The sequence below is a fragment of the Nocardia sp. GTS18 genome (genome assembly GCF_013839555.1).
Taxonomy (GTDB): domain Bacteria; phylum Actinomycetota; class Actinomycetes; order Mycobacteriales; family Mycobacteriaceae; genus Nocardia; species Nocardia rosealba.
In genome coordinates this window covers 1-208,102 of sequence record NZ_JACBIU010000005.1, presented here as the reverse complement: position 1 = coordinate 208,102, position 208,102 = coordinate 1, and the positions used below count along the sequence as shown (strand labels likewise).

208 protein-coding genes and 1 tRNA gene are annotated in these 208,102 nt (G+C 68.2%); 121 read left to right on the top strand and 88 right to left on the bottom strand.

The window, feature by feature from the left end; all coding sequences use genetic code 11:
* From HYG95_RS25120 to HYG95_RS08500, 6 genes are all read right to left on the bottom strand, one after another.
* On the bottom strand, positions 1 to 949 hold a 949-nt coding region (locus HYG95_RS25120), incomplete at its 3' end, for a glycosyltransferase (protein WP_181697451.1).
* Positions 936 to 1,958, bottom strand: coding sequence for a beta-xylosidase (locus HYG95_RS08520; protein ID WP_181697450.1), 1,023 nt, complete (start codon positions 1,956 to 1,958; stop codon positions 936 to 938). The genes HYG95_RS25120 and HYG95_RS08520, both read right to left, overlap by 14 nt.
* The gene (locus HYG95_RS08515; RefSeq protein WP_181697449.1) at positions 1,912 to 3,504 is read right to left on the bottom strand and encodes an oligosaccharide flippase family protein; all 1,593 of its coding nucleotides are present in this window, start codon (positions 3,502 to 3,504) and stop codon (positions 1,912 to 1,914) included. Before HYG95_RS08515 ends, HYG95_RS08520 begins: the two co-directional genes overlap by 47 nt.
* Positions 3,501 to 4,559: a glycosyltransferase family 1 protein gene (locus tag HYG95_RS08510; RefSeq protein WP_181697448.1), complete on the bottom strand. Its 1,059-nt coding sequence runs from the start codon at positions 4,557 to 4,559 to the stop codon at positions 3,501 to 3,503. The genes HYG95_RS08515 and HYG95_RS08510 overlap by 4 nt, the downstream gene beginning before the upstream one ends.
* Complete coding sequence (locus HYG95_RS08505; RefSeq protein ID WP_181697447.1) at positions 4,556 to 5,926, bottom strand: O-antigen ligase family protein; 1,371 nt, start codon at positions 5,924 to 5,926, stop codon at positions 4,556 to 4,558. Before HYG95_RS08505 ends, HYG95_RS08510 begins: the two co-directional genes overlap by 4 nt.
* 6 nt (positions 5,927 to 5,932) lie before the next feature.
* Positions 5,933 to 6,760, bottom strand: a complete 828-nt coding sequence (locus HYG95_RS08500) for a glycosyltransferase family 2 protein (protein WP_370465725.1) — start codon at positions 6,758 to 6,760, stop codon at positions 5,933 to 5,935.
* A gap of 227 nt (positions 6,761 to 6,987) precedes the next feature.
* Between HYG95_RS08500 and HYG95_RS08495 the strand changes: the two genes are divergently transcribed.
* From HYG95_RS08495 to HYG95_RS08475, 5 genes are all read left to right on the top strand, one after another.
* Entirely contained in the window at positions 6,988 to 7,998 is a 1,011-nt protein-coding gene (locus HYG95_RS08495; RefSeq protein ID WP_181697445.1) for a hypothetical protein, read from the top strand.
* A 6-nt stretch (positions 7,999 to 8,004) separates the two neighbouring features.
* Positions 8,005 to 9,396, top strand: a complete 1,392-nt coding sequence (locus HYG95_RS08490) for a GNAT family N-acetyltransferase (RefSeq protein ID WP_181697444.1) — start codon at positions 8,005 to 8,007, stop codon at positions 9,394 to 9,396.
* Positions 9,396 to 10,727 (top strand): glutamate-1-semialdehyde 2,1-aminomutase, encoded by a 1,332-nt coding sequence (locus HYG95_RS08485; protein ID WP_181697443.1) that lies wholly within the window; start codon positions 9,396 to 9,398, stop codon positions 10,725 to 10,727. Before HYG95_RS08490 ends, HYG95_RS08485 begins: the two co-directional genes overlap by 1 nt.
* Complete coding sequence (locus tag HYG95_RS08480; protein ID WP_181697442.1) at positions 10,724 to 11,830, top strand: glycosyltransferase; 1,107 nt, start codon at positions 10,724 to 10,726, stop codon at positions 11,828 to 11,830. The genes HYG95_RS08485 and HYG95_RS08480 overlap by 4 nt, the downstream gene beginning before the upstream one ends.
* A gap of 246 nt (positions 11,831 to 12,076) precedes the next feature.
* Entirely contained in the window at positions 12,077 to 14,095 is a 2,019-nt protein-coding gene (locus HYG95_RS08475) for an SDR family oxidoreductase (protein ID WP_181697441.1), read from the top strand.
* 114 nt (positions 14,096 to 14,209) lie between these two features.
* Here HYG95_RS08475 and HYG95_RS08470 read toward each other — a convergent pair whose 3' ends face one another.
* From HYG95_RS08470 to HYG95_RS08455, 4 genes are all read right to left on the bottom strand, one after another.
* The gene (locus HYG95_RS08470) at positions 14,210 to 15,088 is read right to left on the bottom strand and encodes an NAD(P)H-binding protein (RefSeq protein WP_181697440.1); all 879 of its coding nucleotides are present in this window, start codon (positions 15,086 to 15,088) and stop codon (positions 14,210 to 14,212) included.
* 25 nt (positions 15,089 to 15,113) lie between these two features.
* Entirely contained in the window at positions 15,114 to 15,269 is a 156-nt protein-coding gene (locus HYG95_RS24480) for a hypothetical protein (RefSeq protein WP_220139190.1), read from the bottom strand.
* On the bottom strand, positions 15,266 to 15,796 hold the full coding sequence (locus HYG95_RS08460; RefSeq protein WP_370465723.1) for a cutinase family protein: 531 nt from the start codon (positions 15,794 to 15,796) through the stop codon (positions 15,266 to 15,268). Before HYG95_RS08460 ends, HYG95_RS24480 begins: the two co-directional genes overlap by 4 nt.
* A 316-nt stretch (positions 15,797 to 16,112) precedes the next feature.
* Complete coding sequence (locus HYG95_RS08455; protein WP_067488734.1) at positions 16,113 to 16,325, bottom strand: hypothetical protein; 213 nt, start codon at positions 16,323 to 16,325, stop codon at positions 16,113 to 16,115.
* Positions 16,326 to 16,418: 93 nt separating this feature from the next.
* On the opposite strand from HYG95_RS08455, the gene HYG95_RS08450 reads away from it, so the two are divergent.
* Complete coding sequence (locus HYG95_RS08450) at positions 16,419 to 18,110, top strand: FAD-binding dehydrogenase (RefSeq protein ID WP_181697439.1); 1,692 nt, start codon at positions 16,419 to 16,421, stop codon at positions 18,108 to 18,110.
* Here HYG95_RS08450 and HYG95_RS08445 read toward each other — a convergent pair whose 3' ends face one another.
* From HYG95_RS08445 to HYG95_RS08430, 4 genes are all read right to left on the bottom strand, one after another.
* A complete protein-coding gene (locus tag HYG95_RS08445; protein WP_181697438.1) occupies positions 18,111 to 18,941 on the bottom strand; it encodes an IclR family transcriptional regulator in 831 nt (276 codons plus the stop codon).
* A gap of 100 nt (positions 18,942 to 19,041) precedes the next feature.
* On the bottom strand, positions 19,042 to 19,962 hold the full coding sequence (locus HYG95_RS08440; RefSeq protein ID WP_181697437.1) for a LysR substrate-binding domain-containing protein: 921 nt from the start codon (positions 19,960 to 19,962) through the stop codon (positions 19,042 to 19,044).
* Positions 19,959 to 20,543 (bottom strand): YdcF family protein, encoded by a 585-nt coding sequence (locus HYG95_RS08435; protein ID WP_370465722.1) that lies wholly within the window; start codon positions 20,541 to 20,543, stop codon positions 19,959 to 19,961. The genes HYG95_RS08440 and HYG95_RS08435 overlap by 4 nt, the downstream gene beginning before the upstream one ends.
* A 59-nt stretch (positions 20,544 to 20,602) precedes the next feature.
* On the bottom strand, positions 20,603 to 21,604 hold the full coding sequence (locus tag HYG95_RS08430; protein ID WP_181697436.1) for a putative sulfate exporter family transporter: 1,002 nt from the start codon (positions 21,602 to 21,604) through the stop codon (positions 20,603 to 20,605).
* Between the two features lie 174 nt (positions 21,605 to 21,778).
* Here HYG95_RS08430 and HYG95_RS08425 point away from each other — a divergent pair, with 174 nt between their 5' ends.
* Positions 21,779 to 22,039, top strand: coding sequence for a hypothetical protein (locus tag HYG95_RS08425; protein ID WP_356983237.1), 261 nt, complete (start codon positions 21,779 to 21,781; stop codon positions 22,037 to 22,039).
* Between the two features lie 45 nt (positions 22,040 to 22,084).
* Here the strand turns inward: HYG95_RS08425 and HYG95_RS08420 are convergent, their stop codons facing one another.
* Complete coding sequence (locus HYG95_RS08420) at positions 22,085 to 22,561, bottom strand: hypothetical protein (protein ID WP_181697434.1); 477 nt, start codon at positions 22,559 to 22,561, stop codon at positions 22,085 to 22,087.
* Positions 22,562 to 22,657: 96 nt separating this feature from the next.
* On the opposite strand from HYG95_RS08420, the gene HYG95_RS08415 reads away from it, so the two are divergent.
* Entirely contained in the window at positions 22,658 to 23,182 is a 525-nt protein-coding gene (locus HYG95_RS08415; protein ID WP_181697433.1) for a DinB family protein, read from the top strand.
* Here the strand turns inward: HYG95_RS08415 and HYG95_RS08410 are convergent, their stop codons facing one another.
* Complete coding sequence (locus HYG95_RS08410; protein ID WP_370465721.1) at positions 23,183 to 23,866, bottom strand: HAD family hydrolase; 684 nt, start codon at positions 23,864 to 23,866, stop codon at positions 23,183 to 23,185.
* Positions 23,867 to 23,933: 67 nt separating this feature from the next.
* On the opposite strand from HYG95_RS08410, the gene HYG95_RS08405 reads away from it, so the two are divergent.
* The 7 genes from HYG95_RS08405 to HYG95_RS08375 all read left to right on the top strand — a co-directional run bounded on the left by HYG95_RS08405 (position 23,934) and on the right by HYG95_RS08375 (position 31,573).
* Entirely contained in the window at positions 23,934 to 24,605 is a 672-nt protein-coding gene (locus HYG95_RS08405) for a PaaI family thioesterase (protein ID WP_181697432.1), read from the top strand.
* 177 nt (positions 24,606 to 24,782) lie between these two features.
* Positions 24,783 to 25,553 (top strand): GntR family transcriptional regulator, encoded by a 771-nt coding sequence (locus tag HYG95_RS08400; protein ID WP_181697431.1) that lies wholly within the window; start codon positions 24,783 to 24,785, stop codon positions 25,551 to 25,553.
* Complete coding sequence (locus HYG95_RS08395; protein ID WP_019046727.1) at positions 25,554 to 25,781, top strand: ferredoxin family protein; 228 nt, start codon at positions 25,554 to 25,556, stop codon at positions 25,779 to 25,781.
* Positions 25,782 to 25,798: 17 nt separating this feature from the next.
* Entirely contained in the window at positions 25,799 to 27,226 is a 1,428-nt protein-coding gene (locus tag HYG95_RS08390; RefSeq protein ID WP_181697430.1) for an ABC transporter substrate-binding protein, read from the top strand.
* The gene (locus tag HYG95_RS08385) at positions 27,223 to 28,125 is read left to right on the top strand and encodes an ABC transporter permease (RefSeq protein WP_255495069.1); all 903 of its coding nucleotides are present in this window, start codon (positions 27,223 to 27,225) and stop codon (positions 28,123 to 28,125) included. The genes HYG95_RS08390 and HYG95_RS08385 overlap by 4 nt, the downstream gene beginning before the upstream one ends.
* Positions 28,122 to 28,856 carry an ABC transporter ATP-binding protein gene (locus HYG95_RS08380; RefSeq protein WP_181697429.1) on the top strand — a complete coding sequence of 245 codons (735 nt, stop codon included), beginning with the start codon at positions 28,122 to 28,124 and terminating at the stop codon, positions 28,854 to 28,856. Before HYG95_RS08385 ends, HYG95_RS08380 begins: the two co-directional genes overlap by 4 nt.
* Positions 28,853 to 31,573, top strand: a complete 2,721-nt coding sequence (locus HYG95_RS08375; protein WP_181697428.1) for a fumarate reductase/succinate dehydrogenase flavoprotein subunit — start codon at positions 28,853 to 28,855, stop codon at positions 31,571 to 31,573. The genes HYG95_RS08380 and HYG95_RS08375 overlap by 4 nt, the downstream gene beginning before the upstream one ends.
* A 102-nt stretch (positions 31,574 to 31,675) precedes the next feature.
* Here the strand turns inward: HYG95_RS08375 and HYG95_RS24720 are convergent, their stop codons facing one another.
* Entirely contained in the window at positions 31,676 to 31,804 is a 129-nt protein-coding gene (locus HYG95_RS24720; RefSeq protein ID WP_255495068.1) for a hypothetical protein, read from the bottom strand.
* 120 nt (positions 31,805 to 31,924) lie between these two features.
* Between HYG95_RS24720 and HYG95_RS08370 the strand changes: the two genes are divergently transcribed.
* Entirely contained in the window at positions 31,925 to 33,175 is a 1,251-nt protein-coding gene (locus HYG95_RS08370; protein ID WP_181697427.1) for a serine hydrolase, read from the top strand.
* 9 nt (positions 33,176 to 33,184) lie between these two features.
* Here the strand turns inward: HYG95_RS08370 and HYG95_RS08365 are convergent, their stop codons facing one another.
* The 4 genes from HYG95_RS08365 to HYG95_RS08350 all read right to left on the bottom strand — a co-directional run bounded on the left by HYG95_RS08365 (position 33,185) and on the right by HYG95_RS08350 (position 35,767).
* Entirely contained in the window at positions 33,185 to 33,433 is a 249-nt protein-coding gene (locus tag HYG95_RS08365) for a hypothetical protein (RefSeq protein ID WP_181697426.1), read from the bottom strand.
* Between the two features lie 61 nt (positions 33,434 to 33,494).
* Positions 33,495 to 33,785 carry a hypothetical protein gene (locus HYG95_RS08360; protein WP_174550258.1) on the bottom strand — a complete coding sequence of 97 codons (291 nt, stop codon included), beginning with the start codon at positions 33,783 to 33,785 and terminating at the stop codon, positions 33,495 to 33,497.
* Between the two features lie 195 nt (positions 33,786 to 33,980).
* Entirely contained in the window at positions 33,981 to 34,622 is a 642-nt protein-coding gene (locus HYG95_RS08355) for a response regulator transcription factor (RefSeq protein ID WP_181697425.1), read from the bottom strand.
* Entirely contained in the window at positions 34,619 to 35,767 is a 1,149-nt protein-coding gene (locus HYG95_RS08350) for a sensor histidine kinase (RefSeq protein WP_255495067.1), read from the bottom strand. Before HYG95_RS08350 ends, HYG95_RS08355 begins: the two co-directional genes overlap by 4 nt.
* Positions 35,768 to 35,876: 109 nt before the next feature.
* Here HYG95_RS08350 and HYG95_RS08345 point away from each other — a divergent pair, with 109 nt between their 5' ends.
* Positions 35,877 to 36,425: a hypothetical protein gene (locus HYG95_RS08345; RefSeq protein WP_181697424.1), complete on the top strand. Its 549-nt coding sequence runs from the start codon at positions 35,877 to 35,879 to the stop codon at positions 36,423 to 36,425.
* A gap of 8 nt (positions 36,426 to 36,433) precedes the next feature.
* On the opposite strand, the gene HYG95_RS08340 is transcribed toward HYG95_RS08345, so the two are convergent.
* Genes HYG95_RS08340 through HYG95_RS08305 form a run of 8 tightly spaced genes read right to left on the bottom strand, consistent with a single transcriptional unit; the run spans position 36,434 to position 43,994 of the window.
* Positions 36,434 to 37,378 carry an ABC transporter substrate-binding protein gene (locus HYG95_RS08340; protein WP_181697423.1) on the bottom strand — a complete coding sequence of 315 codons (945 nt, stop codon included), beginning with the start codon at positions 37,376 to 37,378 and terminating at the stop codon, positions 36,434 to 36,436.
* Positions 37,375 to 38,094 (bottom strand): class II aldolase/adducin family protein, encoded by a 720-nt coding sequence (locus HYG95_RS08335; protein WP_181697422.1) that lies wholly within the window; start codon positions 38,092 to 38,094, stop codon positions 37,375 to 37,377. Before HYG95_RS08335 ends, HYG95_RS08340 begins: the two co-directional genes overlap by 4 nt.
* Before the next feature lie 14 nt (positions 38,095 to 38,108).
* Complete coding sequence (locus HYG95_RS08330) at positions 38,109 to 39,278, bottom strand: LLM class flavin-dependent oxidoreductase (protein WP_181697421.1); 1,170 nt, start codon at positions 39,276 to 39,278, stop codon at positions 38,109 to 38,111.
* Positions 39,275 to 40,369: an LLM class flavin-dependent oxidoreductase gene (locus HYG95_RS08325; protein ID WP_181697420.1), complete on the bottom strand. Its 1,095-nt coding sequence runs from the start codon at positions 40,367 to 40,369 to the stop codon at positions 39,275 to 39,277. Before HYG95_RS08325 ends, HYG95_RS08330 begins: the two co-directional genes overlap by 4 nt.
* Complete coding sequence (locus HYG95_RS08320; protein WP_181697419.1) at positions 40,366 to 41,391, bottom strand: ABC transporter substrate-binding protein; 1,026 nt, start codon at positions 41,389 to 41,391, stop codon at positions 40,366 to 40,368. The genes HYG95_RS08325 and HYG95_RS08320 overlap by 4 nt, the downstream gene beginning before the upstream one ends.
* Entirely contained in the window at positions 41,388 to 42,143 is a 756-nt protein-coding gene (locus tag HYG95_RS08315) for an ABC transporter ATP-binding protein (RefSeq protein WP_181697418.1), read from the bottom strand. The genes HYG95_RS08320 and HYG95_RS08315 overlap by 4 nt, the downstream gene beginning before the upstream one ends.
* The gene (locus HYG95_RS08310; RefSeq protein WP_181697417.1) at positions 42,140 to 42,955 is read right to left on the bottom strand and encodes an ABC transporter permease; all 816 of its coding nucleotides are present in this window, start codon (positions 42,953 to 42,955) and stop codon (positions 42,140 to 42,142) included. The genes HYG95_RS08315 and HYG95_RS08310 overlap by 4 nt, the downstream gene beginning before the upstream one ends.
* Position 42,956: 1 nt before the next feature.
* Positions 42,957 to 43,994, bottom strand: a complete 1,038-nt coding sequence (locus HYG95_RS08305; RefSeq protein ID WP_181697416.1) for an NrtA/SsuA/CpmA family ABC transporter substrate-binding protein — start codon at positions 43,992 to 43,994, stop codon at positions 42,957 to 42,959.
* Positions 43,995 to 44,204: 210 nt separating this feature from the next.
* On the opposite strand from HYG95_RS08305, the gene HYG95_RS08300 reads away from it, so the two are divergent.
* Both HYG95_RS08300 and HYG95_RS08295 read left to right on the top strand, forming a co-directional pair.
* Positions 44,205 to 44,951, top strand: coding sequence for an IclR family transcriptional regulator (locus HYG95_RS08300; protein WP_181697415.1), 747 nt, complete (start codon positions 44,205 to 44,207; stop codon positions 44,949 to 44,951).
* Positions 44,952 to 45,040: 89 nt separating this feature from the next.
* Entirely contained in the window at positions 45,041 to 46,450 is a 1,410-nt protein-coding gene (locus tag HYG95_RS08295) for an MFS transporter (protein ID WP_181697414.1), read from the top strand.
* 158 nt (positions 46,451 to 46,608) lie between these two features.
* On the opposite strand, the gene HYG95_RS08290 is transcribed toward HYG95_RS08295, so the two are convergent.
* Together HYG95_RS08290 and HYG95_RS08285 are read right to left on the bottom strand one after the other, a co-directional pair.
* Complete coding sequence (locus HYG95_RS08290; protein WP_181697413.1) at positions 46,609 to 47,874, bottom strand: hypothetical protein; 1,266 nt, start codon at positions 47,872 to 47,874, stop codon at positions 46,609 to 46,611.
* Between the two features lie 132 nt (positions 47,875 to 48,006).
* Entirely contained in the window at positions 48,007 to 49,422 is a 1,416-nt protein-coding gene (locus HYG95_RS08285) for an amino acid permease (protein ID WP_181697412.1), read from the bottom strand.
* A gap of 143 nt (positions 49,423 to 49,565) precedes the next feature.
* On the opposite strand from HYG95_RS08285, the gene HYG95_RS08280 reads away from it, so the two are divergent.
* On the top strand, positions 49,566 to 50,558 hold the full coding sequence (locus HYG95_RS08280) for an LLM class flavin-dependent oxidoreductase (RefSeq protein ID WP_181697411.1): 993 nt from the start codon (positions 49,566 to 49,568) through the stop codon (positions 50,556 to 50,558).
* 6 nt (positions 50,559 to 50,564) lie between these two features.
* Here HYG95_RS08280 and HYG95_RS08275 read toward each other — a convergent pair whose 3' ends face one another.
* A complete protein-coding gene (locus tag HYG95_RS08275; protein WP_181697410.1) occupies positions 50,565 to 51,383 on the bottom strand; it encodes an NADPH-dependent oxidoreductase in 819 nt (272 codons plus the stop codon).
* Positions 51,384 to 51,505: 122 nt separating this feature from the next.
* On the opposite strand from HYG95_RS08275, the gene HYG95_RS08270 reads away from it, so the two are divergent.
* Positions 51,506 to 52,102, top strand: coding sequence for a pyridoxamine 5'-phosphate oxidase family protein (locus tag HYG95_RS08270; protein WP_181697409.1), 597 nt, complete (start codon positions 51,506 to 51,508; stop codon positions 52,100 to 52,102).
* On the opposite strand, the gene HYG95_RS08265 is transcribed toward HYG95_RS08270, so the two are convergent.
* A complete protein-coding gene (locus HYG95_RS08265) occupies positions 52,080 to 52,811 on the bottom strand; it encodes a glutamine amidotransferase (protein WP_181697408.1) in 732 nt (243 codons plus the stop codon). The two genes, HYG95_RS08270 and HYG95_RS08265, sit on opposite strands and share 23 nt — an antisense overlap.
* 56 nt (positions 52,812 to 52,867) lie before the next feature.
* Positions 52,868 to 53,785, bottom strand: a complete 918-nt coding sequence (locus tag HYG95_RS08260) for an SMP-30/gluconolactonase/LRE family protein (RefSeq protein WP_255495088.1) — start codon at positions 53,783 to 53,785, stop codon at positions 52,868 to 52,870.
* Between the two features lie 194 nt (positions 53,786 to 53,979).
* Here HYG95_RS08260 and HYG95_RS08255 point away from each other — a divergent pair, with 194 nt between their 5' ends.
* The gene (locus HYG95_RS08255) at positions 53,980 to 54,726 is read left to right on the top strand and encodes a M50 family metallopeptidase (RefSeq protein ID WP_181697406.1); all 747 of its coding nucleotides are present in this window, start codon (positions 53,980 to 53,982) and stop codon (positions 54,724 to 54,726) included.
* On the opposite strand, the gene HYG95_RS08250 is transcribed toward HYG95_RS08255, so the two are convergent.
* On the bottom strand, positions 54,717 to 55,199 hold the full coding sequence (locus HYG95_RS08250; RefSeq protein WP_181697468.1) for a gluconokinase: 483 nt from the start codon (positions 55,197 to 55,199) through the stop codon (positions 54,717 to 54,719). The two genes, HYG95_RS08255 and HYG95_RS08250, sit on opposite strands and share 10 nt — an antisense overlap.
* Positions 55,200 to 55,297: 98 nt before the next feature.
* Between HYG95_RS08250 and HYG95_RS08245 the strand changes: the two genes are divergently transcribed.
* A complete protein-coding gene (locus tag HYG95_RS08245) occupies positions 55,298 to 56,215 on the top strand; it encodes an LLM class F420-dependent oxidoreductase (RefSeq protein ID WP_181697405.1) in 918 nt (305 codons plus the stop codon).
* Positions 56,216 to 56,222: 7 nt separating this feature from the next.
* On the opposite strand, the gene HYG95_RS08240 is transcribed toward HYG95_RS08245, so the two are convergent.
* Positions 56,223 to 58,265, bottom strand: a complete 2,043-nt coding sequence (locus tag HYG95_RS08240) for a CocE/NonD family hydrolase (protein WP_181697404.1) — start codon at positions 58,263 to 58,265, stop codon at positions 56,223 to 56,225.
* 243 nt (positions 58,266 to 58,508) lie between these two features.
* Between HYG95_RS08240 and HYG95_RS08235 the strand changes: the two genes are divergently transcribed.
* On the top strand, positions 58,509 to 59,306 hold the full coding sequence (locus tag HYG95_RS08235) for a VOC family protein (protein WP_181697403.1): 798 nt from the start codon (positions 58,509 to 58,511) through the stop codon (positions 59,304 to 59,306).
* A 33-nt stretch (positions 59,307 to 59,339) separates the two neighbouring features.
* On the opposite strand, the gene HYG95_RS08230 is transcribed toward HYG95_RS08235, so the two are convergent.
* The gene (locus HYG95_RS08230) at positions 59,340 to 60,959 is read right to left on the bottom strand and encodes a helix-turn-helix domain-containing protein (RefSeq protein WP_181697402.1); all 1,620 of its coding nucleotides are present in this window, start codon (positions 60,957 to 60,959) and stop codon (positions 59,340 to 59,342) included.
* Positions 60,960 to 61,088: 129 nt separating this feature from the next.
* Here HYG95_RS08230 and pruA point away from each other — a divergent pair, with 129 nt between their 5' ends.
* The 3 genes from pruA (at position 61,089) to HYG95_RS08215 (ending at position 65,236) form a co-directional block, all read left to right on the top strand.
* Positions 61,089 to 62,732, top strand: coding sequence for an L-glutamate gamma-semialdehyde dehydrogenase (pruA, locus tag HYG95_RS08225; protein WP_181697401.1), 1,644 nt, complete (start codon positions 61,089 to 61,091; stop codon positions 62,730 to 62,732).
* Positions 62,732 to 63,694 (top strand): proline dehydrogenase family protein, encoded by a 963-nt coding sequence (locus HYG95_RS08220; RefSeq protein WP_181697400.1) that lies wholly within the window; start codon positions 62,732 to 62,734, stop codon positions 63,692 to 63,694. Before pruA ends, HYG95_RS08220 begins: the two co-directional genes overlap by 1 nt.
* A 114-nt stretch (positions 63,695 to 63,808) precedes the next feature.
* Positions 63,809 to 65,236 (top strand): amino acid permease, encoded by a 1,428-nt coding sequence (locus HYG95_RS08215; RefSeq protein WP_181697399.1) that lies wholly within the window; start codon positions 63,809 to 63,811, stop codon positions 65,234 to 65,236.
* A 25-nt stretch (positions 65,237 to 65,261) separates the two neighbouring features.
* On the opposite strand, the gene HYG95_RS08210 is transcribed toward HYG95_RS08215, so the two are convergent.
* Complete coding sequence (locus HYG95_RS08210) at positions 65,262 to 67,328, bottom strand: AMP-binding protein (RefSeq protein WP_181697398.1); 2,067 nt, start codon at positions 67,326 to 67,328, stop codon at positions 65,262 to 65,264.
* A 282-nt stretch (positions 67,329 to 67,610) separates the two neighbouring features.
* Here HYG95_RS08210 and HYG95_RS08205 point away from each other — a divergent pair, with 282 nt between their 5' ends.
* A complete protein-coding gene (locus HYG95_RS08205) occupies positions 67,611 to 70,169 on the top strand; it encodes an ATP-dependent Clp protease ATP-binding subunit (protein WP_181697397.1) in 2,559 nt (852 codons plus the stop codon).
* Between the two features lie 56 nt (positions 70,170 to 70,225).
* Here HYG95_RS08205 and HYG95_RS08200 read toward each other — a convergent pair whose 3' ends face one another.
* From HYG95_RS08200 to HYG95_RS08170, 7 genes are all read right to left on the bottom strand, one after another.
* Positions 70,226 to 70,618, bottom strand: coding sequence for a hypothetical protein (locus tag HYG95_RS08200; RefSeq protein WP_181697396.1), 393 nt, complete (start codon positions 70,616 to 70,618; stop codon positions 70,226 to 70,228).
* A gap of 119 nt (positions 70,619 to 70,737) precedes the next feature.
* A complete protein-coding gene (locus HYG95_RS08195) occupies positions 70,738 to 71,568 on the bottom strand; it encodes a lytic polysaccharide monooxygenase (RefSeq protein WP_181697395.1) in 831 nt (276 codons plus the stop codon).
* A gap of 410 nt (positions 71,569 to 71,978) precedes the next feature.
* Positions 71,979 to 73,151: a cytochrome P450 gene (locus tag HYG95_RS08190; RefSeq protein WP_181697467.1), complete on the bottom strand. Its 1,173-nt coding sequence runs from the start codon at positions 73,149 to 73,151 to the stop codon at positions 71,979 to 71,981.
* 35 nt (positions 73,152 to 73,186) lie between these two features.
* On the bottom strand, positions 73,187 to 73,789 hold the full coding sequence (locus HYG95_RS08185) for an ATP/GTP-binding protein (RefSeq protein ID WP_181697394.1): 603 nt from the start codon (positions 73,787 to 73,789) through the stop codon (positions 73,187 to 73,189).
* The gene (locus HYG95_RS08180; protein ID WP_067488806.1) at positions 73,764 to 74,114 is read right to left on the bottom strand and encodes a DUF742 domain-containing protein; all 351 of its coding nucleotides are present in this window, start codon (positions 74,112 to 74,114) and stop codon (positions 73,764 to 73,766) included. The genes HYG95_RS08185 and HYG95_RS08180 overlap by 26 nt, the downstream gene beginning before the upstream one ends.
* On the bottom strand, positions 74,114 to 74,524 hold the full coding sequence (locus HYG95_RS08175; protein ID WP_181697393.1) for a roadblock/LC7 domain-containing protein: 411 nt from the start codon (positions 74,522 to 74,524) through the stop codon (positions 74,114 to 74,116). The genes HYG95_RS08180 and HYG95_RS08175 overlap by 1 nt, the downstream gene beginning before the upstream one ends.
* Positions 74,502 to 75,890, bottom strand: a complete 1,389-nt coding sequence (locus HYG95_RS08170) for a sensor histidine kinase (protein ID WP_181697392.1) — start codon at positions 75,888 to 75,890, stop codon at positions 74,502 to 74,504. Before HYG95_RS08170 ends, HYG95_RS08175 begins: the two co-directional genes overlap by 23 nt.
* 251 nt (positions 75,891 to 76,141) lie before the next feature.
* Here HYG95_RS08170 and HYG95_RS08165 point away from each other — a divergent pair, with 251 nt between their 5' ends.
* On the top strand, positions 76,142 to 76,573 hold the full coding sequence (locus HYG95_RS08165; protein ID WP_067488812.1) for an SRPBCC family protein: 432 nt from the start codon (positions 76,142 to 76,144) through the stop codon (positions 76,571 to 76,573).
* Here the strand turns inward: HYG95_RS08165 and HYG95_RS08160 are convergent.
* Positions 76,564 to 77,445: a dihydrodipicolinate synthase family protein gene (locus HYG95_RS08160; RefSeq protein WP_181697391.1), complete on the bottom strand. Its 882-nt coding sequence runs from the start codon at positions 77,443 to 77,445 to the stop codon at positions 76,564 to 76,566. The two genes, HYG95_RS08165 and HYG95_RS08160, sit on opposite strands and share 10 nt — an antisense overlap.
* 70 nt (positions 77,446 to 77,515) lie before the next feature.
* Between HYG95_RS08160 and HYG95_RS08155 the strand changes: the two genes are divergently transcribed.
* Positions 77,516 to 78,418: a LysR substrate-binding domain-containing protein gene (locus HYG95_RS08155; RefSeq protein WP_181697390.1), complete on the top strand. Its 903-nt coding sequence runs from the start codon at positions 77,516 to 77,518 to the stop codon at positions 78,416 to 78,418.
* Here the strand turns inward: HYG95_RS08155 and HYG95_RS08150 are convergent, their stop codons facing one another.
* Entirely contained in the window at positions 78,419 to 79,138 is a 720-nt protein-coding gene (locus HYG95_RS08150) for a GntR family transcriptional regulator (protein WP_356983296.1), read from the bottom strand. It abuts the gene before it with no gap.
* 160 nt (positions 79,139 to 79,298) lie between these two features.
* Between HYG95_RS08150 and HYG95_RS08145 the strand changes: the two genes are divergently transcribed.
* The 6 genes from HYG95_RS08145 to HYG95_RS08120 all read left to right on the top strand — a co-directional run bounded on the left by HYG95_RS08145 (position 79,299) and on the right by HYG95_RS08120 (position 85,516).
* Entirely contained in the window at positions 79,299 to 80,291 is a 993-nt protein-coding gene (locus HYG95_RS08145) for a BMP family protein (protein WP_181697388.1), read from the top strand.
* A gap of 5 nt (positions 80,292 to 80,296) precedes the next feature.
* Positions 80,297 to 81,952, top strand: coding sequence for an ABC transporter ATP-binding protein (locus tag HYG95_RS08140; protein WP_181697387.1), 1,656 nt, complete (start codon positions 80,297 to 80,299; stop codon positions 81,950 to 81,952).
* 119 nt (positions 81,953 to 82,071) lie between these two features.
* Complete coding sequence (locus HYG95_RS08135; protein ID WP_255495083.1) at positions 82,072 to 83,127, top strand: ABC transporter permease; 1,056 nt, start codon at positions 82,072 to 82,074, stop codon at positions 83,125 to 83,127.
* Positions 83,124 to 84,050: an ABC transporter permease gene (locus HYG95_RS08130; protein ID WP_181697386.1), complete on the top strand. Its 927-nt coding sequence runs from the start codon at positions 83,124 to 83,126 to the stop codon at positions 84,048 to 84,050. Before HYG95_RS08135 ends, HYG95_RS08130 begins: the two co-directional genes overlap by 4 nt.
* A 24-nt stretch (positions 84,051 to 84,074) precedes the next feature.
* Positions 84,075 to 85,055, top strand: coding sequence for an ornithine cyclodeaminase family protein (locus tag HYG95_RS08125; RefSeq protein ID WP_181697385.1), 981 nt, complete (start codon positions 84,075 to 84,077; stop codon positions 85,053 to 85,055).
* A complete protein-coding gene (locus tag HYG95_RS08120; RefSeq protein ID WP_181697384.1) occupies positions 85,052 to 85,516 on the top strand; it encodes a nucleoside deaminase in 465 nt (154 codons plus the stop codon). The genes HYG95_RS08125 and HYG95_RS08120 overlap by 4 nt, the downstream gene beginning before the upstream one ends.
* A 4-nt stretch (positions 85,517 to 85,520) precedes the next feature.
* On the opposite strand, the gene HYG95_RS08115 is transcribed toward HYG95_RS08120, so the two are convergent.
* From HYG95_RS08115 to HYG95_RS08105, 3 genes are all read right to left on the bottom strand, one after another.
* Positions 85,521 to 86,903: an MFS transporter gene (locus HYG95_RS08115; protein WP_220139185.1), complete on the bottom strand. Its 1,383-nt coding sequence runs from the start codon at positions 86,901 to 86,903 to the stop codon at positions 85,521 to 85,523.
* A gap of 79 nt (positions 86,904 to 86,982) precedes the next feature.
* Positions 86,983 to 88,254: an RNA polymerase sigma factor gene (locus HYG95_RS08110; protein ID WP_181697383.1), complete on the bottom strand. Its 1,272-nt coding sequence runs from the start codon at positions 88,252 to 88,254 to the stop codon at positions 86,983 to 86,985.
* A 4-nt stretch (positions 88,255 to 88,258) separates the two neighbouring features.
* A complete protein-coding gene (locus HYG95_RS08105) occupies positions 88,259 to 88,678 on the bottom strand; it encodes a YciI family protein (RefSeq protein ID WP_181697382.1) in 420 nt (139 codons plus the stop codon).
* A 185-nt stretch (positions 88,679 to 88,863) separates the two neighbouring features.
* Between HYG95_RS08105 and HYG95_RS08100 the strand changes: the two genes are divergently transcribed.
* Entirely contained in the window at positions 88,864 to 89,646 is a 783-nt protein-coding gene (locus tag HYG95_RS08100) for a crotonase/enoyl-CoA hydratase family protein (protein ID WP_370465728.1), read from the top strand.
* Here HYG95_RS08100 and HYG95_RS08095 read toward each other — a convergent pair whose 3' ends face one another.
* Positions 89,647 to 90,465 carry a hypothetical protein gene (locus HYG95_RS08095; protein WP_181697381.1) on the bottom strand — a complete coding sequence of 273 codons (819 nt, stop codon included), beginning with the start codon at positions 90,463 to 90,465 and terminating at the stop codon, positions 89,647 to 89,649.
* 111 nt (positions 90,466 to 90,576) lie between these two features.
* Here HYG95_RS08095 and HYG95_RS08090 point away from each other — a divergent pair, with 111 nt between their 5' ends.
* Positions 90,577 to 91,278 carry a class I SAM-dependent methyltransferase gene (locus HYG95_RS08090; protein WP_181697380.1) on the top strand — a complete coding sequence of 234 codons (702 nt, stop codon included), beginning with the start codon at positions 90,577 to 90,579 and terminating at the stop codon, positions 91,276 to 91,278.
* Between the two features lie 11 nt (positions 91,279 to 91,289).
* Here HYG95_RS08090 and HYG95_RS24715 read toward each other — a convergent pair whose 3' ends face one another.
* On the bottom strand, positions 91,290 to 91,412 hold the full coding sequence (locus HYG95_RS24715) for a hypothetical protein (RefSeq protein WP_255284010.1): 123 nt from the start codon (positions 91,410 to 91,412) through the stop codon (positions 91,290 to 91,292).
* A 270-nt stretch (positions 91,413 to 91,682) separates the two neighbouring features.
* Complete coding sequence (locus HYG95_RS08085; protein WP_067488834.1) at positions 91,683 to 92,309, bottom strand: TetR/AcrR family transcriptional regulator; 627 nt, start codon at positions 92,307 to 92,309, stop codon at positions 91,683 to 91,685.
* A 139-nt stretch (positions 92,310 to 92,448) separates the two neighbouring features.
* Here HYG95_RS08085 and HYG95_RS08080 point away from each other — a divergent pair, with 139 nt between their 5' ends.
* Together HYG95_RS08080 and HYG95_RS08075 are read left to right on the top strand one after the other, a co-directional pair.
* Positions 92,449 to 93,375, top strand: a complete 927-nt coding sequence (locus tag HYG95_RS08080) for a metal-dependent hydrolase (RefSeq protein WP_181697379.1) — start codon at positions 92,449 to 92,451, stop codon at positions 93,373 to 93,375.
* Positions 93,376 to 93,387: 12 nt separating this feature from the next.
* A complete protein-coding gene (locus HYG95_RS08075; RefSeq protein WP_181697378.1) occupies positions 93,388 to 94,542 on the top strand; it encodes a hypothetical protein in 1,155 nt (384 codons plus the stop codon).
* Positions 94,543 to 94,567: 25 nt separating this feature from the next.
* Here the strand turns inward: HYG95_RS08075 and HYG95_RS08070 are convergent, their stop codons facing one another.
* On the bottom strand, positions 94,568 to 95,572 hold the full coding sequence (locus tag HYG95_RS08070; protein ID WP_181697377.1) for an oxygenase MpaB family protein: 1,005 nt from the start codon (positions 95,570 to 95,572) through the stop codon (positions 94,568 to 94,570).
* A gap of 270 nt (positions 95,573 to 95,842) precedes the next feature.
* On the opposite strand from HYG95_RS08070, the gene HYG95_RS08065 reads away from it, so the two are divergent.
* From HYG95_RS08065 to HYG95_RS08050, 4 genes are read left to right on the top strand one after another with little or no spacing between them, the layout of a single operon-like run.
* On the top strand, positions 95,843 to 97,489 hold the full coding sequence (locus HYG95_RS08065; protein WP_370465720.1) for an AMP-binding protein: 1,647 nt from the start codon (positions 95,843 to 95,845) through the stop codon (positions 97,487 to 97,489).
* Positions 97,486 to 98,781, top strand: a complete 1,296-nt coding sequence (locus HYG95_RS08060; RefSeq protein WP_255495066.1) for a CdaR family transcriptional regulator — start codon at positions 97,486 to 97,488, stop codon at positions 98,779 to 98,781. The genes HYG95_RS08065 and HYG95_RS08060 overlap by 4 nt, the downstream gene beginning before the upstream one ends.
* 35 nt (positions 98,782 to 98,816) lie before the next feature.
* Complete coding sequence (locus tag HYG95_RS08055; RefSeq protein ID WP_370465727.1) at positions 98,817 to 99,581, top strand: DJ-1/PfpI family protein; 765 nt, start codon at positions 98,817 to 98,819, stop codon at positions 99,579 to 99,581.
* Entirely contained in the window at positions 99,578 to 100,318 is a 741-nt protein-coding gene (locus HYG95_RS08050; protein WP_255495065.1) for an oxygenase MpaB family protein, read from the top strand. The genes HYG95_RS08055 and HYG95_RS08050 overlap by 4 nt, the downstream gene beginning before the upstream one ends.
* 26 nt (positions 100,319 to 100,344) lie before the next feature.
* On the opposite strand, the gene HYG95_RS08045 is transcribed toward HYG95_RS08050, so the two are convergent.
* The gene (locus HYG95_RS08045; protein ID WP_181697375.1) at positions 100,345 to 101,193 is read right to left on the bottom strand and encodes an oxygenase MpaB family protein; all 849 of its coding nucleotides are present in this window, start codon (positions 101,191 to 101,193) and stop codon (positions 100,345 to 100,347) included.
* Between the two features lie 46 nt (positions 101,194 to 101,239).
* Complete coding sequence (locus HYG95_RS08040) at positions 101,240 to 102,403, bottom strand: thiolase family protein (RefSeq protein ID WP_181697374.1); 1,164 nt, start codon at positions 102,401 to 102,403, stop codon at positions 101,240 to 101,242.
* 358 nt (positions 102,404 to 102,761) lie between these two features.
* Here HYG95_RS08040 and HYG95_RS08035 point away from each other — a divergent pair, with 358 nt between their 5' ends.
* Genes HYG95_RS08035 through HYG95_RS07980 form a run of 12 tightly spaced genes read left to right on the top strand, consistent with a single transcriptional unit; the run spans position 102,762 to position 113,641 of the window.
* Positions 102,762 to 102,986: a hypothetical protein gene (locus tag HYG95_RS08035; RefSeq protein ID WP_181697373.1), complete on the top strand. Its 225-nt coding sequence runs from the start codon at positions 102,762 to 102,764 to the stop codon at positions 102,984 to 102,986.
* The gene (locus tag HYG95_RS08030; protein ID WP_181697372.1) at positions 102,986 to 103,183 is read left to right on the top strand and encodes a hypothetical protein; all 198 of its coding nucleotides are present in this window, start codon (positions 102,986 to 102,988) and stop codon (positions 103,181 to 103,183) included. Before HYG95_RS08035 ends, HYG95_RS08030 begins: the two co-directional genes overlap by 1 nt.
* A complete protein-coding gene (locus HYG95_RS08025) occupies positions 103,180 to 104,031 on the top strand; it encodes an ABC transporter permease (RefSeq protein WP_181697371.1) in 852 nt (283 codons plus the stop codon). The genes HYG95_RS08030 and HYG95_RS08025 overlap by 4 nt, the downstream gene beginning before the upstream one ends.
* 28 nt (positions 104,032 to 104,059) lie before the next feature.
* A complete protein-coding gene (locus tag HYG95_RS08020; protein WP_220139209.1) occupies positions 104,060 to 104,896 on the top strand; it encodes an ABC transporter permease in 837 nt (278 codons plus the stop codon).
* Between the two features lie 9 nt (positions 104,897 to 104,905).
* The gene (locus HYG95_RS08015; RefSeq protein ID WP_181697369.1) at positions 104,906 to 106,330 is read left to right on the top strand and encodes an MlaD family protein; all 1,425 of its coding nucleotides are present in this window, start codon (positions 104,906 to 104,908) and stop codon (positions 106,328 to 106,330) included.
* On the top strand, positions 106,327 to 107,349 hold the full coding sequence (locus HYG95_RS08010) for an MlaD family protein (RefSeq protein WP_181697368.1): 1,023 nt from the start codon (positions 106,327 to 106,329) through the stop codon (positions 107,347 to 107,349). The genes HYG95_RS08015 and HYG95_RS08010 overlap by 4 nt, the downstream gene beginning before the upstream one ends.
* Complete coding sequence (locus HYG95_RS08005) at positions 107,346 to 108,359, top strand: MlaD family protein (protein ID WP_181697367.1); 1,014 nt, start codon at positions 107,346 to 107,348, stop codon at positions 108,357 to 108,359. The genes HYG95_RS08010 and HYG95_RS08005 overlap by 4 nt, the downstream gene beginning before the upstream one ends.
* Positions 108,359 to 109,459 (top strand): MCE family protein, encoded by a 1,101-nt coding sequence (locus tag HYG95_RS08000; RefSeq protein ID WP_181697366.1) that lies wholly within the window; start codon positions 108,359 to 108,361, stop codon positions 109,457 to 109,459. The genes HYG95_RS08005 and HYG95_RS08000 overlap by 1 nt, the downstream gene beginning before the upstream one ends.
* The gene (locus tag HYG95_RS07995; protein WP_181697365.1) at positions 109,456 to 110,571 is read left to right on the top strand and encodes an MCE family protein; all 1,116 of its coding nucleotides are present in this window, start codon (positions 109,456 to 109,458) and stop codon (positions 110,569 to 110,571) included. Before HYG95_RS08000 ends, HYG95_RS07995 begins: the two co-directional genes overlap by 4 nt.
* Positions 110,568 to 111,752 carry an MCE family protein gene (locus HYG95_RS07990; RefSeq protein WP_181697364.1) on the top strand — a complete coding sequence of 395 codons (1,185 nt, stop codon included), beginning with the start codon at positions 110,568 to 110,570 and terminating at the stop codon, positions 111,750 to 111,752. Before HYG95_RS07995 ends, HYG95_RS07990 begins: the two co-directional genes overlap by 4 nt.
* A 12-nt stretch (positions 111,753 to 111,764) precedes the next feature.
* The gene (locus HYG95_RS07985; RefSeq protein WP_181697363.1) at positions 111,765 to 112,367 is read left to right on the top strand and encodes a hypothetical protein; all 603 of its coding nucleotides are present in this window, start codon (positions 111,765 to 111,767) and stop codon (positions 112,365 to 112,367) included.
* 44 nt (positions 112,368 to 112,411) lie between these two features.
* The gene (locus tag HYG95_RS07980) at positions 112,412 to 113,641 is read left to right on the top strand and encodes a TetR/AcrR family transcriptional regulator (protein WP_225279510.1); all 1,230 of its coding nucleotides are present in this window, start codon (positions 112,412 to 112,414) and stop codon (positions 113,639 to 113,641) included.
* A 5-nt stretch (positions 113,642 to 113,646) separates the two neighbouring features.
* On the opposite strand, the gene HYG95_RS07975 is transcribed toward HYG95_RS07980, so the two are convergent.
* From HYG95_RS07975 to HYG95_RS07965, 3 genes are all read right to left on the bottom strand, one after another.
* Positions 113,647 to 115,020, bottom strand: a complete 1,374-nt coding sequence (locus tag HYG95_RS07975) for an FAD-dependent oxidoreductase (protein WP_181697361.1) — start codon at positions 115,018 to 115,020, stop codon at positions 113,647 to 113,649.
* Between the two features lie 79 nt (positions 115,021 to 115,099).
* Entirely contained in the window at positions 115,100 to 116,245 is a 1,146-nt protein-coding gene (locus HYG95_RS07970) for an acyl-CoA dehydrogenase family protein (RefSeq protein WP_181697360.1), read from the bottom strand.
* A gap of 29 nt (positions 116,246 to 116,274) precedes the next feature.
* The gene (locus tag HYG95_RS07965) at positions 116,275 to 117,783 is read right to left on the bottom strand and encodes an aldehyde dehydrogenase family protein (RefSeq protein ID WP_255495063.1); all 1,509 of its coding nucleotides are present in this window, start codon (positions 117,781 to 117,783) and stop codon (positions 116,275 to 116,277) included.
* 215 nt (positions 117,784 to 117,998) lie between these two features.
* On the opposite strand from HYG95_RS07965, the gene HYG95_RS07960 reads away from it, so the two are divergent.
* From HYG95_RS07960 to fadD5, 3 genes are read left to right on the top strand one after another with little or no spacing between them, the layout of a single operon-like run.
* The gene (locus HYG95_RS07960; protein WP_181697359.1) at positions 117,999 to 118,985 is read left to right on the top strand and encodes a nitronate monooxygenase family protein; all 987 of its coding nucleotides are present in this window, start codon (positions 117,999 to 118,001) and stop codon (positions 118,983 to 118,985) included.
* On the top strand, positions 118,982 to 119,788 hold the full coding sequence (locus tag HYG95_RS07955) for an enoyl-CoA hydratase (protein ID WP_181697358.1): 807 nt from the start codon (positions 118,982 to 118,984) through the stop codon (positions 119,786 to 119,788). The genes HYG95_RS07960 and HYG95_RS07955 overlap by 4 nt, the downstream gene beginning before the upstream one ends.
* A gap of 24 nt (positions 119,789 to 119,812) precedes the next feature.
* Positions 119,813 to 121,387: a fatty-acid--CoA ligase FadD5 gene (fadD5, locus tag HYG95_RS07950; RefSeq protein WP_181697357.1), complete on the top strand. Its 1,575-nt coding sequence runs from the start codon at positions 119,813 to 119,815 to the stop codon at positions 121,385 to 121,387.
* Here fadD5 and HYG95_RS07945 read toward each other — a convergent pair.
* The 3 genes from HYG95_RS07945 to HYG95_RS07935 form a co-directional block, all read right to left on the bottom strand.
* A complete protein-coding gene (locus HYG95_RS07945) occupies positions 121,377 to 122,411 on the bottom strand; it encodes an alpha/beta fold hydrolase (RefSeq protein WP_225279505.1) in 1,035 nt (344 codons plus the stop codon). The two genes, fadD5 and HYG95_RS07945, sit on opposite strands and share 11 nt — an antisense overlap.
* 80 nt (positions 122,412 to 122,491) lie before the next feature.
* Positions 122,492 to 123,820: a lipase family protein gene (locus tag HYG95_RS07940; RefSeq protein ID WP_181697356.1), complete on the bottom strand. Its 1,329-nt coding sequence runs from the start codon at positions 123,818 to 123,820 to the stop codon at positions 122,492 to 122,494.
* On the bottom strand, positions 123,817 to 124,779 hold the full coding sequence (locus tag HYG95_RS07935; RefSeq protein ID WP_181697355.1) for a diiron oxygenase: 963 nt from the start codon (positions 124,777 to 124,779) through the stop codon (positions 123,817 to 123,819). Before HYG95_RS07935 ends, HYG95_RS07940 begins: the two co-directional genes overlap by 4 nt.
* A 320-nt stretch (positions 124,780 to 125,099) precedes the next feature.
* On the opposite strand from HYG95_RS07935, the gene HYG95_RS07930 reads away from it, so the two are divergent.
* From HYG95_RS07930 to HYG95_RS07915, 4 genes are all read left to right on the top strand, one after another.
* Entirely contained in the window at positions 125,100 to 126,494 is a 1,395-nt protein-coding gene (locus tag HYG95_RS07930; RefSeq protein WP_181697354.1) for a sensor histidine kinase, read from the top strand.
* Entirely contained in the window at positions 126,494 to 126,925 is a 432-nt protein-coding gene (locus tag HYG95_RS07925; RefSeq protein WP_181697353.1) for a roadblock/LC7 domain-containing protein, read from the top strand. Before HYG95_RS07930 ends, HYG95_RS07925 begins: the two co-directional genes overlap by 1 nt.
* On the top strand, positions 126,922 to 128,169 hold the full coding sequence (locus HYG95_RS07920) for a cytochrome P450 (protein WP_370465719.1): 1,248 nt from the start codon (positions 126,922 to 126,924) through the stop codon (positions 128,167 to 128,169). The genes HYG95_RS07925 and HYG95_RS07920 overlap by 4 nt, the downstream gene beginning before the upstream one ends.
* 253 nt (positions 128,170 to 128,422) lie before the next feature.
* Positions 128,423 to 130,432, top strand: coding sequence for a DUF885 family protein (locus HYG95_RS07915; RefSeq protein WP_181697352.1), 2,010 nt, complete (start codon positions 128,423 to 128,425; stop codon positions 130,430 to 130,432).
* 6 nt (positions 130,433 to 130,438) lie between these two features.
* Here HYG95_RS07915 and HYG95_RS07910 read toward each other — a convergent pair whose 3' ends face one another.
* Complete coding sequence (locus HYG95_RS07910; RefSeq protein ID WP_181697351.1) at positions 130,439 to 131,320, bottom strand: sigma-70 family RNA polymerase sigma factor; 882 nt, start codon at positions 131,318 to 131,320, stop codon at positions 130,439 to 130,441.
* Positions 131,321 to 131,493: 173 nt separating this feature from the next.
* Here HYG95_RS07910 and HYG95_RS07905 point away from each other — a divergent pair, with 173 nt between their 5' ends.
* The 3 genes from HYG95_RS07905 to HYG95_RS07895 are packed head-to-tail and all read left to right on the top strand — an operon-like array spanning position 131,494 to position 133,628.
* The gene (locus HYG95_RS07905; protein WP_181697350.1) at positions 131,494 to 132,651 is read left to right on the top strand and encodes a serine hydrolase domain-containing protein; all 1,158 of its coding nucleotides are present in this window, start codon (positions 131,494 to 131,496) and stop codon (positions 132,649 to 132,651) included.
* A gap of 33 nt (positions 132,652 to 132,684) precedes the next feature.
* Positions 132,685 to 133,110, top strand: a complete 426-nt coding sequence (locus HYG95_RS07900; protein WP_181697349.1) for a DoxX family protein — start codon at positions 132,685 to 132,687, stop codon at positions 133,108 to 133,110.
* Between the two features lie 29 nt (positions 133,111 to 133,139).
* Positions 133,140 to 133,628 (top strand): carboxymuconolactone decarboxylase family protein, encoded by a 489-nt coding sequence (locus tag HYG95_RS07895; protein ID WP_181697348.1) that lies wholly within the window; start codon positions 133,140 to 133,142, stop codon positions 133,626 to 133,628.
* A gap of 9 nt (positions 133,629 to 133,637) precedes the next feature.
* Here HYG95_RS07895 and HYG95_RS07890 read toward each other — a convergent pair whose 3' ends face one another.
* The 7 genes from HYG95_RS07890 to HYG95_RS07860 all read right to left on the bottom strand — a co-directional run bounded on the left by HYG95_RS07890 (position 133,638) and on the right by HYG95_RS07860 (position 141,674).
* Complete coding sequence (locus tag HYG95_RS07890; protein WP_181697347.1) at positions 133,638 to 134,543, bottom strand: DUF2797 domain-containing protein; 906 nt, start codon at positions 134,541 to 134,543, stop codon at positions 133,638 to 133,640.
* A 22-nt stretch (positions 134,544 to 134,565) separates the two neighbouring features.
* A complete protein-coding gene (locus tag HYG95_RS07885; RefSeq protein ID WP_181697346.1) occupies positions 134,566 to 136,638 on the bottom strand; it encodes a xanthine dehydrogenase family protein molybdopterin-binding subunit in 2,073 nt (690 codons plus the stop codon).
* Positions 136,635 to 137,627, bottom strand: a complete 993-nt coding sequence (locus HYG95_RS07880; protein ID WP_181697345.1) for a xanthine dehydrogenase family protein subunit M — start codon at positions 137,625 to 137,627, stop codon at positions 136,635 to 136,637. The genes HYG95_RS07885 and HYG95_RS07880 overlap by 4 nt, the downstream gene beginning before the upstream one ends.
* A complete protein-coding gene (locus HYG95_RS07875; protein ID WP_181697344.1) occupies positions 137,624 to 138,127 on the bottom strand; it encodes a 2Fe-2S iron-sulfur cluster-binding protein in 504 nt (167 codons plus the stop codon). The genes HYG95_RS07880 and HYG95_RS07875 overlap by 4 nt, the downstream gene beginning before the upstream one ends.
* A gap of 239 nt (positions 138,128 to 138,366) precedes the next feature.
* The gene (gene argS, locus HYG95_RS07870) at positions 138,367 to 140,133 is read right to left on the bottom strand and encodes an arginine--tRNA ligase (protein ID WP_181697343.1); all 1,767 of its coding nucleotides are present in this window, start codon (positions 140,131 to 140,133) and stop codon (positions 138,367 to 138,369) included.
* Between the two features lie 121 nt (positions 140,134 to 140,254).
* Positions 140,255 to 141,202: a DUF4129 domain-containing protein gene (locus tag HYG95_RS07865; RefSeq protein ID WP_181697342.1), complete on the bottom strand. Its 948-nt coding sequence runs from the start codon at positions 141,200 to 141,202 to the stop codon at positions 140,255 to 140,257.
* A 157-nt stretch (positions 141,203 to 141,359) separates the two neighbouring features.
* Positions 141,360 to 141,674: a MerR family transcriptional regulator gene (locus HYG95_RS07860; RefSeq protein ID WP_181697341.1), complete on the bottom strand. Its 315-nt coding sequence runs from the start codon at positions 141,672 to 141,674 to the stop codon at positions 141,360 to 141,362.
* 111 nt (positions 141,675 to 141,785) lie between these two features.
* On the opposite strand from HYG95_RS07860, the gene HYG95_RS07855 reads away from it, so the two are divergent.
* The 3 genes from HYG95_RS07855 to HYG95_RS07845 all read left to right on the top strand — a co-directional run bounded on the left by HYG95_RS07855 (position 141,786) and on the right by HYG95_RS07845 (position 144,227).
* The gene (locus HYG95_RS07855; protein WP_181697340.1) at positions 141,786 to 142,211 is read left to right on the top strand and encodes an Hsp20/alpha crystallin family protein; all 426 of its coding nucleotides are present in this window, start codon (positions 141,786 to 141,788) and stop codon (positions 142,209 to 142,211) included.
* A 295-nt stretch (positions 142,212 to 142,506) separates the two neighbouring features.
* Positions 142,507 to 142,917, top strand: a complete 411-nt coding sequence (locus HYG95_RS07850) for a helix-turn-helix domain-containing protein (protein ID WP_181697339.1) — start codon at positions 142,507 to 142,509, stop codon at positions 142,915 to 142,917.
* 128 nt (positions 142,918 to 143,045) lie between these two features.
* Positions 143,046 to 144,227: a sensor domain-containing diguanylate cyclase gene (locus tag HYG95_RS07845; protein ID WP_181697338.1), complete on the top strand. Its 1,182-nt coding sequence runs from the start codon at positions 143,046 to 143,048 to the stop codon at positions 144,225 to 144,227.
* 10 nt (positions 144,228 to 144,237) lie between these two features.
* Here the strand turns inward: HYG95_RS07845 and HYG95_RS07840 are convergent, their stop codons facing one another.
* Entirely contained in the window at positions 144,238 to 144,654 is a 417-nt protein-coding gene (locus HYG95_RS07840; protein WP_181697337.1) for a hypothetical protein, read from the bottom strand.
* A gap of 305 nt (positions 144,655 to 144,959) precedes the next feature.
* Here HYG95_RS07840 and HYG95_RS07835 point away from each other — a divergent pair, with 305 nt between their 5' ends.
* The 5 genes from HYG95_RS07835 (at position 144,960) to katG (ending at position 149,471) form a co-directional block, all read left to right on the top strand.
* Complete coding sequence (locus HYG95_RS07835) at positions 144,960 to 145,262, top strand: hypothetical protein (RefSeq protein WP_181697336.1); 303 nt, start codon at positions 144,960 to 144,962, stop codon at positions 145,260 to 145,262.
* A gap of 36 nt (positions 145,263 to 145,298) precedes the next feature.
* Complete coding sequence (locus HYG95_RS07830) at positions 145,299 to 146,072, top strand: GTP pyrophosphokinase family protein (RefSeq protein ID WP_181697335.1); 774 nt, start codon at positions 145,299 to 145,301, stop codon at positions 146,070 to 146,072.
* A 41-nt stretch (positions 146,073 to 146,113) separates the two neighbouring features.
* The gene (locus HYG95_RS07825; protein ID WP_181697334.1) at positions 146,114 to 146,722 is read left to right on the top strand and encodes a bifunctional 2-polyprenyl-6-hydroxyphenol methylase/3-demethylubiquinol 3-O-methyltransferase UbiG; all 609 of its coding nucleotides are present in this window, start codon (positions 146,114 to 146,116) and stop codon (positions 146,720 to 146,722) included.
* Positions 146,723 to 146,799: 77 nt separating this feature from the next.
* Positions 146,800 to 147,213: a Fur family transcriptional regulator gene (locus HYG95_RS07820; protein ID WP_181697459.1), complete on the top strand. Its 414-nt coding sequence runs from the start codon at positions 146,800 to 146,802 to the stop codon at positions 147,211 to 147,213.
* A gap of 29 nt (positions 147,214 to 147,242) precedes the next feature.
* Positions 147,243 to 149,471 carry a catalase/peroxidase HPI gene (gene katG / locus HYG95_RS07815; protein ID WP_181697333.1) on the top strand — a complete coding sequence of 743 codons (2,229 nt, stop codon included), beginning with the start codon at positions 147,243 to 147,245 and terminating at the stop codon, positions 149,469 to 149,471.
* A 48-nt stretch (positions 149,472 to 149,519) separates the two neighbouring features.
* On the opposite strand, the gene HYG95_RS07810 is transcribed toward katG, so the two are convergent.
* Positions 149,520 to 150,023, bottom strand: coding sequence for a flavin reductase family protein (locus HYG95_RS07810; protein ID WP_181697332.1), 504 nt, complete (start codon positions 150,021 to 150,023; stop codon positions 149,520 to 149,522).
* Positions 150,024 to 150,078: 55 nt separating this feature from the next.
* On the bottom strand, positions 150,079 to 150,471 hold the full coding sequence (locus HYG95_RS07805) for a PPOX class F420-dependent oxidoreductase (protein ID WP_181697331.1): 393 nt from the start codon (positions 150,469 to 150,471) through the stop codon (positions 150,079 to 150,081).
* Positions 150,472 to 150,547: 76 nt separating this feature from the next.
* Between HYG95_RS07805 and HYG95_RS07800 the strand changes: the two genes are divergently transcribed.
* On the top strand, positions 150,548 to 151,069 hold the full coding sequence (locus tag HYG95_RS07800; protein WP_181697330.1) for a hypothetical protein: 522 nt from the start codon (positions 150,548 to 150,550) through the stop codon (positions 151,067 to 151,069).
* 34 nt (positions 151,070 to 151,103) lie between these two features.
* A complete protein-coding gene (locus HYG95_RS07795) occupies positions 151,104 to 151,655 on the top strand; it encodes a TetR family transcriptional regulator (RefSeq protein ID WP_181697329.1) in 552 nt (183 codons plus the stop codon).
* A 25-nt stretch (positions 151,656 to 151,680) separates the two neighbouring features.
* On the opposite strand, the gene HYG95_RS07790 is transcribed toward HYG95_RS07795, so the two are convergent.
* Entirely contained in the window at positions 151,681 to 152,721 is a 1,041-nt protein-coding gene (locus HYG95_RS07790; protein ID WP_181697328.1) for a hypothetical protein, read from the bottom strand.
* Positions 152,722 to 152,875: 154 nt separating this feature from the next.
* On the opposite strand from HYG95_RS07790, the gene HYG95_RS07785 reads away from it, so the two are divergent.
* The gene (locus HYG95_RS07785; protein WP_181697327.1) at positions 152,876 to 153,742 is read left to right on the top strand and encodes a class I SAM-dependent methyltransferase; all 867 of its coding nucleotides are present in this window, start codon (positions 152,876 to 152,878) and stop codon (positions 153,740 to 153,742) included.
* Positions 153,743 to 153,895: 153 nt separating this feature from the next.
* On the opposite strand, the gene HYG95_RS07780 is transcribed toward HYG95_RS07785, so the two are convergent.
* From HYG95_RS07780 to HYG95_RS07770, 3 genes are read right to left on the bottom strand one after another with little or no spacing between them, the layout of a single operon-like run.
* Positions 153,896 to 155,098: an aminotransferase class V-fold PLP-dependent enzyme gene (locus tag HYG95_RS07780; RefSeq protein ID WP_181697326.1), complete on the bottom strand. Its 1,203-nt coding sequence runs from the start codon at positions 155,096 to 155,098 to the stop codon at positions 153,896 to 153,898.
* A gap of 3 nt (positions 155,099 to 155,101) precedes the next feature.
* Positions 155,102 to 156,421 carry a pyridoxal-phosphate dependent enzyme gene (locus HYG95_RS07775; RefSeq protein ID WP_181697325.1) on the bottom strand — a complete coding sequence of 440 codons (1,320 nt, stop codon included), beginning with the start codon at positions 156,419 to 156,421 and terminating at the stop codon, positions 155,102 to 155,104.
* Positions 156,418 to 157,857, bottom strand: coding sequence for a Y4yA family PLP-dependent enzyme (locus tag HYG95_RS07770; RefSeq protein ID WP_181697324.1), 1,440 nt, complete (start codon positions 157,855 to 157,857; stop codon positions 156,418 to 156,420). Before HYG95_RS07770 ends, HYG95_RS07775 begins: the two co-directional genes overlap by 4 nt.
* Before the next feature lie 178 nt (positions 157,858 to 158,035).
* Here HYG95_RS07770 and HYG95_RS07765 point away from each other — a divergent pair, with 178 nt between their 5' ends.
* The 17 genes from HYG95_RS07765 (at position 158,036) to HYG95_RS07685 (ending at position 174,887) form a co-directional block, all read left to right on the top strand.
* Positions 158,036 to 159,055 carry a glutathione S-transferase family protein gene (locus tag HYG95_RS07765; RefSeq protein WP_181697323.1) on the top strand — a complete coding sequence of 340 codons (1,020 nt, stop codon included), beginning with the start codon at positions 158,036 to 158,038 and terminating at the stop codon, positions 159,053 to 159,055.
* A gap of 127 nt (positions 159,056 to 159,182) precedes the next feature.
* Positions 159,183 to 159,356, top strand: coding sequence for a CsbD family protein (locus tag HYG95_RS07760; protein WP_181697322.1), 174 nt, complete (start codon positions 159,183 to 159,185; stop codon positions 159,354 to 159,356).
* A gap of 186 nt (positions 159,357 to 159,542) precedes the next feature.
* The gene (locus tag HYG95_RS07755; RefSeq protein ID WP_181697321.1) at positions 159,543 to 160,904 is read left to right on the top strand and encodes an MFS transporter; all 1,362 of its coding nucleotides are present in this window, start codon (positions 159,543 to 159,545) and stop codon (positions 160,902 to 160,904) included.
* A 46-nt stretch (positions 160,905 to 160,950) separates the two neighbouring features.
* Complete coding sequence (locus tag HYG95_RS07750; RefSeq protein WP_181697458.1) at positions 160,951 to 161,610, top strand: response regulator transcription factor; 660 nt, start codon at positions 160,951 to 160,953, stop codon at positions 161,608 to 161,610.
* Between the two features lie 16 nt (positions 161,611 to 161,626).
* A complete protein-coding gene (locus tag HYG95_RS07745) occupies positions 161,627 to 163,252 on the top strand; it encodes a sensor histidine kinase (protein WP_181697320.1) in 1,626 nt (541 codons plus the stop codon).
* 64 nt (positions 163,253 to 163,316) lie between these two features.
* A complete protein-coding gene (locus tag HYG95_RS07740; protein WP_181697319.1) occupies positions 163,317 to 164,225 on the top strand; it encodes a TAXI family TRAP transporter solute-binding subunit in 909 nt (302 codons plus the stop codon).
* Positions 164,226 to 164,460: 235 nt separating this feature from the next.
* Positions 164,461 to 165,318: an ABC transporter permease gene (locus HYG95_RS07735; protein WP_181697318.1), complete on the top strand. Its 858-nt coding sequence runs from the start codon at positions 164,461 to 164,463 to the stop codon at positions 165,316 to 165,318.
* Between the two features lies 1 nt (position 165,319).
* Positions 165,320 to 166,180, top strand: coding sequence for an ABC transporter permease (locus HYG95_RS07730; protein WP_181697317.1), 861 nt, complete (start codon positions 165,320 to 165,322; stop codon positions 166,178 to 166,180).
* A gap of 11 nt (positions 166,181 to 166,191) precedes the next feature.
* Entirely contained in the window at positions 166,192 to 167,577 is a 1,386-nt protein-coding gene (locus HYG95_RS07725) for an MlaD family protein (protein WP_181697316.1), read from the top strand.
* Position 167,578: 1 nt separating this feature from the next.
* Positions 167,579 to 168,601, top strand: coding sequence for an MCE family protein (locus HYG95_RS07720; protein ID WP_181697315.1), 1,023 nt, complete (start codon positions 167,579 to 167,581; stop codon positions 168,599 to 168,601).
* Positions 168,598 to 169,629 (top strand): MlaD family protein, encoded by a 1,032-nt coding sequence (locus tag HYG95_RS07715; protein ID WP_181697314.1) that lies wholly within the window; start codon positions 168,598 to 168,600, stop codon positions 169,627 to 169,629. The genes HYG95_RS07720 and HYG95_RS07715 overlap by 4 nt, the downstream gene beginning before the upstream one ends.
* Complete coding sequence (locus tag HYG95_RS07710; RefSeq protein ID WP_181697313.1) at positions 169,630 to 170,703, top strand: MCE family protein; 1,074 nt, start codon at positions 169,630 to 169,632, stop codon at positions 170,701 to 170,703.
* Entirely contained in the window at positions 170,700 to 171,779 is a 1,080-nt protein-coding gene (locus HYG95_RS07705) for an MCE family protein (protein ID WP_181697312.1), read from the top strand. The genes HYG95_RS07710 and HYG95_RS07705 overlap by 4 nt, the downstream gene beginning before the upstream one ends.
* Positions 171,776 to 172,972, top strand: a complete 1,197-nt coding sequence (locus HYG95_RS07700; protein ID WP_181697311.1) for an MCE family protein — start codon at positions 171,776 to 171,778, stop codon at positions 172,970 to 172,972. Before HYG95_RS07705 ends, HYG95_RS07700 begins: the two co-directional genes overlap by 4 nt.
* A 25-nt stretch (positions 172,973 to 172,997) precedes the next feature.
* A complete protein-coding gene (locus HYG95_RS07695) occupies positions 172,998 to 173,570 on the top strand; it encodes a hypothetical protein (RefSeq protein WP_181697310.1) in 573 nt (190 codons plus the stop codon).
* A gap of 11 nt (positions 173,571 to 173,581) precedes the next feature.
* Positions 173,582 to 174,655, top strand: coding sequence for an oxygenase MpaB family protein (locus HYG95_RS07690; RefSeq protein ID WP_181697309.1), 1,074 nt, complete (start codon positions 173,582 to 173,584; stop codon positions 174,653 to 174,655).
* A 16-nt stretch (positions 174,656 to 174,671) separates the two neighbouring features.
* Positions 174,672 to 174,887, top strand: coding sequence for a hypothetical protein (locus HYG95_RS07685; protein WP_225279468.1), 216 nt, complete (start codon positions 174,672 to 174,674; stop codon positions 174,885 to 174,887).
* A 12-nt stretch (positions 174,888 to 174,899) separates the two neighbouring features.
* Here the strand turns inward: HYG95_RS07685 and HYG95_RS07680 are convergent, their stop codons facing one another.
* The 4 genes from HYG95_RS07680 to HYG95_RS07665 form a co-directional block, all read right to left on the bottom strand.
* The gene (locus tag HYG95_RS07680) at positions 174,900 to 175,559 is read right to left on the bottom strand and encodes a TetR/AcrR family transcriptional regulator (protein ID WP_181697308.1); all 660 of its coding nucleotides are present in this window, start codon (positions 175,557 to 175,559) and stop codon (positions 174,900 to 174,902) included.
* 37 nt (positions 175,560 to 175,596) lie between these two features.
* On the bottom strand, positions 175,597 to 176,961 hold the full coding sequence (locus HYG95_RS07675) for a serine hydrolase (RefSeq protein ID WP_181697307.1): 1,365 nt from the start codon (positions 176,959 to 176,961) through the stop codon (positions 175,597 to 175,599).
* Positions 176,962 to 177,015: 54 nt separating this feature from the next.
* Complete coding sequence (locus HYG95_RS07670) at positions 177,016 to 177,687, bottom strand: cutinase family protein (RefSeq protein WP_370465718.1); 672 nt, start codon at positions 177,685 to 177,687, stop codon at positions 177,016 to 177,018.
* A gap of 148 nt (positions 177,688 to 177,835) precedes the next feature.
* Positions 177,836 to 178,195 carry an Rv2640c family ArsR-like transcriptional regulator gene (locus tag HYG95_RS07665; RefSeq protein ID WP_181697306.1) on the bottom strand — a complete coding sequence of 120 codons (360 nt, stop codon included), beginning with the start codon at positions 178,193 to 178,195 and terminating at the stop codon, positions 177,836 to 177,838.
* A gap of 99 nt (positions 178,196 to 178,294) precedes the next feature.
* On the opposite strand from HYG95_RS07665, the gene HYG95_RS07660 reads away from it, so the two are divergent.
* The 5 genes from HYG95_RS07660 (at position 178,295) to rph (ending at position 183,913) form a co-directional block, all read left to right on the top strand.
* Entirely contained in the window at positions 178,295 to 178,807 is a 513-nt protein-coding gene (locus tag HYG95_RS07660) for an ArsI/CadI family heavy metal resistance metalloenzyme (protein ID WP_181697305.1), read from the top strand.
* Positions 178,808 to 178,901: 94 nt separating this feature from the next.
* Positions 178,902 to 179,471 carry a TetR/AcrR family transcriptional regulator gene (locus HYG95_RS07655; RefSeq protein ID WP_181697304.1) on the top strand — a complete coding sequence of 190 codons (570 nt, stop codon included), beginning with the start codon at positions 178,902 to 178,904 and terminating at the stop codon, positions 179,469 to 179,471.
* Between the two features lie 72 nt (positions 179,472 to 179,543).
* Positions 179,544 to 180,578 (top strand): medium chain dehydrogenase/reductase family protein, encoded by a 1,035-nt coding sequence (locus tag HYG95_RS07650; protein WP_181697303.1) that lies wholly within the window; start codon positions 179,544 to 179,546, stop codon positions 180,576 to 180,578.
* 29 nt (positions 180,579 to 180,607) lie between these two features.
* The gene (locus HYG95_RS07645; protein WP_181697302.1) at positions 180,608 to 181,171 is read left to right on the top strand and encodes an ABC transporter permease; all 564 of its coding nucleotides are present in this window, start codon (positions 180,608 to 180,610) and stop codon (positions 181,169 to 181,171) included.
* A gap of 156 nt (positions 181,172 to 181,327) precedes the next feature.
* Positions 181,328 to 183,913, top strand: a complete 2,586-nt coding sequence (gene rph, locus HYG95_RS07640; RefSeq protein ID WP_181697301.1) for a rifamycin-inactivating phosphotransferase — start codon at positions 181,328 to 181,330, stop codon at positions 183,911 to 183,913.
* Here rph and HYG95_RS07635 read toward each other — a convergent pair.
* Positions 183,910 to 184,593, bottom strand: coding sequence for a DUF2993 domain-containing protein (locus HYG95_RS07635; protein WP_220139195.1), 684 nt, complete (start codon positions 184,591 to 184,593; stop codon positions 183,910 to 183,912). The genes rph and HYG95_RS07635 overlap by 4 nt on opposite strands.
* Before the next feature lie 147 nt (positions 184,594 to 184,740).
* Between HYG95_RS07635 and HYG95_RS07630 the strand changes: the two genes are divergently transcribed.
* A complete protein-coding gene (locus HYG95_RS07630) occupies positions 184,741 to 185,064 on the top strand; it encodes a hypothetical protein (RefSeq protein WP_225279460.1) in 324 nt (107 codons plus the stop codon).
* 89 nt (positions 185,065 to 185,153) lie between these two features.
* The gene (locus tag HYG95_RS07625; RefSeq protein ID WP_181697299.1) at positions 185,154 to 187,202 is read left to right on the top strand and encodes a heavy metal translocating P-type ATPase; all 2,049 of its coding nucleotides are present in this window, start codon (positions 185,154 to 185,156) and stop codon (positions 187,200 to 187,202) included.
* Positions 187,203 to 187,206: 4 nt separating this feature from the next.
* On the opposite strand, the gene HYG95_RS07620 is transcribed toward HYG95_RS07625, so the two are convergent.
* Positions 187,207 to 187,893 carry a ZIP family metal transporter gene (locus tag HYG95_RS07620; protein WP_181697298.1) on the bottom strand — a complete coding sequence of 229 codons (687 nt, stop codon included), beginning with the start codon at positions 187,891 to 187,893 and terminating at the stop codon, positions 187,207 to 187,209.
* A 107-nt stretch (positions 187,894 to 188,000) separates the two neighbouring features.
* Here HYG95_RS07620 and HYG95_RS07615 point away from each other — a divergent pair, with 107 nt between their 5' ends.
* On the top strand, positions 188,001 to 188,357 hold the full coding sequence (locus HYG95_RS07615; protein WP_181697297.1) for a hypothetical protein: 357 nt from the start codon (positions 188,001 to 188,003) through the stop codon (positions 188,355 to 188,357).
* Positions 188,358 to 188,359: 2 nt separating this feature from the next.
* Here the strand turns inward: HYG95_RS07615 and HYG95_RS07610 are convergent, their stop codons facing one another.
* Entirely contained in the window at positions 188,360 to 188,599 is a 240-nt protein-coding gene (locus tag HYG95_RS07610) for a hypothetical protein (RefSeq protein WP_181697296.1), read from the bottom strand.
* Positions 188,600 to 188,644: 45 nt separating this feature from the next.
* Positions 188,645 to 189,406, bottom strand: a complete 762-nt coding sequence (locus HYG95_RS07605) for an ankyrin repeat domain-containing protein (protein ID WP_370465717.1) — start codon at positions 189,404 to 189,406, stop codon at positions 188,645 to 188,647.
* 163 nt (positions 189,407 to 189,569) lie between these two features.
* Here HYG95_RS07605 and HYG95_RS07600 point away from each other — a divergent pair, with 163 nt between their 5' ends.
* From HYG95_RS07600 to HYG95_RS07575, 6 genes are all read left to right on the top strand, one after another.
* Positions 189,570 to 190,106 carry a DUF4822 domain-containing protein gene (locus tag HYG95_RS07600; protein ID WP_370465716.1) on the top strand — a complete coding sequence of 179 codons (537 nt, stop codon included), beginning with the start codon at positions 189,570 to 189,572 and terminating at the stop codon, positions 190,104 to 190,106.
* A 99-nt stretch (positions 190,107 to 190,205) separates the two neighbouring features.
* On the top strand, positions 190,206 to 191,528 hold the full coding sequence (locus HYG95_RS07595; RefSeq protein ID WP_181697294.1) for a PE-PPE domain-containing protein: 1,323 nt from the start codon (positions 190,206 to 190,208) through the stop codon (positions 191,526 to 191,528).
* 34 nt (positions 191,529 to 191,562) lie between these two features.
* Complete coding sequence (locus HYG95_RS07590) at positions 191,563 to 192,483, top strand: LysR family transcriptional regulator (RefSeq protein WP_181697293.1); 921 nt, start codon at positions 191,563 to 191,565, stop codon at positions 192,481 to 192,483.
* Positions 192,484 to 192,716: 233 nt separating this feature from the next.
* A complete protein-coding gene (locus HYG95_RS07585) occupies positions 192,717 to 193,952 on the top strand; it encodes a PP2C family protein-serine/threonine phosphatase (protein WP_370465715.1) in 1,236 nt (411 codons plus the stop codon).
* Entirely contained in the window at positions 193,949 to 195,544 is a 1,596-nt protein-coding gene (locus HYG95_RS07580) for an ATP-binding protein (protein WP_370465714.1), read from the top strand. The genes HYG95_RS07585 and HYG95_RS07580 overlap by 4 nt, the downstream gene beginning before the upstream one ends.
* Positions 195,541 to 195,984: a response regulator gene (locus HYG95_RS07575; RefSeq protein WP_181697291.1), complete on the top strand. Its 444-nt coding sequence runs from the start codon at positions 195,541 to 195,543 to the stop codon at positions 195,982 to 195,984. The genes HYG95_RS07580 and HYG95_RS07575 overlap by 4 nt, the downstream gene beginning before the upstream one ends.
* A 6-nt stretch (positions 195,985 to 195,990) precedes the next feature.
* Here HYG95_RS07575 and HYG95_RS07570 read toward each other — a convergent pair whose 3' ends face one another.
* Complete coding sequence (locus HYG95_RS07570; protein WP_370465726.1) at positions 195,991 to 196,404, bottom strand: ATP-binding protein; 414 nt, start codon at positions 196,402 to 196,404, stop codon at positions 195,991 to 195,993.
* Positions 196,405 to 196,599: 195 nt separating this feature from the next.
* Between HYG95_RS07570 and HYG95_RS07565 the strand changes: the two genes are divergently transcribed.
* Positions 196,600 to 196,971: an STAS domain-containing protein gene (locus HYG95_RS07565; RefSeq protein WP_067488991.1), complete on the top strand. Its 372-nt coding sequence runs from the start codon at positions 196,600 to 196,602 to the stop codon at positions 196,969 to 196,971.
* Between the two features lie 54 nt (positions 196,972 to 197,025).
* On the opposite strand, the gene HYG95_RS07560 is transcribed toward HYG95_RS07565, so the two are convergent.
* A complete protein-coding gene (locus HYG95_RS07560) occupies positions 197,026 to 198,579 on the bottom strand; it encodes an acyl-CoA carboxylase subunit beta (RefSeq protein ID WP_181697288.1) in 1,554 nt (517 codons plus the stop codon).
* A gap of 352 nt (positions 198,580 to 198,931) precedes the next feature.
* On the opposite strand from HYG95_RS07560, the gene HYG95_RS07555 reads away from it, so the two are divergent.
* The 8 genes from HYG95_RS07555 (at position 198,932) to HYG95_RS07520 (ending at position 204,789) form a co-directional block, all read left to right on the top strand.
* Positions 198,932 to 199,093, top strand: a complete 162-nt coding sequence (locus HYG95_RS07555; protein WP_181697287.1) for a hypothetical protein — start codon at positions 198,932 to 198,934, stop codon at positions 199,091 to 199,093.
* A gap of 194 nt (positions 199,094 to 199,287) precedes the next feature.
* Complete coding sequence (locus HYG95_RS07550; protein WP_181697286.1) at positions 199,288 to 200,550, top strand: CdaR family transcriptional regulator; 1,263 nt, start codon at positions 199,288 to 199,290, stop codon at positions 200,548 to 200,550.
* Between the two features lie 189 nt (positions 200,551 to 200,739).
* Positions 200,740 to 201,678: an alpha/beta hydrolase family protein gene (locus tag HYG95_RS07545; RefSeq protein ID WP_255495062.1), complete on the top strand. Its 939-nt coding sequence runs from the start codon at positions 200,740 to 200,742 to the stop codon at positions 201,676 to 201,678.
* 34 nt (positions 201,679 to 201,712) lie between these two features.
* The gene (locus HYG95_RS07540) at positions 201,713 to 202,030 is read left to right on the top strand and encodes a hypothetical protein (protein WP_181697285.1); all 318 of its coding nucleotides are present in this window, start codon (positions 201,713 to 201,715) and stop codon (positions 202,028 to 202,030) included.
* Positions 202,031 to 202,076: 46 nt separating this feature from the next.
* Complete coding sequence (locus tag HYG95_RS07535; RefSeq protein WP_181697284.1) at positions 202,077 to 202,487, top strand: DUF3592 domain-containing protein; 411 nt, start codon at positions 202,077 to 202,079, stop codon at positions 202,485 to 202,487.
* An 80-nt stretch (positions 202,488 to 202,567) separates the two neighbouring features.
* Complete coding sequence (locus HYG95_RS07530; RefSeq protein WP_181697283.1) at positions 202,568 to 203,476, top strand: TIGR03564 family F420-dependent LLM class oxidoreductase; 909 nt, start codon at positions 202,568 to 202,570, stop codon at positions 203,474 to 203,476.
* A gap of 90 nt (positions 203,477 to 203,566) precedes the next feature.
* Positions 203,567 to 204,658 (top strand): mechanosensitive ion channel domain-containing protein, encoded by a 1,092-nt coding sequence (locus HYG95_RS07525; protein ID WP_181697282.1) that lies wholly within the window; start codon positions 203,567 to 203,569, stop codon positions 204,656 to 204,658.
* 57 nt (positions 204,659 to 204,715) lie between these two features.
* Positions 204,716 to 204,789: transfer RNA gene (locus tag HYG95_RS07520), tRNA-Pro, on the top strand.
* Between the two features lie 50 nt (positions 204,790 to 204,839).
* Here the strand turns inward: HYG95_RS07520 and HYG95_RS07515 are convergent.
* A complete protein-coding gene (locus tag HYG95_RS07515; RefSeq protein WP_255495061.1) occupies positions 204,840 to 205,355 on the bottom strand; it encodes a site-specific integrase in 516 nt (171 codons plus the stop codon).
* 45 nt (positions 205,356 to 205,400) lie between these two features.
* On the opposite strand from HYG95_RS07515, the gene HYG95_RS07510 reads away from it, so the two are divergent.
* The 4 genes from HYG95_RS07510 (at position 205,401) to HYG95_RS07495 (ending at position 207,673) form a co-directional block, all read left to right on the top strand.
* Positions 205,401 to 205,739, top strand: a complete 339-nt coding sequence (locus HYG95_RS07510; RefSeq protein ID WP_181697280.1) for a protein kinase — start codon at positions 205,401 to 205,403, stop codon at positions 205,737 to 205,739.
* Between the two features lie 244 nt (positions 205,740 to 205,983).
* Complete coding sequence (locus HYG95_RS07505) at positions 205,984 to 206,367, top strand: tetratricopeptide repeat protein (protein ID WP_181697279.1); 384 nt, start codon at positions 205,984 to 205,986, stop codon at positions 206,365 to 206,367.
* Between the two features lie 193 nt (positions 206,368 to 206,560).
* Complete coding sequence (locus HYG95_RS07500) at positions 206,561 to 207,163, top strand: AAA family ATPase (protein WP_181697278.1); 603 nt, start codon at positions 206,561 to 206,563, stop codon at positions 207,161 to 207,163.
* Positions 207,164 to 207,199: 36 nt separating this feature from the next.
* Positions 207,200 to 207,673: a DUF4440 domain-containing protein gene (locus tag HYG95_RS07495; RefSeq protein ID WP_181697277.1), complete on the top strand. Its 474-nt coding sequence runs from the start codon at positions 207,200 to 207,202 to the stop codon at positions 207,671 to 207,673.
* Positions 207,674 to 208,102 lie beyond the last annotated feature (429 nt).

Below are 208,102 nucleotides of genomic sequence, written 5' to 3'. Positions count from 1 at the left end.
CCCCGAAGCGGGACCACTGGTGGTGCTCGAGGCGATGAGCGTCGGTGCTCACATTGCCGCCGTGGTCGGTCGCGACCACGGGGACACCGACGCTCATCGCCTCGAGCACCACCAGTGGTCCCGCTTCGGGGAGGACGCTGGCCGAAACGAGAACGTCCCAGCCTCGGATGGTGGGCAGTGGGTCGACGTGGCCGAGGAAGTGCACACGGCCGACGAGGTCGGGCTGGGCCGCGCGGTCGCGCAGGCGCGCCAGATACGGTTCGTCGCCGGGCAGGGCCGTTCCCGCGATCTCGACACTCACTTCGGGCAGGGCCGCGACGGCTTCCAGCAGCACGTGGTGGCCCTTCCACTCGGTGATCACGCCGAGGATGCCGACCACGGGGTGCGAGCGAACCACCACGGGTGCGGGCTCGACCGGCCACGGCACCCCGAGCCAGGCCACCTCGGTCTCGATCCCGAGCGCACGCACCGGGGCCGCCGCCCGTTCGGACACCGCGACGGCCCGTGCCAGCGCCAGCCGACCGATCCGCGCCACCGCGAATTGTCTTGTGCTGGCGAGGATGTCGTGTACCAACCACACGGTGTCACGGCGCCGGGGCACCGACATCGCCACGGCGGGCAGGGCCATCGTCGAGTTCACCACCAGCCGCGCCCGGCCCCCGCGCGAGGCCTTTCGCAACGCGGCGGCGGCCAGCACCCAGTGCCACAGCATCACCAGTGCGGCCGCGAACCGCGCACCGCCCTGCTGACCCGACAAGCCGAGTTCCGGGATCGCCACATGCCCCACCGAGCCGGGCAGCCGCAGGCTGAGCGCACCGACCGGACACGCCACCCGCACTCGGTACCCGCGCGCGACGGCCACCTCGATCAGATCGAGCATCACCTTCTCGGCACCGGAGGCCTGCGCACTGTGGGCGACGAACAGCAGGTCCCGATCAGCGCCCGGCACGCAGCACCTCCGCGTGGTTGCGCACCACGGTCACCGCCGGTTTCTCGGAGTAGTCGCGGCGCAGCAGACCGAAGTTGTCCTCGAGGTCGTGCGGGTCGCCACCCGCGTCGACCAGCGAGTAGACGAACACGGGGCCGATATCGTGGATGGCGGCGACCATGCCGAGCCCCTGATCGATGATCTGGGCCTGCACGTCCTCGCTCACGGCGCGCGCGCCCGCACCGGTCGGCGCACCGAACTCGGTGGGCCACAACTGCATGGTGGTGTCGTGGTTGGCGTCCATGATCCGCCGGATGCGCATGAGGTTGCCGAAGGCGTTGTACCAGCTCTGCGATTCGGGTAGTTCGGGATAGGAGTACGGGTGCACGGCGACGGCGTCGAAGTCGGCGGCCGCGCCGATGGCGTAGAGCGCTTCGACGAAGGTGGCGGGGGCGATGTCGCGGCCGTCGTCGGCGGCCGGTGCCAGGCCGCCGACGATGATCTGCCCGTGCGGCTGGCGTGCGCGCACCGCGAGCGCGGCTTGCCGCAGCAGGTGCGCGTAGGTGGCGACATCGGGCTTCGGTGCGAAGAACGCGGTCACATTCGGTTCGTTCCAGACCTCCCAGTGCGAGATCTGGTCGCGATAATGCTCCACCGCGTCACCGACGAACCGCCCGAACAACACCGGTTGCGGTGCGGTCTTGCTGCCGCCGTCACCGCCGTGGGGGCCGGCCCAGGCGGGCGCGTAGGTGAGGATCGCGAGCACCGAAAGGTTGTGGGCGCGCGCGGCCCGCACGGCGCGGTCGGTGGCCGACCAGTCCTGTTCGCCGCGAACGGGTTCGATCACCGACCAGTCGATGTCGATGCGCACCCAGGTGGCGCCGGTCTGCGCCACGATGCCCATCTGCCGATCCAGTTCGGCGGCGTCGAGCTGCAGCCAGGTGTGTCCGCCCGAGATACCCAGACCGCCGCGCACCACCGGTTCAGTGCTCGCCGTCGGCTCCGGTGCGCACCCGAGGACTGTCGCCATGACGACCACGGCGGTCAGTCCCGCCCGAGCGATTCGCCACAGTGTCATCGGTTTCCGGTCCTCGCAAGCTTCGTATGGTCAATCCCTCGGTCCTTCGCATGATGCTTCCGGCGATGAGAACGTATATCAGGCAGGCCGGAGCGCAGGTGAGAATCCACGGGGGCGCCCAGTGCCGTTGAGCCAGGCTCGCGGCGACGACGACGGCTCCGGCGACACCGGTGAGTGCGGCCACCGTCGCGACCGGGAGCAGCCGCCGCAGCCGGACTGTCGCGAGCACCGCGATCCACACCGAGATCAGCAGCACCACCTGGGCGATCAGCCCGGCGATCGCGGCGCCCTCGTAGGACATCCGGTCGATCAACGGCCACGCGACGCCCAGGTTCACCGCGAGCGCCAGGGCGGCGATCCACGGGATCAGGGTGTTGCGTCCGGTCGCCATGAGCGCGACCAGGCCGAGATTCGCGACGGCGCCCAGCAGACCGGCTGCCACCTGGATGCGGCCCGCGTCCGCCGCCTCGACGAAGTTCTCGCCGAACAGCAACCCGATCACCTGGCCTGCGACCGGCCAGAAAGCCACGAGCGCGAGCAGACCGAGGGCGATCAACGCGACGTTCGCCTGCCGGAAATAGCGCCGGAAGCGGGCCGGGTCGTCGGGCCACAGCGCGATCAGCAGGGTCGTCAGCGGCGCGACGACCGAGACGGCGGCGGTATCGAGCAGATCGGCGAATTTCATACCGACGGCGAACAGACCAACGGCTTCGAAGCTGTCGGCGTGCCCGAGCAACAGCAGCCCGACCTTCTGCAACATGATGATCAGTGCCAGACCGATGCTCAACGGCAGCGCCTCGCGCAACATCGGCCCCCACCAGCGCAGCTCGATGCGCCGTGCCGGAACGGGCCCGCCGAGGCCGCGCGTCACCGCGACGATCTTCACCACGACCGCGACGGCCTCGTAGGCGATGGCAGGCACCACGACCCACAGCAGCGTCGGCGCCCACAGCACCGCGGCGACCGTGAGCGCCAATTGGACGCAGCGCGCGAGGGATTCGGCGGCGGCGACCAGGGTCAGGCGCATCGTCGACTGGAACAGGATGGTCAGCGCGTGGCTCGGGGTGGCGATCACCACCACCAGCCCGGCGAGCGCCGTGGCCGCGACAACCGGTGTGGGGCACCGCATCACGAGGACATAGCCGATGGCGAGCCCGTACCCGACCAGGCCGAGGACGGTGCGCAGCACGATGAACGAGGCGGCCACCTCGGAGGCCTCGGTGGGGTCGCCGTGCACGAGTTTGCCGATGACAGCGCGGCCGACACCCAGGTCGGTGACGATCGCCAGCATGCCGAGCAGACCGAAAACGAAGGAGAAATAGCCCCATTCGACCGTCGGCAGCGACCGCGCGATGAGGGTGGTGCCGAGCAGGCCGAGCGCGGCGGCGAAGATCCGGGCGGCCAGCATGGCGGCGGTGTTGTTGGCCGCGGCGCGACCCGATTGGGCGCGGCGCCTGCCCTCGGCTTGCTCGTCGAGGGCGGCGGTCTGCTCGCTCACGGCAGGAGTCCCGCCGTGCGATAGGCGGCGACGGTGGCCTCGGCGGTGGCCTGCCAGCTCAGTTTCGTCATCGCGACCAGGCCACGGTCGCGCAGTTCACGATTGGCGGCCTCGTCGTGCAGCAGCGGACGCATCGCCCGGACCCACGCCTCGGGGTTCGTGCCCTCGACCAGGATCGCACCGTCACCGCAGACCTGCGGTAGCGCGCCGACCGCGCTGGCGACGACCGCGCCACCGCAAGCCATGGCCTCCACCGGCGGCAGCCCGAACCCCTCGTATTCCGAGCAGTAGGCAACCACGGTCGCGGCCGCGTACAGGGCGGGCAGGTCGGCGAGGTCCACGTAGCCGAGCCCGATCGCCGAGGCCGGTGCCTGCGGGCCGTCGGATCCGGCGCCCGCCAGCACGAGCGGGATGTCGAGGTCGCCCGCGACCTGCGCCAGCATCGCGACCTGCTTGCGTGGTTCGACGGTGCCGACCTGCAGCACGAAGCGTGGCGGCAAGGCGTACCGGGCGCGCACCCGGTCCACGGCGGCCTCGTCGGGCACCGTCGCCCAGGCGGCCGGGGCGAGCGGGACGACGACGGCCTCGCGCCCGAAGCGGTCCGCGATGCGCTCGGCGGTGAATTCGGAGACGGCGATGAGCAGGTCGGCGCGGGTCAGCGACATCCGCAGCAAGAGTTGCTCGCCGCGGGCCCGGTAGCGGCTGAACGCCCACGGTACGTCGAACACCGACAGGTCGTGCACGGTGCTGACCGTGGCCCTCGGGCCGGTGAGCGGGATGTCGACATCGAGTCCGTGGAACACGTCGGCACCGCGCTGCGGGGCGATGCCGTGCCAGGCCCGGCCCGCCCCCGCCGCCACCGGTCGCGTCACCGGGGCGATGCCCTGGGGCAGCACGGGCGCGGCATCGGCCTGGACGAGCGCCGACAGCGCGGTTCCCGGCATCAGCCCGACCATCCTCGCCAGCAGTTCGCGCTGGTAGGTGGCGACGCCCGCCCCGTTCGGCCGGAACGCCAGCGCACCGAAACACACTGCGCTACTGGAGGATTCATTCATGACGGCACCTGTTCGGGGACAGAGTTCGGGTCGGCGGACACCGGCTCGGGTCGGCGTTGCGTGACGGCACACCCGACGACCGCGGCGAGCAGCCAGAAATAGAAGTCGGTCGGGAAGATCTCGAAGTAGCTCGAGGCCACCGCCGCGACCGCGCTGGCGAGCACGGACGCCGCGACACCGAGCGCCAGGGCCGAATCCGGACCGCGCAGCGCACGGGCACCACGAAACGCGAGCAGGAAGATCGCGACGAGGATGGCGCAGAACAGCCACACCCCGATCGGGCCGAGCTCGATGAGCAGCTTCACGTAGTAGTTGTCGGGTTGATAGGGACGCCCGTAGATCTGGACCTCGCCGGTGGCGTACGGCATCTCCCCCGCCATCGGCCCGAGTTCCTCGACGAGCAGCCGCGCCGCCGCCGCACCGGTGGAACCGAGTCCGTCACCGAAGGGATGGCTGCCGACCGTGCGCATCACGGTGTTCCAGCCGGTACTGCGGTCGGCCAGGCTCGACGAGGAGAACAGCGAACTACTGGCCTGCGACGACACCGCGATCCCACCGACGACGACCACCGCGACGGACCCGAGGATCACCGGCATCAGCTGACGGCGATACCGCACGACCGCCAGCAGCAACGCCCCGACGAGCAAGCCGGCCAGCGCCGCCCGCACCACGCTCGCGGCGGCACCGAGCACCAGGATCGGGGTGGTCATCAGGAACACCCGGTTGCGGGCGCGCCGAGGATCGGCCAGCGCCACCGAACCACCCACCAGCAACACCGTCACCAGGTAGAAGGCATAGGGAAACGGCTGATTGAACGTGCTGAAGGAGCGGAGCAGACCACCGGCGAAGCGGATCGTCTCGTTGTACTCGTAGCCCATCTTCGCCAGCCCGGCACCGCCGATCACCTGTTGGGCCAGGCCGAACAACGCGATACCCACCGATTCGACCATCATGATCGTCACCAGCAGATCGCGGTCGCGGGGGGAGAAGGGCCGCAGGTAGAGGATCAGCGGGATCACGACGAAGTAGAAGAACGTGATCTTGATGGCGAACAGGCCGAGCGTTCCGGCCGTGACGAACGCCGACACCACACCGAACACACACAGCGCGGCACCGAAGGGCACCCACGGCAGCGTCGGACGCGGCTCGGTCAGCCGGTGCGGCACGAACAGCGCCACGGCGAGCGTCAGACACAGCAGCGCCTCTTTCCACCCCGCCACCTGCATCCAGCCCGGAGCGATCTCGAGCAGACCGTTGAACGGGACGAGCGCGGCCACCAGCAGCACCCCGCGCTGCGGCCGGAAACGAATCCAGCGCAGGAAGACCCAGCCCACCGGGACGGCGGCCAGGTACAGCAGCGAGCTCATCGCGCCTCAGCCCCGCCCGGCCAGCTGTCTGGCCCGCGCGCCGAGGCGGACCAGCGCCTGCCGGACCACGGTGGCATCGCCGGCGAGCACGTCGACCGGGCGCACCAGATCCCGGTATTCGCGGCGCGCTTGATGATTGAACCGCACCACGTCGGAGAACTTGCTCAGGGTCGAGGTGGTGGAGGAATGGTTGAAGATCGACGCCCGATTCACCGCGAGCGGACGGTTGTGGCCGTAGAAGCCGCCATGCGCGCACAACCGGGCGATCAGGTCGATGTCCATGGCGTAGAAGAAGTCGGTGCGGAAGCCGCCGGTCGCCTCGAACTCGCGGCGCCGGAACAGGAACCCGGCGGTGGGACACAGGTCGTCGGGCAGCCTGCGCACGAAGGTGCGTACCGCCGCTCGCGAGGACTTGCGCCCGATCAACCCGGCCAGCCCACGAGCTCGGGCCAGGACGGTGCCGTCGTCGTCGATGATGTCGAATTTCGCGCCCGCGACGGCGATTCGTGGGTCGCGCAACGTCTCCACCTGTGCCGACAGGCAATCCGGGGTGATGAGGTCGTCGGCGCAGACCAATTTCACCAGCTCGCCACCGGCGAGACTCATCACCCGGTTCCAGTTCTCGGTCATCGGGAGCACGGTGTCGTTGGTGTGCAGCCGGATCCGTTCGTCGTCGATGGATCGGACCAGTTCACCGGTGCCGTCCGTGCTGGCGTTGTCGAGGACGACGATCTCGAAATCCCCGAACTCCTGGGCACGGATCGAATCGATGGTCTCGGTGATGGTGCGCGCCGCGTTGAATGCCGGGACACAGACCGATACGGGCAGCCCCACCACAGCACATCCTCCAAGCATTCAGCAGGCCCGCGTCGCGCGTCGGGTGCCCGTTTGCGTGCACAGTACCCGCCGAGCAATCGACATTCACATCGAGCGGACGGGCGATAATGTTTCACGATTCCCAGTACGGGTACTCATGACGCTCGCCACAGTGCTCAGAGTTCGCTAGACAGCGGAACCCCAGCTAACATCGCTGCACAAGATCGGCGAAATGTGGGGACAGCGTGAGCGAGACCGACCCGGCGGACACGGGCGCCGATTCCCCCGCCATGTCCGGGGTGAACATCGCCGACCATCTGCGCAAGCTGCTGCGCGCCCTGCCGATCGCTCTGGTCGTCGCCGCGATCGTCGGTGGTGTGGTGTGGGTGGTGCGCGACGGCAGTCCACGCACCTATGAGGCCAGCCTGACCGCGCAGATCTCGCAGCAGTCGATCGGCGCGGTCTTCAACGAACTCACCCAGCCCTACATCGTGCTTGTCACCGAGAGCCGGGTGCTCTCGGATGTGGTGAAGAACGGGCTCGCGCCGTCGGAACAGGATCTGCGGCCACGGGTTTCGGCCATGACCGGTCCCGCGCCCTCGCTGTTGATCATCAAGGCACAGGCGGGGTCGCCCGAGCAAGCCGAGAAGCTGGTCTTCGCGGTGCAGCAGTCCCTGGACAGTGTCGCCTCGCAGATGCGTACCGAGGCCATCGCCCGTTCGGCGGCCGACCTCGAGACGCATCGGCGTGCGGTGGAGGACACCTTCACCAAACGCCTCTCCGACGACCCGCTGCGCCCCGAACTGAGTTTCGATGCCAGGGATGTGGCCCGCGAGATGGAATTCCGTCAGGTGCTCGGTATGCCGCGCCTGACGGTGGTGGCGAACCCCCGCTCGGAACTCGTGGCCCCGCATCCGGTGCAGGAGGGCCTGTTCGCAGCGCTGGCCACGTTGATCATCGTCGCGGAGTCGGTGGTGCTTGCTCGTGGCGCGATCGTCCGGCGTGGTGGTCTTCGTCGCGGCGGGGCGAAGCCGGATCCGGCGCAGGCCTCGCCGACACCGGATCTGAAGAAGCCGGAACCCGTTGAGTCACAGCCCGCCACGCCGACGCCACCGGCGCGCACCGACACCGCGACTGTGCCGCACGTGACCGGCAGCTCGAGTGTCCACTACGACCCCGAGACGACGGTGCTGCCACGGCAATGGCCGGTGCGGGCAGCACCGGTGCCGAAGTCCTCCGGTCCGCGCGAGAACTGAGGCGCAGTGTCGCGCACGACCACCGAGGCGCCGACCGTGATGCCGAGCCTGACCTTCGGCCCGGTTCACCACGGCGACAGCCTCGTTCGCCTGCGCCCGCCGCGACTGTCGGACTTCGGCCGGTGGCGTGAGATCAGGTTGCGTGACCGGGCCTGGATCGAACCGCACTGGGGCACCTCACCGCTGAGCTGGGAGCAGCGGCACACGTCACGGATCTGGGCGCGCGAGTGCCTGGTGGCCTGGGCCGATATGCGGGCCGGTCGCCGGTTCGTCGGCGTGATCGAGGTCGACGGGCGGTTCGCCGGGCAGGTCGAGTACACGATCATCGACGCCGATTCCGCAACGGCGGAGGCCGGCGCCTGGATCGATGCCCACGCGGCCCGTCGCGGGCTGATCGGCTGTGCCCTGTTGCTGTTGTGCGACTACATGTTCCGTGTGCACGGTGTGGCGCGGGTGCTCGCCCCGGTGTCCACCGACAACGACCCAGCGCTGCGCTGCCTACGGGGACTGGGCTTCCGGCACGAGGCGACGATGGTCCTGGCCTACGACGCGGGTGGTGCGCGCAAGGACCACACGCTGTGGGCACTCACCCCCGCCGATTTGGCCGCCGCGCAGCTGCCGCCGCTCGTTCCGGCCGATCCAGCGGACGTTCCCATCGTGGAGCCGAGGATTTCCAGATCGGCCGCCCGGGCGACCTACCCCCCGAGCACCGCACCGGGCGCAGGCTCGGCGAATAGCGGCGTACCGCGCGCGGTGGTCGCGCTGGCCGCCCTGCGATGGTCGGTGTGGTCTGTACGGGAGAAGCTGCGGCGCTACCGTCCCGCCGCCCCGGTTGCGCTGATCGTCCGGGAGCGTCCGAACACGGTGGTGCGCACCCTGACTCGCATGGACAGGGCGCAGTGGACTCAGGTGGGACGCACAAGGGTGACGGCAACGAGCTCGTTCCCTCGGTCCAGGCAGGGGCTCGGCACCGAGGGAGGTTCCTCGGCTGGGCAAGACCGATCGAAGAGCCGCGCCCAGTGGTATCGCACACTGTGGCACAGCCGATTCGGCCTGCGATCACCGAGCGGACTGCGCCTGGTGCTCGACGTGAACGGTGTCTACGCAGGCGAATTCCACCTCTACGATTCACCACTGCCGTGCCAGGCCACCGGGCTCTACATCTGGGTCGATCCACTGCGGGTCGAACCCGAACTGTGGACGGCAGCCCTGCGCAAGGTCATCGAGCACGCCTTCACGGAGCTGGGCGTGCAGCGGATGGCCGCCGAGATCCCCGTCGGCGACACCGTCACCGCCGCGGTGGTCGCCGCCGCCGGTTTCGCCCACGAGGGGCTGCTGAGGACCCATCGCGGGCCGAGCGGACCGAGTGCCGATCACGACCTCTGGGGGCTCACCTGATGCGCGACTTCACCCGCAGCACCGAAATTCAGGCGCGTCTGCACGACCTCGTTCCCGGCGGCGCCCATACCTACGCCCGTGGCGCCGACCAGTACCCCGAGTCGATGGCGCCGGTATTGGTGCGCGGCAAGGGTGCTCGCGTCTGGGATGCCGACGGCAACGAGTTCGTGGAATACGGAATGGGATTGCGGTCGGTCACCCTCGGCCACGGATACGAACCGGTGCTACGCGCGGCCGTCGAGGCCGCCGCCGACGGCATGAGCTTCTCCCGCCCCACCGAACTGGAACTGCTTGCCGCACAGGACTTCCTGGACCTGGTGCCGGGCGCCGACATGGTGAAGTTCGCCAAGAACGGTTCCGACGCCACCACGGCGGCCGTTCGCCTCGCCCGTGCGGTCACCGGGCGCACCACCGTCGCGGTCTGCGCACAGCCCTTCTTCTCCGTCGACGACTGGTTCATCGGCACCACCGAGATGTCCGGCGGCATCCCCACCGTCGACACCGTGACATTCCCCTACAACGATCTCGACGCCCTCGCGGCGGTCCTGGCGGGCGAGACGGTGGCGGCGGTCTTCCTCGAGGCGGCGACCGCGCTGGCCGAGCCGCTACCCGGATTTCTGGAAGGTGTTCGCGCACTGTGTGATCGGCACGGGACGCTGCTGGTGTTCGACGAGATGATCACCGGCTTCCGGTGGTCGGCGGGCGGCGCCCAAGCGGTCTACGGGGTGACACCCGATCTGTCGTGCTGGGGCAAGGCGATGGGCAACGGATTCCCGCTGTCCGCACTCGCGGGCAAACGCGAGTACATGGAACTCGGCGGCCTGCGCACCGATCGCGACCGGGTGTTCCTGCTCTCCACCACCCACGGCCCCGAAACCGCCTCACTCGCCGCGTTCCGCGCCGTGGTGCACGCCTACCGCACCGAGGACCCGATCGCCCGCATGGAAGAGGCGGGCCGGACCCTGGCAGACAGAGTGAACGCCGTCGCCGCCGAGCACGGCATCACCGACCATCTCCAGGTGCGCGGGCGCCCGTCGTGCCTGATCTTCCGCACCCTCGATGCCGAAGGCCTGCCGTCGCAGGCGTTTCGGACCCTGTTTCTCCAGGAACTGCTCGAGCACGGCGTGCTCGGACAGTCCTTCGTCACCTCCGCCGCCCACGACGCCGAGGCCGTCGACGACACGGTCTCCGCGTGCGCAAGGGCCGCCGAGGTGTATCGCCGCGCGATCGAGCGCGGCTCCGTCGACGGGCTGCTGCGTGGCCGCCCGGTCGCGCCCGCGCTGCGCCGCACCGCCGCACCCCGCCAGATCGAAACGAGAACCTCCTCATGACCCGTGTCGCCATCGTCCACGAACGATTCACCGAATTCGGCGGCTCGGAGGCCGTGGTCGGCGAATTCGTCGAAACCTGGCCCGAAGCCGAGGTTTTCGCGCCCATCGTGGCGCCCGGCGGGTTGCGCGAGCCGGTGCGCACGGTGCACGACACCTGGCTCAGCCGCGCCCACACCGTCACCGGCGGCAGACACGCTCCCCTGCTACCGCTGGTGCCGCGGGCGTTGCGGCGCATGCCGCTCGGCGACTTCGACGTGGTCGTGGTGAGCCACCATGCCTTCGCCACCCAGGCCGCGCTCGCCACCGACGCACCCGTGGTCGCCTATGTGCACAGCCCGGCACGGTGGGCGTGGGATCGGGAATTCCGCGCCCAGGAGGCGGGCGGCCGGTTGGGTCAGCTCGCCCTCGGAGCCCTCGGAACACTCGCTCGCCGTGGCGAATTGCGCGCCGCGCCCCGGCTCACCCATGTGATCGCCAACTCGCACGCCGTCGCCGACCGGGTACGGGACTGGTGGGGTCTGCCCGCCTCTGTCGTGAATCCGCCGGTGCAGGTCGCCCGCTTCACGCCCGATCCGGGGGTCGCGCGGGAGGACTTCTTGCTGTGCGCAGGCAGGCTCGTGCCCTACAAGCGCGCGGACCTGGCGATCCGCGCCGCCCAGCGCGCGGGCGTGCGGCTGGTCGTCCTCGGCGAAGGCCGGTTCCGGGACCAGCTCGAAGAGCTCGCCGGGCCGGAGACCAAGTTCCTGGGAGCCACCTCCGCCGACGTCCTGCAGGACATGTACCGGCGCTGCCGTGCCCTGCTGATGCCGGGCATCGAGGACTTCGGCATCGTCCCCGTGGAGGCCATGGCCTGTGGAACGCCGGTGCTCGCGGTCGGTGCGGGCGGCTCGCTGGACACGGTGCGACCCGGCGTGACCGGCGAATACGTACCACCCGGCCACGACGACGCGGTCGTCGCCGCCCTCGCCGAACGGATGCGCGACTTCGATTCGGGCACCTACGATTCCGCGAAGATCCGCGCGCACGCCGACAGCTTCGCCCCCGACAAATTCCGGGCCAGGATGGCCGACACGGTCGCCGGAGTACTCGCCGCACACCGTTAGCGAGAAGTTGCCCGAAACTCGGAGTTACGGAAATCAACTGTCACACATACCCTTTGACCTGCGACGACGGGTGACAATTCCCACACGGTGACAGACACCCCGCCGCTTGCCCCCTTTGTTACCGACGAGTACGGTTAGCCGCACCCGGACGACGATGTTCCCGGGTTCTCGTGATCCCCACATCCACCGCCGCATGCCGGATCACTTTTGCGCACACCGTGTTTCGAGACATTTTCAGGAGGGGCGATGGTTTCCTACATCGTGACGGGCGGTACCGGTTTTCTCGGTCGGCGAGTGGTACGTGAGTTGCTCGCCGCCGACCCGGCCGCGATCGTGCACGTGCTGGTGCGCGCCGAGTCGCTGGCCAAGTTCACCGCGCTCAATGCGCAGCACCCCGACGGCGATCGCGTATTCGCGCTGGTCGGCGACCTGACCGCCGAGGGGCTCGGCTTGGGCGACGAGCCGCCGCGCGCCGACCATGTGCTGCACCTCGGCGCGGTCTACGACATGACCGCCGACGAGGAATCCGCCCACGCGGCCAATGTGAACGGCACCCGCGCGGTGATCGAGCTGGCCCGCAGGCTCGGTGCGGTCCTGCACCACGTGTCCTCGGTGGCGGTGGCGGGCGATCATCACGGCAAGTTCTTCGAGGAGGATTTCGACCTCGGCCAGAACCTCACCTCGCCGTACCACCGCACCAAGTTCGCGGCCGAGAAGCTGGTCCGCGAGGCCGGCGATGTGCGGTGGCGGGTGTATCGCCCCGCGATCGTGGTCGGCGATTCGCGTACCGGCGAGATGGACAAGATCGACGGCCCGTACTACTTCTTCCCGGCGATCGCGGCGCTGTCGGACCTGCCCGCCGAACTGCCGCTGCCGCTGCCCGATCTGGGTGCCACCAATGTGGTTCCGGTCGACTACGTGGCCGAGGCGATGGTTCGCCTGGTGCGCCGCCCGGGGCTGGACGGGCGCACATTCCACCTGGTCAACCCGGAGCCGCAGCCGTTCGGCGAGATCTACCGTGCGCTGGCGAGCGCGGCGGGTGGGCCGACCGGGATCGGGACCGTGCCGGGCAGTGCGTTCGCGCTGCGCGGGCTCGGGCAGGTGCCCGGCGCACACGCGGTGCGCGACTTCCTGTTCGAGCAGGCGGGCATCCCCGCCGAGGTGGCCCCGCATGTCGGTTTCACCGCCGAGTTCGTTTCGGACTCCACGCGGGCGCTGCTGCCCGGGCTCGCGGTGCCTGCCTTCGAGACCTACGCCGCCCGGCTGTGGGAATTCTGGCGGGCCAACCTCGATCCGCAGCGTGGCCGTGTCGAGTCCGGGGCGCATCCGCTCTCGGGCCGCACGGTGCTCATCACCGGCGCCTCGTCGGGCATCGGCCTGGCCACCGCGCATGCTGTCGCGCGTCGTGGCGCGGTGGTGCTGATGGTCGCGCGCGGTGTCGAAGACCTCACTGCCGCAGCGGAATCCATTCGTGCCGACGGTGGGTCGGCTTTCGCCTACCCGTGCGATATCACCGATGCCACGGCCGTCGGCGCGCTGGTGCAGACGGTGCTCGCCGAGCACGGCCACGTCGACTACCTGGTGAACAACGCGGGCCGTTCGATCCGGCGCTCGGTGGCCAATTCGGTGGACCGCATGCACGATTTCGAGCGGACCATGGCGGTGAACTACTTCGGGGCGGTGCGGCTCATCCTCGCGCTGCTGCCGTCGATGCGGGAACGCCACTTCGGCCACATCGTGAACATCTCCTCGATCGCCGTACAGACCAAGGTGCCGCGCTTCGCCGCGTACGCCGCGAGCAAGTCGGCGCTGGACAACTTCAGTGACATCGCCGCGGTCGAAAACCGTGACGCGGGAATCACTTTCACCTCCATCCGGATGCCGCTGGTCCGCACACCCATGATCGCGCCGACCGAGCTCTACCGCGCGCTGCCGCTGCCGGATCCGGAGCGGGCGGCGGGCATCGTGGTCCGCGCCCTGCTCGAACGCCCCGACCGCATCGACACACCTGTCGGCACGTTCTCGCAGGCGGTCGAGATGTTCCTGCCGTCGCTGAAACGGACCATCATGCACACCGGGTACCGCCTGTTCGGTGAATCGACCGCCGCGCAGGGCAAGCAGGAACCGGTCATCGCGGAGCCCGCCGAGACCACCGAACCGTCGCGTGGACCGCTCACGGTCCTCGGACCGGTCCTCGCCCCGCTGATGGTCGTTCCGAGTCCCGCCGCGCGGATGAGCCGGATGCTGCCCGGCGTTCACTGGTGACCTGAGTCCCGGTCACGACACTCGCTTTTGTCGGGGGGTGTCGTGACCGGGTCGGGTCGGGCGCACATCCCGCAGCCTCGCCCACGTCGTGTGGGGGCGGGACAACCCGGGTGATCAGCGCAGCTGACGGCAGACCCACTCGGCCAAAGTCGTCGGCGTGGTGGTGAGCAGGGTTCGGGGGTCCTCCGGGATGTAGTCCGTGCTGAGACCCGCTGCCATTCCGGCGATTCCGTCGATCTGGCCGTCACCGAGCCCCGCTGATCGCAGGGCGTTCCGGAACTCCCGGTCGGAGAGGTGGATCGGGGTGACGTCGCGCCCGAGTTGTGCGCCGAGGATCTCGGCCACGCGCGCGAAGGTGAGATCCTCGGGTCCGTGGACCGCCTGGACTACCCGGCCCGACCAGTCGTCGGACAGCAACCGCAGCGCGGCGACCTCACCGATATCGCGCGGATCGACCCACGGCATGGCATGGTCCAGCGGCCACAGCGTGGACAGCGTGCCTGCTTGGATCTCGTCGAGTTGGGGCAGCAGGTTCGTGAAGAAGTACCCGCACCGCAGATGCAGCACATCCGCACCGGTGGCGTCGAGAAGCTCCTCGGTGCGTGCGAGCCCGTCGATCTCTCCTGCGCCGGTACGTTTCTCGGCTCCCCCGCTGCTGAGGAACACCGTCTTCTCGATGCCGTTCTCGACTACGGCCCGCGCCGCCGAGGCGCCCATCAGCGCGTAACCGGCTACCGGATCACCGTCCACCAGCGCGGGTGGGTCGACCCAGAACAACCGATCGGCCCCCTCGGTGGCCCGCACCACGGCGTCCGCGTCCCCCTGGTCGACCTGCACCACGTCGACCAGCTCCCGAACCGCATCGTCGAGCCGCCCCGGGTGCCGCATCAGCACCCGCGGCCGAACTCCCGCCTGCACCAACAGCCGCACCACCCGCGACCCCACATGTCCTGTGGGAGTGGTGACCACGATCCTCTCCGTTCGATTTCCCATAACCGCACGATAGAAGCCCTCGCGGTCACTTTCCGTCCGCGAATGCCGGTGTCACCACGTCCGCAGGACCGATCGGGTGTCCCATGGTGATGAAGGTGGCCTTCGGGCCGATCATCACACCGGAGCCCAGCCGGATCCCCGCGTAGTCGGGAACGTACTTCCCTCCGGCGGGCGACTTCACAGCCGGGCGTTCACCTGTCCCGCCGCGTCGGCGAAGGCCCATTCGTAGGTGCCGTGGGCGGCGGGGAAGATTCCGCCCGCGCATACCGGATCGCCTGCGGCGCAATAATTCTGCGTGCGGTCCGCGTACCACGGGTGGACCGTTGCGCCGACCAGGCGGAGTGGGTCGCCGAATAGCAGTACCGCGAGGACGCGGTGTGACAGCTCGGGCGGGAGGGTCCACATGCCCGGGAGCACCAGTGCGGCAGGCGAACCCAGCACACCGTGGGTGACCACCGCACCCTGTGAATAGCCGACCAGAATGAAACGCTGGTCGGGGCAGGCGGCCGAGCGGGCGACGAGATGCCCGGTCATGGCGCGGGTTCCGTCGCTCACCGAGGACGGCACCAGCAGATCGGCGGGATATTCCACACGGTGGGCGGTGGTGTCGACAGCCAGGTGCTCGCGCAGGACCGCGTAGAGCGGGTCCCCGACGGCGGCCCCTAGATATCCGGGCTCTGTTGTGCCACGGGCGATTACGACGTCCACTGCGGCACAACCCTGTGCCCACGCCGTAGGTCCGGGCGATATCGCCGAACCGATTCCCGTGGCGAGAAGCAACACCGACAGCATTGTCGCTGTGCGCTTCCAACCGATACGCATTACCTTCCGATAGGCCATGGGGACCACCTGCTCACGCCGTTGTGAGGAATAGAGAACCGAGCAGTTACCGTCTGCCTCAACGGCATTCGGCGTGCTCAGAGGTGGAATACCCGGTCAACGGCATCGGCACGGCATGCGTTGCGCATCCCTTGCGCCACGGTTGCGTCTCGGATCGCCTGCGGCACAGGGCCGCCCAGGTAATTTACTTCTTCTTGGACTTCTTTTTGTACTTCGGCTTGTCGTTGTCGGGTTCCCACTCGTAGCCGGGGGTGTTCTTCTCGCAGTAGGAGTCGGCCACGTGCACATCGCCGAGGTCGCGTTCGCACCAGCGTGACTTGCCACAGGAGGTGGCGCCGAGGGACGCCAGCACGGCGAGCGCGAGCACGGCGGCGCCCGCGCGGATCCGGACCTTCATGGTTTCTGGAACCTTTCTTCGGTGAACATCGCTGGTCAGGTGAATTCCAGGACTCCCCCCCGGTCACCGTCGCAGCAATGCTAGCTTTCCTACATGTCGAGCGCAGCACCCCAGCCCACCGATGATTTCTCCCCCGACGCGATCGTGGTCGGCTCCGGGCTCGCGGGCCTGGTCGCCACCCACGAGCTGGTGCTGGCCGGACGCAAGGTGCTCGTGGTCGATCAGGAGAACCGCGCCAATCTGGGCGGACAGGCGTTCTGGTCGCTGGGTGGGCTGTTCCTGGTCGACACCCCCGAGCAGCGCCGCCTCGGCATCAAGGATTCCTACGACCTCGCCCTGCAGGACTGGATGGGGTCGGCCGGTTTCGATCGCCTCGACGGCGAGGACAGCATGGCCGTGGAGTGGGCGCGCGCCTACGTGCGCTTCGCGACCGACGAGAAGCGGGACTACCTGCACGCCTTGGGTTTACGCATCACACCGATCGTCGGCTGGGCCGAACGCGGCGGTTCCCTCGCCGACGGCCACGGCAATTCGGTTCCCCGCTTCCACCTCACCTGGGGCACCGGCCCGGAAGTTCTGCGGGTGTTCCTCGAGCCCGTGCTGGCGGGTGAGGCCAAGGGCCTGGTGCGGTTCGCGTTCCGCCACCGGGTCGACGAGCTGGTCGTCGCCGACGGCGCGGTCACCGGTGTGCGCGGCAGCGTGCTCGCGCCGAGCGACACCGAGCGTGGTGTCGCCTCGAACCGGGAAGTGGTGGGCGACTTCGACTTCCAGGCGCCCGCGGTGCTGGTGAGCACAGGTGGCATCGGGCACGCGCACGACATCATCCGACGCAACTGGCCGACCGAGCGCCTCGGCCCGTGCCCGGAGACGATGATCTCAGGCGTACCCGCCTACGTCGACGGGCGGATGCTCGGCATCTCCGAGAGCGCGGGCGCGGCCCTGGTGAACCGCGATCGCATGTGGCACTACACCGAGGGCATCAACAACTGGGATCCGGTGTGGCCCGATCACGCCATCCGCATCCTGCCCGGTCCCTCGCCGCTGTGGTTCGACGCGAACGGCCGCCGCATGCCCGGACCGTGCTTCCCCGGCTTCGACACCAATGCCACGATGCGCCAGATCCTGTCGACCGGCTACGACTACTCCTGGTTCGTGCTGAACCAGACCATCATCGAGAAGGAGTTCGCCCTCTCCGGCTCGGAGCAGAACCCCGACATCACCGGCAAGGACTGGAAGCTCACGCTGCGCAGCCGCTTGGCCAAGGGTGCACCGGGCCCGGTCGAGGCGTTCAAGCAGCACGGTGTGGACTTCGTGGTCGCCGACTCGCTCCCCGCCCTGGTGGACGGCATGAACGAGATCGCGCGCGGGCCCAAGCTCGATGCCGCCGAACTGGAACGGCAGATCGTCGCTCGCGATCGCGAGGTGACCAACCCCTTCACCAAGGACGCGCAGATCGCGGCGATCACCGCCGCCCGCAAGTACATCGGCGACAAGTTGCAGCGGGTGGTTTCCCCGCATCGCATCCTCGATCCGGCCCACGGCCCGCTGATCGCGGTGCGGCTCAATGTGCTGACCCGCAAGACGTTGGGCGGCTTGCAGACCGACCTCGACTCGCAGGTGCTGCGCCCGGACGGTTCGGTGTTCGACGGCCTGTACGCCGCCGGTGAGGTCGCCGGGTTCGGCGGTGGCGGTGTGCACGGATACAACGCGCTCGAGGGCACGTTCCTCGGCGGCTGCATCTTCTCCGGCCGCGCCGCGGGCCGGGCGATGGCGCGCCGGAGTTAGTCAGCCGCGCCCGTGCCGGGGTGTCAGCGCGCGCGATGCCTCGTTGGCCACCTCGGCGAGGGCGCGCGCCAGGCGAGCGGTGTCGAGGGCGGCGCGGTCGCCGTTCACGGTGCCCGACAACGAAATCGCGGCTACCGCTACCCCTCGGCCACGGATCGGCACCGCGACACAGCCCACGCCGGGCAGTGATTCCTCGGTGTCGACGGCAACGCCCTGACGGTGCCGGATGCGGGCCAGTTCGCGGTGCAGTTCCACCCGGTCGATGATGGTGCGGGCCGTGCGGGCGACGGTGTTGCCGCGCAGCGAAGCCTCGGCGATGCCGGGTTCGAGCGTGGCCAGCAGCGCTTTGCCGAGGGCCGTACAGTGCGCAGGCAACCGGCCGCCGATGCGGGTGGGGATCGCCACCTGCCCGCGCCTGCCCGCGCGGTCGAGGAACAGCACCTCGCGGCCGTCGAGCACGGCGAGGTGCCCGACCAGGCCGGTGCGCTGGCTGAGGTCGTAGAGCAGCGGGCCGACCACTTCACGCAGTTCGTTGTGCTCGGCGGCGAGTCCGCCGAGTTCGAGCACTCGCAGCCCGAGGCGGTAGCCGCCGGGAGTGTGTGCGAGCCAACGCAATCGGATCATCTGATCGAGGATGCGATGCACCGTTGACCTGGGCAGGCCGGTGCGCTCGGCCAGACCGAGCAGAGTGAGGGTCGGGGTGGTCGCGTCGAAGGCGTCGAGGATGAGTGTCATCCGCTCGATCATCGACGTGGGCGGTGCCCCGGCCGGCCGGGCCGATCCGGTCCACAGTTCCTCCGTCGCCGGTTCGGTCACGATGTCGACCGTCATAGATCCAACCTCCACAGTGTGTAGCGAATACAGCCTAGAGCTGTCCGCGCCGACGACGCACCATTTCGCTGGACCGAGCGGTACACACCGGCCGAATTCGCTAGCGGCGGGCCGCTTCGAGGCGGGCGGCGCGCTCGACGAGGAGCTCGGCGGGGCCGGTCGGTGGGCTGGTACGCCGCCAGATCGCCCGGAACTTGCGGGTGAGGCGAGTGGCATCGGTCGAGGAGACCTCGACCAGGGCACCGGAGGCCAGATCGGGTGCGGCGAACAGGCGGCTCAGCACCGCCGGGGCCATCCCGGTTCGCGCGGCGGCGACGATGGCCGCGGCCGAGCCGAGTTCGGCGGCCGGGCCCGCCGGTGCGCCCTCGCTGCTGAGCAGGTCCCAGACGGTGTCGCGGGTGCCGGAGCCGGGTTCACGCCAGAGCAGGGCGGTGCCGGCGAGCTCGGCGAGCGTCACGGGGGTCTTCCGGCGCGCCCACGGGTGATCACGCGCCACGACGACGACCAGTTCGTCGGCGCCGAGCACCCGGCTGCCCAGCCCGGCGGGCGGGTGCGGACCCTCGACGAAACCCACGTCGGCGGCGCCGTCGCGGACGAGGGCGGCGACCTGGGTGGAATTCTCGACGTCCAGGGCGACGACGACCTCGGGGTGGTCGGTGCGCAAGGCCGCCAGCCAATGCGGAACGCGATGATCGGCAATGGTTTTCGATGCGGCGATCCGCAGGCGCGTGGCCTGGGCGGCACGCAGCCGGTCGATGTCGTCGACGAGGTCGCGCACGGCCGCGAGCACCGGCCGCGCGTGCTCGACGACGGCGCGGCCCGCGTCGGTGAGTTCCGACCCGGTCGGCCCGCGGTCGAGCAGTTTGACCCGCATTCGTCGTTCCAGGGCGCTGATGCGCATGCTCGCGGCGGGCTGGGTGATGCCGTGTCGGCGCGCGGCGGCGCCGAGACTACCCAGCTCGGCGACCGACACCAGCAGATCGAGAACGTCGAGGTCGGGGGTTCCCGGTGGCAGCATCACGCACCGGTCACCGGTGTGCGGCGCAGGTTCTTCGCGACCCCGTAGAGCGCGATCACCGGTTTGAGCGGCATCCATTCCCCGAAGCGGTAGTCGCGTCCACGCACCAGACGGGTGGCGAGCTCGGGACTCTGCTCCGCGAGATAGCGGCGTGCGACGGCGGCGTGCGACGGCAGGGAGACGATCTTGATCCGATCGACGTCCTTCAGGAACGGGAGGGCGAAGGCGATGTTCTCCCAGGTGGATCGGCTGCTCTCCTCGAGAACGAGCTCTCCGGTGTACCCGCGTTCGCGTGCGTAGCGGGCCAGCAGCGATGCCTCGGTGTCGGGCCCCGCGCAGGCACCGCCGCACAGGACCAGCCGCGATTCGCTCGCCCCTGGGTCGAGGGAACGCAGACCCGCGCGCACTCGCCATCGGTTCATGGCGTTGGCGCTGCGACCGGCGTTGCGGTATCCGAGCACGACCACCGCCTCCGAACCGCCGGTGTCGGGGCGCGCCTCGGTTCGGGACGCACGCCAGTTCACCCACTCGCCCCACAGCATGGCGCCGAGGGCGGCGACGGCGATCCGGCTTCGTGTGCGCACCTCTCCAGCAAACCACGATGATCTCCGCGAGGCGCCGAATACGCACCTGACCTCGGATTTCAGCACCAGCCGGTGAGCGCCATCAGCGCCAGGCTCGAGGTGCCGAGCACCACGCCGATGGCGCCGCCGAGGAGCAGCGGACGTGGACCCGCGGACCGCAGGCGGTCCAGGCTCAGGGACGTGCCGATGGCGGCCAGGACGGCGGTGATCAACCAGCCGCTCGTCGCGGCGAGTGGCTCGGTGAGAGCCGAGGGCAGGATCCCGGTGGCGGCGACAATGGAGGCCGCCACGAACATCACGACGAACAACGGGAAGCTCTCGCGCAGGGAGCCGGGCGATGTGCCCGTTCGCTCGGCCAGCCGTCGGCGCCCCAGATGCAGGCCGAGGCAGAGCGGGACGATGGCCAGACTGCGGACCAGCTTCACCACGACGGCGAATTGTGCGGCGCCCGCCCCGAACACCACACCGGCGGCCAGCACCGAGGAGGTGTCGTTGATGGCGGTGCCCGCCCAGAGGCCGAACGCCTGCGGCGACATCCCGATCGCCCGACCCAGCGGCGGATAGACGAGTACCGCAACGACATTGAAGACGAAGATGGTGCCGAGCGCGTAGGCCACCCGTTGGCGGTCGGGGCGGAGGACCGCTGTCGCGGCGGCGATGGCGGAGGCACCGCAGATGGTCGACCCGGCGGCGATCAGAGTGGCCGACTCACGATCCACGGCGAGCATCCGCCCGACGACGAACGCGGCGACGGCACCGGCGACGAGGGTGCCGACCAGTACGACAGCGGTCTCACGCCCCACACCGAGCACCGAACCCATCGGCAGACCGAGACCGATCAGCACGATGGCCCACCCGAGCACCCGCTGCCTGGCCACGTCGAGGCCCGGCTCGAACCTCGCACCCCCCCGGCGCCGCAACCACATTCCGGTCACCGCACCGGCGATCAGGGCCACCACCGGCGCTCCGGCCATCGGCAGCGCCTTGCCCACCGGGGTGGCGACGGCGGCCAGCAGCAGTGCCAGGGCCAGGCCCGGCACGACAGTTCCTACGCGATTCACCTTCCCACCATCGCCGGGCCGCGCATTCCCGGGTAGATCCCGATCCACGACGAGCACATAAGCGTGTCTTATGTCGCGACACGACAGCGCCGGCGTGCTTGGACGAGCGGTCGGTGGGTAAGGCGGAGGCAGAATCGAGCCGGCATGGAGTGCCGTCGAAGACAGGAGGATGTTGTGAGAGCTGGTTACCGGGTCGTCACCGCCGTGGCCGTCGCGGGTGCCTTCGCGCTGAGCTCGGCCGCAGTGGCGAACGCCGAGGAACCCGAAGCGCCGAAGACCCCACTGGTCCAGTACATCGAGTCCTGGCCACCTGCACCGGAGAACTGCAACCGGGTGTGGGATCCCATCGAGGATGCGGTCGAAGACTCCGTCCCACCCCAGTACGAGGCCGAGTTCGAGGCGTTCGACGACTGGTGCGAGGGCGACGAGGACTGACGGGAGGGTCGCCGCGGGTTCGTCACCGCGGCGACCTTTCCGCCGTCACCCGTCGTCGAAATCCGGTTCGGCGGTGAGTAGTTCGTCGGCTCGGGCGAGTGCCGCGTCGAGGTCGTCGGTGACGCTGTCGAGCAGGGACATGCCGTCGAGCATGTCGGTGAGTTCGGCGCGGAGGGCGTCGATTTCGGCGAGGGCGGGGTCGACGGTCGTCCAGGCGACGGTGTCCGACCACCAGGTGTCGCGCTGGATCCAGGACCAGACGACATCGCGCACCAGCACCGCGTCGGTGGTGAACAGGTGGCGGTGGTCGGTGCCCGCGATGTGTTCGATCTCGTAGGTGCCGTCGGGCAGGTAGCGGGCCTGGATGTGGTCCGGTCCCCGGGTGAGCAGGAGGAAAGGGTGGTCGGGGGCCGGGTTCACGGCGTCGGCCCCGGGCCGGGCGGGGTCGACGGCGCGTGGCGCGCCCGAACCGTCACCGACGTGGACCACGACCTCGGGCAGGTCGACATGCTCGGCACCCATCCGGCCAGTGTGCCGGACCGCGCGCCGAGACCCGTGACCGGCATCGTCGCGGTAATCGGACTGCGCGATCGGACGACGGCGACTAGCCTCGCACCCATGACCTGGCAGGCGCCCGAACTCGTGCCGACCCGCACCCTGGTCGGCGCCGACGAACGCCCGATGTTGCAGTCCTGGTTGGACTTCCACCGTCAGACGTTGCTCAACAAATGCGGTGGGCTAGACGCCGCGCAGCTGGCGAAACGTTCGGTTCCGCCGTCGAATCTGTCGCTGCTCGGGCTGGTTCGTCATCTCACCGAGGTCGAACGCGGCTGGTTCCGGGTCTCGGCCGCCGGCGAGGACATCGGCCCGGTGTACGCCTCCGAACTCGAACCCGACGCCGACTTCGACGACCTGGACTCGCGCCCGGCACCGGAGGTCTTCGACCTGTTCCACGCCGAAGTCGCCGCCTGCGACGCCGTGGTCGCCGACCTCCCCCTCGACCATGTGTTCCAGGTGCCGTGGCGCTCCGACGGCTACACGCTGCGCTGGGTGTATCTGCACATGATCGAGGAGTACGCCCGCCACAACGGGCACGCCGACCTGCTGCGCGAACGCATCGACGGTGTCACCGGCAGTTTCTGATCAACCGGTGATCACGTCGGCGGTGAGCTGATCGAGACCGTCGATGACCACCTCGGCCTGGGCGAGTGCCTCGGCCGAGGCCGGAAATTCGGGGCGCGGCACCGCGATCACCCGCATCCCCGCGGCGTGCGCGGATCGCAGACCGTTGGTCGAATCCTCCACCGCCGTACAGTTGTTCGGGTCGACTCCCAACCGCTGTGCGACGGTGAGATACACATCGGGCGCAGGCTTGCCGCGACCCACCTCCTCGGTGGACAGCACGACCGCGAAACTCTGCATCAACCCCGCCTTCTCCAAGACGAGCGCGATCAGGGAGGCAGGAGAAGAACTGGCGAGCCCGAGCTTCCAGGAATCCGCGCAGCGCCGCACGGCGTCGACAGCGCCGGGCAGCAGCGGCAGGTGCTGGGCGTACTCGTCGGCCATCAGATCGATGACGTCGGCGGCGACCTTGTCGGCCGGTTGAGCGACACCGAGGTCGTCGGCCAGATACGACGACCACTCCACGGTCGACATGCCCATCATGCGCTGCTGCGAATCCGGTTGCCAGCGACCACCATTGACGGTGACGTAATCTTTGCGGACCTTTTCCCAGACGGGCTCGGAGTCGATCAGCACACCGTCCATGTCGAACACAACCGCCGCGATACTCATGTCAAGCCTCTCGCCGTCGATGATGATCGGCATCGAGCCTAACCGACCGGCGGCGGTCCCCCGCGCGAACGCCCAGCTCGGAAACGATAACGTGTTGCATATGGACGAGAAGAACGTCGGCGACTCGCGGCCCGACCAGACGCATCACGAGGGCGGCTTCCGGCCGATGGCCGAGCTCATCGAAGCGCGCGCGAGCGAAAGCGACACCCTGATCGGCGGACCGCACTACGGCGAGTTCATCGAGCAGGTGCGCGAGCTGATGGACCGCGCGCGACTGGCGAACCCGTCCGACGAGCTGGCCAAGGAGACGATCGTCGCGCTCGAGCAGCTCAATGCACGCCTCGACGAGGCCGTGGTAGACGAGTGGTCCTCGCCGAGCTGGACGCGCACCGATCTACCCGCGCGCGGCAACATCACTCTGCCGCCGTACACGGTGGTCAGCGGTGACCGCGACGGTGTGACCGCGAAGGTCATCTTCCGTACCTTCCACCTGGGCGGCAACCAGGCCGCGCACGGCGGGCACATCTCGCTCGCCTTCGACGACATCCTCGGCATGACCGCCGCCCTGGCCACCGGCGCGGTGACCCGCACGGCCTCGCTCACCGTCGACTACCGGTCTGTCACCCCGCTCGAGCGCGAACTCACCGTGCGCGCCCATGCCGAACGGCGCGACGGCCGCAAGGTGTACCTGAAGGCGACCATGCACGACGGTGACCGTCTCTGCGCCGAGGCCAACGGGCTGTTCATCGTGCTCAAGCCGGGCCAGCCCTGACATTACGATCGGCCTGATTTCAAGGCCGTCCTAGTGGCGCCGGGTGGCGCAATACCCGGAGCGGGCCGGGTTCGCGCAGGTCGCGCGAGTAGCCACCCGGCGCGAACACATCGGCACGATTTCGTGCCGATCCGCGCGCCGCGGGCACCGGCGTAATCGCCACTATCGTCGCTGTTCATGCAGGTCAGCGAGAGAACAGGCACCAAAGAGCCGGGGCACGACCGGCGCGCCGATCGGGCCCGTCGCGTCGCCGACGTGGTGCGCCACCAGATCCTGTCGGGCGCGCTCGACGGCACGGTGCCCGGCGAGCAGGAGTTGGCCGCCGAACACGGCGCCTCCCGCAACACCGTCCGCGCGGCGCTGGCGCTGCTGCGCGACGAGGGACTCATCGACCGTGCCCCGAAGGTGGGCACCCGGGTGGCGGCCCGCAAGTTCGACCACGGACTCGACGTGCTGCTCGGTTTGCAGGAAACCCTCGCCGAGCACGGCACGGTGCGCAACGAAGTGCGCGTGGCGGGCACCGTCACCGCGCCGCCCGCCGTGGCCCGCAAGCTCGGGCTCACACCGGGCGAGCAGGTGGTCTACATCGAGCGGCTGCGCTTCCTCGCCGACCTGCCGCTGAGCCTTGACCTCACCTACCTGGTCCCGGACATCGGCGCCGAGGTGCTGGCCCACGATCTCGCGAGCACCGATGTGTTCGTCCTGCTCGAGCAGATCACCGGCCGCTCGCTCGGTGACGCCGAGATCGCCCTCGAGGCGGTGGCCGCCGACCCGCATACCGCCGTCACCCTGGACGCCCCGGCCGGTGCGCCGCTGCTGATGCTCGAGCGACTCACCCGCCTCGACGACGGCAGACCCGTCGATCTCGAATACATCCGCATGCGCGGCGATCGAATCACCATGCGCGGCAGCCTCGTGCGCAGCGCACCCGAATGGAAGGTCCGTTAGATGGCCCTCGTACCCCAGCGCGCCGACGTCCCCGTGACGATCGACGAATCCCTGTGCATCACCGGCTGCACGTTGTGCGTCGACATGTGCCCGCTCGATTCCCTTGCCATTCACGAGGATTCGGGCAAGGCCTACATGCATGTCGACGAGTGCTGGTACTGCGGTCCCTGCGCCGCCCGCTGCCCCACCGGCGCCGTCACCGTCAACATGCCCTACCTGCTCCGCTGAACCCGGGAACCCCACGCATGAAGATCACTCGTTTGCTGCCCGTCGCCCTTGCCGTCGCCCTCGCCGCGGCCGGGTGCTCACTCGAAAGTTCCACCGCCGCACCGGCGGGCACCGTCAAGGTCGTCATCGGCTATCAGTCCAAGACCATCAACACCGTCACCGCGGGCACGCTGCTGCGCGCACAGGGCTATCTCGAACGGCGGCTGCAACAGATCACCGACGCGGGTGGCGCGAAGTACCAGGTGGAGTGGCAGGACTACGACACCGGTGCGCCGATCACCGCCCAGATGGTGGCGGAGAAGATCGATATCGGGTCGATGGGTGACTACCCGTTGCTGATCAACGGTTCACGCACCCAGGCCGCCGAGCGTTCCCGCACCGAGCTGGTGTCGATCACCGGCTACAACCCCAAGGGTGCGCTGAACATGGTTGTGGTGCCGCAGGATTCGCCTGCGCGCTCGCTGACCGACCTGGCCGGGCAGAAGATCTCGGCCAGTGTGGGTTCGGCGGGTCACGGCACTCTGGTGCAGGCGCTGAGCCGGGCGGGAATCGATCCGGCGAAGGGCGTGGAGGTGCTCAACCAGCAACCCCAGGTCGGAGCGACGGCACTGGAATCGCATCAGGTGAGCGCGCTGTCACAGTTCGTGGCCTGGCCGGGTCTGCTGGTGCAGCAGAACAAGGCCAAGCTGCTCTACGACGGTGCCGAGCTGAATGTGCCGACCTTCCACGGGGTGGTCGCCCGGCGGGCGTACGCGGCCGAGCATCCCGAAGTGCTGCAGGCGTTCCTGGCCGCACAGCTGGACGCGACCGCCTTCCTCAACGAAAAGCCGTTCGAGGCAGCGGATCTCGTCGCGAAGGGGTCCGGGCTGCCGCAGGAGGTCGTGTACCTCTACAACGGGCCCGGCGGCACGAGCTTCGACACGACCCTCAAGGCGAAGCTGATCGCGGCGTTCAAGGACGACGTGAACTATCTGAAGTCGATCGGTGACTTCGCCGACCTCGACATCGACGCGTTCGTCGAGGACGGGCCGCTGCGGCAGGCGTTCGCCGAGACCGGCCGCGATTACGACGCGACCCTGGCCGAGTCGACCAACCCCAGTAAGGTCACCGGCACCGACCCGGTGTGCGCTGTGCCCGTGACTGATCCGGCCCTGGCCGGTGAGGTGTGGGTCGAGGGCGCCGAAAAGCCACAGCCCGCCGCGAATCCCGACTGCCTGCTGCGGGCAGTCCAAGCCGCCGAGGCGCAGGGCAAGACCGTTCGCGCGGCGTATGTTCCCGATGCCGAGCTGGGCACCCGCTGGTTCGCGGACAAGGCGATCTGGTTGCGTGAGGGCACCCGGTACCTGCCCTTCACCACCCAGGCCGCAGCCGACCGGTACCGGGGTACCCACCCGGCGGCCACCGCTGTCACCTACGACCAGGCCGTCACGGAGGTCCGCGGATGACCCCCACCGCCCGCGCTGCCGCGGCACCTACCCCGACCATCGAGGCCACGGCGGCTCCCGCATCGCCGGAAACGCCGGTCGGCACACTGTCCACCACTGGCAGTGACGTAACCACCGCCGACTCCCCAGGGTGGACTTCGCGGTTGATCCGGGTCGGGTCGGTGGTGGCGGCGATCGGGTTGTGGCAGGTGCTCACCGCAGGCGATGTGCGGGCCGGACTGCGGTTCGACACCCTGCCGACGGTGACCGAGATCGTCGCCGAATTCGGGGAGCACCTAGGCAGCGGACAGTACTACCTGGATGTGGCGCAGTCGCTGATCCGGATCGTCACCGGGTTCGGGCTGGCCGCGGTCGTCGGGGTGCTGGCGGGTATCGGCCTTGGCCGGTCCCGGTTGCTGGCCGACGTGTTCGGTCCGCTGGCCGAACTGGTGCGACCGATTCCGGCGATCGCGCTGGTCCCGGTGGCGATCCTGCTGTTTCCCAGCGACGAGTCGGGCATCGTCTTCATCACCTTCACCGCCTCGTTGTTCCCGGTGCTGGTGAGCACCCGGCACGCGACGCGCGCGCTGCCGACCATCTGGGAGGACGCGGTCCGCACCCTCGGCGCGTCGCGGCGTGAGGTGCTCACCAGGGTGGTGGTGCCCGGGATCCTGCCCGGCGTGTTCAGCGGATTGTCGGTGGGTATGGGGGTGGCCTGGATCTGCCTGATCTCCGCGGAGATGATCTCCGGTCGCCTCGGGATCGGCTACCGCACCTGGCAGTCCTACACCATCGTGGACTACCCGGCCGTGTTCGTCGGCATGATCACCATCGGCGTGCTCGGCTTCCTCACCTCCGGAATCGTCGAACTGGCCGGCCGGCGGGCCACCCGCTGGCTGCCGAGAGAGGTCGCCTCATGACCATCGCCACCGCCGTCTCGACCGGCATGCGCCTCGATCTGGAATCGGTGCGCGTCGGCTACGGCACTAGAACCGTTGTCCGCGAACTGGATCTGTCGATCGGCGCCGGGGAGATCCTCGTCCTGGTCGGCAAGTCCGGCTGCGGCAAGTCCACCCTGCTGCGTGCGATCGCCGGACTGCGCGAGCCGAGCGGGGGGACGATCCGGGCCGACGGTGATGTCGTCACCCGGCCGTCGGCGGATCGGGCACTGGTCTTCCAGGACGACGCGCTGCTGCCGTGGCGCACGGCTCGCGCCAATGTCGAACTGGCGCTGCGTCTTCGCGGTGTCGCGCGAGCGGAGCGCCGGGAACAGGCGCTGCGCTGGCTCGGCGAGGTCGGGCTCACCGGGTACGCCGACTACCTGCCTCGCGATCTGTCGGGCGGGATGCGTCAGCGTGTGCAACTCGCCCGCAGCCTGGCCGGTTCGCCGCGCGCGGTGCTGATGGACGAGCCCTTCGGCGCACTCGACAGCCAGACCCGCGCCGAGATGCAGCGCCTGCTCGTCGACACCTGGCGCGCACATCCCACCACGATCGTTTTCGTCACCCACGACCTCGACGAAGCGCTGTGCCTCGGCGACCGGATCGCCGTGCTCGGCGCGGGCACGCTGCGGGCCGTCGTCGAGGTCCCCGACCCGCGCGAACCGGTCGACCGGAGCGCGCTGAGGTCCCGAATCCTGGAGTCGCTGTGAACATTCCCGATCTGGACGACCGCGTCCGCCTCGACTGCGACGTGCTCGTGATCGGCGGCGGAACGGCGGGCACCATGGCCGCGCTCACCGCCGCCGAATCCGGTGCGAACGTGCTGCTGCTCGAGAAAGCGCATGTGCGCCACTCCGGTGCGCTGGCCATGGGAATGGACGGCGTGAACAACGCCGTCATCCCCGGCAAGGCCGAACCGGAGGACTACGTCGCCGAGATCACCCGCGCCAACGACGGCATCGTCGACCAGCGCACCGTGTATCAAACGGCGACAAGAGGTTTCGCCATGGTGCAGCGACTCGAACGCTACGGGGTGAAGTTCGAGAAGGACGAGTACGGCGAATACGCGGTACGTCGGGTGCACCGCTCGGGCTCGTATGTGTTGCCGATGCCCGAGGGCAAGGACGTGAAGAAGGCGCTGTACCGGGTGCTGCGTCAGCGCAAAATGCGGGAGCGGATCCGGATCGAGAACCGGCTCATGCCGGTGCGGGTGCTGACCGCCGAGGGCCGCGCGGTCGGCGCGGCCGCGTTGAACACGCGCACCGGTGAATTCGTCGAGGTCGCGGCCAAGGCGGTGATCCTGGCGACGGGTCCGTGCGGCAGGCTCGGGCTGCCTGCCTCGGGTTACCTCTACGGCACCTACGAGAACCCGACCAATGCGGGCGACGGGTACTCGATGGCCTATCACGCCGGTGCCGAGCTCTCGGGCATCGAGTGCTTCCAGATCAACCCGCTGATCAAGGACTACAACGGCCCGGCCTGCGCGTATGTGGCCAACCCGTTCGGCGGCTATCAGGTCAATGCCGAGGGTGAACGGTTCGTGGATTCGGACTACTGGTCGGGCCAGATGATGGCCGAGGTGAAGCAGGAGATCGAATCCGCGCGCGGCCCCATCTATCTCAAGGTGTCGCACCTGCCCGACGAGACGCTGTCCACCCTCGAATCGATCCTGCACACCACCGAACGCCCCACCCGCGGGACGTTCCACGCCAACCGCGGTCACGACTACCGCACCCACGACATCGAGATGCACATCTCCGAAATCGGTTTGTGCAGTGGGCATTCGGCCTCAGGTGTGTGGGTGGACGAGAACGCGCGCACCACGGTGCCCGGGTTGTATGCGGCCGGCGACCTGGCGTGCGTGCCGCACAACTACATGATCGGCGCGTTCGTCTACGGCGACCTCGCGGGTGCGCACGCGGCGTCCACGCTGGCCGACGTCGAGGCGCCGAGTTCGCTGCCCGTCGATCAGCTCGCCGAGGCACACGAACTCGTCTACCGCCCGTTGCGGCAGCCCGAGGGTCCGCCGCAGACCCAGGTCGAGTACAAGCTGCGCCGGTTCGTGAACGACTACGTGGCGCCACCGAAGACGGCGGCGAAACTATCGATCGCGGTGGAGACCTTCGAGCGGATGCGCGCCGAGGTCGACGGGATCGGTGCGACCACACCGCACGAGCTGATGCGCGCAGTGGAGGTCCAGTTCATCCGCGACTGCGCCGAGATGGCCTCGCGCAGTTCGCTGACGCGCACGGAATCGCGGTGGGGGCTCTACCACGATCGCGCCGACCTACCCGACCGCGACGACGAGTCGTGGAATTTCCACCTGAATCTGCGCAAGACCGCCGACGGGGAGATGGAGTTCGTCAAACGGTCGGTGGCGCCCTATCTGGTGCCGGTACCCGGCCTCGACGACGTGCCGTCGGCCGAGCCGATCGTCGAGGTGATCGCCCAGCCGGAACTGGTCGGCACCCGGGCGCCCCAGCGTGCGGCGCCTGCACGCACCGAAGCCGCGCCGGTGTCGCCGTCCTCGCCCCGGCTGGTCACCCTGCTGGCGCTGGATTCGCCTGTACTCGAAGATGTTTCGAGCTTCCTGACCGATCCTGATCCGGTCGTCCGTGTCGCGGCGCTGTCGGTGCTCACCGAGAACACCCCCGACGGTTTCGCCGACGAGTTGGTGCGGGCCCTCGGTGACGAGGGCGCCTCGGTGCGCCGGGCCGCCACCGAGAGCCTGCGGGAACTGGTGGAGGTGCTGCCGGGGCCCGGTGCGCTGGCGGAATACCTCGGCTCCCCGGATCCGCTGGTGCGCGCCACGGTCGTCGACCTGTTGCGCGCGCTACGGGCCGGGTCCGTCACGGCATTCCGTGCGGCACTGCGCGATCCGGATCACCGGGTGCGGATCGAAGCGGTGCGGGCGCTTGTCTCGCTCGACGACGCCGACGCCGTCGCCTCGATCGCCGGTGACGCCAACCGGGAGGTGCGCATCGCGGTCGCCCAAGGGCTGGCCTCGATCGGCGCGGGTGGACACGAGGTGATCCGGACACTGGTCGCCGACCCGGACCCCCTGGTCCGTGCCGCCGCGCTCACCGCCTATGCCGCCCTCGGCACCGACGACATCACCGAACTCGTTGCGGCCCTGGGCCACTCGGCCTGGCAGGTGCGCGTCGGCGCCGCCAAGGGCCTAGCGGGTGCCAGCCCGGACCTTGCGGTGGAACCGCTGCGCGCGGCGTTGTCCGACCGCCACCTCGATGTCCGCAAGGCAGCGGTCCTGTCACTGTCCACCTGGCCGGACAGCGGCACTGCGCTCGACGCCCTCGAGTCCGCGGTAGAAGACCCCGACGCCGACGTCCGCGCGTACGCCCGTCGGGCGGTCACAGCCGCGGGCCGGACTCCCGGTGCCGACGCGCTCCCGGCCGACGCTGTCGCCTGACAACCCGTACGTCGGCCGACGCTGCCCGGCTGGTCGACGGTGGCGCAGGCGGCGACGGTGGTCACCACCAACTCGTCGACCTGCGCCGCGTCGACTGCCGGCTCACCGCGGGGTGGTGTCGGCCGACGCGAACGCCGGGAAACCGCGCACCCGGCGATGTCGGTCGAGGCCGCGCCAGCACTCCTCGTCCTTCGCGTCCTCGATCAGATGTACTCGCTCCGCACCGGTCATGTCCTCCACCGAGGCAGCAGGCAGGGCGATGACCGTGCCCTTCGCCCAGGCAGATCGCTGGCGGCACGACGCCCTGGCTGACGGGGGCGGGACTGTAGCCGGCGTCGGTAGGCTGGCCCGATGAACGCACTCGCTGGCACATCGGTTCAGGTTGCCGATGATCTGGACTCGGTGACGACGGTCGGGCACGAGGACGACCCCGCCGATGCGGGGTCCTCGCGGGCCGATGTCGAGGCACTGTGGTCCTCGGTGCGGGCGTGGTATTCGATGGGGACCACCCCGGCGATCCAGGTGTGTCTGCGCCGCAACGGCAAGATCGTGCTGAATCGAGCCATCGGGCACGGCTGGGGCAATACCCCGCGAGAGCAGCCGGACGCGGAGAAGATCCTCGTCACCCCCGACACCCCGTTCTGCGGATTCTCGACCGCCAAGGGCGTGGCCGCGACGGTCATGTCGATGCTCATCGAGCAGGGTGCGTTCGCGGCGGACGACGCGGTGTGCGACTACATCCCGGAGTTCGCGGCGCACCGCAAGGGTGTGATCACCATCGGCGACGTGCTCTCGCATTCGGCGGGCATCCCGTTCATCACCCCGCCGTACCAGGGGGCGGAGCTGGTGATCGACGAGGATCTCGCGCTCGAGGCGCTCACCGCGCTGGTCCCCAGCTGGCCGCCGGGCCGCTTCCGCGTCTACCACGCGCTGACCAGCGGACTCGTCCAGCGGTTGCTCGTGCAGCGGGCGACGGGCAAACGGATGCGCGAGCATCTCGCCGAGCAGGTGCTCGAACCCTTGGGTTTCCGGTGGAACAACTTCGGCGTCGACCCCGCCGATGTCGACAAAGTGGTGCCGAGCGTGAAAACCGGTCCCCCGCCGTCCCGGCTGATGCTGTTCCTGACGAACAAGGCGGTCGGCGGGCGGATGGACAAGGCCTCCAAGGCGACCAACGACGCCTTCCTCACCGCCGAACTGCCCTCGGGCAATCTCGTGACCACCGCGTACGAGCTGTCGCGGTTCTACGAGATCCTCGCCCGCGGCGGCGAATTGGACGGAGTGCGGATCATGGACCCCGACACCGTACGCACCGCGATCGGGCAGGCCGACCGGATGCCGGGACTCGCGGGCCGGGTCAGCCGGGCTGGTTTCGAATTGGGCGCTCGCCGTTCCAAATTCGGGCCGGACACCACCCACCATTTCGGCCGCAGCGGGCTGACCACCCAGTACGGGTGGGCAGACCCCGATCGCGGCCTGTCCGGCGCGATCCTCACCAGCGGCAAAGCCTCCACCGACACCGATCGGCCGTGGCGACTGGTCGCCCAGGTATCGAAAACCCTGCGCCCGCTCGCTCCGACCGAGCGACTCTTCCGGCCCTGAATCAGCAGGTCAGATCATGCCGCCCAGGGAGGTTCCCCCGCTGCCGCTGCTCGGCGGGGAGGGGTAGCTGCGGCCGCTCGACGAGCCGATATGCCCGGAACCGTGCCCGGTCTGTGGCCGGGTCTGTTGATACCGCCGGGCGCGGACCGCTTCCGCGCGCCACTCCCGCTTCGCTCGAAACCACATCATCACCGCGGCAACGGCGCCGGCGAGCAGGATGAGGAGGACCACACAGACGCCGATCAGGAACCACTCCATCCGTCCACGGTACGGTCGGCTTCTTCTCCGGAAACAGAGGCTTCCGGCCCTCGGTGCTGTGTCAGGCTCCGATGACGGCGTTCATGATGGTGCCCGCGCTGGTGGCGACCGCGCCGCCCGCCATCGCGCTGGCGATCATCTTGGGTGACTGCAGGCCGCCGCCGTTCCACTTCTCCCAGGCGAAGCGGCCGCCGCCGTAGGTGATGGCGGTGACGCCGGACAGCAGGATCATCCAGGTGAAGTACCGGCCGAGCTGCAGCACCTTGTCGGCCATGGGCGGCGCCTCCGGCGTCGGGTTGCCCACCTGCGCGAGAACGATGCCATAGGTGTCGTGCACAGCGGCCAGGATCATGCTCACGATCGTTGCTCCTTCGTCGGTTGTTCGTGGTGACGCCGATGTCGAGAACGCGTGACGCGGTAGAGCCAGATCTATTGAATATTCAACCTCAGGCGGGTCGGGTGGCGTGCACGACACTCCGCAGGCCACCTGGGCGCCCTGACATGGGTATTGAACCGGCGTGCCCGTTTCAAACGGCACGATATGGCGTCACGGAAATTCGAGACCGACCTGTGCCGCGATGACGGCGGCCTGCACGCGTGATTGCACGCCGAGCTTGCTCAGCACCCGCGAGACGTGGGTTTTCACCGTCGCCTCGCCGATCCGCAGGCGGGTGCCGATCTGCATGTTGGACAGGCCGGCGCCGAGACCGGCCAGCACCTGCCGTTCGCGGTCGGTGAGGGCCGAGAGGTCGGGTGGGGTGGTTTCCTCGGTGCGTGGGAGGGCGGCGATCACGGCACGGGTCACCTTGGGGTCGAGTACCGCGTCGCCGTCGGCCACCGCCTGGACGGCGCGGACCAGGTCGTCGCCGCCCACCGATTTCAGCAGGAACCCGCTGGCGCCTGCCGACAGCGCGCCGAGCACGTAGTCGTCGATGGCGAACGTGGTGAGGACCAGGACCTTCGCGCTGGTCTCGGCGACGACGGCCGCCGTGGCCGCCAGGCCGTCGACGCGGGGCATGCGCACGTCCATCAGGACGACGTCGGGGCTCAGTGCCTTGGCCTGGCGGACGGCCGCGGCACCGTCGGCCGCTTCACCGACCACCCGCACCTCGCCGGTGGCCTCGAGCAGCATCTTCAGGCCGGCGCGGATCGCGGCGTGATCGTCGGCCACCAGCACGGTCACCGTCATCTGGCCTCCAGGGGGATCCGGACCCGAACATGCCATCGGCCGTCGCGGGCGCCCGCGGTGGCGGTGCCGTCCATCGATTCGGCGCGGAACATCATGTTGCGCAACCCGTTTCCGTGGCCTGTCGCCACCTCGGAACCGAGGGGATTGCTCGCCTCGACCACCAGCCCGGTACCCTCCCGGCGCAGTTCGATGTCCAAGGGTGCGCCCGGTGCGTGTTTGGTCGCGTTGGTGATGGTCTCGCCGAGGATCCGGGTGACCACGGCCTCGATCGCCAGCGGCAGCGACAGGTCGTCGGGCCTGCGCAGCGAGACCGACCCGCCCGCCGCCTCGGCCGCCTCGATCAGGCCGTCCAGCGAGGCCAGCCGGGTCGTGACGGCGCTGTCGTCGGGTCCGGTGAGCAGTTCGATGGTGGTGCGCATCTCTTCCATGGCGGCCAGGCTGCTCGACCGGATCGTTTGCAGGACACCGATATTGCCCGGGTCGCGCTGCGCGACCTCGGCGAGGATGGCGACGGCCGAGACGTGACCGGCGACCGCGTCGTGTAGATCGCGGGCCAGGCGCCTGCGCTCCTCCCCGATGGCGGCGGAGCGTTCGGCGTCACGCGCGGCGAGTTCGGCGCGACCGGCATCGCGTTCGGCGTCGACCATCCGCCGGGAGGCCCGCACGGCCCGGCCGTAACCCAGGGGCGACCAGGTGAGCGCCACCCCGATCAGACCGGCGTAGAGCCCGGCACGCACCCCGAGCAGGGCCAGGGCGAGCAGCGCGCCACCGACGGTCACCAGGAACGCGAACCAGCCGACCACCACCGACAGGCGCGCCGACCCGGTGCTCACGGCCAGGAAGATCACATCGGTGAGCGCGATCCACAGCGGCAAGGAGGGCCCGAAGACGAAGTCGCCTGCCAGCAACGCGATCATCAGCCCGAATGCGAGGGCGGGCCTGCGTTGCGCGGTGAGCTGGATGGCGAGGGCGGCGAACAGCAGTGCCAGTTTCGCGGCGGGCGGATAGAGATCGCGGTCGGCGACGATGGACCAGCCACCGACACCCCACAGCAGCAACCCGACGAGGAAGACCCCGACGGCCGCGGAGGTGGCGCTGTCGAACGCCTCCACGAGCCGATCCATGGGCGCGCGGACGGTGGGCATCTGCTCATTCCAGCACATCGGGCGGTGGTAGACGTCCCCCGAAGGACGGACCCGCCCGCGACCGGAAGCCGGATGTGTCACCCGGACCCGGTTCGGCACCCTGAGGTACATGAACGAACTGACGAATCCGGTCCTGCTGACGATCGCGGGGTGTGAGATCGGCTTCTGGGTGCTGGTGGTGGGCGGGTTGGCTCTGCGCTACCTGCTGCGGTTGCGCCGCGCCAGCACCGTCACCCTGGCGCTGGTCCCGGCGCTGGACGTGGTGCTGGTGGTCGCGGTGGCGATCGATCTGCACCGGGGTGGCGAAGTGACGTTCGCGCACCGGATCGCCGGGATCTACCTCGGCTGCACGGTGATGTTCGGACCGCGCATGATCCGGTGGCTGGACGAGCGCTTCGCCCACCGCTTCGCCGGCGGCCCCGCACCGGTTCGGGTGCCGAAATACGGGCCCGAACGCACCCGCAAGGAGTGGGCCGATTTCGCCCGCTGGCTCGGCGCCGCGGCCATCGCGGGCGCGCTCACCCTGGCGCTGAGCTACACCGTGGCCGACGCCGAGCAGCGCGAACAGCTGATGGGGATCTTCGGTTCGCTCGGCGTGATCACGGTGATCTGGTTGCTCACGGGACCGGTGTGGGTCACGGGGTCGCGGCGGAGCTGATCCGGGACTCAGACCGTGGTGGTGGCCTGTTCGTCGATCAGCTCCCCGATCCACGGGAGCACCGCCGACCGGACCTCGATCGCGCGCGGGAGCAGCCCGTTCGCGGCGAGGAGGTCGGCGGCGCGCTGCTGTTCGTCGAGGAAGACCTCGGTCACGGGGTGCACGCCGAACGGTCGGCCGCGCAGGGCCGCTTCCCAGGCGTCGAGATCGGCGGGGATCCCGTGGCGGAGCGCGTCGTCGACGAAATACTGCGCCGCGGCCCGCGGGTTCTCGGCGATCCAGGCGTCGGATTCGCGCAGCGCCGCCAGCACCGCCTCTACCGTGTCGGGATCGCCTTCGGCGAGGTCGCGGTGGGTGAACCACAGGGAAGGGTGGCTGAAGACCGAGGCGGTGTCGACCAGTGTGACGAGTTCGGTGGCTGCCTCGATCTCCTGCAGACCGGGGTAGGTGCCGACCCAGGCATCGAGCTCACCGGCCAGCAGTGCCGCGCCGCCGCCGCGCACGTCCACGTCGATCGGTTCGACATCGGCCCAGGTCAGGCCGACCTTGTCGAGAGCGAACAGCAGCAGCGTGGTCTGCCAGGAGCCGTGCGCGATGCCGACCCGCTTGCCGCGCAGATCGGCGGCGGAGGTGATGCCGCTCGCGGCGGTCGCGACCAGCCTGCCGTTCTCCACCCGCGGGCCCGAGATGCCGAGGTAGACGATGTCGCGCTGGTTGGCCAGCGCCGTGAGTGGTGGGGTGAAGCCGGTGCCGATGATGTCGTAGCCGCCCTCGGTGAACAGCCAGTCCGAATGTTCGCCGGGCAGTGCGGTTTTCGGGTCTACCCGGGCGGGCCGGGGCAGTTCGCGCAGGTCGACCCATTCGACCTCGGGCAGCAGCCGTTCGAGAATGCCACGGTGGCGCAGGACGAACAGGGAATTGTTGTGCGGGAAGTAGCCGACCCGGATGCTCATCGCGCGTCTCCGATCAGGCCGAGGCGGCGGGCTTCGTCGGCCAGTCCGCTGCGCTGCCACTGCACCGCCAGGTTGGACGGATCGAATTCGACCGAGCCGCCGAGGCTTTCGGCGATCGCCTGATACTGCGCACCCTCCTCGAGCAGCACCACGAATTTCGCCAGTTCCAGCAGGCCGGCACGGCCGATCACGTTGGCCCCGCCGTTCGCCTCGAAGATGGCGGCCAGGTGCGGGTCGGTCTCGAGCTTGCTCAGGATGAAGTCGCCCGCCCCGATGGTGCGGTCGATGTGCGGCGGGATCTCGCGCGACAGGGTGAGCCGCTGGGAGGCGGCGTAGCGGATGGGCAGGGTGCGGTGGGTCTGGGCCCAGCCACCCAGCCACGGCGTGTGGATGTGCACGACCGAGGTGATCTCCGGGTGCGTACGGAAGACCTTCGCGTAGCCGGTGACGAATCCGGCGGATCCCTTGCCGGACAGCACTTCTCCATCGAAGGTCGCCACGACGGGCTCGACTGTGCGGTCGGTGGCCCAGGGGCCGGGTTCGTTGAGGGCGACGGCGATCTCGGTGCCTGGCACGCGCTCGACGAAGTTGACGGTGCCGTTGCCGGTGACGGTTCCGGTTTCCCGGAAGACCCGGAACGCGGTCTCGGCGTCGCGGGTGGCCGCCGCGACGAAGGCTGTCACGGTCTCCGTCAGCAGGGTTTCGGTGGTGGTCATTGGGACTCCTGTGGTTATCGGGCCGTCGCGAGGACGGTGTCGGTGGGTGGGGCGGTGAGCCGGGAGCGGCCGAGCAGCGGCAGTACTTCCTCGCCGACCCGATAGGCCTCTTCCAGATGCGGGTTGCCCGCGAGGATGAAGGCGTCGACGCCGAGGTCGATCAATTCGTCGAGCCGCTGGGCTACCTGTTCGTAGCTGCCGACCAGGCCGAACGCCGGGCCGCCCCGGATCAGGCTGAAACCGCACCAGACATTGGGCTGTACTTCCAGATCGCGGTAGCCGGTGATGTTCTCGGGCACCCAGCCTTTGATCCGGGCAGCGCCGACCGAGTCGCCCTGGGCCGCGCGGTTGGCGGCGTCGCGGTCGACGAAAGCCCAGCCCTTCTCGATCTCGGCCCACGCGGCTTCCTCGGTGTGGCGGGCGACGATGTCGATGCGGACGGCGAACTCCGGTGTGCGCCCGGTGGTTTCGGCGTTGCGGCGGACACCGTCGAACTTGGCGCGCAGGTCGGCGTAGGGCTCGAGCCAGGACAGGTAGTAGTCGGCGTGGCGGCCCGCGGCGGCCACGGCGGCACCCGACGAACCGGAGAAGTACACCTCGGGGAAGTGTTGCCCGGCCAGGCCCGGTGGCAGTGCGGCGCCTTCGGTGCGGAAGAAGCGGCCGTCGTGATCGAAGGGCTCACCATCCCAGACGCCGCGCAGCACGTCGAGGAACTCGCTCGTGCGCGCGTAGCGGTCGTCGTGGGAAACCTTGTCGCCCCACCACAATTGGGCCGGACCGCTACCACCGCTGATGATGTTGTAGACCAGCCGTCCGCCCGTGGCGCGTTGCAGGCTCGCCGACATGCGCGCCGCCTGCACCGGGTGCAGGAAGCCGGGCTGGAACGCGACCATGAAGCGGTAGGTGGTGGTCTCGGCGGCCAGCGCGGCGGCGAAGGCCCATGGGTCGTCGGTCACCGGGAACGACGGCAGCAACCCACCCAGGAAGCCCGCCGATTCCGTGGCCTTGGCGACCGCGGCTACGTGATCGAGGTAGGTGTACTCGTCGAGGGCGCCGTTCCGGACGGCCGGTGCGATATTGCCCGGGCCGTAGCCGCCCGCGTTGCCCCGGTTGTAGCGGCGTGGGGTCCGCAGCGAGGCGTGATCGCCTTCCATGCCGATGCGCCAGTAGACGTCGATGGTCATGCGGTGACCTCCTGAGCGAGTGTGCGGGCGTTCGGGTCGGCGAGGAACAGCAGGTGCTCGCCCGCGCGGTGGATTTCCTCGATCGCGGGGTGGCCCGACAACACGAAGGTCTGCACGCCCGCAGCGATGTACTCCGAAAGGCGTTGTGCCACCTGCGCATAGCTGCCGACCAAGCCGATGCGCTGGTCGTAGCCGAACGCGTGGAACCCGGACCAGCGACCGTCACCGAGGATGTGGTCGGCGACGTTCTCGGGACGGTCGAGTTCGGCCCACTGCCGATGCACCCTGGCCCAGGCTTCGTCCTCGGTCTCCCTCGCGATGATCGGCAACTCGAGGCCGACCCGCACGCTGCGGCCGGACGCGGCGGCCCGCTCCCTCAATTCGGTGACCGCACGGGTGATTCCGTCTTCGTGTTCGGCGAACAGATGGACATCGCCGTGCGCGGCCGAGAGGGCGAGCGCGGCGGGCGTGGTGCCGCTCAGATGCACCGCCGGGAACGGCAGACCGGACAGGATGCCACGAAAACCACCGTCGACGACGTCGTAGTGGCGACCCGCGTAATCGAAGCCGGTGCCCGCGAAACCCACTGCGCCGACCTCGTTCTCGTTCCAGACACCGCGGGCGACCGTGAGGAATTCCGCGGCGCGGTCGTAGCGTTCGTCGCCGGCGAGCCTGTCACCGCGCGCACGGGCCTCGGCCGCGTCGGTGTCGACGGCCAAGCGCCAGTTCAGCCGGCCTGCCGAGTGCCGCTGCAGCGTCGCCGACATCTTCGCCGCGTACACCGGGGTGCCGAACGCGGGCTGGAATTCGACCGTTACGCGTGTGTAACGGGTGGCGCGCAGGGCCGCGGCCGCCACGATCCAGGATTCCTCGCCGAGCGGGTCGTAGGGGGCGAGTACGCCGTCGAAGCCGGTGAGCTCGGCGGCGTCGACGATCTGGGCGAGGTCGTCGAACGGGCCGTAGCGACCGGGCCGCAGATCGGTGGTTTCGACGGCCGGATTCGGCGGTCCGAATCCGCTGCGGCCACGCAGCGCCGGATCGGCGCGTCGTCCGTCACCACGGCTGGGCAGCCGCCACAGGAAACCGGTCATGCCGGCACCCGCTCGGCAGCGACGATCTCACGCGCCCGCGCCAACGGCTCAGGGGCGACCCAGGATTCGAGATCGAAATCGGCGGCCAGGAAGCCGTGGGTGTAGAGGAACTGCTTCTGCACACCGAGCAGCTCGACCCGTTCGTCGGTGAGCGAGGGATGCAGGCCGCGGTGGAACTCGGCACCGTAGGCAGCGACGACACCGGCCGGGCCGGACAGCGTTTCGCGCTGGAGCACAGCGCGGACACCGTCGAGGTCACCGGCGGCCCAGTCGGCGGCGCGCAGGCTCTGCGCGAGGAAGCCGACGACGACCTCGGGCCGGGATTCGAGCAGGTCGGCGTGGACCGTGATCGGGCGCGGGGTGCCGTTGTTGACCCGCAGGTGCTTGGTGGCCGAGGCGTCGAGGTCGACCGCCACGCGCAGACCTTTCTCTGCCGCCACCTCCTTGGCGCGCGCGCCCTTGACGTAGATCGCGTCGACTCTGCCGTCGAGGAGTTCGTCCACACCCCAGGTCGTCGAGCGACGAGCGCTCTGGATCTCGTTGCGCACCTGCGGATCCCGCTCGACCGCGAGTTCCACGACACGCACGTCGGACAAGGTCAGCCCGGCCGGGCGCAGGGCGTTGGCGAAGCCGTGCAGCGCCATCGCTCGCGGGAAGCTACGGGCCTGGTCCTGCGCCCAGGCGGGGACGCCGATGCGCAGTCCGGCCAGCCCGGCGGCGTCGGTGACCGGCGAATCGGGGCCGACCAGGATCGCCTGGGACTCGTCGATCCAGGTGAGCCCGATCAGGCGGGTCGGTGAGCCCTGTGCGCGTGCGGCCAGGGCCGGCACATTTCCGCCCTCGCGGATCAGGCCGGACAGGTCGTGCAGGAAGTGGTGCCCGGCGAGTTCGGGGCCCGCGTCCTGCAGCACGCCGAACTCGAGGCCCGCGTTCGCGGCGGTCTCACCGAGCCAGCCGAGGCTGTGCGCGAGCCCGCTCGCGGTGGGCACGGGGCAGCGGGTGTACCACAGGGTTTCGGTCATGACAGGCTCCTTGCATGTGGTCCGACACCGAGTTGGGCGAGGAATCGCGTTCGGTAGCCGAGGGTTTCGGGTGCCGCGTGATCGCGCGGGTGAGGTAGGTCGACGGTCTCGTCGACGGCGAAACGGCCGCGGTCGAGGATGATCACCCGGTCGGCGAGCCGGATCGCCTCGTCGACATCGTGGGTGACCATGAGCACGGCGGGCCGGTGACGCGCGACCAGATCGCCGACCAGGTCCTGCATGCGCAGCCGGGTCAACGCGTCCAGCGCCGCGAACGGCTCGTCGAGCAGCAGCAGTTCCGGTTCGCGAACCAGGGCCCTGGCCAGGGCGGCGCGCTGCGCCTCGCCACCGGACAGGGTGGCGGGCCACTGCCCTGCCTTGCCGTCGAGGTGCACTTCGGTCAACGCGCGCAGGCCGGCTTCGCGCTGCGCTCTGCCGCGTCGCAGGCCGACGATCACGTTGGCCAGCACCCGCTTCGACGGGATCAGGCGCGGTTCCTGATACACGGTCGTGCGGCGCGGCGGTACGAGAACCTCACCGGCGTCCGGTGTTTCGAGCCCGGTGAGCAGGCGCAGCAGCGTGGTCTTGCCGGTGCCGCTCGGGCCGAGCAGCACCACGAACTCGCCGCGGCGGATGGTGAGGTCGACGCCGTCGAGCACGGTCTTGTCACCGAAGGCCTTGTGCAGTCCGGTGATCGACACCGCCACCGGGTCCGCCGCTACCTCGATCGGGGCGGCTGCTGTTGTCGTCATCGGATCGCCACCTGCTTGCGCCAGGGCATCGCGTACCGTTCCGCGAGCCGTACGAGTGCGTCGAACACCAGACCGAGCAGCGCGTAGAGGACCACGCACAGCACCATGTAGTCGGTGCGGTTGTATTCCTGGGCCAGCGTCACCAGGTAGCCGACGCCCTGCTGGGTGCCGACCTGTTCGGCGGCGATCAGCGCGGTGATGCTGATCGACAAGCACACCCGCAGCGCCATCAGGATGCCGGGCAGCGCGGCGGGCACGATCACCTCGACGACGAGCCGGGTTCCGGTGAGGCCGAAACTGCGTGCCGCCTCGACCATCTTGCGGTCGACATTGCGCACGCCCAGGTAGGTGTAGGCGTACATCGGGGCGGTGGTCGCCACCGCGATCAGCAGCACCTTGTAGAGCTCGTCGATGCCGAACCAGGCGATGAACAACGGAACCAGCGCCAGGAACGGCACCGCACGCACGATCTGCATGGTCGAGTCGACCAGTTCCTCGCCGAGCGCGGACAGCCCCGACAGCAGCCCGAGCACCAGTCCGACGCCGACCCCGATCGCCACCCCGGCGGCTGCCCGGCCGAACGAGGCGAGGGCGAAGTCGAGCAGTTGACCGCTGCCCGCCAGCTCGACCAGTGCCGACCAGACGGCACCGGGTCCGGCGATCACCCGCGGCGAGATCGCACCGCTTGCCGAACCCGCCCACCAGGCGAGCACGATGAGGACGGGTAGCAGCGCGCGCAAACCGAGCGACAACCAGCGTGGCCGCTCCCGGGTGCGCCGGACACGAGGCGGGGCAAGGACGAGAATGCTCACCTCACTTGTCCTTCAACGCGGCGAGCTGTTCGGGGGTCAGCTTGGACTTCAGGTCGTAGAAGATGTCGGCGGCGGTGATACGGCGATCGATGACACCGTTGTCGGCGAAGGTGTTCACCACATCGGCCAGGTCGGTGGCGTCGGAGTCGACGGGCAACCGGGGCACGGAGGCCTGCGCGCCCACCCGGACAGCGTCGGCCAGGCGCTCACCGGTGAGCGCGCGTGGACCGGACTTGTCGAAGACGTTCTCGAAGTCGGCCGGTGCGGCCTTCTGCTTCGCGGTAAGGCCTTGCAGGACTTCCAGATACTTCGCGGCCACGTCGGGGCGCTCGTCGAGGATCTCGGTGCGGAACACCACCACGGAGTTGTCCTTGGAGCCGATCTGCTTCTCGGTGGTGATCTCCACCGCGCCCGCGGCCTTGGCCTCCTGGTACGGCACGAGGAACGACGCCCACGCGTCGACCTTGCCGGTCGCGAACGCCGAGGCGGCATCCTTCTGCTGCAGCGGGACCCGGGTGACCTGATCGGCCGAAATACCGGCCTGGGCAAGGGCTTTGAGCGTGATGTACTCGCCCTTACCCGCCGGGTTCACCGCGATCCGCTTGCCCGCCAGGCCGGCCACCGAGGTCACCCCCGACTCCGGCCGGACGACGATGCCGCTCTGATCCTGGCCCGCCGGATCGGCCACCGCGACGATCTTCACGCCGACGTCCTTGGACAGCGCGCCGACCACGGGACTGAAAGCGGCGCCGGACACGTCGAGTTCACCGGTATTGAACAGCTTCAGCATCGAACTGAACCCCGGTGTGGTGCTGACCCATTGGATCTTGGCGCCCAGCGGTGCGAGGGCCGCGTCGAAGGTTCCGTCGCGTTTGCCGACGGCCAGCGGGCCGCTGTTGCCCGGGTCGGTGACCTTGAGGACGTAGGGGGTGCCTGCCCCCTGTTCCGGCGTCGAGCCGGAGCCACATGCCGCGACGAGGGCGACGACGGGGGCGATCGCGAGCGCGATCCGCGAGAAGGCCGACAGCCTGCGGGACATTCGGGGCTCCTGTTCGGGACGGGGTCGATGCCCTCGGAGCGTATGAGCGCGCATCGTGCGAAACGAGGTATGCCTTTCCGTGGATCGGAAAGCTTGACACGAAGGCATCCGCAGATTTATGGAAATTGCTCGGTCACCGCGCCGCATTGCTTTCCATATATCGGAATACACCGACAGGCTTGCGCACAATGCCTGTGTTACCTTCGGTTCGTGGAGACCTCCAGCGTGCAGACTGTCACCCGAGCCCTGTCTGTACTCGACTGCTTCCGCGGTGGCGAGGAACGCGGTGTCTCGGAAGTCGCACGCGCACAAGGACTTGCGGTCAGCACCACGCACCGGTTGCTCGGCGCGCTGGTACAGGCGGGCTTCTTGGAGAAGGACGCCGAGTCCAGCCGGTATCGCATGGGCGGGGCACTGGCCGAGTACGGCCAGATCGCCTACCGCCAGCACAAGATCTACCTCGCCGAGCCCTGCCTCGAACAGCTCGCCGCCACCACCGGGGCGACCGGCTCGGTCGCCACCCGCCACGGAATCCACGCCGTCCTGCTCGGCACCAGCCGGTGGCGCGAGAGCGACGGGCACAAGCTGCAGGGTGTCCGGCTGCCGCTGCACGCCAGCGCGCTCGGCAAAGCACTGCTCGCCTGGTCCGACGTCGATGACGACGAGTTGCGTTCGCTGCCCTACGAAGAAGGCACCGAACGGTCCGTGACCGGACCCGAAGAACTGCGCGCCGAACTCGTCACCACCCGCGAACGCGGCTACGCGTTCAACGACCGCGAACTCGACCCCGGATTCCGCACCATCGGCCTACCGATCCTCGACCCCGAGGGCCGCTGCCGATTCGCGCTCGGCCTGCGCGGACCCGTCACGCTGATGATCGACGAACGGGTGCCGTTCTTCGTGGAGTTGGCCAAGGTCACCGCGGCCGAGATCGCCGCCAAGTTCGCGGCGGCCTGACCCGGCCCGTCCGGCACGGAAATCCCCGCGCGCGAACGCGGGCGCGCCGGATACCGTGGACCGATTGGTTAGTCGAGGAAAGGACCGCAGTGGCGACCGATACGGCGGACACGGCTGTCGGGTTGCGATCCGAACGGGGTGCGGTACTCGCCTCGCTCATGCTCTCGACCTCGTTGATCGCGCTCGACTCCACCATCATCGCCACGGCGGTGCTCACCATCACCGACTCGCTCGGTGGATTCGCGATGTTCCCGTGGTTGTTCTCGATCTACCTGCTGGCACAGGCGGTGACGGTGCCGATCTACGGCAAGCTCGCCGACATGGTGGGGCGTAAGCCGGTGATCCTGTTCGGGATCGCCGTGTTCGCGGTCGGCTCGCTGCTGTGCGGGCTGGCCTCGAGCATGCTGGCGCTCATCGTCTTTCGTGCCATCCAGGGAATCGGCGCCGGCGCGATCCAGCCGATGACGATGGTCATCGCCAGCGACCTCTACAACCTGACCGAACGGGCCAAGGTTCAGGGGTACATGGCGGGCGTGTGGGCCGGGTCGGCGGTGCTCGGTCCGCTGCTGGGTGGGCTGCTCTCCGATCACGCGGACTGGCGGTGGATCTTCCTGATCAACCTGCCGCTGTGCGCGGTCGCGGCGTGGATGTTGGTGCGGCACTTCGCCGAATCGGCGCCGCGGACCCGTCAGCGGATCGACTACCTCGGCGCGGTGCTGCTCACGCTCGGTGCGGGAGCGCTGATCCTGGCGCTGCTCGAAGGCGGGCAGGCGTGGGCGTGGGGTTCGCCGGTGTCGATCGCTCTGTTCGCGGGCAGCGCGGTGGTGCTCGCGCTGTTCGCCGTCGTCGAATTGCGGGTGCCCAATCCGGTCCTGCCGCTGTGGGTTTTCACGCGGCGGATCGTGATCGCCAGCAGTACGGTGTCGCTGCTGGTCGGTGCGGTGGTGCTCGGATTGACTTCCTACGTCCCGACTTTCGCCCAGGGAGTGCTCGGCACCACCGCCCTCGTCGCCGGGCTCACCGTCGGCGGACTCACCCTCGGCTGGCCGCTGGCGGCGACACTGTCGGGCCGGTTGTACCTGCGCTGGGGATTCCGCATCGCCGGTCTGCTCGGCAGCACACTCGCCGTCATCGGTTGCGCGACAACACTGTTCATCGACGCCGGGACCAGCCCGTGGCAGATCGCGGGTTCGTGCTTCCTGATCGGCGGTGGCATGGGTCTGGTCGCCTCCCCCACCCTCATCGCGGCGCAGAACAGCGCGCCCTGGCAGGAGCGGGGCGTGGTGACCTCGGCCAACATGTTCGCCCGCTCCCTCGGCAGCGCCCTCGGAGTCGCGGTGTTCGGCGCCATCGTCAACACCGGCATCACCGACCCCGACCACCCGACTCCCACCGAACTCGCCTCCGGCATCCACCTGGTGTTCGCCGCCATCCTGACCATGGCGGTGATCATGTTCGCGGCGGCCGCCACCATGCCCGGACGTACCGCCGCCGACTGACGGACCACCCCGGCGGCACCCGACATCCGGTCACACCCGGACCGACGGCTGCCCGCACCGAGGCGTCATCGGTGTCGCGCACGCGGCGGGTGTGCGGGCACCGCCGATACCAGGGTGTCCGGTCGACGCCCGCCGCGAGCGTCGGTTCGTGGTCGCGGTCAGGCGGATCGTTGCTCGGTGTGCCGCACCACCTCGACCCGCTCCTGCGGCCCGAACTCGACGACACGACGGATCCGCGAGTTCGCGACGGGCGCGAGGTCGACGGTGACCGGCGCACCCGCGCCCGCGCGAGCGATCGCGATGATGCGGTCCTGGAGGAACCCGTCGGGAACCGGCACCCTGATGATGTCGCCCACCGCCAGCGCCTCCGCGGCGACCTCACCACCGCCGCCCACCGCGGCGAAATCACCGCACCGAGTCGGTCCGGTGCTCGCGCCGAGCCCGCGTTCGGCGATGGTCCACCACACCGACTCGCGGGCATCGCCCGGCCCGGACGACGCCGCGGCGTCGCCATCGGCACGCGCCTGCCGGTGCGGCCGGGTCGTCTCTGCGAGGTCGCCCACGCTGGGCAGAGCCGCGGTGCCTTGGTCCGAATGCGCCGACCGATGCGACTGGTCCGCCGATGCGGGTGCGGGTGCGGCTGCGGGTGCGGGTGCGGGTGCGCCATGGTCACGCAGGACTGTCGTGTCGCCGTATGTGTACGGGCTGTCGATGTCCTGTTCGGTTGGCGGCCCGCTACGCCGAGCCGAGGCGGTGAGGCGCTGGTGCCAGGCGAGGATGCGGTCGCGTTCGGCTTCGGCGGCGGCGCGGGTCTCGTGCAGGGAGATGTGGCGGCGGGTCGGTGCGTTGCGGGGGTGGGTCGTGCCCGCGGCGCCGTCGACCACCAGGATCCAGCGGGCGCCGACGGCGCGGTCGCGGCGGGCCGAAACCCGTTCGGCCAGCGCGTGTCCCGGGGTGGCGCCGAGTCGGTCGGCGGCTTCCTCGATGCTCTCGACGAGGCCGAGTGAGCGCAGCAACTCGGCGGCCGAGAGTTCCGAGGTGTCGAGTTCCTGGGCGAGCGCGGGCATAGGCGTCTTACGGCGCCAGCCGATCCGGGCACAGTGTTCGTGGCGGGTGAACCACAAGCGGCTGCCGGAGCGGCGGTGCTGGTCGATCACCACCGCCCACCAGTCCCATTCGGGTTCGGCGACCAGGCGCGTGCGTACCCACCGTTCTCGTTCGGCGGTGGAGACCCGTTCCTCGGGTGGGACGAAGTTGCGCAGCGCGGTGCGGATCGCCGATTCCGTTCGCCCGAGCGTGCGGGCGGTGTTGGCCAGGTCGGCCCCTGCCCGCAGGTCGTCGGCGAGGATCCGGTATTCCGATTCGCGCCAGGTGGTTCCGTGCCTGCGTGGTGGACGCAGATCGCCGCGGAAGTCGTCACTCATGTCGTGCCCCCGTTCTCGCACCGCCCGGCAACACTCGCCGGGCCAGTTGTGTGACACTTCGACGATACCGATGGGGTATGACAGAAATCGCTTGTCTGCCAGCGGCTTTCCAGCAAACGGGGGTCGACGGACTCAGCGGGTGTGCGCGGCTCCCTTGCGGCCGAAGGTGTAGTAGCCGACGCACACCAGCGCAGCCCACACTGCACCGACGACCAGGGCGGTGCGCCCACCGTCGGTCCACAGCAGCAGGATCACGACCAGGCCGAGGAAACCGAGAGCCGCCCAGGTGGTCACGGGCGCGCCGGGCAGGCGGTAGTCGCTGGCGGGCAGTTCCCCGGCGCAAACCTTGGCGCGATACTTCAAGTGGCACACCAGGATCACGCTCCACACCACGATGATGCCGACCGTGCTCACCGAGGTGATGTAGGCGAAAGCCTTGTCCGGCGAGATCACGTTCACCACCACACCGATCACCATCGCCGCCGCCGAGGCGCAGATACCGGTGAACGGCACCGACTGCTTGCTCAGCTTCGCGAACCCGCCCGGCGCCTCGTCGCGCAACGCGAGACTGCGCAGCATCCGGCCGGTCGAGTAGATGCCGGAGTTGCACGACGACAGCGCGGCGGTGAGCAGTACGAAGTTGATGATGCCCGCCGCGGCCGGGATGCCGATCTGCTCGAACACCTCGACGAACGGGCTGCGCCCGGCATGGAAGCTGCGCCAGCTCGCCACCGACATGATGACCACGAGCGCGCCCACATAGAACAGCCCGATGCGGAAGGGCAGGGTGTTGATCGCCTTGCGCAGGGTGGTCTTCGGATCGCGGGCCTCCCCCGCCGTCACGCCGACCAATTCGACACCGACATAGGCGAACACGACGATCTGCAACACCAGCAGGGTCTGTCCGAAGCCGTGGGGGAACACCCCGCCGTCGGCCCACAGGTTCGTCACCGTCGGATCGGCGGCGTGCCCGAACCCGAACACCAGCACACCGATGCCGATCAGGATCATCGCCAGGATGGCGGTCACCTTGATCGCCGAGAACCAGAACTCGCCTTCACCGAAGATCCGCACCGAGATCAGGTTGGCGGTGAACAGCACCGCAAGCACCACCAGCGCGGTCACCCACTGCGGAATGTCGAACCAGTACTGCACGTAGTGCCCGGCGACGGTGATCTCGGCCATACAGGTCGACACCCACACCGCCCAGTAGGACCACCCCGTGGCGAATCCGGCGAACCGGCCGAGGAACTCGTGCGCGTACTCGGCGAAGCTGCCCGACACCGGACGGTAGGTGAGCAGCTCTCCGAGCGCGCGCATGATGACGAAGATCGCCAGTCCGGCGGCGAGGTAGGCCAGGATCAGCGAAGGGCCCGCCTGCTCGATCGCCGCACCGGAGCCGTAGAACAGACCGGTGCCGATGGCGCCGCCGATGGCGATCATCTGGATGGTGCGCGGATTGAGCCCGCGCGCGTAACCCTCCTCCGACGGAGCAGTGGGGGCTTCGGTCGGCGCGGCGGTGGGTAGGCCGGGACCGTCAGCGGACATGGAGGGATCCTTCCTTCGTGTCGAACAGTCCTGCACGCTACCGCGCCGCAACCGTGCCGCCGATCACCCCTACCGCTCGCGCGGAAATACCGGAGCCGCCGCGCCGGTTGGCCTACTGAGGGGATTTCACGCGAAGGAGACTCATGAGCCCGGTCACGCTGTCGGTTCTCGATCTGGCACCGGTGCAGGCCGACGCGACGGCAGGCGAGGCCCTGCACGCGACGACCCGCTTCGCCCAGCGCGCCGAGGAGCTGGGAATGCGCCGTTTCTGGGTGGCCGAGCACCACAACATGCCCGGCATCGCCAGTTCGGCGCCTGCCGTTGTACTGGCGCATCTCGCCGCGTCGACCTCGCGCATCCGGGTCGGATCGGGCGGCGTGATGCTGCCCAACCACGCGCCGCTGGTCGTCGCCGAACAGTTCGGCACCCTCGAGGCGCTGCATCCGGGCCGTGTCGACCTCGGGATCGGTCGCGCGCCCGGCACCGACCCGGCTACCGCTCGCGCGCTGCGCAGGCACGCCGAAGGGCTCGGCGCCGAATCGTTCCCCCGTGAGCTGACCGCCCTGATGGGTTATTTCGGCGGCACCGACCCGGACGGCATCGTCGCCACCCCTGGTCGCGGCGCACAGCCCGAGATGTGGTTGCTCGGCTCGAGCGGGTACAGCGCGCAGGTCGCGGCCGTACTGGGGTTGCCGTTCGCGTTCGCGCACCACTTCGCCGGCGAGAACACCGCCGCCGCGCTCGCGCTCTACCGGGACAACTTCCGGCCGTCGGCGATCCTGGCCGAGCCGTACAGCATGGTCGCGGTCTCGGCGATCTGCGCCGACACCGATGCCGAGGCCGACCGACTCGCCGCACCCCGCGACCTGGCCTTCGTCAATCTGCGCGCCGGCCGCCCGCAGGCGCTGGCCACCCCCGAGCAGGCCGACGGGTTCCCCGGCAGCGATGCCGAACGCCACTTCGCCGCCCAGCGCAAGGCAGGCCAACTGCAGGGTTCGCCGGAGACGGTGCGCGCCCAGGCAGCCCAGCTCATCGAGGACACCCGTCCCGACGAGTTGATGCTCACCACCCTCGTCTACGACATCGACACCCGCATCCGCTCCCTGGAACTCACCGCCGAGGCGATCAACGGCTGAACCGCCTCAGCGGAGCCGGAATCCCATGGCCACCAAGGACTCCCGGAGCCGGTGCCGGCCGTTGAGCGAGGCTTCGGAGCCGAGCCGGGCCAGTACCCGCTCGGTCCAGGAGAACGGTAGACCCTGGTCGCCGTAGACCGCGCCGATCCGCTGCTCGTACTCGGCGACCGGTCCGCGCTGACGCGGCAGGTCGTAGGTCTCCTGGTGCAGCACGGCCGCTTGCGGCAGTCGCGGCTTGACCCGGGTGCCCTCCGCCGGATCCGGGTGGCCGACCACCAGCCCGAAGATGGGGAACACGTGGGCGGGCAGGTTCAGTTCCGCCGCGACCCGCTCGGGGTCGTTGCGCAACGCACCGATGTAGACGGTGCCCAGCCCGAGCGATTCGGCGGCGATCACGGCGTTCTGGGCGGCGAGCGCGGCATCGACCACGCCGACGTAACTGGATTCCAGGTAGTCGGCGCCGTCGAGGGGCGCGCGGTGATCGTCGGCGAGCTGGCGCAATCGCGCGAAGTCGACGGTCCAGACCAACAGCACCGGCGCCTGCTCGATGTGTGCCTGACCGCCTGCCACCGCCGCCAGCCGGGCCCGCCGCGCCGGATCACGGACCTCGATCACGCTCCATGCCTGCAGGTTCGACGAGGTCGGGGCCGACTGGGCCGCCGAAACCAGGAGCCGGATCGTTTCCGGTTCGACCGGATCGGGCAGGTAGCGCCGGACCGATTTGTGTTCGTGCAACACCTGCAGCACAGAGTTCCACTGCGCGGGAACGACGGCGGCCGGGTCCGCGTAGCGCTGCTGGACAGGGTGGGGAGCGGTCTGCGTCATGGCCCCATCGTCGGTCACCACCGTGGGCGCCGTCTGCGATAACTCTCACCGTGAATCCAACCTCGTGGTCGATACACTCGACCACGGGGAGCTCGCCGCCCGGCGGGACCGGAAAGTGCGTCATGGCCAAGGTGTTCGACCGGATCGACGACAAATTACGGGCATTCATCGCCGACCAGCCGATGTACTTCGTGGGGACCGCACCCTCCTCCGGCGGTCATATCAATGTGTCCCCCAAGGGATACCGCGACACCTTCGCCGTCATCGACGACCACACCGTCGCCTACCTCGATCTGTTCGGCAGCGGCTCGGAGACGATCGCGCACCTGCGCGACAACGGCCGCATCACCGTGATGTTCTGCTCGTTCTCCCGCGTCGCCCGCATTCTTCGCCTGCTCGGCACCGGGCGGGTCGTGCGGCCCGACTCCCCCGAATTCGACACGCTGCGTGCGCGATTCGGCACCGAGCATCCCGGTATCCGCGCGGTGATCGTGGTCTCGGTCGACCGCATCGCCGATTCGTGCGGCTGGTCGGTGCCGAGGATGGACCTGGTCGAGGAGCGTTCCGTTCTCGACGAGGCCCACACCCGCCGCACCGACGAGGATTTCGCGCGGCGGATCGCGGGCGACAACTCCGCCAGCATCGACGGCCTGCCCGCGCTTGAACCGGACCATCCCCTGCCCTCCGCCGTCCGGGCTACCCGCGAGAGCGCGAGATGAAGCGCCGCAACAGTTCCCGCGGCACCGGCACCGACTCACGGCGGCCGAGTTCGGCCAGCATGTCCGCCTCGCTCGGGTCGAAATAGCCCGCGTGCCGGTAGGCCTCGATCCGCACGGCCAGCCCGGTGCCGTCGAGTTCGGGATGGAATTGGGTGGCGTAGACATTGCGCCCCACCCGGATCATCTGCACGGGGCAACCATCGGAACCGGCGAGCAGCACCGCGCCCGGCGGCACGTCCTGGCAGGCCTCTTTGTGACCGACGAAGGCGCGGAACGTACGCGGGATGCCGGTGAGCAAGGGGTCCTCGGCGCCGTCGACCAACACGACCGTACTCGCGCCGACAGCTTCGCCGTAGCGGTCGGGGCCGACCTCACCGCCGAGCACGTCGGCCAGGATGCCCAGGCCGTAGCAGGCGCCGAAGTACGGGAAATCCCGGTCGACGATCTCGGTGAGCAGCGCGCGCAGCGGCGGTTCGAACCGCCGCTGGTAGTCGTACTTGTCCTGCTCCGGTGCGCTCACATTGCTCGGGCCGCCGCCGACGATCACGGCGCAGAAGTCGTCCAGGTCGAGCTCGGGAAGCCCCCTATCCATTTCTATGCGCACCACCTCGTCGTCGGTGAGTTCGGCCGCGCGTAGCAGCGCGGCGTACTCGTCGTCGGACGCGGCACGTTCGGGACGAAGCTGAAGCAACAGGCAGGGCTTGGACATCGTCGAGCCATCCCTCCGCAGTCTCATCGGGTCGGCTACCGACGATACTGCGCACGTCACGGCACCGCGCTCACCCCGACGGCCGATTCGGAAAGACTGCCAAGATACAGGGTGCCCTGGTGCTCGACCACCGAGGTGACCATCGCGAAATCGTCGCCCGCCCGTTGCAGGTCGTGCACCACCGTGCCGTCCAGGTCGAGCGCGATCACCCACGCGGAGCGGGCGGGCGCCGGGCGGAGCCACTCGGGCAGCGCCCAGGTCAGGCGCCGGAAGATGCCCGGCAGGGCCAGCATCCGGTCCAGCAGCGGGTTGCGTGGTGCCACCATCCCGACCCAGACCAGACCGTCGCTGCCGAGGAGCATGTTGTCCGGCGAACCGGGCAGGTTCTCGATGAGACGATCGACGGTACCGGCGCGTGGGCCCGACAGCCAGTACCGGGTGATCCGGTAGGCGCCGGTCTCGGCGACCAGCACACTGGACCGGTCCGGCGCCAGCACCACCCCGTTGCCGAACTGCAGTCCGTCGATCAGCACCTCCACCCGTCCCGCCGGGTCGCGGCGGACCAGCCTGCCGCTGCCGGAATGCTCGAGGATGTCACCCATCCATTGCTCGAACGGCCAGCGTCGCGACGAGATCGAGAAGTAGACGGTGCCGTCGTCGTCGCGCACCACATTGCTGGGGAAGATGATGCGTTCCCCGTCCACTTCGGTGATCACCGGTTCGAGGTCGGCACCGGCCTCGGTCAGTCGGAGTACGCCGTGGCCCGCGACGCAGATCAGCAGCGAACCGTCGGCGTCCGCGTGCATTCCCAGCGGCCTGCCCGCCGCTTGCGCGATCTTCTCGACGGTGCCGTCGGCCGGATCGACGCGCCAGATGGCACCGTCCTCGGTGCCAGTGACCACGTGTCCGTCGGTCGTCAGCACGACATCTTCCGGTCCCTGACCAGGGAGCGGTATCAGCCGAACCGCAGGCAGCGCGGGGGTGCTCTGTGTCTGTGCTGCCCGGGCGGTCGCGCGGGGCGGGGTCCATCGGTGCGGTCGCATCTGCATGCCCTTTGCTACCACGCGCGGACGCGGTTGTTGCCTGGAAAGCATTGCGCGAACACGGTATCCGCGCATCATGTGGTGACCGGGGCGTGGGCGTGGCGAATCGCGGCTACAGTGCGGCGGTGGACACCGGATCGGTCAGCTCTTCGTTCGAACGTTTACTCGCACCGCAACCCGCGCCGCCGTGGTGGCTGGTGCTCGTCACCGCGGCGCTGGCGCTGATCCTCGTCGGATATCGGCCGCTGTGGCGGATCACCCGGGCCGCCGTCACGGTGGCGCACGAGGGTGGGCACGCGCTGTTCGCGCTGCTCACCGGGCGCAGGTTGCATGCCATCACGCTGCACACCGACACCTCGGGTCTCACGGTGTCCAGTGGCAAACCCACCGGTCCCGGCATGATCCTCACCGCGATGGCCGGATATCCGGCGCCCGCGCTGCTCGGCGCGGGCTACGCGGCGCTGCTGGGTTCCGGCCGGGTGTCGGTGATGCTGTGGGCCACCCTCGCGATGCTGGTTGCGGTGCTGGTGAAGGTGCGCAATGTGTACGGTCTGGTGACCGTGCTCGTGCTCGGCGCGCTGGTGTTCGGGGTGTCCTGGTACGGCAGCGATCTGCTCCAGGCCGGGTTCGCGTACCTGGCCGCGTGGTTCCTGCTGGCCGCCGCCGTCCGTCCGGTGCTCGAGCTGCAGCGCGGCAGGCGCAGACAACCCGGGCGCACCGATTCCGATGCCGATCAGCTGGCCCGTCTCACGCACCTGCCCGCGCTGCTGTGGGTCGCGTTCTTCGCGCTGGTGTGCCTGGCGGCGGCCGTGATCGGCGGGTGGTTGATGCTCGCGCCCGTCGAGCAACTGCATCCGCTGTTTCAGCGGTGATCGGCTCTCCACTTCTCGACCGCCTCGGTGACGAGCACCCCGGGCGGCTGTAGCGCGTTGAGGGCGACACCGGCTTCGTCCTGGTCGAGCGGTTCGAGCGTGGCCAATTGCGAGTCGAGCAGGATGGTCGGCATGAAATGACCGAGGCGGCCGGTCATCCGGCGCATCAGCTCCACCCGGGTGGCGGCCAGATGCACGAAGTACGTGTCGGGCGCCTTGGCCCGCAGCCGGTCGCGGTACACCCGGCGCAGCGCCGAGCAGCTGGCCACCCCGCCCGTCTCGCTGTGCTCGTGCAGCCAGGTGGCGACCGTGTCGAGCCACGGCCACCGGTCCTCGTCGGTGAGCGGGATCCCGGCCGCCATCTTCTCGATATTGGCCAGCGGGTGGAAGTCGTCGCCCTCGGCGTAGGGCACGTCGAGGCGGTCGGCGAGCAGGGCCCCGACTGTCGTCTTTCCGCACCCGGAGACGCCCATGACGACAATGACAGGTTCTCCCACCGCATCCTCCTCCGCCGAGCCGTTGCCCCCTACAGCCTCACACACCCACGCGCGTCTCGGGCACGATGGTGATCATGGACCTCCGCATCTTCACCGAACCGCAGCAGGGCGCCGACTACGACACGCTGCTCGCCGTGGCGCGCGCCGCCGAGGATCTCGACTTCGACGCCTTCTTCCGCTCCGACCACTATCTGGCCATGGGCGATGCCGACGGCCTGCCCGGCCCCACCGACGCCTGGATCACCCTGGCGGGCCTGGCCCGCGACACCTCCCGCATCCGCCTGGGCACCCTGGTCACCGCAGCGACGTTCCGGCTGCCCGGGCCGCTCGCCATCCAGGTAGCCCAGGTCGACCAGATGTCGGGTGGCCGCGTGGAGCTCGGGCTCGGCAGCGGCTGGTTCGCCGCCGAACACGCCGCCTACGGAATTCCCTTCCCCGACAACAGGTTCGGCCTGCTCGAAGAACAGCTCGCGATCGTCACGGGTCTGTGGTCGACCAAGCTCGGCGATACCTTCTCCTTCGACGGCGAGCACTACCAGCTCACCGACTCCCCCGCACTGCCCAAACCGGTGCAGGATCCCGTGCCGGTGGTGATCGGCGGCAACGGCAAGGTCCGCACCCCACGCCTGGCCGCCCGCTACGCCACCGAATTCAATATGCCCTTCGCCTCGGTGGCCGACAGCGCCGCCCAGTTCGACCGGGTCCGCGACGCCGTGCGCGCGGCCGGGCGCACCGACGAGCTCGTCTACTCCAACGCGCTCGTGGCCTGCGTCGGGCGCACCGACGCCGAGGTGGCCCGACGGGCCGCGGCGATCGGACGTGAGGTCGACGAGCTGAAGACCAACGGGCTGGCCGGCTCGCCCGCCGAGGTGGTGGACAAGATCGCCCGCTACCGCGAGATCGGTGCGAGCCGGATCTACCTGCAGATCCTCGACCTGGCCGATCTCGACCACCTCGAACTCATCGCCGCCGAGGTGAAATCGCAGCTCTGAGTCCGCCTCACGGGATCGGCTTGTCGGTGGGCAGGTTGACGAAGCTCGGTGCGGCCGGGTCGAGGCGAACCTGCTGCGGTTCCAGCCCGGAGGCGTCGAGCATCGGGCGGAACGGCAGCGCCTTGGGCGCGTTACCCGCGTACACGTCGATCCGCACGCGGTGCCCCGGCGCGAGCACGGCCTGGGTCGGGATGACGGCGATGTCGATCTCGGTCGGCGCACCGGGGACCACGGGCAGCAACCGGTCGAGGGTGAGCGGGTTGAACGGTGCGGTGAGATCCCCGTTCACCGACCGCGCGCTGCGCCGTTCGTCGATGGCGCGCATGGAGGCGGTGAGCTGACCGGTGGTCAGCACGGTCGAGGTGCCGTCGGGAGCGACATCGTTGACGGTGACGTTCCAGAATCCGTCGCTGCCGGTGTGCACCGTGTTGAGCCGCACATTGATCGGACCCGAGATCACCGTCTCCTCGGCGACCGGAGCGCTGGTGAAGGTGAGCGCGTTGCGCTCGGCGATGCGCGAGTCCTTGGCGCAGGCGTCGAGCGCGGCGGTCATCCCGGCCGAACCCTGCGCCGCGTCCCGCGAGCAGACCGTGCTCAAACCCGGTGCCACCGTCAGGTTTTCGACCGCGCCGGGGCCCGTGGGACGCAGTGAACCGTCGTGCAGGCTGTCCTCGGTTGACCCGCTCGGATCGGCCGACAGGTACACCCGCCGATGCGTGACACCCGGCTGCGGCCACTCGCGCAGCGTGACCCAGCCGCCACCCTGCTGCTTCACCGTCACCGGGCCGAACGCCTCGACACCGCTGTCGATGTCCTTGAGCCACTTGTCGAACCAGGCGCGCTGCAGCACGTCCAGCCGCGGCGGCGCCCCCGGAACACCGGTTCCCGCACCGGGATTGGCGTGATAGGTGTCGCCCACGACCAGTTGCTTGCGGCCCGGTGGCAGCGGGAGCTGTTCGTAGAGTTTGGTCGCGCTGTTGGCGAAGATGTCGTGCCAGCCGCCGTAGACGAACGTCGGCACGTTCACCTTCTCCGGGTGACCCATGATCGCCTCGCGGAACGCGGAGGTCTCGTCGAGCGCACCGTCGAGAGCGGGCGGCATGTCCTCGAGCGAGGGGGTGAGCAGAGCCTGGGCGAGCAGGTCGAAATTGGTCGTCGGGTCGGCGATGCGATCGTTGAACCAGGTCCAGTCGAAGGTGCCCTGGATCATCGACGCCACATCGGGCACGAGTTTGAGCTGGTTGACCGAATTGAGCCACAGCGGAAGGAACGTCGTGCCGACGCCGCCGCCGGGGGCGACCACGTCGCGCATCAGATCGCTGCCGGGTTCCACCGGGAAGATGGCCTGCAGCGCGGCGGGCGCGTCTTCGGCGGCCCGCAGCTGGTTGATGCCCGAATACGAGCCGCCGCTCATGCCGATGCGGCCGTTGGACCACGGCTGGGCGGCCGCCCACTCGATCACCTCACGGGTGTCGAGCTGTTCGCGGGCGCCGAGGGTATCCCACTTGCCCTGCGACTGACCGGTTCCGCGCACATCGGCGACCACGACGGTGTAACCGCTGCCGATGAGTTTGCGGTCGACGCCGAGCATGGTCTGGATCATGCCGCCGTCCAGTGCCTGCATCAGATCGCCGAAACCGCTGATGGGTGTGCTCGACAGGTTCAGGCGGCGCACGATGTCGACGGCGGTCGACTGCAGACCGGGCGTGGCGGCGGCCGCCTCGATCAGGCCGGTCATGAGCTTGGAGTAGGGCGTGAGGCTCACGATCGTCGGCAGCGGCTTCTGCTCGATCACCCCTGCCGCGTCGGCGGGGCGGTACACGTCGGCCTTGAGGACGACGCCGTCGCTCATGGTGATGTGCACGCCGCGCTCCACGCGCACTTCCGGATAGGTGCCCGGCGCGTCGTGCTGGGCGGTCCAGCGCACGCCGGGCAGGTCGCCGCCCGGCTTGCCCGACACCTGGCCCGCACCGCAGGCGAGCACCGCTGTGATCGCGAGAATCGCCGTCAGCACACGGACGAGCCCACGTTCGGAACCTCTCAACGTCATCGAGTCGCTCCCGACCGGTTCGTTCATCGTTGACCTAGCCACCGCAGATCGGCGCCGAAACTGTAACAGTGGTAACGACTTGCGGCGGGCAGCGCCGGACCGCTCGGAGGGTCGCAGTGAACACGTATCGTTCCAGTTCAGGGCGTTATCCTCCGCGACGGACGTGTCGGTGGGCAGTGGTTGACTTGGCGCGTGCCGACCGACCCGGCCGGTGTCATTCATCGACGAGGAGGACGTTCGACAATGCCGACACGTGACGAACCATGGCCCCAGGGCACGCCGTGCTGGGTCGACTGTCAGGTCGACGACCCCGCCGCCGCCCGCACGTTCTACAGCGCGCTCTTCGGTTGGGACATCCAGGACGCGGGCGGGGGTGGGTATCTCATGGCGATGCTCGACGGTAGGCCCGCGGCGGGCATCGGACCCAAACCCGACGCCATGCGGCAGATGCCGTCGGTATGGACCACCTACTTCGCGGCCGAACGGGCCGACGAGATCGCCGAGCGCGTCACGAAGGCCGGCGGCCAGGTGTTCGTGCCGCCGTTCGACGTCCTCGACGTGGGCCGGATGTTCGTCGCCGCCGACCCGACCGGCGGTGCCTTCGGTATCTGGGAAGCCAAGCGCCACATCGGTGCCGGGGTGTTCAACCAGCACGGCACGTACTGCTGGAACGAGCTGCACACCCCCGGCTACGACCAGGCACACGAGTTCTACAACAGCGTGTTCGGCTGGAACTACACCGAGATCGGTGACGGCGTGAACTTCACGTACTCCACCTTCTCGCTGCCCGGCGACAAGCACGAGGTCGGCGGGATGATGGACGCCTCGTCGTTCGGCAATCCGCCGTACTGGCTCACCTGGATCCAGGTCGACGACGCCGACGGCGCACTGACCAAGGCGACCGAACTGGGCGCGAAGGTGATCATGGGGCCCGACGACAGCCCGTTCGGGCGCATGGGCATCCTGCAGGCACCTCAGGGCGAGGTGCTCGGTGTGATCGACCCGGCGAAAGCCGTCGGGGAGGTTCCGACGGGAGCGTGACGACGCGGTTCGGCGTGGCGCGGGGGCGGTTCGTCACGCGCGCGGTGGGCAGGCGGCGAGCTGGATTTCCAGAAGCAGGCGGTCGTCGGGGTCGTCGAGGTCGATGCCGAGGATGGATTCCACGCGGCGCAGGCGGTAGCGCAAGGTGTTCGGGTGGACGCGCAGGGCGGCGGCCGCGGTGCTCACCTCGCCGTGGGCGCGCAGGTAGGCGCGGGTGGAGGCGCGCAGGTCGGCGCCGTGGTCGCGGTCGTAGGCGTCGAGGGCGGCCAGTCGCGGGTCGTGCAGGTGGGGGTGGTCGCGGATCAGCTCGACGATCTCGGTGAGCAGCACCGCCGTTCTCGCCTCGGCCAGGGTGGTCACGCGGCTGCCCTCGGCGGTGGCGGCGGGGCTGTCCAGCACGCGGTCGACCTCACCGCGGGCTCCGGCGACGGCCGTCAGCCCGGCCACGGGCGCGGCCACCGCCGCCCGGACCACCAGCCCACGCGCCTGCTCGAGCTGTGCCACCAGCTCACGCACCCACGACCCGACGCCGTGCTCGGAGTGATAGGAGGGCAGCAGCACATACACCCGCTCACCGATCGCCTCGGTGACCGAATCGCCACGAAAAGCACTGGCGTGCAACCGGATCAGGCCGCTGGACGCGGCGAGTTCGGCGGCCGGACCGAGCACGGCGAAACCGATCACCGCGGCGGGACCCGCTTCGGGCAGACGCAGGGCGGCCGCCACCGACGGCACGTCGACTCCTTCGCCGTGCGCGCCGAACAGCCTGCGCACCAGCACAGCCTCGGTCGACGGTGCGTCCAGTGCCCGCGCGATGATGCGCGCCGCAACCGCCGACGCACCGCTCAGTACCTGGGCGGCGTCCGGGCGCAGTGGCCGGTCGCCCTGCTGCAACCAGATCGTGCCGAGCATCCGGTCCTCGGCGCCGACGGTGGCCCGCCGGATACCGACCACCAGCCGACGGCGGATCCCGAGCTCGGGGTGGTCGGGGACGTCGACCACCTCGTCGGTGCGGCGTACCCGGTCGAACACGCCCCACTCGCGCAGGATCCGCAGGTAGTCGGCCGGGCCCTCGCGGCCGAGGATCGAGCGGATGCGTAACTGGTCGGCGGCGGCGTCGGAGGCCGAGTAGGCGAGCACGTGTGAGTGCGGGTCCTCGATGCTCACCATGCCGCCCGTTTCGGCCGCCACCACCTGGGCCAGCCCGAACAGGTCGGTGTCGGGGGCGAGCAGGTCGGGTTCCCCGGCCTCGGTCCGGCCGCCTGGTGCTCGGGTGAGCATGCGGCGGACCAGCCCGAACACCTGGTCCCAGCGGGCATGCCGGTGCACCTGCACCAGCGCGATCCCGGCCGCATGGGCGGCCTCACGCACTGCCGGTGAGTCGTCGGCGCGCTTGGTCATCAACAGTCGCGGCCGCTGCGCGAGCGGGCGGGCGCCGACACCGCGCAGCCACCGTACGGTCTGTTCGGGATCGACGCCGACCAGCAGATACACCTGCGCCAGTACACCGTCGGCCTCGAGGTGTTCGGCCAGGTCGGCGGGCTCGGCGAGGGCGACCGTGCGCACGACCACCTGCTCCCCCGCCGGTGCGTCGACCAGCGTGGCCACGGTGTGGTCGAGCGCGCCGAGCAGCTCGGCCAGTGTCGTCTCCATACGCGCTCCATTGTCCGATCGGACTAATGATTGGACAGAACTTCGTCCGATCAGCCGATTATGGCCGATGCCGATGGGTGTTGACTACGTCACATCCCGCTACCGCCGTACGACGCAGGAGAGGCACTCATGGACGCCATCGCGACCACCCCGCCACCGGTGAACGAGCCCGTCGGCACCTTCGAGCCGGGCACACCCGAACGCACCCGGCTGCAGACCGCACTCACCGAACTGGCCGCCGCCCCGACCGAGATCTGCCACGTGATCGGCGGTCGGCACCTACCCGGCGACGGACCGGTGTTCGAAGTCGTTCAACCGCACCGCCACAGCGCCGTCCTCGGCACCCTGCACGACGCGACCGCCGCCGAGGCCGCCGCTGCCGTCGAAGCCGCCGCCGAGGCCGCACCCGCCTGGCGGGCGATGTCGTTCGACGACCGCGCCTCGGTATTCCTTCGCGCGGCCGATCTGCTCGCCGGTCCGTGGCGCGAAAAGATCTGTGCGGCAACGATGCTCGGTCAGTCCAAGTCGCCGTATCAGGCCGAGATCGACGCACCGTGCGAACTGGTCGACTTCTGGCGGTTCAATGTGTCGTTCGCGCGCAAGATCATCGCCGAACAGCCGCTGTCCTCGCGCGGGGTGTGGAACCGCATGCAATACCGCTCGCTGGAGGGCTTCGTCTACGCGGTGACCCCGTTCAACTTCACCGCCATCGCAGGCAATCTGCCGACCGCGCCCGCGCTGATGGGCAACACGGTGGTGTGGAAGCCCGCGCGTTCGCAGGCGGTGGCCGCGTATCTGACGATGTGCCTGCTCGAGGAGGCAGGTCTGCCGCCCGGTGTCATCAATCTCGTGCACGGTGCCGGACCCGAGGTCTCGGAGGTGGTGCTGCCCGATCGGCGCCTGGCCGGTGTGCACTTCACCGGGTCGACCGCCACCTTCCAGCATCTGTGGCGGGAAGTGGCGACGAACCTGGACCGCTATCGCACCTATCCCCGGCTGGTCGGCGAGACCGGTGGCAAGGATTTCGTGCTCGCGCATCCGTCGGCGGATCCGGCCGTGCTCACCACCGCGCTGCTGCGTGGCGCGTTCGACTACCAGGGCCAGAAGTGCTCGGCCGCCTCGCGCGCGTATGTGCCGCGTTCGGTGTGGTCGGCGATGTCGGAGGACCTGATCGAGAAGACGGCGTCGCTGCGCTACGGCGATGTCACCGACTTCACGAATTTCGGTGGAGCGCTGATCGATCGGCGCGCCTTCGACCGCAATACCGCCGCGCTCGAGCGGGCCAAGGCCACCCAGGGGATCACCGTGGTCGCGGGCGGGCACAGCGACGACAGCGTCGGCTGGTTCGTGGAACCGACGGTGGTGGTCGGCGACGACCCGGGCGACGAGATCTTCCACACCGAGTACTTCGGTCCGATTCTCGCCGTACACGTCTACGACGACTCCACACCGTTGGGTTTCGAGGAGGCCATGAGCCTGGTCGACGCGGGCGCCTACGGTCTCACCGGCTCGATCATCGCCCAGGACCGCGCCGCCATCGCCGCCGCCACCGAGCGGCTCACCTTCTCGGCGGGCAACTTCTACATCAACGACAAGCCCTCGGGCGCGGTCGTCGGCCAGCAGCCCTTCGGCGGCGGACGGGCTTCGGGCACCAACGACAAGGCGGGCTCGGCCCAGAACCTGCTGCGCTGGACCTCCGCACGCACGATCAAGGAGACCTTCACCCCGCCCACCGAGCACGGTTACCCCCACCAGGAATCGGAGGCGAACTGATGTCGGCACTGATGCGCTCGGCGCTGCTCGGTGCGGCGCGCTCGGCACGGCTGGAACGCGCCGTCACCCGGTTGCCGGTGAGCCGTGATGTGGTGTCGCGGTTCGTGGCGGGAACCACGACCGAACAGGTGGTCGCCGCCGCCGAAACCCTGCTCCGCTCAGGACGTTTCGTCAGCATCGACTACCTGGGTGAGGACACCACCGATCTGGCGCGCGCCGAGGCGACGGTCGAGCAGTACCGCACCCTCATCGCCGCCCTCGGACGTCTCCCCCAGGCCGAGACCACACCGGGAGCCGTTCGGCCACTGGAGGTCTCGGTCAAACTGTCGGCGCTCGGCCAGGCCCTGCCCCGCGACGGCCACGCCGTCGCCCGCGAGCACGCGCACCAGATCTGCGCCGCCGCCGAGGCGGCCGGACTGTGGGTCACCGTCGACGCCGAAGACCACACGACCACCGATTCGACTCTCGCGATCGTCACCGAGCTCCGCGCGGACTTCCCGTGGCTCGGCACCGTTCTGCAGGCCTACCTGCGCCGCACCGAGGAGGACTGCCGCGCTCTGGCGGGCCCGCAGTCACGGATCCGGCTGTGCAAGGGCGCCTACGACGAACCGGAATCGGTGGCGTTCCGCGACCGCGCCGAGGTCGACGCCTCCTATCTGCGTTGCCTCGGCGTACTCGCCGCCGGGCAGGGCTATCCGATGATCGCCTCCCACGACCCCACGATCATCGCCGCCGCCGGAGCGGCCGTCGCGGCGGCCCGGCGCAAGTGCGAGGAGTACGAGTACCAGATGCTGTACGGCATCCGCGACGACGAACAGCAGCGACTCTCCGCCGAGGGCAACCACGTTCGCGTATACATCCCCTACGGCGACCAGTGGTACGGCTACTTCATGCGCAGGCTGGCCGAACGACCCGCCAATCTCGCCTTCTTCCTGCGCGCACTGGCGGGCGGACGCGGGTAACGAGCCGCTCTCCATTCGGGCACTACCACTGAACAATATTCATTCTCGGGGTCGGGGACGGCCACGCGGCGGTGTACTGATCACGCGGCCAGGCCGCCGACGGAAGGAACAGCGATGTCTTTCGCAGAGTTGCGCGCTCAGATGCTGCGCCGTAAACCACTCGTCGAGGTAGAAGACGAGATTCCCGGCGACGAACGCCTCGCCAAATCACTCGGCCTGTGGCAGCTCACCGCCATCGGTGTCGGCGGCATCATCGGCGCGGGTATCTTCACCCTGGCCGGATCGGTCGCGCACTCGGTGACCGGGCCCGCGGTACTGATCTCGTTCCTGATCGCCGGTGTCGCCAGCGCGGCCGCCGCGCTGTGCTACGCCGAATTCGCCGGCATGGTGCCCAAAGCCGGTTCGGCCTACACCTACGGATATGTCTCCCTCGGGGAGCTGGCGGGCTGGTTCATCGGCTGGGACCTGCTGCTCGAGTACATCGCGGTCGCGGCGGTGGTGGCGATCGGGGTGTCGGGCTACTTCGGGTTCCTGCTCGAGCAGGTGGGCCTGACGCTGCCCGAATGGATGCTCGGGGCGCCCGATACCGGTGACGGCCGGGTCGTCGACCTGTTCGCGGTATTGTTCTGCCTGGGGACGGCGTGGATCCTCTCGCGCGGTATCGGCAGCGTCGGCCGGTTCGAGACCGTCGCTGTCGGCATCAAGGTCGCCCTGGTCGTGCTCATCGTCGCGCTCGGTGTGTTCCACATCGACAGTGCCAACTACGACCCGTACTTCCCCTACGGCACCGGCGCGGTGTGGACCGGCGCGGCGACGGTGTTCTTCGCCGTGTTCGGCTACGACGCCATGAGTACCGCGGCCGAGGAATCCGTCGACGGACGCAAGCACCTGCCCAAGGCGATCATCTACTCTCTCGCCATCGCGATGGTGCTCTACGTGCTGTGCACGCTGGTGCTCACCGGCATGCAGAAGTACACCGAGATCAGCCCGACCAGCGGGTTCTCCACGGCCTTCGAATCGGTCGGGATGCCGGGGGTCGCCAATATCATCGCCGTCGGCGCGATCGTCGGCATCATCACCGTGGTGCTCACCTTCATGCTCGGTGTCACCCGCGTGTGGTTCGCGATGAGCCGCGACGGGCTGCTGCCCATCTGGTTCGCCAAGACCCATCCCACCCGCAAGGTGCCGACCCGGGTCACCTGGATCGTCGGCATCGGCGCGGCGATCCTGGCCGGTGTGCTGCCGATCAACACCGTCGCCGAACTCACCAATATCGGCATCCTGATGGCGTTCATCGTGGTGTGTGTGGCCGTGATCGTGTTGCGCCGCACCAGGCCCGACGCGCCGCGCTCGTTCCGGCTGCCGTTGATGCCGGTGATCCCGCTGATCGGGATCGGCTTCTCGGCGTACCTGATCTGGTCGCTGCCGTGGGAGACCTGGGTGCGCTTCGCGGGCTGGTTGCTCGTCGGGCTCGTGGTGTATTTCGCCTACTCGCGCAAACATTCGCTGCTGAACCGGCCCGCACCGGAAAAGATCACCTAGACCCACCTGGGCAGGCGCCGCGCGATCACTCGCTCAGCGCCTGCTCCGGCCGGACGAGCATCCACTTGAGGATCTTGCCGGTCTCCCCACGCGGCAGCGCGTTGATGAAGGTGACATCGCGCGGCACCGAGAACCGGCTCAGACGGTGGCGGATATAGGTGCGGATCATGTCCGGATCCAGGCCCGCCCCTTCCCGTTTCACCACGAACGCGGCCAGGCGCTGCCCGAACTCGCGATCGGGGACGCCGACCACAGCCACCTCGGTGATCTGCGGCAGGTGGGCCAGCGCCTCCTCCACCGGTCGCGGGAAAACGTTCTCGCCGCCGGAGATGATCATCTCGTCGTCGCGGCCCGCCACGAACAGCCTGCCCGAGGCGTCGAGATACCCCAGGTCGCCGGTGTCGAGCATGCCGTCGGCCTCCTCCGGCGGTGCGGCGTTGACGTACCCGTCGAAGAGCATGTGGTTGGCGACGAAGATGTGCCCGACCGTGCCGACCGGCACCGGGCGCAGATCGGGGCCGAGCACCCCCACCCGGGTACCCAGCGGCGGGCGGCCCGCCGTGGTCGGCGAGACCCGCAGGTCGGCGGGGGTGGCGACACTGGCCCAGGACACCTCGGTGGAGCCGTACACGTTGTACAGCACGTCGCCGTAGGTGTCGAGGAACCGCAGCACCGTGGCACCGGCCAGCGGCGCGCCGCAGCTGATCACGTACCGCAGACTCGACAGGTCGAAGCTCGCGCGGACGTCGTCGGGGACGTCGAGGAGGCGTTCGACCATGGTCGGCACCACGATCAGGGTGGTGATGCGGTGTTCGCTGATCGAGCGGAGGCACTCGACGGCGTCGAAGCCGTCGCTGAGCACGACGGTGGCGCGCAGTGCGGTGCTGAGCTGCAGCCCGGCCAGCCCCCAGGTGTGGAACAGCGGTGCGGGTACCAGCACCACTTCCTCCACGCGCAGCGGGATCCGCGACAGCAGGGCGGCGATGGTGCCGAAGCCCTTGGCGTGCGGGCGGCGGGCGCCCTTGGGTGAGCCGCTGGTTCCCGAGGTGAGCACGATCAGCCTGCCGGGATGGGCGGGCACGGGAAAGTCCTCGACCCCCGCGGCGATCAGGCCCTCGATGGTCGCGCGTTGCGGATCGGGCGGATCGGCGTCGGTGGTGAAACGCGGTATCTCGCTGTGCAGGTAGCGGATCAGCGTTTCGAGTTCCCCGTCGACGAACACCGCGCTGAGGCGATGACGCTGCACGATCTCCTCGATGCGCCGCCCGGAAAGTCCCGCGTTGAGCAGCGCGACGTCGACGCCGAGTTTGCCCGCGGCGACCATGGTCTCGACCATGCCCGCGTGATTGCGGGCCAGCAACCCGATCGCGTCACCGGCGCGCATGCCGAGTTCGTACATGGCACCGGCCAGGGCGTCGGATCGCGTGTCGATCTCGCGGTAGGTCCGGGTGCCGAACCGATCGAGCACCGCGACCCGGTCCGGAGAGTGCGCGGCCCCTGCGGCGTAACCGCCCGCCAGGTTGAAGCCCCACTTCGACAGGGAGCGAAGCTGTTTGAGGATCGACACCGGTTCCGGACGCATCAGACCGGTCGCCGCGATGGAACGCGCCACCCCCGCATTGCGGCGCAGCGGCGAGCGTTCGGCGTTGACCACCACCGACGACCTGGTCCCCGCGATCACGTCGGCGGTGCGGCGCAGACCCGCCTTCACCCAGTCGGTGACCACCGAGTTGCTGCGCTGCTCGAGCATCGGATGCACCCGGGCGGCGGCGAACAGCGTGATGTCGAGCCGGGTGCGCTGCTGGTCGCCACGCAGCCGCACCGAGGCGAAGCTGCCGAGCGCGGGGCTGCGCAGTTCGAAGCTCTCGTACCAGCGGCCGATGCCGAGGACGAACTCGTGGGTGTGGATGCCGGTGTCCACCGAGCCGACCCGGACCTGCCACACCACCGCACCGTCGGGGTGATCGATGCGCTCGCAGGCGCCGATTCCGGTGAACATGCGTGGATAACTCTGCGGATCGAGCAGGACATCCCAGAGGGCTTGCCTGGCGATGGTGAAATCCGCGCTGACATCGATGACGTCGGTGACCAAACTCCGTGCTCTTCCCAACAACCGGGCACGACGGTCGATCCCGTCGTGCGGGTCGTCACGCTACCGTCGAGCGCCGTCCCAGCACCAAGAATCAGACAAATCCGGTGGTATCGGACGGTTTCCACCGGATTTTGGTCGGTCCGCCATCGACTCGACGACGCGGATGTGAAACTGCCCAATGGCTTGCACAGCACCGGAGGATGCCGAAGTATTGCTGGAAGCACGGTCCCGATCTACAGGAGTCGCCGCTGGCTGCGGCACGACGAACGAAGAGGTGCGGACATGACAGCGAGCTGGCCCGGTTCGAGCGATCCTTTCGACGACATCTTCCAGCGCTTTTTCGGTTCCGGAATGTCGGCGAAACCGCCGGTGCAACGCATCGACCTGAGCCGTCTGATGACCGACGACGCGAAGTTGCTGGTCGGTGCGGCGCGGCAGGCGGCCCAGCAATGGGGCAACCCGGAGATCACGCCCGAACACCTGCTCTACGCCGCCGCCGAGACCGAACCCGCGCGCGACATGATCGATGAGCTGAGCCTCGACGCCGACCAGGTCGCCGAGCAGATGCAGGACTATCTCGACACCGGCGCGGCCGGCGGGTACGACCTGGCCGACATCACCCTCAGCCCGGCGACCAAGCTGGCCATGCGCGCCGCCCAGCGCCAGGCCGCGCAGTCCGGCAGCACCTACATCGGGCCCGAACACATCCTGCTCGGCATCGCCTCGCTGTCCGACAGCATCGCGGCCCAGACACTGGTCGCGGGTCTGGCGGCCAGCCAGAGCGGTGGCGGCCCGACACCGAGCACGGCAGCCGCGCAGGCCAAACGCCAGCAGCGCAAGACCGATACCCCGACGCTGGACGAATACGGTCGCGACCTCACCGCCGAGGCCCGCGAGGGCCTGATCGACCCGGTGGTCGGGCGGGCGGAGGAAATCGAGGAATCCATCGAGATCCTGTCCCGGCGACGCAAGAACAACCCGGTCCTGATCGGTGATCCCGGTGTCGGCAAGACCGCGATCGTGGAAGGTCTGGCCCAGCGCATCGTCAACGGCGACGTGCCGACCTCGCTCGCGGACCGCCGGGTGATCGCCCTCGACGTCGGCTCCCTGGTGGCGGGCAGCAAGTATCGCGGTGAGTTCGAGGAACGGCTCACCAAGATCCTCGACGAGGTTCGTGCCCACAAGGACGAACTCGTGGTGTTCATCGACGAACTGCACACCATCGTCGGCGCCGGTGGTGGGGGCGAGGGTTCGATGGACGCCGGCAACCTGCTCAAGCCCGCCCTCGCGCGCGGTGACCTGCACGTCGTCGGTGCGACGACGATCGACGAATACCGCAAGTACATCGAGAAGGACGCCGCGCTCGAGCGCCGCTTCCAGCCGGTGATGGTCGCCGAGCCCTCGGTGGCCGACACGATCGAGATCCTGCGCGGGCTCGCCGACGTGTACGAGGAACATCATCAGGTGCGCTACTCCGACGAGTCGCTGGTCGCGGCGGCGCAACTGTCGGATCGCTACATCACCGACCGGTTCATGCCCGACAAGGCGATCGACCTGGTCGACCAGGCAGGCGCACGGGTCCGGTTGCGTTCGGGTACCGCCGACCCGGAGGTCAAGGCCAAGGAAGACGAGATCGCGCGGCTGTACCGGGAGAAGGACGCGGCGGTCGACAACGAGGACTACGAGAAGGCCAAGGCGCTCAAGGCCGAGATCGCCGCCGCCGAGGAGGAGCTGGAGGAATCCGGTGCCACCTCCGCGGAACCGGAGGTGCAGGTGGTCGACATCGCCGAGGTCATCTCGCGGCGCACCGGTATTCCGGTGGCCGATCTGACCGCCGAGGAGAAGCAGCGCCTGCTCGAGCTGGAGAACGTGCTGCACAAGCGGGTGATCGGGCAGAACGAGGCGATCGTCGCGGTCGCCGAGGCGGTGCGCCGGGCGCGCGCCGGGCTCAAGGACCCGAACCGTCCGATCGGGTCGTTCCTGTTCCTCGGTCCGACCGGTGTCGGCAAGACCGAGCTGGCCAAGGCGCTGGCCGAGGCGGTGTTCGGCGACGAGGATCGGCTGATCCGCTTCGACATGAGCGAGTTCCAGGAGAAGCACACGGTCTCACGGCTCGTCGGCGCCCCGCCCGGATATGTCGGGTACGACGATGCCGCCCAGCTCACCGACAAGGTGCGCCGTCAGCCGTACTCGGTGATCCTGTTCGACGAGGTCGAGAAGGCGCACCCCGATGTGTTCAACGTGCTGCTGCAGTTGCTCGACGACGGGCACGTCACCGATTCCAAGGGCCGCACGGTGGATTTCAAGAACACCATCGTCATCATGACCTCCAATATCGGTTCGCAGCTGATTCTCGACGCGCCCGCCGGTGATCTGGATTCGATCGTTCCCCAGCTCGAGGAGAAGCTGCGGTCGCACTTCCGGCCGGAGTTCCTCAACCGGATCGACGAGCAGATCGTGTTCCACCGGCTCGACAAGTCGCAGCTCGAGGAGATCGTTGGGCTCATCCTCGACCGCACACGGCGCATGCTCGCGGCCCAGGACGTCGAACTCGACATCAGCCAGTCGGCGGTGGACTGGTTGGGCGAGAAGGGTTTCCAGCCCGAGTTCGGGGCCCGGCCGTTGCGTCGTACGGTGCAGCGCGAACTCGACAACCGGGTGTCGCGGCTGCTGCTCGACGGTGGGCTCGAGTCCGGCGGCACGGTGCACGTCGACACCTCGGGCGACGATCTGGTGGTCACCGCGACCATGCCCGACAACCCGTCCGCGGGCAACGGCGAGGCGCCGAAGAAGAGCTCCAAGAAGAAGGGCTCCGACAAGAAGCTGGTCGACTCGAAGTGAGTCCAACGACGGTGGCCCGGTCCGCGGAAGGACCGGGCCACCGTTGTCTCAGCACATCAGCCGCCGGTGACCACGCAGGACTCACCGAAGCGGTACCCACGGCCGACGCTCACGTCGACGGCGCGACCGATGCCGTCCTGGACGGCGGCCAGGGTGTGCGCTCCGGCACTCGACGGCACCCACGGCATGGTGGCGATGCCGTCGGTGGGGTTCACGACCGCGAGCAGCGTGCCGTTGTCGTAGAACGCGACAGGAACGATGCCGACACTGAGCCGAGCCTCGAGGTAGTGCGTGCACCCGGTGCCGTAGTTCGTGGAACTTCCCACGCTCAAACTCGGATTCACCGTCAGTTGTGACACCCCGGCCGAAGCCGTCGGCGCACCGAAAATCACTGCCGCGACGACCGTTCCGACGGCCGCGACGGCCACACCGCAAATCCTGTCACTCATATCTCACGTCCTTGTGCTGCGAGGCCGGCCGAACGCGAGGCCGGCGAGGTTTTCCCAATCCTGGCCCCATCCGCACACCGATGGTGGGAGAAACACCCGAATCGCTCGCATTCGCCCAGCTACCCCCGCGACCAGAGGGCCGGGGTGTTCGGCGGGGTCCAGTTGGGGTCGTGGACGGTGTGGGTTTGGCGGCAGGTGTAGGTGACGCCCTGGTAGGTGACCCTGTCGCCGATGGCGTAGGTGGCGCCCTGACGCCACGCCGATGCCGCCGGTGCTGTCGTTGTGGGGTGTTCGTGTCCCCCACCCGGCTGGGAGGTCGTCGGCGGGGCGGTGCTGGTGGCCGGTGGATTCGTGGTGGTCACCGGCGGTTTCGTGGTGGTCGGCGGCGCGGGCGGGGTGGTGGTCGGCGCCGGCGGCTGCGTGGTCGTTGCCGGTGGGGTGCCGCCACTTATCTCGAGGTCGACACAACTGTAGAAGGCCGCTGCGGTGTCTCCGATGTTCCAGACCGCGCGCAATTTATGCCGACCGGAGTACTGCGACAGGTCGATGGTGTGGGTGACCTCCATCGGGGGCTGCTCGTTTCGCCCGTCGATCACGGCGACCCGGGTATTCCCGATAAAGTACTCCCAGTCGGCGGTGCGATGATTGGCAGTGTTCTTCCAGGTGAATGTGACACTGCCGGAAACCCGCTGCGGAATCCAGCCGAGGCTGTCGTCGTCGAGTTCCGGATATTTGTTCGCGCTGCAATTGGTGAGCCCTTTCGGCCCCTCGACACTCTGCGGCTCGTATTTCACCGCACCGCAGGCGACGAGGCCGCGCACACATTGTTCCTGCCTGCTGGCCGGGCCGGTGACCCAGCCGTGCGCATTCGCGACCGAGGGCGGGGTGAACAGAGTAGCGACGGGCACCAAGGCGAGCGCGCCGGCGACCACGACAATTCGACTTCTCACTATCAATACTCCCTTGAAACACACACGGAAATGGACAGCAGGGGCCGGCGTGCCATCCGTGGACCATTTCGAGCGGCGATAAAGAACAGTTCGATACGAACTGACTGGGACAGTAGGCGCAAGAAGATCAGCGGTCAACAGGCGCGTCGGCGAAGAATTCGCTTACCCGCCGGTATTTCCACACAAAGGACCATTCTGCGAATCCAGCGAATTCCGTCAGGAGAACCAACCGGTTCGCTCTCCCGGCAATATCTCGGCTAATTACGCAGCTGAGAGAATCGGCGCTGTTTGCCGGACGTCGTCGGCAGTTTGCTCGGGGACAAACGACAACCGCCCACCACCCGGGCAGTTCCGGTGGTGGGCGGTATGAGCGAATCTCGAGCGACTCCTGAAATTCCGCGTCGACTCGATCAGGGCATCGGCAGGGGCGGTGTATTCGGGAAGACGACCGGCAGCGCGGCCAGGGACCGATGGAACGGGCCGGGGCGCCAGACCAGCTCTTCGGGGGGTACGGCGAGACGGATCTCCGGCAGGGCGTCGAGCAGCTGATCGATGGCGTCCTGCACGATGAGGTACGCGACCGATTTCGCGGGGCAACCGTGCGGGCCGGTGCTCCACGACAGGTGGGCGCGATTGTGGATCACGTCCAAGCCCGCGATGGCCGGATCGTTGTTGCAGGCCGCCATGCTGATGACGACCGGTTCGTGCGCGGGCAGCCAGGTGTCCTCGATGAGGGTCGGCTGCCTGGGGTAGGTCATGCAGAAGTTGGCCAGCGGCGGGTCGGTGAACAACACCTCGTCGAGGGCGTCGCGAGTCGACATACTGCCGCCGAGTACATCGCCGGCGAAGCGGTCGTCGGTGAGCATCAGGCGCAGCGTGTTGACCACCAGGTTGAGCATGGGCTCGATGCCCGCGCCGTAGAGCACCAGCAGCTGGTGCACCAGTTCCTCGTCGGTGAGCGCCGCCGGGTGCTGCAGCAGCCGGGTCGCCACATCGTCGCCCGGCTCGTGTTTGCGCAGCCCGACCAGGTCGGCCAGGGCGTTGGCCACCAGATTGTTGCCCGCCTCGGCGTCGGTGCCGCCCTCGAAGATCTGCGACATCCCGGTGGCCACCTGCTGACCGATCTCGGGCGTGCAGCCGAGCATCGAGTTCAGCGCCTGGAACACCAGCGGAAACGCGTACTGGCTCAACAGGTCCGCCGAGCCGGCGGCACAGAAACTGTTGATGAGCGGGATGGCGAACTGCTCGACCGTGCTGTGCATCGCGTACAGGTCGACCCCGGCCAGACCTGCCACATTGGCCTGCCGGTAGCGGGCGTGCTCGGCACCGGTGGTGCGCAGGGCCGCGGGACGGAACTGCAGCATCGGCAGCACCGGGCAGTCCTTGGGGATGTTGCGTTCCCACATGCGCGGGTCGGCCGGGAAGTGGTCGGGATCGTTGAGGATCCGTACCGCGGTGTGATAGCCGATCACCAGGGTGGCCCGGATTCCCGGTGAGAGTTCAACGGGGACAAGGGATCCGAACCGTTCCCGCATCTGCCGGTAGGCAGCTTGCGGGTCGGCCGCGAATTCGGGCGAATACATCGGTACCCGGACATCGGCCGCGAGGTCTTGCAAGGTCACCGAACTGCCGCTTCCTGCCTCTGAAATAGGTACTCGGCCAGCGTGATCAGCGCACGCAGACCGTGATCGCGGCGTCGCGCGTCGACCGCGATCACCGGGGTGTCGGGGGTGAGGTCGAGCGCCTCACGCACCTCGTCGAGGGGGTAGCGGCGGAAACCCTCGAACTCGTTGACCGCCACCGCGTAGGGGACGCCGCGTTGTTCGAGCGCCGAGAGCACGTCGTCGGCCTTCTCGATGCGCCGGGTGTCGACCAGGACGAGGGCGCCGAGCGCACCGCGCGCCAGCTCCTCCCACAGCGGCGCGAACCGCTCCTGACCCGGCGTGCCGAAGAGGTAGAGCGCCAGTTGCGGATTCAGCGTGAGCCTGCCGAAATCGAGGGCGACAGTGGTCTGCACCTTGCTGCCGAGTCCGGCCAGATCGTCGATACCGATGCTCGCCTCGGTGATCGTCTCTTCGGTGCGCAGCGGCCGGATCTCGGACACGGCGCACACGAACGTCGTCTTGCCGACGCCGAAATTGCCGGCGACCAGGATCTTCACCGACCTGGTCACCGTTTCGGCGACGTAGTCGACCTCAGCCTGCGAGGACACGGAGACCATGGAGCACCTCCTTGATCAACGCCAGCTCCGGCTTCACCTCGGCCGGGGTGGGGCAGTGTAGATGTCCGCTGTCGAGCAGATCGGACACGATGATCTTCACCACCGAGGCGGGCAGGTCGAGATACGCCGAGAGTTCGGCGATCGACAGCGCGCCACGGCGGCTGGTGAGCGCGAGTACCCGGCGCTCGTCGGGTCGGTGATCGGCACGCGGGTCGGCGACGGCGCGTACGAGGGTCACCAGATCGAGTTCGTGCGCGGCCCTTGTCCGGCCGCCGGTGCGCACATAGGACCTGACCAGGTCGGGGTCACGCCTGCCTCGGCTCATTACCTGACACCGTGCCGTGGCGCCGCACCGATCTCGTGGCCGACCCGCGCGGCCAGTTCGTTCATCCGGTGCGCCACCAGCGCCACGTCGACATCGGCGGTGGTCGCGACACCGAGCAGCGCGCCGACACCGGCGGCGGTGATCATGATCATGCCCTCGTCGTATTCGGTCATGTTCTGGCGCACTGTGTTCGCCGGTGACCCGCAGAACTCACCGAGGGCCTTACCGAGCGAACGTAGACCGGAAGCGGCCGCCGCGAACCGTTCGGCATCGTCCTTGGCGATGCCACGGGAGTGGGCGATACGAAGGCCGTCGTCGGATAGCAACACGGCGAAGCGGACGCCGGGGATCTCGAGATCCTCGAGCAGCCATGCCAAACGGTTGGTGCTATCGGCTACCGGTGTGCTCATCGGCTGTTCCTTCCGTGGATCGCTCGGCCGCAGCGGCACGACCGCTGCGGGAACCGCTGTGCCAGGCAGCGGCGAGGTCGGGGCGAGCCTGCCCCACTTCCGTGGTCACCCCCGCCGAATCCGGGGCGACCGGGCGGCGGCGCCGTTTGGGCAGCCCACCGCTGGTGATTTCGTGCACGGCCGCGCGCGGGCCGTCGGTCTCGACAGGGTCGGGCACGGGCACCGGGATGTGCGCGGGCGCGGCCAGTTCGGGTTCGGGGATTCTCGGCGCCTCTCCGCTCACCAGCAGCGCCGACGGCACATAGACCATCGCGCGCATGCCACCGTAGATATTGGGACCGTCGACATGCACGGAGAAGCCGTAGCGGCGTGCGAGTGCGGCGATACCGGGGAAACCGACCTTGGGCGCAGGCCCGAGGTCGTGGATGTCTACCGAGCGTTCACCGCTGAGCACCAGACGCGCGTCCTCGAGCTGCTCGGGGCTCATCCGCATGCCCGCGTCGTCGACGATGATCGTGACGCCGTGATGGCCTTCCTGGAACCCGACCTCGACGAACGAAGACGGCGGCGAGTACCGCAGCGCGTTGTCGAGCAGGGTGGCCAGCGTGTGCACGAGCGGCTCGACGGCACGGCTGATGACGATGCGTTCCGATTGGGCCGAATGGACCCGGAGGAACTCACGCACGCGCCCGGTGGCACCGCCCGCGACGTCGGTGAGCGACTGCTGTGGCCAGCGCCTGCCCGGCAGACCACCGGAGACGATCACGTAGGACTGCGCCTGCCGGATCATCTGCTGCACGGTGTGGTCGATGCGGGTGAGTGTCTCGTAGACGGCGTCGTCGCGGTGCTCGCGCAGCGCGGTACTCACCACCTGGCCGAGGTCGGTGCCGAGGCTCACCACCGAGGTGCCGAAGGAGCGGACCGCCGCACTGGTCGCCGCGCGGGACGACGCCTGCAGTTCGGTGCGGGTCTCCTCGCGGGCGGCCTGGATCTCGGCGACGCGGCGTTGCTCGCCGTAGCGTTCGACCATGGCCCGTGTTTCCTCGGCGACGACGCGCAGGTCGTCGGCGTGGCCGGTCGCGATCGCCTGCAGCGACTCGCCGAGGGGCGCATCACGCAGTTCGGCGGGCAGCTCCACCGCGACCGACGGAATGTCGTGTCGCCGTACGGCATCGGTGATGGCGGGCAGGGTGATCTGGGCGAGGTGATGTACCGCCGCCTCACACAGTTCACGCTCCCGCTTGGCGGCGTCGGCGCGTGCGCGTTGTTTGCGCTCGTTGTGCATGGCGAGCACAGCCACAGCGATGGCCGCGAGGACCACCAGGGCTCCGATGATGAGCGACAGCACCGCGATTCCGGAGTTCATCTGATCTTTCGTCGTCGTTCCACCCGGGCAGCCGCCCTCGACGGAACCATCCCGGATACCCGATAGACAGTCCCCGCTTCCAGCGACCCGCACACAGTAGCAGCACTGTGACCGATTCGAGATGGAACCTGCTGTCAGGCACGGGAATTGCCGCTGATATTACCCAATTTCCGCAGGCGCGGGGTTGTCGAAAGACACGAGGGTCCGGATGCGGCGGTCGCGGAACCGGGAGTACCGGATACTATCCCGCCGTGGCCAAATTGAAGCTCACCATCGACGTCCCCCTCGCCCCGGACAAGGCGTGGGACCATGCCTCCGACCTGGAGCACCTCGGCGACTGGCTGGCGATCCACGAGGCCTGGCGCGGCACCGTCCCCGAAGAGCTCACCGAGGGCACCGTGCTGGTGGGCGTGGCGCGGGTCAAGGGGTTCCGCAACAAGGTCACCTGGACGGTGCGCACGGCCCAGCCGCCGCACAAGCTGAAGTTGACCGGCGCGGGCATCGGCGGTACCAAGTTCGGCATCGATCTCGCCGTGCAGCCCAAGGGTGACGGTTCGGCGGTCGACCTGACCGTCGAACTCGGCGGCGCGCCGCTGTTCGGCCCGATCGGCTCGACCGTGGCCAAGGCACTGCGCGGCGACTTCGAACGGTCGCTGGCGAAGTTCGTCGAACTCTACGGCTGAGTCCCGGCCGCCGACAGCGCCGCCGCGACCGATTCGGCCGAGGCGGGCAGCAACGGCAGACGCACCGCCGCGCTGGGGATTTCGCCCCGCGCGGCGAGTACGCCCTTGACGACCGTGGGGTTCGGTTCGGCGAACAGGGCGGCACCGAGGGCGTCGAGACGACTACCCACCGCGCGGCCACGCGCGAGATCGCCGGTCCCCCACGCTTGCACCAGTTCGGCGTACCCGGCGGGCGCGACATTGGCCGCGGCGAGGATCGCGCCGTCGGCACCGAGCGCCAGCAGCGGCGAGGCGAAACGGTCGTCACCCGCCAGCACAGTGGTCCGATCCCCCACGGTCGCCATCAGTTCCACGGTGGCATCGGTGATGCCACCGACCGCGTGCTTGAAACCGGCGATGTTCGCGATGGCGGTCAGCCGGATCAGCGTTGCGGCGCCGAGCGGGCGCGCGGTCCGGTACGGCACGTCGTAGACGAGGATCGGCGCCGGGCTCGCGGCCGCGAGTGCGGTGAAGTGCGCGATCACGCCCTCCTCGCTCGGTCGGACGTAGTAGGGCACCACCGACAGCACCGCGGCCGCGGACGACGGCACGGCAGCCACCGCGGCGGCGGCCTCGGCGGTGGCGTTGCCGCCCGCGCACACGATCAACGGCGCGTCCCGTTCGGCGCACACCGTGGCGCAGATGTCGAGTACCTCGGCGCGTTCGGCTGGCGTCAACGCCGACGGTTCGGCGGTCGTGCCGAGCGCGACGAGCCCGGTGGCGCCCGCGTCGAGAACCGTGTGCGCGTGCGCACGGAGTGCGTCGGGAGCGAGGGCGCCGTCGGCAGTGAAGGGTGTGACCAGGGGGACGAACAGGCCGTGCAGCGATGTCATGACTCCATCGTCGAACCCCGCGACCGTAAGGTCCAGTTCACGTTCATGACGAAGAACGTAAGCTGAACTGATGCTCGATGTCCGCAAACTCCGCCTGCTGCGCGAACTCGCTCACCGCGGGACCATCGCGGCGGTCGCCGAAGCGCTCAGCTACACGCCGTCGGCGGTGTCCCAGCAGCTCAGCGCGCTGGAGAAGGACGCGGGCGTCGCACTGCTCGAGCGGTCGGGCCGCCGGGTGACCCTCACCCCCGCCGCCCACCTGCTGGTCGGCCACACCGAGACCGTGCTCGCCGCCCTCGAACGCGCGGACGCCGAATTGGCCGGTGCGCGGACCGCTTTGGTCGGCACGCTGCGCATCGGCGCGTTCCCCACCGCCGCGCGTACGCTGCTCTCCCCCGCCCTGGTCGCCCTCAGCACCGAACACCCCCGCCTGGAACTGACCGTCACCGAGATCGACCCGGCCGACGTACCCGACGCCCTGCGGGCAGGCACCCTCGACATCGCGCTCACCCACGACTACGACCTGGTGCCCGCCGACACCGACCGGGCGTTGCACACCGAACCACTGCACACCGAAACGGTCTTTCTCGCCACCCGCGACCCGGCGCCCGCCGACGACCCGTTGCGCGCCAACCGCGACTCACCCTGGATCGCGGGCACCCCCGGCACGCTGTGCCACACGATGACGATCCGCGCCTGTCAGGCAACGGGTTTCACACCGCGCGTGCGTCATCACGCCGACGACTTCGACACGGTGCTCGCCCTTGTGGCCGCCGGTGCGGGCGCCGCGATCATCCCGGGCCTGGCGCTGTACGCACCGCCGGAGCGGCTCGCCCTCACCGCATTGCCGATTCGCCGCCGCACCCGTCTCGCCTACCGCAACGGCACCGGCGACCATCCGGCCGTGCGCGCGGCACGCAGTGCCCTCCATCGTGCGGCCGCCGCCGGCCGAGCACCGGCGGGCGGCGGCTGATCACGCCGATTTGTCGCGGTTCGTGGTGCGCTGACGCGTGCGGGTGGCGCTGACCGGGTCGATGGCGGGCGTCGCCCACTGCTCGGCGAGAGCCAGGCTTGGTTCGCGCCCGGAGGCGACATGGCGATAGGCGATGTCGGCCGCGGCCTGCGGATCGCCTGCCGCGATCGCGGCGTAGAGCGCTTCGTGTTCGTCGCATTGGGTGCCCGGGTCGCGTTCCTTGGTGAGGTGGAACAGCCACCGCACGCGAGACTCCAAGGGCCGCAACAGCGATTGCAGCAGCGGGTTGCCGGAGATCTCCACGATGAGCGCGTGGAATCCGGCGTTGGCGGCCGCGATGGCGGCCTGCTCGCCGCGTTCGGTGGCCCGTCGGGCGGCGGTGAGCTGGCCGCGCAGCGCGGTGAGGTCGGCGGATTCGGCTCGTTCGGCGGCCAGCCGAGCAGCCAGCACCTCGAGGCTCTCGCGCACGTCGAACAGGTCGCGCACATCGGCGACCGTGAACGGGGCGACGATCGCGCCCTGCCGAGGCACGATCACCACCAGACCTTCACGTTCCAGTAGATGCAGCGCTTCGCGCAGCGGAATCCGGGAGATGTCGAGCTCGGTGGCGAGATCGCGTTCCACCAACCGCTGCCCCGGACTCAACCGCAGATCGATGATCCGATCCCGCAGTTCCTCGTACGCCTGATCTCGCAGCGACTTCTTGACCGGTTCCGCCACCACACCATCCTTCCGCCCCGCATCCGACTCCACGGTAGCCGCGTGAGGACCGAGCGACCGATTCTTACTTTTCGGTAATCCGGCCGTCATTCGAGGACCGCACGCTGACACTTAACGGTATACCGCTAAGTGAGCGGTTCGTTCGATCAAGGAGTACCTCGTGCACAACTCCACCCGGCGCGCGATCGCCTTCGGCTCGGCCGCCTTCGCCGCCGCTGCCCTGTTGTCGGCCTGCGGCTCCGCCGATACCGCAGCGGCGGGCGGCAAGCTGAAGGTCGGCGTGTTCTTCCCCGGTTCGCTCTCCGACACCGGCTTCATGCAGTCGGGGTATCTCGGCTACCAGCGCGTCGCCGAAGCCCTCGGCGACAAGGTCGAATTGAGCAAGGTCGAGCAGGTGGCGGCGGCCGACTACCAGCAGGCGCTCGTCCGTTTCGCCTCGACCAACGATCTGGTCATCGCGCTCGGCGGCCAGACCGATGCCGATGTGCGCAAGGTGGCACCGCAGTTTCCGAGTGTGAAGTTCGTGGAGATCGGTGGGCCCGCCGACGCGAAGCCGATGGCCAACCTGGCCTACTACGACCCGCAGCAGGCCGAGGCCGAGTTCCTCAGTGGCGCGGTGGCCGCGGCCGGATCCAAGACCGGCGCGGTGGCCTTCGTCGGCGGCGTCGAACTGCCCGCGATCGTCAACGCCGCCAACGCTTTCGGTAACGGCGCGCGGTTCGCGAAGCCGGACGCCCGGGTGCTGACTCCGCAGTACGTCGGCGATTTCAACGACCCGGCCAAGGCCAAGCAGGCCGCGCTGGCCGACTACGGTGCGGGCGCGGGCGCGCTCGGCCAGATCGTGAACCTGGGCAAGGCGGGCCTGGAGCAGGCAGCGGCACAGGCCGGTGCCACCTTGGTCGGCGGTCCGATCCCCGGTGACTGCACCGATCCCGTGTATCTGGGCTACGTGCACACCGATATCGGCGCCGAGGTCGAGTACGCGGTGAAGGCGGCGCTCGACAACACGTGGAAGGCCGAGAACGTGCGCTTCGGGCTCACCTCGCCCAACGACGGCACCGATTTCGTGTTGTGCGACAAGCAGCCCGCGGTCGCCGACGCGCTCGCCAAGGCGAAGACGGCACTGTCCACCGGCGCGGTGAAGCCGTACTGATGGCGATGAGCACTCCCGCATTGACCTTGCACGGGGTCGGAAAGAGCTTCGGCGCGGTCCGGGCATTGCACGACGTGGACGTCACCGTCGAATCCGGCACCGTCCACTGCGTTCTCGGCGAGAACGGCGCGGGCAAGTCGACGCTGTGCAATCTCGTGTTCGGTGGCTACCCCGCGGATACCGGACGAATCGAACTGGGCGGCAATGCCTTCCGTCCCGACTCGCCTGCCGCCGCGATGAGGGCGGGCGTCGCCATGGTGCATCAGCACTTCAGCCTGGTGACCACCATGACCGTCGCGGAGAATCTGCTGCTCACCCAGCACGGGTCGCGGTTGCGCCGCAGGGATCTGACCAGCCGTCTCGACGAGATCGCTAGCCGCTATCGGCTGCGCATCGATCTCGACCAGCAGGTCGCGACGATGCCGGTGGGCGCCCGGCAGAAGGTCGAGATCGTCAAGGCCCTGCTGCGCGATCCGGCGCTGATCCTGCTCGACGAACCGACGGGAGTGCTCGATCCGGCCGAGATCGACGCGTTGATCGACACCTGCCGCGCCATCGCCGCCGACGGCAAGGCCGTGGTCCTGGTGACGCACAAACTGGGCGAGGTCGCCAGGGTCGCCGATGCCGCGACGGTGCTGCGCCGTGGCACGGTCGCCGGTGGTGGACCGCTCCCCGAGACCACGATTTCCGAGTTACTCACCGCGATGGTCGGCCGCGAGGCCACCGATCTCGACCCGACCGTGGCGGCGACGATCGGCTTGGATCCGGGCGAGCCGGCCCAGGTCCTGACCGCACCCGGTTCAGCCACCTCGGTCGCCACCGACCCCACCACGAGCCCGGCTGCGGGCGAGCACAGGACCACCGGTCGACGCCGCGGCGAAACCGTCACAACGCACGAATCGAACCAGCCCGCAGCGGTCCTCACCGTCGACCGGGTGACCGTCCACCGAGCCGACGGCAGTATCGCGCTCGACGAAGCGAGCCTGGCCGTGCGGCCGGGCGAGATCGTCGGGATCGCGGGCGTCGAGGGCAACGGGCAGAGCGAGCTCGTCGCGGTGCTGGCCGGTGGCACCCCGGTGCGGGCGGGCACTGTCTCGCTCGCCGGAGCCGACATCACCACAGCGAACCCAGCCACCCGAACATCGCTCGGTCTCGGCGTCGTCCCCGAAGATCGCCACCGCGACGGCATGGTCGCCGACATGACGCTGGCCGAGAATCTTTTCCTCGGCAGTCTCGGCCGGTTCCGCCGCTTCGGCCTCCTCGACAAACAGGCCATGGGTCGCGCCGCGCAGGCCGAACTCGACCACTTCGATGTACGCGCGGCCGGTCCGTGGGTGCCGATGGGATCGCTGTCGGGCGGCAATCAGCAGAAGGTCGTGCTGGCGCGCGAACTGTCGGCGGCGAATCTGCGCTGCCTGGTCGCTGCCCAGCCGACGCGCGGATTGGACATCGGCGCAGTCGATTTCGTGCTGACGCAGCTGCGGCACGCGGCCGCGCGTGGCTGCGGCGTGCTGGTGGTATCGAGCGAGGTACCCGAACTGCTCGCCCTGTGCGACCGAATCTTCGTCGCCTATCGCGGGGAACTGGCCGGGCCCGTCGAAACCACCGATCCCGGTGCCGCACAACAGATCAGCGAATTGATGATGGGAGTCGCGGCATGAGCGCACCGGGTCGGACCACAGCGACCGAGACCCCATCTCGACCGGCGTCGCGGGGCGTTCCGCGCGGCCCCGGCAAGCTCTCCGCGGGGCACCACCCGCTCGTCGTCGCTGTCGCGGCCATGCTGGCCGCCGGAGTGATCGGACTGATCCTGGCCGCCGTCGCGGGCGCCGCCCCCGGCGCCACGATGACGGCGCTGTGGGAGGGCATGTTCGGCAGCGACTACGCGGTCGGCGCCTCGCTCAATGTCGCGGCCACGCTGATGCTGGTGGCCGTCGGGTTCACCATCGCCCACCGCGCCGGGCTGGTCAATGTCGGTGGTGAGGGCCAGATCTGCGCCGGTGGGATCGCCGCCACCGCGATCGGCACCACCCTCACCGGCACGCCCGCCGCGATCACGGTGCCAACGGTGTTGCTCGGGGCGGCGGCCGCGGGCTGGCTGTGGGCCGCGATCGCGGCGTATCTGCGGGTCGCCCGCGGCACCAGCGAGATCATCACCACGCTGCTGCTCAACTTCGTCGGCCTGGCGCTGGTGCTGCTCGTCGTGCACGAGCCCGCGCTGCTGCGTCAACCGGTGACCTCCTCGGAGACCCTGCCGCAATCCGAGCAGCTCACCGCGGCCGCACATCTGCCGCTGCTCGGCATCGAACGCTCACCCGCGACCATCGCCCTGTGGATCGCCGTGGTCGCCGCGTTCGGCACCGCGATCCTGGTGCGCCACACCGCACTCGGCACCCGCTTGCGCGCGGTCGGGCTCAATCCCGATGCGGCGGCGCGGCTGGGTTTGCCGGTCGGCCGACTACGTTTCCTCAGCCTCTCGGCAGCGGGCGCGTTCGCGGGTGGCGCGGGCGGGCTGCTGGTGGCGACGGCGCCGTTCGTCCTCGCCGAGGGGTTCTCCTCCGGATACGGGTTCTCCGGGCTGGTCGTCGGGCTGCTGGCGCGTGGCTCCCTGAGTGCCGTCGTCGCGGTGTCGCTGTTACTCGGATTCCTCGTCTCCGGCGGGATCAACCTGCAACTGGCCGCGAACGTGCCCGCCTCGACCATCGCGATCGTGGAGTCCCTGATGATCGTCTTCATCGCCGGCGCTGCCATCTGGACATCGCGAACACGCAAATACGTTGCGCCACAACCAGTTTCCGACACAAACACCCCCGAACCGGCAGGAGCGAGCCGATGAGCCTCGACACGGTCACCGACATCGCCACCAGCGGCATCGGCTTCACGCTGCCCATCCTCATCGCGGCGAGCGGTGAGCTGGTCAGCGAGCGCGCGGGCGTGCTCAACCTGAGTCTCGAGGCGATGATGCTCACCGGCGCGTTCGCGGGCGTACTCGGTGCGGTGGCCACCGGGTCGCCCGTGCTCGGCACGGCCACCGCTGTGCTGGCCGCAGTGATATTCGGTGCGCTACAGGCCGTCTGGAGTGTCGGACTGCGTGCCGACCAGATCGTCGTCGGCATCGCGAGCAACGCACTCGCCCTCGGCGCGACCACCTACGGCGCCCGCCTGCTGCTCGCCGATGGCAAAGGCCACAGCGTTCCTGGCTTCGAGGCACTGAGAATTCCTGTGTTGCACAATGTTCCGGTCATCGGTCCGGCACTGTTCGGGCAGACCGCACTCGGCTACCTGTGCATCGCCCTTGTCGCCGGGTCGGCGTTCGTGTTCTCCCGCCGCACCAAAATGGGTCTGGTGATCGACGCGATCGGCGAGGACGCCGTGGCCGCCGATCGCACCGGCCTGCCCGTGCGCGCCGTCCGCTACGGCTGCGTGCTGCTCGCCGCGTTCGCCGCGGGCCTCGGCGGTGCGCAGCTGGCGCTTTCGGAAGTGCACTCGTTCAGCGACAACATGACCGGTGGCATCGGGTATCTGGCCGTGGTCGCGGTGATCGCGGGCCGGTGGCGGGCGCTCGGCGTCATCTGGGCGTCGGTGTTCTTCGGCATCGCCCAGGCATTGCAGTTCGCGTTACCCGCGCTCGGTGTCGACGTGCCGTTCGCGCTGCTGGTGATGCTGCCGTATCTGATCGCGATCGTCGCCGTGAGCGGTCTGGTCGGTAACAGCCGCTCACCGCGCGACCTGACCGTCGCCTTCGCCCGAACCTCCTGATCCAGCGCCTCCGAGGAGCCATCGATGACTCTGATCCTGTCGCATTCCGATGTGGCCGCCCTGATCGATCGCGCGGCGGTGCTCGCCGCCGTCGAACGCGCACACGCCGACCTCGCGCTCGGCACGGCGGTAGTCCCCGCGCCGCCCGCGGTGAGTGTCGGCGCCACCGCCTTCGTGCCGATGGTCGCCGCCGCCGAAACCGCCGGCGCGGCCGCCGTGAAACTGCTCGCCGACCTCCCCGCCAACCGGGAACGTGGACTGCCGGTGCAACGCTCGGTGATCCTGGTGACCTCCGCACTCGACGGCGGCTGCGAGGCCCTCGTCGACGGCCGGCTCGTCACCGCCGTGCGTACTGCCGCCGCCAGCGCGGTGGCAACCAAATACCTTGCCAGGCAGGAGAGTTCCACACTGGGGTTGATCGGAGCCGGCGCGCTGGCGATCGAGCACACCCGCGCCGTCGCCCGGGTGCGCGACATCGAGACCGTGCTGGTCTGGTCGCGGTCCGCCGCCACCGTCGAGCGGTTCCGTGGTGCGATCGCCGACCTCGGACTCGAGGTGCGGGCGATGCCCTCACCGGAGTCGGTCACACGGGCGGCCGACGTGCTGTGCACCCTCACCCCCGCACGGGAGCCGATCGTGCGCGGTGCCTGGTTCGGCGAGGGGCTGCACGTGAACGCGGTCGGCGCCCCGCCACGCGCCGATCACCGCGAGGTCGACGGGGCTGCCATGCGCCGGGCGCGCGTGATCGTAGACTCGGTCGCGACAACGCTCACCAAGTCGGGCGACACGCTGCTGGCCATCGCCGACGGCGCGATCACCGAAACCGAGGTGGGCACCGAACTGGGCCAGGTGATTCTCGGCCGGGCGACCGGCCGGGCCGACCCAGGCGACATCACTCTGTTCAACTCGGTCGGTATCGGCCTGCAAGATCTCGTCACCGCCCGCCTGCTCATCGACAAGGCCCGCGCCGAGGGCCGCGGAACGGAAGTGGAGCTCAGCGCATGACCACACTCACCGACACCGACATCGCCTACCTGCGCCGGGCCATCGACCTCGCTGCCCAGGCGGCGGTGCTCGGTGACCGGCCGTTCGGTGCCGTCACCGTCGACCGCGACGGTACGGTGCTCGCCGAATCCGCGAACGCCGTCGCCACCACCGGCGATGTCACCACCCACGCCGAACTGGTCGCGATCACCGTCGCCTCCGCCACCGGCAAGGCGGAGGCGCTGCAAGGCGCCACCGTGTACGCCAGCGGCGAGCCGTGCCCGATGTGCGCCGCCGCGATGGTGTGGGCCCAAGTGGGGCGCATCGTGTTCGCGGCGGCGGCCTCGGAGTTCGGGCCCATCCTCGGGGCGGGACCCAGCTTCACCCTGAGCTGCGCCGACGTGGTCGCCAGCTCGAATGTGACCATCGAGGTGAGCGGGCCGCACCTCGGCGACGAGGCACTCGCGGTGTTCCGGTCCTGAGGACCTACTTCACCGGGACAGCAGGGTCCAGCCCCTCGACGAGTTCCACCGGCTCGCCGAGCTCGCGCTGTTCCTCGAGGGCTTCCGGCGTACCGGGCACCTGGGTGCCACGCAGCGACATGCCCTTGGTCTCGATGAGGAAGTAGGCCGCGATCAGACCCACCAGACACGCGCCGAACATGTAGTAGGCCGGGAACAGGTTGTCGCCGGTCAGCTCGATGAGCGACTGGTTGATCACCGGCGCGGTGCCACCGAAGATCGAGGTGGCCACGTTGTAGCCGATCGCCACACCCGCGAACCGCACGATGGTGGGGAACATGGCCGGGAAGGTCGCCGAAATGGTGGCCAGCTGCGGCGCGTAGAGCAGGCCGAGGATGGCGAAGCCGACGATGGCGCCGGTGAGCGAGGTGCCGATCAGGATGTACACCGGGATCACCGTGATCATCAGTGCCGCGCAGGAGAACAACCACATCGGCCTGCGACCGATCCGGTCCGACAGCGCACCGAGGAACGGCAGGGTCAGCAGCATCACGATCTGGCCGATCAGCGGCACGAGCAGCGCATCGGATTCCGCCATACCGATGGTGTTGCCGAGATAGGTCGGTGTGTAGCTCAGCAGCGAGTAATTCACCACGTTCAAGGCGATGACCAGACCGAAAAGAGTAAGCACCGGGCGCAGGTATTTGGTCAGCAGATCGCGATAGACCCCGACCGTTTCCTCGGTCTCGTCTTTCGCCTCGATTTCGCGGAATACCGGGGTGTCCTCGACCCGGCTGCGCAGATACATACCGATCAGGCCGAGCGGTGCGGCGATCAGGAACGGAATGCGCCAGCCCCACGATTCCATGCTCGCACCGTCGAGCACATTCACCAGCAGTAGCGCCGTCAGATTGCCGAGCGTGAAACCGGCGAGTGTGCCGACTTCGAGGAAACTGCCGTAGAAACCGCGCTTACGGTCGGGCGCGTATTCCGCCATGAACGTTGCGGCGCCGCCGTATTCGCCGCCGGCGGACAGACCCTGCACCATGCGCAGCGCGTACAGCAGGATCGGCGCGGCGATGCCGATGACCTCGTAGCTCGGGATCAGACCGACGGCGAGGGTGGAACCGGCCATCAGCATGATGGTCATCGCGAGCACGCGTTTGCGGCCGATGCGGTCGCCGAGCGGGCCCCAGATCATGCCGCCGATCGGGCGGATCAGAAAGGAGACCGCGAAACCGAGCAGCGTATAGATAACGCTGGATCCGGTACCGTCACCGGGGAAAAGCGATGCCGCGATATAGGTGGCGAGGTAGGCGTAGACGCCGTAGTCGAACCATTCGACCGCATTTCCGATCGCCGATGCACCGATTGCCCGGTGCAACACCGATTTCGATTCCTGAGACATCCACAAACCTCTCGTCGTCGCCATTCCGGACTACCCGATCGGTACGCGGACAAAACTTTACGCTTGTGTGTCGTTGTGGTCAGAGTGCCTGGAGTTTGCCCGCGAGCACGGCCTTCTCGCGGTCGTTGCGGCAGCGTCGGATCGCCTCGGTGAGCTCGCCGCGCGCCTCCTCGACGCGACCGAGGCGGATCAGCAGTTCCCCACGCACGCTCGGCAGCAGATGCGACGACGACAACGCTCCCCCGGCCGACAGCTCGTCGACGACGGCGAGGCCCGCGGCGGCTCCGGCGGCCATCGACACCGCGACGGCCCGGTTCAGTTCGACCACCGGTGAGGGCGCGAGCCTGCCGAGTGCCTCGTACAGCAGCACGATGCGCTCCCAGTTCGTCCGCTCGACCGACGGGGCGACGGCGTGGCACTCGGCGATCGCGGCCTGCAGCCCGTAGGCACCGAGCCCACGCCCGACCTGTTCGGCCTTGGCCAGGGTGGCACGGCCGCGCCGGATCGCGGTCCGATCCCAGCGATGCCGGTCCTGCTGCTCGAGCAGGACCGGTTCGCCGTCGGGTCCGGTGCGGGCAGGGAACCGGGCGGCGGTGAGTTCGAGCAGGGCGAGCAGACCGAAGACCTCGGGTTCGCCGGGCATCAGCCGCGCGAGCACCCGCGCCAGGCGCTGCGCTTCCCCGGCGAGGTCGAACCGGATCAGGTCGCCGCCGCTGCTCGCCGTCGATCCCTCGGTGAAGATCAGATAGATCACGCCGAGCACCGAGCCGAGCCGCTCGCGACGTTCGGCGAGCGGTGGCACCTCGAACGGCACCCTTGCCGCGGCGAGGGTCTTCTTGGCTCGGGTGATCCGTGCCTGCACGGTCGCGGTCGGCACCAGGCAGGCCGCGGCGATCTCGTCGCTGGTCAGACCGCCGACCACGCGCAGGGTCAGCGCCAGCCGCGCCTCGCGCGAGAGCACCGGGTGGCAGGCGATGAAGATCAGGGCGAGGACGTCGTCGTCGATCTGCTCGGGATCCCACACCGGTTCACCGGCGGGGGCCGGCTCGCCGCCGGTGAACGCACCGCCCTCGCCGAGTCCGGTGGCGAGGGCGGTGTAGCGCTCGTCCAGGGCGGCGCGACGGCGGAACGCGTCGATCGCGCGCCGTCGTCCGGTGGTGAGCAACCACCCGGCCGGATGCGCGGGCACACCGTCGCGCGGCCACGTCACCAAGGCTTCGGCCAGTGCTTCCTGGGCGAGGTCCTCGGCCATCGCGAAGTCGCCGGTGTAGCGGGCCAGCGCGCCGACGATGCGCGCCGATTCGATCCGCCACACGGCGGCGACCGCCGCACGTCCGGTGTGCTCCGTCATCGCCTCAGAGCTGTCCGGTGGACTCGCGCCAGGCCCGTTCCTTCTGAACCCAGACGTTGTCCTTGGGGAATTCGTCGATGGAGGGCACCCGCCGGATCTCGGTCTTGATGCCGGGACCGGTCATCGGCATCCGCTTGGCCCACTCGACGGCCTCTTCCTTCGATGCCACGTTGAGGATGTAGTACCCGCCGAACAGTTCCTTGGTCTCGCCGTAGGGACCGTCGGTGACCACCGGCGGCTCGGACGAGTAGTCGACGACAACGCCCTCGGCGGCGTCCTCGAGCCCTTCCGCGGCGACGAGCACGCCGGCGCGGATCAGTTCGTCGTTGAACTTGCCCATGGTGTCGAGCATCTCCTCGAAACTCACGTTCTCGAACTCGGCGAAGGCCTCGTCGGTGGCGCGCATGATCAGCATGTACTTCATGGTGTGTCTCCTTCGGGTCGGTGCCCCTGGTGGGCGCTGCGTTCATCCGTAGGTCGAACGGGCACCGCGCGAATCGACACCCGCCGGAAATTCTTTCGCGAATTTTTTTCGGAGCCTACTTGCGGCGTGGTACTTGTCGGTCGGGTTCCGTCCACGACCGGCCGGGACAACGAAGGCAGGAGTCGATCGTGAGCGCCGTTCTCGTCGAGATGCACGAGCATGTGCTCGTCGCCGTCATCAACCGGCCCGAGGCCATGAACGCGATCGACGGGGAGGTCAGCGCCCAGCTCGGCGCGGCCCTGGAACAGGCCGACAACGATCGGGCCGTGCGGGCCTTCGTCCTCACCGGCGCCGGCGACCGGGCCTTCTGCGCCGGGGCGGATCTGCGCGCACTCGGGCGCGGTGAGTCGATTCTGGCGGCCGGACACGAACACTGGGGCATCGGTGGTTACATGCGCCATCCCATCAGCAAGCCGACCATCGCGGCCGTGAACGGGCTCGCGCTCGGTGGCGGCACCGAGCTGGTGCTGGCCAGCGACCTGGCCGTCGCCGCGTCGACCGCCACGTTCGGGCTGCCCGAGGTGGCACGTGGTCTCTTCGCCGCCGCGGGTGGCGCGTTCCGGCTGCCCGAACAGCTGCCGCGCAAGGTCGCCATGGAGATGATCCTGACCGGCGAGCCGATCACCGCCGCACGCGCGTTGGAGTTCGGTCTGGTCAACCGGGTGGTTCCCGCCGACCGGGTCCTCGACACCGCGCTGGAGCTGGCCGCGCGGATCGCGGCGAACGCGCCGCTGGCGGTGCAGGCGAGTAAGCGGGTAGCGCTCGGCATCGTCGACGGCGCCCTGCCCGACGACGAAGCCTGGGACCGGTCCGACCGCGAGATCGCCGAACTCACCCGCTCGGCGGACGTCCGCGAAGGCCTGATGGCGTTCGTCGAGAAACGCAGCCCGAACTGGCAGGCTCGCTGACTACCAGCCACCCGTCATGAGGGCGGCGAGCCCCGGGGCCGGATCGAGCGCGGTGGTCACGTTGGCGACCGTGACCACCGCGAACAGCAGGCCGAGGGCTGCCGCTGCCAGGGCATAGGCACCGAGGACGCGACCGGCCGCGCCTGCGCGACGCCGCCACAGCACGACACCGAGCCCGAGGAGTCCGGCCGACGCCACCGCAGCGAGCACGGCCATCGCGACGTGATAGCGCGCGAAGTCCTCGACCATCACCTCCAGCGGCGCCGGACCACCGGGGTAGCTGTCGAGCCCCTGCCCCACCTCGGTCAGTACCCCGGCCGGCGGCGCGTCGGCCGCACCGTCGACCGCCATCGGCAGCAAGGACGCGAACGGTGTCACGGCCCCTTGAATATTGGCGAGCACCGCCACCCCGGCTACCGCGAGCACCAGCGTGGTGATCACCCCCGCCACCGCGAACATCGTTCGCTTCGGCTGCCGGGTACCCAGCGAGGACCGCCACAGCATCACCCCGAGCGCGACGAGCACGATCGACCACAGGAACGCCACCGCCGCCTTCACGAGGTGGTACCAGAACCAGTAGTCCACCGCCGCCTGCAGCTCGGGCGTGAATTCCGCCTGTCCTGCTTGCCAATACGTGACGAACGCGGACCGGAATCCCGCGCGCAGTGCGTGCTCGTCGGCGAAATCGGCACCGGGCAACCACCCCGCCACGACGGGCGGCGCGAGCACGAACGCGACGGCGAGCACAATCGCCGCGCCGAGGGCAACGACGAGGCGACGGGCCGCGACCGCGCCCGATTCTTCGAAGACGGTGGACACGGTCACTCCCTGCTCGGTACGGGTGTTCGACGACCATTGTGACCGCGACGTGGCATCATGGCCGCTCGAACGGACGGACTCACACATTTCGATGAATTGAGGGGACCGAGCGTGACCAGCAGCAATTTCGCCTACACCGGGTGCGACAACCTCGAGGTGATGGCCGAAGCGATCAACTACAACAAATTTCTCCTCGACTGCGTCGAAAACCATGTCACCACACCGGATCTGCGAGTGCTCGATTTCGGCGCGGGGCAGGGCACCTACGCCGATCTGCTCGCCGAACGCGAGATCTTCCCCGAGTGTCTCGAACCCGACCCCGACCTGCAGAAGGTGCTGCTGGCGAAGGGCTACAAAGTCGTCGATTGCGAGACCGAACCGCCCGAGGCCGAAAAATACGGACTCATCTACTCTTTCAACGTTTTCGAGCACATCAAGAACGACCAGGAAGCCGCCGAACACCTGGCGTCACTGCTGCGGCCCGGTGGCACGATGGTGATCTACGTGCCCGCGCTCGAGATGCTGTTCTCCTCGATGGATGTGAAAGTCGAGCACTACCGCCGTTACCGGCGCACGCAGCTGAACCGGATTCTGCGCAATGCCGGGCTCGAGGTGGTGGATTCGCGCTACTGCGATCCGATCGGGTTCTTCGCCACCATGGCCTACAAGCTGCTCGGCAACGACGACGGCAGCATCAATGTGCGCGCGCTCAAGCTCTACGACCGGGTCGTCTTCCCGCTCAGCAAGGCCCTGCAGTCGGTGACCGGCAAGCTGTTCGGGAAGAACGTCCTGGTCGTGGCGAGAAAACCCTGAGCCGGAAACGCTCAGCGGGGCGGATTGCCCGTCCATTCGGGCTCGTCCGGCGGCTTGGGTCCACCGCGCGTCTTGCGCCACAGCACGACGGCCGCCACCACGACGACCACGGCGAGAATCACCAGAATCTCCATATCCGCTGCCTACCCGGTGAATCCGTCCTCAACCAGCCACGGCGAACCACGTTTGAGCCGTCACCCAGCGGGAACCACCCTGATGTGGTGCTCGACCGGCCCGTTGTACGAGGCGCCGAACGGTCCGGGAGAGCAATGTTTTTCGGTCACGGTGTCGACACCGGTGCACCCGCGGGGTCGGGCCGACGCTCCACCGCGATGCCAACGACGTCATCGCACGGAGTCCTCGTCGGCCGCCCCCGCGGGACACGCCAGAAAACAGCAGCGGCCTCAGCGCTCGAGGAATTGTCCGGCCGCGGTCTGAGCGCTGATGGCCGTGCCCATCCACCGCCGCAGGTAACGGCGTAGTTCGTCGTCGGTGCGCGGCGGGTCACCGGGCGACAAGAAGAACGACTGCATCGTCCGCAGGACGTATTCGACCAGTTCCCGCAGCGCCTGCTCGTCGTAGCCGTGCGCGGCCCAGTCCACGTCGAACCGCCGGATCATGGTCATGCCGAAGGCCTGCGCCTCCTCGGAGGTGAGGCTGTCCGGGCGGACGTTGGAGTAGGAACTCGACAGCAGGATGCCAAGGTGCGGTGTGCGGCGCACCTCGGCCAGCGTGTAGACCACCGCCTCGACCATCGCCTCCACCGGATCACCGAGCCCGCGCACCTGCGCCGCGAGCCGGTCGAGGAAACCCTCCACCGACGCCATCGCGGCGGCCGTCATCAGCGCGTCGGCGCTCGGAAAGTACCGGTAGACCGTCTGCCGGATGACACCGAGCGATTCCGCGACATCGGCGATGCTGATCTCCGCCCCGGTGCGCCCGATCAATTCGACTGCCGCCGCGACGATCCGGCGCGTCGCCTCCGCGTCGTCCCCCGGCGGACTACCGCCCCATCCCCGTCTGCGCGCCACCCGGTGGACGCTAGCACAAGCGCAGGTCACAGCGGATTCCGCCAAAGTAATCATACAGACGAACGTACAGTCGTATGATTACCTCACCCAACCGAGTGGCGGCCGGACCGGCGCACGCCCGAACAACGAGGTACTCACCGTGACCGAACTTCACGTCCGCAAGATGGATTTCGCGTTCGCCGACTACGACGTGCCGTTTCTGTGGAACCCACAGAACCCGGCGTTCTCCTCGATGGCCAACGCCGTCTCGTTCCTGGCGATCGGCTTCGAGAAGATGATCGTGCAGCTCATCAACCAGGCGAAACCACAGATCACCGACCCCGAGGTGGCCGAGGAGGCCGACGCGTTCATGCGTCAGGAGGGTCAGCATTCCACCGCGCACCGCCAGCATGTGAAAGGTCTGATCCGGCGCTACCCGGGCCTGCAGCAGACCCTCGACGCGGTGATCCGCGAGTTCGACCAACTCACCGCGAGCACCCCGGTGAAGTATCGCCTGGCCTACACCGCCGACCTCGAGGCCACCTTCACCCCGGTGTTCAAGCTGATGCTCGACAACGACTCCACGTTGTTCGCCCCCGGTGACGACCGGGTGGCCTCGCTGTTCATCTGGCATTTCGTCGAGGAGGTCGAGCACCGCAGTTCGGCGCTGATCATCTTCAACTCGGTCGTGAACAGCGAGCTGTACCGGATGCGGGTGGCGCCGTCGGTGTTCCGGCACGTGCTGCGGGTGATCCGGGTGGCCTGCGCGGGCTTCAACGAACATGTGCCACTGGAAGACCGGCAGGTCGACGCGTTGTCGATGTTCGCGAGCTACCGCAATCAGCAGACCCTGCGCCGCCTGCTGCCCGGCCTGCGCCCCGCCGACAACGGCACGATGCCGCGCGCCTTCGACGATCTGGGCCTGAAGGAACAACTCGTCGCCCTGGGCGGGATCATCCGCAGCCAGACGCCGGGGCACAACCCCGCACACGAGAAGCTGCCCGACCTGGCCGGTGAGTGGTTCCGCCGCTACGACGAGGGCTACGACGTCACCCGCTGGTACACCGCCGATTCCGTGAGCTCCTAGAAGGGCCGACCCATGGCCGAACACTGTTCCCCCACCTTCGCCGACCTCGCGGTCCAACTCGGCTTCTCCTGTGAGGAGGCCGGTGGACTCGTCGAGTTCCGCAGCCCGTTCGGGCTGGAGAACTGGACCCTGCCCGTTCTCGAACTGACCATCGTGCTCGGTGCGGTGCTGGCGCTCTGGTTCGCGATCGTCCGCCTGCGCCGCCACGGCGACCCGACCAACCTCGTCCTGTGGTTCGGCGCGACCGCGTACCTGTTCATCATCGAGCCGCCGCTGTACTTCCCCGCCGCGTTCGGCATCGAGGACCACGTCGACACGATGTTCGCGCACAACGTGTTCACCGTCGACTTCCTGTGGGGCCGCCTGCCGATCTACATCATCGCGATCTATCCGCTGATGGCGACGATGGCCTTCGGCCTGGTGCGCATGCTCGGCATCTTCCGCCGGTTCGGCGTGCTGATCGGCGCCACCTGCGTCGGCTTCGTGCACCACGCCTTCTACGAGATCTTCGACCACCTCGGGCCGCAACTGCGCTGGTGGGAGTGGTCGGTGGACAATCCGATCAACCAACCGATGTTCGATTCGGTACCGATGGGCAGCGTGGTGGTGTTCGCCGCGTTGTGGCCGATGTCGCTGGCGTTCTGCGTGCAGTACTTCGTCGGACGGCATGTCGACGCGGGCAAGCGGTTCACGGGCATCGAATTGACCGGGCGCACTGTGGTCATCGGCCTGCTCGCCTCGGTGGGCACCTTCGTGCTGCCGCTTCCGGCGACCGTGCTCGGCATGAGCAGCACCACGGTGCGCGGGGTGGTGTACGCACTGGAACTGGCGGTGCTGATGGTCGTCGCCTCGGTCGTCATGGTCCGCCAGTGGTCGGACCTGCGCCGGGGCACCACCCCGGACCCCGGCTACACCGACCCCTTCGTCCAGCGCTTCGCGACCTTCTATCTACTGGTCTTCGCCGGTCTCTGGCTCGCCGCCCTCCCCGATTTCTTCGCGGCGACCGACGGCGAGACCGGCAACGGCGACCCCATCGGCAACCTCTGGTACACCGCCGCCTGCTTCGTCGTCGCCGTGTTGTCGATCGCGGCGACCTACACGCTGCCTGCCGGCCGATCGGCCGACCCCGGCACCTCGGCTCCGACGGCCTCGGAGGTGCGGAGCTGACCGATGCGACGACGTGCGGCCCGCCTCAGATGAGCGGTTTCTGCTTGCGGATGCGGCGCCGCACGTCACGCATCATCGAGTGGGTACCGGCGAACCGGATGAATTTCGGGATGAACCGGTTGACGAAACCGACGAACAGGAAGAGGTTCTCGAACCGGCGCTGGTCGGATTCGCTCCATTCGATCCCCATCTGCTCGCGGAAGTGCGGTGGCAGGAATCCGGAGGTCAGAAACTCCAGGAGGCCGCCGAACAGCAGCCGCAGCGACCAGTGGATCATCCGCAGGTGCACGAGATCGTCGATGTAGGCACGGAATTCGTCGTCGCAGACCACCTGCTCGCACGCCTCGAGCCAGTACTCGTCGAAGTCGGCGCGGGTCTTGGGCCACATGTCGGGGTGGACCTGCAGGGTCGTACCGAAGGTGTCGGCGCCTTGATAGAACGCTTCCAGCTCTTCCTCGGTCATCTTGCCGCACAGCAACTGGTGGGTGTCCTCGAAGCCGATGTAGATGGCGGCGGCGACGTAGAGCTGCAGATTGCGGTCGAAGGCGTTGTACTTCACCTTGGATTCAGGCCGGGACCTGACCTGCCGATGCGCGACGTTCACCGCCTCGCGCATCGCCTTCTTGTCCTCGTCGGTGCCGAGGATGGCCACCGCAAGGTAGGCGGAGGTGGTGCGCAGCCGCTTCCACGGGTGCACCATGAGGGCACCGGATTCCACCTGGCTTTCCATGACACCGGCGGCCACACCCTGATGGGCGAACTGCATCGCCACGTTCGCGGCCGCACCGGCGAACATCCAGAAGTCCAGGGCGTCGGCCAGCCGGGCGGGCCGCTTGCGCGGTGATCGGTAGGTGTCGGGGATGTGAATGCGTACCCGGTCGAGGGTCAGCTCGCGGGGAACCGGCGCGAGTCCCGATCCCGTGGCCGGTCCGGCGGTGGGTCGCCAGTGCCCGCCCGGACTCTCGTCGACATATCCCTCGCTGTTCGGGTCCGAGTAGTCGGGTTCGCCGGGCTTCGTTGCCGTGGTCATCGTCATCCTTTCCCAGAGGCGTCTCGCCCCGGAATCTCGCGAGCGCGGATCACCGCCGAGCACGCCTCGACGTCGAGCTTATGTTACTGACAATTCTTACGTCTTCGGGCCAGTTTGCATCGAACCCGACCGGACTCTCATTGCGCCATGTCGGCCGCTCTCGCGATTTCCACGAATAAGTTACCCGCAATTCTCGCGACTGCTAGGCTGGCTTCCATTCCGCCTAGCCGGCGGCAGCTCCTTGCCGACGACCGACCCTCGGAGGTATCCGTGCCGTCCGTCTCCTTCGCACCGACCGAGGTCGTCCGCGCCGTTGCCGACTCCCTGGCCGCCGCCGCTGTCCTGCACCGACGCGGCGCGATCGAACTCCGGCACCCGATCGAGCTCTTACGGACGGCCCGTGACGCCGCCGCTCTCGGTCCGGCCGTGACCACGCTGGCGCACGCCACCCGCGTCGCGAGTTCGGCCACCGCACTGATCGACGACCGCGGACCGATCACCTTCGAACAGCTCGATCACGCCTCCAACCGCCTCGCCAACGGCCTGGCCGCGCAAGGGGTCACGGCCGAGACAGTGGTCGGCGCGTTGTGCCGCGACCACCGCGGCTTCATTCTGTCGCTGCTGGCAGCGGGCAAGCTCGGCGCACGCATCGTCCTGCTCAACACCGGCATGGCAGGCCCGCAACTGCGCACAGTCGTGGAGCGCGAGCGGATCGAAATGTTGCTCGTCGACGCCGAGTTCGCCGACCTGTTCGACGATCTCGCGCGCGAGGTGCCGATCATCCTCACGCGTGCGGGCGACACCAATCGGCCGGGGCGGCCGACGATCCATGCCGTCGCGGCGTGGCACTCCGGCGTTCCACTGCCCGCGCCTGCCTCGACCGGTGGCATCGTCGTGCTCACCAGTGGCACCACCGGAACACCGAAAGGTGCTCCGCGCGGCAAGGTTTCGCCGTTGCAGTCGGCACAGTTCCTGGACCGCATCCCGCTACCCAAGGCGAGCACCATCGTGCTCGCCGCGCCCCTGTTCCACGGCACCGGCCTGTCGCAGCTGATCCTGGGCTGGGCGCTCGGCAACGCGGTGGTGCTGTTGCCGGACCGGTTCGATCCGCGCAACACCCTTGCCGCCGTCGCCCGCCACCGCGCGAGCGCGCTCGTCCTGGTTCCGACCATGCTGCAGCGCATCGTCGATCTGGGGGAAGAGGTGCTGGCCGAATACGACACCTCCACGTTGACGGTGATCTTCTCGGCAGGATCGGCACTGGCACCGGACCTGAGCCGGCGCACCGCACAGCATTTCGGCGAGGTGCTCTACAACCTCTACGCCTCCACCGAGGTCGCCGTGGCCGCCGTCGCGACACCGCAGGATCTGCGCGAGGCGCCGGGCACGGTCGGGCGCCCGCCCGTGGGCTGCCGGGTCGCGATCTACGACGAGCAACGCCGCCGGATCACTACGCCGGGCGTGGTCGGGACCGTCTTCGTCACCAGCGGCCTCAGCTTCAGCGGCTACACCGACGGCACCGGCAAGGAGATGATCGACGGGCTGTGCTCGAGCGGCGATCTCGGCCATGTCGACGCCGAGGGCAGGTTGTTCATCGACGGACGTGACGACGACATGATCGTCTCCGGCGGGGAGAACGTCTACCCGCTCGAGGTCGAGAACCTGCTCGTCGACCGGCCCGACATCTTCGAGGCGGCCGTCGTCGGCGTCGCCGACCGCGATTTCGGGCAGAGCCTGCGAGCCTATGTGGTGCGTGCCCCGGGCGCCGCGTGCACCGAGCGCGAGGTGAAGGAGTACGTGCGCACAACCCTTGCGCGACACAAGGTTCCCCGCGAGGTGCGGTTCGTCGACGCCCTGCCGCGCAATGCCACCGGCAAAGTCCTGCGACACCGACTGGAAGCCGTGGACACACCATGACGATCCGAGAACCACAGACGGCACCACCGCTCAGGCCGGCTTCAGCACTCGGCCGCACCCACGGCGCCGCGGGTGGCGCCATCGAGGAGGATCCGGCGATGCCGCTCGACCTGGCCGACCGACCACTGCGGTGTGCGCAGCCCGATGTCGCCGTCATGACCGGACGGGTCGTCAGCTACTTCGTCCGCGACCTCGCCAGGCGCCGTGCGCTGCTCGGTGATGCGATCTCGGACGAGATCACCGCGGCCACCGGCATGTGTGCGCGCATCGGCCGGGGCATCGTCGACGACGAGGATGTCGCGGGCGAACTCGACTGGCTCACGACCGCCGCGGCCGTCTGGGCCAGGGAAGGGCTGTCGATCGAGGACATCCTCCGTGCCTTCCACGAGGCGCTGTGGGCGAGCGTGGACACGGTGTTCTCGCCCCGCAACGGTGATGACGACGACACGCTCGCCCAGGGGCTGCGAGCATCCGTACGACTGTCGAATCTCCTGTCCACCACGATGATCAGCGCGTACTTGCGCGAATACCGCGTGGTCGCAGGCGAACACCACACCGCGATGCGCACCGTCACCTCGGCGCTGCTGGCCGGCCGCGCGACGACGACGATGGCCCGGGAGTCGGGCGTGCACATCGCGGACGGTTATCGGGTGCTCGCCGTGTCGATTCCCCGCAGATCCCCGGAGCAGTGGCAGACCGGCGACACGGCACGGCGACGACTCCACCGCGTCCACAAGGCACTGGAGCGCCACATCGATACCGCTCTCGCGATGCTGTCGTCCGACGGCGGCACCATCCTGATCCCCGGTGACGACACCGATGATGTCCGATTCGACAGCCTCGTCGAAACACTCTCGACCGCTGCGCGCGCCAAGATCACCGCGGCCGTGGTCGTCAGCGGGACCGCCGACATTCCCGACGCGGCACAGCTCGCACACGAACTTCTCGACATCGCGGGCCGACTCCGCTATCCACCTGCGCTCTACCGATTCGAAGACCTCGCGCTCGAATACCAGCTCACCCGGCCCGGACCCGGCCTGGCCGAACTCGGCGAATTGCTCGCACCGCTCGACGATCATCCCGCGTTGTCCAAGACCGTCCGGGTGCTCGTCGCCAACAATATGAATCGCCAGCGCACCGCGCGGCAGCTGCACGTGCACACCAACACCATCATCTACCGGCTCGGCCGGATCGCGGCCTTGACCGGGATCGATGCGACCGGCGCCACCGGACTCTGGCAGCTGAAGTCGGCCATGGTCGCCCGCGCGTTCCACGCCGATAAACGGTGGTGAACCACTTGCAAATCGCCGTGCTGATTTACCCGGGCATGACCGCACTGGACGCGATAGGCCCGTACGAGGTCCTCCGGTTCATGCCGGCGACGAGCATCCGATTCGTCTGGCATGAGGTCGGTCCGATCGTCACCGACAGCGGCAGTCTCCTGCTCGGCGCGACCCACACGCTCGACGAGACGGTGCATCCCGACATCGTCGTCGTGCCCGGCGGCCCCGCCGCCACGGTGGTCGCGACGGACGAACAAGTGCTGGCCTGGCTTCGCCGAGTCCACGAGACATCGACCTGGACGACGTCGGTCTGCACCGGCGCGCTGATCCTCGCCGCCGCGGGCCTGCTCGACGGCCGACCTGCCACCACCCACTGGGCGGCTCAGCGAGCCCTCGCCACACTCGGTGCCCACCCCCGACCCGGCCAACGGTTCGTCCACACCGACCGAATCGCCACCGCCGCAGGCGTTTCCGCGGGGATCGATCTGGCGCTCTGGCTGGTCGGCAGAATGTGCGGCACCGAGCGGGCCCGGATCATTCAGCTGGACATCGAGTACGACCCCGCACCGCCCTTCGACATGCCACGACCGACCGAAACATCGGCATCGATCCGTCGCGCGGCCCTCGGCGATCAATGGCGGCTCGGCCTGAGCTCCGGGATGGCACCCCAGATCGCCGGCTCGGTGCCGTTGCTGTTGTGGCGCACGGCGATACGCAGGATCCGGCGCGGCACCACCGCGAAGGCCGAGCTCGCGGTGCACGACCTCCCGCGCAGCACATCCGAGCTACCGGCCGACGGTGGTCGATGATGTCGCGGCAGCTCGCCTCGACAGATTCGCTGTTGCTTCGCTATCTGGGCGATCGGCGTTTCGTGCTTGCCCTGCCCCGGGCGGTCACCCTGCAGGTTCTGCATCCGGCGATCGCGGCCGGCCTCGTCGATCATGTGTCCTACCGACTGTGGTGGCACAAGCAACGTTCCGTCTCACAGATGATCCGGCTGGCCTACACCGGTGCGGACGCCCGCTTCGTGATCCGCGCCGCGCACGAACACGTCAAAGGTCGTGACGACCTCGGGCACCGATACCACGCGTTGCATCCCGAGGTCTTCCACTTCCAGCACGCCACCTACGTGGAGACTCTGTTCACCGCCGTCGACACGTTCATCCGCCCGATGTCGGCCGACGAGCACGAACGGCTCTACGCCGAATGCTGCGAGTGGTACCGGCGATACGAGCTGTCGACCCGCCCCATGCCGACCACCTGGGCCGACTTCCGCACGTACTTCGATCAGGCTTGTTCGACGATGTTGCAGGTAACCGCAGCCACCGATACCCTTGCGCCGCAGGCACTCCGGCCCGACGCCTGGCTGCCGCGGTTCACGCCGAACGCCGCGATCCCCGCGCTGCTGCACGATCAGGCCGCGCGACTGCTCGGTCTCACGGTGACCCGCAAGGACCGCCTCGCCCTCCGCGCCTACGCCACGACGCTGCGTGGCGCGGGCCATCTGACGCCTCGTGCGGTTCGCTGTCTGCCGGTCGCTCGGTAGCAGTCCACGGATCCGCGGCAGGCCGCTCACACCAACGGCATGCCGCGCGCCTGTCGGCGGCGCATGTCGTGCAGATATGTCTCGAAGGGGTAGAGCCGCCAGGATTCGGGGAGCACCGATAGCACGCGGCCGATCGCCCGCATCGTGATCTCGAACGCGCGCTGCTTGCGACCACTCCACGGCAACCCGAGTTCATCGCGAAAGTGTTGCGGCAGAAAGCCGGTGGTGAAAAACCTGTTCACCCGGCGGAACAGGAGTCGCTCCCACGGCCGGTAGGGGCCCATGTCGACCACCTGGCTCACCAGATATTCGCGTACCTCGTCGTCCAAGGAGAGGCCGGGGAGCATGGACTCCCAATATTCGGCGAAAGCGGAACGATCCGGGGGCCAGAGTTCCTGGGGCACCTGCAGCGTTGTCCCGAATCTCGCCGATTCCGAGTACAACTCGTCCGCCGACTCCTCGTCCAGCGCACCGAACAGGAAGGTCACCGAATCGAGGGTGCCACGGTAGAGGCAGGCCGCCACCCACAGTTGCAGCCGCGGATCGAAGGCGTTGTAGCGCACCGGGCTGTCGGGCCGGGATCGCACCTGCCGGTGCGCGGTGTTCACGGCCGCACGGAAGGCGACCCGATCTTCCTCGGTGCCGAGCATCGCGACCGCCAGGTACGTCAACGTGGTTCGTCCCCGCTTCCGTGGACGCAGATCGAAACGCCCACTGGTCACGGTGCTTTCCACGACACCGCGACCGACCGGCGCCCAGCTCAGCTGCATGATCACATTCGCGGGGCCGCCGAGAAGCGCCGCCGGACCGGCCATATAACGCCGCCGGTCGCCCGACGGTTCCGATGTTGGTACCGCTGCGGTCCGACGACGCATGACTACTCCAGGGTCTGGTTGATCACGGAATCGAGGCGCGAGCGCGTCAGAGCCGTTCGATGATGGTCGCGTTGGCCAGGCCACCCGCTTCGCACATGGTCTGCAGCCCGTACCGGCCGCCGGTCTGCTCGAGGTGGTTGACCATGGTGGCGAGCAGGCGCGTGCCCGAGGCGCCGAGCGGGTGGCCGAGCGCGATGGCGCCACCGCGCGGGTTCACCCGTTCCGGGTCGGCGCCGAGTTCGTGCTGCCACACCAGCGGCACCGGCGCGAACGCCTCGTTCACTTCGAAGGTATCGATGTCGTCGACGGTCAGCGACACGCGCTCGAGTGCCTTGCGGGTCGCCGGGACGACGGCGGTGAGCATCAGGGTCGGGTCGTCGCCGACGACCGCGAACGAATGGAACCGGGCGCGCGGGGTCAGGCCGAGCTTCGCCGCCATCGCCTCGCTCATGATGAGCGCGGCCGAGGCACCGTCGGTGAGCGGCGAGGAATTACCCGCTGTCACCGACCAGTCGATCTCCGGAAACCGTTGTCCCATCTCCTGATCGGTGAACGCGGGGCGCAGGCCGGCCAGACCTTCCACCGTGGTGCCGGACCGGATGGTCTCATCCGCGGTGAGTTCGCCCGCGGACACCAGTTCGGCATCGAACCCGCCCGCCGCTGCGGTGGCGGCTGCGAGACGATGCGAACGAGCGGCGAAATCGTCCAGCGTCGCCCGGTCCAGTTTCCACCGCGCGGCAAGGATTTCGGCCGCGATACCCTGGCCGATCAGCCCGTCGGGGTAGCGCACGGCAAGCGGACCGCGCAAGGAGTCCTTGCCCTGGGTGTTGGAGAACATCGGTGCCCGGCTCATCGACTCGACACCGCAGGCGATGGCGACGTCGTAGGCACCGGCGAGCACACCCTGAGCGGCGAAATGCACGGCCTGCTGGCTGGATCCACACTGCCGGTCGACCGTGGTGGCCGGCACGGATTCAGGGAACCCGGCGGCGAGTACCGCCGTGCGGGAGATGTTGTTGGCCTGCTCACCGCTCTGCGTCACGCAACCGCCGATCACATCGTCCACCAGGGCGGGGTCGATGCCGGTGCGGGCGACGAGCTCGGCGAGCACACCCGCGAGCAAGGTCGCCGGGTGCACCGACGAGAGCCCACCGCCTTGTTTGCCCCGCCCCGAGGGGGTGCGAACCACATCGACGATCACTGCGGACATTGTGTTCCTCCTGCACAGCCACCCCAGCGGCGACATCACCGATAAGTTACTAGCCATTCTCACCGACGACAACCAGATGAGCTCCTGGTCGACTACCTATAGGCAATCGGCGATTCTTGCGCTATGTTACCCGTAATTCTCGTCACAGCGCGAGGAATGCGTAGTAACTTAATCGGTGCAGGAGCCGTAGGTGAGCACCGTAATACCAACGCTATCCGATGATCCAGGGGAAGATCCCGAATAGCCGATTCCTTTCTCCCCACCGAACACCAAGCAACATCACTCGACCGTCAGCGACGTCAGCCGCCCACCGGCCCCCGCTGATCCACGGTCCTGCAGGAAGGAACAGCGGCACGCCATGTTGCGACGGCTGGACAGATTTCTCAGCTACGAGATGAAGGTGTCCGAATTTCTCGGAACCTTGATCATTCTCGCGATCCCCTACGGTCTCGTCGGGGTGATCTGGACCCTCACCCACACGAGCCACCTGCGCGATCTCCACGGCGCGGACCTGGTTATCTCGTTCCTCGGGTCGATCGTGTGCTGGCCGGTGCTCACCTTCGCGAATGTGACGATGACCTGATGATGGCGCTGGTCTGGGTCATCGATCTGGTGGTGACCATCGTCAAGATCCTCGGCGGACGTACCGAGGTGAATCCGGTGCTCCGATTCGGTATGTGGATCGCCGTTCTGTGCGCGTTCGGGCTCGGCCTCGCCGCCCTCGCCGGACTCGTCGTCCTGCTCGACCACTGGCTCAGCACGAGGATCGGTGCCGCATGACGTCACAACCGGCCACCGAACCGTCCGAGGTCGAACGGATCATCGACAGCGCCACCGGGCTCTGGCGACGACATCCCCAGCGATCGGTCGAGACCCTCGGCAGGCAGGTCCTGCTCGGCAGGTCCGCGATCGTGCAACTGTTCCTTTCGCTGGTGCGGCGACGATTTCCGTTCCAGGAGTTCGTGAAACAGTGCGCCTTCATGGCCAATGTCTCGGCCCTGCCGACCGTCTTCGTCGCCATTCCGGTCGCCGTGGTCGTCTCGATCCAGGTTGGTGCGCTGGTCAACCAGGTCGGTGCGACCACCTTCATCGGCGCGGTCGCCGGCCTCGGCATCATCCGTCAGGGCGCACCGCTGGTGACTTCGCTGATGATCGCGGGCGCGGTCGGTTCGGCCATCTGCGCCGACCTCGGCTCGCGCACGATCCGCGAGGAGATCGACGCGATGAAGGTGATGGGTGTCGACCCGGTGCGCAGGCTCGTGGCACCCCGCCTGGTGGCCGCGGTGGTGGTGAGCATGCTGCTGTGCGGGTTCATCGTTTTCGTCGGCTTCGCCACCGCGTACCTGTTCAATGTGTATGCCCAGCACGGCACACCGGGTTCGTTCATCAGTTCGTTCGCCTCGTTCGCGGTGGCCAACGATCTGCTGGTCGCGCTGTTCAAGGCGGCGATCTTCGGTGCGCTCACCGCGATCATCGCCTGCGATATCGGCCTGCACACCAAGGGCGGCCCCGGCGGGGTCGCGAACTCGGTGAACTCGGCGGTGGTCACCTCGGCGCTGATGCTGTTCGCGACGAACATCATCGTCACCCAGCTCTACAACGCCCTCTTCCCGGCGAAGGTGGTGTGACGTGGCCGCCGAATACATCCCACCCGCGATGCGCCCGGTGCGGGCGCTGGCCACCACGGCCAAAGTGCCGGTCCAGGCCAATCAGCGGCTCGGTCATCAGGCCATCGTGTTCTTCCAGGCGCTGCTGGCGATCCCGTTCACGCTGCGCCACTACCGCAAGGAAGTCGCCCGCCTCGTCGCCGATGTCGGCTGGGGCAACGGGTCGCTGATCGTCGGTGGCGGCACGGTAGGCGTGGTGATCGTGCTGTGCGCGTTCGGCGGCATCACCGTCGGCATGGAGTCCTACTCGGCGCTGAACCTGCTCACCATGGGCCCGCTCACCGGCGCGATCTCCGGCTTCGCGACAACCAGGGAGATCGCGCCGATCCTCGGCACGCTCGCCTTCGCCATCCAGTCGGGTTGCCGGTTCACCGCCCAGCTCGGTTCGATGCGGATCTCCGAGGAGATCGACGCGCTCGAGTCCATCGCCATCCGGCCGTTGCCGTACCTGGTGACCACCCGGATGCTCGCGGCGACCATCACCATCATTCCGCTCTATACCGTCGGTCTCGCGGTGGCCTATGTGGCGACCAAGCTGTCGGTGTTGTTCCTCGGTGGCACGACCGCGGGCACCTACGACCACTACTTCTACCAATTCCTGCTCGGCCCCGACGTGTTCTTCTCACTGCTCAAAGTGGTGGTCTTCGTGCTGATCGCCGCCTTCATCCAGTGCTACTACGGCTTCGTCGCCACCGGCGGGCCCGAAGGCGTCGGAGTGGCGGCCGGACGCGCGATCAAGATGGTCATCGTCGTCATGGTCTTCACGAATCTCTTTCTCACGCTTGCAATCTGGGGCATCGACCCCGGGTTCCGGATCTCGGGATAGGTCGATCGGATGATTCTCGATCTCAGCGGCCGCGGCCCCAAACCCGTGCAGCTCACCGCCGCGGGCCTGGCGGTGATCACGGCGTTCGCGGTCGCGCTGTATCTGCTCGCCCTGCGCTACAACGGCGAGTTCGAGGAAACGGTGACCGTCGGCGCCGACCTCACCAGCACCGGCGACGGCTTGCCGCAGCGCGCGGATGTGAAGTTCCGCGGCATGATCGTCGGCGTCGTCGGCTCGGTGGAGATGGTCGCGGCAGGCGAACGCCAGCGAGCCACTCTCGAGCTGAAACCCGGCTTGGCCGAGACGATTCCGGACACCGTCACCGCCCGTGTGGTGCCCGACAACATCTTCGGTGTCTCGTCCATCCAGCTGGTCGACAACGGCGCCGCCGCCTCGGGCCTGCGCGCGGGTGCGGTGATCGCCGAGGACACCAGCGAGGCGACCATCCAGCTGCAGACCACGCTCAACACCCTGCGCGACGTGCTCACCACCATCCAGCCGGAGAAGCTCGGCCGGGTGCTCGCCACCTTGTCGGCGGCGCTCGAGCCGTCCAGTCGCGTGCCGGGCTCGACGATCGAGCGCCTGGATCAGTGGCTCACGACCGTGCACCAGATTCCCGAGATCGGTGACCTGCTCGGCAATCTCGGCCGCGCGTCGACGGCGCTGAGCCAGTCGGCGCCGGAACTGGTCGGTGTGCTCGCCGATTCGGTGAACTCCGCCCGCACCCTCAACGAGCACCGCACCGACCTGATCGAACTGCTCGTGCAGGGCAACAGTGCCGTGGAATCGGTGAACGTGCTGTTCGGCGCGAACCCGAACGCGGGCAAGGAACTCGTCGCGGGGCTGGACGACCTGCTCGGCGGCATCGCCCGCGATCCCGGCGCACTGCAGACGACGGCGGCCAACCTCAATGTGTCGCTGCGTAATCTGCAGCAGGTCTTCAACTTCGGGCCGCGCAGGCAGATGACCTGGCGAATGGATGTGACGTTCACGCCCTTCCAGCAATACACCGCCGCCGACTGCCCCCGCTACGGCGAGATGACCGGTCCCCGCTGCGGCGGCCCGACCGTCCCGGAAGTCGCACCACCGCAGGAGTATCCGCCCGGCATGCTGCCGAATCGGCTCGAGGCCGCGGGGCCCGCACCGGTGGTGCCCGCGGTGCCGCAGCTTCCCGCGCTCCCGAGCATCACCGTTCCGGCGATCCCCGGCCTGCCCCCGATCCCGGGCTTGCCCGCCATCCCGGGGATCACGGCGCCGGCCGCGGCGGTCGAACCCACACCCGCCGCCACCCCGGCCGCACAACGGCTCACCGGCATCGATGCCATATCGGCGCTGGTCGGCGGGAGGCCGACGTTCAGCCAGTTGCTGTTGCTCAGCTCGATCCTCGGCGACACGCCCCTCGTTCCCGACACAGAAGACGGTGTCCGACAGTGAAATCCACCAAAGCACTCATCGGGTTCAGCCTCTTCGCTGTCCTGGCGACCGTGCTCACCTACACGATCTGGTCGACGCTGCAACGCAGCGTGCCCGGCAACACCAGCAGCTATTCGGCGGTGTTCACCGATGTGCTCGGGCTGCGCGTCGGCGACGACGTCCGGATGGCGGGCGTGCGCGTTGGGCGGATCGACAAGATCGATTTCGCCGACAACTACACCGCCCGTGTCGATTTCCGGATCGAGGAACGCCAGCGCCTGACCGACACGACCAAGGCGCTGGTGCGGTATCAGAATCTCATCGGTCAGCGCTATCTCGCGCTGGCACCGGGCACCGACGGTGGCACCGTCGTCGCACCGGGATCGGAGATTCCGCTCGAGCGGACCGAACCGTCGTTCGACGTGTCCGCGCTGCTGTCGGGCTTCGAGCCGCTGTTCAGCGTGCTGCAGCCCGACCAGATCAATTCGCTGTCGGAAACACTCATCCAGGCGCTGCAGGGCAACGAGGTGTCGCTGTCGGCGCTCATCACCCAGGCCGCCCAGCTGGCCGCCACCTTCGGGGAACGCGATCAGATCCTCGGTGACGTGCTGAGCAATCTCAGTTCCGTGATGGCGGGGCTGGCCAATCGCAGCGGCGAACTGGAAACCCTGATCACCCAGACCCGCAGCCTGATGGACGGGCTCTACACCGAAGGAGAATCGTTGAAGAGTTCGGTCGAACGGGTGGCCGGTGCGACGAACTCGCTGGTCACGATCATCGAACAGGTCAAGCCCGGTGTATCGGACGCCCAGCGCAACGCGACGACGGGCGTGGCGATGCTGCTGGCCAACGGTGCCGCCCTCGATCGCGGCGCGGTGCAATTGCCCGACTTCCTCAACGGCGTGGCCCGCTTCACCCAGTACGGCACCTACGGCAATGCCTACCTGTGCCGCCTCGATGTGTCGCTGTGGGGAGTGCTGCTGCCCGAGGGCCTGTTCTCGCAGGTCGGCGGCAACGCGCAGTCGGGGGTGTGCCGATGAACCGGCCCCGCGTCCCGGAATTCTTGCGGCGCAACCGGAATCTGCGCCTCGGTCTGATCGCGGCCGCCTCGGTGCTCGTGCTGCTCGGTGGTTCGAATCTGCTCGCCCGGATCCAGCTGGGCGACAAGACGATTCATGCCGAATTCGCCCAAGCCGCCGGGTTGCGGCCCGGTGCGACCGTCGACATCTCGGGCATCGAGGTCGGCGAGGTGCAGTCGGTGGAACTGGTGAACGACCGGGTCGACGTGGCGCTGCGCATCCGTCGTGACATCCGCCTCGGCGCCGACGCACACGCGGCGATCGAGATGTCGACCATCCTCGGCAGGCTGCACATCGACCTGCGCCCCGGCGACGGAAAAGGGCTGCCGGACAACCGGATCGAGCTCGAGAACACCACCGTGCCCTACAACCTGAGCAAGGTGATCCAGGACCCGAAGTACTCGTCGTCGTTCGAGCGGATCGAACGCATCGACCCGAACAAGCTGCGCACCGCGCTCGATGTGTTCAGCAGCCAGCTGGGCGACTCCCCCGCCATGGCGGTGCAGGCCCTCGACAGCATCGGCGCGCTGGCCCAGGTCATCAACAGCAGGCGCGACGAGGTCGACACCCTGCTGAAGAGCCTGGATCAGGTCTCGCAACTGGTGTCGGACAACCGCAACAGCGTGCTCGTCCTGATCACCAGGGGCGAGGCGATCGGCGCTGCCGTGCAGAAACGCCAGACCCTGCTCACCCAGTTGCTCGACAACGTCGCGCAGATGTCGCGGCTGCTGCAGGAGATGGGCGTCGAGAACAACGGCGAGCTCGCACCGCTGATCACCAATCTCAACACCATGGCGGACGGCCTGACCAAGAACAAGGAGAACCTGGACCGGCTCTACGAGATCGCCCCGGTGACGTTGCGGCAGTTCAACAATCTGCTCGGCAACGGCCCCTACGGCGAGATCTGGGCACCGTGGATCTTCCCGGACAACTGGCTGTGCTTCGCGCAGGCCGTACAGGGGTGCAACTGATGAGGACGACACGTTCGAGCAAACTGGCCGCGCTGTGCCTGGCTCTGGCCGTGACCACCGGCTGTTCTCTGGTGCCCGACAGTGTGTCCGGGTTCGCCGACCGGGCGCTCGGTGAGCAGAAGACCATCAGCGCCGACTTCGAGAACGTGTCCGGGCTGTACCCGGGCAACGAGGTCGCGGTGCTCGGGGTCCCGGTCGGCGTCGTCGACTCGGTGACTCCACGCGGCAGCTATGTCGAGGTGGTGATGAAGGTCGATCGCGATGTACGCATTCCCGCCGACGCCATGGCGGCCCTGATCTCCCCGCAGCTGATCACCAACCGGCACGTCGAACTGGCACCCGCCTACACCGGGTCGGGTCCCGAGCTCGCCGACGGCGCCCATCTTCCGCTCGGAAAGACAAGGACCCCGGTCGAATTGGACCGCATCCTGGCCAACTTCGATCAGCTCGGTGAGGCGCTGAAGGGCGACAGCCAGAGCGGGCCGATGGCGAGCCGGGTGCTGTTCCCGCTGCTCGACGGCAACGGTGACCGGCTGCGCACCACGCTCGACGAACTGTCGGCGGCCTTCGAGGTGACCCTGGCCAACAAGGACCAGATCGCCAATGCCGTGGTCCGGCTCGGCGAGATCACCCAGATCATCGCCGACAACGACCAGACCGTGCGCGATTTCAGCGGGCGGATCACCGAACTGGTCGCGCTGTTCGCCCAGCAGTCTCCCGGCTTGCAGGCGGTGCTGAAGCAACTCGACGACTTCATCACCAACACGTCCTCGCTGGTCGGCCAGAACGAGACTCAGCTCGCGGGCGCGCTCACCAAGTTCGTCGACATCGCCGCCCAGATGCGGGCCAACGCCCGCAATCTCACCGAGATCATCGACGTGGGCCCGCTGATGTTCCAGAACTTCGACAACGCGATCAGCCGGGAACATCGAGCCCTTCGCCTGCACGGCCTGCTCGACAAGATCGTGCTCGACAGCGAGATCCTCGCGACGTTCTGTGAGCGCGTGCAGATGCGTCTGGACGGCTGCCGCACCGGCAAGATCTCCGATATGGGCCCGGATTTCGGCTTGACCGCCGCGCTGTTGGGACTCACGAAATGACCACGCACGCAAAGACACTGCGCAGGACCGTCGCCGCCGCCCTGTGCGCGGCCGCCGTCGCGGCATCGAGCGCCGGCTGCTCGATGACCGTCGCCCAGTTGCCGATGCCCGAACCCGGGATCGGCGGTCCCGGGTACACCGTGCACGCCACCTTCCGCGACGCACTCAACCTGCCCGACCGGGCCCATGTGAAGATCGGCGGCACCGATATCGGTGTGGTGACCGGTATTTCGACCACCTCGTTCCTGGCGGATGTGGAGATGCTCATCCGCTCCGACATCCGGCTGCCCGAGGGCACCACCGTGGAGTTGCGGCAGGCGACGCCACTGGGCGACGTCTTCGTCGCCATGACCCTGCCGAGCGAAGCGAACGCCGGTCCGCCGCTGCGCGAGGGCGCGACCATCGGCACCGAGCACACCGCCTCGGCCGCCTCGGTCGAACAGCTCATGATGTCGGTCTCGATGCTCATCAACGGTGGCGGCATCAATCAGGCCGCCGAGATCACCTCCGAACTGAACTCGATCTTCGCGGGCAAAGCACCCCAGCTGCAGCACCTGATCGGCGAGATGACCTCGGTCATCACCGCGCTCAACGAGCGCACCGGCGATCTCGACGCCACCCTCGGCGGGTTGCAGGTCCTCACGGGCGAATTGGCCAGGCGCAAAGCCGAACTGGGTGCGGCGGCCGACAGTTTCCCCCAGTTGATCGGATTGTTCGCCGAGAACAATCAGGCGATCGTCGATCTCATCAACCGGGTCGCGATCACCATGGACGCCCTCGGTGACTTCAGCGCCACCAACGGGCCGCAGTTCGTGAGCCTGTTCCAGAGCATCCAGAACCTGATGAACGGGTTCGTGGGAATGGGCGACGACCTCACCGGCGCCCTCGACGGCTTCAACCAGATCTATCCCTCGGTGATGGACAGCATGCGCGGGCCGAACCTCTCGGTCGGGGCGATCCTGTCGTACCTCGATGTCGGCGCGGTCACCGATCCCACCGGCAGCCGCTGGCCCGACGGCACCGATGTGCCCGCCTTCATCGGCAGCCTCGCCGAGGTGATCGCCAAGGTCACCGGCCGTCTCAACAGCACACCGCAGGAGGGTCCGCGATGAACTCACCCTTGTGGCAGTGGCTGGTGCGGCGCCGCATCGCCGTCGCCAACGCCGGCCTCGTCGTGGTCCTGGTGCTCGGCGCCCTGTACCTGGGCGGTGTGGTCCTGCGGATCGACCCGACCGATTCGCCCTACGAGGTGACCGTCGAGCTGGCCACCTCGGGCGGGCTCACGGCGGGCAGTGATGTCACGTTCCGTGGGGTCCGGGTCGGCCGGGTCCAGGACGTGCGTGTCTCCGGTGACGGCATCGCCGCCGTGGCACAGATCGAGGAGGGCACCCGAATCCCGCAGGGTGGCCGGGTGGCGGTCGCCCGCCTGTCGGCAGCCGGTGAGCAGTACCTGGATTTCCGCCCGGAAACCGAGACCGGTCCCTATCTCGAGGACGGCGCCGTGATCGCCCGCGCCGACACGGCGGTGCCCGTGCAGGTGCAGTCGGTGCTGGCCAATATGACCGGCCTGGTGAGCGGGCTGAACCCCGAGCGGCTCAATGTCATCGTCGACGAGCTCGACAAAGCCCTCGCCGGCGGACCCGACGGGTTGCGCAACATGATCTCCGGTCTCAGCCGTGCGATGGCCGGGCTCACCGACCTGCTCCCGCAGACCGAGCACCTCCTGCGCAATCTCCAGGTCATCGCCTCGACCACCGCGCACGCCCAACCCGACCTCGGCACCATCACCCACGCGGGCAGCGCGCTGTTCCAGCAGTTCACCGCCGCCGACGCGGAGTTGCGGCACCTGCTCGAAGAGGGACCGGGTCAGCTGGCCACGCTCGGCGGGTTCGTCTCGCGCACCCAGGACCCGATCACCGACCTGGTGACGAACTTCGTCGCGATCACCCGGGCGGCCAAACTCCGCCAGCCCGCCATCGAGCTGCTCTTCCCCACGCTGAGCCGCTTCGCCGAAGCGGTCGGCATCCCGGCCCACGACAACGCCTTCTTCACCCTCGTCGATCCGTGGCCGCGCCCGACCTGCGACTACGACACGGTCCCGATCGTGCCGACCACGCCGACCACCGATACCAGGGTGCGGCTCTACAACTACTGCGTCACCGACAACCCCGCACTGCAGGTGCGCGGCTCGGCCAACGCGCCACGACCCCCGGGCCCCGACAACGGCGCGGGCCCGCCGCCCGGTGTGACCGGCGACGAACTGTCCCAGCCCGCGGTGCCCGCACCCCGATGAGGAGATGACCCCATGAGCACAGACGAAAAAGACACCGGCACAACCGAAGCCGACGCACCTGCCGTCGAGACCACGAAGCCCGAACCGGTCGGCGCCGCGCGGTGGACCGCCGAGCGCAAGTCCCTCGTCCTGCGCGCGGCGGCAGCACTCGTCGTCGGCGCCTCGGTGGCAAGTTCGGTGATCCTGTTCCTCGAGAACAAGGAGAGCAAGGACCTGCTCGCCGCCCAGCAGGGCGCCCGCGAAGCCGCCTGCCGCTACGCCCCGGTCCTGGCCGACTACGACAGCAAGAGCCTCGACGGCTATTTCCAGGCCGTCCTCGACGGCGCGACCGGCGACTGGAAGAAGCAGTTCGAAGCGACGAGCACCGAGCTGCGCGATGCCCTCACCCAGGGCCAGGTCACCTCGAAGGCCACCGACACCCAGTGCGCACTGCGCACCGGTGACGAGGACTCCGCCGAGGCCATCGTGGTGATCGGCACGACCATCTCGAGTCTCGGCACCGAGCACAAGGCCAAGCCCGGCCAGTTGTCGATGGTGATGAGTCTGCACAACGACGGTGGCCGCTGGCTGGTCGAGAAGGTGAACTCCCCGCTGACGGCGATGCCGGCCCAGTGACCCGATCAGCTGAGCTGACCACAGGCGATAACATGACAGGCGAGATGACGAGCAAGCAGATCGACGAACCCGCCGCCCCGACGCGGCAGATCCGGCGCAGGCCGAAGAACCGGCGTGCCCAGATCGCGGCCGAATCTGCGGCGGCCTTCGGCGCGCACGGCTACCACGGCGTGAGCATGGACGACATCGCCCGTCGGCTCGACATCAGCTCCGCCGCCCTCTACCGCCACTTCCCGAGCAAGTACGCGTTGTTCCGGGAGGAGCTGCTGCGGCTGTCTGGGCTGGCGCTCGCCGCGGTCGAATTGCCGCCCGAGGCCGAGGGTTGGTCAGCGAGGGAACGGCTGGATCATGTCTTCGACGCGATCATCGCCGCCACCGTCACCAACCGGCCGACCGTGGCACTTGCCCGGTGGGAGCGGCGTTATCTCGAGCCCGCCGACTTCACGGACTTCACCGGGCAGTTCGTCACCGCGATCGCCGCACTGCGTGGCCTGATCCGTGACGTGCGCCCCGAACTCGACGGGCACGACCGTGCCGTGCGCGCGGTGTCGGTGTTCGCGGTGGTCAGCAGCATCGGCGACCACCACGCGAGCCTGTCGGCGAAAACCCTTGCCCAGCTGCTGAAGTCGACCTGCTGGGCGCTGGTCGACGCCGATCTGCGCGGCGAGCCGAGCACGGCGTCGGCGCGGCGGGGCCCCGACCTGCCGCAACCGTTCAAACACGAACTGCTGCTGCGCAAAGCGGTCGAGCTGTTCCACGAGCGTGGCTATCCCAATGTGAGCATGGAAGACATCGCCGTGGCCGCCGATCTGTCGGCGGCCTCCGCGGTGTACCGCTACTACCGCAGCAAGAGCGACCTGCTCGCGGCGGCGTTCCGGCGTGCCGCCGACCGGGTGTCGGCGGCGATCCCGACGGCGATCAATACCGCCGAGATGCCCGCCGAGGCGCTGGGGACGCTCATCGATCTCTATGTCGCCGGCTCTTTCGACGAACGGGCGCTGACCTTCGTCTACTACGCCGAGTTCACCCATGTCGACCAGGCCGATCAGGTGACCTTGCGTCACCTGCAGCAACTCATCATCACCGAGTGGGCGAAACTCGTCGCCGAGGCCAGGCCGGAGCTGTCGATCGGTGAGGCCAGGATCCTGGTCCATGCCGCGTTCAGTCTGGTGGTCGACCTCGGACGGGTCTTCGGTGACGACGGGATCTGCCCGCAGGATCTAGTGGTCCGGCTGCTCCAGACCGTCACCCTCGGTCGTCCACTCCCCCGCTGAGTCGTTCAGTCGCCGCGCGCCACCGCACGGGTGGCCGCGCGGGCGGCGACGAGCACCGGATCCCACACCGGCGAGAACGGCGGCGCGTAGCCGAGGTCGAGGGCCGTCATCTGCTCCACCGTCATCCGCGCGGTGAGCGCGACCGCGGCGATGTCGACGCGCTTGGCCGCGCCCTCACGCCCGACGATCTGCACGCCCAGCAGCCTGCCGGAGCGACGTTCGGCGAGCATCTTCACCGTCATCGGTTCGGCGCCGGGGAAATAGCCCGCGCGCCCGGTGGATTCGATGGTGACGGCGTGGAATTGCAGGCCCGCGCGCTCGGCGTCCTGCTCGAGCAGCCCGGTGCGGGCGACCTCGAGATCGCAGACCTTGCTGACGGCGGTGCCGACGACGCCGGGGAAGGTGGCGTACCCGCCGCCGATGCCGGTGCCGATGACCTGACCATGTTTGTTGGCGTGGGTACCGAGTGCGATGTGGCGCATTGTGCCCGAGACCCGGTCGAGTACCTCCACGCAGTCACCGCCCGCCCAGATGTTGTCGTGGCCGCGTACGCGTTGCGCGAGATCGGTGAGCAGACCACCGGATTCGCCGAGCGGCAGTCCCGCCTGCCGCGCGAGGTCGGTGGCGGGACGCACGCCGAGACCGAGGACCACCACGTCGGCGGGGTATTCGGTGTCGGCGGTAGTCACCGCGCACACGTGCCCGTCGGCGTCGGTGCGCATGCCGGTCGCCTCGGTGTCGGTGACCAAGCGGATTCCCATGCCTTCCATGGCTTCTCGTACCAGCGCACCCATATCGGGATCGAGGGTCGACATGGGCTCGGGGCCCCGGGTCACCATGGTGACCCGGAACCCGCGCCGGATGAGCGCCTCGGCCATCTCGACACCGATGTAGCCCGCGCCGACGACGACGGCGTCGCGTCCCGACGACGAAACCAGCGCCTCGATCAGGTCCTCACCGTCGTCGAGGGTCTGCACGCCGAACACACCGTCGGCGTCGATGCCGGGCAGGGGCGGGCGGATCGGGGTGGCGCCGGTGGCGAGCACCAGCTTGTCGTAACCGGTCCAGGTCTCGGCGCCGGTGTCGAGGTCACGCGAGCGCACCTGCCGCCCAGGGACATCGAGCTCGATCACCTCGGTGCGCAGGCGCAGATCGATCGCGCGGGCACGGTGTTCCTCGGGGGTGCGGGCGATCAGGTCGTCGGCCTCGGGGACGTCACCGCTGACCCAGTACGGAATGCCGCACGCCGAATACGAGGCGTGCCTGCCCTTCTCGAACACCACGATCTCGAGTTCGTCGGCGCCGCGCAGCCTGCGCGCCTGCGAGGCCGCCGACATGCCTGTCGCGTCGGCACCGATGACAACCATGCGTTCGGCCATGCCGCCCACGGTACGAGAGCCGCGCGCGCGGGTTCTCGCCGCCACCCCCCAACGACAGCGGTGGCGAGAACCTGGCAGCTCACAGGCCCAGCGTGCGCCCGATGATGTCGCGCTGGATCTCGCTGGTGCCGCCGAAGATGGTCGACACCAGGGCGCCGCGCACATGCTTTTCCATGTCGAACTCGCGCGCGTACCCGTAGCCGCCCATCATCTGCATGCCCTCGAGCGCCACCCGCTTGGCGGTCTCGGTGGCCTTGAGCTTGGCCATCGAGGCCTCACGCGCCAGCATCTTGTCCGGATTCGCGTCGGCCTCGCGGGCCACGCTGTAGATCAGCAGCTTGGTGCACTCGATCTCGGTGGCCAGATCGGCCAGCCGGTGCCGCAGCGCCTGGAAGGTGCCGACCGGCCTGCCGAACTGTTTGCGCTGGGTGACGAACTCCAGGGTGTCGGCGAAAGCACGTTCGGCGGCACCGAGACTCATCGCGGCCAGGATCAGCCGCTCGAAGTTCAGGCCCGTCATCAGCTGACGCCAGCCGTTGCCCTCTTCGCCGACCACCGCGTCCTCGGGGAGCACGCAGTCGGTGAAGTACAGGTCGTTGGTTTCCTTCTGGTTGCCCATCAGCTCGATCGGGGTGATCTGCAGCCCCGGGGTGTCCGCGGGCACGTGGAACATGGTGAGCCCCTCGTGTTTTCCGCCCTCTTTGGAGGTGCGGGCCACGAGCAGGATGTTCTCGGAGATGTGGGCGTTGGAACACCAGGTCTTCTGGCCGTTGATCAGCCAGCCGTCGGCGGTCTTGACCGCCTTCGTCGACAGGTTGCCCACATCCGACCCCGCCTCGGGTTCCGACATCGAGATCGACTGCGACGCACCCCGAACGATGCCGCGCAGCACGTTCTCCTTCTGCGCGTCGGTGCCGAACTTGGCGTAGGCGCCGCCGGTGATGAGGGTCGGCCCGATCGCGCCGATCGGCAGCATGCCCCGGTGGGTCTCCTCGAGCAGGATGCACATGTCGACCATCGAGGCCGCCGACCCGCCGTACTCCTCGGGCACCGTCAGCCCCAGCCAGCCGAGCTCGGCCATCTTCGCGTAGACCGCCGGGTTGTGCTGTTCGGTGTCGTGATCGGTGAGCTCGTCACGCTGGGCCCTTGTGCCCGCCTCACGCTTGGCGAACGCGGCGACCGCCGCGGCGAAATCCTTCTGTTCCGAGGTGAATTCGACGCCCATACTGTTCCTCTGCTTCCTGATTGCTGGGTCTACTTGGCGCGGCCGAAGCGGCGCACGGTGAGTTTCTTGACCATCGCGATGGTCGATTCGGTTCTGGCGAACGACTGCAGCGCCATGCCGGGGATCGCGAAGCGCTGCCGCGCGATCGAATGCGGGCGGGTGAAGCCGAGCAGCCCGGCCGCACCGTGGATCCGGCCGACGCCGGACTCCCCCACGCCGCCGAAGGGCAGCGCGGGAATGGCGGCGTAGGCGGCGGGGCTGTTCACCGAGGTGGCGCCCGCCCGCAGTTCGCGCGCGATGCCCATGCCGCGTTTGCGGGAGAACACCGACGAGGCGAGTCCGTAGCGGGAGTCGTTGGCCAGGCGGATCGCCTCGGCCACATCCGCCACCTTGCGCACCGTCAGGGTCGGGCCGAAGGTCTCCTCGCGCACCGCGAGGGAGTTCTCCGGGACGTCGACGAGCACGATCGGGCGGACGAACGGCGCCTCGATCGAATCGGCACCACCCACCAGGGCGGTCGCGCCGTCGGCGAGGGCGGCGTCGACGTGCTCGGCGACCACATCGACCTGGGCCGGCAACGTCATCGGTCCGTAGGCGGCGTCACCGTCGGAGCCCGGTACGAGCTCGCGCACCCGCTTGGTCAGTTCGGTCAGGAACTCGTCGTACACCGAGGCGACCACGTAGCAGCGTTCGGTGCCCACGCAGGTCTGCCCGGAATTGGCCATCGCCGACCACACGATCGCGTCGGCGGCCGCCGCCACGTCGGCGTCCTCGGCGACGATGGCCGCGTCCTTGCCACCGCATTCGAGCACGACCGGGGTGAGCCGCTCGGCGGCAGCCGCCATGATCCGCTTGCCGGTGGCGGTCGACCCGGTGAAGGCGATCATGTCGACACCGGACTCCACCAGCGCACGGCCGGTCTCTCCCGGCCCGGTCAGCACACTCAGGATTCCCTCGGGCAGGCCGGGGTTGGCCTCGGCGAAGGCGTTCACGTACCAGTGCCCGATACCGACGGTGAGCTCGCTCGGCTTGAACACGACGGTGTTGCCCGCGGCCAGGGCGTAGGCGATGGACCCGTTCGGGGTGTACACCGGGTAGTTCCAAGGGCCGATCACACCGACCACGCCGTGCGGGCGTTGCTCGATCACCGCCTCGTGGTTGGCCATCATCAGCCCCGGCCAGACCTTCTTGGGTTTCAGTACCCGCTGCGCGTTCTCGGCGGCCCAGTTCAGGTGTTCGACCGCGGTGACGACCTCGAGATAGGCGTCGTCGAGCGGCTTGCCGTTCTCCGCGTGGATCAGCGCGCAGAACTCGTCGGCGCGCAGCACCAGCTGGGACGCCCAGCGTTGTAACGCCCGCTTCCGCTCGGTGAACCCGAGTTCGCGCCATGACTGTGCAGCCACGCGAGCCCGGGCGACAACGGCGGCGACCCGCTCGGCGTCGTCGACCGGCCAGCTGCCGACGGGCTCGCCGGTGGCCGGGCTCGCGGTGGCGATCATTGTCGCAGAAATCGGTGTTGCGGTGGGGGTTTCGGTCATTGTCGACCTTCCTTCAGGTCACTCGTTCGCGGTGTGGCGGTGCGCGGTTCCACTGGGCGGGCAACTCGCCGCACGAGGTGTTGACAGGCCGCGTCGGCCGCCATTAAGTTAATCACAATTCTCGCTAAGTTAATCATGATTCTGTCCGGTTGCCCAGAGCCGTCCTGGTTCTGCCCGCGACCGGCGGGAACGTCTGAATCCGGAGGGAGAGCGCGATGCTGCGCACCCGATTCACCGAGGCATTCGGTGTCGAGCACCCGATCGTGCAGGGCGGGATGATGTGGGTCGGCCGCGCCGAACTCGCCGCCGCCGTGTCCGAAGCGGGTGGTCTCGGCATCATCACCGGCCTCACCCAGCCCACCCCGCAGGCATTGCGCGAAGAGATCGCTCGCACCAGGGATCTCACCGACAAGCCGTTCGGGGTGAACCTGACGATCCTGCCGTCCATCACTCCGCCGCCCTACGAGGAGTACCGCCAGGCGATCATCGACGGCGGGGTGAAGATCGTCGAGATCGCCGGCGGCAATCCGGCCACCCACCTGCCGTTCCTCAAAGACGCGGGCATCAAGGTGCTGCACAAGTGCACCAGCGTCAAGCACGCCCTCAAGGCACAGCAGGTCGGTGTCGACGGTGTGAGTATCGACGGCTTCGAATGCGCCGGTCACCCCGGCGAGAACGACACCCCCGGCCTGGTCCTCATCCCGGCCGCGGCTCGCGAGCTCGAGATCCCGATGATCGCCTCCGGCGGGATCGCCGACGCGCGCGGCCTGGTCGCGGCCATGGCGCTCGGCGCCGACGGTGTGAACATGGGCACGAGGTTCCTGTGCACCGTGGAGTCACCGATCGCGCACGCCGTGAAGGAGAAGATCGTGGCCAACACCGAGCTCGACACGAAGCTGATCTTCCGCACCATGCACAACACCGCCCGGGTGGCCGACAACGCCGTCAGCCGCCAGGTGGTCGAGATCGAGCGTGGTGGCGGCACTTTCGCCGATGTGCGTGACCTGGTCGCCGGTGCGCGCGGGCGCAAGGTCTACGAGGAGGGCGACCTCGACGCGGGCATCTGGAGCGTCGGACAATGCCAGGGTCTCATCCACGACATCCCCACCTGCGCCGATCTGATCGACCGGATGGTGCGTGAGGCCGAGGAACTGATCGCGGACCGCCTGTCCGGCTCGATCGTCGAGGCGGTGGCCCGATGAGCGCGAGCGTTCTCAGCACCGAGGAACACGGCGTCCGGCGGATCACGATCGACCGCCAGGCGCGGATGAACGCCATCGATCTGGCGACCATGACCGAGCTGTGCGACCTGGTCACCGCGGCCGCGACGACGCCGTCGGTGCGGGTCATCGTGCTGACGGGGGCGGGGGCGGCGTTCTGCACCGGTGCGGATCTGGCCGCGGCCAGCGCGGCGGGTGGCAACGAGGCGTCCCCGGAGGTGGTGATGGATCGCGCCAACGACTTGATCCGGGCCATCGTCGATTCGCCGCTGCCGGTGATCGCGCAGGTCAACGGTCCCGCCGCCGGTGTCGGCACGTCCATCGCCTTGGCCGCCGACCTGATCTACGCCGCCGAGGAGGCCTACCTGCTGCTGCCGTTCACCTCCATCGGGCTGATGCCCGACGGTGGCGCGACGGCCGTGGTCGCCGCATCCATGGGCCGCGCCCGCGCCGCCGAATTCGCCCTGCTCGGCGCCCGGTTGCCCGCTACCGAGGCCGCCAACGCGGGCCTCATCACCCGCGCGATTCCGTCGGAAGAGCTCGGCGCACACGTCGAAACCGTCGCCGCCAAGCTCGCCGCCGGACCGCGGCGGGCGCTGCAACTCACCAAGGCCGCGCTCAACGCGGCCACCCTCGCCGGGCTGGATGCCGCCCTGGGCAGGGAGAAGACCGGCCAGTCCGAACTGCTCACCTCCGCCGATTTCCTCGAGGGAATGACCGCGATGCTCACCCGCCGGGCGCCACGATTCGACGGCGCCGTCCACCCCATCACCGATCCGGCCTGAGTCCGGCGTTCCGCAGGAGACGAGATGTCAACCGCTACCGAACCGATGCGCTCGCGACGCAATCACTGGATGAACCAGATCGCGATCCACGCCACCACGATTCCCGATTCGCCCGCGCTGCGGTTCCTCGGTAAGACGACCACCTGGGGCGAACTGCACGACCGGGTGCAACGCCTGGCCGACGCGCTCGCGCGCCGAGGTGTCGGCCAGGGCGACCGGGTGATGATCCTGATGCTCAACAACGCCGAGTACATCGAGTCGGTGTTCGCGATCAACACTCTCGGCGCCATCGCGGTGCCGGTGAACTTCCGCCTCACCCCGCCCGAGATCGTCTACCAGGTCACCGACAGTGGTGCGCGCACGATCATCACCGATGCGGTGCTCGCCCCGCTGGTCGGCGCCGTCGCCGCGCAGACCGACGCGCTGGCCTCCCGCATCGTGGTCGGCGGCACCACCGGTGACGGTGTCCTCGGCTACGACGACCTGCTGGCCGAACAGGGCGACCCGCACGAGCCGATCGATGTCCCCGAAGACAGTGCCGCGCTGATCATGTACACCTCGGGTACCACCGGTAATCCCAAGGGCGCGGTGCTGACCCACCTGAACATGAACTCCCAGGCCCTCACCTGTATCCGGGCCATGCAGTACCGCGCCGACGACATCGCCTTCTGCGCCTCACCGCTGTTCCACATCGCCGGATTGGGCAGTGTCGCCGCGTGTTTCGTGCTCGGCGCGCTCACCGTGATCCACCCGCTCAAGGCCTTCGACGCCACCGAGGTGCTCGATGCCTGGGAGCGCGAACGGGCCACCTCGGTGTTCCTCGTGCCCGCCCAGTGGCAGATCGTGTGCGCCGATCCCACCGTGGCGCAGCGGGATCTGCGTTTGCGCGTGATCAGCTGGGGTGCCGCCCCCGCCTCCGACACCGTGCTGCGCGCGATGGCCGAGACCTTCCCTGATGCACTGAACGTCGCGGTGTTCGGGCAGACGGAGATGTCACCGATCACCTGTGTGCTCGACGGCGAGGACGCGATCCGCAAACTCGGTTCGGTCGGCAAGCCGATCCCGACCATCGCCACCCGCATCGTCGACGACGAGATGAACGATGTCGGCCCCGGCGAGGTGGGCGAAATCGTCTATCGCGGACCGACCTTGATGCGCGAGTACTGGAACAACCCGCGGGCGACCGCCGACGCGTTCGCCGGCGGCTGGTTCCACTCGGGCGATCTGGTGCGCCGCGACGAGGAGGGCTTCGTCTACGTCGTCGACCGCAAGAAGGACATGATCATCTCCGGCGGTGAGAACATCTACTGCGCCGAGGTGGAGAACGTACTGTTCGCCCATCCCCGCATCCGGGAGGCTGCGGTGATCGGCCGGGCCGACGACAAGTGGGGCGAGGTGCCCGTCGCCGTCGTGGTCACCGAGGACGACGGCGACATCACCCTCGCCGAGCTCGCCGACCACCTCGACGCGCACCTGGCCCGCTACAAGCACCCCAAGGCGCTTGTGGTGATCGACGCCCTGCCGCGCAATGCGGGCGGCAAGGTCGTCAAGCACGAACTGCGGGCCCGGCACGGTTCGGCCCAGGCGGTCAGCGGCTGAGGAACTCGTCGATCGCCGGCCAGGTGATCTGCGCGGCGGTCGCACTGGCGAGCAATCCCAGGTGACCGCCGCGTACCTCGACGAATTCCACCTCCGCGTTCGGCAGCACGTCCAGGCCGCGCCGCACCGACGACGCCGGCACCACCGCGTCGCCGCGGCTGCCGAGCAGCAGCACGGGGCAGGTGACCTTGGCCAGTTCGATCACCAGATCCGAGCGCAGCCGGATGTAGCCCTCGGCGAGTTCGTTGCGCAGCACCAGGCTGCGGTGGATCTGCCAGTAGGAACGCCCCGGGTAACCCGGCATCGAGGACATGAACCGCTCGGTCGCCTCGAGCCGGGCCAGCGCCTCGGTGTCGAGCGCGTTGCGGATCAGGTAGGCGGGCTTGGTGATCTCGCGGTCCAGTGCCTGCAGCCGGAAGCCCAGACGCACGAATTCCTGCGGGATACCACCCATGATCCGGGTGGCCAGGGCCATCTCCTTGCCACCGGTCACCTTGGCGGCCAGGCGCATCGGCGCCAGCAGCGGGGTACGGCGCTGGTCGATGGGGGCCGCGAGCGCGGTGATGGACGCGATCGGCAGGTCGGCGTTGGCGGCGGCGGTGAGCAGCGAGAAGACCCCGCCCAGCGACCAGCCGATGAGGTCTACCGGCCGGTCGTGTTCGGCGGCGACCCGTGCGACGGCCTCGGGCAGGATGTCGTCGATCCAGTCCTCGAGGCCGAGATTCCGGTCGGCGTAACCGAATTGGCCGTAATCGATCACGTACGGCTGTCGCCCCTGCTCGATCAGGTGGCGGACCAGGCTCTGACCGGGTCGCAGATCGAAGCACGCCGGGGTCACCGCCAGCGGCGGCACGAGCAGCACCGGATTTCCCCCGGCGTGGCCGGCCTCGTACCGCTTCAGATGGCGGTGCGGTCGCTCGTACACCGTCGTCGACGGGGTGGGCTCGCCGGATTCGAGCCCACCGCCGAACGAGACGGCCCACACATTCCGTACCGCGCGCGGTACATCGGTCACAATCCCCACCGATAACCCCTTATCTCACCGGCTGCCGTCGGCAGTCCCTACGGGCCAGTATCTTACCAGTGAGTAAGTTCAGGGTTCGGTCAGGCGGCGCGCTGGTCCCGCTTCGCCGGGTTCGCGAGCTCGCGCCCGGTCACCGCCTTGGTGATCGGGCGCGCGAACAGAACTCGCACCACAGCCCTGGCCAGGTCGGCGAGGCCGTGGCGACCCGCAGGGAGACCGAGAACGCTCAGCACGGTCCTGGTCTGTGAGGGTGTCACCGGCAGCCCGGCGAAGCGGTCCGCCAGCCAGTTCAGGCTCAGCGGGGCCGAGCCGGCCAGCAGGCTCAGGTGCTCGCTGAGCCGGTCGCGCAGGTAGGTCACGTGCGCGCCGTTGGCCCGGTAGCGCTGCACGAGCGCGTCGATGTCGTCGACCGCGATGATCTGGTCGTGCACCGCTTGGGTCACCAGCAGCGGCGCCGCGGGTGCCCGGTCGCCCAGGGTGAGGTCGGCGAACATCTCGAGCATCGCCTCGAGGGCGAGCAGTTCGGTCATGGGCGCACCGGAGTGCCGGTCGATGCTGTACCTGGCCAGCCGCAGCACCGCACCCACCGTCGTCGACTCCGCCGCCTTGTCGAGCACCGCGCGGCCCTCGTCGGAGAAATAGGTGTCGACCAGTTCGGCGAACGCCGGATACACCCGCCGCAGCGCCGCGACCACCAATGTCGGCAAGCCCGCGTGCAAACCGCCGTTGAGCCGGTGGAAGGTGGAGACGAGGTCACCGACCGGCGAGCCGAGTACCGCGCCCGCGATATCGAGCTCGGGCGCGTACGTGGGCGCCATCTCGGCGGCCCACGCCGAGGCGAGCCCACCTCCCGAGTAGCCCCACAAGCCCACCTGCGCGTCGGACGCGAGACCGCCCGGTTCGAAGGCCAGGGCCGCGCGAATGCCGTCGAGGGCGCGGTAGCCCGGTTCACGCGGCGCACCCCACGCGCCGAGCATGCCCTCGTGGTCGGGCACCGACACCGCCCAGCCCCGGGACAACGCGTCGGCGAAGAGCAGCAGTTCGATGTGAGCACAGGTGCCGATCGCCCGCGAGCCACGACGCAGCGAGTAGGACGGGAAGGCGCGCGGCGCGATGGCGTCGATCGCGCACTGGAACGACACGAGCGGCGCGCCGTCGGCGACACCGTCGGCCGGGGCGATCACCGTGGTGACGGCGGCCTCGGGTACGCCGTTGAGATCGTTGCTGCGATACAGCAGCTGCCAGGCCCGCGCCCGCAGCGGAATCAGCCCGAACGCCGCCAATTCCACCGGGCGCCAGCGCAACAGCGTGCCCGGCGCCGACCTGTCGAATCCGTCGCGTGGCACATAGAACGGATCGGCGTCGGGCAGCAGCACCTCGGTGGGGGCAGCCCAGCTCTCCGGGATCACGCGGTGACCCGGCGGGCCGGTTCGCTGCGGTAGCGCGAGACGGGGCCGTCGATGCCGAGCGCCCGCCACACCAGTTTGGCGACGGGGTTCATCAGGCCGATGTCGGTGGCCAGCGCGCGCACGTCGGTGAACACGTCACGCTTGGTGTGCCGGGACTCGGTGCTACCCCAGTACGCCTCGCGCATCACCTCGCCCGGAATGTGGAACTTTTCCACGAATTCCTTCGGCGGGGTGGCGATCATCGACAGCATCACCCGCATCACGACGGGGAACAGCACCGAGAGCAACGACCGGGTGGCCGGATGCATCGCGGGCACGTTCTTGCGCAGATACTCGTGCGCGAAGGAGATGTGACGGGCCTCCTCCGCGACATGGATCTGCATCACCCGGTGCACCATCGGATGCAGGTCGAAACCCCCGCGCAGCAACGACTTCTGCAGGTGATCGATCGGCTCCTCACCGCCGAGCACCAGGGTGAAGAACAACTCGGGGAAATACTTCACCGCGGGCCAGATGACCATCGTCAGCTTCCGGTCGATCGGGCCCATGCCGATCACATCGCGGTAGCCGATGCGGTTGATCATCTCCTGGAACATCATCGTGTGGTTGCACTCTTCGGCGGCCTCGTGCGTGACGTACCGGAATTCCGGATCACCGTTGGGCACCGAGATCAGGTACTGCATGAGGCCGCGGATGAGCAGCTGCTCGAAGTCGATACCGACCTTGGCGATGCCCGCCTGCCGCCACATACCCATGGCGATCTGGAGTTCCTCGGGCTGGGCCCGGTACCAGGGGTGGCGACCCAACGGATCCTCGGTGGGCATGATCCAGCGGCGGTCGTCGGAATGCACCGCCATTTCCGGTGCGTCCCAATCGATGTCGACATAGGGATCGAAGTGCTTGCTCACCGATCCCTCGGACAAGCCCTGCAGAATATCGTGGTAAGTGGACAACGTCATCGGTGTCTCCTAGCGGTGGTTCCACTGCTCAGTTTAGTGGTACCGGCGGTTCCATTCAAGTGTAAATGGAACTTCGTGTCACATATATCTTGGCGCGCCGTCACCGGATGCGGAATAGGGGCGAATCACTTTCGGTACCAACACTTTCCGACCGCGAAATACACACTGATAAGGTGTGTGCGGATTCGCCGGAAGCGCAGCACAGCGGGACGGGGACAGGCCGCACTCGCACGGTTGCACCACCGGCAACAGTCTCGCCGGAGGGACCGGCGAGGTTCCGGCCACCAGGCTCTTCGGCCGGTGAGACGACAAAGGAACCGATGACCCCGACAATCGCGGTGTTCTTGTTCGGTATCGCAACATTGGTGTTGCTCGGCGCTGTCGCGGTGGCTCTGGTCGCGCTGCGCAACGAGCGTCACGTCCGCGCGCGGCTGTCCTCGGCCGAACGCGAGCTCTACGCGCACGACGAGGCGATGACACGCCTGATCGAGGCGACCCTGCCGAGGATCACCGAAGCGATCCGCCGCCACGACGAACCCGACGTCACCGCCGAGGTCCCCGCCCAGCTGCGGGACTCGCCGTTCGCGCACAAGATCGCCCGGATCGCGGCCGAGTACGCCGACGATCTCGCCCTGGTGCGCGAAGAAACCCGCCTCACCGTGGAACACGAGGCGCAGGAACGCGCCGACGACCGGGTGGAGGCCGTCCGCGCGGAGACCCGCGCGCAGGTCGCCGCGGAAGCCCGGGCCGCGACGGGCAACGCGGTGCGCGCCTTCGGCACCACCGTGGTGAGCCTGGGTGCCGATGTGGGCCAGGTGGTCAGCAACGCGCTGCGCGAGAACCGCAACGACGAGGTGTACGGCACCCTGAGCCGCATCGACCACACCGTGCAGCAGATGATCCGGCAGGCGCAGTCCTACGTACTCGTCTCCGGCGGCCTGCCCGGCAGGCGCTGGCCGCAACAGACCGTCGACGACGTGGTCGCGGGCGCGACCAGCCGGGTGCGCGACTACCTGCGGGTGCGGGCGGGACATTGCGACCGGGTGGTCATCAGCCGCGCCGTCGAGCCACTGGTGCACACCGTGGCCACCCTGCTCGACAACGCCCTGCGCTACTCGCCGCCTTCGTCGTTCGTCGATGTCGCCTTCCAGCAGGGACACCACGGCGTCACCCTGATCATCGACGACGCGGGCGTGCGGATGAGCCAGGAACAGATGGAGGAGGCGCGCCAGATCCTGTCGGGCGAGCGCGTGATCGACATCAACGCACTCGGACCGTCACCGAAGATCGGCTTTCCCGGCGTGGCGGCGCTGGCACGACGCTACGGCTTCGCGGCCTACGTCGACGGTCCCAACGTCTACGGCGGCACCCGCGCGATGGTCTTCATCCCCTCCGCGCTGCTCGTCGACAAGTCCGAAACCCGCTCGAACGAACTCGAGCAGGCCGATGCCACACCGGAACCCGTTGTGCGAGAGGATGTTTCCGAGCCACGGGAAGTCGAGGCGGTGGCTGTGGCGGCCCCACCCGAACACACGGCACCCGACACGACCCCCGGCGGTTTACCCAAACGCACGCGACGAGTCGTTGCCCCCGCCACCGGCCGGGCCGCGGGCGCGGAATCGCCCGGCAGGCCGGAACTGGTCACCGCCTGGCACAGCGGATCCCGGCACGGTCGCGTCGCGGCCGAACGTTCCATCGACGGACAGGACAGCTGATGAGCACTTCCCTCACCGACAGCACCAACCGCCTGGCTTGGCTGTTGGACGATCTGGAGCTCGACGGCGTGCGGTTCGCGGTCCTGTTATCCGACGACGGTCTACGGGTGGCCCACTCGCCCGGTATCAGCAAGGACGAGGCCGAACGGTTCGCCGCAGCGGCCTCCGGGTTGCGCTCGCTCGGCAAGGCACTCGGCGAGTTCTGCGGCGGTTTCGCGAATACGGTGCGCCAGAACATGACCGAATACGACGAGGGGATGATCCTGATCACCGCCGCCGGGGCAGGCACCCTGCTCGGTGTCGCGACGACGGCGGATGTCGATCTCGGACTCGTCGCGCACCGGATGAACGATCTGGCCGAACGGGTCGGCCGCGAGCTGGGTGCCGCGCCCCGGCGCGACGAGTTCCGTCGATCGGAGACGTCGCTGTGACGCTCGAGACCTCCTTCGGCCTCACCCCGATCTCCCCCGACTCGAACAGCGGGCAGGCCAGGGTGGCGTTGTACTCGGAGGAGTTCGCGGCCGACCCGCAGAGCACCTACCGCGACATGCGGCGCCGCTTCGGCTCGCTGGTCCCGGTCGATCTGGTGCCCGGCGTGCCCGCGACCCTGGTGATCGGCTATCGCACCGCCGTCCAGATCCTCAACGATCCCGACCACTTCCCCGCCGACGCCCGCATGTGGGAACGCACCGTGCCCGAAGACTGCCCGGTGCTGCCGATGATGCGCTACCGCCCCAATGCCCTGCGCACCGCGGGCGCCGAGCACGCCCGCTACCGGCAGGCCACCGTGGCCAGCCTGGCCGGGGTCGACCTGTACCGGTTGCAGCGCACCGTCGAGCAGTTCGCGATCCCCCTGATCAACACGTTCTGCGGCGACGGCAGTGCCGAACTGCTGAGTCAGTACGCCTTCCCGCTCGCCTTCGCGGCTCTGAACTCGATGCTCGGTGTCCCCGAGGACATCGGCGCCCGAGCGGCCGCGGGTATGGCGGCGATCTTCGAGGGCGGCGCGAGCGCGGCGCAGGGCGGTCAGATGCTCGAGGACGCGCTGTACGAACAGATCCGGCACAAACAGCTCGACCCCGGTGACGATGTCACCACCCGCCTGGTGCAGCACCCGGCCCGGCTCAACGACGAGGAGCTGATGAACCAGCTGCTCACCATGTACGGCGCGGGTATCGAACCGATGTTGAACCTGATCCTCAACACGGTACGGCTGATCCTGACCGATCAGCGCTTCGCCGGCAGCATCCTCGGTGGCAGCCTGTCGACGCGCGACGCGCTCGACGAGGTGCTCTACACCGATCCGCCGATGGCGAACCACTGCATCACCTATCCGCGTCAGCCGATTCTGGTCGAAGGGGTGTGGCTGCCCGCGCATCAGCCGGTGCTCATCAGCATGGCGGCCTGCAACACCGATCCGGCCATCGGCACGGGCGAGTTCCTCGACAACCGCGCCCACCTGGCCTGGAGCACCGGCCCGCACGGCTGCCCCGCCAAATCCCCCGCCTATCTGATCGTCCAGGAGGCCATCGATCAACTGCTCGATGCGCTGCCCGAGATGAAACTCGCGGTGCCCGAGTCGGAGCTGACGTGGCGTCCCGGTCCCTTCCACCGGGCGCTGACGGCGCTGCCTGTCACATTCCCGGAAACCGCGCCGATGCCGATCTTGAACTGACCGGTCGCCGGTAGAAGAAATCTGTAGTGATGACTGTAGACATTTTGGGGGAGCAGTTGTACAGTCGCTGATGTACACGAGCTTCGACATAACCGGCAGTCACAGGAGGTGGTGGTCACTGAGCAGTCACTTACCAGTCCCGCGTCCCGGAGAGTGTCGGGGTGCGGAGTGAATGTGAAGTCAATCCCTCGTTTGTAGATCCCAGGCCCGGCGCCCAACGCGCCGGGCCTGCCGGTATCGACCGAGAGGCGCAGTGCAGCACGTGAACACCCACGACGGCATCAGTGCCGCCGACCGACTCGAAGACGACGACTACCCCGCCTACAGCATGGGTCGAGCTGCCGAAATCCTCGGCGTCACCCAATCGTTCCTGCGCGCCCTCGACGCCGCCGAACTGCTGACTCCACAGCGCTCCGCGGGCGGCCATCGCCGCTACTCCCGGTATCAGCTGCGCATCGCCGCGCGAGTACGCGAACTCGTCGACGCCGGCAACACCCTCGAATCGTCCTGTCGCATCGTGATTCTCGAAGACCAGCTCGCCGAAGCCCATCGGATCAACGCCGATCTGCGCGAGGCGCTCGACAACCGTCCATCGACAGCTGACAGCGTGCGCGCCGATTCCCGAGTGCACCCGATCTGCGACCGGTATGTGGACGATTTCGCCGCCGCGGACCCGGTGACAGCGACCCTGCTCCGCATCACCGGCCACGACGATCGGCTCACCGACTACTCCCCCGCCGGGTACGAAGCACGCGCCGAACTCGCCCGCCGGGCCGCACATGCCATTGCCTCGACCACGCCCGCCGACGACGAGCGGGTGGCGGCGGCGGTGTTCGCCGAACGCATCGGCCTCGAGGTCGAGCTGCACGATGCGGGGCTGCGGCTCGGCGCCCTGAATGTCATCGCCTCGCCGGTCCAGGATCTGCGCATGGCGTTCGACGTGATGGCCGACGCCACCGCCGAGGACTGGGCAGTGATCGGTGATCGCCTCGCCGCGGTTCCGGAGTGTGTCGCAGGCATGCGTGATTCCCTGCTCACCGCACAGCAGCAGGGTCGTGGCGCGGCGCTGCGGCAGGTCCTCGGCACGGCCGGACAGGTCGAGACGTGGGCAGCCGGGTTCTTCACCGCCTTCGCCGCGCCCGCCGCCCACGTGCCGGGCGCTCCGGATCTGTCCGGTGTCGCCGCGGCCGCCGACCGGGCATCGGGTGAGCTCGCCGGGTTCCTGCGGACCGAGCTCGCGCCACACGCTCCCCGGGCCGACGCGGTGGGTGCGGACACCTACCAGCTGTGGTCGCGGCACTTCACCGGTGCCGAGATCGACCCGCATGCGGCATACGACTGGGGATGGGCGGAATTCGGGCGCATCCATGACGAGATGACGACCGTGGCCGACCGGATCGCACCAGGCGCCTCCCTCGCCGAAGCTGCCGCGGTCCTCGACGCCGACCCCCGGTACCACCTGCACGGGCACGCCGCCCTGGCCGGTTGGTTGCAGGAAACATCCGATGGGGCACTGAACGCGTTGCGCGGCGAACACTTCGAGATTCCCGACGAACTGATGGCCCTGGAGTGCCGGATCGCGCCGCCGGGTGGTGGAGTCGGTGCCTACTACCTCGGCCCGAGCGAGGATTTCGGCAGGCCCGGCCGTATGTGGTGGTCGGTGGAAGCGGGCCGGGAGCGGTTCAGCACCTGGCGGGAGATCAGCACCGTCTACCACGAGGGTGCGCCGGGTCATCACCTCCAGGTCGCCACTGCCGTGCGGGAGGCGAAGTCGCTCAACAGGTTCCAGCGCCTCATGTCGTTCGTGGACGGGCACGGCGAAGGATGGGCGCTCTACGCCGAGCGTCTCATGCAGGAATTGGGCTTTCTCGACGACGACGGCGCCTTGTTCGGCATGCTCTCCGAACAGCTCTTCCGCGCGGCCCGTGTCGTCCTCGACATCGGCATGCACCTCGAGCTGCCGATCCCGCCGGGCACCGGTTTCCACGACGGCCGACGCTGGACCCCGGACCTCGGCCGGGAATTCCTGCTCACGAGAACTCTCAAAGACGCCGCGACCGCCCGCGACGAGATCGACCGCTACTTGGGCTGGCCCGGCCAAGCCGCCGCCTACAAACTCGGCGAACAAGCCTGGCTCGCGGCCCGCGACGACGCCCAGCGCCGCGCGGGTGCGGAATTCGATCTGAAGCACTTCCACACCCGTGCCCTGAAGCTGGGCGGCATGGGGTTGGACACCCTGCGCGCCCAGCTGGCCACGGCCTGAACGGAGCTATCCGAGAACGGGCGACAGATCGAGACCGGCCAGCCGCTGCTGGTCGGACAGGATGTCGATCGCGGTGATCCGGTCGTCGACAACGGTGAAGCCGATGACCGAGAACGGGTCGCCGTCCACTGTGTTCACCAGCCCGCAGCGGCCGTCGACCAGGGCCGGGTACACGGTGCACAGGGTGGCCATGCGCCGGAACGTCTCGGCCTGGCCCGCGACCGCGGCGGCACCCCGGATCACCCGCATCGCTTCGCCCGCGTCGGCCCGCAACACCACCTCGGGGTCGAGCAGGCGGAGCAGTTCGTCGAAATCGCCACCACGCGCGGCGGTGAGGAAGGCGTCGACGACGCGGCGCCTGCGCGCGACATCCGGGTCGGGGCCCGGCGTTGCGCCCTGTACTCGGCGGCGCGCCTGGCTGGCCAGTTTCTTCACCGTCTGTGGCGTGCGGTCGACGATGGGAGCGATCTGGTCGTAGGGCATGGCGAACATGTCGTGCAGTACGAAGGCGAGCCGTTCGGCGGGACGCAGTGATTCGAGTACGACCAGCAGGGCCATGCCGATCGAATCGGCGAGCACCACTTCCTGTTCCGGGTCGGCGGCGGTCTCGCTCGTGATCACCGGATCGGGCAGGTGATCGTTGTCGAGCGGTTCTTCGCCGCGACTCTTCCGTGAGCGCAGCATGTCGAGGCAGACCCGTCCGACGACGGTGGTGAGCCAGCCACCGAGGTTGTCCACCTCGGCGGTGTCGGTGCGGGCCAGGCGCAGCCAGGCCTCCTGCACCGCGTCGTCGGCCTCGGTGAGCGAGCCGAGCATCCGGTAGGCGACCGCCCGCAGGCGGGCGCGGTTGTCCTCGAACTGTTCGGCCAGCAACTGTGCGTTCTGCACGGGTCCTCCTCGATGTCGTCCCACCGCTATGACGAAAGCGGGACGCCGAGTGTGACTCGTAGTGCCGTGACCAGCGTTTTTCCACGACCGGGTCACGTTCTGCCCGTGGCTTACGTCAGTGCGTCAGAACACGATCCGCCGCGGCAGGAAGCTGCGGCCGAAAGGAGAACGTCATGGTCGAGGTGCACGGCTTCGTCGCCGAAGGATACGAACAGGTGCGGGCCGAATTCGCCGCCGTGGTGGCCGAGGAGGGTGACCCGGGCGCACAGTTGGCAGCGTTCGTGCGTGGTCGCCGGGTGGTCGACCTCTGGTCCGGGTCCGAGGTGTCCGGTACAACGCTGACCGGGCTGCATTCCACCAGCAAGGGCGCCGCCGCCCTGGTGATCGCGCTGCTGATCCAGGACGGTGTGCTCGATGTCGACCGGCCCGTCGCCGACTACTGGCCGCGGTTCGCCCGGTCGGGCAAGGAGCGGATCACGGTGCGCGACATGCTGGTTCACCGCTCGGGCGTGGTCGGGGTCGACGGTGGATTCACCGTCGCGGAACTGGCCGACGACCGGGTGATCGCCGAACGGCTCGTCGGGCAGCGACCCTACTTCGAGCCGGGCACCGTGCACGGGTACGGCGGGTTCGTCACCTACGCCGTCGTCGGCGAGGTGGTGCGTGCCATCACCGGCGCCACGGTGCGGGAACTGTTCGAGCAGCGCATCCGCGCACCCTTCGACCTCGACATCCACCTCGGCCTGCCCGTCGAACTGGAGCACCGCTACCTGCCGATTCTGCCCTGGCGCGCCACACCGGAGACCGAGGCGGCCTTCGCCGCGAATTCGCCTGCGCCGCACAGCATCGCGGGCATCGCCTACAACCTCAATGCCCACGGCTTCACCGCCGCCGATGTGATGGCGCTGCCCAACGACAGCGCCGTGCGCAGGCTCGGACAGGCCTCGGCGGGCGGGGTCGGCAGCGCGGCGGGTATCGCGGCGATGTACGCGGCGGCCACCACCGGGATCGACGGACGCGAACCACTGCTGTCGCTGGAGACCATCGCGACGGTGTCCGCCATCCACTCCGGCGGTCGCGACCTGGTGCGCGGCGACAGCGCACCGTACACGCTCGGCTTCGAAGCCAAGAGCCTGCTGACTCCGTTCCTCGGTGCCTATGCCATCGGGCACACCGGTTCCGCCGGATCGGACGGATTCGCCGACCCGCACAGCGGCCTGGCCTACGGCTATACCCGCCGTCGCGCCGCCTTCGCCTTCAACGCCCCCGAGAACGCCCGGCTCGCCGCCGTCCTCCACCGGGCCGCGACCCACGTCGCGGCCGCAGCCTGACCGATCGACCTTCCCACACAGGAGAACCCACTCATGACCACTCGCCTGACCCGCATCGCGAAATTCGCACGCTGGGTGCCCGTTGCCGCAGTCCTCGCCGAAACCGCCGTCGGCGCGTACTGGGGTCTCGCCCGGATCTCCTACGTGCGCGAATCCTTCGACCATCTCGGCTACCCGATGTACTTCGCCACCGTCCTCGGTGTCGCGAAAACGGCCGCGCTGGCCACCATCCTCACGCCCGGCCACCCGCGCACGAAGGAATGGGCCTATGCCGGACTGGTCTTCGTCTACGGCGGTGCGGCGGCCTCGCACCTGGCCGTCGGCGACGGACCCGACAAATGGGCCATGCCCCTGTTCTTCACCGCCGCCACCTTCGCCGCCCGCGCCTGGCTGCCCACCGGTGGATCCACCACCGCGGCCCTGCGCTCCCTCACCGGCTCCCGAACCCGCATCGCCTGAGAATCACACCCACCGGAAAGGAAACCATCATGTCCGACCGTTCCCGCCTGCCCAACCCCCAGCAGCTCGTCCCCGCCCTCGCCGAGGTCAGCGCCGCACTGTTCAAAGCCGTCGGCAACGGGGCTGTGCCCCGCTCGACCATCAGCCTGATCCAGTTGCGCGCGGGCCAGATCGTCGGCAGCACGTATCTGACGGCCCTGCACACCGGAAACCTGCGCGCCGCAGGGGAATCCGAGGACCGCATCACCGCCGTTGCCACCTGGCGTGACGCACCGTCGTTCACCGAACCCGAACGGGCCGCACTCGCGCTCACCGAGGCCGTCCTGATCCCGGGTACGCACGGCGAACGGGTCACCGACGAGCTCTACACCGCCGCCGCGAAGCATTACGACGAGACGGCGCTGGCCACACTCGCCATGGCGGTCGGGCAGGTGAACTTCTTCGTCCCGCTCGCTCTCATCGGCAAGCCGCTGCCCGGCCGGCCGCCGGCCGAGCAGTGGACCCCCGTCACCGCCTGATCCGGCACCTCAGAACAGGCTGGTCTGCGCCGGTTCCGGGGTGACGCTGATCGCCGGATCGAGTTCGATCCGGCGCCCGACGAGGCGGGAGTCGTTGACCAACACCAGTTCAGCGGCTCCCGCCGGATCACGGCAGGCCAGGGTGTGGCCGTGGGCGGCCACCGCGTCGAACACGTATTCACCTGCCGCGGTGGTGATTTCGATCGGGTCGGGGAACCGGCCGCTGGCCTGGATGGTCGCGTAGAAGTCGCGGCCACCGGACCAGGCGATATCGGTGCGGACGATGTCGTCGGGCAGGGCGCTCGCCGCGTGCGCGGCGGCCTCGGCCACCCCTTCTTCCACCGCCGCCCACGGCCGCAGGGGGCGGGCGAGGATCCGTGTCTTGGTCACGCCCGGCACCGACTGCCGGAGTCCGGCCCGCTCGGTCACCACCCGCTCGAGTTCGCGCACATGCAACCCGTCGGGCGAATCGGTGATGAAGCGGGCGGCAAGCGCGCCCTGTTCGAACAGGCGACGGTGCCTGCGCACCGCCGAGGCCGTCCCGACCTTGGCCATCCCGTCACCGAAGTACGCGATGTAGAGGTGGTGCGGGCGGGCCATGTAATCGCGCACCTGTTCGGGCAGGGTGGCGAGCGGACCGCGATGACTGTGCACCACCGACCATCCCTCCCGGATCCGGCACCGTTCGCACTGGTGGCCGGTGTCGATCCGCGCCTCGTACGGGCAGGTCCGGCGCCCGGGTTCGCCGCCGAACGCACGGTAGCCGAGGCAGTAGCGGCCCTCGGTGACCCGGAACGCGAGCCGGGTGCCGACACCGGGCAGCAGGTCGACGGTGCCGTCCGCGCGCAGCAATTCGTAACACCATCGCCCCTGCTCGTCCCAGCGCGTGCCGCAGTACAGGGCGGTGGAGGTCATCCGGCGAATCTAGGCGATGGGCTCAGACGGCGTCGAGGAGGTCCTCGAGATGGATGGGAACATGGCGGACGCGCACTCCGGTGGCGTGGTAGATCGCGTTGCCGACGGCCGCCGCCGACCCGACGATGCCGATCTCCCCGATTCCCTTGCTGCCCATGGGATTCACGTGCGGGTCGTGTTCGTCGATCCAGCTGACGTCGATCTCGCCGATGTCGGCGTTGACCGGAATGTGGTAGCCGGCCAAGTCGTGGTTGACGACCTCGCCGAAACGGGTGTCGAAGACACTCTCCTCGTGCAAGGCCATGCCGATGCCCATGGTGATGCCACCGATGAACTGCGAGCGGGCCATGCGCGGGTTGATGATGCGGCCCGCGCCGAACACACTCACCACCCGGGGCACGCGGATCTCGGCGGTGTCGGTATCGACCCGCACCTCGACGAAATGCGCCCCGAACGCGTGCGTCGAAAAGTTCTCCCGCGCCGGGTCTTTCGAGGTTTCCACCGTCGTCTCTGCACCGTCGGCCGGGTTGTCGCCGTAGCGGCGGCGGAAGTCCTCGGCAGCGGCGATCACCGCCGATCCCCACGACGCCATGCCGCTCGAACCACCCGCGACGGTTCCGACGGGCAGTCGGGAATCGCCGATGCGCAGGTCGATGCGGTCGCCGGTGACACCGAGGGCATCGGCGGCGATCTGGCCGAGTGTCGTCCAGGTGCCGGTGCCGATGTCCATGGCGTCGATGGCCACCTCGTAGCGTCCGCCGGTGAAACGCACCCGGGCGCTGTTGCCCGGATTCACATCGGCCGGATAGGTGGCCGCAGCGACGCCCGAACCGACCAGCCAACGTCCGTCCCGCTGCGCTCTCGGCGCCGGATCGCGGTCGGCCCACCCGAATCGCCGCGCCCCCGCCTGAAGGCATTCGACCAGCCCACGACTGGAGAACGGACGCCCCGATTCCGGGTCGACCTCGGGTTCGTTGTGGATCCGCAGCGCGATCGGGTCCATACCGAGCGCGACGGCCAGCTCGTCCATCGCCGTTTCGGCCGCGTACATCCCGGGGCAGTGTCCCGGCGCCCGCATCCACGACGACACCGGCACGTCCAGCGCCGCGAACCGGTGGGTGGTGGCACGGGTACCGGCCGCGTACATCACCCGCGACACGATCGCGGTCTGTTCGGCGAATTCCTTGACCTTCGAAACCTGTTGGACCACATCGTGACTCAGTGCCGTCAAGGTCCCGTCGTGATGGGCGCCGAGCCGGATCCGCTGCACGCTCGGAGTGCGGTACCCGGCGAGGGAGAACAGCTGCTGGCGGGTGAGTGCCAGTTTCAGCGGTTTGCCGCCGGTGAACCGCGCAGCCATGGCCGCGAGCACGATATTGGCGTGCGGTTCGCCCTTCGACCCGAATCCACCGCCCACATACGGTGCGATGACGTGCACCTGTTCGGGTTCCAGGCCGAACAGCGGCGCCAGCGTGGAGCGCACCACGTGCGGGCCCTGGGTGGAGTCGTAGAGGACCAGCCCGTCCTCGGTCCAGTGCGCGATGGTGGCGTGCGGTTCCATCGGATTGTTGTGCACCATCGCGGTGGTGTAGGTGTGGTCGACTGTCACCGGGGCCAGCTCGAGCGCATGCTCGACATCGCCGATGGTGGTGTCGGTGGCGAAGCCGCCGCTCACGTCCTCGGGTGCGTACAGGTCGTCGCGGTCGGCGTCGAAGACCACGTCGGCGGGGCTCTCGTCGTAGCTGACCCGTACCCGTGTCGCCGCCTCGCGCGCGACCTCGGGGCTGGTGGCGACAACCACCCCGATCAGCTGGCCGTGGAAGGCGACCTCGTCGTTCTGCAGGATGAACAGTTCGTTGTCGTCGTCGGTGGCCAGCCGTGGGGCGTTGAGATGGGTGAGCACCGCGACGACACCGTCCATCGTCTCGGCCTCGCGGGTATCGATCGCGCCGATCCGTCCGCGCGCGATGGTGGCCTGAATCGGGAAGGCGTGCAAGGCATCCCGGAGTGGGTGTTCCATCGCATACGGCGCCCGGCCACGCAGTTTGGCCGGTCCGTCGACACGGGTCGGGGAACTGCCGATCGCGGATGTCATCGCGCCCCCTGCTCGGTCAGGTCGCGCAAGGTCGCGACGAGGACTTTGCGTGCCAATGGGATCTTGAAGGCGTTGTGCCGTTGTGGACGTGCGGCCGCGAGTTCGGCGTCGGCGGCCTCGGCGAAGCTCGTCTCGGTGGCGGGGCGACCGCGCAGTGCGGCTTCGGCGGCGTGGGCGCGCCAGGGTTTGTGCGCGACACCGCCGAACGCGATGCGGCAATCGCGAACCTGCCCGTCGGCGATATCGACGGCCGCGGCTACGGAAACCAGCGCGAAGGCGTACGACGCCCGATCGCGCACCTTGCGGTAGGTGGAGTTGGCGGCCCAGTCGAGCGCGGGCAGGTCGACGGCGGTGATGAGGTCGCCGTGGGCGAGCACGGTGTCGCGTTCGGGCTCGGCACCGGGCAGTCGGTGCAGGTCGACCAGCGGGATCTCGCGTTCACCGTCGGCGCCGAGTACCCGGACCGTCGCGTCCAGCGCGGTCATGGCCACTGCCATGTCGGAGGGGTGGGTGGCGATGCACTGGTCCGAGGCACCGAGCACGGCTTGGTCGCGGTCGTATCCGCCGATCGCCGAACAACCGCTGCCGGGCGTGCGTTTGTTGCACGGCGTCGTCACGCCCTGGAAGTACGGGCAGCGGGTGCGTTGTAGCAGGTTTCCGGCTGTGGTCGCCAGATTGCGCAGCTGGGGTGACGCGCCTGCGAGCAGCGCGGCCGAGAGCATCGGGTAGCGGGCGCGGATGATCGGGTGGGCCGCGAGGTCGGCATTGCGCACCGTCGCCCCGACCCGCACCGCACCGTCGGGGCGTTCGGTGATGTCGTCGAACGGCAGCCTGCTCACGTCGACGAGCAAGCCGGGCGCGGTGATGCCGAGCTTGAGGTGATCGACGAGATTGGTTCCGGCGCCGAGGAATACGGCGTCCGGCTCGGCGAGCATCGTCGCCACCGCCTGCTCGGGCCCGATCGCACGTTCGTAGCCGAAGTCCCTCATCGGGCGGCCTCCGTGATCGCGGCGACGATATGCGGGTACGCACCGCACCGGCACAGGTTGCCGCTCATCCGCTCCCGGATCTCGTCGTCGGTGAGCTCGACCGGACCGGTGAGGTCGGCGGTGACATGGCTGGGTGCGCCCGCCTTCACCTCCTCGAGCATGCCGACAGCCGAGCAGATCTGGCCCGGTGTGCAGTAACCGCACTGGAAACCGTCGTGCTCGAGAAAAGCCTGCTGCACCGGATGCAGGTCGTCGCCGTCGGCGAGCCCGTCGGCGGTCACGATGGTCGCCCCGTCGTGCGCCACGGCCAGCGCCAGACACAGCGTGGCACGACGCCCGTCGAGCAACACCGTGCACGACCCGCACTGCCCGTGATCGCAGCCCTTCTTCGGAGATGTCACACCGAGCTGTTCACGCAGGACGTCGAGCAACGTGGCCCGCGTATCGACACCGACCTCCCGCGTATGCCCGTCCACGGTCAAACTGATCTGCGCACGCATCGAACGGCCTCTCGTCGTGGGACACCGACCTCACCACCGACCACCGCGGCACGCCCCAACGGGCCCGCCACCAGCTGCTACCCGAACAGGTGTGCTCCAGCACACACCGCCACCGTAGCAAAGAGACACCCGCGGCCCGCTACACCCACCGCCGCACGTCGGCGTCGAGGTCGCGTGAAGCGCGCGTCGTCACCATCGGCTCGACACCAGACCGTAACGGCGCGTATCCGACCGATCGCTCACATCCGTTGTGGTGCAGCGATTCCCAATTGACTCAATCCGAGTTCGAGCGTGCGAGCGGTGAGCCGGCACAGGGCGATCCGATTGGCTCGGATCGGTTCGGCGGCGGTGACGACGGGACAGGAGTCGTAGAACGCCGTGTACGCGCGGGCCAGGCCGTAGAGGTATCCGGCCAGCCTGTGCGGTTCCAACGATTCGACGACCTCGTCGAGCACGGTTCCGTAGCCGTCGAGCACCAAGGCGAGTTCCCGCTCTGCCGGCTCCAGGGGCACGCTGACATCGACTGCGGCATGGGCTGTGGCGCCCGCCCTGCGCAGGATCGAGCAGATCCGAGCATGGGCATACTGCAGGTAGACACCAGTATTGCCGTTCAGCGAGGTCATCCGCACGGGGTCGAAGGAGTAGTCCTTGACTCGGGAAGTGGACAGGTCGGCGTATTTCACGGCACCGATACCGGCCTGCTCGGCGATGGTGTCGAGCTCGGTCGGGGACAATTCCGGGTTCTTCTCCGCGACGACGGCCCGCACACGTGCGACGGCCTCGTCCAGGAGGTCCATCAACCGAACTGTCCCACCAGCACGGGTTTTGAACGGCTTACCGTCCGGGCCGAGGATGGTTCCGTAGGCGACGTGGTCGACCTCGATGGTGTCGGTGAGCCAGCCGACGCGTCGTGCCGCTTCGAAAATCAGCTGGAAATGCAGCGCTTGACGGGAGTCGGTGACGTACAACAATCGGTGTGCACGCAGGGCAGCGATGCGGTACCGGATGGTGGCCAGATCGGTGCTGTCGTAGCCGTAGCCACCGTCACGCTTGCGGACCATCAACACTGCGGGCTTGTCGTCGGGCCCGTCGACCTGCTCGGACAGGACAACGACCGCGCCCTCACTGTCGACAGCCACACCTTTGTCGACCAGTTCGGTCACCGTGTCGGCCAGCTGGTCGTTGTAGAACGATTCGCCGACGTAGTCGTCCGGTGTGAGCAGGACCCCGAGCCGGTCATAGATCGCGCCGAACGCCTTTTCCGACTCCGTCACGATTTCCCGCCACCGGTCGACGGTGCCGGGATCACCCGCTTGCAGGGCGACCACCCGCGTGCGTGCCCGGTCTGCGAACTCCGGGTCACCGTCGAATTGAGCGCGGGCAGCTTTGTACAGACTGTCGAGTGCGGATACCGAACTCGTCCGGTCGTCGAGTTCTTCAGTGTGCCACGGTGACTCGGGGTGCTCATCGATGTATTGGATGAGCATTCCGAACTGCGTGCCCCAGTCGCCCAAGTGGTTGGCCCGGATCACATCGGCACCGAGGAACCCGAAGACCCGAGCCAGGCTGTCCCCGATGATCGTGGTGCGCAGATGCCCCACATGCATCTCTTTCGCCACGTTCGGGGCCGAGTAGTCGATTACCACTCGGCGGCCGTCCTCGGTGGCCGGGATGCCGAGCCGTTCGTCCATCAGTCGTGCCACGACGGATTCCCACACCGCGGCGTCGGACACGGTGATGTTCAGAAATCCTGGACCCGACACCTGCACGTCAGCGATCAGACCGTCGGTGCGATCGATGCCGGAGGCGATGTCGCTACCGAGCTGAGCCGGTGGCACCCCGAACCGCTTCGCCAGCGGCAACGCGGCATTGGACTGGTAATCGGCGCGGTCGGATCGTCGCACTACCGGGTCCGCTTCCGCCGTCTCCGGGCGGACTCGGGCGATCGCCTCCGACACAGCGGCAGCGACACGTCCGAGCAGCGGCACACAACCGGCAGAGCTCACCTTCGGTTCCTTTCGGAAGGGGATAGTGCGCCTATCCTCGCAGACTCTTCGGGCACCGGTCCCCGATCAGGCAGCGGACGATCAGCTCGCAGAACATCGTCGAACTGCCGCCTGGCAGAAGTCAGGCGACGAGTTCGGCGGTGCGGCGTTGGAGGTCGGCGAGGACTGCGCGCAGGGATTGTTCGGCGCGGATGCGTTGCCAGCCGAGCATGTCGTGGGGGCTGAATCTGGCTTCTTCGAAGAGGGTGACGAGTTCGTGGGCGGAGGAGTCCTGTAGGACGCCGGTGGTGAAGGCGCGGGCCAGGACCTCGTTGGGGGTGTCGGAGATGAGGGGGGCGGCGGCGCGGTCGGCGGACAGGCCGCGTTCCATGGCGGCGTAGCAGGCGATGATGGCCTCGCGGGTGTCCTGGCCGGGGGCGATCATGGCGGCCAGACCCATTTCGGCGGCCCGGGTGAGCGAATCCACTTCGGGCGCGGGCAGTTCGGTGTCGGGCGGGGGGACGTGGCCGGGGACGCGGCGCGCGGAACCGAACGCCGCGGCCAACCCGACCATCGCGATCGCCACGAGCAGCAGGGCGAGCGCGGTCGCGACCACGAGGGTGAGACCACTCAGATCCGGTGTGCTGAAAGGCGATTCGGGAGCAGTGGCATCGAGCGAGGTCGGACGGTCGCGTATCGGCGCGTCCTCGGGCGGCGTCTGCTCGGTCTTCGCGCCGGGCAGCAGGAACAGGGCGACGATCCCACCGGCGAACACCAGCGCCGAGGCGCCGACGGCGACCGGAAGGAGAACCGACAGCCGTCCGACCCGCAACCGTGGCAGCCCGCCACCGGTCTCGATCTGCGGCATCGCCAACGGCAAGCGGTGCTGGCTGATCAGGACCCCGGCCGCCAGAATCACCACCGAGACGAGCAACAGCACCGGCATCACCGCGACCGTCAGCGCGGAGGGCCGCTCCCCCGCCACCGAGACGACCCCGGGAACCCGACCGCGCAGGGCGATGACGGCCCCGGTCATCAGGGCGATCACCAGCACCGATCGCAGGATCGGCAGCCAACTCGTCACACGCACACTCGGTCTTTCGCAGGCGAAATTCGGCCGGACAGCCGCCCTGAAACCTAGGACCCGCCCTCACCCGGAAAAACCGTTAACCGAAGTCATTGGAAGATTCACGACACTTCCCGCGCGACCCCATGCTCACCCACAGGAATCGACCGTCGGGCAGGCGCTAGTCCGGGGGTAGCTCGCCGCGCAGACGAGCACGAAGGACGGCGTTGGCGTCCTCGAGCTCGAGGATGCGCCCGATACCTGCGATGTTCACCCCCGCGGCGGCGAGCGCGACGATGCGCTGCAGGCGCGCCAGGTCGTTGCTGCTGTAGCGACGGGTACCGCCGTCGCTACGCGCCGGGGTGAGCAGCCCGTGTCGTTCGTAGAGCCTCAGCGTCTGCACACCGACCCCTGTCAGTTCTGCTGTCACCGAGATTCCGAACACGGCCTGCGCCGGGTCGGGTAGCGGGGATCCCGCGTGCGGATCCAGCGACATCTCACTCCTCCCTTGCACTCTCATGCCGAGAGTGCTAAAACAAATCTATGCCACATAGCATAGGTTACCTGACCTACGAGAGAGAAATGGAGTGAGTTGGAGGTGGCGACCATGCTGATGCGTACCGATCCTTTCCGCGATCTGGACCGTTTCACGCAGCAGGTGCTCGGCACCGCGGCCCGGCCGACGGTGATGCCGATGGACGCCTGGCGTGAGGGCGACGAGTTCGTCGTCGAATTCGACCTTCCCGGCATCGACCCGGGCTCGCTCGACCTGGATATCGAACGCAACGTTGTCACCGTGCGAGCGTCGCGACCCGAACTCGACTCGAGCCGCGAGATGATCGCCGCGGAACGCCCGCGCGGGGTGTTCAGCCGCCAACTGTTCCTCGGCGAGGGCCTCGACACCGACAGCGTCCGCGCCGAATACACCGACGGTGTGCTGCGCCTGACGATCCCGGTGGCCGAGAAGGCCAAGCCGCGCAAGATCGAGATCGCACACTCCAACGGACACCAGCGCCAGGCCATCAACGCCTGACCTGTCCGGACGCTGCTCTGCGAGGAGGCGCGTCATGACCCCGCCGACACAGCGCGGACCCCCGCAGCAACGGCGAGAACGCCTCGAATGTCACGTCGCTCTTCCACCTCGGGGTGGGCCGGTCCGGCAGCCGGCCCACCCCTCGCCTACTGAGGCAGGCCACCGCATTTCGCCGTGGAACAAACGTCCCGGCCGAATTTCGTGATGGAAGCCACAAGTTAGCTGGCGCTATTGCCAGCGACACAGCGAGCGACAGAAGATGGTCTTCTGACCAACCTGATGTCGAGGAATCGCCGTGTCGCACTTCGCTACCCGCCTCAACGAGCTCTTCCGCAATCCACCCGAGCAGGTCGCGGACCGGTGCACCAACCGCCAGGTCGCACGCTCGTTGCAGGCGGCGGGGCATCGCATTTCGGCACCGTATCTGTCGCAGCTACGGTCGGGCGGCCGCAGCAATCCTTCGTGGAGAACCGTTGCCGCACTGGCCGATTACTTCCAGGTGGAACCTGACTACTTCTTCGTCCGCGACCTGAACGGGTCGAGCGTCGACGACAGCACGCTGCTCGCACGCTTGCAGCTCGACCGGCCACGCCTGTTCCTCGTGCAGACGATCGGTCTGTCCCGCGACTCGATCGACCTGCTCGTCACCATGGCCGAGCATCTGCGCGCGAGCGAGCGATTGCTGGATGTTCACTTCGACAGCTGAGCGCACCTGACCGCCGCCGCACCGAATCAGTGCGGCCGAGCGGCCGCTTTCCGGGCCCGACGTGGCATGATCACCACCGACCGCATCGGCCGCGGCAACGGCGCCGCACACCTGGAACCGGCTTCGCTATGAACCTCGACGACCACGCAGACGAGTGGGCTCGGCGCCTGGCCGAGCTCGGTCCGGTCTCGCGGGAGTCGCTGGCCGACGGGGTCCGCCGCATAGTCACCGAACTCGCAGAGGCACCGCCCGAGTCCGCGTTCGAGGCGGCCGAACAAGCCGCACGAAGGATAGCCGACCTCGGCCTCACCGACCCAGCCGTCATCGCCGCGTCGGTTCCGGTACTACGTGCGGTCGCCGAATCGGCGACACCGCGCGATCTCGCCCTCGGCGACGCGCTGCTCGGCGGATTCGGCACCGGTTTCGCGCGCGTCCTGTGCGCCGGGCCACCGCATGCCGAGGGCTATGAGATGGCCTTCCGCCACTCCTCGATCGGCATCTCCATCGGCGACGAGAACGGCATGATCCTCGACGCGAACCCGGCCTTCGAACGGCTCATCGGCCGCGATCTGGCCGAGCTGCGCAGCACGACCGGTTTCACCATGTTCCCGGCCGACCGGCAGACCGAGGTGCGCGAGCGGGTGATGCGCGCCCTCGACGACTCGGCGACCGGCAGCATCCAGATCGAAGGCCGATTCCCCCGCCAGGACGGGTCGATGGTGTGGACCTCCTGGACCGTCACCCGTTGCGCCTCGGCCGACGGCGAACGCAGGTATCTGCTCGGCTTCGGCGAGGACATCACCGAAAGACGCACGACCACAGAGCAATTGCAGTGGCAGGCGATGCACGACCCGCTCACCGCCCTGCCGAACCGGCGGTACCTGCTCGACCGGCTGCATACCGTGGTCGATGAGTCGGCTCCGGAGGCGCGGGCCGGGGTGTGCGCGCTGGATCTGGACAACTTCAAAGAGGTCAACGACTCGTTCGGCCACATCGTCGGCGACAAATTGCTCGCCGCCGTGTCGAACAGGCTGGAGTCGGCGGCCGCCGCACACGGGTGCGTGCTGGCGCGTACCGGCGGCGACGAGTTCGTCGTCCTGGCCGAGCCACCGGCCGACCAAGACCTCCTCGACCGGCTGGTCGCCGCACTGCACAAGGCGCTCAGCACCCCGATCACCGTCGACACCGTGAGCATCGACGTGACGGTGAGCATCGGCGCGGTCCTCGTCACGCTGGCGGGCCAGGGGCCCGACCACCTGCTCACCCGCGCCGATCAGGCGCTCTACGCCGCGAAATACGCGGGCAGCTGAACGGTCCGAATCACTCCGGCGGTTCCGGCCTGCGGATCTCGTCGGGCACGGAACCACCGGCCACGTCGGCGGCGATGCCGAGCTCCTCTTCGTAGCCGACCCGCGGAGCGACCTCGTTGCCGTCCTGATCGAGTTCGACCGAGGACGACCCGGCCGCCTGCGGCGCGGAACCGGGAACCACATCGGGTTCCTCCTCGGCCAGGCGTTCGTCGAGCCCACGCGGGGTGGCCTCTTCGGCCGGTGTCATGCCGTATTTCGTGACGCCGGTCCAGTGCTCGGGCGGGTCCATGCCCGCTTCCAACGGGTCTTCGCGCAGACGGTCCTCGTCGAGGTCCTCACTGCTGTTGAGCGCGGCCGGATCGGTTTCGACCGAGTCGGGCGCGCCGGTGTCCTGGGGCGGGTCGTAGGTGTCGTCTGGTTCGGTCATGCCGTGGCCCTACCCCGCCGACCGCGCCGCAAACGGTACCGGTGTGCCAAAACATTGCTGGAGCGGTCGCGGGCACGAACGCTACCGAGTACTCCATGCCGTGAGACCACTGCTTCCACGCTCGGCGACACGATTTAGCTGGAAAATTGCGACACGCGGATCGGTCCCATCCCATCCGTCCGCAGGACCGAATACATGACGGATCACCGCCCGTCGCCGGGTGACGATCTTCGCGCGTCGCCGCCGACTCGCCGCACTCCCGCTGCCCCCGTTGATATTTCGAGCCCGAACGCGAGGAATTCTCGATGATCACCGACGCACAACCCGACCGCTGCCCCGAGATCGCTCCCCCGGAACCCACGCCCGCGCCGGAACCCGAACGCACCGATCTCACCCCTCTCGCACTGCCCGCACTCGGCACCTCGGTGGTGATGCTCGCGCTCGGCGCACTCGCGGTGTTCCCCCTCGGGCACTGGATGCACGACTACGGCATCGTGCTCGTGCTCACCGCCTACATGCTCTACATCGCCTGCTTCACCGCCCTGGCCGCGTGGGGATTCGCCCAGCTCAACCACCATCGGCTCGACGAGGACGAACCGGGGCTGTGACGCCCCCGCGGGGCCGTCGGCGACGTAACGGGCACAATGGTCGGGGTGAAACCCTGGCAACCCGGCACCGGCTCGGCATCCAACGGGCAACTGGTCGATGTCGACGACGTGCGCGCGCTGCGTGACCAGTTCGTCGACTTCATGCTCGGGTACAAGTTCGCGATCGACGAGGTCACCACCAAGATCAACATCCTGCGTGAGGACTTCAACAACACCCACGCCTACAACCCCATCGAGCACGTCGGCTCGCGGCTGAAGTCGCCCGAGAGCGTGCTCGAGAAGGTGCGGCGCAAGAACTACGCGATGAACCTGGCCGCCATCCGCGAGAACGTGCTCGACATCGCCGGGGTGCGGGTGGTGTGCAGCTTCATCTCCGATATCGCCACCATCCGGGACCTGCTGGTCAGCCAGGCCGACATCACCGTGCTCGAGGAACGCGACTACATCACCCACCGCAAACCCAACGGGTACCAGAGCCTGCACCTGATCGTGTCGATCCCGGTGTTTCGCGCCGGGCACACCCAGCGGGTTCCGGTGGAGATCCAGATCCGCACCATCGCCATGGATTTCTGGGCCAGCCTCGAGCACAAGATCTACTACAAATACCGGGGTGAGGTGCCGCCGAACCTGCGCAGCGACCTCGCCCAGGCAGCCGAGGCGGCCAACCAGCTCGACGAGAAGATGGAAGCGCTGCACCGCCAGGTCGATCGAGCCGCCGAGCCCAAAACCGCCGCCGGTGACGCCCTCGACCTCAGCATGCTCTATCACAGCCTCACCAGCAGGCCATTTCCCGGAGATCTCCGCGCCTAGTCCGTGAATCGCGCTAGGGTCGGCCGCAGGAGGAGTCGATCATGAGCGCATCGAAGGACCGCACGCCCAGTCAGTGGGAGGAGATCGTCGCCGCCGACCCGTCGCATTCGGCGAGGTACGTGCAACGATTCCGCACCCTCGCGGCCGAGGGCACCGACATCGTCGGTGAGGCGCGGCTGGTCGACGCCATGCTCGGACGTGGCGCGCGCGTGCTCGACGCGGGCTGCGGACCCGGCCGGATCGGCGGCTACCTGCACGACGCGGGACACACGGTGGTCGGCGTCGATGTGGACCCGGTGCTCATCGACGCCGCGCGCGCCGATCACCCCGGCCCCACCTGGCTCGTCGGCGACCTCGCCGAACTGGATCTGCCCACCCGCGATTTCGACGCCATCGTCTGCGCGGGCAATGTGCTCACCTTCCTCGCGCCGTCCACCCGGATCGCAGTGCTCGAGGGGTTCGCCCGCCATCTCGCACCCGCGGGCCGCCTGATCACCGGCTTCGGCGCCGAGCGCGGTTACGAGTTCGCCGATTTCCTCGACGACACCGAAAAAGCCGGTCTCACAACCGATCTCCTGCTTTCCACCTGGGATCTACGTCCCTTTCGCGACGACTCCGACTTCCTCGCCGCGGTGTTCTCACGAACCTGACCCGGAACTAATACTTGACTGATTCAAGAAAACGGGGAAGACTTCGTGGCGTGCCGACGGACCAGGAATTCCAGCAGATGCTGCGGGGAGTTTCACTGCGCGTCACGGCTCCGCGTGTCGCGGTGCTCGGCGCCGTCCACGAACATCCGCATGCCGATACCGATTCGGTGATCCGGGCAGTGCGCGCACGGCTGCCCGGTGTTTCCCACCAGGCCGTGTACGACTCGCTGCGCACCCTGACCGGCGCCGGACTGCTGCGCTGCATCCAGCCACGCGGTCTGGTCGCCCGATACGAGTCGCGCGTCGGCGACAACCATCACCACCTCATCTGCCGGGACTGCGGGGCGATCTTCGACGTCGACTGCCAGGTCGGCGAAGCACCCTGCCTCACCGCGGCCGACGACCACGGCTTCGCCATCGATGAAGCCGAGGTCATCTACTGGGGCCTGTGCCCCGACTGCGCGCACGCACCGTCCACCCCTAACGAGTAGTCCGCACCACCCGTCCAGGAAGGAATATCGTGACCTCCGATAGCCGCCCACCCACTCCTGACACCGAAACCTCGAGCGCCAGCGAGAGCGAGAACCCCGCGATCCCCTCGCCCGAGCCCAAGGCGCATCGCCCGCTGACCAATCAGGACTGGTGGCCCGAGCAGATCGACGTCTCGGTCCTGCACGCGCACTCGTCGAAGTCCAACCCGCTCGGCGAGGACTTCGACTACGCCAAGGAATTCGCCAAGCTCGACGTCGAAGCGCTCAAGGCCGACATCGCCGCGGTCCTCACCGATTCCCAGGACTGGTGGCCCGCCGACTACGGCAACTACGGCGGCCTGTTCATCCGGATGAGCTGGCATTCGGCCGGTACCTACCGGATCGCCGACGGCCGCGGTGGCGGCGGTCAGGGCGCGCAGCGTTTCGCCCCGCTCAACAGCTGGCCCGACAACGCCAATCTCGACAAGGCGCGCAGGCTGCTGTGGCCGGTGAAGCAGAAGTACGGCAACAAGATCTCCTGGGCCGACCTCCTGGTTTTCACGGGCAATGTCGCACTGGAGTCGATGGGCTTCAAGACCTTCGGCTTCGGCTTCGGCCGCCCCGATATCTGGGAGCCCGAAGAGATGTTCTGGGGCCCGGAAGACACCTGGCTCGGCGACGAACGCTACAGCGGTGACCGCGAGCTCTCCGGGCCGCTCGGTGCGGTGCAGATGGGCCTGATCTATGTGAATCCGGAAGGCCCCAACGGCAGGCCCGACCCGGTAGCGGCGGCCCGCGACATCCGCGAGACCTTCGGTCGGATGGCGATGAACGACGAGGAGACCGCCGCGCTGATCGTCGGCGGGCACAGCTTCGGCAAGACCCACGGCGCGGGTGACGCGAGCCTGGTGGGTCCCGAGCCCGAGGCCGCCCCGATCGAGCAGCAGGGTCTCGGCTGGAAGAGCTCCTTCGGCACCGGCAAGGGCAAGGACGCCATCACCAGTGGGCTCGAGGTGGTCTGGACCGCGACACCCACCCAGTGGAGCAACGGCTTCCTGAAGAACCTGTACGGCTTCGAGTGGGAACTCACCAAGAGCCCCGCCGGCGCGTGGCAGTGGAAGCCGAAAGACGGTGCGGGCGAAGGACTCATCCCCGATCCGTTCGGCGGTCCGGCCCGCACGCCGACCATGCTCACCACCGACCTGGCCCTGCGCGAGGACCCGATCTACGGTGAGATCACCCGCCGCTGGCTCGATCATCCCGAGGAGCTGGCCGAGGCCTTCGCCAAGGCCTGGTACAAGCTGCTGCACCGCGACATGGGTCCGCTGAGCCGCTACCTCGGCCCGTGGGTGGCCGAGCCGCAGCTGTGGCAGGACCCGGTCCCGGCCGTCGACCACGAACTGGTCGACGACAACGATGTCGCGGCACTGAAGCGCACCGTGCTCGACTCCGGCCTCACCGTCGCCCAGCTGGTCAAGACGGCGTGGGCGTCGGCGGCCAGCTTCCGCAGCACCGACAAGCGCGGCGGCGCCAACGGTGCCCGCATCCGGCTGGAACCGCAGCGCGACTGGGAGATCAACGAGCCGGCCGAGCTGGCCAAGGTGCTCGAGGTGCTCGAGCGCATCCAGCAGGACTTCAACGCCTCGGCCACCGGTGGCAAGAAGATCTCGCTGGCCGACCTGATCGTCCTCGCGGGTTCCGCGGCGGTCGAGAAGGCCGCGCAGGACGCCGGTCACACGGTGACGGTTCCGTTCCACCCGGGACGCACCGACGCCACCCAGGAGTCCACCGACGTCGAGTCGTTCGCCGTGCTCGAGCCGCGCGCCGACGGTTTCCGCAACTACGTGCGTCCGGGTGAGAAGGCGCCGCTCGAGCGTCTGCTGCTCGACCGCGCGTACATGCTCGATGTGACCGCACCGCAGATGACGGTGCTGGTCGGCGGCTTGCGTGCGCTCGGCGCCAACCACGGTGGCAGCTCGCACGGTGTGTTCACCGATCGCCCGGGCGTGCTGTCCACCGACTTCTTCGTGAATCTGCTGGACCAGAACACGGAGTGGAAGCCTGCGGAGTCGGGCGAGAACGTCTACGAGGGCTTCGATCGCAAGACCGGAGCCAAGCGCTGGACGGCCACGGCCAACGACCTGGTGTTCGGCTCGCATTCGGTGCTGCGCGCGGTGTCGGAGGTGTACGCCCAGAGCGACGCGGGCGAGAAGTTCGTGCAGGACTTCGTCGACGCCTGGGTCAAGGTGGTCGACAACGACCGGTTCGACCTGCGCTGATCCCCGTCGACGGCCCGGAACCATCACGGTTCCGGGCCGTCGCCGTGTTCAGGCGGGGTGTCCCGGTTTCAGGTCGGCGACCGCGCTCAGGTGCAGGATCGCGTGGTCGGTGGACGGCACTTCGGCCGCGACGGGTGCGAGCAGCACGCCGAGGTGGTCGCCGAGGTCGATGCGTTCGAGGATCTCCCCCGCGAACCAGCCGGCCGCGCTGGTGAGGATCGGCAGCTCGTGCGGGCCGGTATCCCAGTCACATCTGGCGAATTTGTCGGTGTCGTCCCCGGTCGTGGTGGCGAACAGCCTGGCCACCTCGAAATGCCGCGCCGCGATCAGATGTACGGCGAGATGTGTTGCCGTGGCCGCTGTTTCGAAGGTGTGGTTGCTCTTGGACAACCCGACGAGGAACCGGCGCGGCTCGATACTCACCTGCGTGGCGAATCCGACGAGGCAGCCCGCGCGATGGCCGTGCGCACTGGTGGTGACGATCCAGACGGGCGCGTCCGCCGCCGAGATCACCGCGTCGAAGGAGTCCGTGGGGTCGGTGTCGCCAGACATGGGGACGAGTCTAGAACTCCTCGTCGCGGCCGCCGACACGCGGAATCCACACCGATCACCCCGCTAGCCGGATCCGGATGCCCGCCATGCGCTCGGAGCCTCCGCGCAGCGCACTGCCCACCAGCCCGATCCGGGCGACCAGCCCGTACTTGCGCTTCATCAGACCGGTGAAGTGCGCACTCGCGCCGGGAGACAGCACCTCGGCGAAGCCGGGCACCGACGTGCCGAGTGGCTTGCCGCGCCAGTCGCAGGAGCAGACCGTCACCCGACCGCTGTTGCGGATTCGCTTCACCTTTCCGGTGTCCGCCGCGCTCCACACCGCCAGCGTCCCTCCGTCGCGCATCACCAAGACCGGGGTGGGGACGGGCCTGCCGTCCCGGCGAAATGTGGTGAGCAGCAGATATTTACCGGTCGACAGGTCGTCGAGCATCGTGTCGATGTGTTCCATGCCAAGATACTAACCAGTTAGTTAGTTTAGTGTGTCGAGCCGCTCGAGGATCGGCAACAGGGAGGGAATCCACGTGATGCGATTCGTTTGGACCTTTCTCGCGGGGTTCGCCTTGGGCACCCCCGCGATCCCCGTCGGCCTTTCGCTGGCCCTGCCCGGTCCGATGACCCTGTTCGCGGTGCTACTGGGCGCGGGGTGCTGTGTCGTCTTCGCGGTCGTCGCCGTGGAGCGTGCCAGGCTGATCTGGCAGTCTTGGCGTGCCCGCCGGAAATCAGCTGCGCTCCAGGGTAATTCGTCAACGGGCACCGACGGAGCAGCTTCGATCGGCGCGCTCGACGTGCGAGATCACGCGGCGAAGGGCCGGCTGTCCGGCGCCGCAGGGCAACGGGCACGGCGCGTCCTGGCCCGGTTCGGCGTCCCGGGCTTCGGAATACTGGGGCCTGCCCTTTTCGGCACCTGGGGCTCGGCCCTGCTCGGCGCCGCGCTGGGAATACCTCGCCTGCGGCTCATCTGCTGGTTGATGGCCGGAGTCACCGTGTGGTGCACCGTGCTGCTGGTCGCCTCGGATGCGGTCCTGGTCTACTTCGGAATCGGATGACACGGCCGACAACCCACAGAACTACGATGACCCCATGTCCCGCGCCGAGGCCACCAAGGCACGCATCCTCCAGGCGGCCACCGAGGAGTTCGCGACATACGGCATCGCCGGAGCCCGGGTGGACCGGATCGCCAAGGCCGCGGCAGCCAACAAGAACCTCATCTACATCTATTTCTGCAGCAAAGATCAACTCTTCGACGCCGTCTTCGATGCCCACGTCACCCACGGCCTCGAGTCGGTCCCCTTCACCCCGGACGACCTCCCCGAGTACGCCGGGCGGCTCTTCGACTACTGCCGAGCCCATCCCGAGGTCATCCGGCTCGCCACCTGGCACCGCCTCGAGCGCGGCGATCAGAACCCCGCAGGCGCGACGCCGGCGCGCGAGGTGAAGCTGGAAGCGCTTGCCGCCGTGCAGAAGACGAACAACATCGGCTCCGGCTTCTCACCCGGCACACTGCTGACACTGGTCCTGAGCATCGCGCTCGCCTGGAATCCGGGCAATGCCGCCGGTGTGCCTGCTTCCGAAGCCGAGACCATCGACGACCGCCGCCGTGCCGTCATGGAGGCAGTGCGCCGACTCCTGTGACCCGCACAGGCGAAACCGTGGTGACCTAGGAGTCGTCGTCCTCGTCCTCGTCGGGGTCGGCCAGGTCCACATCCAGATCGACCGAGAAACCCGGAATCGGCAGCGGGTCGCCCGATTCGTGCATGGTGAGGTACTCGGTGCCGAGGCCGAGCCGGTGCAACAGGACCGTGGTGACGGTCGCCGCGGCGCGGGCATCGGTGGACACATCGGACCAGCAGCGCAGCGCGGTGCCATCGGGGCGATCAGTGAAGCCGAGGGCTGCCAGGTGGTGGCGCGTGGCATCGGTGACCGCAGCGGATACGCGGATCTCCTTGGGAGACACAGTGAATCGCACCTGACGGTCCGGGGTCTGCTCGAGGTCGTAGAAGTCGAGCACCAGAGGTTGCGGGCCCGAGCCGAGGGCGCGCATCGCGAGATGGAGGCTGGTCACGAGATCGGTGAGCAGGCCACGCAGGTGCGCGAGGGTGTACACACTCCACACCTCGGCCCCGCGACCGGACGATCCCGCGGACCACGTGTAATCGACCTCGTAGTCATCGGCGCTGGTGTACTCCAGGTCGTGCTCGTCGGCGGGAATCCAGTCGTCCTCGTCGAGGAATTCCGGGTAGTGGTATTGCGTCTTCCAGTTTCGCCATCGCCGGTTCCCGTCGACCTCGACCGACCGGATACCCAGCTCGAGGTCTCCGTCGGCCGCCAGTTCGAGGGTGTACAACGTCGGCCCGTCGACCCAGCCGACGTCGAGATCCTCCGAGAGGCCGCTGTACCAGCTGGGCTCACCCCACACCGCCACTGCGCGATCGAGGTAGATGCGGAACTGTTCGGGCTCGATCTTCGCTACGGGAACCGAGAACAGTCGGCACGGCTTGCTCTCGTCGTAGGGATCGTCGTCGCCGAAGGTGTGGGTGCCTGCGGGCATCTCGGGAACGTCGACCGAGCCGTCGCTCGCGAGTGTGCCGCCCATCGCACGACAGGCCCGTTCGATGTCGGTGCGCGTGCAGTCTCGGAAATCGGCGGCGCGCAGCCGCGCGAGCAGGTCGACCAAGCGGGTGTCGGGCAGGAGATCCATACCGAGCACAGTAGGGCGGGGTACCGACAATTGTTCGGTGTAAGCCGTTGCGGGGGTTGATGATCCGGCGCCACCCGCGAGTCTTTGCCACCACCGGTTACGGATCGGCGTGTCCGAGTTCGAATTGAAAATGATGTTCAGTAGCATGTGCGTTATGACGATCATTCATGAGCGCCGCGGGGGGCGTGCGGGGACCGGAACCTCGACCGGGGAACCGGCCGCGGCCGAGGCCGTATTCCTCGACGCGACGCTGGCGTTGCTCGAGCCCTTGGCGGTCGCGCCCGGACAGGTTGTCGTCGATGTGGGGCCGGGAGCCGGATCGTCGACCGTCGCGTTGGCACGAACTGTCGGTGAGGCGGGGCGGGTATATGCGGTAGACCTCGATCCGGCGATGCTCGAGCTCACCATCGAGGCCGCGCGTGCGGCCGGGGTCAGCGACCGGGTCCGCGCAGTCCTGCACGATCTCGAGGACGGCGCACCACCACTACCCGAACCGGCCGACGTGGTCTGGTCGTCCTGGTGTGTGCACCACGCGCACGACTGGGACACGGCCGTGCGGTCCCTCACCCGGCTGCTCCGCCCCGGCGGCGTCCTCGCCATCGCGGAGGGTGGTCTGCCCACCCGCTGCCTGCCGTGGGACATCGGCATCGGCAGGCCCGGCCTTGAGATTCGGCTCGACGAGGCGCACGATCAGCAGTTCACGCGCTGGTTCTTCGACCGCCCGGCAGCGGTGCGACCGCGCCGCGCGTGGACGGCGATCCTCGCCGACGCCGGTCTCGTCGACGTCACCGCCTCGACGGCACTGGTCGACCTGCCCGCTCCCCTGCCCACCGACGTCCGCCGGGTCGTACTCGACGAATTCGCCGCGCGGGTGCGCCGGGCGGCACCGTACCTCGACGACGCCGACACGGCGGTCTGGCAGCGACTCCTCGACCCGCACGACGAGCACTGGCTAGGCACCCGCGACGACCTCGCCCTCCTCAGCGCGCGCACCGCTTTCCGCGGCCGCACCCCCGCCTGACCCGGTCAACCCTGCACCGCCTTTCGGGCCGCATGCCGCCCGACCGCTCGACTACTCACTCCCCCACTGCTTTCGCGACCGCAACTCGTCCGACCCCGCTCAACTGCTCACTCCTCGTCCCACTTCCGGGCCGCACCCGTGACCTGAGATCGCTCAGCTGCTCATTCCCTCGCACCGACGCACCACCTCGAGCACCCGGTCGATCTCGTCGGGAGTGTTGTAGACGTGCACGCTCACCCGTACGGCGTGGTCATCGGAATCACGACCCGCCTGGCAGTGCCCGTCGGCGCGCACCATGATTCCCTCGTCGGCGAGCACGAAGCCCAGGTCGTCGGAGCGCACCGCGCGATGCCGGAAGGTCACCAGTGCCTCGCGCCGCTGCACGGTCGATTCGGCGGTGAGACTGTCCTGACAGCCGAGCACCTGTACTCCGGGCAGCCGGGCCAACCCGTCGGTGAGTCGTAGGGTCAAAGCGCTTGTCCAGGCGCCGATCTCGGCCGTTCCGGCGGCATCGAGCCAATCGAAGGCGGCGGCCATGCTGACGATGCCCGCCGTGTTCGGCGTCCCCTCCCACCCGCGTAGCGCGAAGCGCGGGCCACGCCGATTGCGCGCCCACACCGCCCCGATGCCGGGCAGTGCCAGCATCTTGTGCCCGGAGAACACCACGAAATCCACATCGAGGTCGGCGACCGACACCGGCCGGTGCCCGACGCTCTGCGCGGCGTCGAGACAGATCGGCACCTCGGGCCCCACCGCCTGGCGCACCCGGTGCACGTTCATATCGACACCGAAGACGTGATGCACGTGGGTGACGGCGACGAAGCGGGTGCGGTCGGTGACCACCGACGGCAGGGCCCGATGGTCGTAGTCACCGGAGGCCGGGTCGACCGGCATCGCGACGATGCGCACGCGAATACCCCCGCGCGCCAAATCGTCTCGCATATCGAGCCAGGGACGCAGATTGGCTTCGTGGTCACCGAACGGGACGATGATCTCGTCACCGTCGAGGAGCTGATCGGCCAGCCAATCCTGCGCCACCGCCCGCAATCCGTGACTCGTGCCGCCGACGAACTCCACCGAGGAGCCAGTCGTGTTGTCGCCCAAGGCAATTCGGATCCGCTCGCGGGCACGCTCGATGCGGCCGGTGGTCGCGGTCGCCCACGGATAGGAACCGCGCCCGACATTGGCATTGCCGGTGGTGAGGAAATCGGTGACCGCGTCGAGTACCGCGGCCGGCTTCTGGGTCGTGGCCGCGCTGTCGAGATAGGCCACGTCGGGATTGCGCGTGAGAATCGGGAACTGGGCGCGTAGTCCGGCCTGCCAGTCGGCCAACCGGTCGAGAACGTCGTCGGTCATGGCTCAGTCCCTGACCAACGGTGCGCCCGCGTCGCGCCAGGCCACCACACCACCGCGCAGACTCCGCACGTCCCGGTGCCCCATCCGGGTGAGCAGGGCCGCGTAGCGCGCGGACTTCTCACCGACCGGGCACACGAGCAATACCGGTGTGCCCGCACCGAACGGCAGCCCACCGTGGACGAGTTCGTCGAACAGCTCGTCGACGATATTGATCGAGCCCTCGATGTGGACCGCGCCGTAGGCGAAGGAACCGCGCAGGTCGACGACCACCGGCCGGTCCCGAGCGATCCACTCACGCGCCTCGTCCACGTCGACCGCCTCCACGGCGGCGATCTCGGCGTCGGTCACCGTGCTCACCGAATTCGGGCGCACCGGTTGCTCGAGCAGATCGGGCCTGCGCTTGCGCACATAACTGAGATAGCTCTCCACCCGATCGCACACGATGAACACAGCCGTGCGCCGCTCGGTGAGCTCCGCGTCGACGGCCCGCAGATGACGCAGCGCCCCGAAGTAGGCGGCACCTGCGGTCGGCCCGCCGAGGATCCCGCAGCGGCGATTGAGGGTGAGCATGCCCTCGATCGCCTCCTGCGAGGTCACCGCGTCGATCGTGTCGTAGTTGTCCGGGTCGAACAGTCCGACTTCGTTGATCTCGTCGATATTGCGGATGCCGGGGATGAAATCGGACTTGTCGGCGACCAACCCGATCACCGACACCGCCGGATTGTGTTCGCGCAGCACACCTGCCACGCCCGTCGAGGATCCCGCGGTGCCGATACAGGCGACGAAGATGTCGGGGCCCGCGCCGTCGAGGTCCTTGATGATCTCCGGCGCGGTCCCGGTGCGGTGCGCGTCGAGGTTGCGGGTGTTGAAGTACTGATCGGTGTGCAGGTAGCCGCCGCCGTCCTCGGACAGCATCCGGTACATGCGGCTGAGCGGGTCTTCGGTGTCGGTCGGGTCAAGGCATTCGGTCTGGCCGGGCAGTTCCTCGATGCGGGCGCCGAGCAACAGCAGCAGCTCCTTGATCTCGGGCACCTTCATGCGGTTGGTGACGCTCTTGAACGGCAGTCCGTGCATCGCCGCGATCACCGCCAGCGCCTTGGCGGTGTTGCCGCTGGACAACTCGACCACGGCGTCACCCTGTTCCACGGCTCGGGACAGGCCGTCGCGCACCATGTTCCAGGCCGGACGGTCCTTCACCGAACCGAACGGATTGAGCATCTCCATCTTCGCGTAGAGGTCGATATTGGTGAGCCCGTGCACGGCCGGATCGATCCGGACCAGCGGCGTGTCCCCGATGACGTCGAGAATGCTGTCGTACTTCATGCGCGGTTCCCTTCCACGGGCCAATACTGTTCATCCAGGCACCACGTCCACCCGCCCTCGCCGGGGCGGACCGCGATCGTGCGGGCGACCGGTTGCATCAGCGCGGAATCGGCCGCGAAATCCATGAAGTAGCCCGCCGTGTTCACGAACGCGAGCAGATCCCCCGGCACCGGAGTGCGCGCCAGGGTGACCTTGCGGCGGGTGATGAAGTCGTCTTCGAGACAGAGATTGCCCGTGAGATACACCCCCACCGGGTCACCGGGACGTTCGGGCAGCAACACCGGATCCATCAGCACCGCATGGTGTTCGGCGCTGATGTCACGGGAATTCGCGGCCACCCGGACCAGGATTTCGCCCTCCTCGGTGGTACGCACCTCCGAGACCAGGGCCAGGGTGAGGCCGCATTGGTCGGTCAGCGACCGACCCGGTTCGATGTGCAGGTCGTAAAGGTTTTCCAGGAGCAGGGTGGCCAATGTTCGGCCCAGCGAAGGCGACTCGCGGCTCAGCAGTTCGTCCAGGTAGTCCGCACCGGCGAGTTCGCGATGGGCGGGATAGAGGCCGAGGGTGCCGCGCAGCGTGCCCGCCTGTGCGCGCAGGCCGTAACCGTGGCTGTGCCAGGTCATGGGTGGGCGCGTGCCGAGCACCGCGTTGCCGAGTTCGGTGGTGTAGCGGTGCCATTCGGCACGGTCACGCAGGTAGCTCACGCCGAAACCGCCGCCGATATCGATCGCGGTAGGGGTGAATCCCCTGATCTGGGCTTCCCGCATGGCCAGCAGGCAGCCTTCGAGGGCCAGGGCCTTTTCGTCGAGGCCTGTGGTGTCGAGGTGGTAGGCCATCCCACGCAGGTCGAGGGCGTCGCGGTGCCGGTCGAGCAGGTCGAGGGTCGAGGGCAGTTCGCGGATGTGCAGGCCGAAACGACTGCGTCTGCTGGCAATGGTCACCCCGGGCGAGTCGAAGGCCGACAGCCGGATCATCACCCGCGTTCGCGGCAATCCCGAATCGGTGACCAGCCGGGCCAGCTCGGCGAGCTCCTCGCGGGAGTCGGCGTTGACGACCGCACCGACCCGTGCGGCGAGCCACAGGAATTCCCGGTCCTTGGGGCCGGTCGCCATGATGCGGTCGCCGGTGAATCCGCACTCGAGCGCGTGCCGCAGCTCCCCGAGCGAGGCCACGTCGATTCCGCACTCCCCCGCCGCCAGCGCGCGGACGAGCGCGCTCGACCGGTTCGCCTTGTGCGCGAAGAAGATGTTCCCACTCAGCCGGTGCGCGCGGTACACGGCGCGGTAGCTCGCCGCGTTCTCCTCGAGTTGTTGTGGCACAACCACATTCAGTGGCGATCCGAGCGCGGCGACCAGCTCCGCGAGCTTGCCGGGCGTGTCGAGCACCGCGCGAAGCGACCCACCGATTCGCGGCGTCAAGACCAGGTCCGGTTCCACACTGCCCCCATCCGAGCCACGTTTGTTGACAACGATTTTCGCTAGGACATCATGTCCCCGACCCCTTTCCCACACAAGCCGGCGAGCGTCACTGCGCCACAACAGGTTCGATTTCCAGGGTAGCCACCACCGCCCGCAGGTGACCGGTTTCGCCGGTCCGATATGCGACACTGACCCGATGAGCGATGCCGACGCCGGTGCGGGCAGCTACGTCGAGAAGGGCGAGTTCCGCCGCGACACCAACTACATCACCACACGCATCACCGCCGACGGCCGCGACGGCTACCCCGTCGAACCCGGCCGCTACCGCTTGATCGCGGCCCGGGCCTGCCCGTGGGCCAACCGCACCCTGATCGTGCGTCGCCTGCTCGGGCTCGAGCCGGTGCTGTCACTCGGCCTGTGCGGGCCCACCCACGACAAACTCAGCTGGACCTTCGACCTCGACCCCGGCGGCGTCGATCCGGTGCTCGGTATCCATCGCCTGCGTGACGCCTACCTGGCCCGGTTCCCGGACTATCCGCGCGGGATCACCGTGCCCGCGATGGTCGAGATCGCGACCGGGCAGGTGGTCACCAACGACTACGCCCAGATCACCCTCGACTTCTCCACCGAGTGGAGCGCCTATCACCGGCCGGGCGCGCCGCAGTTGTATCCCGAATCGCTGCGCGAGGAGATCGACGCGATCAACCGGGAAGTGTTCACCGAGATCAACAACGGCGTCTACCGCTGTGGTTTCGCCGGCGCACAGGACGCCTACGACGCGGCCTACGACCGGCTCTTCGCCGCGCTCGACCGGGTGAGCGAGCGGTTGCGCACCCAGCGCTACCTCGTCGGCGACACCATCACCGAAGCCGACGTGCGGCTGTTCACCACCCTGGCCCGCTTCGATCCGGTCTATCACGGGCACTTCAAGTGCAACCGCACCAAGCTCAGCGAGATGCCGGTGCTGTGGGCCTACGCCCGCGACCTGTTCCAGACACCCGGCTTCGGCGACACCATCGACTTCGGCCAGATCAAGGAGCACTACTACGTGGTGCACCGCGACATCAACCCCACCGGCGTCGTCCCGAAGGGCCCCGACCTGTCGAACTGGCTCACCGCGCATCATCGCGAGGAACTCGGCGGCCGCCCCTTCGGTGACGGCACCCCACCACCCCCGCCGCATCCCGGCGAAGAGGTTCCCGCGATCACGGAGTGATCAGCCCGACGAATGAAAACGGCTGCGCCTGATTGCCTTTCCGAAACCGGGGTATGCGCCCATCGGGTCCAACGGACGGCCCACGGTCACCGACGCTGACCGAGCGATCTGTCTGGAAGGAACAACTGTGAGTCTCGCGGACAAGGCGAAGAACAAGGCCGAAGAGCTCGTCGGCAAGGCCAAGGAAGCGGCGGGCAAGTCGACCGACGACCGCTACCTCGAGCACGAGGGCAAGACCGATCAGACCAAGGCCAACATCAAGGACGCGGGCGAGAAGGTCAAGGACGCCTTCCGCCACTGACACCTGACACCCCGCGAAACGCCTCGAACCATTCGGTCCGGGGCGTTTCGCTCTGTCTGTCCCGCGCCGGGTCGGCATCGTCCTAAGGGAACGTTAGGAACCTCCGTCGTGGCTTCCGTGGGGGCTGTGACAGCCGACACAGTGGTCTGCGACGGCGCACTGCCGCGCCGAAAGAGGAGGTCCAAGGTGACAACGACACAGGTCGGTGGTGAGAAGCGGGTCGTCGCGAATGTGTTGCGCGGGTCGATCGGCAATCTGGTCGAGTGGTACGACTGGTACGTCTACGCCGCGTTCAGCGTGTACTTCGCGAAGGCGTTCTTTCCCGACGGCGACCCGACGGCCCAGTTGCTCTCGACGGCGGCGGTTTTCGCGGTCGGGTTCATCATGCGCCCGATCGGCGGGTGGGCGCTTGGCCGCTACGCCGACCGGTTCGGCCGGCGCGCCGCGCTGACCCTGTCGGTCACCGTGATGGCCGCCGGGTCGCTGATGATCGCGGTGACCCCCGGCTTCGCGACCATCGGCATCGCGGCGCCCGTACTGCTGCTGCTGGCGCGGCTGCTGCAAGGACTCTCCGTCGGCGGCGAATACGCCACCAGCGCCACGTATCTGTCGGAGGTGGCCTCGCCGGGGCGGCGCGGTTTCTACTCCAGCTTCCAGTACGTGACCCTGGTCGCGGGCCAGCTCACCGCCCTCGGTGTGCAGATCGTGCTGCAGCAGGTGCTCTCCGCCGAGCAGATGTACAGCTGGGGCTGGCGCATTCCGTTCCTGATCGGCGCGGGTGGCGCCATCGTGGTGATGCTGTTGCGCCGCGGCATGGACGAGTCCGAATCGTTCGAGGCCGCGACGAAGACCGCCGCCGCGTCCCCGAGCAGCTCGCGCGGTTCGCTGCGGGTGCTGCTGCAATACCCGCGCGAATGCCTGCTGGTCGTCGGCCTGACCATGGGTGGCACCGTGGCGTTCTACACCTACACGACCTACATGCAGAAGTTCATGATCAACACCTCGGGCATCTCCAAGGACACCGTCGCCTGGATCAACTTCGTCGCGCTGCTGGTCTTCGTGGTCCTGCAGCCGATCGCGGGCGGACTGTCCGACCGCATCGGGCGCCGCAAGCTGCTCATCTTCTTCGGCGTCGCGGGCACCCTGCTGACGGTGCCGATCATGACCGCCCTCGCCCACACCGCCAACCCGCTGGCCGCCTTCGGCCTGATGATGCTCGCGTTGGTGATCGTCACCGGCTACACCTCGATCAACTCGATCGTGAAGGCCGAACTGTTCCCGACCAAGATCCGCGCACTCGGCGTCGGCCTGCCGTACGCGCTGACCGTCGCCATCTTCGGTGGCACCGCCGAGATGATCGCGTTGGCGCTGAAGAAGGCGGACCTCGAGTCGCTGTACTTCTTCTACGTCGCCGGGTGTATCGGGATCTCGCTGGTCACGTACTACTTCATGCGGGAGACCTCGGCCGAGTCGACCATCGAAGCCGAACGCGAGGTCCACTCCGACCCGGTGGAGCCGGAACGGGCGATGGCCGCCGTGCGTGGCTGACCGTGCGGTACACGCACCGATCCAGGCCCTGTGGGAGGATCGGCGCGTGCGGCTTGCGGTGGTCGAAGACGACGACGGAGTGGGCGACGCCCTGGTGGAGGCGCTCACCGCACGCGGCTACCGCGCCGAGCGCATGCGCCGCGGCGCCGACCTGCTCATCGCCCACCGCGACTACGACGCCGTCCTCCTCGACCTCGGCCTGCCGGACGCGGACGGACTGCAGGTGCTGCGGCAACTGCGCGAGGTGAGCGCCGTGCCGGTGCTGATCCTGACCGCCCGCAGCGACGAGCGGTCCATCGTGCGCGGGCTGCGCGGCGGGGCCGACGACTATGTGGTGAAACCACCGCGGATCGCGGAGCTGATGGCGCGGCTCGAGACGGTGCTGCGCCGGGCAGCCGCCGTCGCCAACCAGAGCAGAACCGAGGTCGTCACCGGGGATGTGCGCGTCGACCTGCGCGCCCGCACGGTCGAGGTCGGTGGATCGCCGATCTCGCTCACCCAGAAGGAATTCGAGCTGGTCGAGGCACTCGTGGAACGACCGGGTGCGGCGGTGAGCAGGCAGCAGCTGATGGACCGGATCTGGGGCGACGCGTTCGTCGCGGTGTCCCGTTCCCTCGATGTCCACATGACCGGGTTGCGCGCCAAACTGAACCGGCCGGGACTGATCACCACCATTCGCGGCTACGGGTATCGGTGGGGGCAGTGATCACCGGAGGACGCGCGTGCGCCGCCGGCTGCTGATCGTCCTCACCGTATTCGCCGCGCTGGCGGTGCTGTCCTTCGCGGTGCCGCTGTCACTCACCGCCGCCACCAGCCGCACCCAGCAGTTGGTGCTCGGCCGTTCCGGCGACGCCGACCGTTTCGCCACCCTCGCCGACGGAGCCGGTTCTCCCGACGGGGTGCGCGCGCTCGCCGACGAGGTGAACCGCTACCACGAGCTGTACGGCGAGAACGTGCTGGTCGTCGACGCCCGGGGCGCGCCGATCGTCAATGCCGGTGTGGTGGTGACCGATTCGCGCACCAGCGCGGCGCTGGCGGCGGCGCGACGCAACCAGCGGCCCCAGCACCAGGATCGGCTCACGCCGTGGAGCGCGCCCGTCTTGCTCGTCGCGCGTCCCGTCGGCACCGGTGTCCAGGTGAACGGGGCCGTCGTGATCGAGGCGTCGACCGCCGCGGCGCGTGCCGCGATCGCCAGGACCTGGGCTGTCATCGCGGTCGGCGGGTTGGTCGCGATGATCGGGTTCATGCTGTTGGCGTTCGTCCTGAGTCGATGGGTGCTGCGACCGCTGGCCGCGATGTCGGGCGCCGTCGCCGAGCTCACCGCCACCCTGCCCAAGCCGCGTGGGCGCGCCCCGATCACCAGGAACTATGGCGGCCCGCCCGAGGTCCGCGCGCTGGCAGAGTCGGTCGACGCCATGGCCACCGCAGTCGGTGACTCCGCGGACGCGCAACGTCAACTCGTCGCCGACACCGCGCATGCCATGCGTAACCCACTGGCAGCCTTGATGATTCGGCTCGATTCACTCGAGTACGCCGTGCCCGCGACCGCGTCGGCAACCTTTCGTGGTGCTACCGCGGAAGTGGAACGGTTGACCGCGCTGCTGGACGACCTGCTCGAGCTTGCCGTCGCGGAAACACCTGCGTCGTTCGGGACCGCGGCGTCCGAGGAAGAACAGTGCGATCCGGCACAGGTTGTCGCCGACCGCATCGATGCCTGGGTGTCGGCGTTCCAGGAGGCGGGCATTCAATTGGCGGCCCTCCCGCGGACGTCGGCCGTCCAGCCGTTGGATTCGAGTGCTGCGTCCGGTGGGACCAACGTGGCCGTTGCTCGCGCTTCGTCGTCGGAAGGCAGTGGCGCGAGCAGCTCGGCCGCGGCGCACGTTCCGCCGCCGGACGACAGCGGCGCGATCAACTCGACCGCAGCGCACGTTCCACCGCCTGACGACAGCGGCACGCTGAACCCGACCGCGGCTCGGCTTTCAACGCCTGACGGCGGGGAGGTGACCGCGGCGATCAGTTCGGCGGCGCTGGCGCAGATTCTCGATGTGGCGCTGAGCAATTCCTGCCGATACGCGGGCGCCGGAGCGCACACCCACGTCACCATCGAGGCCGAGCCGGGCTGGGTGACGGTCCGGGTCGCTGATGACGGGATCGGTGTCGCACCGGAGGAACTCGCCAAACTCACCACCCGCTTCTTTCGCGGCACCACAGCTGTCCCGGGCGGCACCGGACTCGGACTCTCGATCGCGCAGGCATTGGCCAGAGCCCACGGTGGCGAACTGGCCGTGGAGGCGGTGCGGCCGCACGGACTCGCCGTCGTAATCCGGCTACCGGCGGTGCTTCGATGAGCGGCGCCGTGCCGAGCAGGCACTGTCCGATGCAGGCGGTGATCCAGTGAACGGCGCGGTGCCGATGACTCGGCGTCGGATGCTCGTGCTGTCCGCGCTCGCCTCGGCGGCCGTGTTCGGCTGCGGCACGGGCAAACGGTCGACAGTGCGCCTGGCCTCCGGCGAGGACGGCGGCTTCTATTTCGCGTTCGCCCGGCTGCTGGCCACCGCGGCCGCGAACGAAACCGACACCGTCCGGATCGAGCCGGTGGAAACCGCTGGTTCACAGCAGAATCTGCGGATGGTCGCCGCCGGCGAGGTCGAAACCGCGCTGGCACTGGCGGATTCGGTCGGCGACTTCGGCAATCGGGTGCTGGCGTTGGGCCGGGTCTACGAGAACTACCTGCAGTTGGCGGTCCGTGCCGACAGCGGCATCGAGCAGGTGGCCGACCTCCGTGGTCGACGGGTGAACCTCGGCGCGGCCGGTTCGGGTGCCGCGCTGACCGGCGCGCGCCTCCTGACCGCGGCGGGTCTGGACCCGGCCACCGATGTGGTGACCGAACATCGTCCCCTGCGCGAGGCCACCCGGGCCTTGACCGAGGGTGCCATCGACGCCTTGCTGTGGGCAGGCGGCGTCCCGACTGCCGCACTCACCGTGCCCGATCCGATGCGGCTGCTCGATCTCGGCGCACTTGTCGCACCGATGCGCGCGGAGTACGGCCCCGTCTACGACCACGTCGCCATCCCCGCCGACGCCTACCCGGGCAGCCCCGCCGTCCACACGATCGGTGTCACCAACCTGCTCCTCGCCACCGCCACGCTGCCCGACGAAACAGCCGCCGCCATCGTCGAACTCCTCCTCTGGCACGCCGATGCCCTGGTCCCCGCCGAGGCCGCGGGCACCCAATTCCTCGACGGCCGTTTCCTCATCGGCACCGGCACCGTCCCCCTACATCCTGGCGCCGCCGAGGTCTACCGCCGCTGGCACGGCTGACCGGCTCCCGCTTCGTCCTGCGCGGGCGCCACCCTCTCCCACCTGGGACACCACAACCACGGCCTGAGCGAACGAGGGCCGCGTACCCGAATTCCTCGACAGCCACGACGACCTCTTGCTACAGTCCCAGACAGCAAAACTACGCACGCGTAGAAATACGACTACGCGGATGTAGGAACTTCGCCGGTAGTGGTCGAGCAAGTCCACCACCGCAGTGACAAAAGAGGCGGTCGCGATGGGCTCGAAATCCCTATCCACCAGTGCACCAACAGATTTCGACCTCATCACCACCTTCTGCCTCGACTGGTGGCGCGACCATCCGCGACGTTCGATCGAGACCGCGGGACGGCAGGTCACCATGGCAGGGCAAGCCATCACAGAGCTGGTGCGAGCACTCGTCCGTCGCCGCTTCCCGCTGACGGAGTTCCTGCGGCAGAGCTCCTTCATGGCAACTGTCTCAGCCACACCGACACTGCTCGTAGCAGTCCCCATCGCCGCGATCGTCTCGATCCAGATCGGTTCCCTGGTCAGCCAAGTCGGCGCAACCACCTTCATCGGAGCCGTCAACGGCCTCGGCATCATCCGGCAGGGCGCACCACTGGTGACTTCGCTGATGATCGCGGGCGCGGTCGGCTCCTCGATCTGCGCAGATCTCGGCTCCCGCACGATCCGCGAGGAGATCGACGCGATGCGGGTGATGGGTGTCGATCCGGTGCGTAGGCTCGTCGCACCACGACTGCTGGCGGCGGTGCTGGTGAGCATGCTGCTGTGCGGGTTCGTCGTGTTCATCGGATTCGCCACCGGCTACCTGTTCAACATCTTCGTCCAGGACGGCACGCCCGGCTCCTACCTCAGCACGTTCGCCTCGTTCGCCGTCGCGAGCGACCTGCTGGTCGCGCTGGTTAAGGCGGCGGTGTTCGGCGCACTCACCGCGATCATCGCCTGTGACTGCGGCCTGAACACCAAGGGCGGCCCGGGCGGGGTCGCCGATGCGGTGAACTCCGCGGTGGTCAGTTCGGCGATCGTGCTCTTCGCGGCCAATATCGCGCTCACTCAGATCTACAACACGCTGCTGCCGTCCGAGGTGCTCTGAGATGTCGAATTACACACCGCCCCTGCTCCGTCCGCTTCAGGCGGCGAGATCGGCGACAACGCGTGTCGTCGAGGCGGACGTGCGGCTGGGCCACCAGGGTGTCGTCTTCGCACAAGCGTTGCTCGCCGTTCCGTTCGCGCTGCGGCACTACCGCAGGGAAGTCACGCGGCTGATCATCGATGTCACCTGGGGCAACGGCGCGCTGGTCGTCGGCGGCGGCACGGTCGGGGTGATCGTGATCCTGTGCGGTTTCGGCGGCGTCACCGTCGGCATGGAATCGCACACGGCGCTCGATCTGTTGACGATGAGCCCGCTCACCGGCGCGATCTCGGGATTCGCCACCACCAGGGAGCTGGCCCCACTCCTGGCGACCATCGCCTTCGCCGCCCAGGCGGGTTGCCGGTTCACCGCGCAGATCGGGTCGATGCGAATCGCGGAGGAGATCGACGCCCTCGAGTCGATGGCCATCCGCCCCCTCCCCTACCTGATCACCACTCGCATGCTGGCCGCCGCCGCCGCGATTCTGCCGCTGTACGCCATCGGCATGGCCACCGCCTACCTCACTACCAAGATCACCGCGTTCTTCCTCGGCGGCAACGGCATCGGCACCTACGACCACTACTTCCACCAGTTCCTCGACCCGGGCGACCTCGTCTACTCGGTGCTCAAGGCGGTCGCGTTCGTCCTCGTCGCCACGTTCGTCCAGTGCTACTTCGGCTACATCGCCGCCGGCGGGCCGGAAGGCGTCGGAGTCGCGGCCGGGCGGGCGATCAAGGTGACGATCATCGTCGTCGTATTCCTGAATCTGCTTCTCACACTTGCCATCTGGGGCGTCGATTCCGGCATCCGGATCTCGGGATAGGGAGAACCGACATGTATCCGGATCCCAGTGGGCGCGGCTGGTCGCGTCGGAGACTCGGTGTGGCCGGGGTCGCGATGACGCTGAGCCTGTCCGGGGTGATCGCGTTGCTCGGCCTGCGGTACACCGGCCACTTCGAGGACACCGTCGCGGTGACCGCCCTGATGACGAGCACCGGCGACGGGCTGCCCGCGCGCGCCGATGTGCGCTTTCGCGGGTTGTTGGTCGGCTCGGTGTCGGCGGTGGAGATCGCCGAGCAGGGCCTTCGTCAACGCGTCGACCTGGCGCTGGAACCGGGCGCCGCCGCGGCGATCCCGACATCGGTGACGGCGCGGGTCGTGCCCGCCAATATCTTCGGCGTCACGGCGCTCGAGCTCGTGGACAACGGCCCGGCCGCGACATCCTTGCGTGCCGGTGCGGTGATCGAGCACGACACCAGCCGGGCCACGGTGGCCCTGCAGACGACGCTGACCACCCTGCGCGATGTGCTCGACCGCGTGCGACCCGCGACACTCGCGCGGGTGCTCGCCACGCTGGCCGAAGCACTCGACGGTGATGTCCGGCTGCCGGGTTCCACGATCGAACGCCTCGATCAATGGATCAGCGAGGTCCGCGCCCTGCCCGGCATCGGTGAACTGCTCGGGGATCTCGGTACGGCCACCGCCGCGGTGAACCGGTCGGCGCCCGAACTCGCCGACGCCCTGGGCAAATCGGTCCAGACGGCGCAGACCATCACCGCGCGCCGTAATCAGGTCATCGAATTGCTCACCTCGGCGGGTGCGGCCACCGACGCGACCCAGGCGCTCTTCGCCCGCAACCCCGACGCGGGCAAGGAACTCGTGGTCGGACTGGACGAGACCTTCGGTGCCCTCGCCGACGATCCGACGGCTATGACCGAAACCGTTACCGCACTGGGGGGTTCGCTCAGCCGGCTCGCCACCGTATTCCACTGGGGCCCGAGCAAGCAGATGCAGTGGGACGTCACGGTCTCGTTCACCCCGTTCCGCCAGTACACAGCGGCCGACTGCCCCCGCTACGGCAACCAGGCCGGTCCGCGCTGCGCCACCGGAGCGATCCCGGATTCGCCTGCGGCACAGTCTTTCCCACCGCAACTGATACCCGGTCACCTTCCCTCCGCCGGACCCGCATCGATACCGGCGGCGCCCGGCCTCCCGGCCTTGCCGCCCATCCCCGGCCTGTCGCTGCCCGGTCCGGCGATTCCCGGCATCACCGCACCCGCGAGTTCCCCGCCGCCCGCGGGACCGATCGCCCTGACCGGTCCCGCCGCGGTGGCCGGGTTCCTCGGTGCGCGCCCGAACACCGCACAGCTGCTTCTGCTCGGCTCCGCGCTTACCGGCGCGACCGTCACAGTCGCGCCGAAGCCCTCGGGAGGACACTGAAATGCGCAGGCGCACCTACTATCTCGGCCTGAGCTTTTTCGTCGCACTGTCCGTGATCGCTACGTACACGATCTGGTCGACGCTGCAGCGGTCGGTGCCCGGTGACACCCACCGCTACAGCGCGACCTTCACCGACGTCCTGGGTCTACGCGCCGGCGACGACGTGCGGATCGCCGGGGTGCGGGTCGGCCGGGTGGACGCGATCGACCTGGTCGACCGCAGGCACGCCAGGGTGACTCTGTCCGTGCAATCGCGTCAGCGGCTGAGCACCACCACGAAAGCGCTGATCCGCTATCAGAATCTGATCGGCCAGCGCTATGTGGCGCTCGCCATGGGGGAATCACCGGGCGAACCGTTGCCCGCGGACGGCGCGATTCCCTTGGAACGCACCGAATCCTCCTTCGACGTCTCGACCATGCTGTCGGGCTTCGAGCCGTTGTTCAGCCTGCTGCAACCCGACGATGTGAATTCCCTGTCGGAAACCCTCGTGCAGGCGCTGCAAGGCGACGGAGTGTCGTTGTCCGCGTTGATCACCCAGGCCGCCGCACTGGCCACCACCTTCGCCGAGCGCGACGAGATCCTCGGTGCGGTGATCAGCAACCTCGACGATGTGATCACCAGTCTGGCCCATCGCAGTGGCGAGCTGGAAACGTTGATCACCCAGTCGCGCGCCCTGGTCAGTGGGCTCTACGACCAGGGCGCGGTGCTCAGCGGAGCGGTCACGAGCATCGCCGAATCGACCACGAAGCTCACCGATCTCATCGCTCGCGTCGCCCCGGGAATGGCCCAGGCACAGCGACAGGCGAGCGAGGGCGTGGCGCTGCTGCTCACCAATGGCGCCCGCTTGGACCAGGCGGCCGTCGAACTTCCGCTGATCATGTCCGGGCTCGCCAGGGTCAGCGGCAACGGCACCTACGTCAACACCTATGTCTGCAACCTGGATGTCTCGCTGTGGGGCGTGCTGTTCCCCCGCGGCGTGGTCTCCCAGGTCGGCGGCAACGCGCACTCGGAGGTCTGCCGATGATCGAAAACTTGCTCCAGCTCGTCCGCACAACCTTGGGCGACGCGTTCGGCAACCGCAACTTCTCGCTCGGCATCGCGGCCGGGGTGACGGTGATCGTGGTGGTCCTCGGGTCCGGGCTGCTGTCGCGCGCGCACCTGGGCGAGGCGACCCTGCGGGCGGAATTCGCCCAGGCGGCCGGTCTTCGCGTGGGCAACAGCGTCGATGTGGCCGGGATCGAAGTCGGCACGGTCAGCTCGGTGCGACTGGAACGCGACCGGGTGCTTGTGACGATGCGCCTGCGCTCCGACCTCGCCGTCGCCCACGACGCGAAGGCGGCGATCAAGATGTCGACCATTCTCGGCAAGATGCACGTCGAGCTCGACCCGGGAACCGACGGCGAGCTGCCGGATGACCGTATCCCGTTGTCTGCCACCGCCGTTCCCTACAACCTGGCCAAGGTCGTGAACGATCCGGCCTACCGCAATTCCTTCGAGCATCTCGAACGACTCGACCCGAACGCGCTGCGCGCGAGTCTGGACACGGTGAGCACCCAGCTGGGCGATTCACCGCACCTCACCGCGCAGGCACTCGACAGCGTCGGCGCGCTGGCCCGGGTGATCGCTTCCCGACGCGACGAGGTGGACCGACTGCTCGACAGCATGGATCAGGTGTCGGGCCTGATCGCCGACAACCAGAACAGCGTGCTCGTGCTGTTGACCAGAGGTGAGGCGATCGGCGCCGCCGTCAGTCGCCGCCGCGACCTGATCAGAGACCTGCTCGACAATATCGCCGCCACCTCGAAGACCCTGCAGGACATGGGCATCGAGGACGGTGGACGACTCGGACCGCTCATCCACAGCCTGAACACGATGTCGCAGGGCTTGGAGAAGAACCGCGACCACCTCGCCGCGCTGTATCAGGTGATGCCGGTGGCCGTTCGCCAATTCAACAACACGTTCGCGCAGGGACCCTACGGCGACATCTACATGCCGTGGCTGTTCCCGGACAACTGGCTGTGCCTGGCCGACGCCGTCGAAGGGTGCGAGTAGATGCGAAGACTGTTCCGATGCCTCGCGCTGGTGATCGTCACCGGGATCGGCGCCGGCTGTTCCTCGATTCCGGTGTCGCTACGCCCAGGTGCCGTTCACCTCACGGCCGATTTCGAAGGCGCCGCAGGCCTTTTCGTCGGCAACGACGTCGCGGCGCTCGGTGTCCCGATCGGACGGGTCGACGCCATCACACCCAGAGGCGCGTTCGTCGAGGTCGCGATGACCATCGAGCCGGGAACCGAACTGCCCGCCGACGTCACGGCGGCGCTGATCTCCCCGCAGCTCATCACCAACCGCCACGTCGAGTTGACCCCGGCCCACACCGGCGACGGACCGACCCTGGCCGACGGCGCCCACATTCCCCTTTCCAGGACGAGGACCCCGGTCGAACTCGACCGTATCCTGCGCAACTTCGAACAGCTCGGCCAAGCGTTGAAGGGCGACAACACGAACGGCCCGATGGCCAGCCGGGTGTTGTTCCCGATGCTCGACGGCAACGGCGATCGAATCCGCGAGACCCTCGACGCGCTGGCGACGACATTCGACGTGACGCTGGCCAACCGCGACCAGATCTCGCGCACCATCGTCGAACTCAACGACCTCACCACGATGATCGCCGGAAACGACCAGACCGTGCGCGATTTCAGCGGGCGGCTCACCGAACTCGTCACCCTGCTCTCCGAACAGGCTCCAGGTTTGGCGGCGGTCCTCACCCAGGTGAACGATTTCATCGCCAACACCTCCACCGTCCTGGCCGACAACCGCACCCCACTCACCGACGCGGTGAACCGGTTGGTCGCCATCACCGGTCAGATGCGGGAGAACGCCCGTGGACTCACCGAGATCATCGACGTGACGCCCCTGATGGCCGACAATTTCGCCCGCGCGGTCGACCCCGGCCAGCGGGCCCTGCGGCTGCACCTGCTCACCGACAAGTCATTGCTCGACAACGAAGCTCTCTCGCTGCTGTGCGCGCGGTTGGCCCTGCGCTCCGACGGCTGCCGGACCGGCAAACTCATGGATTTCGGCCCGGACTTCGGTCTGACCGCCGCACTGCTCGGGCTCACCGGATGAGCCGGACCGCCCGCCTCACCGTCGCCGCGCTCACCGCGATCGGCGTTTCCTCGTGCGCGGTCACCGTCGACAACGTGCCGCTGCCCCGCCCCGGCGTCGACGGACCTTCCTACCGCTTGCACGCGGTGTTCGACGACGCGCTCAACTTGCCCGAGCGAGCGCGAGTCAAGTCCAGCGGCAACGACATCGGGGTGGTGACCCGGATCGCGACGACGAACTTCCTCGCCGAGGTCGAACTCGAAGTTCGCCGCGACATCGCGCTTCCGCAGGGCACCCGCGCGGAACTGCGGCAACCGACTCCCCTGGGCGACATCCACGTCGCCATCGTGTTGCCCCAGCATCGCCCCGATGCCCCGCTCCTCACCGACGGTGACGTCATCGACCGCGAGCACACCTCGGCGGGTGCCTCGGTGGAGGAGCTGATGAGCGCGATGGCGATGCTGCTCGACGGCGGCGCGATGAATCAGGTCGCGCGCATCACCTCCGAGCTGAATGCCATCGTCGGCGGACGTGGTCCCCAGCTGTCGCATCTGCTCACCGAACTCACCGCCACGCTCACCGCGCTGAATCGACGCACCGGGCAGATCGATGCGGTTCTGCACGGGCTCGACGGGCTCACCACAACCCTGCGGACCCGCAAGGCCGAACTCGGTCAGGCCGCCGACACCTTCCCGGATCTGATCGGGGTGATCGCCGAGAACAACCGTGCCATCACCGATCTCACGACAAAGGTGTCGACGGTGACCACCGCGCTCGGCGACTTCACCTCAACCACCGGCCCGCAGTTCCTGAGCTTGTTCGACAGCGTGCAGGAATTGATGACCGGCTTCACCCGAATGGGAGACGACCTGGCCACCACATTGGACCGGCTCAACGCGGTGGCGCCGGTGGCGCGGGCATCCATGCGCGGATCGAGTCTCGCTGTCGCGGCGCGTATCTCGTATCTCGACATCGGCGCCCTCACCGACACCGAGGGCAGCCGGTTGCCCGACGGCACCGACGTCACCGCCTTCGTCGGCAGCCTCGCCCAGGTGCTGGCGCGGGTACTCGGCCGCCTGCAAGGGGTTCACCGATGATCGGGTGGGCCGCTGCTGTTGTCGTCCGGTCGGCCCGCTGGGCGCACAGCCACAAGACCGCGGGGGCCATGATGGGTATGGTCGCCATGCTGGTGATCGGCTCGAGCTACATCGCCGTCGACGTGGTCGGCGTGCGACCGTTGCACACCACCTACACAGTGCACGTCCGGCTCGACAGTTCCGGCGGGCTGCTCCCGCACAGCAACGTCACTGTGCGCGGGGTCGAGGTCGGGTCGGTGCGCGCGATCCGCATCGACGCGTCGGGCATCCTCGCGGAGATCGACATCGACAGTGCCACACGGATTCCCGTCGGCACGCCGGTGACGGTGGGTCGTCTGTCGGCCGCAGGCGAACAGTACCTCGATTTCCGGCCTGTCACCGGCGAGGCGCCCTACCTCGCCGACGGCGCGACCGTGCCCGCCGACCAGGTGAGCACGCCGGTGACGATCGACTCGTTCCTGGACAACACCGGCGCCCTCGTCGCCGGGATGAATCCGGGCCGGCTCACCGCGATCGTCGACGAACTCGATCGCGCGCTGCGTGGTGGCCCCGAGGTCCTCCGCAGGGTGATCAGCGGCCTGAGCCAGGCGACGGCCGGGCTCGCCGGCCTGCTGCCCCAGACCACCGAACTCATCCGCAACCTGAGCGTCATCGCCGACACCACCGCACATGCCCAGCCCGACCTCACCACCTTGGTTCGGGGTTCGAGCGCGCTGTTCGATCAGATGAACGCCGCCGACCACGAAGTGCGCGAACTGCTCGAACAGGGACCGGGTCGGCTCGCCACCCTCGACGGTGTTCTCACCGAGACCGGCGACCCGCTGACCAGCCTGGTCACCAATTTCGTTGCCATCACCCGCGCGGCCCGCCTGCGCACACCCGCCATGACGGCATTGTTCCCCGCTTTGCGCACCGCGGTGATCGCGCTGGGAATCCCCGCCCACGACAACGCTTTTCACACCATGGCCGACATCTGGCCGCGCCCCACCTGTGAGTACGAGACCATCCCGGTCTCCCCTGCCGAGATCTCCGACGGACGCGGTCGTCTCTACAACTACTGCGTCACCGACCACCCCGAGCTGCAGATACGCGGGTCGGCCAACGCGCCGCGCCCCGCCGGTCCGGACAACGGCGCGGGCCAACCACCCGGAGTCACCGGCGACGAGTTGTCCGTCCCGTTGCCCGCCAACTGACTCCTACCCACTCAGAGGACCCTTCATGACGACCGAACCCGACAACCCACTCGCCGACGATCCGAGTCCGGAGAGCAACGATCCGGTGACCGAGTCCCGACGAAAACGCCTGCGCCGCATACTGGTTCCCGCAGCCGCGGTCACCACGATCAGCGCCGTCGCGGTCGCGGCGTTCCTCACCGTGGACAACCACCGGATCCGCGCCCGCGAGCAGGCCCGGGACGCCGCGCTGCAGGCCGCCTGTGCCTACGCCCCCACCCTCGCCCGCTACGACGCCAAGGACCTCGACACCTATTTCGCCGCGGTGCTGGCGGGCGCCACCGGCGACTGGCGCACCGAATTCGACGCGACCAGCAAGGATCTGCGTGCGGTTCTCGTCCAGGGTCAGGTCGTCTCCACCGTCGGCAGCGTCACCTGTGCCATCGAATCCGCCGATGAGACCACGGCGCGGGCCGTAGCCGTCATCAATCAGACCATCACCAGCCTCGGCACCCGAGGCACACCTGCTCCCGGCCAGCTCTCGGTGAACATGTCGCTACGCAAGGACACCGACCGCTGGTTGGTCAGCGAAGTCAGTACTCCGATGCTCACTCGATGAAGGAGGGCCACATGGCCTCGTTACGAACCTGGATTTCACTGCCGAAGGTGGAACCGGCCGAGGATTACGGCTTCTTCGGACCCGATTCCGTCGCATGGCGGGTGTGGAGTTATCCGACCGGATTGACGATCGGTTTCCAACGCGCGGTCGTCATCGAGGAACTCGATCCGAGTCTCATCGCGGCCGTCGACGCGACAAGCGCGATCTACACCCGCCCGCGCACTCGTTATGATCGCACGCTGCGCTATTTCGCCATGGTGATGTTCGCCGACAGTCGGTCGACGGTCAGCGCCGCCGATATCCTGGTCAAGATCCATTCCAAGGCCGTCGGGATCGATCCGGTGACCGGTCGACAGTACGACGCCAACGATCCGGATTCGCAACTGTGGATCCACCTGACCGCGTGGCATTCGCTCCTGATCGCCTACGAGAAGTTCGGCCCCGGCCGGCTCAGCGCGGCCGATGAATCGCAGTATTGGCACGAGTGCGCCCGTGCCGCGGAATTGCAGACCTGCGACCCGGCCGATATTCCCCGCACCCGCGAGGGCGTGGCCCAGTATTTCGACCGGATGCGCCCTCAGCTGATCGGATCCGACATCGCGAAGAAAGCGATGAATCATCTGCTCGACGCCGAGGTGATGCTGCCGCCCATGCCGATGCTGCTGCGGCCGATGTTCAAGGTCGTGGCGGCCTTCCTGCGCCGCGGCACGCTGGCGACGATGCCGCGCTGGATGCGCGAGATGGCGGGCTTGCCGACCGGGCGGGTCCTCGACGCCCTCGTTGTGCCCTGGCTGAGCGCGGCGATGACCCTGGTCAGTTTCAACGCCCGGCTCGAACTGCTTCTGCTGCAACTGATCTCGCCGACGACGGTACCGGTGGCCGCGCCGATGCTGCTCGGCATACCGCCGAAGAACCCCGTGACGACCACACCACGGCAAGCCCAGCGCAAGTACGGATACGACATCCCCGCCCGAGCCCACCACACACTGCGCCAGAAGCAACGCGATCGCGTGTTGAGCAGGGGGCTACCGCCCTCGGAGGAAGGGCTCATCGAATCGCAGCCGATCCTCGGCGACATGGCCTGAACGAAGGAGATCACTCGTGTTCACGAAACTCATGGAACGCCGACTCAGTATCCGTCAGATGATGTATCTGGCCCTCGCCGGTGGCATTCCCTATGTCGCGATCGGGCTGGTCTGGTTGCTCGCGCATCGAGACCACCTCGGCGAGCTGTCCGGGCTCGACCGATTCTTCTCGATCCTCGGCCAGGTCATCGCCTGGCCGGTACTGCTCGTCGCCGACGTCGACCTGCGGTAGAAATCCGTGGCATCACCGCGAGTCCGCGCCGGGCTCCTGCGGCAATGTCCGCACCATGGAACGGACCGTCGCGCGCAGCCGTTCGGGCGGAAAACGTTGTGGGTCGGACAGCACCATCCTGCCCAGCACCTCCGTGAAACCGAGCATGACGTGGGCGATCAGTTCCACATCGGCATCGTGGGGTCCGCCGCGCACGGCGAAGCCGGCGTTCAGCAGGTCCACACATTGGTCGAGCAATTTGTCGCGGGCGGCACCGAGCAGTTCCCGGTAATCGGCCGGTGCCCCGTCGCTGTGCATGAGAATCAGGCGCCAGCGCGTAGGCGCCGCGGCCACCGATTCGAGAAAAGCCATCACCGCCCCGACATACTCGCGGTCGGGATCGGAGCCACGCAGATCACCCGGCATCGCCGCGAAAACCTGCGCCATCCCCCGGGAGTGCTCCCGGTGCAGCAGGTGGGCGACCAGCTCCGGCGCCGTCGGAAACATCGCGTACAGCACCGGTTTGGCGACGCCCGCTTCCTTGGCGACGGCCTGCATGGTCAGATTCGCGATACCTTCGCTACCGACCACCCGCAGCGCGGCGTCGAGCAGCTGCGTTCGACGCTCGTCCGGCGGCAGCCGAGGGCCGTTGCGGCGCTTCGGACGAACCTCGGATCTGCTGTCGGCACTCACCAGACCATCATCCCCCACGCACAGTCGCGCGGTGGCGTCAGCGTGCTGCCGGCACCGCGGCCGCGAGCTGGTTGCCGACGTCCAAAGCCAGGCCGAAGATATCGGCCGGAAGTGTGCGGCCCTGACACACGACGATGGTGCAGCCGGCGTAGGCGCCGGTGCCGAGCAGGATCGCCGACAGGTTCTGCGCGTCGAGCAGCAGCGCGCGTTCCTCCGGTGTCGCGCCGGTCCGCTGGATCGGGTCGGGCGCGATATTCGGGTCGTCGAGGGGTTCCGGCTGGTTCTCGATGGCGGCGACGATCCGGTGGAACAGCATTCGGTTGTCGGGATTGCTTGTGCCGGTGAGGAATCCGGTGAGATTGTTCGGGTCGATGGTCGCGGGCACGCCGAGCCGGACGATCACCAGGTCACGACTGGGAATCACCACGGCCAACTGGCCGAGGGCACCGGAGAAGGCGATCGCGTCGTGCGGGAGACCGGGGAACAGGCGGTGGTTGTAGTGGGCGGGCACCGGCACGTTCACCCCGCGGAAGGTCTCCCCCGCGTTCAGCCACAACAGGAAGCCGTACCCGCCGTTGGCCTCGGTCGGCGTGGCGGCCTGGCGCAGATAGTCGGCGTCGATCAGCCGGTTGCCCGCCCATTCACCCTGTTGCAGAACGAGCCGGGCGATTCGGGCCAGGTCGGCGGGGCGCATGGCCAGACCACCGGCGACGGCGGTCGTGTCGTCGCGATCGCGCAGCCACACCCAGTGATCGCGGGGAATGCCCAACGGGCCCATCAGTTCTCGCTGCACGAAGTCCTGATAGTCCATGCCGGTGGTGATCTCGATGATGCGTGGGAGCAGGCCGAGCACCGCCTGCGCGTACTGGAAGGTGGTGCCCGGTTCGTAGTCGATCGGGGCGGCCAGGATTCGGTCGACGGTGCTGGTGGCGATCGACGCGACGTCGGCGGGCCAGGAGAAGTGCAGGCCGGTGGTCTGGGTGAGGACCTGGCGCACGGTGATCCGCGCGTGCGCGGGGTCGGCCGTGGGGAAGAACCGGCCGATGGGGTCGTCGAGTCCGAAGTGACCGAGGGTCACCGCCCGGCCGACCGCGACGGCGGTGACCCCTTTGCTCGCACTGAACAGCGGCATCGGCAGGTCGCCGGTCGGCGCGTGGTCGGCCACCAGGCAGCCGTGCCGGTAGACCTGGATGGCGTGGGCCTTCGCACCGATGCCGAAGTCGATCGCGGCGGCCAGCGCGGCCTCGTCCATGCCGACCTCGACGGCCGCGCGCCGTTCGGGTGCGGTACCGGGCGCGGCCTCGACGCACCGCGTCTGCGCGTGCGCGGCCGGTGGCTGGATCACCGCGGGACTCAGCGCGAGCGCGGTGGTGAGCACGACCGTGCCCAATCGGGACGACATGAACAGGACCTCCAGGGGTGACGCGGCCCCGCGGGCCTGCCGTCGATCGATGGGTCAGACCCGGGCGGCGACGAAGGCCGCGGCCTCGCCGGCGTACCGCTTGTACTGCAGGTGGACGTTCCAGTCCGTGCCCTGTGGGTCGCACACCGGGTCGTTGTCGTTGCACACGTCGTAGGTGCGGTCGGCGTACACGCCGGTGACCGCACGGCCCACCCCGCGAATAGGGTTGCCGAACAACAGGATCGCCGCGATCCTCGGCGCCAGTTCGGCGGGCAGCGTGGCCACGATCGGCCCGCCGACCCGGGCGCCCTCGCTGCTGATCCCGATCGAGTTGTCCACCACGTTGGCGCCCTGGGAGTAGCCGACGAGCACGAACTTCTGATCCGGGCAGGCCGCCGCCCGTTCGACCACATGATCGACCAGGTCGCGGTTGCCCGCCTGCACGGACGCGGGCTGTTCGTGGCTCGCCGGGTACTGCACCCGATAGGCGTTCGTCGATCGCGCCAGGGCGTCGTCGATGGCCGCGTACACCGGGTTGCCGACCACGGTGCCCAGTTTGTACCGGCTCCACACCCCACCGGGTTCGTTGGTTCCGCGGGCTGCGACGACGTGGACGTCGACACAGCCCGCCGCCTGGGCGGCGGCGGGCGCGGCCACGCCGGTGACGGTGCCCGCCAGTACGGCGGCGGAAAGTGCCAGGCCCACGCGGGCGCGGATTTCGATCACGGTTCGTCCTTCGCATCGGTCGTCGATGGCCGAGAGCGTATGCGGGCAGACTGGGGCCGATCGGTGCACGGCACGCGCTTTTGGCACGGTTCACACCGAACGCGACGATCGAGCCGCCGTTCGCCCACCGATTCCCAGGGCCGCCGGTTCAGCTGCAGCAGTTGGGGTCGAGCACCGTGCACAGTGCCGACAGCGCCTCGCGGCGCGCCCGATGGAAGGTGTTCATCCCGCGCCGCTCGGATTCGACGAGGCCGGCCTTGCGCAACTGCCCGAGGTGATGCGAGACGGTCGACTCACTGAGCTCGACGGCAGCGGCCAGGTCACCACCATTGCTCTCCCCTGCCGGAGTGGTGAGCAGCAATGACAGCAGTTTCACCCGGACCGGGTCGGCGATGGCTTTGAGCCGCAACGCCACCTCCAGCGCGGCGGCATCGTCGACCGGTGCCGCCGCCACGGGTGCGCAGCAGACGGGAGCGGACATATCGATCACGGGTAGCGCCTTGGGCATGTCGACGACTCTACGCTCGGTATTGACATATGTCGAAAAGGTGAGCACACTCGAGCTCGCAAGTTCTTCGACATATGTCTCACAAGTGGAGGTTCGATCATGTCCCGAATTCAGCTGGCCCTCAATGTCGACGATCTCGACCAGGCCGTGCGTTTCTACTCGACCCTGTTCGCCACCGAGCCGGCCAAGCGCAAGCCCGGCTACGCCAATTTCGCCGTCACCGACCCGCCGCTCAAGCTGGTGCTGATCGAGAACGCAGGCAAGGGCGGCAGCCTCAACCACCTCGGCGTGGAGGTCGAGTCGTCCGAGCAGGTCCACGGCGAGATCGCGCGCCTGTCGCAGGCGGGGTTGTTCACCGAGGAGCAGATCGCGACGACCTGTTGCTTCGCCACCCAGGACAAGGTGTGGGTGAGCGCGCCCGACGCCGAGCGGTGGGAGGTCTACACCGTGCTGTCCGACAGCGAAACCTTCGGCAGCGCACCGCAACTCGTCGAAGTGGAGCAGGGCGACGCATGCTGCGGCACCGCAGCGGAGGCCGAGGCGGAAGGCGCCTGCTGCAGCACCGAGGCCAAGCAGAAGGCGGTGGCGTCGGGCGCGAGTTGCTGCAGCTGACAAGTCGGCCCGGCGCGGGAATCCCTGCGCCGGGCCAGAACTCGACATTTCTCCGAGTTGACGCTCGCGAAAGAGTGAGTGTACAGTCACTCACATGAGCAAGAGCGGAGCAACACTCTCCCGATCCGACATCCGCCGCGATGCCGTGGTCGATGCCGCGATCGTCGAGTTCGCCCGCACCGGCTACCACGGCACCCCGATCAGCACGGTCGCGGCGACGGCACAGATCTCACCGGCCTATGTATTCAAGCTGTTCCCCGGCAAGGTCGCCCTGTTCGTCGCCGCGCTCGAGCGGTGCTTCGACCGGATCGCGGCGGCCATGTCGACTGGTGCGGCACAGTCCGCCGGCGACACCCCCGAGCAGATCCTCTACGACATGGGCGGCGCGTATGCGCAGCTGATCAGCGACCGGAGCCTGCTCATGCTGCAGGTCCACGCCCAATCGGTGGCCGAGGTGCCCGAGATCGGCGCGGCGATGCGCGCCGGGCTCGCCCGGATCACCGAACTCGCCAAACACCGCTCCGGCGCCGCGGACGAACACGTCCAGCGATTCATCGCCTTCGGCCAGCTCTGCCACCTCATCACCACTCTCGGCCTCGACGGCGACGACAGCCCGTGGGCGAGGATCGTCACCGCGGGCATCCGGCACCCGGACGCCGGCTGACCAACCGATGCCCCCTTGCGGGGCATTTTTTCGACCCATCGAGTGACTGACCAGTCACACACTAGGAGAACCATGTCTGTCATCGCCACCGAAATCGTCCTGCCCGACCGGGTGGAGCCCGAAGGACTGCTCGTGACCCGGCGTCCGTTGCCCGCCCCCGGTCCCGGCCAGGCCGTGGTCGCCGTCGCGGCGAGCGGCGTCTCGTTCGCCGAGCAGCAGATGCGGCGCGGCAAGTACTACGACCAGCCGCCCTTCCCCTTCGTTCCCGGCTACGACCTGGTCGGCACCGTCCTCGCGGTCGGTGCCGGCGTCGACGCGGACATGGTCGGCAAGCGGGTGGCGGCGCTGACCAAGATCGGCGGGTGGAGCAGTCACGCCCTGCTCGACGCCGCCGATCTCGTCGCGGTGCCCGACGGGCTCGCTGCCGAGGCGGCGGAAACCTTTGTCGTCAACGGCATCACGGCCTGGCAGATGTTGTTCCGCATGGCGAAGGCGCACACCGGACAGACTGTGCTGGTGCACGGCGCCAACGGGGGCGTCGGCTCGACGCTGGTGCAGCTGGCCCGCGCCGAGGGCATTCAGGTCATCGGCACGTCTTCGGCGCGTCACGCCGAGGCGGTTCGTGCGCTCGGCGCCAACTGGGTGGACTATCGCGGCGATGTGGGTCAGCAGGTCCGGGCGCTGGCACCCGGCGGCGTGGACGCGGTGTTCGACCACATCGGCGGCCCGGGCATCGCGGATTCGTTCGCGCTGCTCGCGCCCGGGGGCACCCTGGTGTCCTTTGGCACCGCGTCGACCAAGGACGAGGAGGGCAATTCGCGGCTTCCGGTTCTGCGGTTGCTGGTCCGGTTGCTGGTGTGGAACGCGCTGCCCAACAAGCGCAATGCGCATTTCTTCAATCTGTGGGCGGGTAAGCGCGATCTGCCGCGTTTCCGTGCCCGCATCGCCGAGGATCTGACGGCCGTTTTCGATCTCGCCGCGCGCGGTGTGCTGCGCGCACAGATCGGTGCGCGCGTGCCGCTGTCGGAGGCGGGGCGAGCGATGCGGCTCGCCGAATCTCGCACCGTCATCGGCAAAGTCGTCCTGGTCGCCGACACCGAATCCTGAATCCCCCAACCGATCCTGGAGAAATCGCGATGTCCGCTCTGCGTGTTCTGCTCGACAACCGGCCGTCCTACCTCAGTTTCGGTGCCGCGTGGCTGCTCGGGCACGGCGCTTACGCCGTGTCCCACGGTGATTCGCCGCTCGTTCGACTGCCCGCCGTTGTGCCGGGCGCACTGCTGGTCGGTGGCCTGCTGATCGCGATGGTGGTGACCAGTGTGGTCACGATGCGCGCCAAGCGCGGCGCCACCGGGGCCGAGGCGGTGGTCGGCAATCTGCTGGCCGCGTCGTGGCTGGTGGGTTTCGGAGCACTGTTCTTCGTCATCACGGCACTGAGTTCGGCTCTGGCCGACGAGAACTTGCGAATGCTGCTGTGGCCCACGGGGTCTGGTCTGGTGGTCGGCCTGCTGTACCTCGCCGGTGGTGCCGCTTACCGTGACGTGCTGCAGTACGCCCTCGGTGCGTGGCTGGCGTTGACGTCCTCGGCGGCGCTGTTCCTGACGGGTGCGAGCCCGTACTGGGTGCTGGCGCTGGCCGGTGGTGGCAGTTATCTGGTCGCGGCCGCGCTCGAACCTCGTCGCCGCGCAGTCGCCGCCTGAATCAGCGTCCGGCCGTCGTCGAGCCCGGCTCGGCGGCGGTTCGCTGTGTTTCCCTTCCCCTTCTCACTGTATACACGATCGCGGCCGTTCATGAGACATCGGAAAGTAGTCCATAATCGCTCGCGTACTGCTGAAATCGCAGGTGAGGAGTGGGTTATGGGTGTTGTTCTCGAGTTCGGGCAGATCGACCGGTCACAGGTGGGAATCGTCGGGGGCAAGGGTGCGAACCTGGGTGAGCTGGCGCGCATCGAGGGGGTGCGGGTGCCCGACGGGTTCTGTGTGACGACCGAGGCATTCGATCGGGCGCTGGCAGGCGCGTCGGCAGTCCGGGAACGGATCGGCGAACTGGCGGGCCTCTCGCCCGACGACCGGGCGGGCATCGCCGCGGCAAGTGCGGCAATCCGCGGGGATATCGAGGAATTGCCGGTGCCCGAGGACGTGGCGGCCGAGATCGTCGCCGCGCATGCCCGGCTCGGCACCGACGCCGCGTACGCGGTGCGTTCCAGCGCCACGGCCGAGGATCTGCCGACCGCGTCGTTCGCCGGCCAGCAGGACACATACCTGAATGTGATCGGCGCGGCGGAGGTGCTCGATCATGTGCGCCGGTGCTGGGCGTCGCTGTTCACCGACCGGGCGGTGACCTACCGCCTGCGAAACGGGTTCGACAGCAGCATGATCCGGATGGCGGTCGTGGTGCAGCGGATGGTCTTTCCGCGTGCGTCGGGCATTCTGATGACGGCCGACCCGGTGACCTCGGATCGGACCGTTGTCTCCATCGACGCCGGTTTCGGTCTCGGTGAAGCACTGGTGTCGGGTCTGGTGAACGCCGACGTGTACAAGGTGCGCGACGGGGAGATCAGCAAGACCATCGCCACCAAGAAGATCGCCGTCGAACCGGTGGGCTCGGGCGGCACCGAGGTGCGCGACATCGACGAGGATCGCCGCAACGAACCCGTCCTCTCGGATGCCGAGGTGCTGGGACTGGCCGAATTGGGCCGGCGCATCGAGGCGCATTTCGGCTCGCCGCAGGACATCGAGTGGTGTCTCGACGACGAGATCCGGCTCGTGCAGAGCAGGCCGATCACCACCCTGTTCCCGATTCCCGAGGCGGCCGACGACGCCCACCGCGTGTATGTGTCGGTGGGTCATCAGCAGATGATGACCGACGCCATGAAACCACTCGGGATTTCGCTGTGGCAGCTCACCAGTCACGCGGCGATGCGGGACGCGGGCGGGCGATTGTTCGTCGATGTCACCGAGCGATTGGCCTCGCCGACGGGCGGTCCCGCGTTGGCCGAGGCGCTCGGGAAGTCCGATCCGCTGATGGGCGACGCACTGCGCACTGTCCTCGAGCGTGGCTTCGTTCCGGTTGTGCCGCAGACTGATTCGGTGGCGATGCCACCCGCACCCGCCCCGATCGACACCGACTCGGCGATGGTCGACGAACTGGTCGCCGACTGCGAGGCCTCGCTCGCTGTGCTGAAACGCGAGATCGCTCCCCTGTCCGGGTCGGCCCTGCTCGATTTCATCCACGCCGACATCGCGGAATTGCGGCGAGTGTTGTTCTCCCCGCGTGGGTTGCAGATCATCACGGCCGCCATGGAGGCGACCGAATGGCTCAACGACCGCCTGGGCGAATGGCTCGGCGAGAAGAACGCCGCCGATGCGCTCACTCAGTCGGTGCCGGGCAATGTGACCTCGGAAATGGGGTTGGCATTGCTCGATGTCGCCGATGCCATCCGCCCGCACCCGCAGGTGATCGAGTATCTGCGGGCGGTCGAGGAGAACGGCACGAACGATTTCCTCGGTGAACTCGAGCAGCGTTCGGGCGGGCCTGCGGCGCGGGTCGCGATCACCGCATTCCTCGACAGATACGGCATGCGGTGCGTCGGCGAAATCGACATCACCCGGACACGGTGGAGCGAGGACCCGACCACTCTCGTGCCGACCATCCTCGGCAATGTCCGCAACTTCGGAACCGGCGCGGGCACAGAGCGTTTCGAGGACGGGTTGCGTGACGCCGAAGCGCAGCGGGCACGGATCCTGCGGGAGTTGCGTGCGCTGTCGGACGGGGAGAGCAAGGCCGCCGAAACCGAGCGGATGATCGACCGGGTCCGCACCTTCGCCGGTTACCGGGAGTACCCGAAGTACGGCATGGTCAGCCGCTATTTCGTGTACAAGCAGGCATTGTTGCGTGAGGCCGAGCGACTCGTGGCCGCCGGCGTACTCCAGGCACCCGACGACATCTACTTCCTGCGGTTCGACGAATTGCGCGAGGTGGTGCGCGTCCAGCATGCGGACCAGGACCTCGTCGCCCAGCGCAGAGACGCGTTCGATACCTTCCGGACACTCAGTGCGCCAAGGGTTCTCACGTCCGACGGCGAGGCGGTGACCGGCGCCTATCGACGCGAAGACCTGCCCGAGGGCGCCCTGCCGGGCATGGCGGTCTCGGCGGGAACGATCGAAGGTCGGGCCCGGGTGGTCCTCGACATCGGTCAGGCCGATCTGGAAGCGGGCGACATTCTCGTCACCGCCTACACCGACCCCAGCTGGACACCGCTGTTCGTCGGCATCGCCGGTCTGGTCACCGAAGTGGGCGGCCTGATGACCCACGGCGCGGTCATCGCCCGCGAGTACGGGCTGCCCGCCGTTGTCGGTGTGGAACACGCGACCGACCTCATCCGCGACGGGCAGCGCATCCGGGTGAACGGCGCCGACGGCTATGTCGAGATCCTGACCTAGCCGTCGGCGAGACGCACATTCTCGGCCGCCGCGGTGACGTGCAGACCGTCGGCGGCCGGGGTGATCGCGGTGATGCGTGCCCCGAGCGGCAGGCTGTGCAAGGGAACGACGAAGGTCAGGCTCCGCTGGATCAGCCCCAGGGAAATCGTCGGACCCCCGGCCGCGTGGCGCACGGACACGGGCGTCACCTCGATGCCGTCGGTGGTCGGTGCGACGGTGACGATGACCGTGGCGGGCACCATGATCCCGGCCACCGGGAACCGGCCTGCCGCGCTCAAACCGTCCGATCCGAATTCGATGGAGTCCACATCGTCGGGAGCGAACCCTCGCACGACGTCGTAGGGGACGACAGCCGTCGCCGTCGCCGTGGACGCCACCAGGTTCGAGGTCCGGTTGCCGAGCACATCACCCAGCGGTGCGGACACATCACGCAGGGTGACATCGAGGTCGCGCACGGTGATGTCGTTGCCCGTCCAGTCGCCTACCGCGATGTCGATGATCGGGTACCGGCCGTCGAGCGCCTGGGTGAGGAACGGGAAGCCAGGGATGTCGACATCGGGCTGTCGCGTGAGCTGATATTCGGCGGCGATCTGGCGTCCGATCGCGTTCTGTGCCAACGCGAGCGCCACCCGGTCGCCGACGACCAGCGCGATAGCCGCCACGATCAGCAAGGTCAGCATCGTGCGCACGCTCAATCCCTTCGCCGCACCCGTGTGGGCAGTGGTCGCCCATGCTACGGCGCGGGCGCCTGTTCGTCCGGCCCGATTGGACCGCGACACAGTGGGTATTGCCGTCCACACGCAGTCCATCGGAGGGAAGGATCGACCATGGCGTACCCCGCCCACCAACGTTCCCCCATGTCGCGCCGCACCGGGCGCGAATTCCCCGACCACGCCCGAACCACCCGCAGCCACGCCGGTGAAGGCCTGGAGGACGGGTACAACTTCCCCGGCATCATCCTGTGCGCGATGGCCGTTATCGCTCTCGGCCTGTGCCTGACGGCCGCCGGCTACGGCTTCGCGGGCTGGGGTGCCATCGCCGCCGTGGCCGCCGCGACGCTGGCCGTCGCCGGTGTCGCCTGGTTGCTGCTGGAACACCGACGCGTGAAGTCCAAGGAAGGCCTGAATCTCACCGATCAACGCGGTCACTAGCCGATCCGCGCTCGACGCCTCCGGCCTGAGTCAGGTCGGGGGCGTTTTCCTGTGCGGCCCCCGCGACACTCGGGGGTAGCGTCGGCGTCATGGCCGACGACCACCAGATGGGCAGCGGTTCGGACACGATCCACGACGAGCACCACGACATGTCTTCGGGGCATCATCACGGCGACCACGTGGCCATGTTCCGGCGGTTGTTCTGGGTGATGCTGGCCTTGGCCGTGCCGGTGGTCGCCGCCGACATGATGTTCGCCGAACTCGTCGGTTACACCGTGCCGAGGGGGTTGCGGTGGGTGTCGCCGGTGCTCGGCACCGTCATGTATTTCTGGGGCGGTCGGCCGTTCCTCACCGGCGCCGTCGACGAGATCCGGGCACGCAAACCCGCCATGATGCTGCTGATCTCGCTGGCCATCACCGTGGCCTTCCTCGCGTCCTGGGGTTCGACGCTCGGCGTGCTGCATCACGAGCTCGACTACTGGTGGGAACTGGCGCTGCTGATCGTGATCATGCTGCTCGGTCACTGGATCGAGATGCGCTCGCTCGGTCAGGCCTCGAGCGCGCTGGAATCGCTGGCGGCACTGCTGCCCGACGAGGCCGAACGCGTCGCCGACGACGGGTCGACCGACACCGTCCGGGTCGATGAACTGCGCACCGGTGACCGCGTCGTCGTGCGACCGGGCAGCCGGGTGCCCGCCGACGGGCTCGTCGAGTCGGGCAGCGCCGATGTCGACGAGTCCATGATCACCGGCGAATCCCGGCCCGTGCGCCGTGCACCGGGCGACAAGGTCGTCGCGGGTACGGTCACCACCGATTCGGCACTGCGGGTACGTGTCACCGCCGTCGGCGCCGATACCGCCCTCGCCGGCATCCAGCGGCTGGTCGCCGAAGCCCAGAATTCCTCCTCACGCGCCCAGGTACTCGCCGACCGGGCGGCGGGCTGGCTGTTCTGGTTCGCCGCCGGGTCTGCCGCGATCACGGCCGTCGTCTGGCTCGCCCTCGGCCGGCCCGAGGATGCCGTCACCCGGACCATCACCGTGCTGGTCATCGCGTGCCCGCACGCCCTCGGCCTGGCGATTCCGCTCGTGGTGTCGATCGCCACCGAACGCGCCGCGAAAGCCGGCGTGCTCATCACCGATCGCCGTGCGCTCGAAGCGATGCGCACCGTCGATGCGATCCTGTTCGACAAGACCGGCACCCTCACGCGTGGCGCGCCTGCCGTCGTCGGTACCACCGCCACCCGATCGGGTCTCGCGGACGACGAAGTTCTCGCCCTGGCCGCGGCCGCCGAATCCGAGAGTGAGCATCCACTCGGACGCGCCATCGTCGACACCGCGACCGAACGCGGCATCCACGTGCCAACCGCTACGGAGTTCACCGCCCACAACGGTGTGGGTGTGCGTGCGACGGTCGACGGTTCGACGATCGAGGTCGGCGGTCCCGCCCTGCTGCACCGCCACCACCTCGAGCCCGCCGAGACCACCGCCCGCTGGTCCGCGCAGGGGTCAACGGTGCTGCACGTACTGCGCGACGGCGAGCTGATCGGTGCGCTCGCCCTGGCCGACGAGGTGCGCCCCGAATCCGCGCAGGCGATCCAGGCGCTGCATCGCCGGGGCATCCACGTCGCCATGATCACCGGTGATGCCGAACCGGTGGCGCGCGCTGTCGCCGAGCAGCTCGATATCGACCAGGTGTTCGCCGGGGTCCTGCCGAAGGACAAGGGCGACAAGGTGCGTTCGCTGCAGGAGACCGGCCACACCGTGGCCATGGTCGGTGACGGTGTCAACGACGCGCCCGCCCTCGCGCAGGCCGATGTCGGTATCGCGATCGGCGCGGGCACCGACGTGGCCATCGCCTCCGCGGGTGTGGTCCTGGCCTCCGACGACCCGCGCGCGGTGGTCTCGGTGATCGAGCTGTCGCAGGCCACCTACCGCAAGATGATCCAGAATCTGGTGTGGGCGGCGGGGTACAACATCATCGCCGTACCGCTGGCCGCCGGTGTGCTCGCGCCGTGGGGCATCACCATGCCGATGGAGGTCGGGGCGCTGCTCATGTCGGCGTCCACGATCGTGGTCGCGCTGAACGCTCAGCTGTTGCGGCGCATCGACCTCGACCCGGCCACCGTTGTGCGGGAGTGAGCTGTCATCCGATGGCGAAGGCGACGAAGAATCCGGCCGCCGTCGCCATTCCGACCCACCAGCCGCCCTCCCGATAGGCCTCCGGCACAAGGGAATCGGCGAGCATCGCGATCGTCGCACCGCCCGCGAACGCCTGCACCGCGCTGATGGCGGTGCCGGAGATGGTGTCGGCCAGCGCGTTGCCGAGCACGGTGACCCCGACGAGGACGGCCGAGGTGACCGCCCACAGACCGAACGTGCGGCCCGGTGAGAATCCGTGCTGGTCACGCAGGAACGCGACCGCGCTCACCGCTTCGGGCACGTTGCCCACCGCGATGGCGACCAACAGCACCAGTCCCCCACCCCCGACCAACGACACACCGAGCGCCATGTTCTCGGGAATTCCGTCGAGCACCGTGCCGAGCAACAGCGCCCACCCGATCGCGGCCCCGCCCAGCTTGTTCTCGATCAGATGGTCGGCGACCACATACATCCCGGCGCCCGCGAACAGCGCGATTCCCGCGATCACCGCCCCGTCGCGCCGGAACGCGGGCGCGAACAACTCCTCCGACACCGCCGCGATCATCGTTCCCGCCCCGAACGCCATCAGGGTCGCCAGCACCGGCCGAGGCAGCGTCCACCGCACCCCGATCGCCACCCCGATCATCAGCGGAACCACGGTCCCCAGCCCGTAGAGCAGCGCAGTCAGCATGCGCAGAGCCTATCGAGACAGTGGCCGCCGACGGGGTTCATGGCGCGTGGCGCGTTAGGCGAGGACACTTGGGACAAACGCGCCGATGCTGTCGAGGAGGACTGGTTATGGCGGATGACAGACCATTCGATGCCGACGATTTCGAACGGGTGCTGCGTGGGGCGAGCGATGAGATCCGCGGATTGATCGGGAAGGCGGGAGGATTTCTGGATCAGTCGGTGCTGAATTCGCTGTTCGGGCAGTTCACCGGGCCCCAGCAGACATCCGAGCCCGAGACCGCCGGGGACACCGGAGGCGGGGTGTGGGCGATCTACACCATCGACGAGGACGGCCAGGCGCGGGTGGATCAGGTGTTCCCGAGTGAGCTCGAGGCTTTGCGGGCGCATCGCGACAACACCGATGAGCATCGTCGCGTGCGATTTCTGCCCTACGGGGTTCCGGTCAGCGTGCTCGACGCGCCCTGACCTTACTCGGTTCCCTTGCCGCCCTTACCTTTTCCCTTGCCTTTGCCTTTACCCTTACCTTTCCCCTTGCCCTCACCTTTACCGCCGGGGTCCTTCTCCTCCTCGACGACGGTCCCCTCGTCCTGGGCGGACACGACCGGGGGCTGAACGGGTTGGACAGGATCGGCGCCGGCCGCACCGCCTGTCAGCAGGACGGTGAGAACTCCGACCGCCGCGGCGGTGGCGAAAGTGTGAGTCGACAACGTGAGCCCCTTCTCGTGGTGGAAAGTGCTACCTGGTGCGCCAGGTCAGGAATGGTTGCGCAGGATCTCGACGATGGCGGTCTGGCCGAGCCGCTCCGCGTTCTCGAGCACCGTGCGGCCCTCGGCGTCGCGGATGTTCGGGTCGGCCCCCGCATCGAGAAGAGCGGTGACCGTGTCCTGGTATTTCTGGGAGCCGTCGCCGTAGATCACGGCTTCCTGCAGGGCCGTCCAGCGGGGCGTGTTCACGTGGTCGACGTCGACCCCCGCCTCGATCAGGATCCGCACGGTCGAGACGAATCCGTGCTCGGCGGCCGGGATCAGCGCGGTGCCGCCGTATCGGTTCAGGCTGCGCACGTCGGCGCCGTGTGCGAGCGTCATCGTCAGGATCTCGTCGTAGCCTTCGGCACCCGCGTACAGGTAGGCCGAATCCTGCATGTCGTCCTTGGCGTCGACGTCGGCACCCGCGTCGATCAGGACTCGTGCCGCGGCGGTGGCCTGGTTCTTCACGGCCGTCACCAGCGGCGTGCGGCCCTGGTCGTCGCGCGCTTCCAGGGGTGCGCCGCGATCGAGCAGTTCGCGCACGCGAACCCCGTCATCGGCGGCCGCGGCCTCGTGCAGCGGTCCGGCGAGCGCGGGATCCGACGGTGCCGACGTCGGCGCGCCGGTCGTGCCCGGGGCAGCCGGTGTGGTGATCGTCTGCGAGGTCGACGGCGCCCCGGACTCGGTGGGCGAGTCGGTCGAGCACGCGGTGGACAGCACCGCCGTACCGGCGAGCGCCAGCACAGCCATGCGGATCGAGGTGATCACGTGGAGCCTCCTTTGCCGAGCATCCGATACATCGGCGAGCCGTCCTGCTCCGGCCCCGGTGGACAGGCTCGCCGGTCGAGTTCACGCCCCTGACCACCCACGATGGCTACGCTCGACGCTACGTCGACCGACGCGATATGAGCCATCAGCGGAAAGGTTACCCGTGAAGATCTCCCAGATCGCCGCCACCGCCGCCCTGATCGCCGTGCCCCTCGCGGGCTGCTCCGACGACAGTTCCGACACCGCCGCCACCACCTCGGCCGAGACCACCTCGGCGATGTCGACCACGGCGGCCACCACCACCGCGAACTCGGCGCAGACACCGTCGCAGATCCTGTCCGCGCACCCGTGGGAGACCACCGACGCCGTCGACCAGGACGGCGACGAACTGCCGCTCACCGACGCGAATGTCCAGAACTACGTCGGCTTCGCCTACTTCGACGCCGACGGGACGTTCGAGATGTACACCCTCGACGACAAGCCGAAGATGCACGGTGACTGGACCGTCTCCGCCGACGGCAAGACCCGCCATATCGTCGCGAAGAACGACGACGGCACGGTGATGTTCGAACGCGACTCCGAGATCACCGAACTGACCGATTCGATGTTCACCTACCGCACCTACCCGGACCAGAACGACAAGTCGAAGTACGTCGACATCATCCACACGCCCACCGACCACCCCGAACCGCAGCGGTAGTCCAGACAATCCGGACACATGCTTGTACCCCGGTGGCCCCGGCTGCCACAATTGCTCAGCGGTTGCCGAGGTTTCTCCCTGATACCGAAGGGGTAGTTCATGTGGCCGAATGCGAGATTTGCTGATCTGCCGAAGAAGCGTGGTCGGCATCGGAAGCGTTCGGCGGCACGGGTCGGTGCTTCCGCGGCATTCGTGACGGCGCTCGGCGTCGGCTGGCTCGAGGTGCAGAGTCTGTGTGCGGTGGCTTTGGCGGCGACGTCGGCGCTGATCGTGCCGGGCACGGGGACCAGCGACCCGTCTGTGGCACACGATTTCGAGAGCAACGCCTACCAGAACTTCATCGACCCCGGGGCGCAGGGCTGCACCGACAACGCCTGCCCGGGTGTCGATTTCGTTCCGGTTCCCTACGACGCCTCGCTGTGGCCGGTGATCTCGTCCAAGGGGCCGAGGGCGTCGTCCGCGAAATGGGACACCTCGGTCGCGGGTGGGGTCGCCACGCTCGATCAGCTCACCCGCCGGCAGCTCGGCGCGCCGGGTACCGTGACCGTGTTCGGCTACTCGCAGGGTTCCACGGTCGCCGGCGCGGAGAAGGCAGCGTTGGCCGGGCTCTCGCCCGAGGACAAAGCGCGGTTGTCGTTCGTGCTGATCGCGAATCCGAACCGGCCCAACGGCGGAATCATCGAACGCCCGGTCCTGTTCGGTGGGATACCGGTCGCCGACATCACCTTCGGGCCACCCACACCCACCGACACCGGCATCACGACCACCGACATCGCCATGCAGTACGACGGCATCTCCGATTTCCCGGCCTACCCGCTCAATGTGCTCGCCGATGCCAACGCGCTGCTCGGCACACTGCTCATCCACCCGTCCTACCTGCAGCCCAAGGGCAACGGCGCGGGAGGTGCGCCGAAGGCGGGCGCCGCGATCTACGGATACCCGGACCGGTCCGAGTTCATCGCGCAACAGAACTGCGACGAGCTTCCACAGCACTGCCAAAACCACGGTGACACAACATATGTCACCATTCCGAACCCTCAGGGCGCACTACCGCTGCTGTATCCGCTGCGCGCCATCGGCAAGCATACGAACCGCGCCGATCTCACCGAACCGGCCGCCGCACTGACCGAGCCCGCCCTGCGCGTACTCGTCGAAACCGGATACGACCGCACCGACTACTCCGCGCCGACCCCGTTGCGGTTCGACCAGCCGCTCAACCCGCAGAAGACCGCGACGCTGGCCACCGATCTCCCCGCCGCCATCGAGCAGGGCATCGCCGAGGCCACCGCCGAAATCGAGAACCCCACCCACAACACCGACCGCACCCTGCCGGTGGAGACGGTCCTCGCCAACATCGAAGATCTGCTCCCACCCGATCCGGTCGTGTCGCTCGTCCGCGATTTTCTTCCAGCCGCGCCCTGACCAGGCGCTATTCGTCAATCGATACACTGGACTAATGAAGCATCGGCACGGTGATGGCAGTCTCGACCTGGTTCAGTTGCGAACCTTCCTGGCCGTCTACCGCTCCGGCTCGCTCACCGCGGGCGCCACCCAGGTCGGCCTGTCCCAGCCCACCGTCACCAGCCAGCTGCAATCACTTGAAAAAGCCGTGGGCCGACCACTTTTCGACCGCCTACCGCGTGGAGTCTCCCCGACGGCCGCCGCCCACGAACTGGCCGCCCGGATCGCGGACCCGCTCGACGCCCTCGCCGAGGTCACCGGCACCACCACTGGTCACCCGCCGCCCGAACCACCCGTGCTGCTCGGCGGGCCCGCCGAGATCCTGGCCACCCTTGCCCTGCCCGCCCTGGCACCGCTGATCACCGAGGGCGTGCGATTGCAGGTGGTAACCGGCCTCGCCGACGACCTGCTCGCCGAATTACGCACCGGCGCTCTGGATCTGGTCATCTCCGCCATCCGGCCGCGTGGCCGGGCCGTCGTCGCCGAACCCCTGGCCGACGAGGAATTCGTCCTCGTCGCGAACCCGGCCACCGCCGCTCGCATCGACACCGGACGCCTCGAACGCGGCGACGCCACCGCACTCGCCCACGTCCCCCTGGTGAGCTATGCCCCCGATCTGCCGATCCTGCGCCGCTATTGGCGCCACGTCTTCGGGCGCCGCCTCGAACGCCGCCCCGCCGTCGTCGTTCCCGACCTGCGCGCGGTCCTCGCCGTGGTGACAGCAGGCGGCGGCGTGAGCGTGTTGCCACGCTATCTGTGCGCGTCCGCCTTGGCCGCTGGAACCGTTGTCGCGCTTCTCGATCCGGAAGACCCGCCGATCAACACCGCCTACCTGGTCGGCCGTTCCACCCGCACCGAACGCCCCCACGTCGCCCTCGTCCGCACCCGCCTTCGCGAGGCGGCGCCGACCTGGTGATTCACCGAGCGGCCGGGCACCCCGAATCAGGTGGGCGTCGAGCGGTCCGGTGATCGGATAAGATCGCAGAGCTCTTTCGGTCCAGCCAGCGGCTGAAGGAGCCAGTTTGCGCTGCGGGCGCTCGGGATCGGAGACATTCGTGCACACCGCTGGATTTCGGCTGTCCACCTGCGGGAGAAGACCCACTCGCCGAAACCGTGCGAGTGTCAGGACCGGCATTCCCACGGGTCGTCGTGCCGCGCAGTGACACAACCGCCGCCGATCTCCTGGTCACCGAGGCCGCAGCCCTGCCGGGCCCGGCAGCCCGCATCCTGCTCGTCGAGGACGACCCGGGTGACGCGCTGCTGGTAGAGGAACTGGTGGCCGATCTCGGCGCCGGACCGCGCCTGGAGTGGGTGCGCACCCTGGCCGAGGCGGGCGAACGGCTGCGCACCGACACCCCCGACTGCGTCCTGCTCGATCTGCACCTGCCCGACGCCAACGGGCTCGAGGCACTGGCGCGACTGCACCAGATCGACGACCAGATCGCCGTCGTGGTGATGACCGGGCTCGACGAGGAGCAGACCGGGCTCAACGCCCTGGCCGCAGGAGCGCAGGACTACCTCGTGAAGGGCCGGGTGGAGCCCGAATTGTTCGGTCGCGCGGTGCGTTACGCCATCCAGCGTAAGCACGCCGAGCGCACGACCGCCGCCCTGCGGGCCAGCCAGATGCGGGCGCAGGAGAACGCTCGTCTGGAACGCGGTCTGCTGCCCACTCCCCTGCTCGGTGCCGACCGCGCCGTCGAGGTGCTCGCCCGGTACCGACCCGGCGCCGACCACTCCCTGCTCGGCGGTGACTTCTACGACGCGGTGCAGGACGCCGACGGCGTGGTGCACGTGGTGATCGGTGATGTCGCGGGTCACGGCCCCGACGCCGCCGCAACGGGTGTCGCGCTCCGACTGGCCTGGCGCACACTGGTTCTCAGCGGCGTCACCGGCGCCCGTCAGCTCTCTTTGCTCGAGGAACTGCTCGTGGCCGAACGCCGCGACGAGCAGACCTTCGCGACGGCGACCGTGTTACGGCTCGACCCGGTGACCAGGCTGGTTCAGGTCCGCCGAGCGGGCCATCCGGGAATGCTGCGGCGCGCGGCCGGCGTCTCGCGCTGGTTGGAGGTCGACGGTGGCCCGGCGCTCGGATTCGTCCCGGGCCACGGGCAGTGGCCCGTGCACGAGCTGAGTCTTGCCGAGAACGCCGGGCTGATGTTGTTCACCGACGGACTGTTCGAAGGCCACGTCGGCGACGGCAGCAGGCGACTGGGCGAGGACGGCCTGCTCGCGCTCGCCAACACCCTGCCCACCGCACACCCGGACGAGTTCGTCGACGCGCTGATCGAACGAGTAGAAGACCAGGCCGCCGCAGCGGGCGGCCTGGACGACGACGTGGCCATCCTCTATGTGCGATGGCTCGACAACGAAAGGCTTGCGCAGTGACGACCACAGCCCCCGACCGGAAACGGTTGATCAGCCGGATGACGGCTCAGGGCTGGTTCCAGCTCGTCTTCGCCTCGATGATCGTCGCCGTGATCGTCGGAGCCGTGGCGGGCGCCCAGGTCATCGCCCACACCAACCGGGTCACCGACCGGCTGGTGGCCCAAACGCTTCCGGCCGCCGCCGAGGCCGCGCGCCTGCAGGGGGCGCTGGTGAACGAAGAGGCGGGCATCCGGGGTTACGTGCTCACCCGTGATCCCCTGTTCGTCTCGCAATACACCAGCGCCAGGCAGGACGAGGCGAAAGCCGTCGAACGGCTCGAGCAGTTGATCGAGGGCCGTCCCGAACTCCAGGCCGACCTGTCCGCACTGCTGACCGCCGCCGACCTGTGGCGCACCGAGTATGCCGAGCCGGTGATCGCCCAGGGCGGCGCAGCGAACCGAACAGATATGGGCATCACCTATTTCGGCGAGTTGCAATCACGGTTCGCCACCCAGAACGACAATCTCACCGCCGCCGTCGACCGCGACAACAGCCGGCTCGACTCCGCCCGCACCACTCGCAACCTGGTGCTTTCAGGCATCGTGGTCGCCTTCCTGGTGACGGGAGCGGCGCTCACCGTCCTGGTGCGTCGCCTCGTCGTCCGGCCGCTCGGCTATCTCACGGAGTCCTCCCGGCGCGTCGCGGCAGGCGAATTCGACTCCCGCATCGATCCCGTCGGCCCCTCCGACATCGCGCTCGTCTGCGCCGCCGTGGAGAACATGCGCGACCATATCGTCGCCGAACTCGCCTCCTCGCGGGTGCAGGAATCGGTGCTGCACCAGCAGAAACAGGAACTGGCCGACCAGGCGGAGGAACTGCGGCGTTCCAACACCGAACTCGAGCAGTTCGCCTACGTCGCCTCCCACGACCTGCAGGAGCCGCTGCGCAAGGTCGCCTCGTTCTGCCAGCTGCTCGACAAACGCTACGGCGACCAGCTCGACGAACGCGGCAAGCAGTACATCGACTTCGCAGTCGACGGCGCCAAGCGCATGCAGGTGCTCATCAACGATTTGCTCACCTTCTCGCGAGTCGGGCGCGTATCCGACGGCACCGAGCCCGTCGAGCTCGACCACAGTCTCGACGCCGGGCTCACGGCGCTGTCGTCGAGCATCGAGGAGACCGGCGCGGTGGTCGAGCGACCGGAGCAGCTGCCACGAGTCGAGGGCGAACCGACGCTCCTGGTCATGCTGTGGCAGAACATCATCGGCAACGCGATCAAGTTCCGCACCCCGGGATCCACGCCGCTGATCCGGATCACCTGCACACCGGAGGACAACGGCTCGGGTTGGCAGTTCAGCGTCTCCGACAACGGCATCGGCGTCGACGCCGAATTCGCGGACAAGGTGTTCGTCATCTTCCAGCGCCTGCACTCCCGCGACGCCTACAGCGGAACCGGTATCGGGCTGGCCGTGTGCAAGAAGATCGTGGAATTCCACGGCGGCCGGATCTGGATCGACACCGATTATCACGACGGCACCCGCCTGTGTTTCACCCTGCCCGCCCTCGACGAATCCACCACCACATCCGACGCCCGGAAAGAGGCTATCGCGTGACCGATCCCGGCCAGCCCATCGATATTCTGCTCGTCGAAGACGACCCCGGCGACGAATTGATGACGAGAGAGGCGTTCGAGGACAACAAAATCGGCAATACCCTGCATGTGGTAAGAGACGGTGAGGAGGCCCTCGACTTTCTCTACCGTAACGGCGACTACGCCGATGCGCCGACACCCGACCTGATCCTGCTCGATCTGAATCTCCCGAGATACGACGGCAGACAGGTATTGGAGAAGATCAAGGCCGACCCCGAGTTGTCACCGATTCCGGTGGTCGTGCTGACCACATCCGCCGCCGAGGAGGACATTCTGCGCAGTTACAAGTTGCATGCCAATGCCTATGTGACCAAACCGGTCGACCTCGACCAGTTCATCGCCGCCATCCGGCAGATCGACGAATTCTTCGTGCAGGTCGTCCGGCTGCCGAGGGTGCGCTGACCGGCTTCACGAGCAGGCGATGAGCATGGTGACGATGGTGCCGAATTCGGTTGTCTCGACGTCGAATTCGCTGCTCACCGCGCGCATGATGGTCAGCCCCCGGCCGCGCGATTCGTCGGCGACCGAGGCACTCGGCTGCCAGCTGCCGTGGTCGCTGACGACCACGCGAATGTGACCGTCGGTGACCGATGCGCCGATTTCGACCGGTCCACCATCACCGCGATGACCGTGCTCCACAGCATTGGTACACGCCTCACCCGCGGCCAGGATCACATCGTCGACCAGTGTTTGCCGCACCGGAATGTCGCTCAGCCAGGTACGCAGCGCACGACGGACCTCGACCAAACGATCAGCCGTCGCAGAAAATTCCAGATAGAAAGGTTTCAGGGTGTTCTCCTGACCAGACGGGCGCCTCGGCACCGAGCGGTGTGCTGTCGGTCTCGCTTCTGGCATTTACCCCATCCGATCCACTGCTAAGCAGGGCGCAAGTGTGATGCATACGTCCCGCGAGGGTAGCGCGGAGACGTGAGACCTCTTCTGTAAGGTCCTATTTCATCGGGTAAGTTGAGTAAGATGTGTTCGCCGACCCGGCGGCACCGAGGCAAGAGGTGGAAAGTGGCGAATCGCGACCAGAACGGAATCCCCGACCTCGATGTGCAGGTACGCGCCGAAGACGGATTCGAAATCCTCACCGTTCGCGGCGAAGTCGACATGGCATCGGCGCCCCAGTTGCAGGCCGCGCTGGAAAAGGCACAGCAGGGTGGAAACACGCTCGTCGTCGACATGACCCAGGTGGGTTTCCTCGGGTCGGCCGGACTCAGCGCACTGCTCGTCGTGTCGAAAGCGGCACCGGGCCAGCTGCGGGTGGTCGCGTCCCGTGAGGTCGCCCGCCCCATCGAACTCACCGGCCTGGACAAGCTCCTCGCCGTGTACAGCACCCTCGAAGCGGCCGTCGCCGCCACCGACGGGGCACCCTCCGCGCTGTAAGCGCACGCCGAGCGGTGCCCGGATCGGTCGTATGAGGTCCGGGCACCGCGGCACTCACATCGGATACACCGAGTGCTTGCGTGGGTTGAACTCCCGTGCCACCGGGGGTTTGTCGCGCAACAGGCGGAGTGCGTGGCGGATCTCGAGCCGGGTACGCGCCGGTTCGATGACGGCATCGATATAGCCGCGTTCGGCCGCGATCCAGGGCGTGGCGACCGTCTCGTTGTACTGGTTGATCATGAATTCCCGTGCGGCGGCCCGATGTTCCTCGGGGACCGCCGCCAGCTGCCGCTTACCGATCAGGTCGACCGCGCTCTCGGCGCCGATCACCGCGATCCGCGCCGTCGGCCACGCGAAACTCACGTCGGCGCCCACCTGACGCGCCGCCATCATCCCGTAGGCACCGCCGTAGGACTTGCGCACCACGAGATTGATGATCGGCACGGTGGCCTCGATGATCGCCCTCGGCACCCGCCCACCACGGATGATCACGCCCGCCGCTTCCTGATCGAGCCCCGGCAGCACACCGGGTGTGTCGACGACGAACACCAGCGGGATGTTGAACGCATCGCAGAGCCGGATGAAGTAGGTCGACTTGTCCGAGCACGCCGCGTCGATCGAACCACCCAGCACGAGCGGCTGATTGGCGATCACGCCGACCGGATACCCGTCCACCCGGGCGAAGCCGGTGATCAGGTTGGGGGCGAAAGCCGCACGGATCTCATGGAATTCGCCGTCGTCGAAGATCCGCAGCAGGATCTCGTGCATGTCGTAGCCGGTGCGATCGGAGTCGGGAATGATGGTGTCGAGCTCGCGGTCCGAGCCCGTGATCTCCGGCTCCAGACCAGGGTTCACAATCGGTGGCTGCTCGAGACAACTCGACGGCATGTAGCTGAGGTAGGCCCGCGCCCAGGCGTAGGCATCCGCCTCGGTCTTCGCCACGTGATGCAGCGTGCCGCGCTCGGCCTGCACCGCGGCCCCACCGAGGTCTTCGGCGCTGATGTCCTCACCGTTGACGGCTTTGATCACCTCCGGCCCGGTGACGAACATGTACGAATCCTCGGTCCCGATCAGCACATCGGTATTGATCGGCCCGTACACCGACCCCGCCGCGCACTTGCCGAGAATGATCGACACCTGCGGCACATACCCCGACAGCTTCTCCAGTACCCGGGAGATGTCACCGAACGACGCGATCGACCCCACCGCGTCCTGAATCCGCGCACCGCCGGAGTCGTTGATCGTCACCACGGGGCAGCCGGAATCGAACGCCAGCTTCAGCGCCCGCATGAACTTGCGCGCCGACACCACACCCACCGATCCGCCGTACACCGTCTGGTCGTGCGCGATCACCACCACCGGCCGCCCGTCGATCAGGCCCCGCCCGGTGACCAGGCCGTCGCCGTAGAGCGCGTCGGGCTGGTCGGGCTGGCGCGCCAAGGCGCCCACCTCGATGAACGTCCCGGGATCGAGCAGCATGTTCAGCCGCTCCCGCACGCTCGGCACGCCCTTCTTCGCCCGCTTCGCGACGCCGGCCGCACCCGCGGGTTCCGCGGCGATCGCCAGGATCTTGACCAACTCGTCGAGCTTCGCCTGCGTAGTCGCCACGCTCGCTGCCACCTTCCAACCACCTGTAGTACTCCGGGCGAACCTAGGCCCAATCGCGCGCGCACACGACGCCTGTGTGCGGTATGTGGACAGGTCACAGTGATCGGTGGCGATCCCCCGTGGTTCCGACAACCCCGTTGTGGTCCGCGCCGAACCTCCGTTCCATACCTGATCGCGCGGCACAAGGCGATATGACGAACGCATCGAATTGTTGTGGATTTCTCCGAGAATGGCGCGGCGAACCAAATGGAAACGTCAAAAGCCGCCGCAGGCACACGAATTCGGGATTGCCGTCGTGATCTGATCGAGATGTCCCGAGCATGGGATGTTCACCGAACGCGAGGAAGTACGTATGAACTCCAGAATTGCCCGCCCGATTGCCGTTGCCGCCCTTGCCCTCTCGGCTGCCGCGCTCAGCACCGGCACCGCGGCCGCGGCCGCACCCGTCGCCGGGTCGGTCGAGGTGTGCGCGCCCCTCCCGCTGGGCCCGCTCGAGCTGAGCCTGTGCCTCTGACCGGCTAGATCGGTGCGGTGAGCTGGTGTGGGCGGGCGTCGGGGCCGCCCACACCGGCGTGTATCCGGTACTCGTCGTAACCCTAATCATTCCTCTATTCTCTTGACCTTTGTCACAAGCGAAGCCCGGACGTGACAATGGCCTACGCGGTAGTTTGGTCACTTGCCCAGCGATCTGGGTGGGAAGGATTCATCATGGCTGTCACAACTTCCATCGAACCGTTCTTGACCGCTTCGGGCCGCCCGGTGTCAACCCCGTTGAAAGACGTGCGCACAATCTCGCGCCAGATGGTGGTGCATTTCATCGAAAACGTCGTCCCCTGCGCGACGCTGCCGGGCGAAGCGCTCGACGGCGACGTCACCACCGTCACCAGGGTCTGTCTCGAGCTCACCCGAAGCATGCTCGACGGTCGCGACCTCCCCGGCCGGGTGGAGCGCGTGCAGGCCGCCGCCGCCGACTGGGCGCGCGAGGGCATCCCGATCGACACCATCCACCACGCCGTCCACGAAGGCTTCAAACTCGGCTTCGACCTGGTGATCACCAATGTCACCAATCACGACTACGACACCGTGGTCGGCGTGGCCCGGCGCCTGATGGACGCCCAGGACATGATCACCTCCGCTGTCTCCGCGGCCTACGTGCGCGAGCTTCGCGCCGTGGTCAGCGAGCACCACACCGCCGTGCACACCCTCACCTCCGCGCTGCTCGGCGGCCAGAACACCTCGACGATGGCCCGCGAATGCGGCATCGAGGTCGCCGCCGAATACCACGTGATGGCCCTGGAGCTGCCGCCACACCCGGAGGAATCCGAACCCGGCCTGAACGCGAAAGTCGTTGCGCGGCGCAAGTTGCGGCGCGTGCAGGCCGAACTCGCCAACCGCTGCGACGGCAAGGTGCTGTCGCTGCTCAGCGTCGACGGCGGCACCCTGCTGCTGCCCGCCACCGAGTTCACCGAGCCCGAACTCGACGAGCTGATCGTGCACCTGTCCACCGCCGCCCAGGTACCGGTGCGCGCCGTGGTGATGTCGGCCGCGCCGAGCGAGATCCCGCGCGCCGCGGAACAAGTCCACGAACTCGTCGAAATCGTGCACCGTCTCGGCGGCCCGAGCAAGGTCTACCGCCCGCACGAACTGGCCTTCGAATACCAGCTCACCCGACCGGGGCCCGCCCGCGACTACCTGAGTTCGGTCGTCGATTCCCTCGAAGCGCATCCGGAGCTCATGCAGACCCTCGAGGTCTACATGTCCACCAATATGCAGCGCTCACGCACGGCCCGGAAGATGTTCATCCACACCAATACCGTCGACTACCGGCTCAAGCGGATCAGCCAGATGACCGGATTCGACCTCAACGACGTCACCGGATTGTGTTACCTACGGGCGGCCCTGCTCATCCGCGCGCATCGAGGAACGGCGTCGAGCGATATCTCCCCGGATCGGGGCTCACGCGCCGGCTGAGGACCGTAGCGAACGCGGGTGCCCCCATTTCTGGGGTCTGGCCGGGCTTTCCTACGAACGGGATCGTTCTTCGATAAAGGTGCACTGTCGCGGCGCGGAGCCTCACCGGGCGGACAGCGAGCGTGGGCACCTGTCCGAGCACCCGTGATCGCTCTCGATCACCGGTTCGGCGATCGAGAGGAACCCCCGTTGTCCAGACTCCGGCTCGTGATCCTGACCCTTGTCACCGTTCTTGTCGCCCTGACACCCTCGTTCATCCCTGCTCCCGCACAGGCTGCGGCCACGGTGCGGTGGGAAGCGCGGGTCAGTGACCGCATCCTCGACATCGGGATCTCCTCGCCGAACCTCGAGGGCCCCGACTGGGCGGTGAAGGTGGTGCGGTTGCTGCTGCCACCCGGCTGGTCGAAGGACGCCGCCCGCACCTGGCCCACGATCTGGGTTCTGCACGGCGGGTTCGACGATCACAAGTCCTGGACCGACAAGGGCAATCTCGAGGCACTCACCGCGAACACCGACGCCATCTACGTGCTCCCCGAAACCAGTTGGTGCAGTGCGTATTCCGACTGGTGGAACTACGGTTCCTACGGCGCGCCCGCCTGGGAGAAGTACCTGATGGGCGACGTGCGGACCCTACTGGAATCGACCTACCGCGCGAACACCACCCGCGCCATCGCGGGCAACTCGATGGGCGGTCTCGGCGCGATGAAGTTCGCTGCGGAGTACCAGGGTTGGTTCCGTTCGGCGGCCAGTTTCAGCGGCAACGTCGACCCGCTGCACGACTCGGGCGCTCCTGGCGAACCGGACAAGCCGGGTCAGGGATGCGCCGCGGACTGGAAACGCGTCTGGGGTGACTACACGGCCCAGCGCCACATCTGGGAGCAGAACAACCCCTACACCCAGGCAGGCAAGCTGACCGGTATCCCCCTGTTCGTCAGCTATGGCAAGAACGGGCTTGTGGAATCCGCTGTCTACGAGCAGAACTCGCGCTTTGTCGCCAAACTGGAGAACACATCCGGCGTGGACGTCAGGGAACGCTATGACGCAGGGGCCGGACATGACTGGCCGGCCTGGTCGTCGGCGATGTCCTGGGCGCTGCCGGATCTGTTGCGATCTGTGGGCGTCGGCTGATCGGTGCCGGACCGGCGGCTGAGGGAGAAACATCATGCACTTCGTCCCGGCGCTGTTGCTGGCGATCATCGGCGCGTCCACGGTCGGGTCGGCGCCGATGGCGGGCGTTCCACTGCTCGCCCTCGCGGCGGTGATCGCGATTCACGAGCTTCGCGAATACCTGTGGACGCTTCGAGAGATCGGTCGGATTTCGCCTTCGCTGTCCCGGCGCGAGCGTCTCTGGCGCGCGGCGCGAATGTCGGGAAGACCGGGCGGAACCGGCGGGTCGGGCGGTTCCGGCGGGCGGGGCGGAACGAGCTGCGGTGGTGGCGGTGGTGGCGGCTGCGGTGGTGGCGGGGGCGGTTGTGGGTGACCGAGCGACGAGAGAATGCGCGTGAATATCGTGGGGAGGGAAACCTGTGTCGACGGAATGGTTGTTCGCGCTGATCCCGGGTTGCGTGGGGTCGGTCTTCTTCGTCATCGGCCTGGTCTTGATTCGCCGTACTCGAAAATTGAAGCGCTCCGGCGCGAAAGCGGTTGGCACAGTAGTCCGATTGGCGACGAGTTCGGGACAGAACGGCACCCTGTATCACCCGGTGGTCCGGTGGGTGACGGCCGATGGGCGCACCGTGGAGGAACGCGCCGTCATGGGTAAGTCGTGGATTGTGAATTTCCGGCCCGGCACGCCGGTTCTCGTCCATTACGATCCGGATCGCCCGGCGAAGATGGTCATCGAGGGCTACAGCGGCGGCTCGGAATGGTTGTTCTGCCTGCTGGGCGCGGGTGTGCTCGGTGTGACTCTCGCGGTGTGCCTGGTGGCGGCTTTCTGAGCCCGGCGGCCCTTTCGATCATGGTGATCGGATAGCGGTATTTCGGAACAAAGCCGCCTGAGGGCCCGGTTGGACCGGGCATGACTCTCGGAATCGCGCTCGCCGTCGAAAACGCCACCAATTACGTCGACGACATCGTCGAGCAGGCCCGCTATGTCGCCGAACAGGGTGTGCCAGCAGTGTGGTTCGGGCAGCGGATGGACTACGACTCTCCCACCCTCGCCGCGATCGTCGGGCGTGAGATACCCGCCTTGCAGGTCGGTACGTCCGCTATTCCGGTGACGGGGCGGCATCCGCTGCTGATCTCGTCGCAGGCACAGACCGCCCAGGCCGCCACCCACGGCCGCTACCATCTCGGTCTCGCGGTCGGCTCCACCTTGTCGGCGAGTGCCTTCGGTCAGCCGTTCGATCGGCCCATCGCCCGGTTGCGCGAGTTCCTCACCGCGTTGCGGCAGCTTCTCGACACCGGCACCGCCGACATCCACGGTGAACTGTTCACCACCACCCCGGCGCTACCTACCTCGGTTCCCGGCGCCGAGCGGCTTCCGGTGCTGGTGGCCGCCATGGGCCCGCAGGCGCTGCGAGTCACCGGCGAACTCACCGACGGCACCCTGCCCTACCTTGCCGGACCCAGGACACTGAGCGAACACATCGTTCCCGAAATCACCAGGGCGGCAACCACTCCCCCGCGTGTCGTCGCCTTCGTGCCTGCCGTCGTCACCGCTGATGTCGAGACAGCCCGTTCTGCAGCGTTGCGGCACTTGGCCTTCTACGAGCAGATCCCGTCCTATCGCCGCGTCCTCGACCTCGAAGGAGTCGCCAGGGCGGCAGATCTCGCACTGATCGGTGACGAGGAAACCGTCGCCGCGGGCATCCGCCGCTACTTCGACGCGGGCGCCACCGAAGTCGTCCTCACCGCGACCGACCTCACCGGCCAGCACGACCACCGCCGCACCATTGCCCTACTGGGCGAACTGGCCCGGCGGTGATCCGCTGCCATCAGAACGTCATGTCTGAGGCCGCGAGTCCCGGGTAAGCGACCGGCTGAGGCGAGTCGAGAACGAGAGGAGTTCGATCTCGTGGAAGACCTGTTGCGGCCGATGCTCGTGGTGTTCGGCACGATCGCGATCACCGTGGCCGCCGGCCTGGCGATCGACCGGCTGCTGCGCTACAGCGCCCGCCGCCGTCCCGGTGTCCACCTGAATTCGGTACGCCGGGTACGGGTGCCCCTCCAATTACTGCTCGGCACACTGCTTTTGCGTGCCCTCTACCCCCTGGCCGACGTGGATCCACGCCGCGACACGGTGGTCCAGAATTTCCTCGCCACCGCCGCGCTGATCGCGGCAGCGTGGTTGGTGATTCGCGCCACCGACGCCGTCGCCGAGCACCTGCTGCGCCGCTATGCCCAACGCACAACCGAGGTTTCGCGGGTGCGACAGCTGCGCACCCAGCTCGGACTGGTGCGCCGCATCATCACCTCGGTGCTCGTCGTCACCACCGCGGCGGTCGTCATCCTGCTGCTGTTCCCCAGCCTGCGCACCCTCGGCACCTCGATGCTGGCCTCTGCGGGCGTCATCGGCATCATCGCGGGCGTGGCCGCCCAATCCACCCTGAGCAATCTGATGGCCGGGTTGCAGATCGCCTTCGGCGACTCGGTCAAGATCGGCGACACGGTGGTCGTCGAAGGCGAATGGGGTGTGGTCGAGGACATCACCCTCGCCTTCCTCACCGTCCGCATCTGGGACGGCCGCCGCCTGACCATGCCGGTCTCCTACTTCAACAGCAAGCCCTACGAGAACTGGTCACGCGGCGGCTCCGAAGTCACCGGCACCGTCGCCCTCCACCTCGACCACTCCACCCCCATCCCCGCCCTCCGCGAACACCTACACACCTACCTGCGCCAACGCCCCGACTGGGACGGCCGCACCTGGAGCCTGCTCGTCACCGACAGCACCCCAACCAACATCGTCGTCCGCGCCGCCATGTCCGCCGCCGACGCCGACGACGCCTGGACCCTGCGCTGCGCCGTCCGCGAAGAACTCCTCACCTGGCTCTCCGACCACCACCCCCACGCCCTCCCCAAAATCCCCACCCTCATCACCAACCCCACCGACACACCCCCCGAACCAGTCTCGACCGCATCCCGAAACGGCCATCTACCAGCCGATTAGTACTCACACGGACTGTTGCGGTAATCTTTCCGAGCACCCGGCGACGGGGGCAAGGAACGGGCTGTGGCGCAGCTTGGTAGCGCACCTGACTGGGGGTCAGGTGGTCGCAGGTTCAAATCCTGTCAGCCCGACAGGCATAAGGCCAGGTAGGAGCATGTTTCCTGCCTGGCTTTTTTGCTGTTCAGCCTGCCTCGTTGTCACGATCTGTCACAAGCGCGCCGTAGGTCGCTGCCGCATCATCCAGCGCCGCGCGTTGCGAGTGTGCGTAAGTCTTCAGGGTGAATGCCGCGTCGGTATGCCCGAGCCAAGCACTGATCACCGCCAACGGCACGCGATTGAGGTGCATCAGGGTTCCGCATGTATGACGAGCGTCATGCAGTCGGATTCGCGACACCCCCGCCTTGGTGACTGCGCGATTCCAAGCGCGAGTGAGTTTGTCCGGGGACACAGCACGTCCGAGTTCGTCAACGACGACATAGCCCGACCCCTCCCACACCTTCCCGAGTGCCAAGCGTTCGGCGGTGGTGCGCGCCTTCGCGGCTTTCAACTCGATAGCCAGCTGATCGGTCAACGGCAGAGTGCGTCGAGACGATCGCGTCTTCGGCTCGTTGTCCACCACCACACCCGTCCCGGCCATCACACGATTGTTCGAGATGGTGAGTGTCTTGGCGTTCAAGTCGATGTCCGACCAGCGCAACCCGTGATCGGTTCGGCACAGCCGACCATGTCAAGCTGGGGAACGATGAGGTTGCAACCGGGCGCGGTAGTGGGTGGGTATCGGCTCACTGGAGTGCTCGGCGCCGGTGGCTATGGCGCCGTATATCTGGCAAAGCATCCACGCCTGGAACGTAGTGTCGCGCTAAAGGTATTGTATCCGGGATACGCAGCGGATCCGAAGGTTCGCATTGCGTTCGACCGTGAAGCCACCCTGGTCGCAGGCCTGGATCATCCCAATATCGTTTCCGTTTATGACCGTAACGATCCCGACGACGAGCACTTGTGGTTGTCGATGCGTCCCGTCATCGGCGGTGATCTCAACGTGTCGATCAATGCCGAGCCGCAGGGTCTAGATCTACCCTGAGGGGGAGCGGGCGATTCTCACTGACTTTGGGCAGCCTGCGACCTGAACTGCCTCCCTACATAGATTCGGTCATCGGCACTGCGTTAGCCAAAGACCCCTCAGAGCGTTACTCATCATGTGGTGAGTTGGCCGAAACCTGCTCCGCGCCGTCACCGCCACGACCTTCGCGCATGGGGTAGCCGTCCCACGCAATTCAGCCGAGGAGTTCTCACCCCCAGCCGCTGAATCAGGCACGGCCTACACAATGGTCAAGCGCGGCAATCTATTCAAGGATGTTGGCGAGTTCGGCAAAGCGGAGTCTTGGTACCGCCGCGCAGCAGATACCGGCGATGCCAACGCGATGCGCCATCTTGGCGACGTTCCCAAGAGGCGAGGGGACATAGGCGAAGCTGAATCCTGGTACCGCCGTGCTGCTGCGTTAGAGGATATCGGCGCAATGACCAGCCTCGGTGTTGCGCTTGAATTGCTGGGCGAGTGGGACGAAGCTGAAACGTGGTACCGCAGCGCTGCGGACGTCGGCAATGCCAAAGCCATGCACTCTCTCGGAAACCTTCTCAAAAGGCGCGGTGAGCTAAGCCAAGGGGAGACTTGGTCTCGCCGTGCGATTGCTGCCGAGCACAAGGCATAGCCTCGACCGTAGCAGGCAGCATCGCACGGCAGACCAGCATCCGGTTCCACATACACAGCCGGAAGCAGCGAAATACGACGGGATGCAACCAAGATGCTGCGCGCGCCAAAGTCCTGGCCTACCAGCAGTTTTGGGCAGCCCTCGCAGTCAGCCCCGACGGGGGCCGACGATGCCTGACATGCGAAAATGCCCCATGGCCCCTCCACATGCCGCACCCGTGCTCGTCATCGTTTCGGGACCGTCGGGGGCGGGGAAGTCCACGCTAGCCCACGCGCTGGCCAATCTGATCGGTGTCCCGGCGATCATCCGCGACGAGATCAAGCAGGGCATGGTCTTGGCCGCCGGGCCCCGCGACGCCGACTTTGAAGACCTCAACATCCCGGTCCTGCATGCCTTCTTCGACACCCTCACCGTGCTCGCCCGCGCCGAGGTCAGCGTTGTCGCCGAAGCGGCCTTCCAGGACCGACTCTGGCGCCCGAACTTGCTCAGGCTGAGCAAGTTCGCCGAAATCCGCATCATCCACTGCACCGCGCCACAACACGTCCTGCACGACCGCATCACCCACCGCGCCGAGTACGACCCTCACCGCCGCGCCCACAACGACGCCGACCTTATCGCCGAGATCGCCGCCGGAACCCGCACTGCCGACTCCTTCGTACCAGTAAAGATGGACGTGGCGGAAATGACCGTCGACACCACCAACGGATACCGACCAGGCCTGGACGCCATCGCGCGATTCATCACGAACAGGCTTCACGATGCCCCGACCCCGGTCGGCTTGGACACAAGCACATAGCCGACCAAATGACGAACATTTAAAGAGGCGAAGCCGATGAACGAACCGCAAATTCCGCCAACCGCACGCGATGCCGGCGAACAAGTACGGGAAGCTGTCGCTGCGGAGATGCGGCTACTCGACCCGGCCGTTCGACGATCACGCGAACTTGCCGAAGTGTTGCTGCATCCAGAGTTCGTGGAGGTTGGCGCATCTGGTCGGCGATGGGATCGGCACCAAATGCTCGCGGAGTTGCCCACGATGTCGGGCTCGGCGGACGACCAGCGGATCGAGGTCTCCGATGTTCGCGGTGTTCTACTGGCACCAGGTTTGGTACATCTGACCTATCAGACCAACCACGATGGGCGGCGAGTACTTCGATCTTCGTTGTGGCGCAAGGGTTTTGCCGACACAAGCTGGAGGATGTACTACCACCAGGGAACCCCTGTACCCGGTTCGACCTTTGAACAGGTGAACTTGACAGGGAAACCTGCTCGTGCCCGCACTGCCAACGCCTCAGCGGCGGACTGATCATGGCCTGGGTCGGGTTCCCCGCTGACGGGTTCACCTGGACGGGCCCGTTGGCGAACCTCAGTGGTACGCGACCTTTCCCACCACCAAACGCGGGCTTCCGTCCCACCTGCGGTTCCACGATCCTGCACTCGACGACGGCAGCGACGACATCGGCATCACCGGAATTCGTCAGCGGGGATTCGAGTTGGTCTACCTGTCGTTCGACTAGTCTCGCTGCCTGGGGCCGACCGCGAGTCGGCCCCTTCCGACGCGCCTGCCTTGTCGGGCGACCGAAACGCTCCCGCCCCGCTGCCGATCAACGCGAATTTCCCCGCCGCAAGGTCGACAGCGGTAGTGATGGTGGTCAGAGCGCCGAGGAACACGGCTCCAAGGCCGGGAACCCGGTCGCGGCGGTGGTGGTCGCGAGGGCTGCGGGGAGCCCCCCCC

Excerpts from the sequence above, each read along its gene's own strand:
- HYG95_RS08520 (WP_181697450.1), bottom strand. The coding sequence starts at position 1,958 with ATGGCGACAGTCCTCGGGTGCGCACCGGAGCCGACGGCGAGCACTGAA.
- HYG95_RS08510 (WP_181697448.1), bottom strand. The coding sequence starts at position 4,559 with ATGAATGAATCCTCCAGTAGCGCAGTGTGTTTCGGTGCGCTGGCGTTC.
- HYG95_RS08505 (WP_181697447.1), bottom strand. The coding sequence starts at position 5,926 with ATGAGCTCGCTGCTGTACCTGGCCGCCGTCCCGGTGGGCTGGGTCTTC.
- HYG95_RS08485 (WP_181697443.1), top strand. The coding sequence starts at position 9,396 with ATGCGCGACTTCACCCGCAGCACCGAAATTCAGGCGCGTCTGCACGAC.
- HYG95_RS08480 (WP_181697442.1), top strand. The coding sequence starts at position 10,724 with ATGACCCGTGTCGCCATCGTCCACGAACGATTCACCGAATTCGGCGGC.
- HYG95_RS08475 (WP_181697441.1), top strand. The coding sequence starts at position 12,077 with ATGGTTTCCTACATCGTGACGGGCGGTACCGGTTTTCTCGGTCGGCGA.
- HYG95_RS08470 (WP_181697440.1), bottom strand. The coding sequence starts at position 15,088 with ATGGGAAATCGAACGGAGAGGATCGTGGTCACCACTCCCACAGGACAT.
- HYG95_RS08455 (WP_067488734.1), bottom strand. The coding sequence starts at position 16,325 with ATGAAGGTCCGGATCCGCGCGGGCGCCGCCGTGCTCGCGCTCGCCGTG.
- HYG95_RS08450 (WP_181697439.1), top strand. The coding sequence starts at position 16,419 with ATGTCGAGCGCAGCACCCCAGCCCACCGATGATTTCTCCCCCGACGCG.
- HYG95_RS08445 (WP_181697438.1), bottom strand. The coding sequence starts at position 18,941 with ATGACGGTCGACATCGTGACCGAACCGGCGACGGAGGAACTGTGGACC.
- HYG95_RS08420 (WP_181697434.1), bottom strand. The coding sequence starts at position 22,561 with ATGGGTGCCGAGCATGTCGACCTGCCCGAGGTCGTGGTCCACGTCGGT.
- HYG95_RS08415 (WP_181697433.1), top strand. The coding sequence starts at position 22,658 with ATGACCTGGCAGGCGCCCGAACTCGTGCCGACCCGCACCCTGGTCGGC.
- HYG95_RS08410 (WP_370465721.1), bottom strand. The coding sequence starts at position 23,866 with ATGCCGATCATCATCGACGGCGAGAGGCTTGACATGAGTATCGCGGCG.
- HYG95_RS08405 (WP_181697432.1), top strand. The coding sequence starts at position 23,934 with ATGGACGAGAAGAACGTCGGCGACTCGCGGCCCGACCAGACGCATCAC.
- HYG95_RS08400 (WP_181697431.1), top strand. The coding sequence starts at position 24,783 with ATGCAGGTCAGCGAGAGAACAGGCACCAAAGAGCCGGGGCACGACCGG.
- HYG95_RS08395 (WP_019046727.1), top strand. The coding sequence starts at position 25,554 with ATGGCCCTCGTACCCCAGCGCGCCGACGTCCCCGTGACGATCGACGAA.
- HYG95_RS08390 (WP_181697430.1), top strand. The coding sequence starts at position 25,799 with ATGAAGATCACTCGTTTGCTGCCCGTCGCCCTTGCCGTCGCCCTCGCC.
- HYG95_RS08385 (WP_255495069.1), top strand. The coding sequence starts at position 27,223 with ATGACCCCCACCGCCCGCGCTGCCGCGGCACCTACCCCGACCATCGAG.
- HYG95_RS08380 (WP_181697429.1), top strand. The coding sequence starts at position 28,122 with ATGACCATCGCCACCGCCGTCTCGACCGGCATGCGCCTCGATCTGGAA.
- HYG95_RS24720 (WP_255495068.1), bottom strand. The coding sequence starts at position 31,804 with ATGACCGGTGCGGAGCGAGTACATCTGATCGAGGACGCGAAGGACGAG.
- HYG95_RS08370 (WP_181697427.1), top strand. The coding sequence starts at position 31,925 with ATGAACGCACTCGCTGGCACATCGGTTCAGGTTGCCGATGATCTGGAC.
- HYG95_RS08365 (WP_181697426.1), bottom strand. The coding sequence starts at position 33,433 with ATGGAGTGGTTCCTGATCGGCGTCTGTGTGGTCCTCCTCATCCTGCTC.
- HYG95_RS08360 (WP_174550258.1), bottom strand. The coding sequence starts at position 33,785 with ATGATCCTGGCCGCTGTGCACGACACCTATGGCATCGTTCTCGCGCAG.
- HYG95_RS08355 (WP_181697425.1), bottom strand. The coding sequence starts at position 34,622 with ATGACGGTGACCGTGCTGGTGGCCGACGATCACGCCGCGATCCGCGCC.
- HYG95_RS08350 (WP_255495067.1), bottom strand. The coding sequence starts at position 35,767 with ATGCCCACCGTCCGCGCGCCCATGGATCGGCTCGTGGAGGCGTTCGAC.
- HYG95_RS08345 (WP_181697424.1), top strand. The coding sequence starts at position 35,877 with ATGAACGAACTGACGAATCCGGTCCTGCTGACGATCGCGGGGTGTGAG.
- HYG95_RS08340 (WP_181697423.1), bottom strand. The coding sequence starts at position 37,378 with ATGAGCATCCGGGTCGGCTACTTCCCGCACAACAATTCCCTGTTCGTC.
- HYG95_RS08335 (WP_181697422.1), bottom strand. The coding sequence starts at position 38,094 with ATGACCACCACCGAAACCCTGCTGACGGAGACCGTGACAGCCTTCGTC.
- HYG95_RS08330 (WP_181697421.1), bottom strand. The coding sequence starts at position 39,278 with ATGACCATCGACGTCTACTGGCGCATCGGCATGGAAGGCGATCACGCC.
- HYG95_RS08325 (WP_181697420.1), bottom strand. The coding sequence starts at position 40,369 with ATGACCGGTTTCCTGTGGCGGCTGCCCAGCCGTGGTGACGGACGACGC.
- HYG95_RS08320 (WP_181697419.1), bottom strand. The coding sequence starts at position 41,391 with ATGACCGAAACCCTGTGGTACACCCGCTGCCCCGTGCCCACCGCGAGC.
- HYG95_RS08315 (WP_181697418.1), bottom strand. The coding sequence starts at position 42,143 with ATGACGACAACAGCAGCCGCCCCGATCGAGGTAGCGGCGGACCCGGTG.
- HYG95_RS08305 (WP_181697416.1), bottom strand. The coding sequence starts at position 43,994 with ATGTCCCGCAGGCTGTCGGCCTTCTCGCGGATCGCGCTCGCGATCGCC.
- HYG95_RS08290 (WP_181697413.1), bottom strand. The coding sequence starts at position 47,874 with ATGAGTGACGACTTCCGCGGCGATCTGCGTCCACCACGCAGGCACGGA.
- HYG95_RS08285 (WP_181697412.1), bottom strand. The coding sequence starts at position 49,422 with ATGTCCGCTGACGGTCCCGGCCTACCCACCGCCGCGCCGACCGAAGCC.
- HYG95_RS08280 (WP_181697411.1), top strand. The coding sequence starts at position 49,566 with ATGAGCCCGGTCACGCTGTCGGTTCTCGATCTGGCACCGGTGCAGGCC.
- HYG95_RS08275 (WP_181697410.1), bottom strand. The coding sequence starts at position 51,383 with ATGACGCAGACCGCTCCCCACCCTGTCCAGCAGCGCTACGCGGACCCG.
- HYG95_RS08270 (WP_181697409.1), top strand. The coding sequence starts at position 51,506 with ATGGCCAAGGTGTTCGACCGGATCGACGACAAATTACGGGCATTCATC.
- HYG95_RS08265 (WP_181697408.1), bottom strand. The coding sequence starts at position 52,811 with ATGTCCAAGCCCTGCCTGTTGCTTCAGCTTCGTCCCGAACGTGCCGCG.
- HYG95_RS08250 (WP_181697468.1), bottom strand. The coding sequence starts at position 55,199 with ATGGGCGTCTCCGGGTGCGGAAAGACGACAGTCGGGGCCCTGCTCGCC.
- HYG95_RS08245 (WP_181697405.1), top strand. The coding sequence starts at position 55,298 with ATGGACCTCCGCATCTTCACCGAACCGCAGCAGGGCGCCGACTACGAC.
- HYG95_RS08240 (WP_181697404.1), bottom strand. The coding sequence starts at position 58,265 with ATGACGTTGAGAGGTTCCGAACGTGGGCTCGTCCGTGTGCTGACGGCG.
- HYG95_RS08235 (WP_181697403.1), top strand. The coding sequence starts at position 58,509 with ATGCCGACACGTGACGAACCATGGCCCCAGGGCACGCCGTGCTGGGTC.
- HYG95_RS08230 (WP_181697402.1), bottom strand. The coding sequence starts at position 60,959 with ATGGAGACGACACTGGCCGAGCTGCTCGGCGCGCTCGACCACACCGTG.
- pruA (WP_181697401.1), top strand. The coding sequence starts at position 61,089 with ATGGACGCCATCGCGACCACCCCGCCACCGGTGAACGAGCCCGTCGGC.
- HYG95_RS08220 (WP_181697400.1), top strand. The coding sequence starts at position 62,732 with ATGTCGGCACTGATGCGCTCGGCGCTGCTCGGTGCGGCGCGCTCGGCA.
- HYG95_RS08215 (WP_181697399.1), top strand. The coding sequence starts at position 63,809 with ATGTCTTTCGCAGAGTTGCGCGCTCAGATGCTGCGCCGTAAACCACTC.
- HYG95_RS08205 (WP_181697397.1), top strand. The coding sequence starts at position 67,611 with ATGACAGCGAGCTGGCCCGGTTCGAGCGATCCTTTCGACGACATCTTC.
- HYG95_RS08200 (WP_181697396.1), bottom strand. The coding sequence starts at position 70,618 with ATGAGTGACAGGATTTGCGGTGTGGCCGTCGCGGCCGTCGGAACGGTC.
- HYG95_RS08190 (WP_181697467.1), bottom strand. The coding sequence starts at position 73,151 with ATGTATTCGCCCGAATTCGCGGCCGACCCGCAAGCTGCCTACCGGCAG.
- HYG95_RS08185 (WP_181697394.1), bottom strand. The coding sequence starts at position 73,789 with ATGGTCTCCGTGTCCTCGCAGGCTGAGGTCGACTACGTCGCCGAAACG.
- HYG95_RS08180 (WP_067488806.1), bottom strand. The coding sequence starts at position 74,114 with ATGAGCCGAGGCAGGCGTGACCCCGACCTGGTCAGGTCCTATGTGCGC.
- HYG95_RS08175 (WP_181697393.1), bottom strand. The coding sequence starts at position 74,524 with ATGAGCACACCGGTAGCCGATAGCACCAACCGTTTGGCATGGCTGCTC.
- HYG95_RS08170 (WP_181697392.1), bottom strand. The coding sequence starts at position 75,890 with ATGAACTCCGGAATCGCGGTGCTGTCGCTCATCATCGGAGCCCTGGTG.
- HYG95_RS08160 (WP_181697391.1), bottom strand. The coding sequence starts at position 77,445 with ATGACATCGCTGCACGGCCTGTTCGTCCCCCTGGTCACACCCTTCACT.
- HYG95_RS08155 (WP_181697390.1), top strand. The coding sequence starts at position 77,516 with ATGCTCGATGTCCGCAAACTCCGCCTGCTGCGCGAACTCGCTCACCGC.
- HYG95_RS08140 (WP_181697387.1), top strand. The coding sequence starts at position 80,297 with ATGAGCACTCCCGCATTGACCTTGCACGGGGTCGGAAAGAGCTTCGGC.
- HYG95_RS08135 (WP_255495083.1), top strand. The coding sequence starts at position 82,072 with ATGCTGGCCGCCGGAGTGATCGGACTGATCCTGGCCGCCGTCGCGGGC.
- HYG95_RS08130 (WP_181697386.1), top strand. The coding sequence starts at position 83,124 with ATGAGCCTCGACACGGTCACCGACATCGCCACCAGCGGCATCGGCTTC.
- HYG95_RS08125 (WP_181697385.1), top strand. The coding sequence starts at position 84,075 with ATGACTCTGATCCTGTCGCATTCCGATGTGGCCGCCCTGATCGATCGC.
- HYG95_RS08120 (WP_181697384.1), top strand. The coding sequence starts at position 85,052 with ATGACCACACTCACCGACACCGACATCGCCTACCTGCGCCGGGCCATC.
- HYG95_RS08115 (WP_220139185.1), bottom strand. The coding sequence starts at position 86,903 with ATGTCTCAGGAATCGAAATCGGTGTTGCACCGGGCAATCGGTGCATCG.
- HYG95_RS08110 (WP_181697383.1), bottom strand. The coding sequence starts at position 88,254 with ATGACGGAGCACACCGGACGTGCGGCGGTCGCCGCCGTGTGGCGGATC.
- HYG95_RS08105 (WP_181697382.1), bottom strand. The coding sequence starts at position 88,678 with ATGAAGTACATGCTGATCATGCGCGCCACCGACGAGGCCTTCGCCGAG.
- HYG95_RS24715 (WP_255284010.1), bottom strand. The coding sequence starts at position 91,412 with ATGGAGATTCTGGTGATTCTCGCCGTGGTCGTCGTGGTGGCGGCCGTC.
- HYG95_RS08075 (WP_181697378.1), top strand. The coding sequence starts at position 93,388 with ATGGCCGAACACTGTTCCCCCACCTTCGCCGACCTCGCGGTCCAACTC.
- HYG95_RS08070 (WP_181697377.1), bottom strand. The coding sequence starts at position 95,572 with ATGACCACGGCAACGAAGCCCGGCGAACCCGACTACTCGGACCCGAAC.
- HYG95_RS08060 (WP_255495066.1), top strand. The coding sequence starts at position 97,486 with ATGACGATCCGAGAACCACAGACGGCACCACCGCTCAGGCCGGCTTCA.
- HYG95_RS08055 (WP_370465727.1), top strand. The coding sequence starts at position 98,817 with ATGACCGCACTGGACGCGATAGGCCCGTACGAGGTCCTCCGGTTCATG.
- HYG95_RS08050 (WP_255495065.1), top strand. The coding sequence starts at position 99,578 with ATGATGTCGCGGCAGCTCGCCTCGACAGATTCGCTGTTGCTTCGCTAT.
- HYG95_RS08045 (WP_181697375.1), bottom strand. The coding sequence starts at position 101,193 with ATGCGTCGTCGGACCGCAGCGGTACCAACATCGGAACCGTCGGGCGAC.
- HYG95_RS08040 (WP_181697374.1), bottom strand. The coding sequence starts at position 102,403 with ATGTCCGCAGTGATCGTCGATGTGGTTCGCACCCCCTCGGGGCGGGGC.
- HYG95_RS08035 (WP_181697373.1), top strand. The coding sequence starts at position 102,762 with ATGTTGCGACGGCTGGACAGATTTCTCAGCTACGAGATGAAGGTGTCC.
- HYG95_RS08030 (WP_181697372.1), top strand. The coding sequence starts at position 102,986 with ATGATGGCGCTGGTCTGGGTCATCGATCTGGTGGTGACCATCGTCAAG.
- HYG95_RS08025 (WP_181697371.1), top strand. The coding sequence starts at position 103,180 with ATGACGTCACAACCGGCCACCGAACCGTCCGAGGTCGAACGGATCATC.
- HYG95_RS08020 (WP_220139209.1), top strand. The coding sequence starts at position 104,060 with ATGCGCCCGGTGCGGGCGCTGGCCACCACGGCCAAAGTGCCGGTCCAG.
- HYG95_RS08015 (WP_181697369.1), top strand. The coding sequence starts at position 104,906 with ATGATTCTCGATCTCAGCGGCCGCGGCCCCAAACCCGTGCAGCTCACC.
- HYG95_RS08005 (WP_181697367.1), top strand. The coding sequence starts at position 107,346 with ATGAACCGGCCCCGCGTCCCGGAATTCTTGCGGCGCAACCGGAATCTG.
- HYG95_RS08000 (WP_181697366.1), top strand. The coding sequence starts at position 108,359 with ATGAGGACGACACGTTCGAGCAAACTGGCCGCGCTGTGCCTGGCTCTG.
- HYG95_RS07995 (WP_181697365.1), top strand. The coding sequence starts at position 109,456 with ATGACCACGCACGCAAAGACACTGCGCAGGACCGTCGCCGCCGCCCTG.
- HYG95_RS07990 (WP_181697364.1), top strand. The coding sequence starts at position 110,568 with ATGAACTCACCCTTGTGGCAGTGGCTGGTGCGGCGCCGCATCGCCGTC.
- HYG95_RS07985 (WP_181697363.1), top strand. The coding sequence starts at position 111,765 with ATGAGCACAGACGAAAAAGACACCGGCACAACCGAAGCCGACGCACCT.
- HYG95_RS07980 (WP_225279510.1), top strand. The coding sequence starts at position 112,412 with ATGACGAGCAAGCAGATCGACGAACCCGCCGCCCCGACGCGGCAGATC.
- HYG95_RS07975 (WP_181697361.1), bottom strand. The coding sequence starts at position 115,020 with ATGGCCGAACGCATGGTTGTCATCGGTGCCGACGCGACAGGCATGTCG.
- HYG95_RS07970 (WP_181697360.1), bottom strand. The coding sequence starts at position 116,245 with ATGGGCGTCGAATTCACCTCGGAACAGAAGGATTTCGCCGCGGCGGTC.
- HYG95_RS07965 (WP_255495063.1), bottom strand. The coding sequence starts at position 117,783 with ATGACCGAAACCCCCACCGCAACACCGATTTCTGCGACAATGATCGCC.
- HYG95_RS07960 (WP_181697359.1), top strand. The coding sequence starts at position 117,999 with ATGCTGCGCACCCGATTCACCGAGGCATTCGGTGTCGAGCACCCGATC.
- HYG95_RS07955 (WP_181697358.1), top strand. The coding sequence starts at position 118,982 with ATGAGCGCGAGCGTTCTCAGCACCGAGGAACACGGCGTCCGGCGGATC.
- fadD5 (WP_181697357.1), top strand. The coding sequence starts at position 119,813 with ATGTCAACCGCTACCGAACCGATGCGCTCGCGACGCAATCACTGGATG.
- HYG95_RS07935 (WP_181697355.1), bottom strand. The coding sequence starts at position 124,779 with ATGACGTTGTCCACTTACCACGATATTCTGCAGGGCTTGTCCGAGGGA.
- HYG95_RS07930 (WP_181697354.1), top strand. The coding sequence starts at position 125,100 with ATGACCCCGACAATCGCGGTGTTCTTGTTCGGTATCGCAACATTGGTG.
- HYG95_RS07925 (WP_181697353.1), top strand. The coding sequence starts at position 126,494 with ATGAGCACTTCCCTCACCGACAGCACCAACCGCCTGGCTTGGCTGTTG.
- HYG95_RS07905 (WP_181697350.1), top strand. The coding sequence starts at position 131,494 with ATGGTCGAGGTGCACGGCTTCGTCGCCGAAGGATACGAACAGGTGCGG.
- HYG95_RS07900 (WP_181697349.1), top strand. The coding sequence starts at position 132,685 with ATGACCACTCGCCTGACCCGCATCGCGAAATTCGCACGCTGGGTGCCC.
- HYG95_RS07895 (WP_181697348.1), top strand. The coding sequence starts at position 133,140 with ATGTCCGACCGTTCCCGCCTGCCCAACCCCCAGCAGCTCGTCCCCGCC.
- HYG95_RS07890 (WP_181697347.1), bottom strand. The coding sequence starts at position 134,543 with ATGACCTCCACCGCCCTGTACTGCGGCACGCGCTGGGACGAGCAGGGG.
- HYG95_RS07885 (WP_181697346.1), bottom strand. The coding sequence starts at position 136,638 with ATGACATCCGCGATCGGCAGTTCCCCGACCCGTGTCGACGGACCGGCC.
- HYG95_RS07880 (WP_181697345.1), bottom strand. The coding sequence starts at position 137,627 with ATGAGGGACTTCGGCTACGAACGTGCGATCGGGCCCGAGCAGGCGGTG.
- HYG95_RS07875 (WP_181697344.1), bottom strand. The coding sequence starts at position 138,127 with ATGCGTGCGCAGATCAGTTTGACCGTGGACGGGCATACGCGGGAGGTC.
- HYG95_RS07860 (WP_181697341.1), bottom strand. The coding sequence starts at position 141,674 with ATGTCGCTGGATCCGCACGCGGGATCCCCGCTACCCGACCCGGCGCAG.
- HYG95_RS07855 (WP_181697340.1), top strand. The coding sequence starts at position 141,786 with ATGCTGATGCGTACCGATCCTTTCCGCGATCTGGACCGTTTCACGCAG.
- HYG95_RS07845 (WP_181697338.1), top strand. The coding sequence starts at position 143,046 with ATGAACCTCGACGACCACGCAGACGAGTGGGCTCGGCGCCTGGCCGAG.
- HYG95_RS07840 (WP_181697337.1), bottom strand. The coding sequence starts at position 144,654 with ATGACCGAACCAGACGACACCTACGACCCGCCCCAGGACACCGGCGCG.
- HYG95_RS07835 (WP_181697336.1), top strand. The coding sequence starts at position 144,960 with ATGATCACCGACGCACAACCCGACCGCTGCCCCGAGATCGCTCCCCCG.
- HYG95_RS07830 (WP_181697335.1), top strand. The coding sequence starts at position 145,299 with ATGGTCGGGGTGAAACCCTGGCAACCCGGCACCGGCTCGGCATCCAAC.
- HYG95_RS07825 (WP_181697334.1), top strand. The coding sequence starts at position 146,114 with ATGAGCGCATCGAAGGACCGCACGCCCAGTCAGTGGGAGGAGATCGTC.
- HYG95_RS07820 (WP_181697459.1), top strand. The coding sequence starts at position 146,800 with ATGCTGCGGGGAGTTTCACTGCGCGTCACGGCTCCGCGTGTCGCGGTG.
- HYG95_RS07810 (WP_181697332.1), bottom strand. The coding sequence starts at position 150,023 with ATGTCTGGCGACACCGACCCCACGGACTCCTTCGACGCGGTGATCTCG.
- HYG95_RS07805 (WP_181697331.1), bottom strand. The coding sequence starts at position 150,471 with ATGGAACACATCGACACGATGCTCGACGACCTGTCGACCGGTAAATAT.
- HYG95_RS07800 (WP_181697330.1), top strand. The coding sequence starts at position 150,548 with ATGCGATTCGTTTGGACCTTTCTCGCGGGGTTCGCCTTGGGCACCCCC.
- HYG95_RS07795 (WP_181697329.1), top strand. The coding sequence starts at position 151,104 with ATGTCCCGCGCCGAGGCCACCAAGGCACGCATCCTCCAGGCGGCCACC.
- HYG95_RS07790 (WP_181697328.1), bottom strand. The coding sequence starts at position 152,721 with ATGGATCTCCTGCCCGACACCCGCTTGGTCGACCTGCTCGCGCGGCTG.
- HYG95_RS07785 (WP_181697327.1), top strand. The coding sequence starts at position 152,876 with ATGACGATCATTCATGAGCGCCGCGGGGGGCGTGCGGGGACCGGAACC.
- HYG95_RS07780 (WP_181697326.1), bottom strand. The coding sequence starts at position 155,098 with ATGACCGACGACGTTCTCGACCGGTTGGCCGACTGGCAGGCCGGACTA.
- HYG95_RS07775 (WP_181697325.1), bottom strand. The coding sequence starts at position 156,421 with ATGAAGTACGACAGCATTCTCGACGTCATCGGGGACACGCCGCTGGTC.
- HYG95_RS07765 (WP_181697323.1), top strand. The coding sequence starts at position 158,036 with ATGAGCGATGCCGACGCCGGTGCGGGCAGCTACGTCGAGAAGGGCGAG.
- HYG95_RS07740 (WP_181697319.1), top strand. The coding sequence starts at position 163,317 with ATGACTCGGCGTCGGATGCTCGTGCTGTCCGCGCTCGCCTCGGCGGCC.
- HYG95_RS07735 (WP_181697318.1), top strand. The coding sequence starts at position 164,461 with ATGGGCTCGAAATCCCTATCCACCAGTGCACCAACAGATTTCGACCTC.
- HYG95_RS07730 (WP_181697317.1), top strand. The coding sequence starts at position 165,320 with ATGTCGAATTACACACCGCCCCTGCTCCGTCCGCTTCAGGCGGCGAGA.
- HYG95_RS07725 (WP_181697316.1), top strand. The coding sequence starts at position 166,192 with ATGTATCCGGATCCCAGTGGGCGCGGCTGGTCGCGTCGGAGACTCGGT.
- HYG95_RS07720 (WP_181697315.1), top strand. The coding sequence starts at position 167,579 with ATGCGCAGGCGCACCTACTATCTCGGCCTGAGCTTTTTCGTCGCACTG.
- HYG95_RS07715 (WP_181697314.1), top strand. The coding sequence starts at position 168,598 with ATGATCGAAAACTTGCTCCAGCTCGTCCGCACAACCTTGGGCGACGCG.
- HYG95_RS07710 (WP_181697313.1), top strand. The coding sequence starts at position 169,630 with ATGCGAAGACTGTTCCGATGCCTCGCGCTGGTGATCGTCACCGGGATC.
- HYG95_RS07705 (WP_181697312.1), top strand. The coding sequence starts at position 170,700 with ATGAGCCGGACCGCCCGCCTCACCGTCGCCGCGCTCACCGCGATCGGC.
- HYG95_RS07700 (WP_181697311.1), top strand. The coding sequence starts at position 171,776 with ATGATCGGGTGGGCCGCTGCTGTTGTCGTCCGGTCGGCCCGCTGGGCG.
- HYG95_RS07695 (WP_181697310.1), top strand. The coding sequence starts at position 172,998 with ATGACGACCGAACCCGACAACCCACTCGCCGACGATCCGAGTCCGGAG.
- HYG95_RS07690 (WP_181697309.1), top strand. The coding sequence starts at position 173,582 with ATGGCCTCGTTACGAACCTGGATTTCACTGCCGAAGGTGGAACCGGCC.
- HYG95_RS07675 (WP_181697307.1), bottom strand. The coding sequence starts at position 176,961 with ATGTCGTCCCGATTGGGCACGGTCGTGCTCACCACCGCGCTCGCGCTG.
- HYG95_RS07665 (WP_181697306.1), bottom strand. The coding sequence starts at position 178,195 with ATGCCCAAGGCGCTACCCGTGATCGATATGTCCGCTCCCGTCTGCTGC.
- HYG95_RS07660 (WP_181697305.1), top strand. The coding sequence starts at position 178,295 with ATGTCCCGAATTCAGCTGGCCCTCAATGTCGACGATCTCGACCAGGCC.
- HYG95_RS07655 (WP_181697304.1), top strand. The coding sequence starts at position 178,902 with ATGAGCAAGAGCGGAGCAACACTCTCCCGATCCGACATCCGCCGCGAT.
- HYG95_RS07650 (WP_181697303.1), top strand. The coding sequence starts at position 179,544 with ATGTCTGTCATCGCCACCGAAATCGTCCTGCCCGACCGGGTGGAGCCC.
- HYG95_RS07645 (WP_181697302.1), top strand. The coding sequence starts at position 180,608 with ATGTCCGCTCTGCGTGTTCTGCTCGACAACCGGCCGTCCTACCTCAGT.
- rph (WP_181697301.1), top strand. The coding sequence starts at position 181,328 with ATGGGTGTTGTTCTCGAGTTCGGGCAGATCGACCGGTCACAGGTGGGA.
- HYG95_RS07635 (WP_220139195.1), bottom strand. The coding sequence starts at position 184,593 with ATGCTGACCTTGCTGATCGTGGCGGCTATCGCGCTGGTCGTCGGCGAC.
- HYG95_RS07630 (WP_225279460.1), top strand. The coding sequence starts at position 184,741 with ATGGCGTACCCCGCCCACCAACGTTCCCCCATGTCGCGCCGCACCGGG.
- HYG95_RS07625 (WP_181697299.1), top strand. The coding sequence starts at position 185,154 with ATGGCCGACGACCACCAGATGGGCAGCGGTTCGGACACGATCCACGAC.
- HYG95_RS07620 (WP_181697298.1), bottom strand. The coding sequence starts at position 187,893 with ATGCTGACTGCGCTGCTCTACGGGCTGGGGACCGTGGTTCCGCTGATG.
- HYG95_RS07615 (WP_181697297.1), top strand. The coding sequence starts at position 188,001 with ATGGCGGATGACAGACCATTCGATGCCGACGATTTCGAACGGGTGCTG.
- HYG95_RS07595 (WP_181697294.1), top strand. The coding sequence starts at position 190,206 with ATGTGGCCGAATGCGAGATTTGCTGATCTGCCGAAGAAGCGTGGTCGG.
- HYG95_RS07590 (WP_181697293.1), top strand. The coding sequence starts at position 191,563 with ATGAAGCATCGGCACGGTGATGGCAGTCTCGACCTGGTTCAGTTGCGA.
- HYG95_RS07555 (WP_181697287.1), top strand. The coding sequence starts at position 198,932 with ATGAACTCCAGAATTGCCCGCCCGATTGCCGTTGCCGCCCTTGCCCTC.
- HYG95_RS07550 (WP_181697286.1), top strand. The coding sequence starts at position 199,288 with ATGGCTGTCACAACTTCCATCGAACCGTTCTTGACCGCTTCGGGCCGC.
- HYG95_RS07540 (WP_181697285.1), top strand. The coding sequence starts at position 201,713 with ATGCACTTCGTCCCGGCGCTGTTGCTGGCGATCATCGGCGCGTCCACG.
- HYG95_RS07530 (WP_181697283.1), top strand. The coding sequence starts at position 202,568 with ATGACTCTCGGAATCGCGCTCGCCGTCGAAAACGCCACCAATTACGTC.
- HYG95_RS07510 (WP_181697280.1), top strand. The coding sequence starts at position 205,401 with ATGAGGTTGCAACCGGGCGCGGTAGTGGGTGGGTATCGGCTCACTGGA.
- HYG95_RS07505 (WP_181697279.1), top strand. The coding sequence starts at position 205,984 with ATGGTCAAGCGCGGCAATCTATTCAAGGATGTTGGCGAGTTCGGCAAA.
- HYG95_RS07500 (WP_181697278.1), top strand. The coding sequence starts at position 206,561 with ATGGCCCCTCCACATGCCGCACCCGTGCTCGTCATCGTTTCGGGACCG.
- HYG95_RS07495 (WP_181697277.1), top strand. The coding sequence starts at position 207,200 with ATGAACGAACCGCAAATTCCGCCAACCGCACGCGATGCCGGCGAACAA.